The sequence below is a fragment of the Bacillota bacterium genome (assembly GCA_040757085.1).
GTDB lineage: Bacteria > Bacillota > Sulfobacillia > JACIYH01 > JACIYH01 > JACIYH01.
Genome location: JBFLXJ010000017.1, coordinates 93,095 through 323,780, shown reverse-complemented (window position 1 = coordinate 323,780; position 230,686 = coordinate 93,095). Strand labels below are relative to the sequence as shown.

The following is a 230,686-nucleotide window of genomic DNA, read 5'->3' as shown; positions in this document are numbered from 1 at the left end:
CTGCCACCGGCAGGCGCCGCTCATCGTCGGTGAAGAGACCGTACTCATTGAGCCGCAATCCCCGTTCCCGGGCCCGGCCGCGCAGGCGCACATTGTGCTGGGCAGACCCGGTGAGGTACTGCCAGGCGCAAGGGAATTCCTCCCAGGAGACGACGCGCAGGTCGACTCCCAGCCCGAAACGGGTCCTGACCTGAGACCTGGTCTCCCCCTGCAGCACCACCTCGTCCACCACCGGCATGTGCACGAAGAAATCCATCACCCGGGCCGGCTCTCCCGAGGCCACCACCAGGTCGACATCCTTGACCAGGTCTTTTCCTCGCCTGACGCTCCCCGCTATTTCCACCCTTGCCACCACCGGCAGGCTGGCCAGATATGCCGCCAGTTCCCGAGCGACAGGGTATGCCAGGCCCAGGGGGCTTCGCTCCAGGCGCACGCGCAGGAGCTCGATCCCGTGCAGGATGGCTTCCTCCTTCTTGGCCCCCAGCCCGCGGATGGTCCTCAGGCGGTGTTCGCGGGCGGCGGCTTCCAGCTCACCCAGGGTGGTGATTCCCAGCGCCCGCCAGATTGTTCCCACCGTGCGGCCTCCCACCCCAGGGATGTCCAGCATCTGACGCAGCCCGGCCGGTACCTCCTGTCGCAGCCGCTCCAGGGCCCGGCACGTGCCCGTAGCCAGGATCTCCTCGATCTTGGCAGCCAGCGCCTTGCCCACGCCGGGGATCTGGGTAAGACGGCCTGCGGCGGCCACATGTGCCACCTCTTCTGCCCAGCCCCGCAGGACCTGGGCAGCCCGCCGGTAGGCCCTCACCTTGAAGGCGTCCTCACCCTTGATCTCGAGCAGGTCACCGATCTCTTCCAACAGCCACGCCACCTGGTAGTTGGACGCTTGCTGCGTCATCCTTGGCCCCTCCTTCCGAGGAAGGAAACCGGCTCCTCTCGTGGAAGAGTCTCCGAGGAGGCTGCCCTTGCCGTGGCAAAGCCTCCGGGGAGGAATAAGAAGTGCCGGTTACTCCCGCGGTTCCCGAGGTACTTTTCTTCGACCTGGAGACCCAATTCCTCTTCCAGGAAGTAGGTGGATACTTCCCGGAAAAACTGCGCCTGGCCTGCGGGGTGGTCTGGAGCACCCGCCACCGGCAGTTCGAACACTACCTGGAAGACCAGGCCGCCCATCTGGTGGAACGCCTGCGCGGGGCCGATCTGGTGGTCGGTTTCAACGTGCTGGCGTTCGATTACCGGGTGCTCGCCCCCTACGCGGAGGACCGGCTCGACGGGGTGCCCACCCTTGACATGCTTCGGGAACTGGAGGCACGCCTGGGATACCGGGTGAGTTTGGCCGCTCTGGCCCTGGCCACCCTGGGCCGGGGTAAGATGGCGGACGGCCTCCAGTCCGTGCAGTGGTTCCGCCAGGGACGCCTCGACCTGGTGATCGAGTACTGCCGGGGTGACGTCCAGGTAACCAGGGACCTTTTCGAGTTCGGGCTCCTTCACGGCTATCTTATGTTCCCCGACCGTACCGGCCAGAAACGCCGGGTGGAAACCCCCTGGGGGGCCAACCAGGTCCTGCGCCAGCTCTGGGAACGGGCCACCGCCTGACCTGCCCCGGCCGGCACATATACAACATCCCCGCCCCGTACCGTCCCGGGCACGGGGCCTGCACTCAAGGTGAGACGGGCGGAGCGCTGCGGCGGTCCCACAGTCGGTAGTCGCAGTGAGTGTCACCCTGCATGAGAGTGCTCCGCAGGGACCGCCCGAACGCGGGGTTGAACCCCCGGGCAGAGTACTCCCCCATGCGGCAGCATAGCACATATCCCAGGTCAGCAGCATCGAGCTCCCGAAACTTCTCCGCCCACAGGCAACGGGAGACACGCAGCACCGCAGTGGCCCCTTCGAACCTCACTCCGCACGTCACCAGGGGGTTACTCAGGAAGCGCAGCCGCAGGTAGGTGTCCAGATCGTCTTTGCCCAGTTCCTGGGCCCGCTGCCTCCAGCGGCGCCGGTGCAATTGGGCAAGCCCCCGGGCCGCCACCTCGACCGCCGCGGGTCCGAAGTGGCGCTGCAACTCCCGCAGCATGGCCACCATTTCCGCGACGCTGGCCCCCCGCACCCGGTGGTACAGGCGCTCCTCCACCGTCATCTCCTGCAGCTTCGTCCCGGGCGGATAAAGCTGTTTGCGCAAGAGGGCTCTGGGCATCTGCGCTCCCGCCCCGGCCCCCACCGCGGCGCCGGTGCCCGCTCCGCTGTCGGTGCCGGCCCCGCCCGCAGCCCCCTCCCCCCAGTCCACCGCCACACCCCCGGGAATCACCTCAAACCCCAGACTGCGGTGGAAAGCAAGGGACTCGGGGCCGAGGGGACCGGTGATGGCGGACACGGTGTGGCACCCCCGCTCCTCCACGGCGGTAAAAAAGGTTTCGTACAGCCGGCGTCCCACCCCCGCGCCTCGCCGGTCGGGGTGCACTCCCGCCAGGTGGATGTACGCCTCCCCTGGTCGCGCTTGGGACACGAACCCCAACAGGAACCCTATCAGCTCGCCGTCTTCTTCGGCCACAAAGCCGGTATCGGCAAAGTGCAGGAAGTACCCCGGGGCCACCTGGCCGGCCCAGGAAATGTCCAGCCACCCCGCTATGGCCTCCGAAACGGCTCCGTAATCCCGCGGCTCCAATTGCCTGATCTGGTACACGGCCGGGCACCCCCGTTCTATGTGAGGGAGAATTCGCCGCCCCGGCCGTCCCCACCTACCTATCAGGGCCGGACCAGCAGGTACCAAAGTCGGGATCGGCAGCCGACGCCCGGGTGCGGTTTCGCCCTAGCGGAGGGTAGCACCCAGCTCGATCTCCAGGGCGCGCCTCACCCCGGCGTGGATCTCATCCACCTCCCGGTCGGTGAGGGTTTTCTCCGGTGAGCGGTACACCAGGGAGTATGCCAGACTGCGGTGACCGGGCAGGATACCCTCCCCCCGGTAGACATCGAACAGCCGCAGGCTCTCCAGGAAGGGCCCGCCGTGGCGCCTGATCACTTCCTCGGCGCGGGCGGCCGGGATGTGATCGGCCAGCATGAAGGCTACATCGCGGGATACGGCCGGGTAGCGGGGTAGCGGCCGGTAACGCCGCTCCTCGGTGGCCAGGGCCAGGATTGCGGTGAAGTCGAGTTCGAACACCGCCACCCTGCCCTCCACTTCGTGGGCGCGGGCCGCCCGCGGGTGCAGTTCTCCCACCACGCCCAGCAGGTGCTCTCCCACCGTCACCCTGGCCTGCCGTCCGGGGTGCAGGAACGGCTCCCCGGCCCGGGTGAACTCGGTCGGGCCCACGCCCAGGGCATCCAGCAGGTACTCGACCACGCCCTTCATGAGGAAGTAGTCGGTCTCCGGAGAATCCCCGCTCCAGTGGCCCTCCCGCCACGGGCCGTACGCCGCCCCCGCCACGTGGAGGCGCTCGGCGGGGAGTTCCCGGGGCGGCAGTTCACGGGGCAGGTACACCGCCGAGATCTCGAACAGCCCGGCCCGCGGCACCCGGTGGGCCTGGTTGTGGGCCAAGCAGCCGAGCAACCCGGGGATCAGGCTGGTGCGCAGCACGCTCCACTCCACGCTGAGAGGATTGCGTACGGTAAGAGCCCGCCGGCGGGGGTCATCTCCCTGCAGACCCAGGCGGTCAAATGCCTCGGGGGAAATGAGCGAGAAGGTCAGTGCCTCCGAGAACCCCGCCGCGGCCAGCACCTGGCGGGCCCGTCCGATGAGGCGCTGCTCCCGCGTGAGGTAGCCTGCCGCGGGCGATCCCGCGGGCAGGGTTGAGGGTATGCGCTCGTATCCGTAGATACGCGCCACTTCCTCGATGAGGTCGATCTCCCCCACCACGTCGCCCCGCCAGGTGGGAACCGCCACCTCCCATCGCTCGTCTTCGCCGCCTTCTGCCGCTGCCTGCCCTCGCCCGTCCCTGGCGCCCTCCGACGCCGCCCGCCACCGCCCCCCGGTGCCGTCACCGGGTGGCGCCTCGACCCGGGCCGACCCCGGCGGGGAAACTGCGAAACCCAGGCGGACCAGCATCTGCCGGATCTGCGGAGGCGGGATGTCCAGGCCCAGTAACGTGTGCACCCGGGCCGGCCGCAGCTGGACCTGCCGGAGCCCGTACGGGCAGGAACGCACGTCGATGGCACCTGGTACCACCCTGGCCACTCCCATTTCTTCCAGCAGGCAACAGGCCCGCCGGGAAGCGGCCAGCACCCCGGCGGGGTCAATACCCTTCTCGAAGCGGGCTGCCGCTCCCGTCCGCAAACCGAGCTGGCGGGAAGTGCGCCTGATGTTGACGGGATGGAACCAGGCCGCCTCCATCAACACTTCCCGGGTGGTGGAAGTCACCTCGGTATCTTCCCCGCCCATGACCCCCGCCAGCCCCACGGGGCGGCAGGCATCGGCGATGACCAGCATCTCCTCCGTCAGTTCCCGCTCCTGCCCGTCCAGGGTGCGAAGGCGCTCGCCGGGACGGGCCCGCCGCACCACGATGCGGTGTTCCTCCAGGCGGGCCAGGTCGAAGGCGTGCAGGGGCTGACCAAGTTCCAGCATGACGTAGTTGGTCACATCCACCACCGCCCCCAGGGGTCGCATGCCGGCGGCGTGGAGGCGGAACTGGATGGGCACGGGCGAAAATGCCGGCCGCACGTCCCGCAGGAGAATGGCTGTATACCGGGGACAAAGTTCAGCATCCTCCACCCGCACGGAGGTGAGGACGGCGGCCTCCCCGTGGGCGTCCTCCCCCGCGGACATGGCGGGCTGGTAACTGCGCGCGAACTCGGGAGGCAACCGCACCTCTCCTCCGGTCAGGGCGGCCACTTCCCGGGCCACTCCCACCATACTCTGGCAGTGCACGGCATAGTTCACGGTGAGCTCAAGTTCCAGCACCGTGTCCCTCAGCCCAAAGTACTCCACCAGGTCGGTGCTCGGAGCCAACCCGGACGGGAGCACCAGGATCCCCTCACCCTCCCGGTGCTCCTCCCCCAGCACCAGCTCCGTGGCGGTAAGGAGCATGCCTTCCGACAGTTCGCCCCCGAAGCGCTGGCTGCCTATCCGCCGCCCCCCGGGCAGCACGGCCCCGGGACGGGCGTAGGCCACCACCTGACCTGCCGCCAACCCGGCTGCCCCAGTGACCACCTGGCGGATTGCCTGCCCGTCCTCCAGCCGGCACACCCAGAGGGCCCGGGACCGGGGGTGAGGGAGGATCTCCAGGATGCGAGCGGCAACCAGTTCGGCCAGTTCCTCCCCCAGCCGGTCGATGCTCTCAACCTTCAGACCGGTCCAGGTGAGCCGCTCTGCCAGTTCTTCCGCATCCCACGGCACCTCCACATACTCCCGCAACCATCCCAGCGGAACCCGCACGGCTCTCACCTCTCGCCCGAAAACAGAATTTCGTCCCCGGTGGCAGCGCGAACCGCCCTGGGAGACTCAGATGAACTGCTCCAGGAAGCGCACGTCGTTCTGGAACAACAGCCTCATGTCGGTAATGCGGTACTTGAGCATGGTCAGCCGATCCAGGCCCATGCCGAAGGCAAACCCGGCCACGTCCTCCGGGTCGTACCCGCCCACTTCCAGCACGCGGGGATGGACCATACCGCAACCCGCCATCTCCAGCCAGCCAGTTCCGCAGGTGGAGCACCCCCGACCCCCGCACAGGGGACAGGTAGCGTCCAGCTCGGCACTGGGTTCCGTGAAGGGGAAGTAACTGGGACGCAGGCGAACCCGGGTCTGGGGGCCGTAAAGCTGGCGGGCAAACTCCTCCAGCACGCCCTTCAGGTCGGCCATGGTGACTCCGCGGTCGACCAGCAGGCCCTCCACCTGGTGGAACATGAAGGAGTGGGTGGGATCCACGGTGTCGCGCCGGTAGACCTTGCCCGGCGCGATCACCTTCACCGGCAGCCGGGGAGCCATGCTCTGCATGACCCTGATCTGCACGGGGGAAGTCTGCGTACGCAGCAGGATATCATCGGTAATGTAAAGGGATTCCTGGGCATCCCGGGACGGGTGATCCCGGGGGATGTTCAGGGCCTCGAAATTGTACCAGTCGTATTCCACCTCCGGCCCCTCCGCCACCGAGAAGCCAAGCCCCAGGAAGATGCGCTTGACTTCCTCCGCCACCTGGTACAGCGGGTGCAGAGAACCGCGGCGCACGGGTACACCGGGCAGGGTCACGTCCACCGCCTCGTCCTGCAGGCGCCTGGCCTCCTCCTCACTCTCGATTTCCTCCCGGCGGCGGGCCAGGGCCTCCTCCACGGCCCGGCGCAGGGTGTTAGCCTGGCGACCGAACTCGGGCCTCTGTTCGGGCGGCAGGCTACCCAGTTGCGTGAGGGCACGCGTCACCAGGCCTTTCTTCCCCAGATAGCGGATGCGGATCTCTTCCAGTTCCGTCAGGCTGCGGGCGCGAGCCATCTCTTCCTCGGCCTCTTTTCTCGCGCGAACCCAATCCCACTCCACGCTTCCTCACACCTCCCCACGAAAAAGTCCCGTCCTTTGCAAGGACGGGACTTCCCGCGGTACCACCTTGAATTGGACCGGCACGGGCTGGGCCGATCCCTCTCTTTGCCCCTTAACGCAGGGTGCGACCGCTCCTACTTGCGCCCTCCGGCGGCGGTGCCCGTGCTGACAGCCGTCTACCCTGGTCATCCCGGGCGTCGTCCTGGCTGGCCGCGGAGCTCACCGGCAGGGGTTTCAGGCGGCGGCTCGGGAGGGAACTTCGTCCAGTCACACCCGGGCGGGCTCCCAGTCTGCGGCCCGCCCTCCCTGCAGGGCAGGATCTGGATTACTTTCCTCCGTCAAGGCCTGGCTGGATTCGGTTGCAGGATTCTGAAGCGGCGGTACATAAGGTAGGCGGTGACGGAACCGGTCAGCTCGAAGATCCTCCACCAGAGGTCAGCAGCTGACATACCCTCGCACGCCCCTTCCCGTCGCTGTCGCCCCGGATTATATCACACGCCCCCAGGGCGCACAACGGCCTGCTGGCGTACACTTTCGTATAAAAGGATTGTTCCGGCCATGGCCACGTTGAGCGATTCCGCCCCGCCCGGCATGGGGATCGAAACCGCCACATCTGCCATCTCTTCCAGACCTCGGGAGAGCCCCCGCGCCTCATTGCCCAGCAGGATCACCACGCCCCCCGTGAGGTCAACTCCGTAAGGGGGTAACCCTCCCCGGGTCTGCGTGCCCGCCACCCGCCATCCCCGCTCCCTCAGGCGGGCCAGCACACCCCAGTCCGGCACCCGCCAGGCTTGCACCCGGAAAACAGCCCCCATGCTGGCCCGCAGCGTCTTGGGAGAAGAGAGTTCTGCCGTGCCCGGACCCAGCAACAGACCCCGCGCGCCCGCCGCCAGGCCGGCCCGGACGATGGTACCCACATTGCCCGGGTCCTGCACGTCGTCCAGTGCCACCAGTACCCCCTGCGGGGAGGTGAGTTCGCCCGGGGGCAAGGGCTGCTCGCTGAACTCCCCCACGGCCACCACACCCTGGGGAGTGACGGTCTGGGCACATGCTTCCAGGGCCTCGGGGGCCACGCACAGCAGCCGGCTACCCGCCCCCGCGGCCCGCTCCAGCAGGGGAATCCCTTCCGGATGGCCAGCCAGTTCCGGGGTATACAAAACCACAGGCAGGGCCACCCGCGCCTCCAGGGCCTCGGCCACCAGCCGGCGACCCTCGACTACCGTGAGGCCCTGCCGCTGCCGCTCATCTCTCGCTCCCAGACTCCGCACCCACCGGATCCAGCGGTTCTGGCGGCTGCGGATTTGGGGTTCTCGGGTCACCATGCCCGGCTGCGCCCCGCCCTGCTGTTTTTCGCGCCCCACGCTCCCGCGCTACGCCGAAAGAGCCTGCCGCGCCTTCTCCACCAGGTTAGCAAAGGCCTCCCCATCGCGGACGGCCATGTCAGCCAGCATCTTCCGGTTGATAGTGATGCCTGCCCGCCGCAGCCCTCCCATGAGCCGGCTGTAGGACATGCCGTTCAGCCGGGCGGCGGCATTGATGCGAGCGATCCACAGGCGGCGGAAATCCCGCTTTTTTTCCCTCCGGTGGCGACGGGCGTAGGCAAGGGCCTTCATCACCGCCTCGTTGGCCGCCCGGAAAATCCTGGATCGCCGGCCCCAGTATCCCTTGGCCAGCTTCAGTATCTTGCGGTGCCGCTTCCTCTTCGGTACTCCGGTCTTAACCCTCGGCATACACGATTCCTCCGAACGTCAACGTTTCCCCATAACCCGACGTTACGCGGGTATCAAAAGGCGTAAGGCAGCAGGCGCCGCACCCGCCTGGATTCAGCCTTTTCCAGCATCTTCGCCTGGTCGAGCCGGCGCTTGCGCTTCGCACTTTTCTTCTCGAATTTGTGGCTGGTGAACGCGTGCTGGGCACGCACCTTGCCCCGGCCGGTAACCCGGAACCGCTTCTTAGCACCACTGTGAGTCTTCATCTTGGGCATGCACGCAGGCCTCCGTTGCTTTACCCCGTGTTCTTGGGACTCAAGATCATTACCATGTTGCGTCCTTCCAGGCGGGGCGGTCTTTCCACCACCGCGAGGTCGGAAACTTCCTGCACCAGGCGCTCCAGGACCTCTCTGCCCAAATCCACGTAAGCCAGTTCCCGGCCCCGGAACATGAGAGTCACCTTCACCTTGTCCCCGTCCTCTAGGAAACGCCTGGTGTTGCGCACCTTCACTGCGAAATCGTGTTGTTCGATGCGCGGTCGCAACTTGGTCTCCTTCATGTCCCCCGTGCGCTGCTTCTTGCGAGCCTCCCGATCCCGCTTCGCCATCTCATACTTGTGCCGGCCGTAATCCATGATGCGGCACACGACGGGCCGCGCCTGGGGAGCCACTTCGACCAGGTCCAACCCCTGATCATATGCTATTTGCAGCGCCTCACGCAGGGGATATATCCCAAGTTGCTGGCCGTCGACACCGATCAGGCGCACCTCGCGCGCCCGGATCTCTTCGTTGACCCGCAGGTCCCTGTCTATATTCTTTCCCCTCCCTCCGGCGGCCTTAGCCAGTATAACACACCCAGCCGAGGCCAGGCAATCAATCCTGAATCTCGATTCCCTTGTGCCGGTACATGCGGGTATCGGCTACCCCCAGCAGGTCTTCGGGGGTCTCGCCGTCCTCGGGGTAGGCAGCCACTCCCCAGCTCATGCTGGGGACAGGCACCCTCTTCTCCCGGACGTACACCGTAGTGGGAAATCCTTCCATCACCCGGGTCATGGCCAGGTGAGCCCCTTTCAGCCCGGTGTCAGGCATGATGATGACGAACTCGTCTCCCCCGTAACGTGCCACCACGTCGGCGGCTCGCACCTGGGACTGGAGGTGCTCGGCCACCGCACGCACCACTGCGTTACCCGCGAGGTGCCCGTAGCGGTCGTTGACGCGCTTGAGCTGGTCGAAATCCAGGAATACCAGTGCCAGGGGGGCGCCCAGCCGGCGGCAGCGTGCCAGCTCGTCTTGCAACCGGGCATAGAAGTATGCATAATTATACACACCGGTGAGACCGTCCGTGACCGCCGCCCGGGTGGCATAGCGATGTTGCAGCGCCACGAAGATGTAGTCGGCCACGTGGCCCGCCACGGCCACCAAAAGTTGCAGATCGTCCTCGCTGAAAGCGGCCACCGTATTGCTCCCCACGTCCAGCACGCCTATGACCTGCTCCTGGGCCACTAGAGGGATGGCCACCTCCGAGGCGTTGGCTCCGGTGGGGACGCTGATGTACCGGGCATCCTGGCTGCAATCGTCCACCACCTGCATCTGCCCGGTGCGAAATGCCCATCCCGTCACTCCCTGCCCCCGGGGAACCCGGAATCCTACCACTTCCTGGGGATAGCCGGCCACCGCCCGCACCACCAGGTCACCGCTGGTCTCATCGGGCAACAGGACGATGTACTGGTAGCCGGGGCCCAGGGATTCATGCAGGATGTTCAGAATACGCTGCAACAGAACGTCCAGATCCAGTAGCGCCCGTGTCTCCTGGGCCACCCGGTAGACCACGGCCAGTTCCCGACCGTGCACGGGGAGGATGCGGCCAGCGGCAAACTGTCCCGGGCGCCGCCCCTTTGCGGCGTGGCGCTGGCGGACCTGGATCTCTTTCCAGAGAGGAAGACTATATCGCTCTGCCCGCTCCAGCACGGCTAGCCAGGCATCCACCACCCGCGGGCAAAACTGGATGCCGCGGGCCGCCTGCAACTTCTCTTTCACCTCGTCCAGACTGTATGAACCCCGGTAGGGACGCACGGACGTCATGGCGTCGAAGGCATCGGCAACGGCCAGGATGCGAGCCAGGAGCGGTATGTCCTCCCCGCTGAGAGAGTCGGGGTACCCTCCCCCTCCATACCACTCATGGTGGTGGCGCACCGCGGGAGCCAGGCGCCCCAAGATGGGAATTTCCTCCAGTAACCTGGCGCCATAGGTGGCGTGGGCCATCACCGCACCCCGTTCGCCGGAATCCAGGGGGCCTCGCTTGCGCAGGATGCGCACGTCCACCTCGGTGCGACCGATGTCGTGCAGGAGGGCGGCGTAGCGGAGGTCCTCCAATTCGTGGTAGCTAAGCCGCATCTCCTGTCCGATGGCCAGGGCGTATTCGGCCACGCGGGTAGAATGCCCTCGGAAGTAAGGAACCCGGGAATCAACCACTGCCACCAGGGCACGCACCGCCCCCACGGTGATTTCCTTCAACTGTTGCCTCTGTTTGCCCAGCCGGCGGGCGGTTTGCCGCAACCGGGAGATGAGGTGCACGTTGTCCAGGGCGAATCCGGCCTGCTCTGCCAGGAGGAGACAGATCTCCAGGTCCGCCAGGGAAAAACTACCGCCCGCGCCGCGCCCCAGGATGGCCACTGCCCGCGTCCCCGTGCGCCCTCCAACCGGAAGAACCAGTACCTGCCCCGCTCCCGCGGGCAGCGGCCAGCAATCACCGCCGTCGGCGGGGCCCAAGTAGGGACGCCTGTTTCTAAGCACCTGTTCCACCAGGGTTCGGGATCCCGGCGCAGGCAGCTCCGCTGCCCCGCTGCCACTCGGATCGAGAAAGGCCACCGGGCGCAGCTCGCCACCCGGTTCGGCCAGACAAACGGCCAGACCCCGATCACAGGCAGCGGCCTGGGCGAGGCCGGCTGCCAGTACATGGCACACCGCCTCGTCGTCGCGGGCGGTGGCCAGCGCCGCCAGCACCCTGAAGAGCAACTTATTCCCCGGCCCGGCCGAGTGAAGACCCTCCCTGACTCCCAAGAAATTTTACCAGATCCCGTGCCTCGCTGTGGCCTCTATTCTACCTGCGCACCCCTTTTTCCTATCCGTCACCGCGTGACGGACCCCGGACAAGTTGCGCCGCCCCCGGTGCCAGGATATGATTTCAGGGGGGCCCCGTTTCCGGGGCCCGCGGGGTGATATTCTGTGGAGGTGTACCTCGACAACGCGGCCACCACCGTGGTGCTTCCTGAAGTGGCAGATACGATGCGGGAAGTGATGGTAGATCACTACGGAAACCCTTCCTCCCTGCACCGGCTGGGCCTGGAGGCGGAGAAGCTCAGCAATCAGGCCCGGGAGAGGCTAGCGGGCGTGCTCGGTTGCGTCCCACAGGAGGTCATCTTCACTTCAGGAGGGACGGAAGCCAACGCCCTGGCCATCAGGGGCACCGCCTGGATGAGGCACGCCGAGGGACGACACCTCATCACCACGATAACAGAACATGCGTCCGTACTCCAAACTTGCCGCATGCTCGAACAGGAAGGCTGGGAAGTCACCTACCTGGGCGTGGACACCACCGGCACCGTGGACCTCAGGGAACTGGAACGCGCCCTGCGACCGACCACGGTCCTGGTAACCATTCACTATGTGAACAACGAAGTGGGGACGATTCAGCCCATCCGTGCCATCGCGGCCCTGCTGGGCACCGGCAAGCGGCGCCCCTGGCTGCACGTCGATGCCGTCCAGGCCCTGGGCAAACTCCCGGTTAGGGTTTCCGAGCTGGGGGCCGACCTGGTATCACTGAGCGCCCACAAGGTGCACGGCCCCAAGGGAACGGGCGCCCTCTACGTGCGCCGCGGGATCAGGCTGCGCCCTCTCCTGGTGGGGGGAGAGCAGGAATTCGGCCTGCGGGCGGGCACGGAAAACATGCCCGGCATAGTGGGATTCGGCCTGGCGGCCCACCTGGCAGAGCAGGCCCGCCCCCTGGCTGCCGAACACATGCGGAGCCTCAAGATAGAGATCGGTAGCCGCCTCACCACGGAGGTGCCCGGCTGCCGGATAAACGGTCCTCCGCCGGAGCAGGGCGCTCCTCACATACTGAACCTGACCTTGCCCGGCATCCGGGGAGAAACCATGGTCCACTACCTGGAGGAAAGGGGAGTATACGTATCCACCACTTCGGCATGTACCTCCCGGCGCCATCCGTTGAGCCACGTGCTCCTGGCACTGGGACTCTCGGAAGAGGAGGCAGCATGTTCCATCCGCATCAGCCTCTCCCGCCTGACCACCCGCGAGGAAATCACCCACGCGGTCACCCATATCCGTCAGGCGGCGGCAGAACTGGGCAGGCTGAGGGCGAGGTGACACCCGGGCGCGCGCCCGGCTCACCGGGGCACCGGGCTCTCGCAAGTGTAAGGTGAGGTGAAAGCCGGCCGGCGGCCAATCCATGGAGAAACTGTTTTTGATCCACTACGGTGAGATCGGCCTCAAGGGGGAAAACCGGGAATTCTTCGAGCGTAAGCTACAGGCGGGTTTGCAGCGGGCCCTCGCCTCCTGGCCGGGGGTTTCGGTGGAAAGACGGCACGGCCGCCTGTACATACTGCACCTGCCCGATCCCGAGCGGGCCCTGAACCGGCTGAAGCGGGTTTTCGGTGTGGTGGCGATAAGCCCGGCCCTGCGCGTACCCCTGGACCTGGACGCCATCAGGCAGGCCGCCCGCCAGCTCATGACCGAGGCGGTCGGGGAGCTCCCCACCCTTCCCCTGACGTTCAAGGTGCAGGTCCGCCGCGCCAACAAGGGGTTCCAGCCCGATTCCATGGAATTGCAGCGCCTCCTGGGGGCGGACCTGCTCGCCAACGTGCCGGGACTCAAAGTGGACGTGCGTGAACCCGCGGCGACCCTGGAGGTGGAAATCAGGGAGAACGCCTACCTGTACTCGCGATCGGTACCCGGCCCGGGGGGACTACCCCTGGGTTCCAGCGGCAAAGCCCTTCTCCTCCTGTCCGGAGGCATCGACAGCCCCGTGGCCGGCTGGATGGCCATGCGCCGGGGTCTGGAAGTGGAGTGCGTGCACTTTTACACCCCGCCCTTCACCGGCCCCCGCTCAGTGGAAAAGGTGGAGGACCTCTGCCGGCAACTGGCCGCCTGGTGCGGCCGCATCCGTCTCCACCTGGCGAGGTTCACCGAGGTCCAGAAGGCTATATGGGAAGAAGTGCCCGAGGATCTGCGGGTGCTGGTCATGCGCCGGTTCATGATGCGGGTGGCCTCGCGCCTCGCCCGCCAGCAGGAGGCCACTGCCCTGGTGACGGGCGAGAACCTGGGCCAGGTGGCCAGCCAGACCGTGGAAAGCCTGACGGTGATCGAAGCTGCCTCCTCCTTCATCGTGCTGAGGCCGCTGCTGGCCTGGGACAAGGCGGAAATCATCCGCAAAGCCCAGGAGATCGACACCTACGAGATATCCATCCGCCCTTACGAGGACTGCTGCACCCTCTTCGTACCCCGCCACCCCCGCACCCGGCCCGCCCTGCAGGAAGTGGAAGATGCCGAAGCGAAGCTCCCCGTGGACGCCCTCGTGCAGGGGTGCCTGGAACAGGCGGAAACCAAAGTGCTCAAGCCTCCCGAATGGATATGACAAAGCACACGAGCCACCCAGCACCCGACCCCGCCGGGCTTGGGAACCGTGGGGGACCGCCGGGTAACGGACAACCAGGGTACCTGACACTGGGGCAGGATCTGTGGCTGCTGTTCTTTTCCACACTCCTCTGGAGCGTGGGGGCCGGCCTGTACATTTACACCTGGCCAGCGTACGTGCGGGAACTGGGCGCCGACGCCCCCGAACTGGGACTTCTTTATGCGATCGGCTTTGCTACCATGGCGGTATCGTACCTGCCCGGGGGATACCTGGCGGACAGGTTCGACCGCAAGTGGGTGATGGTGGCGGGCTGGGCGGTGGCCACGCCCGCTCCCCTCCTGTACATCCTGGCCCAGCACTGGACCCACCTGGTGCCCGGCGTGATCCTTTACAACATCTCCATGCTTTCCGGCCCGGCCCTGCGGGCCTACATGACGCACCTCAGCCCTCCCCACCGCATGTCGACCACCTTTGCTATCGTGGATGCGTCCTGGCCCTTAGGTATGATCATCTCACCCGCGATCGGCGGTATCTGGGCTGACCGGGCCGGGATGCGCCCCGTCCTCTGGGCCGCCTTCGGCCTGTTCGTGCTCTCCACGGTCGTTCTCCTCCCCCTGCACCCCCAGAGGCCCCACCACGCAGGCGAAGGAAGCGATCTCGGCTTACGTGAGCTCCTCGCCCTCCCCGGGGTCCCGGCGCTGCTGGCGCTGGGAGCAGGCACTTATCTGGTCCAGCACATAGCCCTCCCCTTCGTAACCCCGTTCCTTCAGGACGTGGCCCACCTTCACCTCGCCCAGGTGGGACTGCTCGGATCAGCCGTTGCCCTGGGCGGCTCCCTGCTCAGCCCCCCACTGGGATGGCTCGCCGACCGCATGGGTCGTGCGCGCGGCGTCGCCATTTCCCTGCTTCTGATGGTGCTCTCCCTGGGGACCCTCATGGTCTCCAGCAGCATGTGGGTGCTGGGATTGTCCGGCTTCCTGCGCGGGGCAGGGATGGTCTCCTGGAGCCTGCTGGCCGCCATGGTGGCAACCTCGTTACCGCCCCGGGGGCGCGGCCTGGGCTTTGCCCTGTTCAGCCTAGCCAACGGCCTGGCCATGGCCGCGGGCCCTTATCCGGGCGGCTGGATGTACCGGGTAAATCCCTACCTCCCGTTTGCCATCTCGTCCCTGTTATTGCTTACAATCGCAACGGTTTTAGCCTTCAGGCAGAAATTTCACATGACAGGACCCGCCTCCCCCCAGTAAAATGGACAAGCAGGAAGGAGGCGGGAACGAGATGAAGCATCTCAACAGGATACGGCTGACGGCAGGCCTGGCCGTGCTGCTTGTGCTGGCGGTGCCGGCCCAGGCGTTGGCGGCATACTACACCGTCCAGCCCGGCGACACCCTGTGGCAGATCGCCCAGTGGTTCGGCACGGACGTCTACACCCTGGAAGCGTGGAACCCGGGCGCGGGATGGTGGATATACCCCGGGCAAACGCTGGTGGTTCCCGATCATCCCCAGGTTTCCCGTGGGGTGTTCTGGGGCGCCGTCCCTTATTCCCGAGATGACCTCCTTCTGCTGGCCCGCCTGATCGAGGCGGAAGCCGGCGGAGAACCGTACCTCGGCAAAGTGGCCGTGGGGGCGGTGGTGGTGAACCGCGTCCGCAGCGGCCTGTTTCCTTCCAGCATCCGGGGGGTCATTTTCGACTGGGGCCAGTTCGAGCCCGTCCTGAACGGGTACCTCTGGCAGGTGTACCCCAGCGCAGAAAGCCTGCAGGCAGCCCAGGAGGCTCTCGCCGGCTACGATCCCACGGGCGGTGCCCTGTACTTCTTCGCCTACAACAAGGTCTGGAACCCGTACATGTGGTCCCGACCGTGGGCAACTACCATCGGCGGTCACCGCTTCACCTACTGACATGAACTGGCGTGCACAGGGGGGTCACCACCGGCCGCGGGGTGGGGACCCCCAGGTTCCGTCCGAGCATCATCCGGGATTAGGGTTCACCAAACCAGCCCTGTGACCGGAACCACCGGTACATGCCGTATCCGATGACCACCATCAACAGCAGGGCGGCGGGGTATCCGTATTTCCACTCCAGTTCCGGCATATACCGGAAGTTCATGCCGTAAATACCGGCGATCAGGGTAAGGGGCATGAAGATGGTGGTGATCAGGGTAAGCCGTTGCATGATCAGGTTCAGGCGGTCGGTACGCAGGCCGAGATAGACCTCGACCACGTTGTCCACCAGGTCCCGTTCCACCTCCACGCCGTCCCAGATGCGCCGCAGAAGGTCCACAGTCCGGCGCATGGCCAGCGCCGCTACCTCGCTGACCAGCATCGGCCCAGCCTCGCCTGTCCGTTCGGCCTGCCCGGCCGTTTCGGCCGGGCCTCGTGGCAAGGACACTCCGGCCAGCCCGGCCAGGTCCGAGAGCGCCTGCTCCTCTGGGCCCAGACCCTGCCGCAAGCGCACCAGGGCCCGGCGGAGAGCGGTTACCTCCCGCATGGGATTCCGCAACCGCCCGGACATGACCTTTTCTTCCAGTGCGGCGATGCGGTCAGCCAGGTAGTCCAGGGCCGCGTAGAGTTCCTTCACTGCCTCATCCAGGATAGCGACCAGGACCAGGTCCGGCCTGGCGGGAAAAGGCGCGCCGTCCCGCAGCCGCTGTTGCACCTCCCGGAGAACGTTGACCTCCCGTGCGTGGACGGTCACCAGATAAGTCGGTCCGAGCACGCAGTCCACCTCGAGGCGAGATACGGGAATCCGCGCCTCACGGTTCACCTCCACAGCGTGCAGCACCAGCACGGCATGGGTGGGATATACTTCCAGGCGGGGAAACTGGCTGGGACGCTTGACCTCGGCCACGGTCACGGGGTGCAACCCCAGGACTCGCTCCAGCAGCGCCACCTCGTCAGCGCCCGGAGCCTGCACGTCCAGCCAGAAGGATTCACCTGCCTCCAGCACACCCCGGAGAGCGGTTTCCGCTTCCTCCGGATCCGGCTGCACCGCGCCGCGGCGTGTGGTGAGGGTGACGGCACCCGCCGTACGACCATCCCGGGCCGTACTCATGGTGATGCCGGCCATGGCACGCCCCTCCCCGCGCACTCCTCTCGTACCCTGGCCAGGAACGTTTCCATGGCCATGGGCCCCAGGTCACCCTCGGTACGGTGACGCACTGCCACCTGGGAAGAGGCCTCCTCGCGGTCTCCCACCACTAGCATGTAAGGGATCTTATCCAGCTGGGCGGCCCGGATCTTGTACGATACCTTCTCGTTGCGCCAGTCACCCTCTGCCCGCACACCCGCCCGCTTCAGACTCTCGACCACCTGACGGGCGTACGACAGGTGCCGGTCGGCCACTGGGATGACGCGTACCTGCACGGGCGCCAGCCAGGTGGGGAAGGCGCCCGCATAGTGCTCGATGAGGCTGCCCAGGAATCTTTCCATGGAACCAAGCACGGTGCGGTGGATCATGACCGGACGGTGCTCGCGGTTATCTTCCCCCATGTAGGTGAGGTCAAAGCGCTCGGGCAGGTTGAAGTCCACCTGAATGGTGGGTCCCTGCCAACCCCGACCCAGAGCATCCTTCAGGGTGATGTCGATGGCGGGGCCGTAGAACTTGGCCTCCCCCTCCCCCACCACATAGGGCAACTCCTTCTGGGCCAGGGCCGCCAACAGGGCCCGTTCCGCCACCTCCCATACTTCGTCCGACCCGATGTACTTCTGTTTGTTGGCCGGGTCCCGAACCGAAAGCATGATCTCGTAGTCCCGGAATCCGAAGGACTCCACCATGTACTGGGCCAGGTCCAGTACCCCCACCAGTTCCTCCTGCAACTGGTCGGGGCGGCAGAAGATGTGAGCGTCGTCCTGGGTGAACCCGCGCACCCGCAGGAGACCGTGCAGCACGCCCGAACGTTCGTAGCGGTACACCGTCCCCAGTTCGGCCCACCGCAGGGGGAGGTCCCGGTAGGATCGGGTCTGGGACTTATACATGAGGATGTGGAAGGGACAGTTCATGGGCTTGAGCAGGTACTCCACCCCTTCCACGTCCATGGGAGAGTACATGTTCTCCCGGTACCAGTCCCAGTGACCGCTCACTTTCCAGAGATCCAGGCGAGCCACATGGGGCGTGAACACGACGTCGTAGCCCCGGCGGCGGTGCTCCGCCCGCCAGAGGTCCTCGATGATCTGACGCACCACCCCACCCCGGGGGTGCCAGAACACCAGCCCCGCCCCGGCCTCCTCATGGACGCTGAAGAGGTCGAGTTCGCGCCCCAGGCGACGGTGATCCCGGCGCCGCGCCTCCTCCACCCGGTAGAGGTACTGGTCCATATCTTCCTGCGTGGGGAAGGCGGTGCCGTAGATGCGCTGCAGCATGGGGTTGCGCTCGTCGCCCCGCCAGTACGCCCCGGCGGCGTGAAGCAGCTTGAATGCCACCAGCCATCCCGTTGAGGGGAGGTGGGGGCCGGCGCACAGGTCGGTAAACTCACCCTGGTCGTAAAGGGAGATGGTGGCACCCTCGGGCAACTCGTCGATAAGTTCCACCTTGTAGACCTCACCCCGGGAGGCGAAGAACTCCCGTGCTTCTTCCCGGGTCACCTCGCGCCGGCGCACGGGGTAGTCGGCGGCAATGATGGCGCGCGCCTCCCCCTCGATGCGGGCCAGGTCTTCCGGGGTGAAGGGTCGGGGTACGTCGAAATCGTAGTAGAACCCCTCCTCGATGGCGGGACCGATACCCAGGCGTGCCTCCGGGAACAATCGCTTCACCGCCTGGGCCAGCACGTGGGCAGCCGTGTGCCGGTACACGTCCCTGCCGTCCCCGTCCGCAAACGTAACGAACTCCGGCTCCGCTCCTTCGGGCAGATCCCGGCTGAGGTCCACCACCGCGCCCTGCCACCTGGCGGCCAGGATCCCCTGCGGACCCACGCCTCCCTCTCTTCCCTGCGCCTTCAAGATCTCCATCCCGCTCACCAATCTCGACACCTCCCTGCCTTCCCGCCGGGTCGCATGGTTCTCGAGGTCCCGGAAAAGAAAAGCCCCCCGTGAGGGACGGGGGGATCTCTCCGCGGTTCCACCCTTCGTTGACCGCCCCGGCGCACGACCGAGGGCGACCCGCTCTGGAGCTGTAACGGGCTGACCCGGCCCGGCATAGTACCGCAGACGACCGACCCCAGACACCGTCGCCGCGGGTTTCCGCCGGCGGCTCGGCGGTGGTTTTCAGTCTGCCCGTTTCCCGAGGACGCTCCCAGCCCCTGGCGCCCTCTCTCTGGCGGGCGCAGCAGACCTACTCGTCCGCCTCAATGCCTCTGCTCAGGGCCATTATAGGTGCACCCGCGACCCCTGTCAATCGAGCGCGTTGCCTCGAGCGCACAAGTACATTTTCGTTGTGAGGCAACCGGTCAGCGGGATGCGGGGCCGGTTGCGTACACGTCCAGTACGATGCGGGCGGGGTCGGCCAGTCCCCACAGGCGCCAACCGCAGGCGCGGTCAGGGTACAGGTCCAACCGGAAAGAGCACGGGGCTGTTTTCTCCCACGTCAGTTTTTCCACGCGCCAGTCGTTCACCGCCACCCCCTGTCCGGCAGATAGGTCTGCGACGACGGTTTCCGTTACTCCGGGAATGGTAACGAAGAGAGCGTGATGGCGAGCAGAGAAAGAGGCCTGGGCCGGAGGAATCCCGGCCAGCCCGGTACCACCGGGACCCTTCAGTTCGAACACCACGCGGAACAGACTGGGATGAGCCCACCAGCGTAGCGACTGGAGGCGCAGCCCGCCGGCCTGCCGGACCACACCCTGGTCTCCCACCTGTTGACGCTCTGCCACCCTCAGGACGGTGATCTCTCCTTCAAGGTACTCGGGCAACCCCAGGTGGCCCCAGAAATCCCTGATCGGCCGCCCATCCACCATGCCCTCGCTCTGGCCTTCCACCAGGACTTTCACCCGCTCCACGCCCGGAAACTGTGCCAATGTCAGGTAGATGGCGTGCAGGGCCAGGGACTCGGCCAACGATCCCCCTCCCACGTCTCCCGACCTGGTGATGATCTCACGGCTGAAGTCTACGGTGGCTGCATCGTCTTGCACGCTGACGGCCAGGACCGTGATGGAAGGTGGGAGGACGGGGCGGTATCCCTGCCGCTCCTCGAAGGCAGTCGGGCCGGCAATGAGGGCCTCCAGAGCTGCCCGGGGCCCCTCCTCGGGGGAAACCGGGAGGGAGCGGAAAACAGCTTCCAGCTTGCCTTCCCGGGCCAGGAAGACGGCCACCGGCAGGGGAACGGTGGCGGTCTGCTGCCCGGGGGACGACGGCCCGGGGGTGCCCGCTTCGGGTCCGGACGGGATTTTGCCTGGAAGGCACCCCGTGACCACCAGCAAGGTGCACACCACTGCAGGCATAATCCGTCTCCAGCGGCTCCTTGAGACCATTTGTACCACCTCCACGCCACGAAAGAGGAATTACTACGGGTCACAAAGAAACAAATAGGCGAGAAGGAGGGGTGTTTCACCGTGAAAATCACTATTCCCACCACCTGGAAACTAGACCATCGCAGCAACGTTCCGCTCAATGTGCAGTTGTGTGAGAACATTCGCTGGAGCATCTCTTCCGGCGAAATCCCGCCCGGGTCGCTGCTGCCCCCCATAAGGGAACTGGCTCACGCTCTGGGAGTGAGCCTGAATACGGTGAAGACCGCTTACCGGGAACTGCAGCAAAGCGGCCTGTTGGTCAGCAGACGTGGCTACGGGACCACCGTGGTCAGCCCCGACCAGCACCCGCGTACTGGCCTGCACACCGCGGAGCAGATGGTGGAGCAGGCCATGCGCTCGGCCATGGCAGCCGGCTATTCACCCGAACAGTTGCGGGAACTGGTAGAGAGATTGCTGGCTCGCTACCGGAGCGATTACCGGTCCCTCACCCTGCTCTTCGCCGAATGCGATGAAACCCAGCTGGAACTCCTCGCACACGACATCCGCTCTTCCCTCGGGTTGAGGGTGGAGAAAATCCTCACCAGCCGGCTAACCCAGGAGCGGGACCGGCTGGCCAGGCACCGGGAGCGTTACGCGGCCATAGCCACCACCTATTTCCATTACCGGGAGGTTCGCGACATCCTGGGCCACCTGGGACTTCCCATCCTGGGCCTGGTGTTGGCCACCTCCCCCGCCACACTGGAACGGCTCTCCCAGGTGCCCGCCGGCGCCACCGTGGGGTGTGTGTGTCGCGATCCCGAAACGCTACCCAGCTTCAATTCCATCGTGCAAAAGCTGGTCCGGCCGGGAGTTAACGTGCAGTCCTGCCTGGTGGGGGATGAAGCCACTGTGGATTACCTGGCACGCGAGGCGATTCTCCTCGTGTGCACCGTCCCCTGCCTGAAACCACTGCAACAGAGGATACGGGACAGAGAAATATATCCTCTCTACGACCGGGTCGACCCGGCTTCCCTCCATATCCTGGCCCAGCACTTCTCGCTGTCCACCCAGGAGGCAGCAGCCACGCGCCAGGTAACCGGCGAGTAACCGTCATTCGGAAGACACAGGGGAGCCGGCATTGAATACGTGGAGGCCATCCGGCGGAATGCAAATGCGAACGGTATCGCCGGGGCCCAGATCCATGGCCTGAGCGGGGGGGATGAGGGCGACCAGGGGAAAGGGCCGGGCCACTTCCACCCGCACCAGGGGCCCGAAGGGTACCACCGCCCTCACCTCCCCGGGGAAGCCCCGGCCATCCCGGGCAAGGACAATCGCCTCCGGGCGCACCCCTACCCGCACGCGGCCGGGGGGGTGATGCCCGTCGATGTCCAATTCCACCCCTTCCACGTACACCCGGGGTCCGTCCGGGCGCGTGACCAGTTCGGCCGGCCACACGTTTTCCATGCCCACCAGATGCGCGACCTCGGGATCGGCAGGACGGGAGAACACCTCACGGGGCTCGCCGACCTGCCGTAGCCGCCCCTCCATGAGTACCGCCACCCGGTGAGCCAGCAAGAGTACTTCGGTGAAATCGTGACTGACCACCACCGCGGTGATGCCCAGGGAAACCAGTAACCGCCGGAGATCCGTGAGCAGGGCGGCCCGCGTAGGAGCGTCCAGGGACGAAAAAGGCTCGTCCAGCAAGAGCAACTGGGGCTCGGCAACCAGGGCGCGGGCCAGAGCCAGCCGCTGACGTTCCCCGCCAGACAGAGTACGGGCAGGCCGGGACGCGAGGTGCGCGATCCCCAGGCGCTCCAGCCAGACGGCAGCCCGGCGCCGGGCCTCTCCGGCCGCCACGCCGCGATAACGCAACGGGGCAGCCGCATTGGCCAGCACGGTGGTGTCCAGCATCTGGGGATCCTGGAGGACTACTCCCAGTCGTCTCCGGTGGAAGAGGAGCCCGCGGGGATCGAGCGCTGCGCCCCCCACGGCCAGCTGCCCCCGGAACCCCATGTCCAGGCCCGCCATCACCATCAGGAGGGTGGTCTTTCCCGCCCCGTTGGGACCCACCAGTCCCAGCACTTCCCCTTCCATCACGGCCAGATGCTCGATGGCCAGGATCTGCCGTCCGCCCTTATCCACTCGCAGCCCGCTCACCTCAAGTACCGCCTGTGTCAACCTCGCATCCACACCTCCAGCTCCGGGCTTTGCATGCAGGGTACGGCGCCTGCGTAGATTCATTTACCGCTTGTCTTGCGGTCATCGCTTACGTTGCTGAATGAGTGTGAGGGCGGCTGCCGCACCGTAGGTCAAACCCAGGAGGATGAGGCTGAGGGCGATGGCCATGTCGAAGTTGCCCCGGTTCACCTCCAGGACAATGGCGGTGGTGAGAACCCGGGTCTGCCCCACCACGTTGCCCCCCACCATCATGGAGGCGCCCACCTCGGAGATCACGCTACCGAAACTGGCGATCACGGCCCCCAGCACCCCGTAGCGCGCCTCCCACAGCATGGCAGAGAGCAGTTGGACGCGGCTGGCGCCCATGGCCTCGACCTGAAGCCGAAAGCCGGGGCCCACCTGTTGGAGCGCCGCCGCGCTCAGCCCCGCCATCACCGGGTAAGCGATCAGGAACTGGGCCAGCACCATGGCAGCAGGTGTGTACATCAGGCGCAACCACCCCAGCGGGCCACTGCGCCAGAGGAGAAGGCTAACTCCCAGCCCGACCACCACGGGTGGTAGTCCCATCCCGGCGTTGATCACGCTCTGGAGGAAGCGCTGCCCCGGGAACCTCCCCAGGGCCAGGGCCGCCCCGGTGAGAAGGCCCAGGGCGAGCGCCGCCGCGGTGGCAAGCCCGGATACCCTGAGGGTCAGCCCCGATATCGCCAGGACTTCCCGATCCAGCCTGACCATGAGCGCCAGGGCCGTGCGCAGGCCATCCCAGATGAGTTCCAACCTTTACCCTCCCAATTCTTCTTCGCTCTTTCCGGCGTCCGGGAAGAACAGGGGCTGCCCGAACCTGTCAACCCCGAACTCGCCTATCACCTTTTGGGTTTCGGGCGAGACCATGAAGTCGGAGAAGGCCCGAGCTCCTTTCTCGTTCACGTGGGGGAACTTCTCGGGGTTCACCAGCATGACGTGGTAGATGTTGAGCAGCGCGCCGTCCCCTTCCACCATCACGTCAAGCTGCAGGTTCTTGCGGGCAGCCAGGTAAGTGGCCCGGTCGGTGATGGTGTATCCACCCTTCTCAGAGGCCAGGTTGAGGGTGAGACCCATCCCGGAGCCCGACTGGATGTACCAATCACCCGGCGAGGGACTTATCCCGACCTTCTTCCACAGCGACAGCTCCATCTTGTGGGTACCCGAATCATCCCCGCGGGAAACGAAGGGAGAGCGGCTGGCAGCGATGGCCCGCAGCGCCTCCACCGCCCTCCTTTTTCCCCTGATGCCGGCGGGGTCAGAAGGCGGCCCCACGATGATGAAATCGTTGTGCATGACCAGGCGCCGGTCAACGCAGTACCCCTCCGCCACCGCCTGCTTTTCCGCCTGGGGTGCATGTACCAGCACCACGTCCGCATTGCCCTCCTTCGCCATGGCCAGGGCCTGCCCGGTGCCCACGGCGATCACCTTCACCCTGTACCCGGTTTTCTCCTCGAACCGGGGAACCAGCACATCGAGGAGCCCGCTGTCCTGAGTGCTGGTGGTGGTGGCCAGGATGACCTCTCTGTCGGGTTGAGAACAGGCCACCCCCGCCAGCAGCAACAGGATAAGTCCCGCCACCACGGTCACCTTCTCTACCCGGTTCCCCATGACCTTCCGCACCTGATGCCTCCACCGATATGCTTGGTCACACATACCGCTGTCTTATTCGTCCTGGTCCCCCCGCATTCCTGCCGGCACCGCGCCCGGCCGCGCCCGACTACCCGGCCGCGGCGGGTCCGAATATCTCCCGGAACGCCGCCTGGGCGAACTCATCCACCCGCCGTTGCAGCTCCTGAAAACGGGCGAGGAGATCCTCCCCCGCCGGGGTGAGGACGGTACCGCCTCCTTCTTCCCCGCCCACCCGGCTGCTCACCAGCGAATGTCCCAGCCTGGTCTCCAGCTTCCGGATTACCCCCCAGGCCATCCGGTACGACATATGCAGGTCTTCGGCTGCCCGGCTGATGGACCCCTGCTGCTTGATCCCCGCCAGCAGTTGACAGGCTCCCTCGCCAAAGACGAGCCGGCCCCCTTCTTCCAACCACACTTTGGCATGCGCCCGCACATTCCCACCACCCATCCGCCCCGGTCTTCCCTGGCAATCGCCTTCACATCCCCGCAGGGGGCCCCCGGGGCAGGCTTTCACGGTTGCCGGACGGGCCGGGCGGCCTCACTTCCCTTATGTAATATCCCGGCCGCAGTCCAGGTAGAAGTATACGGGGATGTCGGTGCAGCAGTTCGCCGCCCAACTGGCGGAAGCCTTCTTCCTGGCCCTGGGCGTGGTGATAGGCGGCAGCGTCGCAGGGTACCTGGGCATGGCCCTGGTGGAACCCCACCCCGTCCGCTCCCTGGCCCAGATCGCCGGCAGGCTGAAGATCTGGGGGATGGTGACGGCCCTCGGGGGAACCTTCGCCACGTTTCAAACCCTGGAAGCGGGAATCCTGGGCGGAGAAGTGCGCCCCATGATCCGCCAGTTGATTTACTTGCTCGCGGCCTTTTCCGGGGCCCACCTGGGATACTTGCTCCTGCGCGGCGTAGGGGGCGAATGACCTGCGGGACAGGGGGTTACTACCTTTGTGGGGAGGGGGCGAATGCCCTGCCGGGTGGAGGGGGGTAACTTGACCCGGGCCCTGGTGCGGGCGCTCAGCGCGTTCCTCCTGGGGGTGTGTGTGGGCGCCTGGCTGGTAGTCCCCTTCTTCTCGGCACGGCTTCGCCAGATGGCCCTGGATCTGGAAGCCGCCCGCCAGGAACTAGAGCAGGAGAAGGCCCGGGCCGAAAGCCTGGCCCGGGCCGAACCGGCCCAACTGGTGGTGAAGGAGGTGGACTGCCTGGTCCTGTGCCCCGATCCCGAGGCTCGGCTCACCATCACCCGCCAGGCTTCGGAGTTGACCCGCCACCTGTTGGGGAGGCCGGTACGCCAACTCGATCCCTTCCTGCTCCACAATCTGCTGCACGGTCGCCGGGTGACAGCGGGCCAGCGCGAGTACGTCCTGTCGGTGGACGCCGTCATGGCCTCCGAAAAGGTGGCCTACTACGTCCGGGCCTCCCCGGTGGACCGCTAGCGCCCGGGGCCAGCGGGGAGAATACTGCGCACGGTGAGGTAGCAGCCATCGGTACGCGCCACCACCGCGCCGTGCAGGTCCGTCCGCCACACCTGCGCCCCCGCCTGGCCAAGGCGCCGGAGCGTTTCCCCACAGGGGTGGCCAAAGGGATTGCGCCCCACCTGAATCACGGCAATGCGGGGGCGCACCCTCTGCAGGAATGCCTCCCCGCAGGAGGTACCACCCCCGTGGTGGGGAACCTTCAGCAGGTCTATCCCGCCGGAGCAGTACCGCTCCGCCTGCAGAAGAAATACCTCCTCGCCTTCCCGTTCCAGATCACCCGCCAGCACGATGCGGGTCTCGCCGTACCTGACCAGCAACACGAGGGACATGTCGTTTTGCCCGTCGTCAGCATACTCAGCGTCTTCTCCAGGGTCCCCCGGCCGCGCCACTGCGCCAGGCACCTGTGCCGCCGTCATCCCGGACGTGGCATCCGGAGCAGGATGGAGCACCAGCACCTCCCAGGCCGGCGCCAGGGTCTTACTCCACCCGGCCTCAGGCCGCCGTACCACACCAGCGGGGCCTTCTGCCACCACGCCCGGCCCCAGCCACAACTCCCTGACGGGGATGTTCTGCATCACCGCCGCGGCGCCCCCGGCATGATCGGCGTGGCCGTGGGTGATCACGAGCAGATCGAGGCGTCGGATCCCCTGCCGGTGCAAATAGGGGACCACGGTATCGGCACCGGCGTCGTACCTGTCGCCGGCCGGCCCGCAATCCACCAGCATGGCGGGTCCTCCGGGACGCCAGAGCAGGATGGCGTCTCCCTGCCCCACGGAAAAGAAAACCACCTGGAGGACATGGCGGGGAGGTGCGGTCGCCACCCCCAGGGCCAGCGCCACCACGGCCACCAGAACGGCCAGGACCACCCGCGGACGCGTCCAGGGACCGCGCCGCGGCAGCAACGACGACTTGAGCCAGCCCCACCACCAGGCCAGGACCAGGTAGTACGCCACAACGTGCGGCCAGCGTGGCGCGGGCATGACCACCGCCGCACCCGGGAACTCACTCCAGAACCTGGCCAGATGCACCATCACCCGCACCACCAGTCCCAGGGGCCAGAACCCCACCCCCAGCGCCGGGTGGAACGAGGCGACACAAGCAGATGCCATCCCGCCCACGGTGGTTACCCCCACCAGGGGGAACACCAGGAGGTTGCTCAGGGGTGCAACCAGGCAGGCCTGCTGGAAGTGGTAGAGGGACACGGGCAACACGGCCGCCTGGGCGGCACAGGTAACGGCCAGGACTTCCCTGCCAGCACGTACCAGGCTGGCAAGTACTACCTCGAGACCACCCCTCTCAACGCAGAGAAGGCGCGCCCCCCCATTTGATTCCGCTGTGGTCGGACCTGGCGGAAAGCGGGACGAACCGGACATCCCCAGGATACCTGCCGTGGCGGCCACGGAGAGCCAGAACCCGGGATCCTCCCAGCTCGACGCATTGAGGACGGTGAGGAAGACCACCGCCAGGGCCAGGCTGTTCAGAGGGTGAGCGGGCCGCCCCAGTAACTTCCCCAGCAACATCACCGTCGCCATCACCGCCGCTCGACCGACCGAGGCTCCTCCTGAGGCGGCAGCCGCGAATACCCAGGTACCCAACAGTGCTCCCGCCAGGGCCGGCCGCACTCCTGCCCACCCCAGCAGAGACCGGACCACTCTCGCTACCAGGGCTACGTTAGAGCCGCTCACCGCCAGGAGGTGGATCAGGCCGGAGCGGCGGAAGGCCTCCTCCAGATCGGGAGAGAGTCCCGACCGCATCCCGAGGACCATACCCTCCACAACCGCCCCCTCGCCCTCGGGCAGGTACCGGCGCACCCCGGCCAGGAAATGGGCCCGCAACCAGGCGGCCACCCTGGCGGTGGGCCCCAGCTTCCCCGCGCCGCAGACCTGCAGGGACCCCGGGGCCTGGGCGTACACGATGGCAGAGATGCCCTGGGCCCGCAACCACCCGGCGTAGTCGAACTCTCCCGGATTGCGCGGGGGAGATGGCCAGGCGGCCGTCCCGTACACGGACACCATCTCTCCCACTCCGGGAGCCCGCCGGTTCCAGCTGGCCACCCTTACCAGAACCGTGGCCGCCACCGGGTCCCGTGTCGGATGTATCGCGCCCCGGGCCGGGGTTACCACATGCTGTGACCGGAGCACGGCCTCCAGCCGCCCCTCCCGCACCACAGGCTCCCGGATCACGGTACCGCACCACTCGCGCGGCTCCCCTAGCAGGGACGCCACCTCCCCCGCGAGGGCCAGCCTCCACCCCAGATAATACCAGCCACCCACCAGCCCGGTGGCGACCAGGAACAACACTGTCCCGGCCAACCGCCGCCAGGCGTACACGGGACCGGCACCCACCATCCCCTCCCGGTGCCGGCGTGCCGCCGTACTGGGCCGGGCCTTCAGGGCTGCCCGCACCCACGTCAACCACGCCAGCCCCACGGCAAAAGCTGCCGCCAGGCCCCACGCGGCCGGAGCCGCCGGGTAACCCCACGTGAGCCGGGCCGCAGCCATCCCGCTCACCCAGACCAGGGCAATGGGAACAAGTGGCGCTCCTGACATCATGTGCTAATATTCGATTCCGTGGCTCCCATTTCCTGGCGCGAGGTTTGCGCGGGGCCCTCTTATGTAGGAAAGGGGGAGCACCGGGCGCATCCCGGGCAGGTGCTGGCGCGCTCGGCGAAGATTTTCATAACCGCATCTACCACGGCCCGGTCGTCGTCGCTGGCGGCGGTACCGTGGATTATCACCCGGCTGGGTGCCAGGCTCACCAAGCCCGACACCACCAGGTCCTCGGGCCGTACCCCGCCCTCCAGCGAAGCCGGAACTTGGAGACTCAGGGAACGGCGATCTGCATCTTCCAGGAACAGCCCGGTATCCCGGCAGATCAGGTGGACCTCGAGCACCCGCGGCTCCTGGGCAGCCACGAAACACTGCAACAGGCGCACGAATTCCTGATACTCCTTCTCCAGCAGGATCTCGTCTATGGCTCTCTCCACCGCCTCTTCCAGGTGCTCGACGTACTCCTTCAGCCGAAAGGTGATGAATCCCTCAACGATCAGCTGGCGGTTGTCCTGCATGTAGTCGAGCAGCCGCAGGAGTATCCACCGCCGGAATGCCTCCCAGACCTCGGCATCCGCCAGGGAGTGCTGTGCGTACCTGACCACGGTTTGCCTTTCCTGCAGGCCCAATTGCGGGTAGCGGCTGGCCACGATGCGCTGCAGGAAAAACTCGCGGAAATCTGAAACGATCACCTCGCACAGGATGGCCGCCACCTGGCGCCGAAGTATTGCCTGCCATTTCCAGCAGGCCTCAGCACGCACCCCCTGCACGCCTACGGAAACAAAAGTGTACGGCCCGCGGGTCTGCTCCTTCTGGACCACCCGGAGACCCTGGCGTTCCAGTTCTCGCAGCCCGTGCTCCAGACGCTCGCGCAGGCGGTCCACGTTGGCAGATGCTGCTATGGTCAGCACGGCCTTCCTCCAACGCCTGACTGTCTCAGAGCATCTCGCCCGGCGCCACGATATTATGCAATCGGCCCCCGACCTGTATACTCGGCTATTTTCCCAATACTAAGAGCAGCCGGCACAAATGCCGGCCATATCTTCCCGTGCCGGTCCCATCCTGCGTCGGTTTTCCCCTTGACGCGGCCTGCGCGGGTCGGCTACCCAATCGCTGGAAAAACCACTCCCGGGCGACCACTTTGAGACCCACCGCTTGCCCGGCCGCGAGCTCCCACAGAAATGAAAAGGCCGACGCAACCGCCGGCCCCATCTCCTGGTGGTGGGCGGTACAGGGATCGAACCTGTGACCCCCGACGCGTCAGATCGGTGCTCTCCCTCTGAGCTAACCGCCCACCCTGGAGGCGACGCCCGGATTCGAACCGGGGAATCGGGGTTTTGCAGACCCCTGCCTTGCCACTTGGCTACGTCGCCCTAAAACTCTGGAGCGGAAGACGGGATTCGAACCCGCGGCCCTCGCCTTGGCAAGGCGATGCTCTACCACTGAGCTACTTCCGCTCGCAAACCCCGTTGTCAAGCTGGTCAACGCACCTGCGGATCGCGTGCCCGCACAGTTAATTCTATACCCCCGGCCAATCACCGTCAAGTGCACGGGCCGCCCTGGCTCAGTGAATCGCGCAGACGACCGGCAAGCTTCTCGACCAGTTCGTCCAGAAACGCGACAAAACGGCCCTCGTCAGTCATCATGGTTTCCTTCTCCTGGGCGATGAAACGGCCCACCTCATCCAGGAATCCGTCGCTCAGCCCCAGTTCGCCCATCACGGAAATGAGGCGCTCCGCAGCATCCACCAGGCGGTAGGGGCCGTAAATGGGCGGCTCGTGAACCAGACCGGACGCACTGGTCGCCAGGTAGCACAGGTAGTGGAACAGCATGTCCCGGGCCTTTTCTCTTTGTTCAACCGCCATGGTTCCCATGCCCCCCGATGGTCTCCCAGTGAACCACTTCCTCCATCGGCCGGCGAGGGGGCGCCGGCGGGATACGGGCGGGATATCCCAGCGCCACCAGCAATTCCGGCCTGATCCCTTCGGGCAACCCCAGTAACCGGGCGACTCCCAGCTGGCTGAATGACCTGATGACGCAGGAGCCGATACCCAGCGACCACGCGGCAAGCATCATGTTCTGGCACGCCATGGAAACATCGCACAGAACAACGGCTTCCCCCTCCGGTTTGCCCGCGCCCCCGGACGATAGCCCCAGATCACTGCACGCCACGACCACGGCAGTCGGAATACCCGGCATCCCCGGCGACAACGCCCTCACGGCCCCTATGCGGCGCGGGTCCGTCACCACCACAAAGCGCCAGGCCTGGCGGTTGCCTCCAGATGGAGCCCACACCGCAGCCTCCAGGATAGTCTCGAGCTGCTCCCGGGTCAGTGGCTCCGGCTTGAAGCTCCGTACGCTGCGCCGCTGGCGGATCGCCTCAAGTACTTGCGTAAATACCACCTGCCTTGCCGCATCGCGCGCCGGCGCGCTGCGCTATCGTGTGCTGCTGAGGACAAGTATAGTCCCCCACCTTGCTGGTCCCCAGGCGGACCTTCTCATACAGGTGCCCGAGCATCTCCGCCACCTTGAAACCCGCGACCACGGGATCGATGACAGGTACACCCAGCGCATCCTGCAACCGGGCAGCCATGCCTTCCATGGCCGCACACCCCAACACCAGTGCTTCGGCGCGGTCATCTTCCACTGCCCGGCGAGCAGCCTCCAGGACGGCGGAGTACGCGCTATCGGGGTGGGCGTGCAACTCGGCGACCGATACCTCCACCACCCGCCATGACGAGATGCGGTGAGCAAAGCCGTAGAGGAGGGCGTTATCGGACATCTTCGGGATCCACTTACGCCGTCCCACCAGCACGGAGAAATTATGCGCCACCGCGCTCGCCACCTGGAACGAGGCTTCGGCTATGCCTATAACCGGCACATCCAGCGTTTCGCGCAACTCTCGTATACCCGGATCGTAGAAGCATCCTACGCATACCGCGTGGGCACCCGAGACGACTTCGGGCAACTGCTCGAGCATCCAGGTCACCGCCCGGTGTTCCCGGCAGTGATACTCCAGGTCAGAAGGACCACCCGGAAACGCGACCACGCGAACAGAGGTCCCGGCATGCGCGAGAGATTCCAGGTAATCTCTCACCCTCTGCTGCCGCTCCGCCGGCGCGTCGACCGGCATGACGTAAACGACCGTGGCCATAACGTTGTCTACCGCCTTTCCCGCGCAGCCCGCGTTATCGCACACAGGACATCAGTAGCCCGGTACCCCCAGACGGCGGCACGCTTCCACCACCTCGGGGTGTACGTAGCGGCCCTCCACCTCAAGCGGCTGGCCGTCCAGGTAAATCGACGGCGAAAGCACGATCCCATCGGTGTGGGACGCTGCTTTCCAGGTCAGTCCCCCGATCTGCGCCCCCTGGGCGCCGATACCCATTTCTATACACCCGAAGACCCGCTCGTCCTCGACGATCCGCCCGGTGGGCCGCGTCACACCTGGGTTGAAACCCAGCGAGTAGTGGGCGAGGCGGTACATGTTCGGGTCACCGAACGACTCCAGCCAGCGCTTGAACACCTGGGCCTCGGCTCCCCCCCGGATGTCGGTGACCACGCCTCGACTGACGGTAAGCTCCACCGGTGAGGAGAGCTTCCCCAGCTCCATGGGAGGCCACAGAGCGCCGTCGAATACCAGCTTTCCCTCGATGGTATCCTCCACCGGGCACCACGATATCTGCCCGCCCAGCATGATGGGCTCGCCCGGGGTGTCGGCGAGTTTCCCGGAGTGCCGCACCCTGCGACCGCGGTTATACCCGATCAAGTCGGTACCCGCCGGACTGGTTACCCGGACCTCGTCGGCGCTGGCAACCAGGCGGCGAAGAGTTTCCCCCAGCGCCAGCATGGCCGGGTAGTCCACGCGTCCCACGCAGCGTACCAGCATGTCCACGTCCATGCCCGCAAGGCAAATATAGCGGCACCCTGCCGCCGGGCATTACGGTACGCATCCGTATGCAGGACGTACGCCACCGCCAGCTCGATCCACACCTGGGCACGGGCTGCTGCACCGGCCACAGGTGCCGGAGGTTCTACCACAGCAGTGGGACTGGTGTGGTACACCACCAGGGTGGGAACCGCCCCCGCCGCATAGGCAGCCTCAGCCACTGCCTCCGCCACCCGGCGGTCTCCCGCGGTGTCAACGGTCACCAGGACGTTCTCACCCGGCTTGACCAGCATGACCTCCTCTACCAGCTTGCGAGCAGCCCGCGCCACTTCGAACGACAGGTAACGATTGGTGGGCTCCGTTCCCAGGGCCAGTTCCACTTACGACCACTCCCTTCTCTATTGCACCAGCCAGGTGCCGTCTTGCATGACCGGCCGACCGTCAAGGAGCAGCGTGGCACGCGGAATGACAAAGTCAGTATGAAGGTCCGCCACCGTCCTGCCGCCCATGTGGGAGCTGTCTCCTATCGCCAGGTGGACGGTACCCCTGATCTTCTCTGCCTCCAGGGTGACATCAGTACGGCGGGCGTTAGGATTCGTGCCTATGCCCAGTTCGGCCAGGTTTCGGCGGGCACGCTCCTCAGGGGCCGGTGCGCGTCCAATCGCCAGGAGGTTGCGCAGGCGCTCGCCTACCTCCCCGCCGCCCTCCACCGCCGCCACTTCCCCGTCCTCGAACACAAGACGCATATCGTGATCGAGGCCAGGATGCCAGCCCGCCTGCACCACCAGCACGCCGCGCCCGCTACCTTCCACCGGCGCGGTGTACGCCTCCCCGGCCGGAAGATTGCCCCAGGCTCCCGGCCGGGTGTACAGGCCGTCGTCGGCCCGACCCTCCCGACCCTCCAGGCTGAAGGTAATGTCGGTGCCGGCCGGCGAGCGGACGGTGGCGGTCTGCGCCGCGGTGAGAAACGCCGCTATGCGGGCGGTTTCCTCCGCCACGCGCCGGTAATCTACCGCCATGGCGCCACCGGGGTAGAACATCTCGGGTTGGAACCTGGGCATGCTGGCCACGCGCGCTCCCGCCCGGCAGGCTCCTTCTCGAGCCTCCGTATGCGACAGCGAAAACGAGGTGATCGCCACCACTACCTGGGCTTCCCGCAGCCGGGCAGCCGTTTCCGCCCCGGGCTCCATTCCAGAACGCCCGGTGGCGGGGTACGCGAAGAAATCCACCCGGCAACTCCGGTACTCTTCCTGTGCTATCCGGGCGACCAGACGAGCCAGAAAAGACCGCCGGCATACTTCCTGCAACTGGGGAAGCGGCCACTCCGCCCACTGGGCCGGAGTCGGCACGTCGGTGACCACCAAGAGTCTCTCGCCCGGCCCAAGTCCCATGTTAACCCGCAGCATGCCCAGCACGCCAGGTCGGATTGCTTCTATGTCGATCTCCACCGTTCGCTCCCTCCTCGCACACCGAATGCGGCTTCACTTCCTCAGCTTATCCGGCGGCCGCGGGTACGCCAGCCTGCTGTGGGCGGCCCCCATCCTCACGTAGGCCTCCGCCAGTTTTATGGCCGCCACCGCCGGAATAACCACGGGCACTCCCAGCTCCTTCCTCAACTCGTCCGCCACCCCCAGCAGGGAACCGCATCCCAGCACAACAACCTGAGCTCCCCTGGCCAGCAACTCGCGCCCAGCCACCACGGCCGCCTCGAAAACCCTCCCGTGCTCCCCCAGTTCCATGACCTTCAGACCCAGCGGGACAACGGGGGCCAACTTGCCATCGGTGCCCAGGAGCCGGGCCTTGCGGTAGTGGCGAGGGACTGCCTCGGACAGGGTCGAGATGATCCCGAACCGGTCACCCAGGGGCATCGCCGCCACCTCGGCCGCCTCACCCAAACCGACCACGGGGACCGATACTGCTTCCCGGACGCCTTCCAGGGCGGGGTTGCCGAAGCAATATATTACGACGGCGTCCGCGCCCTCCCGCTCGGCCCGTACCGCCGCCTAATCACGAAAGGCGCCACCGTCTCCTCGTCGTACTTTCGCCCGTCCTTCACCGCATGCGACCCACCTCGTCTACCAGACGACCCAACTCCTAACGCCTGCCACCCCCCTCAAGCGCCGATTGCATTGCAGGCCCAGATAAGGCCTCTCATGCTCCCGAAGACCGATATCCCCCGGCCAACTCGGCAACATTACCGCATAACACGTCGCTCACCCTCCGGGCGGCAGCCACGACCTCGCTACGCCACCCCGGAAGGACCTCGGGAGTGAAACGGTAGGCGGGTCCGGCTATGCAAAGGGCAGCACAGACTCGTCCCGGGCGATCCCATACGGGCGCTGCGAGAGCTGCTACGTCGGGGGTCAGCTCTCCGACCGAGAAAGCCCATCCCTGCTCCTTTATCCCTTCGAGTTGCTTCTTGAAGACTTCGGGGTCGGTGACGGTGTGCGGGGTGAACCGAGGCAACCCCTCGCGCAACACCCTCTCCACAAAGGCGTCTCCCGCATATGCCAGGAGAAGCTTGGCAGGAGCACCTGCCGTAAGGGGCGCATGCCGGCCCACCTCGTACGTGACGCGTACTACCTGTGGCGACTCGACCTTCTCCACGCAGACGCACGCATTTTCCCGCAATACGTTCAGGAAGCTGGCCTCTCCCGTGCGGGCGGTGAGGTCGGTCATCACGGGAAGCGCGACGTTCCGAACCGTGATCGACTCACGTACCCGTCCGGCCAGTTCCAGAATCTTCAAGCCCAGCACGTACTTGCCCGTATCAGGGTCAACCTCCAGAAAACCCCGCTGCTTCAGCGCCTGGCAAAGACGCGAAACTACGCTCTTGTGCACGCCCAGCCCCCTGGCCAGCTCCGTAACTCCCCGCGGCCGGTCTGCGGAACCGACCAGTTGCAGCAGTTCCAGCACCCGGGTCACACTTCCGACCTTGGCGGCCTCCCCCACTCAGTCATCCTCCTGTTGTTGCCGAAGCAACGTCGTTGCTCTAAAAGCAATTTCGCCGCAAGACACGGGAGTTCCTGCTCCTGCTCCCACCTCAAGCGAGCAGTCGCTGCAAACGCAACTGGCTGCGCTTCAATCGATCCCCGCTACTTCCCGGCGTGACCAATACCAAGTATCAGAGGCGCGCGGCGGCAGGGACCCGGGTGCCTTCCGGCGAAACAGAACCGGTGATGAAGGCCTGCCAGCCCCTCGATCCCACCTGGCACTCCCGACTGCTTGCCGCCACTCCTTGAGCATGGACTCGCGTGCTGTGACACGAGAACTTGTCGGACTGGCCCTCTCGCGCGGTGCCCTGTCCTCCCGCGTGATCTCCGCGCGCAGGGTGGTCGTCGATCCGCGCGTGCGCCTCAAGTGCCAGGTCCCTCTCTGTCCCCACTACGGACACAACCTGGTTTGCCCGCCCGCGGTCCCTTCCCCTGCGGAGTTCAAGGAGATCCTGCGCCGCTACCGTGCGGCAGTAGTGGTGGTTGTCTCGGGCCGATTGAGCGGCAGTCACGAGGACCGCTTGAAACAGGCAGACCACCTGGCCCTCGAGCTGCACGGCCTGGTGGCATCCCTCGAGGCGCGCGCCGTGGAGTTGGGGTTCCCCCTGGCCTGCGGGCTGGCCGGAGGCCACTGCCGGCTGTGCGCGACCTGCGTGGGGCAGCGCAGCGGAAAGATGTGCCCCCGACCTTTCCAGCCGCGCCCGTCCGCGGAGGCGCTAGGGATCGACGTCGTGCGCACGGCGCTCCGAGCGGGCATCAAGCTTTCCTTCCCCGTTTCCGACACCGTGCAATGGACAGGTCTGGTCCTCATTTGACCACGGGTCGCGAACTGATTCCTGAACCACCGAGGAAAGATTGAGCCGGTCGCCCCGGTCACCGCGGCACACACGAAACGCAACCGGCAGTCCGGGGACCATGAGGCTGCACAAGCCCGGGCACCTGGCGGGAGCGGTTAGGCGCTGCCAGCTACGGGTCAGGCCACATGCCCCTGCCCAGCAGAGACTTCACACGCACTACGTAACGATAATCGATAAGTGAGGCCCCTGGTTCCAGTTCCCAGGGGCCCAAACCTTTGCGGCAGTTGACTTTGGTGGTGGCGCAGGCCGGAGTTGAACCGGCGACCCACGGATTTTCAGTCCGTTGCTCTACCAGCTGAGCTACCGCGCCACAAAAGATGGCGGAAGCGACGGGATTCGAACCCGCGATCTCCTGCGTGACAGGCAGGTGTGTTAAACCAGCTACACCACGCCTCCGCGCCTTACGATGATAGCATGAGCACACCGGTTTTTCAAGTGGTGGGCGGTACAGGAATCGAACCTGTGACCCCGCGCTTGTAAGGCGCGTGCTCTTCCGCTGAGCTAACCGCCCACGCCCCAAGCCTTCGTACGCCGCTATTCTACCACAACTGCCCGCATTTGGCCAGCACGCAGACACGCGCGCGACAGAAGGACGACGTCTTGTAGCTGGAACCGAGCGCTTTGCTCAGGGCAGTCGGCCCGGGCATCCCGGAAATCAGCAAGATCCTGGCAGGAGGCAAGAACTCCGCCCGGGGAGGCACCCCGGCTGGAAAATTCGGCAATGCCCCCGCGCGGGCATGCCGAAAAACTGGACACACCCCCTCTCCACCCGTCCGCACTCCTCCCTTCCCCCGGCCAAATCCGGCCGCCAGCCTCACACTAATGACAACCACAATTCAGCGGAGTCTCACACCTCAGGGGACCTTCTACAATTTCGCGCCAGGGCTGAGGCAGCGTGCACGGATTTTCGGCACGGGTTTCTTCCGTGCCTGCCGAAAAACACACCACCCAGGGCTACAGGATACCCCAAGGACAGAACCGGCCAGGGAGGTGTACGCCGACGTCGAGCTGGCAGCGTGTGACGCTGAGGGGGGGTGTGGCGCTGGGGAGGGTGACGCTGAGCGGTTGCGGCAGGGCGCAGTCAGTGTTAAGCCTGTACCTGTGAACGAACTGGTTCTCATAGTGGAAGATGAAGACCCGCTTGTCAAGGGATTGTCCCTCAGCCTGAAGCAGGCAGGGTACCGCGTGATCTCCGCCGGGGACGGCCTCGAGGGGCTGCGCATGGCTCTGGAGCAGGCCCCCGACCTGGTGATCCCAGATGTCGCTTCATCTGGCGCTGATCACGGCAGCAGCAATCCTGGTGGGAACATGGGCCAGCTTCTTTCTCGCCTGCCTGATCACGCGTCCTCTGCCCGTCCTGCGTCGGGCCGCCGGTGAGTTGGCCCGGGGCCGTTGGAGTCACCGGGCGGCTCTGCGGGGGCGGGACGAAGTCGCTCAACTGGGGCAGGCCTTTGATCGGATGGCAGAAGACCTGGAGCGTCTTAATCGCACCCGCAGAGCCTTTGTGGCCGACGCTTCCCACGAACTGCGCACGCCCCTGGCCGCCCTGCGGGCCCCGGCCGAACCACTGGCGCATGGCCGCGACCTCCCCCGGAAACGTACCGCGACATGGCCACCGAGATCGTGGCTCAGGCAGAACGCATGCAGCGCCTGACGGAGGACTTGCTGGAGCTCGCCCGGCTCGATAACCGCTTGGAAACGGGAGGCCGCCTGCATTTCACCCCCACCGACCTGGTATCCGTGGCCCGGGAGGCGGCGGACGCCGTAGCCCCGCTGGCCCGGCAAGAGGGCCTAACTTCTTCTCTCGAATTCTTGGCACAAGCTTAATGACTTCGCAACAAATCGTCGCCGGCAGGCAAAGAATACATGGTATCTTAGGTCTCGGAGGTGAGCAAATGCGCCGCAAAATCGCAGGTGCAATACTGGTAGCAATGCTCGTGGCTTCTGTGGCCGCACTCCCCGGGTGCACGCTGCTGCGTGCGCGAGCCGGGAAGCCAGCGGAGATACCCAAAGTTAGCCCGGCGCCGCCCGCGGACCGGACGGTCAGACTGACCCTGTACTTTGCCGACTCCCAGGCCCAGCACCTCGTGCCGGAGGTACGGGAGGTTCACCAGGGCAACGTATCCCTTCCCGACCTGGTGATCCAGGAGCTGATCAAAGGCCCGACCGCACCCGGGCTTGGCATCACCATCCCGCGGGAAGCGCGGCTCCTTTCCTCGGTCAAGGTGGAAAAGGGTGTAGCCTTCGTCAACTTCAACAAGGAGTTTCAATCGAAACACTGGGGTGGTAGTGCCGGGGAAATGATGACGGTGTACTCGATCGTCAACTCGCTCACCGAACTCGAGGGCATCAAGGCAGTCGTGTTCCTGGTGGACGGCGAGCGCCTGGACACCCTGGGCCACCTGGACCTGACGGAACCTGTGGAGCGGTCGGAGGACCTCATAACGAAGTAGCCGCTTGAAAGCAATCTGCCTGTGCGGGCGTGCGGACTCCCGCGCTCCTTTCTCCCCCGGTGTGTGTGCGGCGCGCAGGAACAGGCGCGCAGGAACTGCGCGCAGGAACTGCTTGACAGCGCGGTGTGGCGGTGCTACTCTCCCACCGGGAAACCCGGCCCAAAGCTGAGCCACGGGGCGGGGAATAGCCGATCCAACCGGGTGGGAGTAAGAGTTGCGACCGGGCGGCCTGGTGTTCCTGAGTCAGTTGCTGGGCCAACAGGTGCGGGGGCCCGAGGGACAGAACCTGGGGCGACTGCGGGACCTGGTTGCCTTGCAGGGAGATGAGTCGGGCCTGGTGCACGGTTACGTCGTGCGGGGCAGAGAAGGCGGATCCTTCTGGATTGCAGCGGGGGAACTGCTCTACGCTGCTCGCCTGGTTGTCCCCCGCCCTGCCAGGTCGATGAGGCTGTATCAGGAGAAGCCCGAGTACATACTGCTGGGAGAGGACGTCATGGACCAGCAGGTCATCGACCTGCGCGGGCGAAAGGTGATCCGGGTCAACGATATCCAGTTACGGTGGGCAGAAGGCACGTTCCGCATCATGGGCGTGGATATCGGCCCCTCCGGATTTCTCCGCCGCCTGGGAGGACCAGGGCTGGCCCGGGTCGGGTCCGTGCTGGTGCGGGCGTGGCAGCATCCCCGCATTCTCCCCTGGAGCCTCATAGAACCCCTCGGGCGGCCGGGAGATCCACTCAAGCTGGCCGTTCCCTGGGACAAACTGAGGCGACTGCCCCCCGCCGACCTGGCGGACATCATCGACGAACTGGACCGGGAGCGGGTCGTAGCCCTATTCCAGACCATGGACACCGCCGCAGCAGCGGAAGCTCTGGCAGAGGTGGATGACCCCGCTACGCGAAAGGCCCTGCTGGAGGTGCTGGGTGCTGAGCGGGCTTCCGACATCCTGGAAGAAATGTCTCCCGACGACGCCGCCGACGTGCTGGGGGATCTCCCCCAGGAAAGCGCCCGCGCTTACCTGGAGTCCATGCAGGAAGAAGAGCGGCGGGATGTAGACGAACTGCTACACTACCCCGAGACGACCGCCGGCGGCCTCATGACCACCGAGTACATCGCCCTGGATCAGAACCTGACCGCAGAGGATACCATCACCCTGCTCCGGCGCCTGGCCCCCGACGCAGAAACCATTTACTACCTGTACGTTGTGGACCCCGAAGGCCATCTGGTGGGAGTGCTATCTCTCCGCGATTTGATCGTGGCCTCGCCAGACAGGCGCCTGGTGGAAATCATGACCCCGCAGGTGATCAGCGTGCCCGTGGACGCCGACCAGGAGACGGTGGTGGACGTCATGGCCCGCTACGACTTCCTGGCTCTGCCGGTGGTGGACGCCGACAACCGCCTCAAGGGGATAATCACCATCGACGACGTGATGGACGTGGCTCTGGAGCGGGGCGGATGGAAAAGGCAGGTCTTCACAAGGAGGTGACGGGGTGCGTGGACGCACAACCTGGCGCAAGATCCTGGTGTTCCTGGCGGTCATGGGTCCGGGAATCATCACCGGCAACGTGGACAATGATGCCGGAGGACTCACCACCTACTCCGTGGCAGGAGCACGGTACGGGCTGGACCTCCTATGGGTGCTCATCCCCGTCACCGTACTGCTGGCCATGGTACAGGAGACTTCCGCCCGCATGGGTGCCGTCACCGGCAAAGGCCTGGCCACCCTGGTGCGGGAACGGTTCGGCCTGCGCACCAGCGTTGTGGCCCTCTCGCTCCTCTTCATGGGCAACTTCGCCGTAACTGTTTCCAATTTCGCGGGGGTAGCTGCCGCTTCTGAAATCCTGGGGATCAGCCGGTACGTTTCCGTACCGGCCGTGGCTTTTCTGGTGTGGCTGCTGGTGTCACGCGGGTCCTACCGGGCGATCGAGAGGGTTTTCCTGGCCCTCTCCTTCGTGTACGTGACTTATGTCGTTTCTGGGGTCCTGGCTCGCCCGAACTGGGACGCGGTCCTGCAGGCTCTGGTGGTACCACGGCTGCACCCGGACCCGGGCTTCCTCATCATCCTCATCGCGACCATCGGAACCACCATCACTCCCTGGATGCCCTTTTACCAGCAGGCCCTGGTTTCCGACAAGGGATTGACGGCGGGCCAGGTGGGATACGCGCGCCTGGACACCTACCTGGGAGCGCTGATGACCGACACCGTGTCGTTTTTCATCATCGTGAGCTGCGCCGTGCTGCTGCATCCCCGCGGCATTCTGATCGAGACGGCCGCGGAAGCCGCCGCAGCCCTGGGACCGGTGGCAGGAAGGTACGCAGCCCTGCTATTTGCCGTGGGGCTGCTCAACGCCTCTGCCATGGGAGCCTCGGTGGTACCCCTGTCCACCGCCCACGCCGTCGCGGAAGCATTCGGTTGGGAGTCCACGGTGGGGCGCCGTTTTTCCCAGGCACCCGTGTTCATCGGACTCTACACCGTCCTCCTCATCCTGGGGGCTGGGGCGGTCCTGGCGCCTGGGCTCGATCTGGTGCACACCATGCTCCTAGCCCAGACCGTAAACGGCATCCTGCTTCCCCTGATCCTCATCCTCATGTTGAAACTCGCCTCCGACCGTCGCCTCATGGGCAGGTATGCCAACACGCGCCTGGCCAACGCGGTGTCTTGGGCGGCCGCCTCCATCCTCATCGCCCTAACGATAGCCCTGCTCGTATCGAGCATCTTGCTTCCCGCCTGACCATCGGCCGTCGGTTTCGGTATGAGGTGCTCACCCCCTCGGCACCCTAGTCAATGGAGGTGAGCACATGGCACGCGGTCAGAAAACTAACCGCGCCCTGGTCCGTGAAGCACAAAGAGCCCTGGACGACTTCAAGTACCAGGTGGCGTCGCAAATAGGCGTCAAGCCTCCGCCCGACGACTACTGGGGTGACATTCCCGCTCGCCAGTGCGGCGCCGTGGGCGGTCAGATGGTGCGCAGCATGATCCAGATGGCCGAGCAAGCCCTGGCCCAGGGCGGAACCCAGGCTCCCCCGGCGTGGGCACGTGGACCCGGTCGGGGTGAGGCCCGGCCCTGAGCGAAGCTGAGCAGGCCGGGCGCCCTCATGGGCAGGCCAGACGGCTGACTGGGACGGCACCGCCCCAGGGCGGGTGCCGTCCCAGTCCTCCTGGCAGGTTAGTGGCCTTGAGCAGCCTAGCGGCCGATGAACATTTGGGTGTACATGTACCCGTACGGGCCGCCCCGCGCGATCCCGATACCCGCGTGGGTCAAATGGGGGCTGAGGATGTTGGCCCGGTGGCCCGGGCTCGCCATCAGGGCCCGATGGGCGATATCCACGGCCGGCGCGCCCGCCAGATTCTCGGCGGCATACCGGTACTTCACCCCGGCCCCTTCCATCATGGCAAACGGCGAACCGTATGTCGGAGAAATGTGCCCGAAGTACCCTTTCGCCACCATGTCCTCCGACTTGAGCCGCGCCAGCCTTACCAGCGTGGGATCAACCTGCAGGGCGGGAAGACCGACTCGTGCCCGCTCCATGTTGATCAGGTCGAGCATGTGTTGCTCGTCAGCGGTCAGCAGGCTGCCAGCATCGCGCGGCTGGGAAGCAGGCTCAGGCGCTGACTCCGGTGCAAGCTGCGGAAGTGGCACCGGCTGAGGGGCAGGCTGAGGCGCCCGCTGCGCCGGCGGCGCGGGCTGGGGCGCGGGTTGCGGCTGCGGCGCTGGCTGGGGCGCGGGTTGCGGCTGCGGCGCGGGCTGGGGCGCGGGTTGCGGCCGCAACCCGGCTTGCGCCGGCAGTTGCGGTACCGGGACGGCCCGCCCGGCATATGTAACGTGCCGGGATACGTCCGCCCACGAGGCAGGCGAGTAGCACCCCGGCGTACGGGCGGAAAAGAAGGGACCCGCTGTCACCGGCCAAGTGCAGGACACAACCAGCAAGGCTGCCACGACAAGAGTCGGGCTCGCGCGCATGAGTACCCGGAACCTCTTGGCCTTGTACCGGCCCATGATCTAACATCCCCCTTCGCGCTGGTGGAGTAGATCTTACCTCTCGTGGGTAAGGGGGGCAAACCCACCAGGAACCGGCATGAGCCCCCATATTAGCGCTATGACGGCCTCTGAACGACATTCGCCCCACACAGGCAGCCAGTCCCTGCCACGCAGAAGAGGACCGCCGGATGGGGCTGGCTACCAGCCAACCATCGCCGTGCCTCCTCAGGCTGCATTCATGAGCCGCCACTTTGAGCAATTCTTGAGGAACAGTCCTGGTCATCCCGGGGCATTTCTTGCCATCGGCTCAGCGCCCGGGAGCATGACAAAGGGGGTGGCGTGCTCACCACCCCCTTCAGGTGCCGGGCAGGCCAGTACACGGCCCGTCATCCTTTGGGGATGCACGGTGCTTCCACAAAGCGGGTGGAGATGAAACCCTCCCGCCCGTCGGCCAGCCTCACACGGGCCCAGCCGTCCTCCACACCTATCACCGTGACCTGGGTACTGATCTCCAACTGCGTGAGTATGGCGTATTCGGTCCCCGGACCGGCCCGCACGTTGACCCCAGAGCCGGTCACGGTCCCGATGCATTCTGCCGCGGCCGGGGCCAGAGTAACGTTGGTGACCACCCGGATCTCCCTGGTCTCCAGGACCACGGCGGTGATCACGATCACCTTTTGCACCGAGATGGGATCGCCGGTACCCACGTCGCCACTGGCAAATTCCACCCGGAAGGTAGCCCGGGCACGCATGCCGGGGGCCGCTTCGGGGATAACCACGAAGTCGGACGAATCGGCTGTCGATGCTCCCGCGCCAGCCCTGCCGGGCGGCGGTCGACACTACCGTGGCGGGCAGCTCAGGGCGGTCGCCCACACTACCGTGGCGGGCAGGTAAATGCGCAGGGCCAGTTCCGGGCCGCGCCCGACGACCTCCACCTTCCTCACCAGGGCGCGGATCACCCCCCGCTTCTCATCCTGCGGCAGCTGGTCCAGGCACGCCAGCACGCGGGAGGCAAGTGCCCGCCACTCGGCCAGATGTCGGGCGGCGGTCGCCCGGCGCCTCGTCGCCCGCTCCAGTTCGCACACCCGCTCAGCGAGGGCCCCGTGGCGTGCTTTGAGCTCCTCCAGCCTGGCCCTGGTTCGGGCGTCGTAGTCGAGGAGTCCAGCCGCCAGAGCCTCCAGCACGTTGGCCCTCGCCCGCCCCACCCGCTCCAGTGCCTCTCTCGCCGCCACCAGTTCGGCGGCCTCCTCGTCTCCCCCGGCCAGGTCCTTCATCTCCCTGGCCAGCGCGTCGGTGTCGCGGAGGCAGGCCGCCACCCGCGTCCACACCGCCTGGTCCACCACATCGGCCCGCACTTTCTTACAGGGCTGGCAGCCTGCCCTCACCCCGGCGTGGCGCTGGTAGCAGGTGTACGCGCGCACCTGGCCGCCGTCCGCGTGCATCCACGCCCCGTGCATGGGCTTACCGCAATCCGCACAGGCCAGCAACCCGGAGAGGAGGGAACGGGTCCTGGGACTGCCGCACCACAGCCGCCGGGCCCGTTCCAACTTCTCCCGGGCCCCCTCCCACAGCCAGGGGTCGACGATGGCCGGTACGGGCACGGCGATCCACTCGCAGGGAGGCTTACTCCGCAACCCAACTCGCGCCTCCCGGGGCAGGTGACGGTTCAGACTCCTGCCCGTGCAGTCGCGGCGGTTGTAGTACCACACCCCCACATACGCCGGATTGGCCAGCATCCGGCGCACCACCGCCTCGTGCCAGGCCCTGGCCCCCCGCCGGGTGGGCAGGCCGCGGGAGTTCAAACGCTGGGCCACCCCCCAGATGGACAGATCCTCCTCCACGAACCACCGGAAAACATCCCTGACCACCTGGGCTTCGTGCTCGATCACTTCCACCCGGCCGGTGGCGGGATCATAACGATAACCGTAGGTGTCAAACAGGGCGGGAATCCTTCCCTGGCGGGCCTTCTGCAACCGGCCGCGCATGCTCCGCTCCCGGATCTTCTCCTTTTCATACTCGGCGATGGCGCCGCGCACGGCGTAAAACAGCCGACCTTCCGGCGTATCCTTCCAGGCGAAGTCCAGGAGCTCCAACCGGACGCCCTGCCGCTCGAATTCCTCCACCAGCAGGAGTTGGTGAGCCAGCTTACGGGAAAGGCGGTCCGCATCGCGGACCACCACGCATTCCACCCGCCCCGCGCGCACCGCTTCCCTGAGGGCCGCCAGACCCGGGCGGTTATCCAGAAGCTCCCCCGATACGCCGGGGTCCGAGAAGATCAGGACCTCGGTGGCACCCAACTCCTCGGCGCGGCGCCGGCAGGCGGCCTCTTGCTCGGCCAAACTGTACCCGCGCTGCGCCTGTTCTTCCGTGCTCACTCGGAGGTAGACCGCAACGCGCACTGGCCGTCACCCTGTTCCGCCACTAACTTGCGGGCGAGCAAGCGGTAGGCAGTGCGCAGGGGATCTCTGCCCGCCTCCTCGACGGGCACGACCTCCACCATCACCCGGGGCGGTTCCGGTGCCCGCCTGGCCCGGGTCGTCCTGGGAGAGCGCCGCATCTCCTCCGGCCTCCTCTCCCATCATACGCGCCCCGGGCCCGCGAATTTCCCCCAAGAAATGGGCGAGGCTCGCCGGGCCGCACTCCCGGGCATCCCGCGGCTTGGATGGCTGCCGCGAAACCCCTCCGCCTCTCATGGCCCCGGCTAAGGCCGACGCTGCCCGATCTCCTTGAAACATTCCTCGTAAAAGGATAGGATGTCAGGACGCTCGAGTGCCCGACTCAACTCCCGTACTATGGGGTCCATGTAACCCCGATCTAGCGCGTTCCCTTGTCGCCGGACGATCTCGCGCACGTCATCCCGGTCTTGGGGACGATCGGATATTATCTTGTGGATGATGAGATCCTCAGGCGAACACACCCTGACTGCCCGACCCCTCACCTCCACCACCCGGGCGCGGCGAATGGCTTCTTCCTCATACGGCAGCCCGGCCAACACGAGATCAACGCGAACCACCTCCCCCACCAGCAAGGGCACCACCCTGTTGCGCCTGGCAAAGCCCAGCGGATCCGCGGGCAAGAGCCGAAAACGCCGCCCCAACTCCGTCAGTACCGCCCCAAGACGCTGCATCGGGCAGCTGATCGTAAGATCAACGTCCCTGGTCACCCGCGAGCGGCCCCAAAACAGGTTGGCAAATCCCCCGATAACCATGTACGGGATGCCGTGCTCTTCGAGGAAGCTCACCACCCCCACCAGCGCTTCCTCAAGGTGCACAGGCGACACCCCCCATGCGAGCAAAGGCGCGCCGCATCCTCTTGATGCGAGCCACTTTCTCCTCATCTACGCCCGCCACAGACCAGCCCGGCGAATAACGGCGGGAAAGCTCCCACGCCTGCGAATACCAGGTCACCAGGTCGTCCGTGGACGCGGGAGGATCACCCCACTCCCGCTCCCAGCTGTTGAAGGCCCGCCACTGCTCAAGCCTCTCCCGCAGCGCCCGGGGATCAAACCTCGCCAGCCCGTACCACCTCCAGGTTGCCGCCAGCTTCCTTCCACCCGGCGGATGTGCAGCCTACATCAGTATACACCAGGGCCGGTGTGGCCCCAAACCGCGGGCACCGCGAGGCCACCCCGGAGCAGCGCGTCAAACTGCTGACCCGTGCCAGCGCACGGACCCTTCTGCCGCCAGGACGTCGAGCGCGGCCTGCACTCCCGCCCCGGCAGAGAAGCGGTGGCCGAAGCGCCGCAGCGTATCCTCCAGCGCTGTCACGGTGGCCAACACATACTGCGGCTGGGCTGCCGTCCCCATGGTCCCCACGCGCACATTGTCGTCACCGATCTCGCCGTTGCCGATGGCTATACCCCAGCGGCTCAGCATGGCAGCCCGGAAATCCTTCTCGTAAACCCCTTCCGGGAGGTAGAAGACGGTCACCACGGGGGCGGCCACTTCTTCCGCCGCCACCGTGCGGAGGCCCACCGCCCTGACCGCCTCCCGCACGGCTCGGGCGCACACCCGGTGACGGCCGAGAACGCTGGGCAAGCCCTCCTTCAGCAGGTCAAGGAGGGCCCCGTGCAGGCCCCGCACCAGGGGGCCGGACGGCGAGGGCTCGTGGGCGGCTCTGCCATGCGGCCTGGGTTCTCGGGCCCCCTGGCGCCAGGCCCGGTTCATGGCGTCCACCTTCTCGTCGTGGTAGCGTTTCCACACCTCAAGGTCGAGGCAGATGGAGTCCACCGGCCTCTCCCGCCGGCGCACGGCCTGCCAGGCCCGCTCGCTGACAGCCACAATGGCGATCCCCTGCGGCCCGCTCAGGCACTTTTGCGGGCTGGTGAAGCACAGATCCACCCCCCAGGCATCCATGTGGAACTCCATTCCGCCCACCGACGACACCGCATCCACCAGGAACAAGACACCTTTCTCCCGGGCCAGTGCCCCCAGCCGATCGATGGGGAACGCCGTCCCCGTACTCGTCTCCGCATGCACCGCGGCCAGGGCCTCCACTCCCTGCTGGTCCAGGGCCCGGGCCACCCTGTCCATGTCGGGGGCGGTTCCGTACGGTACGGGCACCTCAACCGGCACGCATCCCACGGCCCGTACTATGTCGACGAGGACCTGCCCGAAAACCCCTCCGTTGATCACCACCACTTTTCCGCCCGGCCGGATGGTACTGCGGATACCGGCCTCGATCCCGAAAGTGGCACTGCCGGCCAGGAGCAGCACGTCTCCCTCCGTCCCCAGTACGGTTCTGAGCATGGCCCGCACTTCTTGTTCCAGATCCCAGTACCAGGGGTAGTAGATGGGGGTCTCCATTTGCGCCGCCATCTGCCGCAGGCAGGAAGCGGACATCATGGTCTGGCCGGCGCTCATGTTCAGCACTGCCAGGTCACCTCCTCAGTCGGTTCAACTCGACACCAGTACTAGGCGCCCCCCGGGCACGCCCGGTGGTCGCGGTACTGAAAAACGCGCAGGTCCAGCTCGGCGACCAAATGGCGCAACTGTTCGCGGGTGACGTCGTCAAAGCTGGCGGGGCAGGGGTGACGCACGTGGGCGGATCGGATAATCCCTGCCATGCAGAGTACCTCCTTCGTGATGTTGCGCAAGGCCAGCTGCACCTCGAAGTTAATGAAGGGTAGACAGTTGCGATAGTACAACCGGCGAGCCTCCTCCCGCCTGCCGGCCACCCACATTTGGTACACCGTACCCAGCTCGAGCAGAGCAGCAGAAGGCATCGTCCCACAGGCACCCCGCTCGAGTTCCTCGAGAAAGACGATTCCTCCCATACCCCCGAATATCCCCACCGTGTCCCCGGCGCACTCCCTGATCCTGCACATCTTGTAGGGAGACTGGGGTGCCTCCAGCTTGATGTAGCGGATGTTGGGAGCCTCTGCCACCAAGGAGGCAAGGAACTCGGGGGTCATGTTGACTCCCGTCAGAAGCGGGTCATCCTGGACTATGATCGGGATACTCACTGCCTCAGACAACCTCAAGTAGAACTCATAAACGGCGCGCAGGTCTGCCGGCCGGCAGCCGTAAAACGGCGGAAGTGCCATCACGGCCGCGGCGCCGGCTGCCTCCGCCCGGGTGGCCCGGCGCGCCGCCACGTAGGTGCTGAAGTGGTTTACGGTCACCACCACTGGGAGACGCCCAGCCGCACCCTCCATAACGACATGCGTGAGCCTATCCTTCTCTTCATCGGAAAGAGCGAAGCCCTCGCTGGCATTCGCCAGGATGGTGACACCGTCAGCCCCTCCCCACACGAGGAAATCCAGCACGTCCCTGACGCCTTCTTCGTCCACGGAGCCATCGTCGTGGAAAACCGTGGGGAGGATGGGGAAGAAACCCTGCAGCGCAGCCAAAGGGCGGATCACCTCCCCGGAGTGCTAGACGAGGATCACGGGGTTGCGGAGCACCCCGACGGTGGGAGCCGCGATCTCCACCACGTAGCCCCCTCGAAAACCACCCTGGCTTCCCTGATGACGCGGCGGCGCAATTCCAGGTCGTACAGGTCAACTTCCCACGCGGGAACCAGGGCAGGCCCCAGTGTGCAACAGCGGGCGAATATCTTGGCCTGGGGAAGGTAGAGGGCGTTTTGCGCCTCGATGTCCCGCGCTGCCCCCCTACACCGGTCGTCACCCGGCCACTATCCCTTCACTACCCGTGCCAGCCGGACCAGTCCCTCCCGGATGTCAGCGGCTCGGGCCGCCAGCGACACCCGCACGAATTCCCGGCCCGACGGCCCGAAGGTGGTGCCGGGCGCCACGGCTACCCGATGGGCCTGGAGCAGTTCCCGGGCGAAGGCATGGGAATCCTCGCACCCGACGTGTACCCACAGGTAAAACGCCCCCGCCGGACGCTGGTAGCGAATACCGTACTCGTCCAGCGTGGCCACCGCCAGGTCCCGGTTCTCCCGGTACGCGCGCCTCATCTCTTCCACGCAGTCCTGAGGGCCCGAAAGAGCAGCCTCGGCTGCCTTCTGGGACACGCTGGGCGCACAGGAGACGTACGCCTCCTGGAGCTTCGACATTTGCGCTATGACCGGTGGAGAGGCAATGGCGTACCCGAGCCTCCATCCCGTCATGGCGTACGTCTTGGAGGCGCTGAACACTGCGATGACTACGCCGTCGCCATCGAAAGCCAGGGCGGTGTGGTGCCTGCCCTCGAATACGATCTTCTCGTACACCTCGTCCGATATCAGGAAGATGTCCCGGCGCCGGGCCAGATCCACCAGCTCGCGCACCAGGTCCTTCCCGAAGACGGTACCCAGCGGGTTGGAAGGCGAATTGACGATCAGGGCCCGGGTGCGCTCGCCGATCAGCCGATCGATGAGGGCTGGGTCAGGAAGGAACCCGTTCTCCGGCAGCAGCGGGTAACGCCGCGCCTGGGCCCCCGCACAGCGGACAATCATTTCGTAGTTGGGCCACCCGGGATCGGGTATGAGCACCTCGTCGCCCGGATCGACCACGGCGCGCACGGCCGTCGATACGGCACCCACCCCTCCCACCGTGACCGCCACATGGTCGGCCGTCACGGCCAGACCGTAGTCCTCGTTCAGGCGTCGGGCTATCAACTCCCGCAGGGTGAGCAGTCCGGCATTGGCCGTGTACTTCGTGTAACCCTCTCGGGCAGCACGGCTGGCCGCCTCCACGACGTGGGGCGGTGTGGGAAAGAGCGGCTCCCCCACCTCCAGCCGTATCACGTCGGGCATCCCGATGGCCAGGTTCATGATCTCCCTGATGCCGGATTGTCTGAGGCCGACCACCAGTTCCGACAACGAAGGCATCTCTCTTCCCCCTGTCCCTACCACCTAACTGCCCGTCGAGACCACCCGGCCCCGGGGCAATAGACCGCTGGCTTCGACTTCCCGCAAGAAGGGGTACCCTTCGTAATCCCCCATCACCGTGGTGGCGCATGCCCCCACGTAGTTGGCCAGGCGTAAGCAGTCCTCCAGGGCCCAGCCGTTGAGGTACCCGAACACGAAACCGGCGTCGAAGCCATCCCCTGCACCCACGGGGTCCACGAAGCGGGAGGGGCAAAATGCCTCGGCTGCGACCGTCTGGCCCGTCCGGGCGCTGACGGCCACCGCCCCCCGCGCGCCCCTCTTTACCACCAGCACCTGCGGCCCCATACCCAAGACCTCCCGGGAGGCGGTCACCGCATCCCTGGTGCCGAAAAGTAATTCCAGTTCGGTCTCGTTAAGGAGCAGCAGTTCCGCCGCAGCCACAAAGGGCATCATGACCTCCCGGACCCGCTGTTTTTCAATCAACCGGAGCCGCACGTTGGGGTCGAAGGACAGCGGCACCCCCCGGCTCCTGGCCAGATCAACCAGGTACATGGCCGTATCCCGGCACAGCGGACTGAGGACGGGGGTGATACCCGTGAGGTGAACCAGCCTCGCTCCCTCTAAGCAGGCGGGATCCACGTCCTCCGGGCTGAGGGCACTGGCCGCGCTACCCCGACGGTAGTAGTAAACACGCGGGTCCCCCAGGCCGCGGTATTCTTTGAAGTACACCCCCGTGGGACGCTCCGGATCGACGTTGACCAGCGAGGTATCAAGGCCCTCCATGCGCATGCAGGCCAGGATGTAGTGGCCGAACTCGTCGTCCCCCACCCGGGTGATGTATCCGGGCCGGAGGCCCAAGCGAGCCAATCCCACACTGAAATTGAGCTCCGCCCCGGCCGCGTATTTCCTGAACGAACTCACGTGACGCAGCGGGCCGGCACTACCCGCGCTGAACAGCACCATGGGTTCCCCGCACGTCACCACGTCATAAGCTGGCAACGACTTCCCTCCCTGCACCACGCCAAGGCTTGAGCTGCATCCGTTCTCCCTTGGCGGTCCTTCCATTCGCCACGCAGCTAGCCACCGGCGGTGGCGGCCACCACGGAGACCACGTCCCCGTCCTTCAGAGTCCAGGTGCGGCTTTCCTCCTCACTCACGCGCCGCCCGTTCACAGCCACCAGGATGTAGGGGCGGGTCAGGTCCTGGCCCGTGGCCTCCTTCAACTGATCGAGGAGGCCGGCCACGGTGGTTCCCTCCACCACCTGCATCCTGGTGGGCTGCACTCTCATCTGGCCGCCGATGCCACCCCCGGTCCTCACCGTTACGGTGATCACGTCGACCACCCGGGCCTACCCACCACTTCTTCGATGGGCACGTATGGCAGCTCGAATCCGAAGTGTTGCGGCGCCAAAACCGCCAGCCCCTCCGGCGATCGGTAACGGGGGTGGCTTCGCGCTCCCACGATGGCCAGTTCCTGCCCGACCGCGATCTCGGAGTTGGTGATGGGCTCTCCCTCGGGCTCCAGCACGGAGCAAATCAGGTCGGGGCTGGTGACGTAAGGTTCATCGTCCAGCCAGGTGACCTGGTTCTCGTTCTTGAACCACACCTTCAGCGTCCGGCCCGTGAATTCGCCACTCCCGGCCAAACGATACCAGCCGTACATGTACCCTTCCCGGTTCTCCCACTCTTTTTGGGCGACCCGACCCCGGAACAGCAACCAGCCGTCCAGGAACCCAGCAGCGGCCGCGGCCGGGTCCTGCCCCCGTTCCCGGGCCTGGCGCATGGTCCACCCCAACTCAAGCGCCAACTGCAGGGTTCCCGGGATCACGGCCTGTTTCATGTCGCGCCCCCGGAGCAGGAAGCCGGCCGACCCCACCAGCCCAAAGGAGGCAGCGCTGACCAGTTTGCCGATGCGCTCCACCATCTTGTACGAAGGAGCGGACTTCACGATGGTGACACTGCCCGCGTAGTCACAGAAGGCCAGGGGGCATACCTCGTGTCCCGTTACGGCCACGCACGACTGGGTGATCTCGGGAATGGCGCGACCGCCGTAGTCGCCGTTCACCACCTGCAGTCCCAGCTCCACGGCGGCGTCGATGGGAGCGGCTGTGTTCAGGCCCCCCATTTCGGCTGCCACCACGTATTGGGGCCTCACACCGGCGTAGGCAGCCAGCTCCGCGAAGGCCCGGCACAGCTCCTTCTCCACCCGTACCTCCATGTTGAGCTCCTTGAGACGCCGGGGCACATCCTCGCCCGGGGGCGCAATGGAACCCATGTAAAACAAGCACACGGTCCAGGCATCATCGGGGATGACCACCGGGTCCACCCATGAGACAGCGCCGGCCCGGCTCACTGCTCCCACCAGGAGCTCCAGCCCCCGTTGCGGTCCGCCTCCTCCCCCCGTCCCCAGCAGGGTACACCCGCGTACCAGGTCTTCGGCATCCTGCCGGGTCCGGATCGCGGCATGGGACACGCCTATCCCTCCTCCCGGCCCGATCCGGCCGTGCCGGGCAAAGGCTTCCCCAGTCGGGCCAGCAATTCCTCAAGGGGCTGATACCGGATGTCCGGGCAACCGTACCTGGCTCCGGAGAAAGCCGCCGCCCCCTGCGGGGTGGCCAGGGCCGCCCGCAGCCTGGGATGGCACGGTATGGCCACCGCCGCCATGGGGAGCCCGGCGCGCAGGTCCACGCTCATGATGCCCCGCCCGGTCTCGGGTTCGAGCATGCACACGAGGTCCGGCAACACCGCCGCCAGCTGGTCGTCGATCCAGGCAGCCATGGTCTCGTTCTTGATGACCAGCCGCATGGTGGCGCCGGTATCTTCTCCCACGCCCCGTACCGTCACCGAGGTAAGGTAGTGCCCGAACCGATCCTCGCCAGCAACCTCGGCCACCATCCCCCTAAAGAGCACAGTGCCCCCCGCGAACCGGGCAAAGGCAGCCACCGGGTCCCGGCCCTGCTCACGTGCCCGCCTTACGACCCTCCCTGCGTTCAGGGCCATAGAGATGGTCCCGGGAATGACCGCCGCCTTCAGTTGCCGACCTGACATGGGATAGTGATTGTTGGCACCGGTTCCCCCGCCCTGGGTGATGACCCATCTTCCCAGCACATCGGGGTAGACGGGGTCAACCGCTTCCTTCACGACCACGGTGTTACCGGCTCGATCCACCAGGGGCATGGGGGTAAGGCTGATGCCGTGCCCGATGAAGCTCGTCATCTGGGTTTCCGGCGCCGCCCGACCCAGGGCGTCACCGTCCACCACGGGTATCCCCGCGCGCGCCCCCAGGCTCAGGACCACCGGCGTGTTCAGGCCTCCCAGTTCGAAGGGCACCACGTAGTCCACCCGCCGGCCCAGGATCTCCTCCATCACCCGCAGGGCTTCTCGCAGTTCGAACCGGGCTTCCCAGCCTTCCGCCACCTCGTCAAAGCCCATGGCGTCCAGGACCTTCACCGAGCCCATGTAACCACCGCTCACCACCAGCGCCTCATCCGGGACCTCATCCGGCGGAATGAGGGTGTACTGCCGACCCCGGGCCAGGTCCCGTTCCATAATCGCCCGTCCCCAGGCCGGGCTTCCCCCACCGCCGGTGCCAAACAGGGCCAGGCCTTCCAACAGCGCGTCCACGTCTTCAGCGGTAATGTGCCAGACCGACACTCCACCACCCCCGCTCAACTCGTACATCCGTACCACTTGACACGCCTACCCCAGTCTAACGGGCCACCAATCGGCCGATGGCGGCCAGTTCATCCGCGACCGTGCCCAGCCGCAGTTTCCTGAGCGTGCTCTCCAGAGGCCAGCTGGTCTCGAGGTCCCAGCCGTGCAGGGTGTAGTACTCGTCCAGCATGCGGGCCAGTTCCTCGGGTGAATTGATGGCATCGGGGTCGGATCGGTCGGGAGAACGCTCATGCATCATCCTCCAGGGCAGGACGTCGTGCTCCCGTGTGGCGCCTTCCCGCACGTTGATGCACTTCTCCAGAGTCACTATGCGGCGCCCTGCCTCCATCAGACTCTCCTCGCTCATCTCGTAGCCGGTGGCCGCTGCGAATACCTGGGCCATGAGCTGCGGGGTTACACCATACAGGGCCGTGCTGGTGAAGGCACAGAACCCGAGAGCATCGGTGGCGGCATAGCAGTCCTCGTGCCAGCGGACGATCTCGGCCCGCTTCTCCCCCAGGTACGAGTTGGCGTACTTCTCGTCCCCGGTGATGCGGGCAATGAGAGCCCGCCCCTCCGGGCTGAGGCCGAACTCAGCGAAAGTCTCCGTGTGCAGGTGATCTGGCCCCCGGGGGTTGACGGCGAAGGCAAGCGCGTACGACTTCGCCGACCTGGTGTCCACCCGGGACTGCTCGAGGCCTTTGGCCTGCACGGCCCACTTGTAGGAGTCGCCTCCCACCTTCTCCGCTGCCGCCCTGACCCCATCCGCCAGCACGTCACCGAACCCCTCGCGCCACGCGATACGGCGCACCATTTCCACCACGGCCTCGCCGTTACCCCAGTGCAGGTCGAGGCCGTCCAGGTCCCCGGACGAAAGGAGCCCCTTCTCGTAGCACTCCATAGCCCACTGGATGACCGAACCGCAAGAAATGGTGTCGAGGCCGTACAGGTTGCACAGCTCGTTGGCCTTGATCACCGCCTCGGTGTCGAGCAGCCCGCACCCCGAGCCCAGGGCGCAGAAGGTTTCGTACTCCGGGCCTCCGGTGTAGGTGCCGGCGTAGCGGCCGCGGCTGATCTCAGTGTAACGGTGGCAACCTATTATGCAGCCAAAGCACGCCGCCCTCCGCCTGAGATAGCCCGCTTCGGCCAGGTACTGACCCGTGATGGGATACACGTCTTCCAGGTGTCCGCGCCGGAAGTTGTACGAGGCCAGGGCACGCACTTCGTTGATGGCATTGAGGCTGCCCGAGGTACCGTACTTGCCCAGACCGGCGAAGCCTGAATCCGCGCTGAGGGATTCATGGCAGGCGCGCGCGAGCTCGTGGAAACGTGCCGGCTGCGCCGGACGCACTCCCCCTCGACCGCGCACGGCAACCGCCTTCAGATTCTTGGAGCCCATGACCGCTCCCGCCCCGCCCCGGGCGGCGGCGTTGTACACGGAGAACATGATGCCGGCGAATCTCACCAGGCGTTCGCCGCCCGGCCCGATGGCGGCCACCTGGATGTCCTCGTCCCCCACCTCTGCCTTGATGGCCCGGTCGGTTTCCCGCACGTCCTTACCCCAAACCTGCCTGGCATCGCGGATTTCCACCCGGCCATCGTCGATCCACAGGTAAACCGGCTCCTCCGCCCTGCCCAGTACCACCAGGTAGCCGTACCCTGAATACTTCAACTCGGCCCCCCAGTGACCGCCACCGCTGGTCTTCAAGTACCAGCCGGTCGCCGGGCTCCGGCAGGCCACCGTCGTCCGGCCCGAGCTGGGTGCTTCTGTACCGGTGACCAGCCCGGTCCCGAAGATGAGGGGATTGGCGGGCCCCAGGGGGTCAGTGCCGGGCTCCAGCAGCTCCCACAACAGGCTGGCGTTGATCCCCCGCCCACCCAGGAAATCGAGCACCCGCTGGGGAGTGACGGGCTCCCGCCAGCTGCGCCGCTCCGTCAAATCCACATACAGGATGTCTCCCAGTATGTCCCGCATGTCGCCTGTCCCCCTTTCGGCTACACAAGGCCCAGGGCCCCGGCCCGCGCCCGCCTCCTGTCACGCACCTCTTCCTCCACCGGCTCGAACTTGAGCGCCCCCGCCGTGCACACTTTCACGCACGCCGGGTCCCCCCGGCAGAGGTCACAACGCATAGCCGTACCCTTGCGCGGGTGGATGCCGACCGCCCCCAGCGGGCAAACGTGGACGCATTCCTTGCACCCAATGCACCTCTCTTCCACCACGACCGCATAAGTCTGGCCGACAGCGTGGGACATGGCCCCCGTCGGGCACACCTCCTCGCACGGCGGCCTTTCGCAGTAACTGCACACCACCGGGACGTTGAGGCACCTGTCCTCGAACTTGACCACGCGTATGCGGGACAGGTGGGGCGAGTAAAAGCCCTCGTGATGGTACGAGCACGCCAGTTCACACTGGCGGCATCCGGTACAAAGGTTGGGGTCAACCACCAGAACCTTCTGCACCCGGTATCCCCCCTTGACATACCTCTCTGGCCCGTTCGGCCGGGATCCCTGCAATGGCGATGCGCTGCTGCCAGGCCCCGTCTCCCCTGCGTATGGCGGCCTGGATCACTCCGGCCAGTCCCGCGCACCCCACGAGGACGGCGCCCACGATGCGACCCCCCCGGAACACCAGCTTCAGGTAGGCGTCGCCGTCCCGCAGCACCTGAGAACTCCAGCCGGGCTCCGGTGGGACCCGCGTCACGCCCATGGACACGAAGGGAAGGCCGAAGACGTCCAGCGAGTTCCTGGCCAGCGCCCCTCGGAACAGCAGATGAACTCCAGCCATGTTCGCCCCCGCCACCTTACCCTGTGCCACAGCGTGCGGCCATATGGCGCCGACCCGGCCTTGCCCCCAGGCCACGTCGGTGCATTCCACCACGTCTCCGGCCGCGTAGACCTCCGGCAGGCTGGTGCGCATGCGGTCATCCACCACTACGCCGCGACGCACCTCTGCCTTGCCGGCCAGGAGTTCGGCCCTGGGCTCCACACCCTTGCACACCACCACCAGGTCGCAGGCGACGCAGGTACCGTCGCTGAGCACCAGGCCCTCGACCCCGTGGGGGCCGCCGGCCACCTCCCTGACCTCCACACCACACCGCACCCTCAATCCATGGGCAGCAAGACGCGACTCCAGTAGAAGGGCAGCCTCGTCGTCCGCTACCTGGGACAGGATGTGAGGGGAACTCACCAGCAGGGTGGGATTTCCACCCGCCTCCCGCAGGGCACAGGCCAGCTTGATGCCTGCGGGTCCCCCGCCGACTACCGCCACGCGCGCCCCCGCCGCAGTTGCCCGCCTCAGCCGCTCGGCATCCCCGAGAAAGCGAAGGCCCATCACTCCCTCCCGTGCGGGCGAAAAGGGGCGCGCCAGCACGGGGCGGGCCCCGGTGGCCACCAGGAGAACATCGTACGGAATTACCCGGCCATCGCTCAGTTCGAGCCGCCGGCCGTAGACGTCCAGGCCCACTACGCGCACGCCCAGCAAGACTTCCACGCCGTGGACCCGGTAAAACCCCTCCCCCACCAGGAACAGCCGCTCCCGGGGTACCCGACCGGCCACGTAGTGGGTGAGGAGCACGCGGGAATAAAACGGGTAGGGCTCCTCGGACACCAGGGTGATGGGACCGGAACCGTCGTAGGCCCGTATGCTGCGTATGGCACTTACTCCGGCCGCACTGTTGCCTACCACTACGTACCTTCTCAACGGAGCACCCCCCGACCGAGGCGGGCAGCACGCCGACGCCTGACCCCCGCAGCCACGCCCTCGGCCCTCCCGCTCCACCGCAGGGCCCCCGTGGGGCAAAACCGCGCGCACAGCGGTACGGGGAAGTCTGAACAGCCGTCGCACTTCACCGCCTGCCACCGTCCGTCGGGGAGAAGCGTCATGAACGCTGCCGCGAACGGGCACTCCATAACGCAGGCCCAGCAGCCCACGCACAGCGACGGATCGAGTTGCACGGTGCCCCGCCCGGGATCGCTGCGGATGGCCCCGCTAACGCAGGCCTCGGCGCAAGGGGCACCCTCGCACTGCCGGCAAATCCTGATGATCGGCCAGCCATCCTCCTCCACCCTGATCCGGGGCACACCCCCAGCCCCACGCTCCGCCCGGAGCTGGCAGGCAACCTCGCACCTGCGGCAGCGGTTGCACCGGCTCTCATCCACCGCTAGTGCGAACAAGAACCCTTTCCCTCCCTGACCGCGGCCACGAACCTGCTCACGGTCTCCACCAGGGTGTTCCATTGGTCCGTCTCCACCAGGTGCCGGGGAACCAGCTTGCCCCCGGCCGCCACAGCGCAGGCGCCTGCCCGCAGGAAAGACCCCGCATTGGAGGCATCCACACCCCCCACCGCCACCAGGGGCACCCCGGGGAACGGCCCCCGCATCTCCTGGAAGTAAGAGGGACCCAGCACGCAGGCCGGGAAAACCTTGATGAGGTCCGCACCGGCCCTCCAGGCCGAATAGATCTCGGTGGGAGAGAACGCACCCGGAATGCAAACCACGTCCAGGTCCAGGCAGGCGGAGATTACTTCCGGGACCAGCACCGGGGTCACTATGAATCGCGCCCCCGCCCCCACCGCCCGCCGGACCTGGTCGGTCGTGGTGACGGTTCCCATGCCCCAGAGGAGGTCCTGGCCCGATACCTCGACTGCCCTTCCCAGCAGCCGGAGCGATCCCTCATCGTCCCACGTGATCTCAGCCACGCCCACCCCACCCCCGGAGAGGGCCTCGACGATCGGTACCAGCCGGTCTCCCGGGATGCGGCGCAACACGGCTATCAGCCCGCTGGCGATTATGCGCTCCTTCAGCTCCGTCCGTCCCAAAGCAAAGCCCCCCGTCCAGTGCTACTGCCCCTCAACCCGTTCCAGGAGAGGCAGGTAAGCCGGGTCACCGCGGAGCTTCTCCCCCAGCACACCCACCCCGGCCTTCAGGATGAAGGCCAATTCCACGGCCCTGCGCCCCACGTCGCGCGCTGCCTTCACCAGCACGGTGGCGTCGGCCTGGCCGCTTTGCAACTGCTCCGCCAAAGCCTTGCGGTCGATGTTCCCCGACGTCCAGCCAGCGGCGCCGATGTAGGACTCCCACATGTCCCCCGCCACGGGGATACACTGCATGACCAGGGCATGGTTTATCAGGTCGGTCAGGGTGTGTTCCTGTCCGGAACAGAGATGCACCCCCTGGGCGATGCTTCCGACCACCTTCAGGTGCTTGGGCAGGGTGTCCACGCCCTGGGGAAAGAGGTGGCGGAAGCGCGCAAACAGGGAATTGCCCAACCGGTCAATGAAACACTTTAATTGCCCGGGCATACCCATGTGGTACACCGGCACCGAGTAGAGGATTACATCCGCCTCCAGCCAGAGATCCCTCAATTCCTGGAAGCTATCCCTGATCACGCACTCACCCTGCAGGTCGGCGCACCGGAAGCAGGACAGGCAGGGCCCGAACTTCTTGCCCCGCACCGAGTAGCTGGTGCACTGAACCATGCCCAGGTGCACGCCCTGCGCTGCATCCAGGGCCTGTTCCAGCAAGAACTCACTATTGCCCTTGCGCGGACTGCCCGAAATGCCCAGTACCTTGACCGTCGGTTCCACGCTCATCCCCCTTGTTCGGCTCGACCGCAGGCGTCCGTGTCTGCCCCGTCATCAGCAGACCGATCCGCTCAACGTCGAAACTTTCCCGCGGCAATTCCCCCACCACCCGCCCCCGGTACATCACCAGCAGCCGGTGGGAAAGGGACAGGAGTTCCTCCAGTTCACTGGAAATGAGCAGCACGCCCATCCCTTCCTCGGCACTGGCTGCCAGGCGCTTGCGCACGTACTCAGTGGCGGCAAAGTCCAGACCCCGCGTCGGTTCGCATACCACCAAAACTTTCGCCCCTCCGGCTAGGGCTCGCGCCAGCACCACCTTCTGCTGGTTACCGCCGGACAGGTTCTTGATGGGAACGTCCGGCCCGGGAGCGCGCACATCGTAAGTGGAGATAGCCTCGCGGGCGGCGTGCTCGATAACCTGCCGGTGGAGGATACCCCCGTGCGAGAAAGGCTGGGAGGTGGCCCGGTCCAGTACCAGGTTCTCGGCCACGCTCATCTCGGGCACCATGCCGTAAAGATGGCGGTCTTCCGGGATGAACCCCAGGCCCCACCGTCGGCGCCGGCCGATGCTCCACGCTGTCGCATCCTGACCGTCGATCCTGATCCTCCCGGCGTGCACCCGCCGGATACCCACGAGCGCCTCGGCCAGTTCCGTCTGCCCGTTTCCGGCCACTCCGGCAACCCCAACTATCTCGCCTGCCCGCACGCACAGGGAGACGTGGTCCAGCACCGTCTTATGCCGCTCGTCCTCCACCACCAGGTCGGTAACCTCCAGCACCACCCTCTCTCCGGCCGGGGCGCGGTGGCCGCTGGTGACCTCGAGCGTGGGCCTGCTCACCATCAAGCGGGCCACCTCCTCCGGCGTCGTCTGGGTCCGCGCCAGGGTCGCCACGTGCTTTCCGCCGCGCAGGACGGTGATGGTATCGCTCACGGCAAAGGCTTCCGCCAGCTTGTGGGTTATGAAGACGACGGACAGTCCCTGGGAACGCAAGACCACGAGCAGACGAAGCAGGGCGTCCGTCTGCTGGGGGGTAAGGACACCCGTGGGTTCGTCCAGGATGAGAACCTTCGCCCCCTGATATAGCAACTTCAGGATCTCGACCTGCTGCTGCTGACCCACGGAAAGCGACCCCACCATGCTCCCCGGGTCCACCGAGAATCCGTACCGGCCGCAGAGTTTCTCTATCTCTTCCCGGTGCTGCCCCCAGGGGGGAAACAACTGCTTCCACCGCAGCTTCGGCATCACGATGTTCTCCAGGACCGTGTGGTTGGGAATGAGCGAGAAATGCTGGTGTAACATCCCTATACCCCAGGAGATCGCTTGCCTGGGCGACCAGTCCCGACCCACTTCCCGGCCCCACACCTGGATGCGGCCTGCGTCGGGGCGGTACATCCCGTACAGCACGTTCATCAGCGTGGTCTTCCCCGCCCCGTTCTCGCCCACCAGGGCCCGTATCTCCCCGGGTGCCAGCGACAGGGAAACGTCATTCAGCGCCCGCAATCGGCCAAAGGACTTGCATATCCCTTCCATGCACACGGCCGGACCCGGCTCCGCCGCCCGCGCGGCCACGGCATCCATGCCCATCCTCCTCAGTTGCGGGCGGGAAGTGCCAGCCCATCAACCTGCCCGAGCCCGGCCCCTCCCGCCCGTGCCACACACTACTTCTTGGCGATCTCCTCGTGGATCTTCACGGGGATGACGATCTCACCCTGTTGCATCTTGCCGACCAGTTCTTCGATCTCCTTGACCTTATCCGCAGGCAGGCTGCCGCGGAAGTCCGCCACCTTGAAGAACTCGGCCCCGCAGTTCACCATCTTCTTCTCCAGCTTGCCGGACATGAACTGCTCCGCCATGTCCCGGTACATCTGACGCTTGTCGATCAGGACGCTGGTGAGCACCGCCTTGGGGGCGTCTTCATACCAGTCGGCCGCATACCCGATGACCTTGGCCCCGCCCGCCTCGGCGCCCTCAAACACCCCCGTGGTGCCCGGACCGCTCACGGCGAAGATGACGTCCGCCCCCTGCTGGACCTGCAGGGTGGTCACCTCCCGGTGCTTGGGCACGTCCACCCAGTCGCCCACCCAGTACACCAGCACCTTGGCATCGGGTCGCACGTACTTGGCGCCCTCGATGATGCCGCTGTACATGGTGATCAGGGCGGGGATGGGAACTCCTCCGATCACGCCGATGGTCCCGGTCTTGCTCGCCTTGGCCGCGATGGCGCCCACCACGTTACCGTACACATACAGATCAGGGAACCACGCAGCCACGCGGGGCGAGTTGGGCAATTCATCGCAGAGCGACGTCATCACGAACCAGGTCTTCGGATACTTGGGCGGAACCTCTTTGAACGCTTCTATTTGCCCGTTGTCCGGGAAGATGACGATGTCGTAGCCCTTTTCCGCATAGCCGGCAGCGGTGGCAGCGGTCTGCGGGTAAGGAACGCCCTCAGCCACGGTCACTTCCCAGCCCAGCTCTTTCCTGAGGTACTCTATCCCCGCCCAGTCAGCCCGGTCCCAGCCGCCAGCCCGTGCGGGGTTCATGATGGCGTACATGATCCCCGCTTTCACCTTTGGCTTCGCCTGTTCCGCGGGCTGCTGCGGCTGTTCCACTTTCTTCCCAGCACATCCCGCCACGGATACCATCATGAGCACCGCCAACAGCAGAGCCACACCGCGAATCAACTTGCGCATCCTTGCTCCCCCTTTCATTCCCATCGCGGTCCTCGTCTCTTGGCAAAGGCTCCGGTTACCCTGCTCACCCCCCTCTTTAACCCCTCACGTAAGGCTTGCCCGCATCGCGGGGGCCCAGGGCACGACCCATCACCGCCACCGCCAGCAAGGTGAGCACGTACGGCAGCATCATATAGTAGTACGGGTTCAGGCCCATTCCAGAGGCCTGGGCGCGAAAGGCCAGGGCCTCACCCGCCCCGAACAGGACACAGGCGCCCAGTGCCCACACCGGATGCCAGCGTCCGAAGTAAACAGCAGCCAGGGCGATGAACCCCCGGCCCATGGTGATGTTGTCGGTGAAACTGCGCACCCAGGCCACGGTAAGTGCCGCCCCTCCCAAAGAGCAGAGGACAGTACCAGCCACCAGCGCCAGCAGCCGCACGCGGAAAACGTCAATGCCGGCTGCGTGGGCAGCGTGCGCGCTCTCTCCCACCGACCGCCACAAGAGCCCAGGCCCGCTGCGGAACAGGAACACGTACATGAGCACGGCCACCGCCAGTGCAGCGTACGTGAGCGGCGAGATGGACGCCCAGACGCCCCCGGCACGCGCCTGCGGGAACGCCGACGAGAGGGAGGCCAGAGCCGCCGGCCCAATGAGCTGCACGCCCCGGGCAACCATCACTTTGTAAATGAAACTGGTTACCCCAAGGCTAACCAGGTTGAAAGCTATACCCACCACCACCTGGTCGGCCGGGAGCAGGACGGTAAGAGCCCCCAGGATCAGCCCGGCGCCTAGCCCCACAGCACAGGCGAGGAGGAGACCCGCCCAGGCGCTGCCCGTGAGTACCCCGGCCATCACGGCTGCCAGGGCCCCCGCCAGCATGGCACCTTCCACCCCGATGTTGAGCACGCCCGCTCGCTCCGACAACAGCACACCCAGGGCACAGAAGGCCAGGGGCGTCGCTGCCCTCAGCGTGGCCAGCAGGAAGTCTCCCCACCATGCTTGATTCATGACTGCTGCCTGCCTCTCCGCAGAATGGCGCTGGCGTTCAATGCCAGGAAGATGAGTACCGGCAAGCCCTGAAAAAGGTAGATGAGGGCGGCCGGGACCCCGGTGGCCGCCTGCATCGACCGCGACCCCGTTTCCAGTACGGCGAACACGAAACCCACCAGTAACACGCCCAGTGGGTTACCCCCGAGCAGCGCAACGGGAATGCCCGTGAAGCCCCATGACTTGGACCAGCCCTCCGCCACCCGGTAAGTCAAACCCAGGACCTGCACTCCCCCCGCCAGGCCCGCCAGGGCCGCACCCAGGAGCACGGCCCGGGCCATGACCCGGTCTACGGGGATACCCGCTGCTAGCGCGGCAGAGCGATTTCCCCCTACCGCGCTCACGTGGAGGCCGAATACGGTGGACTTCAGCACCATGTACAGCACCACTGCCAGGGCAACGGACAGCCATATGCCGGCGTGCACCCCGCCCGCCAGAACGGGCAACCGGTAGGCCTCAGGGATGGCGGGAGTGGTCCCGTAGAATGCGCGGGGATCTTTCATGGGCCCCGTGACCATAGCGTACATGAACTGCACGCAGGCGAAATTCATCATGATGGTGGTAGTAACTTCACTGGCGCCACGGCGGAGGCGCAGCACCAGGGGGACCACCACGGTCAAGGCACCCACCAGGGACGCAGCCACCAGGGCGGCAGGAATGGTGATCCACGGCGACAGGTGCATCTGCAAAGCCACCGTTACAGCTGCCAGTGCCCCTGCCTCTAGCTGGCCCTGGCCCCCGATGTTGAAGAATCCCGCTCGAAAGGGGATCAGCACGGCCAGGCCACACAGGGTAATGGCGGCCAGTTCGGCGCAGGTCGCCAGGACGGCGTACCGACCCTGCAGCGCCCCCTGAGCCAGGGCTGCGAGGACGGTGAGGGGATTTGCCCCCGCGGCCAGTGCACACGCGCACAGGGCGACCAGCGAGAGCACCACCGAAAGGACCACGACCCCAAGTGACGATGCCAGCAACCTCTTCACGACGTACCTCACCTAACCACCACTTACTCCCTCAAGCAGGCCGGGCGCGGCACCCGTCCATCCCCACAAGATCATGACTTTCATCCGGACGAGCGCCACCGGCATCGGAGGGTGCCACCCAGCCCATATCGGCGGAGATGGCCGCCGCGGTTCGTTTCACCAAGGCCACATGCCGCGCGATTTCCTCCTCGGGAACACGCGCTGCGATCAGAGTCACACTGAGAGCCGCCACCACCCGTCCAGTGTAATCCCGGATGGGAGCGGCAACGCAGTGCACCAGGGGCTCGTGTTCCACCAGGTCAAGGGCATACCCGCGCTCTCTGACCGTGACCAGGTGTTGCATGAGTTCGGAGACGGACACGATGGTGTCGGGGGTGTAGCGGCGCATTCCCTTACGGATGAGGATCTCCCGGGCAGCATTCGGGGGGAGATGGGCCAGCAACACCTTGCCGAGCGCCGTGCAATGCGCCGGCGCCCGTCGCCCCACCTGAGAGTACAGCCGCACCGGGGTATTCCCCTCGATCTTGTCCACGTACACCACCTCGCCATCGTCGAGGATGGCAAGGTGCACCGTTTGTTGGGTATCCCTGTGGAGCCGCTCCAGATGCAACCTGGCCTGGCGGCGCAACTCCAGATTGTTGAGGACGACCGCTCCCAGTTCAACCAGCTTGAGGCCCAGGCCGTACGCCCCCGTGTTGCTGTTCCGGGTCAGAAAGCCCGCCCTCTCCAGGGTTCGCACCAGGCGGTGGGCGGTGCTCTTGTGCACCCCCAGCTTCTGAGCGATGTCAGCCAGGCACAGCTCATGCTGTTCCACACTGTATAGCTTCAGGATATCCAGCGCTCGCTCCACCGCATGGACCCGGTAATATTCGTACCGGCTACTCGCTGCCACGTAGGTGCCTCCCGTCCGTCTTACGATTCGGAACGGATTCTTGCCCAACGAGATTCCCGAGAGATCGCCTCTTTCCCTCCCCGCACCGTCTCACGACCTGACATCTTCGTCTTGCCCTGCGAGACACCATCACTCGCTCCCCCCCGATCCTCAGCGAGAGTTCCGTCGCCCCTTCGCGAACGAGGGCGGCAGTCACTCAGCAGCCTTACCAGATCCGCGGGATCCAGCCGCCGCCGGCACCTCTCGAACAGTTCTTCCCGGCCTCCCGCTCCTGCCACCCCACCTCACCACCTTGAGCGTTCGTTCTCCAACCTGCCGCGAGTCTGCCTCTCTACGCCACCGCCAACCTAGCTCACCCGCACCTCAAACCCGTAACTCTCGGCTAAGGCGTACAGCAACTTGTTGATCCTGGCCTTCACCCCCGAAGCCAAGTACTGCTCGGCATTGGACAGGGGCTGCTGCAAAGCCCCCACCCGAAAACCCCTGATCTCCAGAGCAGCCTTAAACCCGACCGGGAACGGAAGGGCAAACATAGCCCTCACCAGCTGCAGGATTGATACCTGCGCCGACCTGGCTTCATCAAAATTCCCGTTCTTCGTGTAATCCCATATCTTGGTGATTAACTCGGGAACGATTCCAGCCGAAGCAACCATGCACCCCGCAGCTCCAGCCACCAGGGCAGGGAATAACATGTCCTCGCGGCCGGTCAGCACGTTGAACTCCGCTCCAGCTATGCGGACTTTGTCCATGAAATGCATCATGTCGACCATGCTGCCGCTGGAGTCCTTCATCCCTACGATGTTAGGCCTGCGGCTCAAGCGTTTCACCGTGTCGTAACCGAGGGGAACGGTGAACGATGGAATGTTGTACAGAATGATGGGAAGTTCGGGCAATGCATCGGCCACTACCTCAAAATGCTTCTCTACCTGCTCCTCCGAAGGCCGGAAGTAGTATGGGGGGCAGATCACCACGGCATCGCAGCCCAGCCTCTGCGCGACCGAAGCATGGCCGATGACCGCGGCCGGCGTGGTGTCGGCAACCCCTGCTGCTACCGGCACCCTTCCCCTGCACTGGTCAACCACCGCCTCGATCAGTCGAGCCCTCTCTTGGCCCCCCAGGTGAATGAACTCTCCCACGCTGCTGACGGGGAAAATCCCCGCCACACCTCGGCTGACGGCGAACTCCACAATGTCTCGGACCGCCCCCACATCCACGCGACCGTCATTGTTGAAGGGGGTAAGAAGCGCGACGTAAACCCCTTCTGGGCGGAAAGAAGATCGCCGACCGGGCCCGAAACCACCACCCAGGGGTGGTACCAGCACCACCGTGTCCCCCTCTTTCAGCGTCCACCCGGAGAAGTCTCCCAGCACCCTCCGTCCGTTAACAAGCACTATGACATCACGGTCCAGGCGGTCCCCGAGCCGTACTGCCAAACGTTGTTCGATCTCCTTGAGCGCAATAGAGAGTTCAGGACTCACCCGCACGCATAGGTCGCGCTTGCCGCCCTCGGGCAACAGCGTGCCGAATATGTGGACGTCAACCTGGACAGCTTCAGTGGTCATGATTCATCAGCCCCAATTCGCGGAGTTTGGTGACAGTAGGATGGCCCTCTGCGTCCCAGCCCCGGACAAGATAGTATTCCGAAAGCATCCCTTCGAGGTCGGGAAGGTTCCCCGCCGCCGGACCCGCAGCCAGAGGCTCCTTCAGCAACCTCTCGGGCAAAGTGTCTTCCTGCCTCGATACTCCCTCCCGGACATTGAAGAGACGGGTCAGGTTATAAATGCGCTCTCCTATTCGCATCAGACTGTCGCCGCTACCGTGCTCCTCAAACCCCGTGAATGCGTATAAGAGGTCAGCAACCTGATCAGGGCTCAGGGCGAATGTGCTGAACAGGCAAAGGCCACATGAGTCAACCACCGAAAACCAGTCCTGCTGTGACTTAACAAGCTCAGCCTTGTGCTCCGATGACAACGGGTCATAGCGCCCTTTCGTAGAAAGTATCTCTTCCCCAACGGGCCAAGCACGGAGGTGGCAGGCTCCCCGGTCACTGGTGGCGTAGGCCAAGCCCATCCCCACTGCGCCGCGAGGGTCGTAGGCCGGGAGCTCAAGGCCTTTGACATGCATGGCAAACCTTTCCGAACCCCTGCCAATCACCCTGGCCGCCTCCCGAACCCCGCAGCTCAGCAACGCACCGATTCCTTCGCCCCGACCCATCATCTCCAGCAACTTGATTTCTGCCCGCCAGCCACCGAACGGTAGCGGGAATCCTATTTCGAACTCGTTCAGGACCCCGCGCTCGAAACATTCCATTGCGAAGCCTACGGCAACCCCGGCCGAGATGGCATCCAGACCACAGTCGTCGCAAAGATATTCGCCCCTGATAGTGGCTGCCACATTGGCGTGCCCGCACTGAGCCCCCAGGCTCCAAACGTCCTCGTATTCGGGACCTTCCACCCACGCCCCCGCGTACTCCCCTTCGTTGACTCGGGATATCTTGGAACAGGCTATGGGGCAGCCGAGGCAGGCCCTGTTCTGTGTGAAGTAACCGCGTACCGCTTCTTCGTCGAGAGTTGCCAGTCCGGGGAAGTCGCGGCCCAGAAAGTTGCAGGTTGGATACGCCCCGGCACCCTTGATGAGAGACAGGATGGCGTTGGTCCCGTACCTGGGTCGGGCTCCCCCCGTATCGGGATGAATCCCAACTTCGTTCAAAGCCTCCTTGACGGCCCTGGCAAAAAGGCGGTCGTCCTTGGGGCGCGGCTCCCCGGTTCCGCGGGCGACGACGACTGCCTTCACCTTCTTCGAGCCCATAACCGCTCCTGCGCCACCCCTGCCGAACGCCCGCCCGTCCGCTATGATGCTTGCTATGCGGGCTTGTCTCTCCCCAGCAGGACCGATACAGGCCACGGAACAACCAGCACCATGTAGTTCTCTGAGCCGAGAAGTGGTTTCAAAAGTGCCCAGCCCCCACAGTTCCTCGGCCGACCGCACTTGAACTCCCTGATCAGTAAGCAAGACGTAGACGGGTGCCGGGGCAGCGCCTTCTAGAATCAAGACGTCTACTCCCGCAGTGCGGAGCGTGCTCCCGAAGCGACCACCGCAATTGGAATCAAGCCATAACCCGGTCAGCGGGCTTTTCGTGCACACCACCGTCCGGGACCCTCCGGGAGCAAGCGTACCTGTGAGCGGGCCCACTGCGAAAACCAGCAAATTACGGCTGTCCAGAGGACTTATGCCTGCAGGCAACTCACCGTACAAGATGTGGGCACCGAGCCCCTTTCCCCCGATGAACCGACGGACCAAGTCCTCCTCCAGCCCCTCATCCGTGACTGCACCCGCCGCCAGATTCACCCTTACGAGCCGACCTGCCACGGGCCTTCCCCCTCCGCTTTCAAGACTGAGCACCAACGTGCTGAGGCCCGTTAACCTCCAAGCGTTTCAGACCAACAGCCCTTGCTTCTGACACGAAGGCAAAACCTCCTTGGCGCTCAGATGCACAGACCCCCTCGCAACTCGGGCACCCGCTCCACAATCGCTCCGTGCTGCGCTTGCCACCATCTCACGAACTCCCCCTTGTTTGAGCGTCAGCGGAACTCGGAAATCCCCGTCCCACGTATCCCAGCCGCCGGGATATCTCGTAACCGGCCTCCCTAACCAGGCGCGAGAAGTGGGATTCTGCCTCCGGAGTAACACGAACCGCCGGAGCGGTCACGCTGACGGCACCGGCTACCTTTGCCTGCCGGTCGAAGATAGGAGACGCAACACAACACACGCCTACGAGCACTTCCTCGCGGTCAAAAGCCACACCCGTGCTCCGAACCTCCTCCAGCGCCGAAAGCAGCGCTCCCGGGACCGTAATCGTCCTCGGTGTGCAGGGCAGGAAGCTGCAGCGGGAAAGGTACCCACTCAGCCACTCCGGATCTGCGAAAGCGAGCATGGCCTTGCCCAACGCAGTGCAGTATGCCGGGCGCTGTTCGCCGACTTTTGCCGTCACGCTGAGCGGTTGGGGTGACTCCCTCTTGTCGACGTACCTGACATTATCACCGTCAAGGACTGCCAGGTTGACCGTCTCGCGAGTCACGTGCGCAAGGCGGTCCAGGACATCACGAGCAACCTGGACCAGCGCGATGCGCGAATAGACGTTGATTGCCAGACTAAACGCTTTGGTGCCGAGAACATATCGCCCTTCGCCATCCAAGGCGACATATCCGATCGAACGAAGCGTGTTAAGAAACCGGTGGCACGTTGTCTTCTTCAGCCCCGTCTTTAGCGCCAACTCTGAAAGGCTGGCCCTCTCTACAGCAGCCAACTGCTCGAGCAGCTGCACCGTCCGCACCGTCGACTGGATCGTGCTTTTCGAATCCCCGTTCTGCGCGGCGACCACCCCATTCCGTATTCCGGAACCCATCCCCGCCGGGTTACCCATTCTACCTGTCCTCGAAACCTCCTCCTAGGCCAGGCAAGACCTCATCCCGTGTCACCATCCGCAAGAACAGCCACCATGGTGCAGTGGTTCCGGATATCGGTACACCCCCTGCTTTTCCGCCGCACCGCAAGGACAGCGCCCACCACCGCTGAACTCCTGAACCGGGAAAAAACCACTACTGGGACGCCGCCTGAGGGCGGGCGCAAGGGCCGCAACTGGCGGGAAATGCACTCCAGCTGCGGCGAGGGCGTGTTTCCCCGCAATGATGGATCTTGGGATTACAGCTAAACTCCCGAAGCCAGTTCCTCGACCTTGACGTCGCGGCTGGCCAGATAGTTCGTGATGGCGTCCGGGTCGGGGAAGCGTTTCTTCGCCAGTTCCAGGTGCTCAAGCCTAAAGGTGGAGTGGGCGCGGCACCGGGTGAGGCGATGTTGCCCTGTTTTTCCGCTGCCTCGCTTGCTTCCTCGGCGCCGCACCCAACTCGTTCACCTCTCCCGGGGAAGACACCGCCCGGGACTTTCCCCCCACCAGATTACGCGCTGCCAATGCGGAACCAGACCGGTGCTCCAGGAGCCCCTGACCATCGTGGAGTCATACCGCGGGGGGGCAAGGTGAAGCAGCGCCACCGCTCAACGCGGCTGCCTCAGCGAGAAAAGTATCTCGCCCAGCAGAGCTATCAGGGTGCCCCCCTCCCCCGTGGCGGCAACATCTTCCATTCCTTCCGCCGGAATCCCCAGGAACGCCTCGACCACCCGCGGGTCAAACTGCCGACCCGCACACCGCCGCAGTTCCTCCCGGGCCTGCTGGGCACTGAAAGCCTGCCGGTACGGCCTGGCCGACGTCATGGCATCGTAGGCATCCGCCACCCGGATGATCCGCGCCAGAAGCGGGATCTCCTCCCCCACCAGCCCCGCGGGATAACCACCGCCACCGTAGTCTTCGTGGTGGTGCCGCACAGCCCCGGTGACCGCAGCCGGAAACCTGGCCGGCTCCAGGATCCCGGCCCCCACCACGGGGTGACCCTGCATTTCCTTCATTTCTTCCTCGTCCAGACGCCCCGGCTTGAGCAGAATGCCTTCGCGCACACCGATCTTGCCCAGATCGTGCAACAGCCCCGCCAGGTACACCTGCTCCTGCTCCTCAGCACCAAGCCCCAGCACGCCCGCGCACGCCCGCGCCCACCGCGCCACCCGCAGGGAATGACCCCGAGTGTAAACATCCCTGGCCTCCAGGGCCGCCGCCAGCGCCCGCACCGCACTCAGATAGTATTCCCGCAGCGACGAGTAGAGGCGGGCGTTCTCCAAAGCCAGCCCGGTCTGGCTCGCGACGATCCCCAGATACCCCACTTCTTCCTCAGTCCAGCGCCGCGGTACGGGGGAATAAACCTTCAATGTGCCCAGAATCTTCCCCACCCCCCGCACCGGCACCACGGCCACCGCCCGCATCTCGGCCGAGCAGTAGGGCAGATGCATGTCCAATCCGCCGGCGGCCAGGTCTTCCACCACCACGGGCTCTCCCGTCTCCAGCACTTTGCCCAACAGGCTACCCTCGGGCCGGACGCGGCCTGCACTGGCCTCCAGCTCCGCGCCCATCATGCCCAGGCTCCCCTTCAGCACCAGCTCGCCCGTCTCCTCATCGAGCAAGCGCAGCACACACCACTCCGCCCCCAGCACATCCCTGACGCTGGCCAGGGCCGACTCAACGACCACATCCACGTCCAGGCTACCCGCCACCACCCGCCCCACTTCGATCAACCATTCCAGCATGGCCGCCCTCAGCTTGAGCTCGCGGAAAAGGCGGGCATTCTCGAGCGCCAGCCCCAGGCTCGTGCCCAGCGTGGTCAGAAAGGCGGTCTCGTCTTCAGCGAAACCCACACCCTTCGGCCTCCCGGCGACGGTAAGCACGCCCGTTGGTTTGCCCCCAACCATAAGCGGTAAGGCTACCCCCGGCCGCCGCTCTTCGGGCGTACCTCCCGGCCGGCTGTTAAAGTGAACGGCACGGGTCTCTCGCTCAACCGCGGCAACCACTTCGCCCGACGGCACCACGCGGAACTCGTCACAGGGCTCCACGGTGGCCGCCACCTCGGCAGCCGCAACCCCCGGCACCGCCTCAGGAAGCATCACCACCGACCCGCTGGTGGCACCGGTCAACCGCAGCACGGCCCCCAGCGCCCGCCGGGCCACTTCCGCCACCTCGAGGCTCCCGGAAACAGTCTGGCTGAATTCAAAGAGAGCGGCAAGCTCGTCCGCTTTTCTCCCCAGTTCCTGCTTGGCATAGAGCAGCTGCGCCACGGTGTCAGTTACCCTCTGTACCACCGCCACGACCGTCCTGAGCCGCTCTTGCGTCCACACCGGCACCGCCACGGCCGCCTCAAGAAGCTTCTCCGCATCAATACCCGTCTCCCGGGCCAGCCGCACCACTGCCTCCTCCGCCAGCGGCTGCAAAACCACATTGCCACCCACCACCACCGCTACCGTTTCCCCAGCCACCCGCAGGGGAACCGCCAGATGCACCAGCCCGGCGTGACAGGTGTGGAAAACTTCGCCCCCCGCAGCCACAGCAGCCCTCGCAGAGGCCTCACGCGAAGCCACACACCTGGCCCGCGCTTCCGCATTGCTGCCCAGCATGGCACAGAAAGAACACAGGTTGGACGGCTCGGTCAGCGCACGCCCATCCGGGTACGCGACCATAACCGCCAGCCCCAGGGCCCGGCTCATGCTCTCTTGAAGTTCCTGTAAACCCACCTGCTTCAGCTCTTGGTAAAAAGCAAACCTCCGCTCCGCCATGGTAGTTAATGCACTGACGCACCTCCATCTCACCGGCCACCGGCCCGCCCGTCGCCAGCTACCCTGACACGCGCCGCAGCCCCCCGGCTACTCCATGACCTCCAGGGCCAGCCGCTTCCGGCCCTTCAGCTCCTTCGCACGGTAAAGCCTCCGGTCGGCTACCTGCAAAAGCTCCTCCAGCGCAGCGCCATCCGCAGGCCACACGGCAACTCCACCCGACAGGCCGGTATCAACCCCCATCTCCCGGCTCACCCTCTCCACCACCTCCTCAAGCCGCCGCATCACATGCTCACCCTCTTCCCGGCCACCAGGCACCACCACGGCGAATTCATCCCCACCGTACCTGGCCACCACATCTCCCCGCCGCACAGCACGCTGCATCCCCTCCGCCACCCGCTTCAGCACCTCGTCCCCAAACAGGTGCCCCCGCTCATCGTTCGCCGCCTTGAAACCATCCAGGTCCACCAGAACCACCGCAAACTCCCTTCCCTCCACCACCAGACGCCCCACCAGATCGTACAGCGACCGCCGGTTGAGCAACCCCGTCAACGGGTCCCGCTGGGCAAGCTGCATGAGTTCATCCCGCTGCACGCCTATATACCTCACCACCACGGCTACCGCACGCGCCTCAAACCACATGACCCCGGCAACCACACCAGGTCCCAGCACGCGCCGGACCGAAAAACCTTCCCCCAGCGAAGCCACACAGATGACCGCCAGTGCCGCAGAATTGACTGCCGCCGACAGGTAGGCAGCCCGCGCTCCCGACCGGAAACCGTGCGTGAACACCGGAACCAGGAACAGAAACAACAGCGGCCCGTCAGCACCACCGGTGGCCACCACAAGACAGCTTATCGCCCCGACCCCAAACAGCATCGAGGCAACCTCCGCCAGCCTCCTGTGCTCCAGACGGCACACCAGCCCCGCAGCATTCACCCCAACGAATCCCGCCGCGAAGAAACCGAGCAGCAAAAGAAGCAACGGCTTCCCCTGCGGGAGGGATACCAGGGCAAGCAGGACCAAGAACGCCCCCAGGCCCATCTTCAGCCGCCCCAGGGCGCGCCAGAGGCCTTCGGACAATCCCTTTAACTCACTATGCACCACATGCTTCTCCCCCACCTCCGTTTGGCCAAGGTCACATTCTACCATGTTGCCCGGGTCTTGTCAGTCGTCAAAATTACCATCCGGTTACACTCTGGCACAGGCTTCCAGGGAACACGGCGGGCGCAACCGGGCCCGAGCAACCGGCATCCGGCGACTTGGCAGCTAAAACCCACCAGCCCCCCGGTAGCGAAGCACGATTTGGGGCCACGCCCTTCGCCCCCCGTCACTGCGACCCAGCATTGGCCATCCGCTGCCCCTCCAGCTTCCGGTACAGGCGTACAAGTTCCCAATCCTGAAGCGAACGCTTCAAATCGACGGCACACTGGCGGACGCGAGCGAGGAGGTCGGGAATCAGGGTGCCATCCGGTTCAATACCGGATCTCCGCAAGGAGGCGAGGATGGCAGCCGCACCGGAGTGCTTGCCAACCACCAGGCGGCGGACCAACCCCACCTCGGCCGGATCGAAAGGTTCGTAGGTGCTGGGATCCTTCAGCACGCCGTCCACGTGAATCCCCGACTCGTGCGCGAACACGCCGGGGCCCACCACCGGCTTGCCTGCCGGTACCGGCCTGCCCGCCGCAGCGCCCACGTAATCGGCAACCCGGGCCAGGCAGCGGGTATCAATCCCCGTCTCGTACCCCAGAAGGTGCTTGAGCCCCATCACCACTTCTTCCAGGGCCGCGTTGCCGGCTCTCTCGCCCAGCCCGCCCACTGTCACGCCCACGAAGGACGCCCCCGCCATGACCCCGGCCAGTGCGTTGGCGGTGGCCAGTCCCAGGTCATTGTGGGTGTGCATCTCTACCGGCAACCCCGGTACTGCTTCGAGTAACCGGGCCACCGCACCATGCACCGCCAGGGGATGCATCATGCCGACTGTATCGCAGAAGCGGAGGCGGTGAGCGCCCGCGTCCCGCGCCGTCCTGGCGAATTCCACGAGGAAATCGGGGTCAGCCCGCGAGGCGTCTTCCGCGCTCACCGAGACGTAGAGCCGCTGCTCCCTAGCCATCTCCGTGGTGCGCGCCATGGTTTCCAGAACCCACCGTCGGGTCGCCCTCAACTTCTTTTGGATCTGGATGTCGGAAACGGAGATGGACAGTGCCACCGCCTGGACCTCACACTCCAGCGAGTGACGCAGGTCCTCCGGGAGCGCCCGGTTCCAGGCCATGACCCTCGCCCTCAACCCCAGACGGGCAATTGCCCGTACTGCCTCCTTCTCAGCTCCCCCCATCACCGGAATGCCAGCCTCGATTTCGTCCACCCCCAGATCGTCCAGGAGGCACGCAATGTACTCCTTTTCCTGGGGTGTGAACACCACACCGGCCGTCTGCTCCCCATCGCGGAGGGTAGTATCCACCACAAAGATGCGCCTGCCCCCCACCGCCCTTACCCCTTTCCTGTTGGATTTAAGGATGATTGTATACACGGATACGCTCTTGTCAAGTGCCCGCCCTGAGGCGGTGCTGGACGTGCACGACCAAGGGCGGAGTTGCGGGCGCCCCACGATGTCGCAAGCTCCACATGCCAATCCTGGCACGCGGGCACCATCTACCAACCGGCGGTGCGCAGTGGCAAGGGAAGATTAACGACGAAATTGGAGAAGTCGGTGGTGTGCTCGACCACGTGGACGGCCTGGTCGAAGGTGCGGCCCTCGTACATGATCTTCTGCTGCAAGGTGCCCTCGATGATCACCTTGCGCGGCACCACGATCACCCGGCGGGTGCGGGCCGTGGTACGGATGTCCAGGATCTGCACGGCATCGGGTTTGGTCTCGGGGATGTCCACGACCTCGCGTACGATACTCTGAGTGGTGCCCTGCCCGCGTGCCTCGACCACTCTCACCGTGGCGAACTCCACCTGCAGGCCGGCCACGCCCGTCACGTTGACCACCACGTTGATGGTTTCCGTGCGGGTGACCCGGGCACGCACCATCAGGATGATGCGGGCCACGATGCTGCGCCCTTCCGGCCCCACCTCGAAGGTGGCGTGCTCGATGCTGACGTCGGCGGTCACCATCATGCCAGGCTGGGCACCGGGCACCTCCACGAACTGGTGGAACGGGATGGTGGCGTGCAGGACGTGCACCGTCTGCGTGGGCACCGCTGCCTCGTAGATGATCTTGATGTCGATTTCACCCTCGACGATTACCTTGTTGGGCAAGGGGCGCACTTCGGTCACGCGGGTGGTGGCCAGGAAGTCGATGACCTGGGCAACAGAAGGTTTCTGAGGAGGCACGGGGATGGTGCTCTGCACCACTGCCTGCCGCTCGCCCTCACCCACAGTGACTTCGGTGCGGATAGCCTCCCGCTGGACCTGCAAACCCTCGACCCCGGTGACCTCGGTTACCACCTCCAGTTCCACGGTGCGCACGACGCGAGCGGTCAGGCGGAGGATGGCAACCACCTCCAGGGTTCGCCCGTCGACACCCACGTCCACCGCCAGGTGCTCGATCTCGGCCGTCACCTGGGCGACCATGTCGGGTTCCACGCCGGGGAGCACCACGAACCCGGTGAAGGCGATGTCACCGTGTACCACGTGCACTGTCTGGGCCGGTACCGCCGCCTCGTAGATGACCTTCACCGACAGGATGCCTTCCACCAGCACCTTGTCGGGGACAACAGTCACCTTGGTTATGGTCACCTGACCCATGCTGTCGATGACCTGGGTGACGCTGGGCTTCTGGGGCGGAACCACGATGGTGCCCAGCACGTTTTGCTGGGTCGTTCCCTCAGCCACCACCTCCTCCAGGCGGAGCGGCTCCCGGGTGACGATCAGTTGCTGTCTTATCTGGCTCACTTCTAAACCTCCTTTCTTCCCGGAAATCTGGTAGGCCACAGATACCCCTGGGCTACCATAATATATGCCGGAGCCCGCTCCGGTGGTGAGAATCGCCGGCTCGCCGGGAAGGACTTCACCATAATGGGCGCCAAGATGTTACACAAAAGGGCCAGGGGGTGAGGCAAGGTGCCCGGCAAGACCCAGTGCGGGCCTCCCGCCCGGCTGGCAACGATGCTCTTCCTGCTGGGATTGTGCCTGGTGGGCACCACCGGTTGCCGCCAGTCTCTGCCTTTCCACCCCCCGCCCGCATCCCCGCAATTCCTGCTGGTCGTGGAGCCCGCTGATCTCGCCCCCGGCGAGGCCGCCCTGGGTACCCTGTGGACCATCGGGGGACCCCTCCCCGCAGCTACCCTGGAGGCATTTGGAAGGGAACAGCCCATGTTCCAGGTGGGCAACCGCCTGGTGGCACTGGTGGGAGTCCCGGCATCCCAGGACCCGGGTAAGGCCTTGGTGACGGCACGACTCGAGGGGCCGGGCGCGCCTGGCGAAGTCACCGCTATGGTCAACGTGCGGCCGCGCCAGTTCCCCGTCTCCCGCATCCGGGCTACTCCGTCTCAGACGGAAGCACGGTCTGAGCAAAAGCTACGGGAAGATCAGGCAAGAGTCAGGAAAGCCAAGAGCAACTCCGCCCCCCGTCCCCTGTGGGAGGGGGAATTCATCATGCCCGTCGACGCGCCGGTAAGCACCCCTTACGGCTTGACCCGCTACATCAACGACCGGGAGGCAGGCAGGCACTCGGGCATCGACCTGGCGGCTCCCGCCGGAGCACCCGTGCTGGCAACCAACGGCGGGCAGGTGGTGTTTGCCGGCCGCCTGCACGCTGCCGGACTGACGGTGATCATCGATCACGGTCTCTTCCTGTTCTCTTCTTACTCTCACCTGAGCCGGATCGGTGTGAAGGTGGGCGATAGGGTCACAAAGGGCCAGGTGGTGGGGTGGGTTGGAAACACCGGGTTCTCCACCGGCCCCCACCTGCACTGGTCCACCACCGTGGGTTTCACCGCGGTGGACCCCATGTCGCTGATCGGACCCCGACCCTGGCTGCAGTCCCTGTCCCGCTGACGGCCTCAGGCGGGCAACTGCGCTACCGCCCGCGGCAGCCCCGGGCGGGTGGTGCGAGCATAGTAGATCAGCAGGCCGGTCCCCAGCAGTCTACCCAGGGTGGATATCCCCATGGCCACGTACAGACCCCAGGCCATGAAAGCAGCCACGCCCAGCATGGGAAAGATCAGGGTAGTGCCGTTGATGACGAGGTTATACACACCCACGTACCGCGGACGGCCTTCACCCGGAGACACGTCGAGCAGCAGGTTGAAGAGGGCCAGGTTGAAAGCGGCCCCGAACACTCCTCCCACCACTGACCAGAACAGGAGCACGTAAGGGGATCCTGCCAGGGCGTATCCGAGGGGAAAGGCGACATGGACGGCCGCGGCCAGGGTAAAAACGAAGTGGTTCCCCCGTCGCACGCACACCCGCCCCCAGTAGCGGTAGGTTACAACGGAGCAAATCCCGGAGACGAGGGAAAACGAAGCTATCCAGCTGTTCGCCAGGTCTAACTTGCGCACGTAGATGATGGGGTACATGGGGACAGCCAGCATCATGCCGCTGTAAAAGACGGCCACCGGGAACAGAAAGGCCAGAAATTCCCGGTTGCGCAGGATTTCTCCGTAGCCCCGCAAGCCTGCAGAGGCCTGGCCCGCCGGCACCCCTGCCCGTGGTGTCTCCTCCCGCAGGCGGGCAAGGAACAGGTAAGACCCCATCAGGCAGGCGAAGGCCAGGAGGAATAGCGCCCACCAGTTCCAGGGTTCCGGCAGGGCATCCAGCAGGGGACCGGCCACCGCCGTTCCCGCCAGGGTAGCCAGAGCCGCCCACATGTTGCGGTCCGCGAAAACCTGAGCCCGCAAACGGCCCGGGAACAGTTCGGCCATCAGGGTGGTCCAAGCCGTGTTCGTCACCGTGGCGGGGATGGTGGCCAGCCCCAACCCGATCACCAGCAACCACGCCCGCGGAATTCCGACCAGGAACGGCAATGCAGCGAAGAACAGGAAGAACAGGCGGTGAACCAGGGTATAGGCAAGCACCACCGGCATACGGGTGGGCGACCGCTCGGTGAGCCACACCGCGGGCAACTGGCCCACCAGACCCCCCAGGGCCGGCGCCGCCGTTACCAGTCCCACGTGGACATCCGAGCCCCCCAGGGCCATGGCAAAAGGACCCAGAAAAGGATTGGTGAGGCCCTGCGCTGCCGCAAAAAGGGCCCCGTCCACCAGGCTGTTGTACGCGTTCTCTCGGGTTACGGCATCCGGTAGTTGATACGCCAGCAGCAGGAGCCTGAATCTCTGCCGCCAGCGGGCAATAACCCTGCTCACACAGTCCCCCCAGGCAATCGGCTACCGGCCGCTGGCTCCTCCTTCATCCGGCAAGCCCGGCGGCCAGGCGCGGTTCCCTAGCGGGGATTCGCTTCGCCGGGGCTGATTCCTCCTTTTTCCCTCACCGCCTTGCCACGCACGAGACGGGAAAGGTAATGGGAACGATCCCTGATCTCATCCGGCTGCGTCCAGGCGAACAGGAGGGGGATCAACTGGGGCTGGCGCGAGGCTTGCTCCTCGTAAATCTCCGCCTGCAACTGGGGATCCTGTCGCGGGTCACCCGCCTTGTCCTCGCCTTCCCGCCGGGGAGGCCGGGGAGTCTCGCCCACGAGCACCACCTCCCCGACCAGTATATCCGCTAGCGCGCCACGCGAACCCGGAACCCACACCCTCGAGGCGCTCGTGCGAAGCCGAAGGGCAAACGAGGGCTCCCCTGGCCGCACCTCAGAGCCTACGTCCTATCGACGCCATGTACATGATGGTTTCCTCCTCCCCGTCCAGACCGAAGAGGTGGTCCACCTCACCGTCGTAGTAGGCGCCGATGGGACATAGCCCCAGCCCCAGCGCGGCAGCCGCCAGTGCCAGGTTCTGCATGATGTGCCCGGCATCCAGGTACATGTAACGCCACGCTCGCTCGTGGTACCGCCAGACCGCGCGCCTCACCACGGCGGCCAGGGCCACGTTGAGCGCAGCCCGGGACATCATGTCCTGGTCGAGGGCCGCTCGGGCCAGAGTGTCCCCCAGCTCACCCGGCCGCAGGAACTCCAGGGAAGCGGTGGGCACGTGGTAGTGGTAGAGCCCCGGCTCCAGGCCGGTCACCCGGTTCACCACCAGGAAGAGTTCGAAGGGATGCAGAGCCCCCGCCGAGGGGACCGTACGCAGGCGCAGGTGGTTGCCGGTGATGCCCTGGGCCGCCCATACCAGCTGGGCCACTTCGACCGGGGTGATGGCGTCGGGGCGGTACGAGCGCTCCGTGCGGCGGGTCCTCATCACCTCCCAGAGCCCGGGACCTCCCGTAGTAACCGGCTGGGGAAGCTGCACCAGGGCCAGACGCTCCGGATATTCACGGTAGGGAGCTGGTCTCTCCCCCTGGCGTCCCGGGAAGCTCTGCCCCCGGTGGTAACTCGAGACCCGCTGCATCTGCCATCCTGCCGGTGTCTCCCTCTCCATCGTGTCTTCCCTCCTCAGTTTCCTCGCCGGGCACCGCACCCCGCGGCCGGGCGGCAGGCTGCCGTGGCGGCGCCGGGCTGGCGCCAGAGGGCGAGGCCGGTGTAATCGTCGGGGTAGCGGGACCAGGGTTCACCCTCCAGTACCAGGAGGGCGAACTCGCAGGCAAATACCACGTTGCCCGGAACCAAGTGGCCTCCCCAGCAGTGCCCCTCCTCGTCGGAAAGCACCAGGTGAGCATGTACCATGGGTTGGCCGTCCCGGAGGGATACATTTCCCATCCCCGCCGCTATCTCCAGATGCCGATCCAGAGTGATGACGCGATACTGACGCACCGTCTGATCGTAGTATCCCAGGGCACCTTTCTGCAGCGCCCCGATGAACTGGACCTGCCCGGATGTGATGCTCCTTTCCCTCACCAGGGCCTCCAGGGTCCCCAGCAGGTCATCTCCGGGGGACAAACGGCCCATCAGGCAACGGCCCGTCCCGAATTCGCGCACGAGCAATTCCATCAGCTCCTTTGCAGCACTATGTACGCCGGCTTCGCGGACGGCGGTGACTACTCTTCCTGAGACTCTTCCAGAGAGAGCGAATAGCGGAAGCCGGAAATCGTGATCTGCCACCTGGTCGTCTGTTCCCTCACCCGCGCCGCCAGTTGATCCTCGTCCCAAAGTTGCCAGTACCGGATGGCCAGCCGGTGGGCTTCCTCCGGTGTGACGGCGCGGAACGATACCCGGCATCCCGGGCGAAGCTGGGCCAGGCGCCAGAGGTCGGCGGAGATCACGGTGGCGATCTTGGGATAACCGCCCACCGTCTGGCGGTTGGCCAGCACCACCAGGGGCCGGCCATCCTGGGGTACTTGCACAGCACCCGCCGGCATCCCATCGGAGACAATGTCCGCCCTTCCCCGGTGGCGGATGACGGGACCCTCAAGGCGTAACCCCATGCGGTCGGACTGGGGGGTGACCTGGTAGCAGGATCCCAGGAATACCCGCAACCCCTCGGAGGTGAAGTGATCCTCCTGGGGACCCAGTACCACCCGCGCGAGCACGTGCTCGGGGTACAGGGGTACCAGCTCCGGGGGGATGGGACGGGGCCCGGCCCCCGCCGGCGGAGCGCCGATGGGAAGCTCGTCTCCCGCCCGCAGGGCACGTCCCTCCAGGCCCCCGAACCGGCCCAGGAGGTCGGTGGACCGGGAGCCCAGGACGGGCGGCACGTCGATTCCTCCCGCCACCGCCAGGTAGGCCCGGCATCCCCGAGCACCGCCCGTGAAGGCGAGGGTGCCCCCCGCCGGCACCGTAACCGCCTTCCACATGGGGAAAGGCTCGCCGTCCACTACAGGCCCCAGGTCGGCACCCGTAATGGCCACCAGCGTTTCCCGGGTGAAGGACAGTCGGGGGCCGACGAGGGTTATCTCCAGGGCAGCCGCACCGGGGGGATTCCCAACCGCCCAATTGGCCAGGCGAAAGGCGTACTCGTCCACGGCCCCCGCAGGGGAAACTCCGAGGGCCTGGTATCCGAAACGACCCAGGTCCTGAACCGTGGTGAGCAGTCCCCCTTCTACAACCCTGATCAATCCCACGGCGATCCGCTCCCCTCCTCCCGACCCTCCTCCACCAGTCCCCCCCACAGTTCTTCGGGTCCGCACCGCTGGGCACGCTCCTGCCATTCCCGGAACTCCTCGGCGCTGATGGGTTGCAGTCGCACCCGGTCGCCGGGCTGCAACAGCGCGGGAGGGTCACGGCGAGGTACGAACAGGGAAAGGGGCGTACGGCCCAGCAGGCGCCATCCACCCGGGCTCTCGGAAGGGTAGATACCGGTTTGCTCCCCGGCTATCCCCACCGACCCTGCCGGCACCCGAGTACGCGGAGTGGCGAGTCGCGGCATGGCGATCTCGGGAGGCACCTTGCCCAGAAAGGGGAAGCCGGGAGCGAACCCCAGGCAATACACCATGTACTCCTGGCCCGCGTGGATCGCCACCACCTCCTCCGGGGACAGGCGGGAAAAACGGGCAATCTCCTCCAGGTCGGGCCCGAACTCTCCCCCGTAGGCCACAGGTATGCGTACGAGCCGCGAGGGCGCGGGGTCTGGTTCCCATACCTCCAGGCGGGCCAGCCAGCCCAGCAGGGCATGGGGAGGCAGTTCCCACGGCCGGTAGTAAACCAGCACGGACCGGTAAGAAGGAATCACCTCGACGACCCCGGCGGGACCGTGCTCCCTGATAAGGCGGGCCAACCCCTGCACGCGGCGGTTGACGGCGGGGTCGATCCCCTCCCCCAGCTCCACCACCAGGCTGCTGTCTCCGGCTACCAGGTAACGGGGCTTAGCATACACGGGCATTCCACCTCTTGCCACGGACGGGAGTGGTCAGGACCAGGAACCAGGCGATCCCGCCCAGGGCCAAGAAACCTCCCAGGACGGTGGTGGCGGCCGGGACCTCCCCCAGGAAGGCCAGCACCAGCAGGGAGGCACCCACCGGTTCCCCCAGGCTGGCCACGGACACCACGTGGGCGGGCAGGAAGCGCAGGGTGTAGTTGTACAGGGTATGGCCCCCGATGGTGGGGACGACAGCCAGGGACAGGAAGAGCAGCCAGTCCCGGCCCGAGAAGCCGGCCAGTGGTTGTCCGGTGAGGGCGCACATCGCGAACAGCACCAGACTGCAGAATCCGTATACGGGGACAGTGTACCCGAGCAGGCTCAGCCTCTGGCGCAGGCGTCTGCCGATGAGGACGTACCCCGCCACCATGGCCGCGCCAAAAAGCGCCAGGATGTCCCCCCAGAGGAAGGCCCCTCCGGCGCGGAGGTCTCCCCCGCCGATGAAACCGCTTCCGGCGATGGCCAGGGCCGCCGCCGCCAGGCCCAGCGGCGGCACCTTTTCCCGGTACAAAAAGTGGGAACCCGCCATGACGAACAGCGGCTGCATCGACACCAGCACCGTGGAACTGGCCACCGTAGTATAAAAGAGGGAAGTGATCCAGGCAGCAAAGTGCAGTGCCAAGAAGAAGCCGGAGAGCAAACACCAGCCCAGTTCCTTCCTCCCCAGGTGCCTCAGGGCACCCCTATCCAAAATCATGAGTAGCGCAGCCAGGATGAGGGTAGTAATTCCCATGCGATATGCGGCAATAGCGAGGGGCGGAGCAGAGCTGAGTCGGATGAACAGGGAACTGAAGGATACGGAGACTACGGCTGCGCCCAGGACGCCGTATGGCGACGGGTGCATCCCGATCGCCGGGTTCCCCCCTTCCGGTCCTTAAACCGCCTGTACGCTCTTGACCTCGGGGATCTCGGCCTTCAGAGCCGCCTCGATCCCGTTCTTGATGGTCATGGCGGCAAAGGGACATCCACCGCAGGTCCCCTTCAGCCGTACCTTGACCACCCCGCCTTCGATGCCTACCAGTTCCACGTCGCCGCCGTCAGCCTGCAGCATGGGCCTCACCCGAGTGAGAACCGCTTCTACCTTATCCTGCACGCCGGCACCTCCTCGCCTCTTTATATCCCCTTCGGGGAACGCCGTCAACCGGTTCGGATGGGCACCACGGATCTGACTGGCGGGGATGGAACCGCGCCACCTAGCCAGCCACGGTATGGCCGGCTTCGCGGCCGTCGGGGGCCACCCGCATGGACCCCAGGATGATCACCTTGACCGCAGCAGCATCCTTCCAGGGTGTGAGCACACGCACCCGGTCCTCGGCGTACGACACCTCAAGAACAGTGCCTGCGGCCAGGACCTCCCCGCGGGCATCAGCCAGCCCCACCCACAGGTGATGGAACTCCTGCTCCGGCACTTCCTCGTACAAGTCCCTCTCCCAGAACGAGTTCACTATCCCCAGCCCCGCCAGGGGGATGTCCAGCGGGGCCGCCTGTTGCAAGTAGCGGGCCAGCAGCCTCTCCCGGTTGGCACGGCGTTCTTCGCGCGAACGCTCCCGTGCCCGCCCCGAGGGAGGTACGCGCAGCACCCGGGGTCGGGTGCGGCCCCGCAACCCGCGCAGGATGGGAGCCAGCTCGCCTTCCCGTTCCAGGGCTACCACCCACTCGGGCCGGGTGGCTGCGATCTTGAGTTCCTTAAGGACCTGGCCCAACCGCCCAGAGACGGTGCCCGTGGTATCCACCACCACCACGGCAGCTCCCTCCCGCCGGGCCCGCCAGACCATGGACGCCGTGGCGACAACATGGTGCGCCGGCGAGCGGGCGGGGGAGGTGGCACCCACGAACGCCATTGCGGCGACCGGCACCTGATCCAAACGCTCGATGGGCCCCGGAGGGTATCCCAGCCCCACGGTACCGGGAGGCCCCACGTCGGATTGCCCTACGTCCGCGTCCACCACCGCTACCCGGTGCCCCGCCCCCAGGCAGGCGTTCACCAACCAGGCAGCCAGGGTGCTCTTGCCGGTGTCGGGTGCCCCCACCAGAAGCACCACCCCGGGCGAAGCAGCCACCTGGGCACATGCCCAGTTCCATTCCCGGGCCCAGTTCATCGCTCCCGGGCAGGCGGCAGCGGGAAGGCCGGCTCGCCCTTGAGAGACTTCACCAGCGAGAAGGCCGCCTCAACCCGGTCCCGTTCGCCTTCCAAAAGCAGCGTGACCGCGCCTTCGGCTCCCCCCACCCCGCCGCTTCCCACGTGGATGGCGTCCACCCCCGTCAGCACCGCCAGGGCCTCGATTTCCGTGACCACCCGCGCCCCCACCAGGGGCATCAGCCCCACGGGTTCCCCGGTGGCCATCTCCACGGCAGCGGAACCCATGCGGCCCGCCGCCCGGGCCACGGACGGCACCAGCTTCTCCAGACCCACGGGAACCACCAGATGGGCCCCCCGCGCCGCCAGGTAGCCGATGGCCAGGCCGATGGTCCCCCCGCTCGCCCCGCCCAGGAAAATTCCCGCCAGGCCGGCGGGATCAACGGCGTTGGCTCCCTTGATGAACACGTCCCCGGCCTCGAACTCTTCCAGGACTTCCCGTGGCCGCCGATCCACCCTCTCCCCCCGGATGAGCACCACGGGATGCATCCTGATGTCGGGCGGGGTCTCCCACAACCCCTGCGGCCCCACAAAGCCGGCCACGAAGGGACCGCGCGGCATGGGCTGCCCCAGGATTTCCTCGGCCACGTATGTGTTGGTGGTGCCCACGGCAATCACCACCCTGCCATGGGCCAGGGCGTTCCTGACCTCGGGCAGAGCAGTCACCCCTTTGGCGATGAGTCGTCGCGACTCCGCCGGCGTCAGACAAACCAGTGCCTTAGCCCTCATCTCTTCTCCCCCAATCCTTGTCCCTGCTTGATTCTTCCGGGCCACAAAGTGATGGTAGCCGTCTCCGACCAGTTCCTTAACGAGGAAACAAGAGGTATCCGCCGGGTTCCAGAGCCTGGTAGAAATTGGCCAGGACCAGCCGCCAATCCCTCCGGGCATATGTTCTCCATGGCATCAACAGTCCTGGCGTGAGAACATCCCGTACCTCCACTCCTTTGGGCAATTCGCCGTGACCCGTTACCCATTCCTGCCCGGTTCCCCCGTCGGACGCAGGCGGACCTGCCGCCACCGCGGACTGCCCTGCCCCGACCGGAGACTGCCCTGCCGCCACCGTGAACGGCCGCGCTCCGCCCGGCACCCCGTGCCCCATAAACGGGCGCGGGCCGTGCAAACTAGGAACGCTATGCTGAGGGAACTCGCCCGCACCTGCCTTCGCACTCGACCCATAACGAGGCCCCCGGAGAGGGGGCTGCGGCGGGTACTGGGTCCCTGGGATCTCACCTTCCTGGGCCTGGGCGGGATCATCGGGACCGGGATCTTCGTGCTGACGGGGGTTGCCGCTGCCCGCTTCGCCGGTCCCGCGGTGGTCGTCTCCTTCGTGATATCCGGCATTGCCGCCACTCTCACGGCTTTCGTGTACGCGGAGCTGGCCTCCATGGTGCCGGTGGCTGGGAGCGCTTACACCTACGCCTACTCGGCCCTGGGGGAATTGCCCGCCTGGATCATCGGGTGGGACCTGATCCTGGAGTACACGGTGGCCGCCAGCGCAGTGGCCATCGGCTGGGGGTCCTACCTGTCGTCGCTGCTGGCCAACCTGGGGATGCCGTTGCCCCACACACTCACGGCCGGCCCCTGGGAAGGAGGAGCGCTTAACCTGCCTGCCCTGACCGTGGTGGCGGTCATCACCGCGTTGCTCACACTGGGCACGCGCGAAAGTGCCACTTTCAACCTGGTGGTGGTGATCACCAAGCTGGCCGCCCTCGCCCTGTTCATTGCCCTGGGCGTGGGCAAGGTGAACCCCCTCAACTGGGTTCCCTTCGCCCCCTATGGTGCCGCGGGGGTGATGCGCGGGGCAGCCATCGTGTTCTTCGCCTACATCGGCTTCGATGCCGTCTCCACCGCTGCCGAAGAAGTCCGCCGGCCCGCCCGCGACCTGCCCATCGGGATCATGGCCTCACTGGGCATCGCCACCAGCCTGTACCTGGCGGTGGCGGCCATCCTCACCGGTATCCTGCCCTACCCCCACCTGGACACAGCTTCCCCCGTGGCCACCGCGCTGGCCGCAGCCGGCTATCGCTGGGCCTCGGCGGCGGTGTCCGTGGGGGCCCTGGCCGGCCTCACCAGTGTCCTGGTGGTGGACATTTTCGCCCAGAGCCGCATCTTCTTCGCCATGGCCGGGGACGGCATGCTGCCGCCCGTCTTTGCCAGCCTCGAACCTCGCCGCGGCACCCCCACCTTCTCCACCTACCTCACGGGGGGAACCGTGGCCCTCATGGCTTCGTTACTCCCCATCGGAACGGTGGCGGAACTCGCCAACATAGGTACCCTGGCCGCTTTCGTGCTGGTGTCAGCGGGGGTAATCGCCCTCCGCCGCCTGCGCCCGGATCTCCCCCGCCCGTTCCGGGTGCCCTGGGTGCCCTGGTTCCCCGCTTTCGCGGCCGTGTTCTGCCTCTACCTGATGGCCAACCTCCCCGCCCTCACCTGGGTCCGCTTCGGCGTCTGGCTCACCATCGGCCTCACCATCTACTTCACCTACTCCCTCCGCCACAGCCTGGTGGCCCGCCGTGCGGCGCAGGCTCCCACCCCGGCAGCTCCCCCGGTGGTGCCACGCCCGGCCCCGGGCATGGAGATAGCCGAGGAACCGGCATCCAGTGCAAACCAGAAGCCGACGATGTAAAATGACTTGGTGGTGCGGGCTGCACCGCTGTACGGCATCCATCAACGCAACGCGGTGTGGCCAAACGCACAGGCGTATTAATCGCTCAGTGTCATCGTCCGCCGGGTGGGAACACCATGTCCCCTTCCCTGACGTACCTGGCTCTTTTCGTCGGCTTCGCCCTCGAGGGGACCAGCCTCCCCGTCCCCGCCGAACTGCTGTGCCTGGTGAGCGGTCACTACCTCTCCCTGGGTCGGATGTCATTCTGGGGGTCGGTGCTGGTGGCCACGGCAGGCAACTCCGCCGGCGGGCTCCTTGCCTATGCAGCCGGATACCGGGCGGGCGAAGGTTTGCGCCGGGGTTCGCGTCTGGGCCGGCTGCTGGGCGTTAACCGGGAGGCGATGGAGCGCGCGGAGAACTGGTTCCGCCGCTACGGGGCGATCACCACTTTCTGCGCCCGCTGGCTAGGGTTTATCCGCCCCGCCGCCCTCCTGGGAGCGGGCGCCATGCGACTGCCCCTGGGGGCCTACACTTTCGTCGGGTCCCTGGGATCATTCACCTACTGCTTGGTCTGGCAGTACCTGGGATGGAAGTTCGCCCCCTGGGTGAGAGCGGCGGTGGCGGGCCACCTGGTATGGGGGGTACTTGCCCTGGTGGCCAGTATTACCCTGGGGATAGCCGCCCTACGCTGGCTGGGCAGGAAATCAGTCAGGGCAGGCAGAAAACCGTGAAACCGGGCGAAGCAGGGCAGGAAATGGGTGAGGAAGAGTGCGCACAAGAGGCGTGCTACCACTTTCTCGTCCATCCGGACGCCGCAAGGTCGTCATCTTCGGCTTGGTGCTGGCCGCATGGACGGTGCTCCGGGCAGGGCTCACCGTCTGGCCGGCGGCAGTACTCGCCCGGGAAACACCGCAACCGCAGGTGGGATGGGGAGAACGCCTGCTGGTAGTTTCCCCCCACCCCGACGACGAAACCCTGGCAGCGGCAGGACTCATCCGGCGCGTGCTCTCCCGGGAGGGACAGGTGCAGGTGGTCATCCTCACCTGCGGGGATGGGTATTCCCTGGCCGCCCGCGAGTACTTCCGGCGTTCCACCCTATCGCCCCAGGATCTGTTGCGCTTCGGGCGCATCCGCATGGCGGAGGCCCGCGAAGCGGCAATCCGGCTCGGTCTCGACCCCGATAACGTCATCTTCCTCGGCTTCCCCGACCGGGGCCTGATGCGTCTGCTCCTCACCGGACGCACCGACTCACGCTTCACGGGTGCCACGACCGTCCCCTACCGGGAGTGCCTGCGTCCTGGCGCCGCTTACACCCGGGAGGAACTAAGACATCAGCTCCAGGCCGTCATCAATGCTTTCCGGCCCACCATCGTCCTTCTCCCCAGCGCCGGAGACGGACACCCGGACCACCGCGCCGCCCACCACCTTTTTCTTGACGCTGTAGCCGGCCTCAGCCCGGGGGTCGATGATGGCTCCCGGCCCCGGCTGTTAACCTACCTGGTCCACCCGCGCGCCCGGACACGGGTTCTGGAGCAGTACCTGGGCCTGCCCGCAGCAGTGGAAAAGAGCAAGGATACGGAATGCCTGCTCCTGACCCGGGAAGAACGCGCCTTCAAGCGCAACGCGCTGGGTGCCTACCGCACCCAGCGCGCCGTCTGGAGCAGCCTCTTCCTGAATTCCTTCCTGGGCCCCACCGAGACCTTCTCGCCCGCCCCCGTTGACCGTGCCGGTCACCCCGCGAGCCGGCAACCCCTAGAGCCTGCCAGGAGTGCTCCCCGGGGTCGAGCGGCCTTAGACCCAGGCCCCTAGGAAGTGGACCTGCTGGGAAGGGCAGCCACCACCTCGATTTCCACCGCCGCTCCCATGGGCAGGGCCGCCACCCCTATGCAGGTGCGGGCGGGAGGATCCTTGGGAAAGAACTGGGAGTAGACCCGGTTCATGAGCGGGAAATTACTCATGTCGGTGAGAAACACCGTCACCTTCACCGCGTTTTCCAGGGACGTCCCCGCGGCAACCAGAACCGCCTGCAGGTTCTGCAATGCCTGCCTGGTTTGCTCCTCAACGCCATCGCCAACCAGCTTCCCCGTGGTGGGTTCAATCCCCAGCTGGCCGGCCGTGAAAACCTCGTCACCGGCTATGATCGCCTGAGAGTACGGCCCCACAGGCACGGGAGCTCCCTGAGTGGTCACTACCTTCCTCTCCGGCATTTGGACAGTACCTCCCTCCGTTCCTTTGCGCAGGTTCGTCCCCGGGCTCCTCAGTGAGCGGGACCCCGCGTACCCAGATCCATCACTTCGCCGTTGAGTTCCATGGTATAGGTCACGGGGACTGCCCGGGTGAACATGGCCCCCACCGAGCAATAACGCCCGATGGACAGTTCTGCTGCCCGGCGGGCACTCGCCGGCTCTATCTCCCCCGCCAGGCGGTAGGTAAGCCGGGCCACAGTGTATACCTTGGGATGCTCGGCAGCCCGTTCCCCTTCCACCACCACGGTGAATGTGTCCACCCGCTGGCGCATCTTCTCCAGGATGGAGAGCACATCCAGGGCGGTACACCCGCCCAGCGCCGCCAGCACCAGTTCCATGGGGGTCAGCCCGGTCCGGGCTGCATCCAGCCCCGCCAGAACATCCCGGGCCCGCTCGGGCGGAGGCGTCCCCACCAGGATGGCCCGCCCGGCCTCGTTGCGGGCTATAAAGCCCATGCCTCCCAGCCATTCCAACACGATTTGCTTCTTTCCTTCAGCCATGGCTGCTCCCCCCTCGCCGTGAATGTCGGTGGTGCACGCCTGACGCAGCGCCCGCCGCTGTCACAGGCAGCGGAAGGCCTCCCGGGCTGCGGCGATGGTCTTCTCCAGTTCCTCCTGCCCGTGGGCCAGCGAGAGGAAGCAAGCTTCGAACTGGGAGGGCGGCAAGTAAACCCCACGTTCCAGAAGGGCGTGGAAGAAACGGGCGTAGCTGGCGGTGGCGCTCCGGGAAGCCTCTTCCCACCGGGTGATGGGACCCTCCTGGAAGAACACCGTGAGCAGCGATCCCACCCGCTGGCAACATACGGGGACTCCCGCCTCTTGAGCCGCTTCTACGAGACCTTTCTCCAGTTCCGCCCCGGCCCGCTCGAGCTGCTCGTAAGTGCCGGGCCGGGAGAGTACGCGTAAGGTGGCCAGGCCCGCCGTCATGGCCAGGGGATTGCCGGAGAGGGTCCCGGCCTGGTAGACGGGCCCCGCGGGTGCCACCATCTCCATGATGTCACGCCTGCCCCCGTACGCCCCCACCGGCAGCCCGCCTCCGATGATCTTGCCGAAGCAGGTCAGGTCGGGGATCACCCCGTAGAGGGCCTGGGCACCCCCGTATGCCACCCGGAACCCGGTGATCACCTCGTCGAAGATGAGCAGGGCACCGTGTTTCCTGGTGAGATCCCGCAGGCCGGCAAGGAAGCCGGCGGCGGGCGGTACCACCCCCATGTTACCTGCCACCGGCTCCACGATGACGGCCGCCACCCGATCCCCCTGCACGGCAAATGCCGTGGTCACCGCGCCCAGGTCGTTGTATGGGAGCACCACGGTGTCTGCCACGGTGCCTCCCGGTACACCAGGACTGTCCGGTAATCCCAGGGTAGCGACGCCGGAACCCGCCCGGGCCAGCAGGGGATCGGCGTGCCCGTGATAGCAGCCGGCGAATTTGATGATGCGGGGACGACCCGTGTAGGCGCGGGCGAGGCGAATGGCGCTCATGCATGCCTCGGTACCGGAGTTGACCATGCGTACCATCTCCACGCCCGGCATGGCCCGCGTCACCATCTCGGCCAGCTCAACCTCAAGTTCGGTGGGGGCGCCATAGCTCGTCCCGCGCTCCAGAGCCCGCGCCAGCGCTTCCACCACCTCGGGGTGGGCATGCCCCAGTATCAGGGGACCCCACGAGCACACGTAGTCCAGATAGCGATTACCGTCCACGTCCCAGAGGTACGCACCCTGCCCGCGGGCCACGAAGAATGGCGTGCCGCCCACACCACGGAAGGAGCGCACCGGGCTGTTGACCCCTCCCGGCATGAGGGCACGTGCCTTCTCCATGAGCACACGCGATCGCCCTAACTCCATATGTCCCACCTCCCGCGCCGCCGGCTACCCCTGCTCGCGCAGCCACCTGGCCACCTGGGGGGCGTGGTAGGTAATGATGAGGTCGGCTCCCGCGCGCCGAATCGCGGTGAGGATCTCCATAACCACCCGCCGCTCGTCCAGCCAACCTTTCTGGCTGGCGGCCTTCACCATGGCGTACTCGCCGCTCACGTTGTACGCGACCAGGGGGATCGGGAAGCGTTCCCTCACCTGGCGGATGACATCCAGGTAGGCCAAGGCCGGTTTCACCATCACCATATCGGCCCCTTCCTCCAGGTCGAGTTCCACCTCGACCAGGGCCTCGCGGGCGTTGGCCGGGTCCATCTGGTAGCCGCGCCGGTCACCGAAGGAGGGGGCGGAGTCCGCCGCCTCGCGGAAGGGCCCGTAAAAAGCGGAGGCATACTTGGCGGCGTACGACAGGATACCCACCTCGGTCAGCCCTGCCTCGTCCAGGGCACGGCGGATGGCACCCACCCGCCCATCCATCATGTCCGAGGGGGCCACCAGATGGGCACCCGCCCGGGCGTGGGAAAGGGCTACCTTCGCCAGGAGTTCCAGCGTGCGGTCGTTGTCTACCCGCTGGTGCACGAGCGCACCGCAGTGCCCGTGCTCGGTATAAGCGCAGAGGCAAACGTCGGTGATCACCACCAGCCCGGGTACCTTCTGCCGTACCAGGCGCACCGCCTGCTGCACCGCGCCCTCGTCGTCCCAAGCCTCCGACCCCTGGGGATCCTTCCGCCTGGGCAAGCCAAACAGGAGCACCGCCGGGATGCCCAGCCGATGGCAGCTAGCGGCCTCTTCCACCAGCAGGTCGGGGGACAACCGGTACACCCCGGGCAACGAGGGGACCTCCTGCCTCACCCCCTGCCCCGCCACCACGAACATGGGGTAGATGAGGTCAGAGACGGCAAGGGAGGTCTCACTCACCATCCTGCGCAGGCCCTCGCTCTGCCGCAGCCTGCGGGGCCGTCTCACCGGAAACCTGCCCAGCACCGCTTCTTCACCTCTCTCCAATGCTCCCTCAAAGAGTCCGTTCAACAGCCATGGTCTTCACGTCACCCCCGGGCGGCGAGGCACCCGGCGCCCCTGCCACAGATCGACCACGGCGCGCAGCAAGCCCTCCCGGTCATGGGTGGGGGCCACCGCCGCCACCGGCCACCCCGCCTCCCTGCAGGCCCGCGCCGTCACCGGCCCGATCGCCACCACAAGGGGCAACCCCGCCCCCGCTGCTAGGGAGGATTCCATACCCGCGAGGGGTGGTTCCACGCCCCCCGGCACCCCTCCTGCCCACCCGGCCAGCACCTCTTGTGCCGCCATGCGGGCGGTGGAAGCGCTCGTGAGTACCAGGACGTCTACCCCACCCGCCACCACGTCCCGGGCCAGGCGCGCCGCCTCCTCCCGGTCAGCGGCGGTGTGGTACGCCGTCACCTCCCGGACCTCTTCAGCTCCGGCCCGAAGGAGCGGCTCGGCCTGGGAGGCGGCCAGGTCGCTGCGGGGAAGCAAGACCCGGTCGCCGGGGGCAAGTCGCCGGCCCACCTCCGCCACCAGGGCGTCCACTGTGTAGGGCCGAGGCACCAAATCGGGGCGGATCCCGTGCCGCCGGAGCGCGGCGGCGGTACCGGGTCCCACCACCCCCACCCGGCAACCCGCCAGGGCGCGGGCATCAGCACCCTCCTCTGCCAGGGCGTGGAAGAATGCCTCCACGCCCGCAGCACTGGTGAACAGTATCCAGCGAAAACAGCCCGCCTGGCGGGCGGCCTGGCGCAGAGGCCCGGGATCGGCGGGCATTTCCAGGCGGAGCAGGTGATAAACATCCACCTCCGCCCCCGCTATTTGCCAGTCCGCCAGATCCCAGCCCGCAAAAGGGTGGCCGGCATGGCCGACAGGACGAGCGTCCTCACCGAACATGACCAGGGGTCGGGTGAGCGCGATCCGGCAACCGGACAGAGGCAGGTTCTCGTACCAGGCCAGGCTCCGCCGCAATGCCGCCACTTTCCCCACCACCAGCAGGGCGGGGGGCTCTATTCCCCCCTCCCGGGCCCGCGCAGGCAGTTCTTCCAGGCGAGACGAAACCACCTTCTGGGTCGCCCGCGTCCCCTCCTGCACCAGGAGGACGGGCTCGTCGGCCGGCCTTCCTCCCGCCAGAAGCTCGGTCACGATCAGTTCCAGTCGTCCTACCCCCATGTACACAACCAGGGTGTCAGCGGCAGCCGCCAGGCGCCTCCATTCCACCTGCGGTACCTTGCCCGGGTCCTCGTGGCCGGTGACCAGGGCCAGCGAGGAAGCCAGACCCCGGTGGGTGAGGGGCACCCCCGCCCAGGCGGCGCACCCTGAGGCGGCGGTGACCCCGGGAACCACGCCGAAACGGATGCCAGCAGCCACCAGCGCCAGGGCTTCTTCCCCGCCCCGGCCGAAGATGAAGGGATCGCCTCCCTTAAGGCGGACCACCATGTTGCCCTCCCGGGCCAGATCGATCAGTATTCGGTTGATCTCCTCCTGGCGGTAGCCCTGGCCATCGGGACTCTTGCCCACGTCGATAAACCGCGCGCGGGGCGCAAGCCGGAGCAGGGCTGGATTGGCCAGCCGGTCGTGCACCACTACGTCGGCCCGCTCCAGGACATCTTTCCCCCTCATGGTCAAAAGCCCCGGATCGCCGGGGCCTGCCCCCACCAGCCAGACCTCACCCGCCGTCTTCATGCCCTCACCCGCCTCCACGCGCATACCGCTCCCCTGCCAGCTTGAGCAGTTGCTCCCCCACTTCCAGCCCCAGGCGGCGGGCCGCCTCCAGGTCGGCAGGATCGGCTGCCACACGGGCCGTCACCCGCCAGATACGGACGCCATCGGGGGCATAGGCTCCCGTCAGCACCAGGTCCCTGTCCTCCCGGCGAGCCCAGGCCCCCACGGGTACCCGGCAGCCTCCCCCCAGCGCCTCCAGCATGGCCCGCTCGGCATGGACTGCCTGGCGGGCGCGGGGGTCATCGATACGACTCACCAGTTCCCGCACGGGGGCATCTTCCCCTCTTACTTCCACGGCCAGGGCACCCTGGCCGGGGGCAGGCAGGAAGATTTCGGGCAGCAAATACTGGGTAACCCGGTCCGCCATCCCCAGCCGCCCCAGCCCGGCGGCGGCTACTACCAGCGCATCGCAAACTCCGCCGTCCAGCTTGCGCAATCTGGTGTCCAGGTTGCCCCTCATCTCCAACACCGCCACATCGGGACGGAGGTGACGCAGGAAGACCCGCCGGCGGGGACTGGACGTACCCACACGTGCACCGGCGGGGAGGTCCTCCAGCCGACATCCCCGGGAAACCAGGGCCTCTCGCACGTCTCCCCGGGCGGGGACAGCCGCCAGCACCAGACCTTCCGGCCCTCGCAGGGGGAGATCCTTCAGGCTGTGCACGGCCGCGTGCGCCTCCCCGCTCAGGACGGCCTGCTGCACCTCGCGCACGAACTCCCCCGTGCCTCCCGGGGCGCCCGTCGCGCTCATCGTACCTCCCTCTCCGGCCAGCGTCCCGGCAGAAATGTGGTCCCCCCGGGTGTGAACGATGAGCATGCGGATGGAAAGCCCGGGCCGGGCAGCCTGCAGAGCGGCCCCCACCCACTGCGCCTGGGCCAGGGCCAGCGCACTTCCCCGGGTAGCCAGGACCAGTTCATCCACGCCCAGCATCCTCCCCTCCCCGGGGGCCTCTCCTCGCCTCCTGGAGCCATGATTCCAGCAGCGCCTCCAGGGCCCCTTTTTCACCGCGGGCTATCAAGCTGGCCCCGTCGAACTGCCCCGCCCGCCGCAACAACTCGTGGCGCACCGTTTCGTCCCGGACTGCCTCCTGCACCCGCTGGCGGAAACGGCCCAGCAGGGCGGCCCATTCCCCCACTTCCTCGCCCACCAGGGCAGCCACCCGGTCCCGAATGCGGGCGGCCAGGGCCGGGCTCGCCCCGCCCGTGCTCACCGCGATGGTAACCGGGCCCCTGTGCAGGACGGCGGGCGATGTGAAATCCGACATCTCCGGGTGGTCCACCACGTTGACCAGCACCCCCGCCTCGCGGGCGGCACGGCAAACTTCACTGTTGACATGGGGGGTGGCAGCAGCAAATACCAGGAACATTCCCCGCACGTCCTCCGGGCAGAAGGCCCGTTCTTTCCAGGCGATGTCTCCGCGCTCCGCCAGATCACGCAGGGCCGGCACCAGGGAAGGGGCAACTACCACCACCCTGAGCCCCGCCCCCAGGGCGTCCTGCACCTTGCGATGGGCAACCTCACCCCCGCCCACCACCAGGCACCGTCTGCCCCGACTGGTAAGCATCACCGCCAGGTAATTTTCACTCACCCGACTGCCCCCGGCATCTGCCACCGCGGGCTTCCCGGGTTCCCGGAGTCAGCAAAGCCTCTGCCAGAACTCTCAATTGCGAAGCTCCCTCATGATCGCCCGCCAGGCGGTACATGGCTTTGATGGGCCCGTGCAACCCCTTATTCACTAACCGCCGCACCATTTCCTCCAGCACCCGTCGCTGATCGGGGGTGAGGGGACCCATCCGGGCCAGAGCCCGTTCCATTTCCCCGCGAGCCAGGCTCAGGTACCGGCGCCGTACCGCCCTGATCAGGGGAACGGCCTGGCGGCCGGCCAGCCACCTCTGGAAATGCGCCGCCTCCTCTTCTATGATGTCCCGGGCCTGCGCCGCCAGCGCCCGCCGGTGCTCCAGGTTGGCGCGGGCCCGTGCCTGCAACTCGTCCAGGTCAAAAAGGCGCACTCCGGGCAAGCCAGCCACGGCGGGATCTACGTTGCGGGGCATGGCCAAATCCGCCACTACCAGCCGGCGCTCCCCGGCCGGCGACAGGGACAGGGCTGGCGGGGCCGCCGCCCGACCGGTAACGGCTCGCTCTATCCGGTCGGCGCCCAGGATCAAGTGGGGCGCGGCGGTACCGCAGATAATAGCATCGGCTTCCCCCAGTGCCCGCTCCAGCCCTGCCCAGGGCAGCGGAGCGAAGCCATATTTTTCGGCCAGGGCGGCGGCCCGGGCCAGATTGCGGCTGGTCACCCACACTTCGGCGCCCCGCCCCTTCATGGCCCTCCCCGCCAGATCGGCCATCTTGCCCGCCCCCACCAGCAGCACCCGCCGTCCCCGCAGGCCCCCCAGCTCCTGGGAAATCGCCTCCACCGCCGCGCTGCTGGCCGAGCAGGCGTGGCTGCCCAGCCCCGTCTGCGCATGCACCCGTCCCGCCGCGGCCACCGCCCGCGAAAACAGCGCGTTCAGCAGCGGCCCCGCTGTGCCGGCCTCCCGGGCGCGGGCCAGAGCACCCTTCACCTGGCCCAGCACCTGGGTCTCACCCAGCACGGGAGAGTCCAGGCCGCACGCCACCGAGAAAAGGTGCCGTACGCACTCTTCCCCTTCCTTGTGATAGAGAAGATGAGCCTCCCCGGGGCCCAGCCCGCGCCCGGCGAAAAACCTCCGGGCGGCGTCGTCACCCCTTACGGGATCGTTCACCAGGTAAAGTTCGGTGCGGTTGCAGGTGGCCAGGACGGCCACCTCCTGCATTCCGGGGCACGCGGCTATTTCTCGCAACAGGAGAGGGTACTCATCCCCGGTAACCGCCAGTTTCTCTCGCAGATCAAGGGGAGCAGTATGACAGCTTATTCCTACCACCTGGAGCACGACCGCCTCACCTCAGCCGGCTTCGCGGGTCTTGCGGGAAGCCAGGAAGCGGGCCGATTCCATGAGAAAACTCTGCTCCTCGGGGCCGAGCTCACGCAAGAGCTCCCCCAGTTCCCCGAGTGGCTCGGCCTCGCTGTCTTCCTCGTCACCGGGCAGGCGGGAAACCAGTACGTCCACCACCGCCATCACCAGCTCGAAAGCTCCCCTCCTCAGGCGGCCCACCCGGGAGAGGAACTCCCTGACCTTAGGTTCCGACAGCAAGTCCGCCACCTCGGGGGAAAGGGAACGGGTCACCTCCAGCACTTCCTCTTCGTCCATGAGGAAGTAACAGGGGGACACGCCCAGGGCTTCCGCCAGCAGACTCAGCGTAGTCACCGAGGACTGGGTACGGCCCGACTCGATCTGGCCAATCAAACCGTAAGAAACGCCAGCTTTCTGAGCCACTTCTTTCTGGGTGAGCCCCAGGCGCTCCCGCAGGCGCCGAAGCTTCTCTCCCACCCCGTTTGCCCCCACCGACCTTACCAATACCCCTGGCGAAACGCCCAGGGCCCGGGCAAGCTTTTCCAGAGTGCGGATGGAGGGGGCGCTCCGCCCCCGCTCGATCTCGGAAATGTGGGCGGGCGACAGCCCGGTTGCCCGAGCAAGTTCGGTCACGGTGATCCCCTTTTGTTCGCGCAGGCTACGCACCGTACTGCCCACGCGGATTTTCACGTGGCCGGCTTCGGTTTCACATTTGCCTCCGCTCTCCGATGCAGTAGAGACCCGGCCGGCGGCCCGCTCCCCCGGCCCCGATTCCGAGGGCTCTCCCTCACGCAGGAGTTCCTCCAGCGGCACCTGAAGGAGAGCAGCTGCCTCCTGCCAGGCAGCCATTGCCATCCGCCGCTGGCCGGCCTCCACTTCTTGCAGGCAGTCCGGAGCAATTGTCAACCGCTCCGCCAATTCCTCCAGGGATACCCCCCGCTGCTGCCGCCAGTAACGCAAACGTGGCCCTACCGCCATGCTCCGACTCCCCTCCGGTCACGTTCGAACCTGCGGGCCTCCCCAACCAGTGCCGGGGCCCATCCGGGACAGGCCAACGCGTGTACGTGCAGGTAGGATGCAAAGACACTGCCCCACCTGAGTCCGTCGTACCCCTGGCCCCATCCCGTCCCCCGGCGGAGACGGAAAACCATGCTCCGCACGGGCACTGACGTGGGCAGGGAATGGTGAAACTCGTGCCCCCGGATAACTGCCCCGAGGGCAAAGTAGGGATTATCACCCATCACCTCCGCCTCCACATAACCGTGGCCACGGGGAGAAGAGGACATCTCCACGTCGAAAGGAAGGGCGCCCACCATCTCCCGGGTATGTCCCTCCCAGACGAGGGACCGGCAGAGGTACATGAGTCCGCCACACTCTGCGTACACGGGCAGGCCGCCGGCGATGGCCTGCCGCAGGGAGCCGCGCAGGGACGAGTTTCCCTCCAGTTCCTGGGCAAACACCTCCGGGAAACCACCCCCGATGTACAGGCCCGCCACGGGCGGCAACTCGGTGTCATGCAGGGAATCGATTCGCACCAGGCGGGCTCCCGCCTGCTCAAGAGCCTCCAGGTTTTCGGGGTAATAGAAGCTGAATACGCGGTCCTGTACGACCCCCACCGGTACGGGCTCGGCGAACGACCCTTCCCTCGCCGGAAGTTTGACAGGCGAGCATCCCCCGACCAGGGATTGGGCAGGCGACGATCCCGCCGGCAATTGAGGAGCGACGTCTTCGCGTGGCGGGGTGGCTACCTCCAGCAACCGGTCCAGGTCCACGCTTGCCTCTATGGCCCGGGCAGCCTCCCGGATGGCCTCCTCGGCTACCAGGCCGCCTGCACTCACCCTCTCCACGGCCGGGACCAGCCCCAGGTGACGGTCAGGTACGGCTGCCCCCTGGCAGCGGGGGATGGCACCCAGTACGGGCAGACCCGCGTACTGCTCCACCGCTGCCCGTACCAGTTGCTCCTGACGGGAACTGCCCACCCGGTTGAGGATGACACCAGCGAACCGGATTCCCTCTTCGAAGCCCACCAGTCCCCGCACCACTGCCGCCGCAGTACGAGTCATGCGGCTTACGTCCAGCAGGAGCACTATGGGAAGTCCCAGCAGTCGCGCCAGTTGGGCCGTACTGCCCGACCCCGCCAGGTCCAGGCCGTCGAACAGCCCCATAGCTCCCTCCACCAGGACCAGGTCGGCATCACGGCTGGCCCAGAAGAAACTCCGGCGGGTAACATCCTCGCCCAGCATGAAAAGGTCCAGGTTCCGGCAGGGCCGCCCGGCGGCGAGGGTCAGCCAACCCGGGTCGATGAAATCGGGACCCTTCTTGAAGGGTTGCACCCGCAGGCCCCTCCGGGCCCAGGCCGCACATAGCCCCATGGCTACGGTGGTCTTGCCCGACCGCCCCCGTGGTGCCGCCAGCACCAGCCCCCTGGGCCCGGGCGCCATCACATTTCTCCCCTTTCCGCCCGCCGGTCCACCCGGCCGGGGAAGCCTTGCGTGCGTGCCAGCCACTCCCCCAGCCTCTCCCCCTGCCTGGCCGCGCCCCGCCACCGCTCCACCAGCTCAACCACCCGCGCCACCACCTGGCCGTACTCGGGGGGACACACGGGGAGGAACTCCAGGTCCTGGCCCAGCCGAGGCTCAGCTCCTGCCCTACCCCCGGCATAAAGGCACACCCGGGGTCCACCGCGGAACCATCCCACCAGACCCAGGTCCGCTCCCTGGGCGCCCCCGCAATCGTTGGGGCACCCGGCCACGGAAACCCGCAGGCCCGCCGGCAACCCGTCGCGAGCCACCTGCAGCAGGGCATCGCCCAGCACCCTGGCCAAGCCGGGAGAGTCAACCAGGGCGTTCTGACAGTGCAGGTATCCCACGCACGCCTTCACCTGCTTCAGGGCCGCCCCCGTCCCGCCCGGCAAGAACCCGGCCCGCCGGACTTCCTCCACAAGATCGGTCAGGCGTGAGGGATCCACCCCCACCAGTTCGAACGCCTGGCGGCTGGTGCGCCTGCCCACGCGGGCATACTCCCTTATCCAGCGCGCCAGCAGGCGGAGAGTGGAAGAGGACAGCATGCCTCCGGGAGGCAGGTACAGGCGCAGCGTCCAGCACTCGGTGCCGTCGGCGGCTACGTGACGGATCACCCCCGGCGCCGGGTAATCGTGACCCACCCATTTCCCGTAATACTCCCGTATGAAGGGGGGAAGCTGGTCGCGGAAGTCAGCGACGATCCCGGCCGGCAAGACCTGTTCCAGACCCGCCTCAGCCAACGCCATCACCGGGCGGACAGCCCATCTCGACCCGAATCCGCTCCGCCCCCAGGCGTGCCACGAAGTCCCCCACTCTCTCCCGGTTGCGGGCCAGACGGCACCACACGTCCAGGAACCGCTCACAGATGTCACCCACCGCCCGGTAATCATCTCCCGGGAGGGGGATAAAAGGCACCAGCACCTGCGCGGGACGGGGACCCCCGCCCGATAGCTCCCCGTACTTGCCCCCCACCATCATGACCACGCCCTTCCCACCGCTGGGATGATCGATCCCGATGAAGGCCAGATCGCGGTGGGCTGCGCGCACGCAGTCGCGGGGGCATCCCGCCACCCCGGGCTTGCACTTGCGCGGTAGAGCGGGATACTGCTGCTCGTCCAAAAAACGCCTCCCCAGGTAGGTGGCGATGGCGGGAGCATCCACCAGGGCCTCGTCACACCTGCCCGGACCCGCACACGCCACCAGGCAACGCAGGTCATCCCCCGTGGAACCCACGTCCAGCCCGAGGGCGTTCAAATCCTGCACCAGGGCCAGTGCCTCCACGGGCGTGGTGTAAATCTCCCAGCTTCCCCCGCAGGCCAGGTGCAGGAGGCCCATACCCCGGCGGTCAACCAAGCCGGCCAGGGCATCCAGCAGGTCGGCGGACATCCACCCTCCCGCCGGAGGCAGAACTCTCAGGTATACGGACCAGGGCCAACTCTCAGGGTTGTGCGCCAGCCGCTGTCCCATGCCGGCCGGAAGAGGAAGGATAACTTCGGGATCCTCCGGTCCGAAGGGCGACCTGTTCTGGGCAGCGGCCACGCGGTACAGACCCATCGGATAAGAAGATCGCGAGACTTCCCCCACGTGATCGGGGTATTTCAACACTCCGGGGGCATGGGTAGGCCGGTGATCTGGCATATCCGCCGGATGGGATTGCCCGGAAAAAGGAGGTAGACGCGCTTCTTGTCCAGTCCCAACTCGTTCACCAGCGTGCGCAGATTGGGGGTGTGCCCGTGGAGGCGGTAATACGCAACCGCATAGTCCACCACCGCCCGTTGCTCGGGGCTGAGCCCCGATAGCGAACCGCCGGCCCCTTCCCCGCCCGGCCTGGAGCCACCTGCCCGCCCGCGATCGGTCATGGTCCACCCCTCGCCCAGCAGATAATGACGTCCGGGTAGTGGTTTCGCCGCCGGCCCGACCCCCTCCTTCCCCCTCCGCGGACCAGGGCCGCCGTATCAGCTCTGCAGGCCGTAAGGCCAGGCCCATATTCCCCCCTCCAGGTAGCGGGCGGGACCCAGCCCGGCGGCGTCCAGCAGGCGCTGGGCTTGAAAACCCCTGACGCCCATTTCACATACGGCCACGATTTCCTGACCGGGCACCATGGCCGCGCGTATCTCGTCCAGGCGGTCACGCAACTGGCCCAGAGGGATGGCCAGGGCAGGATACGGCAACCGACGCTCTTCGTACTCTTCGGTGGTACGGACGTCCACCAGCAGGGGTGGTTGGGGTCCTTCCAGGCGCACCTTCAACTCGCAGGCGCTCATGGGGCGCGCCAGCCCGTCCCGCCGGTTGCGCACCTGGTTCAGGGTCTGCAAGCAGATGTCCAGGGCGGTGGCAAATGGTGGGGCGTACCCCAAATCCAGGCAGGCAGCCTGCTCCAGAGTAGCCCCGCAGGCCAGGGCGGTGGCCAGGACATCGATGCGTTTGACCGCCTCACCGGGGCCCGCGGCCTGAGCACCCAGCAGCCGGCCGCTACAGGCGTCAGCCACCACCTTGAGGGACAGGGGAGCGTGCATGGGGTAGTAGTGGGTGGCATCCATCCCCGTAACCAGGGCGGTCACCACCTCGTACCCCATTTGTCGCGCCTCTTCCTCACCCAGGCCGGTGCGGGCCACGTTGTACTCCGCCACCTGCAGGACCGCGGTACCCACCACGCCGGGGAAGCGCTCCTCGCCCCCGGCGGCATTGGTGCCGGCCACCCTCCCCTGCTTGTTGGCGGTGGAGGCCAACGGCAGCCACGTCTTGTGCCCTGAAACCAGGTGGGTGGTCTCGCAGCAGTCGCCGGCGGCGAAGATGTTGGGGATGCTGGTGGCCTGCCGTTCGTCGACGGCGATAGCCCCGGTGGGACCGAGTTTCAGGCCCGCCTGAACGGCCAGGCTCACCTCGGGCTTCAGCCCGCAGGCCACCACCACCAGGTCAGCCTCCCCCTTCCAGTCCCGGGCTTCCACGTGCAGGAGCCCGTTCCTGCGGCAGATGGCGGTCACGGGCTGCCCCGTTACCACCGTCATGCCCTGACGGGTCAGGTGGGATTCCAGCAGGCGCGCCAGGTCGGCATCCAGCAGGCCCGGCAGCAGGTGCTCCTTCGCCTCGCACACCGTCACCTGCATGCGCCGGGCAGCCAGCGCATCGGCCACCTCCAGCCCCACCAGGCCTCCTCCCACCACCACCGCCCGCCGGCGGGGCGCCAGAGCACGCCGCAGGGCCTCTGCTTCCTCGGGCCGGTGCAGGCGGAACACGCCCTCCTCATCCAGCCCCGCGATGGGCGGTACCACCGGAATAGCACCGGTGGCGATGATCAGGCTGTCATATGCGATGGTGAAGCGCTCGGTGCCGGAACGGGCCTGCACCAGCCGGCGGTCGGGATCAATTGCCTCCGCCTCCGTCCCGGTGAGAACGCGCACACGCTTCTCCTGCCAGAAGAAATCCTCGTCCCGCAACACCCCGGCAGGGGTGGAGCGCAGTTGGGCCAGGGATTCCACCAGGCCGGCCAGGTACAAGGGCAGGCCGCAAGTGCCGTACGATATCAGGGTTCCCTTCTCCAGGAGGACGATCTCGGCCTGCGGATCAACCCGGCGGGCACGGGCCGCCGCCTTGGGTCCCGCCGCCACTCCTCCTATAATCACGATCCGCCTAGAATGCACCCCGGACCCCTCCATGCTGCAGCAAGCGCCGCCGCAGGTCCTGCTTCCGACCCCTAACCCGGTACCAGGGCGTTGGCCACCACCTCGCACAGGTTGCATATCTTGACTCCCAGCTTGTAGTGCTTATTCAGTTCCGTGATCTGGTCCAGGCAGTTGTGGCACGAGGTCGCCACCACTTCCGCACCGGTAGCGCGGATCTGGTCGGCCTTCACCTTGCCCGCCCGGACGCGGCGTTCGGCAAACTCGGTCATAGAAAGCATGCCTCCGCCGCCGCCGCAGCAGAAATTCTGGGCTCCGTGGGGGTTCATCTCCCGGAAGTCCATCACGGCGTGACGCAAGATGAAACGCGGTTCCTGGATTATCCCTCCGCTGCGGGCCTGGTTGCAGGGATCATGGTAGGTAACGGGCTTGTCGTTAGCAGCCGGGTTGAGGCGTATGCGACCGCTCCTGATGTAATCGGCCATGACCTCCACGAACCCCCGCACCCGGAATGGGTACCTCTGCCCCAGCCAGTTCGGCCCCTCCCAGCGAAAAGACCGGTATCCATGCCCGCACTCGGCCATCACCACTTCCTGCACGCCCAGGCGAACCGCCTCGTCGCGCAGCCAGCCCGCTATGGTACGGGCCGCAGCGTCATTCCCGGAGAAAAGGGCGTAATTGGTCACGTCCCAGTAGTTCGTGCTGAGAGTCCAATCCTCGCCCGCGGCATACATGATCTTGGCCGCCGCCAGGATGGTGAGCGGGAAGTACTTCGGTTCCCTGGGGTTCAGCGTGTAAAGCACGCGGGCCCCCTTCCTGTTCAGGGGTATGCGAGCCCGGGAATCCCCCACCTCGTCCTGCAACTGTTCTTCCAACCACTCGATGGTGTCGACGAATTCCTCTTCGTTGATGCCCATGTTGTTGCGGGTTCGCAGGTGGATATCCACGGTCGCCTTGAGCCCCCGGGGGGTAAGTCCCAGGGCATCCAGTATCCCGCGGGCCGTGCGCATCATGAGTCCCATGTCCACGCCCATGGGACAGTTGACCGTGCAGCGCCGGCACATGGTGCACGCTCCGAAGGCATTGTCCAGCAGGTCACGCAGTGCCGCCTCGGTCAGTTCCTCGGCCCCCACCCAGCGGGGAACCAGGCGGCCGAGCCAGTCGTGGTACCGCTTGTACACCCTGCGAAAGCGATCCGCTTTGTAAGCGGGGACCATACGCGGGTCCCCCGTGGCAACGTAGTAATGGCAGGTATCATTGCAGAGCCCGCAGTGAGCGCAGGCGTGGAAGTAGGTGACCAACTGGCGAGTCAGCTTCTTATCGAACAACTCCCGGGCCCGGGCCAGGTCGAGCCCCGCGCCCCCGGTGTCTTCTCTACTCGCTCCGCCGGCTAGTTTGGCCTCACTCAAGTGCCATCCCCCCCGCTACTGCACCACGGCCCGGCGACCGAAGTGAGCCCCGTAAAAGACGCGGGCAAAGGGCCAGTACAGGTAGTGAGAAATCTTGCTGGTGGGCACGTATACCAGGAGCAGGGCAGTCAGGGCGAAGAACAGCAGCCGCCCCCAGTACAGGTCGCAGAGCGCGAACACCCCCAGCAGCAGGAAGATGTCCACCACGGCGAGCGAGAAGTAGTCGTCCGGGGAACTTATCACGCGTATGTCCGGACTGGCCACCCGCCTGACCAGGCGGACCACGCCGGCCCCAAAGCCAACCGCCACTGCCACAGCCGCCACCCGGGTACCTGGCCACTCCAGGATCCCCTCGACGTACGGGATCAAGAAGCTGTAGAGGATGGCCGTCCCGATGCCCACGTGAAGCAGGCTGAACTCGAGCCAGCGTACCCAGTGTTGCCGGGTACTGGGCATGGCCCAGGGGCGGAACATGACGGAAAAGGCAGCGGCCACGCCGTACCCCGCACTCCCCTTGGGCTGTGCCAGATCCCGCACCGAGGGCCGGGACAGCAACCACCGTAACTTCAGAGCGTAAAGCCCCGCGAAAATGGTCAACGCCGCGATCTGGACCTCGTTCTCAACGATGGAAAGCAGTCGCTCTTCCACTCAAGTCTACCTCCAGGGCTGGCACTCTCTGTAAAGTAGCCGCCGCCCCCCGCGTCCGCCGGGGCCGCAGGGGCGCAGCGGCTTCTACTCGCCGACGGTCACACGCAGCCGGTGGGCTTGGGCAGACCAGCAATCTTGCAGGCTCCTTTGGCCGGTCCGCTGGGGAACAGCTCGTAGATGTACTTGAGCGTGAACCCCGTCTCCTTGCACAGCTTGCGGATCATGGGGGCGATTCCGAACTCCAGGTAATAGTTGCGGAGGAAGTTGACCACCTTCCAGTGGTCCTCCGTCATGCTCTCGATTCCTTCCATCTGGGCCAGGAACTTGGCCAGGTCCTCGTTCCAGAGATCTGGATCCTGGATGAACCCGTCCTCGTCCACCTCGATCTTCTTCTCGCCGTACTGGATCTCCGGCACTCCTCACACCTCCGTTTGCTTACTGCGCCCGAAGCCCGGCCGCGCCGCCCGGGCTGGAATCAAAGTTCCTGCACCACGATGGCGGCCTGCTCGCAAACCGCCTCGCAGGAACGGCAACCCAGGCAGTCATCCGGGTTTCCGGTCACCTCGACTTTACCATCATTCAGAACGAGGATCAAGGCGGGGCAGCATTCCACGCACTCACCGCATCCGATGCACTTCTCCACATTCACGTTAACCAGATACACTGCGGCTCACTTTCCTTTCTACGGCGCGGTGGGCGCTCGAGGCACCCCGCGCGCCCACCGCCTCGCCGGTTTTGCTTCGCCTCTTGCGACAGCAACCTGCCTTGCTATACCCGAGCCAGCACTAGCCCGCCGGGAAGAGGATGCCACCGAACACCAGGTAGGCCACGCCCAGTGCCAGCACGGTGTTGAAGATGGTGGCGATGACGTATACCACCGTAGGTCCGAATCCCAGCCGCTTGAACTCGGCGAAGGAGAGTTCCAGGCCGATGCACACGAAGGCCAGGGTGAACAGCCAGCTCCTCAAGTCGTTGACCACCTTGACCACGTCTTTGCTCAGCCAGCCCAGGCTCACGATGACGGACGCGACAACGAAGCCGATCACGAACTTGGGGAAGCGATCCCAGATCACCCGGGCGCTGGGCCGCTCGCCGGTGCCCCCGTTCTTCCGCTCCACCACGGTGGTGAAGTAGAGGGCCAGGATGAACGCCACCACGCCGATGAGGGCGTTCTGGGACATCTTCACGATGGAGGCCACCTTCATGGCCGCTTCGCTGTGGATGGCGCCCGCCCCCACCACCGCGGCGGTGGTGTCGATGTTGCCCCCGAACCACGCGCCCGCCACTTGCGTGGGCAGGTTCCACACGTGGGCCAGGTAAGGCATGAGGACCATGAGCGGCAGGGCGGTGAAGATGACAAGGGCGGTGATGTACGTGAGTTCTTCCTTGCCCGCCAGCACCGACCCGGCCGCGGCGATGGCCGCCGACACGCCGCAGATGGAGATGGCCGTGGCCATCACTGCCCGCATCTTATCGGGCAGTCTGAACACACCCCCCAGCCAATACGTGAAGAAGAACACGCAGGTGACCATGATGAGGGCCTGCACTATGCCCTTGCCACCTACGACGCCGATCTGCTTGATGTTCACGCTGCAACCCAGGAGCACGAGACCGATCTTCAGGAACAACTCTGTCCGGACCGCCGGCATGATGAACTGCCTGGTGCCGGTAGCCGTCAGGATGATGTTGACCACCAGGCCCAGTGCGGCGGCCCAGAGCGGGAACTCAAGGGCCTTGTGCACCTTGGGGTGGTTGGAAAGGTAGTTCGTGAGAAGGGCCAGCACAATGATGATTACCAGGCCCACGATGAGACCCGCGGTCTTGGAAGACTGGGCCGGCTGCGCCGCCGGAGCAGGCTTACTCGACACTTGCCATCACCCCCCGTACGTGAAGATCTTCCAGGGTACCTTGAAGCCGACGGTGGCCGCGAAGATGAGTACGAAGCCGATGATTACCGACCACCAGTCCTCGGTGATCTTCATGCTTACCCCTCCCTGCGGGGCCGGGCATTGCCACGGCCCGAATGAGACAGTTACCAGCTGCGCGAGGTGCCGCCCCTTAAGCCTGCTTCACCTCCCCCCTTCTCTCGTGAACGGATTCACAATCCCTCCCCAATACAAGGCGACCGCCTCCGCGCGGAGGCCCCGTTCGCCCGCACTAAGTATTCGACACTGCCCCTCCCACTCCTGCTTGCCAGGTGGTTGCTCATTTCTTGCATTTGCCTTGTGCTTGTGTTATCAAGTGCTTGCATAAGACCACCGGTCCCCAGCAGCGACCCGGCTCCCGTCCCCCAACTTAGCCCCGGTGAAATCATTCGCCGTTGCGCTCGGTTCTTATCCACACCTCCCGACCGTCAGTGAAAAAGACCACGGTGCCGCTTCGGTCTGTTCGGTACACGGTGGCGCCGGCCCGGGATAACCGGCGCAGTACCGACGAGGCGGGATGGCCGAACGGATTGTCCTTCCCCACGCTGATCACCGCCCAGCGGGGCGACACAGCCCGCAGGAACGCGGCGCTGGTCGAGGTAGCACTGCCATGATGCCCCACCTTGAGGACGTCGGCGTCCACCTCTGCACCCGCCGCCATCATGTCCGCCTCCACCACCCCGCTGGCATCCCCCGTGAAGAGAAACACCACCCGCCCCACCCCGAGCCTCACCACCAGGGAGCAATCGTTTTGTTCGTCGTACTCCTTAAGCGGGCCCAGCACCACCGCCCGGGTGGCCGGCCCCTTCCCGCTCACCCCGGCGGGCTGCCCCTCCTGGCCCCCTTCCTGCCGGATGACCGTGCCGGCCTTCGCCCTGGTGACCGGCACCTTCTCCCGGACCAGCGCCCGCAAGAGGGACTCGTACGCCGCAGTGGTGTGCTCCCCGGGGTAAAGGTACGCCCGCCCCACCGGAAAAGAACTGATCACAGCAGGCAAACCGCCCACGTGATCCTCGTGACCGTGGGTCACCACCAGCGCATCAAGGCGCCTGATCCCCTGCGACCGCATGTACTCCACCACGCCCGGCCCGGCTTCCCGACTGCCGCCGTCGATGAGCATGGTAAATCCCGAGGGAAACTGGACCAGGATGCTGTCTCCCTGCCCCACATCCAGGAAGTGGACGGCTGCCTGCCCGGGTTGCCAGCCCTGCCCAGGTTCCCGCCCGGCCTGCCCCGCCCCCGGGCCCATCAGCGCCGGCCCGGCAACCTGGCCGGAGCCTGGCAGGCAGCCAGCCGCCCCCAGCACCAGGCCCAGAACCAGCAGTGCCAGCAGGCACACCCGCGCCACCCGTATCGCCCGTACCAACGTACCCGAGGACGCCCGCTTCACAGAAACCAGCCCTGCAGCGCCACCCAGATGGCATCAGCGCTCGAGTTGATCGAGGAGGTTCCTCACTTGCCGGCGCCGCGCGGCAGTTGCTTCCCCGTCAACCTCCAGGTGCCAGCGCAGGCAATCCCCTTCCCTGGCCCCCTCCGGCAGCAGACCCCGCGGCACGGAAAACGTCCGTCCTTTCCATTCCAGCACCACCCATTCTCCCTCGAACCGATCCACTACCAGCAAGCTCTGCCCTCCTCCCGGGGAAGGATTCAGCAACCACCGCTCCTCCTCCAGGAACCACGCGGGCAACTCCGCCCCGCGGTCAGACTTCCATGACTATGGGGAGGATCATGGGCCTGCGTCCGGTGCGCTCGAAGAGTTCGCGCGACAGGGTCTCGCGGATGACATTCTTAAGCTGGGGCCAGTCGGGACGGTGGTTGTTCCGCCGCGCCAGCGCCTCGCGCACGGTGGCCCGCACCTGCTCCAGCAGGGCCTCGGATTCCCGCACGTACACGAAGCCGCGGGTGACCACCTCGGGTCCGGAAGCCAGTTCGCCGGTCTCCTGGTCCACGGCGATCACCACCACCACGATGCCGTCCTCCGCCAGTTGCCGGCGATCCCGGAGCACCACGCTGCCCACATCACCCACACCCAGGCCGTCCACCATCAGGATACCGGCGTCCACCCGCCCGGTAATGGCCGCCACGTCCTTGCTGAACTCGAAGACGGACCCGTTGTCCCCCACCAGGATGTTGCGGCGGGGGATGCCCACTGCCTCGGCCAGGGCAGCGTGGTGGACCAGGTGCCGGTACTCGCCGTGCACGGGCACGAAGAAGCGGGGCCGCAGCAGGTTGAGCATGAGCTTCAACTCCTCCTGGCTGCCGTGCCCGGAAACGTGCACGCCGGCATCCGGCCCGTATATCACCCGCGCTCCCCGGCGGTACAGGTTGTCGATGGTACGTGCCACCATCTTCTCGTTGCCGGGAACGGGCGAAGCGGCAATAACCACCGTGTCGCCGGGATTGATGTTCACCCGCTTGTGCTCGCCCACCGCCATGCGGGTGAGGGCGGACATGGGCTCGCCCTGGCTGCCGGTGGTGAGGATGGTCACCTTGTCGGGAGGCAGACCCTCCAGTTCCTCGATGTCCAGCATCATCCCCTCGGGTACGTCCAGGTACCCCAGGGTCATGGCCACCTGGACGGTATCCTCCATGCTCCGTCCGATGACGCCCACGTACCGACCCTGCTGGTAGGAGGCGGTGATCACCTGCTGGATGCGGTGCAGGTGGGTGGCAAAGGAGGCCACCAGCACCCGGGACCTGGTCGATCGGAAAACCTCCTGTAGGGTCTTGCCCACGGACTTCTCGGACGGCGTGAAGCCGGGGCGTTCCGCTCCCGTGGAGTCGCTCAGGAGGACCAGCACGCCCTCCTGGCCCAATTCCCCCAGTCGTCCGATGTCGGAAACCCGGCCGTCCACAGGAGTCTGGTCGAACTTGAAGTCGCTGGTGTGCACCACCAGACCGGCAGGGGTACGGATTGCCAACCCCACCGCGTCGGGGACCGAGTGGGTGACCCGGAAGAACTCCACCTGGAAGCAACCTATCTCGGCCTTCTCACCCGCCTGCAGGGCCCGCCCGTCGAACTGATCGGCCGCCCCAGTCTCCACCAGCTTGCCCCGCACCAGCCCCAGGGTGAGAGGGGTACCGTAGAACGGAACGGGAAGGTGGGGAAGAAGGTAGGGGATGGCACCCACGTGGTCCTCGTGACCGTGGGTGAGTACCACCGCGCGCACCCGGTCCATGTTTTGCTGCAGGTAAGAGATGTCGGGGATGACGATGTCCACCCCCAGCATCTCTTCTTCGGGAAAGGCCAGCCCGCAGTCGATGACCAGGAGGTCATCACCGCACTCGACCACGGTCATGTTCTTTCCGATTTCCCCCAGGCCTCCCAGGGGGATGATGCGCAGGGTGGGGCGGGCTGATTTCCTCACCATGAAAAAATACCACCTCCAGGTGCCCCTTTAAATAGCCACAAAACCCCGCCATGGGCCCCACCGTGCGCCAGGTCTCGCCCGGTCGAGATTTCCCAAATCCCACAAAAACGGTCCGGCCGCGCCGAACCGGAACCGTCAAATCTCCAACCCGTATTATATCTGGCCAGCCTCCGTCACGCAAGCAGCCCCAATTCCCGCAGCACTCCTGAAAGGCTGGCCTCTTCCTGGGGGCTCAGTTCGCAAAGCGGCGGCCGCACCGGTCCCACATTAAACCCCACCAGCCTCATGGCTGCCTTCACGGGCACGGGATTGGTGGTCAGGAACATGGCCCGGCAGAGCGGGTAGAGCCGTCGGTGAACCTCCGCCGCCTCCTCCACCCTTCCTTCCCGCCAGGCGCTGATCATACGGCCGATCTCGCCTGCCACCAGGTGGGAAGCCACGCTCACCACCCCCACTCCCCCCACAGCCAGGATGGGCAGGGTGAGGGAGTCGTCCCCGCTATACACGGCAAAACCGGGTGGCACCAGGCGCAGGATCTCCGTGACCTGATCCAGGTTGCCCGAGGCCTCCTTGAGGGCCACGATGTTGGGGATCTGGGCCAGCCGGGCCACGGTGGCCGGACCCATGTTCACGCCGGTCCGCCCGGGCACGTTGTACAGGATGATGGGCAGGGAGGTGGATTCCGCCACCGCCCGGAAGTGGCGGTACAGCCCCTCGGCCGGGGGCTTGTTGTAGTACGGGGTGACCAGCATGACTCCCTTTACCCCGGCCTTCTCCGCCAGGCGGGTGAGGCGCATGGAATCCCGCGTGCAGTTGGTCCCGGTCCCCGCCACCACCGGCACCCGGTCCCCCACCGCCTCCAGTACCGTCTCCCAGAGCTTCAGCTTCTCGTCCGTGGCCAGCACCGGTGATTCCCCGGTGGTACCCGTCACCACCAGGCCGTCAGACCCCATGTCCACCAGGCGGCGCGCCAGCTCCGCCGCCCGGGGAGCATCCAGCTCCCAGTGGCGGGTGAAAGGTGTCACCATGGCGGTGACCACCCGCCCGAAAACCGGCTCGCTCATGAGAAGTGCACCTCCTGCGGGCTAGGCATCCAGCCCGAACTGGTGGTGCAGGGCGCGCACGGCCTTCTCCAGGTCCTCCTGCCGCACCAGGCACGATATGGTCACGTGGGAATCCGCCGTCTGCAGGATCTCCACCCCTGCCCGGTGCAGCGCTTCCGCCACGTTGGCCATCACCCCCGGCAAGCCGCGCATGCGCGACCCCACCACCGAAACCTTGGCACACCCCTCCCTTATCTCGACCTCCATCCCCTGTTCTCTCAAGGTGCGCGCTGCCCGCTCCGCCACTTCTTCTCCCACGATGAAAGCACAGTGGCCCGGGCCCACCTGGATCATGTCCACGCTGATACCCTCGCGGGCCAGAGACCGGAACACCTGCACGGATCCCCCGGGCCCCGAGGGCGGGTTAAGAATGCGGATGCGCGCCACCCCCGGGATATGGGTGACGGCGGTGACCACCCGGCCGTCCCTCACCTGAGACCAGCCCTGCCGGGCAAAGGTGAAGGTGACCAGGGTGCCCGGAGAATCGGAAAAGGTGTCCCGAATGCGCATGGGCACCCCGGCCCGCATGGCAATCTCCACCGCCCGGGGATGCACCACCCGGGCACCTTCGTGGGCCATCTGGGCCACCTCGTCGTAGGTGACCACCCCCAGCGTGCGCGCCGCCGGTACCAGCCGCGGGTCGGCGGTCTTGACGCCATCCACGTCAGTGTATATCTCCACCGCCTCCGCCTGCAGGGCCGCCCCCAGCACGGCAGCGGTGGTGTCGGAGCCTCCCCGTCCCAGGGTGGTGATTTCTCCTGACTCCGTTACCCCCTGGAATCCGGCTACCACGGGAACCCGCCGCTCGCCCAGGCAGCGCAGGATGCGCACCGGCTCCACCCGCACTACCTCCGCCTGCCCGAACCCCCCGTCGGTGATGATGCCGGCCTGCCCCCCGGTCAGGGCACAGGCGTCGATGCCACGGGCCACCAGGCAGCTACTCACTACCACGGTGGCAATGGTCTCCCCGCAGGACATGATGAGGTCCAGCTCGCGAGGGGAAACGCGCCCGCCGGCAGCCATGGCCAGGTGGATGAGGGAATCCGTGGCATAGGGTTCCGGGTAACGCCCCATGGCCGAAACCACCACACAGGGGCTGAACCCCGCCTCCACGGCCCGCCTCACGTGCTCGCACACCCGTTCTCGCCCGGCCGGTGTGGCCACCGATGTCCCTCCGAACTTCTGAACCAGGATGCGCACCACTGCCCCCTCCGCCAGCGTAAACTCAGGGGGTGCCCGACCCCGACCCCGCCAGCAGTTCCGCGATCTGCACGGCGTTGGTGGCCGCGCCCTTGCGCAGGTTGTCAGCCACCACCCACATCCATATGCCGTATTCGTCGTCCAGGTCAGCCCGGATGCGGCCTACCAGCACGCCGTCCTGCCCGGCCGCCTCGCGGGGCGTGGGGTACACGCAGCGGGCGGGCTCATCCCTCACCACCACCCCCGGAGCCGCCGCCAGTATTTCCCGCACCCGCCCCGGGGAAAGGGGGCGGCGCGTGCGCACCCACACCGCTTCCGCGTGGCCCACCATCACGGGAACACGCGCCACTGTAGCAGTGATGGCCAGGCCGGGCAGGTGCAGGATCTTCCTGGTCTCCTGCACCAGCTTCATTTCCTCGCGGCAGTAACCGGTCTCGTCGAAGAAGTCGATGTGGGGAAACAGGTTGAAAGCAATGGGGTGAGGATAGACCCGAGGCCGGGGCGTACCCCCCTCCAGCACCACCCGGGATTGCTCCCGCAGTTCCTCCATCGCCTCCCTGCCGGTGCCGGATACCGACTGGTAAGTGCTCACCACTACTTTCTCCAGCCCCGCTTCCCTGGCTAGGGGTGCCAGGGCCACGACCAGCTGGATGGTGGAACAGTTGGGGCTGGCCACTATGCCCCGGTGGCCCTGCAGGTCCCCGGGGTTCACCTCGGGAACCACCAGGGGGACCCCCGGGTCGAGACGGAAGGCAGCCGACTTGTCGATCACCACCGCCCCCGCCCGCTGGGCGGCCGGCACCATTTCCCGGGCAACCTGATCCCCCACGGCTGAGAAGAGGAAGTCCACTCCCCCGACCGGGGAGGTGGCCAGGTCCTCCACCTCCACCTTCTCACCCCGAAACACCAGGTACTCCCCGGCCGAGCGGTGACTGGCCCATAGCCGCAGCATGTCCACGGCAAAACAACGCTCCTCAAGGAGACGCACCACTTCGCGCCCTACCGCACCAGTCGCTCCCAGCACCCCGACGCGCCAGCCCAACTTGCCGTACTCCCCCTTCGATTAACGTTCGGTCCGCATTCAACCCCCCGGGCGGGACGCCAGCGCCGTCCCCGGCACCCCCGGGCTCTCCACCGGTTACCGCCCCGCCGGCGGGGGTCCACCGGCATGCCGGCTCACCAGGAGGGGCTGGATCTGTCTGCCCTGCAGGGCCTCCTCGATGGCAGGCACCAGCAGCTCCAGGTCAGCATCCAGCGAGGTGGGTTTGCCCCGGGGATCGTCCTGGCCAAAAGGGACGAAAAAGACGTTGCGCGCCGCCAGTAACGTGCCCAGGTTGCGGGCGTTGAGCCCCAGGGCATCGTTGGAACTGATGGCCAGCAGCACGGGCCGGCCGTTGCGCAGTGTGGCCTTCACCGCCATGGTCACCGGTCCGTCGGTGATGGCGTTGGCGATACGGGCCATGGTGTTACCCGTGCAGGGGGCCACCACCATGATGTCCACCGGCTGCACGGGGCCCAGCGTCTCCGCTTCCGCGATGCTCCGGATGGGTTCCCGGCCCGTAATGTCCCGTATGCGGGCCAGCACCTGGGCAGCCGTTCCAAACCGGGTATCGGTACTCTGTACCACCTGGGAAACCACAGGGACAACCTCTGCCCCCGCCATCACCAGCTTTTCCATTTGGGGCCAGACCCGGTGCAGGTTACACAGGGAACCCGTGATCCCGAACCCCACCCGCCTACCAGCCAGCGGCACATTATCACCCCCCAGTCTGCATTTCCCGCCAGATTTGCTCCACCACCCGACCCAGAATGCGACCCGCGGTGACCGGAGCCTTGGTCGCAGGCAAGCCGGGGGCCAGGCTGGCCCGCAGGCCGCGTGCGGCCGCAAAAGCGAAGTCCGTGCCCCCGGGAGCGGAGGCCAAATCGATGATGATGCATCCCGCCGGCACCCGGCGCAGCACGCCGGCGTGGAGTACAGGGGCAGGGATGGTGTTGAAGATGACGTCGGCTCCGGCAACCGCTTCCTCCAGGCCGTCCAGCGCCGCCCCCCGACACCCCATCTCCTCGGCGCGGGCCAGGCAGGCAGAACGGCGAGCCACCACCGTCACCGTAGCCCCCATGGCCCGTAGCAGGCGCGCGAGGGTGAGCCCCGTCCGCCCCAGGCCCAGCACCAGACAGGACGACCCGTGCAATGTGACATCCATCTCTTTCAGGGCCATGAACACCGCCCCTTCCGCAGTGGGCACCGAGTTCCAGATAGCAAAGTCGTCGCGCTCCCGGTACTCCACCAGGCGGGCGCCGCGGGCGGCGACCCCGTCCCGCAGGATGGCGTCACCCACCCCGATCAGGAAGAGGGTTCCCGCATCGAGGGCCCCCCAGGCCTTCTCGCCCAGTTCCAGCGGGCCGGCCTCCGACCATATGCGCCCGGCGCCATCCGTTCCCCGCACGGGCCCCACTACCACCCGTGCCGCCGCCAGCGCTTCCTCCGCGCGGGCCGCCACCTGCACGCCCTCTCCCAGGCGTGCCGCGGGCTGTCCCCACACCCGCACCCGGGCGCCCCGCATGGCCAGAAACCGGGCCGCCTCCGCTTCCCGGCGGTCTCCTCCCACTACCGCCACTTGTACTCCCTGCACCGCCCTCATCCCCTGCTGGTGGCGGATATACTCACTACAGGCTATGTGACTCCCTTGCCGCGCGTGACGTTCCGCGCCCGGTGCCAGCGGTACCAGGCCAGCCCCAGGCTCGCCAGCACCGTGACCAGGGCAGCCGGCTGGGTGACGGTAACCCACCCCCACAGGTGGGGGACATCTCGCCAGAACTCGACGCCGAAACGGATGGCCGAGTACCCGGCCACGTAAAACAAGAACAGCTGGCCGGGGAGAAGAACCAGGCGGGGAGCCAGATACCACAGGCCGGCAAAAAGAACCAGGTCGAGCACCATCTCGTACAACTGGGCAGGATGGCGCAGGCCGGGCGCAAAACGGGTGAGAAACCCCCAGTCCCCCCCGGTGAGGATGCCCCAGCAGCACCCTTCCAGGAAGCACCCCACCCGGGTGACGGCCGTGCCCAGGGCGACGGCCGGGGCTCCCCCGTCCAGAAACCGACCGGTAGGGACACGACGCAGCCGGGTGAACAGCCAGACGGCCAGCACTCCGCCCATCAGACCCCCGTACAGGGAAAGCCCGCCCTCCCGGGTGTTCAGCACCCGCCAGGGCTGACCGCTATATTGCCCCCATTCCAGGGCCACGTACAGCAGCCGGGCACCCAGGATGGCCGCCACCGCAATGTAGAGGGAAGACTCCACGTAAAGCCAGGAAGGCAACCCCACTCTGCGTGCGTTCATCTCTGCCGCCAGGATGGCCAGTCCAAAACCCAGCGCGAACAGGACGCCCCAGGTGTGGATCTCGAGCCCGCCGATGCGAAAGGCAATGGGATGCACGACCACTCCCCTTTCCCAACCCCGTCGGGTTACCAGGGGGTATTCGCGCTTCGATGCTCCACTCCTTCTTGGCCCGGCTCACAACCGCTTCCCCACCCGCATATGCATCCCCCCGTCCCCGGCCCGACGAGGAATAGCGCCTGAAAGGGAAGGTGGGGGAAGGAAGCACCCTTCCCCCTGCCCGGATCCGTATCACGCAGATACCGCACCCCCGGCGCACCTGGCGGGATGGGGGTGGCACCGGATGCAACGCCCGGCGTCCGCTCAGCTGCGGGCGGTGTGGGTCTCCACGTCCTGGGCTCCGTGGCGGCGCATGATGTCGGCGGCCTCGTTGACCTTGGGGTCGGAACTCTTCACCATGGCCACCAGGTTACCTTCCCGGACTTTTTGCTCGTAGAAGCGTCCCCGTTCCTCGGGAATACCCCAGTCGATCAAGCCTCCCGCCAGGCCTCCCGTGGCTGCCCCGGTGAGGGCCCCCGCTATCGGTCCGGCTGCCAGGATGGGACCAACCCCCGGGATGGCCAGCGCTCCCGCGCCCGCCAGGAGACCGGCCAGACCCCCGAGGGTACCGCCGGTGACCACACCTTCGGCCACCGTACCTCCTCCCTCTCCCTGCTGCCCACCCCTGGTGATCACGGAAATGTCGCGGCTGAAGCCCTTCTGGCGGAGTTCTTCCACCGCCCGGTCGGCGTCGCCGCGATTGCGGAATACCCCGATCACCGTCTTCGCCAAGGTCCATACCCCCTTCCCCCAGTTTGGGTTCGTTCAGGCGAACCCGGGTGTATGGTAGTATTCCGCACTGACGGCCACGTATTGCGCAGCCGCGGGGGAAGGAAGGCGGATGTGTCTCGGCCGGTAGCGAAGTGCTACGGCACCGTCCGTGAGGAAGGCAGGAAAAATGGCTGCACGATGGCGACGATGAGGGCAGCCAGGGCAAGAGGGTCAAAGGTTATGCCAAACAGCTCCACCGACTGCTGAGGGGGCAGGCGCAGGAAAGCCGCCAGGCTCACCAGGGCCACGTAGACACCCCCTGCCACCCCTACCAGTTGCCTCACCGCCTCCGCCACCGGGGAAGACACGGGCTCCACCATGTCCTGCTGGCGGGCCATGCGGATCAGCTTCACCCTGCGCATGAGGGAAAGCAGCACCAGGAGGGCCGTGCCCCCCATTGCTAAGAGATACCAGTTCACACCATTCCCCGACTTACGTATATGCTCTGGGGAAAACTAAAAAACCCCCCGCCCGGTCCCCCAGCGTTATCATGCCTTCCTCTCTGTTCTACGTTTGACCACCTCGACTACCAGGTGATCCAATCTGGTGCTTATCTCTTCTGCACGCTCCCGCTCCTTTTCATGCAGCCCGGTCGTGGCACCATTGGTGACCCGATACAGTTCCTGCCGCAGCTCCTCTAGTTCACGCAGCAGGTTTTCTTCGCTATTTTCCCTTGGCAACGGCCCTCCCCCTGCGGTGGGGACCGGGCGGGGGGCGCCTGGCCACCCCCATTATAGCGAGGAACCGGCCCGCGTGCGCAGAAACTTGTCGACACCTGGCCCCAATCTTCGACAAATCCCGAAACCCATATCCCCACACCGGGGCCTACAGCCGGCCCGTGCTCCCCAGTCCTCCCCGCCGGGGAGGGCCCGGTCGGTCGTCGTCGGCCAGGCCGAAGGCGAGGAAAATCCCCTGGGCAATACGTTCTCCCCTGTGCACCGTGACCGGCTCCGGACTCCGGTTGTAAACGGCCAGCACGATGTGACCTTCGTTGGCCGGATTGTCCGCGTAATCGGCATCGATGACGGCCACCCCGTTGGCCAGGCTCAGCCCCCGCGCCACGGCCACGCCGGACCGTATGTACACGGCCAAAAACTCTCCCGGGGGCAGGTACACCTTCAGGCCGGTGGGCACCAGGCCAACCCCACCTGCCGGGATGACGGTGTCCTCGGCAGCCGCCAGGTCGTACCCGGCCGACCCCGGAGTGCTCCGCCGGGGCAGGGTCACCCCTCTGTCCCGGTAAGCAGAAACCACTTCAAAACGCCGCACTCTCAGCTGCAACCCTCCCGGTGACACCCCCGAGTCGCATCCGGCCGGTTTCCCTACCACTACCACTTCCTCGCCGCTTTCTCGCGCAGTTCTCTCAGGACGGCCAGGTCAGGGCGGTAGCCTTCGGGGGTCTTCACCGGTGTTTCCAGGATTACCGGCCGGCCATCCACCTCGGGCTGGCCCAGCAGGAGCCCGAATGCGTCCCGCCCCATCTGCCCTTCGCCCACGTGCTCGTGCCGGTCCAGGTGAGACCCGCAGGCACCTGCCGAGTCGTTGAAGTGCCACACCTTCACCCGATCCGAGCCCATAAACCGGCGTACTTTGCCCAGAAATGCCTCCTGCCCCGTGGGAGTGCGGAGGTCATAGCCGGCGGCGAAGGCATGGCAGGTATCCAGGCACACCCCCAGACGCTCCCCGTGGCGGGCCCGGGATATCACCCACGCCATGGCCTCCACGCTCTCCCCCAGCCCTCCCGCCGTGTTTTCCAGCAGGAGGGTAACCCCTTCTCCGGCCTCACCGGCCCGTTCAAAGGCGAGGTCGAGGGCGCGGACGCACCGGAGCAGGCCTTCCTCAAGGGGCAGTTGCCGCGCGTGGCCCATATGCACCACCACCCAGGGGGCACCCAGGAGGGCGGCCCGCCCCAGATCCTCGGCCAGCACTTCCACGGCGTACTCCCACTTACTCTCTTCGGGCGCCGCTATGTTCACCAGGTAGGGGGTATGTACGATGAGGGGGGCGACCCCCGCCCCGGCCAGCCCTTCCCTCAGGACAGAGACTTCCGCTTCCCCCAGGGGTCGTGCCTTGCCCCCACGGGGGCTGCGAGAGAACACCTGCGCAGTTTCACAACCCAGGGCGGTGGCGTCGGCGATCAGCCGGGCCCAGCCTCCCCCGATGGAAAGGTGGGCCCCCAGACGCACGCGCGCCACGGGGGCTCACCGCCTTTCCTGACCGCGGCCGGGACGGTGTGCTGGGGAATGCTGTTCCCGATTACGAAGCTGGTCATCCCCGCGCCGGGCCTGCTCAGCCAGCAGGGCCTGCCGGCGGGAGAGGTTGATGCGCCCCATGCGGTCGATCTCCGTGAGCTTCACCAGCACCTCGTCGCCCACGTTCACCACGTCCTCCACCCGGTTCACCCGACGGTCGGAGAGCTCGGAGATGTGCACCAGGCCCTCCTTGCCGGGCAGGATCTCCACGAAGGCACCAAAGCTGGTAATGCGGGTGACCTTACCCCGGTAGATCTGCCCCAGTTCCGGCTCGGCGGTAAGGGCCCTGATCATGTCCAGGGCCTTCTCGGCACCCTCGGCGGGGCCCGCCACGAAAACGCGCCCGTCGGATTCCACGTCGATCTTGGTGCCCGTCTCCGCGATGATGCGGTTGATGGTCTTGCCGCCCGGCCCGATGACGTCGCGGATGCGGTCGGGGTGGATGGTGATGCTCAGGATGCGGGGAGCCCAGCGACTGAGTTCACGACGCGGCGCGGGCAGTACCTCCAGCATGCGCTCCAGGATGTACAACCTGCCACGCCGCGCTTGCTCCAGGGCCCGGCGCAGGATGTCAACGGTCACCCCCGGGATCTTGATGTCCATCTGCAGGGCCGTTATCCCCTTCGTGGTGCCGGCCACCTTGAAGTCCATGTCTCCCAGGGCATCCTCCATACCCTGGATATCGCTCAGGACCACCACCCGGTCGCCTTCCTTGATCAGGCCCATGGCCACCCCGCTCACGGGCGCGGAAATGGGCACCCCTGCATCCATGAGGGCCAGGGTACTGCCGCACACGGACGCCATGGAGGTGGACCCGTTGGACTCCAGGACTTCCGACACCAAGCGCAATGTGTAGGGGAAGACGTCCTCGGCGGGGATGACCGCCTCAAGTGCCCTTTCGGCCAGGGCACCGTGCCCGATTTCCCGCCGGCCCGGCCCCCGCAGGGGCCTGGTCTCGCCGGTGGAATAAGGCGGGAAGTTGTAATGGTGCATGAAGCGCTTTTCCTCTTCCTCACCGGTGTCGTCCAGGAGTTGCACGTCACCCACTGCCCCCAGGGTAGCCACGGTGAGGACCTGCGTCTGGCCGCGCGTGAACAGCCCGGAGCCATGCACCCGCGGGAGCAGGCCCACCTGGCACCAGACCGGCCTGATTTCGTCCGGGCGGCGCCCGTCAGGCCTTACCCCATGCTCGATGATCTGGCGGCGCATCTCTTCCTTGAGGATCTTCTTGAGCACCACCGCGATCAGTGCAGCACCCTCCGGGTACTCGGCGGAAAAATGTTCCACTACCCGGGCTTGCAGTTCCGCGCTCGCCTTCTCCCGCTCGGTCTTATCCGCATACCCGAGCAACTCTGAGACAAGGGGGGTGGCATACTCCCTCACCCTGCGCTCGAGTTCGGGATCGGGCAGGAACAGGGGGAATTCCCGCTTGGGCTTGCCCACCTCCCGGGCCAGGTCGGCGATGAACCGGCACACCCGGCGGCATTCTTCGTGGCCGGCGGCGATCGCGCGCAGCACATCTTCCTCGTGAACTTCGCGGGCGCCCGCCTCCACCATGATCACCGCTTCCTCGGTACCCGCCACCACCAGGCCCAGCGGCGAAACTGCATGCTGGCTCTGGTTGGGGTTCAACACCACCCGGCCGTCAACCAGTCCCACCTCACATGCCCCCACCGGGCCGTTCCAGGGGATATCCGAGATGCTCAGGGCCGCCGACGCACCCACCAGCCCGCAGACTTCAGGAGAGTGGTCGTGGTCAACGGAGAGCACGGTGACAATTACCTGCACGTCATTACGAAGGCCCTCCGGGAACAGGGGCCGGATGGGGCGGTCGATCAGCCGCCCGCTCAGGACGGCCCGCGTGCTGGGACGACCCTCCCTGCGGTGCCAGCTACCGGGGATGCGGCCTACCGCGTACAGCCGCTCCTCGTAATCCACAGTGAGGGGCAGGAAGTCGACCCCTTCCCGCGGCTCCGGGGAGGCAGTGGCGGTCACCAGCACGGCGGTCTCCCCGTAACGCACCAGGCAGGCGCCGCCTGCCTGCCTGGCCATCTTCCCCACTTCAATACGCAGGGGACGACCGGCGAAATCCATCTCGAAACACCGGAAGCCCTCCGGCTCCCAGGCTGCTGGCATGTGCTCAAGGGCAGCTTCGCTCAATACCATTCCTCCCTTCCCCTGGGGTTTACCCCCTGGGGTTCCTCAAACGAAGGGCGGGCCTCCCGCCCGCTCCTTCAACCCCGGATGCCGAGTCTCTCAACCAGGGCTCTGTATCGTTGGATGTCGGTCTCTTTGAGGTACCTGAGCAGATTGCGCCTGTGCCCCACCATCTTGAGCAGGCCCCGCCGGCTGTGGTAGTCGTGGCGGTGTTCCTTCAGGTGCTCGGTGAGTTCGGAGATACGTTCGGTGAGCAGGGCGATCTGCACTTCCGGCGACCCCGTATCCTTCTCGTGCCGGCGGTATTCCGATATGATCGATTGCTTCTTTTCTCGCGCCAGGGTCACTACGGCCTCCTCCTTCCCGGGACATCCCCTGCACCCAGCCGGCCGCCGGAGTCTCGGACCGCCGCGTGCAGGTTCAACCAGATCGATTGTAGCACACCACCCCCCTGCTGTAAACGCGCAGGGCAGCCAGGGCACGCCGGCTGTCAACCTCCAGTTGCCGGGCCAGGGCAGCAGGATCCGGAAAACACCGCTCTCCCCGCAGGCGTCTCCAGAAGGCTACCTCAATCGGCTCCCCGTACAGATCCCGGTCGATCCCGGGCAAATACACTTCTAGCCGCGCCTCTCCCCCCCCGAAGGTGGGACGCCTCCCAAAGTTGGCCACCCCGGGCAAGGTAGCATTCACCCACACGGCGTACACGCCGGGAGCAGGCATCACTTTCCGGGGATCACACTCCACGTTAGCCGTCGGGTACCCCAGGCCGCGTCCCCGCCCGTCACCGCGCACCACCCGGCCCGTCACCCCGTAGGGCCGCCCCAGCATCGTGCGGGCCCGGGCCACCGCCCCCTGCATCACTGCTTCCCGGATGGCCGTGGAAGACACCACCCGCCCCCGCACCCGCACCGGTGGGAAAACCTCAACCCTTGCGCCCCGCTCCTCACCCCACCTCAGGAGGTCGGCGGGAGTACCCAGGCCTTCCCGTCCGAAGGAGAAGCTGAAACCCACGTGCACCCTGCGCGCCCTCAGCATGCCTTCCAGCACCTCGCGCGCGAAATCTGCGGGGCTCATCGCGGCCAGCTGCCGGTCAAACCTCATCACCAGCAGAAGGTCTACCCCCAGGGTGGCCAGGATAGCGGCCTTTTCTTCGGGAAGGGTCAACCGCCGGGGGCCGTTACCGGGGCGCAGAACCTCGAGGGGATGGGGTTCGAAGGTGAGGACGGCTGCCGGCAGCCTCTCCTTCCTGGCCCCTGCCACCAGGCGTCGGATCAGGCGCTGGTGCCCGAGGTGCACCCCGTCAAAGGTGCCCACCGCCACCGCCAGTTCGCCCGAGCAGACAAGCGGATTCGCCAGCGAAAATTCATGACATTGCACCTGTCAGTTCACCCCGACCAGCACCGTTTCCAGAGCCAGAACCCTCTTACCACCCACCCAGCGGGCGATGGCCCACAGGTCACCCTCCGGCCCCATCACCCGCACGGTCTGACCCGGGGACAACCCCCCCCGCGCGGGTACGTCCAGGAAGGCCGGTGGAACGTGCCCGGCCGCCACCTTTTCCCGCCCACCCCGCATGTGGACGGCGGGAAGGTGTTCTACCATCCGCACCATGGGCTGCACGCCCTCCCACGGGTGGGCCCGGATTTCCTCCAGCAGGAGGGCATCTCCCAGGCGGAAAACACCCACCCCCGTGCGCACCAGGAATCCCATGTATCCCCCCACCCCCAGGGCATCCCCCAGGGCCTGGCACCAGGTGCGGACGTATGTGCCGTGCGAGCAGGTGAGATCGATCACCACCCGGGCCCGCACGCCGGGCTGGAATTCCACCACCCGGGCAGCGAATACCGTCACCCGCCGGGACGGACGGGGGACCTCCTGCCCCCGCCGGGCCAGCCGGTACAGCGGCTCACCCTCGTACTTCAGGGCCGAAGTCATGGGGGGTACCTGCTCCAATTCTCCCGTGAGGGACGCCACCGCCTGCTCCACCCGGATCCTATCCAGGAAAGAGGCATCACCGCCCGGTTCCGCGGGAGAGGAGCTGTCACCCGTGGCGGTCCGGGCCCCCAGCACCGCTTCCGCCCGATACTCCTTGGTCCCCTCCAGAACAAAGTGCAAAAGGCGGGTGCCCCTCCCCAGAGCCACCACCAGCACCCCCGCCGCCCCCGGGTCCAGAGTCCCGCCGTGCCCCGCCCTGATCCCCAGCCAACGGCGCAGGCACGCCACCACGTCGTGGGAGGTCATCCCCGGGGGCTTGAGCACGTTGATCACACCCCCTTCGACCTCCGCCCCGCCTGCATGGTGCCACCCTGCGGACCGGCCCCTCATCCCAGCACCGTCCTCAACCGGGAGAGCACCAGGGCCCTGGCCGCCTCCACGGGGCCTTCCAGCAGGCACCCGGAAGCGCGGGCATGACCACCCCCGCCCAGCGAAGCCGCCAGCTCGCCCACGTCCACGTGGCGGGAGCGGAACCCCACCTTGACCCGGCCATCCTCCTCCTCCCGGAAGAGGATGGCCACCTCCACCCCGGCCACGGACCGGGGATAGTTGATGAGGCCGTCGCTGTCGGCCAGGGTAGCACCGGTGCGGGCCAGCATGTCCCGCGTCAGGGTGACATGGGCTACCCGGCCCCCCTGTTCCACGGTCAACGTCCCCAGGACCAGGTGGGCCAGACGCAGAGAGGCCGGGGAACGGGTCTCGTAGACGTGCCGCGAGACTTCCGGGGGGCTTGCCCCCGCCTCCACCAGGCGGGCAGCAGCCCGGAAAGCGCGGGGAGTGGTGTTGTCGTACTGGAACGACCCCGTATCGGTCATGAGGGCCACATAAAGGCAGGTGGCCACCTCGGGCCCGATGGGTACCCCCAGGCAATCGGCGATGGAAATGATCATCTCCCCCACCGCGGGTGCCTCCGGGTCCAGAAAACGCACCCGGCCGAACCCGCTGTTGGTGGGATGATGGTCCACGTTCACCAGGGGGAGATCCGCCACGTACTCCCGGGTCTTCTCCCCCGCCCGCCCCGGGTCGGTCATGTCCAGGAACACCGCCCCCGAAAACTCTCCCGCCACCCGGTCCAGGGGCACCACCCGATCGCTGCCGGGCAGGAAACCATACACCGGGGGAAGGGGGTCCCGCTCGTAACTGACCACCGTCTCCACTCCCAGGCGGTCCAGAAGCAGGGCCAGTCCCAGCACCGATCCCACGCTGTCTCCGTCGGGAGCAAGGTGAAGGGGCAAAAGAAAACGCCGCCCCGACGCCAGCACCCGCGCCACCTCGGCGGCGGCCGGCTCCTTACCCATGCCCTTCCTCCCCGACACCGGCATCGCCACCACCACAGGCACCGATGCCGCTCTCACCCCGCGTCCCGGCACCGTCACCCGCGCCCGGTCGTGACCGCCCGACGTCCTCGATCAGCTTCAGCACCCTGGCCCCCTTCTCCAGGGATTCATCCAGGTGGAAAGCAATCTCCGGGGTACGGAACAGCCGGACCCGGCGCCCCACTTCGGACCGGATGAACCCGGTGGCGCTGCGCAGACCCTCCATGGTGGCCTTCTTCTGGGCTTCGTCACCCAGGACCGACACGTACACGCGGGCGTGACGCAGATCGCTGGACATCTCCACCCGCGTGATGGAGGCAAACCCCACCCGGGGGTCCTTCAGTTCAGAGAGCAGAGCGGATATCTCTTCCCGTAAGACTTCGGATACTCTCTCCTGCCGCGTCCCCGCCACGAGTCCCTCCTCCGTCTAGTAGAATTCCACCTCGTAGTCCTGAAGCAGGACTCCCGAGGCGTCCACCACCCGCACCACCGCGTCCAGAACCTGGCCGCACACCGTGCGGTCCCCCGACACGCAGGCCACGGCCACCGTGGCGCGCTGGTGGGCGTCCTGGTGGCCGACTTCGGCCACGGAAACGTTGAAACGGTGGCGCAGCCTATCCACCAGGCTCTTTATCACCCTACGCTTGTCCTTGAGACAGCCGTTGCCAGGCAGGGCCAGTTCCAGGCGGACTACTCCCACCACCACTACCCTCACCCCCTGGCGCGCGGGGCGTGCCACGGCAGCTCTTCACCGTGCGGGGGGTAGCGCTGTAACCCTCACCCCTCAAAGCTCGGGGCGTACCTCCTCCACCGTGTACACTTCCAGTTCGTCTCCCTCCTTGACATCCTGGAAGCGCTCGATGAAGATGCCGCATTCCATGCCGGCGGGAACCTCCCGGACATCCTCCTTGAACCTCTTCAGGGAGTCGATGCGGCTCTCGTGTACCACGGTACCGTCGCGCACCACCCGCACCTGGGCACCCCGTACGACCTTGCCCTCGGTAACGTAGCACCCGGCCACATTCCCCACCTTGGGGACGTGGAAGGTGGCGCGCACCTGGGCCCGACCCAGGGGGATCTCCCGCAGGGTGGGTTTGAGCAGCCCCCGCATGGCCGCCCGCACATCGTCCAGCAGTTCGTAGATGATCCGGTAGGTGCGTACCTCCACGCCTTCCTGCTCGGCAGCCCGGCGGGCATTGACGTCCGGACGCACGTTGAACCCGACCACAATGGCACCGGACGCGGAGGCAAGCATGATGTCCGACTCGGAGATGGCGCCCACGCCCTCGTGGAGGATCACCACGCGCACCTCGGGGTGCTCCAGCTTCTGCAGGGCCTGACGCAGGGCCTCCACGGACCCCTGGACGTCCGCCTTGATGATCAGGCGCAGCTCCTGAACCTCGCCCGCCCTGGCCTGGCGCATGAAGTCCTCCAGGCCCACCCGACGTGTCTGCTGCTCTTCGGCGCGGTGGCGCAGCTGCCGCTGTTCGGCCACGCTGCGGGCGACGTGCTCGTCCGGAACCACCCGCAGGATATCCCCGGCCAGAGGTACCTCTTCGAACCCGATCACCTCCACCGGCATGGAGGGACCGGCTTCCTTCACCTGCCGCCCGCGGTCGTCGGTCATGGCCCTCACCTTGCCCCAGGTGAGACCGGCCACGAAGACATCCCCTGTACGCAGGGTACCAGCCTGTACGATGACGGTGCCCACCGGTCCCCGGCCCCGGTCCAGCTTAGCCTCGATGATGGTGCCCCGGGCCGGCCGGTCGGGGTTGGCCTTCAGATCCTGCAGGTCGGCCACCAGCAAGATCATCTCCAGCAGCCGGTCCAGGTTCTCGCCGGTGCGGGCGGACACCGGGACCATGACCACGTCTCCGCCCCAGTCTTCCGGGATCAGGCCGTGCTCGGACAGCTGCTGCTTGACCCGGTCGGGACGGGCATCGGCCCGATCGATCTTGTTGATGGCGACCACGATGGGCACGCCCGCCGCACGGGCGTGACTGATGGCCTCCACGGTCTGGGGCATGACCCCGTCGTCGGCGGCCACCACCAGGACGGCGATGTCCGTGACCTTCGCCCCGCGGGCACGCATGGCGGTGAACGCCTCGTGCCCGGGAGTATCGATGAACACGACCTGTCGTCCATTCCACTCTACGGTATAAGCACCGATGTGCTGCGTGATCCCTCCGGCTTCCTGATCGGTGACCCGCGTGTGGCGGATGGCATCCAGGAGCGAGGTCTTGCCGTGGTCAACGTGACCCATCACCGTGACCACGGGGGGACGGGGCCTGAGCAGGGCCTCGTCTTCCCCTTCTGTTTCCTCGCGGTCTTCGACCAACAGCTGTTCCTGGGTGACCTCCGGCTCCTTGACCTCAGCACCGAATTCGCTGGCCACGATCATAGCGGTCTCTCGGTCCAGTTCCTGGTTTATGGTGGCCAGCACTCCCATTTCAAGCAGCTTCTTGATGACGTCCGCTGCCGGCACGTTCAACTTCTCGGCCAGTTCCTTCACGGTCAGGGGACCGAGTATGGTCACTTTCTTGGCCACCACCGGCTTCCGCTCCACCCGAGCAGGGGCCGGACGGTGATAGCGCGCCAGGCGGCGTACGCCTTCTTCTTCCTCCTCGTGCTCCCAGGGCTCCACCCGCCGGGGAGGTGCCTTCTTGCCCGGCTTAGCGGCGGGCTTGGGAGGCGCCATGGGTGAAGGCGGCGCTGCCCGCCACCCGGGCCGCATCCCCGTCCCCGGCCGACCCCCCGGAGCCGGACGACCCCCTCCCGGACGCCCTGGACCTGCTCCGGGACGCCCCGGACCTGGTCCGGGACGCCCCGCACCTGCTCCGGGACGCCCCGGCGCGCCGGCGGGGCGACCCCATCCTCCGGGTCGGCTCTCGGGGGGCCGTTCAAACCCGCGTCGGTCCTCTTCCCGTTGCCTTACCGGAGTGCCCGCGCCCTGGCGCCACGTGGGAGCCACCGGCCTCACCGCGGGAGCCTGGGGACGCTGCGGGGCCTCGGCCGGACGGGCTCCGGTTTCCGCCGGAGCCACACGCGCCTCAGCAGGACGGGTGGCCGTCTCAACGCGAGCCGCTTCCGCCCGTGGCGCCGCGGTCTCCGCCCCAGCTACTCGAGCATCCGCGGGACCGGCCGCAGCATCAGCCGGAGCCACCCGGGCCTCGGCGGAACGAGAAACGGTCTCGGCCGGGGCAACCCGTCCCTGGGCCGGAGCAGCAGCAACCCGCGCTTCCGCTGCCTCAGGCGCCTTAGCGGGGCGGACGGCAGCCGCCGGGGTTTCCACCCCGGGGCGAGCAGGCTCGCCTGCGCGGGCTACAGCCGCGCCAGGCGCCTGCGCCGCCGGCTGGCCCTCCCCGGGACGGGGCGGCGCCTCTGCCCGCCCCTCCGGAGCCGCGGGGGCCGGCCTGGCTGCCGCTGGTGCAGCCGCTGCCGGCCTGGCAGCAGGACCGGGTCCGGGCCGGGCCACAGCACCGGGGAGGGGCCGCGTGACTCCGGGCGGGACGGGCGGAGCGGGGGGTGTCACAGCCTGGCGAAATACGGGACGGACGGCCGCGCCTGGGGCGAGCTCCCACTGCTTCGCCGGTTCCTTCCCGTGCTCCTCCGGGCGCTCCTCGCGCCTGCCCTTGCCCCTCTGAGGACCGACGGCCACAACCTTGGGCTCGGGCGGCGGCGGAGCCGAGACCACCCGCGTCACCGGTTTGGGCCGGGGCGCCTTCGGCTTCGGTTTGTCCTTACGCTCAAGGGGCACCCGGCCCTCGATGATGTCCGTCACCAGTTGGGTGGTAGCTTCGTCCATGGTACTCATGTGGTTGCGGGCATCTATATCCAGGTGTTGCAGGACGTTAAGGATGATCTTGGAATCCACGTTCAGTTGTTTGGCCAGTTCGTAAACTCGCATCCATACACCTCCGAAAATTCAACCAGGCCCAGGGACTTCAGCAGGGACCACCTGGCCCGGAGTCGCCGCCCACCTGGCGGCGCAGGGCACCCAGTATTTCAGAAGACAATTCCTTGCCCAGGGCTTTCTCCAACCTTCTGGCCTTGACCGCCTTATCCAGACAAGCTTGATCGGGACACACGTAGGCCCCCCGCCCCGACTTCTTTCCCGTGGGATCCAGCAGGATCTCGCCGTCGGGAGTGCGCACGATGCGCAGCATCTCCCGCTTGGGCTTCATCGCCTGGCAACCCACGCACATGCGCATGGGGACGTGGCGGCGCTTCACTCACTCACCCCCTGGGCCTGGGACTCACCTTTGATGTCCACCTTCCAGCCCGTGAGCTTGGCTGCCAGCCGGGCATTCTGTCCCTCCCGGCCTATGGCAAGGGAAAGCTGGAAGTCGGGGACGATCACGCGGGCCACGCGGGTATCCTCGTCGCAGTACACGCGGATGGCCCGGGCCGGGCTGAGGGCGTTGGCCACGTAAATCTCAGGGTCGACGTCCCAGCGAATGATGTCCAGCTTCTCGCCCCTCAACTCGTTGACGATGGCCTGCACCCTCATCCCCTTCGGCCCGACGCAGGCACCGATGGCATCCACATCGGGGTCACGGGTGTACACTGCCACCTTGGACCGGGAACCCGGCTCGCGGGCGATGCCCTTGATCTCCACGATGCCATCGTGGATTTCGGGAACCTCCAGTTCGAACAGCCTCTTGAGAAGACCGGGATGGGTGCGGGAAAGGATGATCTGCGGTCCTCTGGTGGTTTTTCGTACCTCCAGCACGTAGCACTTCAAGCGATCCCCCTGGCGGTAAACCTCTCCCGGTATCTGCTCCGAGGGGGGCAACATGCCCTCGGTCCTGCCCAAGTCTACCATTACGTTGCGGTACTCGTGCCGGTGCACTATGCCCGTCACGATGTCTCCTTCACGACTGGCGAACTCCTCGTAAATGAGACCCCGTTCCGCTTCCCGGATCTTCTGCAATACCACCTGCTTGGCGGTCTGGGCGGCAATGCGACCGAATTCGCGGGGGGTCACCTCGTGCTCGATGATGTCGCCCACCGCGTAACCGGGATTGATGGCCCGGGCCTCCTCAAGGGCCACCTCCTGGCGCGGGTCCGCTACCTTCTCGACCACCTGGCGGCGGGCAAAAACCTTTATGGCGCCGGTGCGCGGATCCACTTCCACCCTCACGTTCTGCCCCGTGCCGAAGTTCCGGCGGTATGCTGAAATCAGGGCCGCTTCTATGGCCTCCGTGAGCTTCTCCTTGGGCACCCCGCGTTCTCTCTCGAGTTGTTCCAGCGCAGTCACCAATTCACCGTTCACATCGCGCCCTCCTCAGATCTCTGCCACCAGGTGCACCTTGGCCACCTGCTGGCGGGGAACCAGCACCTCCTGTCCGTCGACTTCCAGATGAACCCCGCCCTCTTCCAGGCCCAGGAGGGTACCTTCCAGGCGCTTCTGCCCCTGCACGGGAACGTAGGTGTGTACTGCCACCCGACGTCCCCGGAAAAGCCAGAACTCCTCATCCCTGCGCAGTACCCGGTCCAGCCCGGGTGAGGAAACCTCCAGCACATACGTCCCCGGGATGGGATCGGCCGCGTCCAGCATGTGGCTCAACTCCTCGCTCACGCGGGCGCACTCGTCCAGCAGAATGCCCCCCGGCTTATCCAGGATCACCCGCAGCACCGACCGCCTCCCGCGCCGGGAGAACTCCACGTCCACCACGGAAAGCCCCATGGGACCCGCCACCTCGCGGGCCATGGCTTCCACCTGCTTTTCCACTTCCCGTCCGCCCACGCCGCTCACCCCCGACCAGGCCCCCCTCAAAAAACTGGGCCTGCCGCAGGAGCGGCCGACCCTCGACCTACCCGCTTTGGGCACCCGCGCCGATACGCGCAAAGAGTGGGTCGTGAAACCCACTCACCAGCGCCGGAAAGACGTCGGCGCCCAGGCGACCGCACTACACCAAAGCCAGTATAGCACATCCGCCCTGGCGCCGCAACCAAGACACATCCGCGCCCGGCAGCAAGGAGTCAGCCCGCCCAGAACCCCGGGCTGACTCCCCCTCTCACTTGCCCTTGAGCTTGACGTAGGAGGTGCCGATGTAGAGGAATTCCACCCGATCTTCCCGGGCCAGTTCCCTCACAGCGGCATCCACCAGCGCCTTCTTCTCCTTCAGAGCCTGGGCGATGTCGTGGCTCTTGGCCTTATCCACCTTCGCCAGGTACTCCAGCACCCGAGCTTTCAGTTCCTCGCTGGCCGGCTCGGTCATGCTACCATCTCCTTAACTTGCGGGCGCGGCCCCCTCACGGGTGCGCGCGAGAGGCATCGCCCGCGGCGGGACCCTTCGGGGGCGGGAGGCCCTTGCTTACCACTTGAAAGTGGCCGCGGTGCGGAAGGTGGGAATAGCGAAGATGAAGTCGTCGATGTGCTTGTCGGTGAAGGGAATCTCCGCCAGCTCAAAGAACCGCTCCCAGCCTATGCGCTCGATCCACTCCCCGTACCGCTCGCCCTTGCGCGCGTTCTTGGCCCACACCTCCACCAGCTTGCGGACGGCGGCCGTGACCTCGGGCCACCGCGGCGGGTTGTTGGGCAGATAGGGGATAGCCAGCCGCGAGAACATGGGCGCGGTCCGAGCGTTGGACACCTTGCCGCCCACGAAGATGGCCACCCCGTCGTTCTCGGGGTCGGCGATCTTCATGCCCGGGCACATGGTGTAGCAGTTCCCACAGTACATGCAGCGCTCCTCGTTGACCTCCACGCTCTTCAACTTGGGGTTGGGCCGGATGGCCGCCGTGGGGCAACTGGCGACCAGGGTGGGGATCTCGCACTGCTTGGAGACGATGTCGTGGTCGATCACGGGCGGCTTGCGGTGGATGCCCACCATGGCGATGTCCGAGCAGTGCACGGCACCGCACATGTTCAGGCAGCACGCCAGGGCTATCCGTAGTTTGGCGGGCAGCTCCATGCCAACGAAATACTCGTACAGTTCGTCCATGACCGCCTTTACTATCCCCGAGCCGTCGGTGGCCGGCGTGTGGCAGTGGATCCAGCCCTGGGTGTGGATCATGTTGCTGATGGAGTTGCCGGTGCCGCCCACGGGCCACCCTTTCTCATTTAGTTCGGCCAGGAGCGGTTCTAGCTTGCTCTTGTCCGACACCAGGAATTCGATGTTGTGCCGGCTGGTGAAGCGCAGGTACCCGTCGCAGTAACGGTCGGCGACGTCGCATATCTCGCGTACCCTGTCCACCGTGAGCAGGCGGGCAGAGCCCACCCTAACGGTGTACAGTTCTGCACCCGTTTCCGACACGTGCCGCAAGACCCCCGGCCGGACGATCTCATGGTACTTCCACCGCCCGTAGTTCTCCGCAATAACGGGTGGCAACATGTCCTTGTAGTTGGGAGGCCCTATGTCAGTCCGGGACACTTTTCCTCACCCCTTGCAGGTCAAGCATCATCAGGCTGCCAGCAGAACAGGCCTAGCCCTGCTCCTGCAGTTCCTCAGGCCACCAGAAGTAGTAGGGGTTGGCCCGGGGACGAAACACCATCTGCGGGGCAGGCGGGAGGCCGACCGCCTTGAGGAATTCCCGCATGCCTTTGCGGTAGATCAGTTCACCCACCCGCTCCCGGGTCTTGGCGTTCTCGTCCCACCATTCCCAGATGCGCCGCAGGAGATCCTTGAGTTCCTCGTAAGGGGGCTCCAGCTTCATAAAGGGGACGATGACCCAGGAAAGGAAGGCGGTCTGCAGGATGGTCGCCTTACCGCCGATGAGGATGGTGGCTCCCTTCTCCAGTCCCGGCCGCAGGGCCTTGGGCATCGTGTTGATGCAGTGCATGCAGCGGTTGCATTCTTCCGCCTTGAGCCCCAGTTCGCGCGTCTCGGCATTCCAGGAAAGAGCGCCGGTGGGGCACTTGTGAACCACTTCACGCCAGATGTCCATCCCGGCGGCGGCATACTCCCGCACCGCGTCCTGATCAATGCGGATGCTATCCCGCCAGGTACCGATCACGGAGAGGTCGGCCCGGGCGATGGCCGCCACGCAGTCGTTGGGGCAGCCGGCGATCTTGAGTTTGAACTTGTATGGCCACATGGGGCGGTGCAACTCGTCCTGGAACGTGTTGGTCAGGTCGTGACAGACGTCCAGGGTGTCGATACACGCCCACTCGCACCGGGCCGGACCCACGCAGGCGCTGGGCGTACGCAGGTCGGAACCCGAGCCACCCAGGTCAAATCCGGCCTCGCTCAGGGCATCGAAGCAGGGTTGGAGGTTCTGGGTGGTGGTCCCCAGCAGGATGATGTCCCCGGTGGAGCCATGGAAGTTGGTAAGCCCGCTACCGTAGGCCTCCCAGATGTCACACAACCGGCGGAGCTTCTCCGTGGTGTAGAACCAGCCGCTGGGCTGATTCACACGCATGGTGTGGAACTCCGCCACGTTGGGGAAAACGTCACCGACATCCGAATACCTGCCGATTACTCCTCCCCCGTATCCTTTGACTCCCACAATGCCGCCGTGTTTCCAGTGCCCCTTCTTGTCCCGGTAGGACATCTCCAGCTGCCCCAGGGCATCCTGCACGGCGGGCTTCCGCTGGGCGAGCTTCTTCATGTCCGTGACGAAGCTGGGCCACGGGCCCTTCTCCAGCTCGTCCAGCAGCGGCGTCCTGGATTCCGCCATCCAATCACCCCCGTCTCTGTTTTCCGCGGGTGCGCCCACTGCCGGCGAAGACCTCTGCCGCCACTTTCGCTCGCGCTAGTGAAGCGCCCGGCATTACTTATTCACCACCGGCTGGCCAGAATCCTCTATTGCTGCCCCGAAGTTACCGCGAAAGTTCTCCCGCTCACAAGGGGCATCCTAGGCACGCAGACCGTGGCGCAATATGTCCCAGTACATGCGCAAACGGGCCTGAAACCCGGCCCAAAACCCCAGCTTCTCCTCCTTCATGACATGGGTGAGCCCCGGCAGGGGGACTTCTTTTACCCGCAGGCGCTGGCGGCGGGCGTGCCGCGTCAGGGCCACTTCCACGCCGTAACGGCTGACCTCGAGCGACGGCACCTCTTCCAATACCTGACGCCGCAGAGCGCGCAGGCCAGACAGAAAAGGGGTGATGGCCTGGGCCAGATCGGTGGCCAGTCGCCCCCCGCTGAAGGTCCCCACCGTCATGTCCGCCTCCCCCTGGATCACGGGAAGGATCAGGTCCGTCACGTGCTCCTCCCGCAGGCCTACCAGGTCCGCATCCAGGAACACGATGAACGGGGCATCGGTGGCCGCCACCCCTGCGCACATGGCCGCCCCCTTACCCTGGTTGGGTTGCAATTCCACCACCCGCACCCCGAAAGAACGCGCCACCTCCGCGGTGCCGTCGGTGGAACCGTCGGAAACCACCACCACCTCGTCCACGGCCCGGCACTTAACCAGGGTGGAAAGAACACGGCCTATGGTACGCTCTTCGTTGTAGGCGGGTACCACCGCCGCCACCTTCACCGCCCGGCCCCCCTCATTGGCCACGGGTCACAGCTCAGTAGGCGCGGGCAAAGTAGGCCACCTGCCGGGCCGGCTCCCCGCACAGCACGCAGCGACCTTCCCCCTGCTCTCCAAACGGCAGGCACCTGATAGTGGCTCCCGTCTCCTCCTTGATGCGCTCCTCGCACCCGGCCTTTTCACACCAGAATGCCCGGATGAACCCCCGGGCTCCTTCCATGATGGCCCGGAAGCGATCGAAGTCTTCTACCTGGTGGGTGTTGGCCTGCCGGAACTCCAGGGCCTTCCGGTACAGCCCCCTGTGCACTTCCCCGAGCAGGTCACTCACCCCCTCTTCCAACCGGGAACGAGGGACGGCCACCCTCTCTCCGGTATCGCGCCGGGATACCGTCACCTGATCGGCGGCCAGGTCACGGGGACCCACCTCTACGCGCAGGGGCACCCCCCGCATCTCCCAGTCGTTGAACTTCCAACCCGGGCTGAACTCTGGCCTGTCATCCAGCTTCACCCGGAAGCGCGCGCGCAGGCGGTCCGCCACCTCCCGGCTGGCGGCCAGAACCCGCTCCGTGTCCCGTCCCACGATGGGAACCACCACCACCTGGTATGGCGCGACCGGGGGCGGCAGCACCAGACCGCGGTCGTCGCCGTGCACCATGATGAGGGCTCCCACGATACGGGTGGAAATGCCCCAGGAGGTCTGCCAGACGTACTTGAGCTGGCCGTCCTCGTCGAGGAACTTGATGTCGAAGCTACGGGCGAAGTTTTGTCCCAAGAAATGGGAGGTGGCACATTGCAGCGCCCGCCGGTCCCCCATCAGCCCTTCGATGGTATACGTACGCACGGCCCCGGCAAATCTCTCTCCCGGACTCTTTTCCCCGGGGATGACGGGAATAGCGAGGAAGTCCTCCACGAAGCTGCGGTACACTTCCAGCATGCGCAGGGCTTCTTCCTCGGCCTCTTCGGCCGTGCGGTGGCAGGTGTGTCCCTCCTGCCAGAGGAACTCGGTGGTGCGGATGAAGGGCCGGGTGGCTTTTTCCCACCTCACCACGTTGCACCACTGGTTGATGAGCACGGGCAGGTCCCGGTAAGACTGGATCCACTTACTGTACATGACCCCGATGACGGTCTCCGAGGTGGGGCGCACCGCCAGCCGCTCGGCCAAATCCTCGTCCCCTCCCCGGGTAACCCACGCCACCTGGGGGGAGAATCCGGCCACGTGCTCGGCCTCCCGGCGGAAGAAACTCTCGGGCACGAAGAGGGGGAAGTAGGCGTTCACGTGACCGGTTTCCTTGAAGCGGCGGTCGAGCTCTGCCTGGATGCGCTCCCAGATGGTGTAGCCATAGGGTCGGAATACGATGCATCCCTTGACGGGGGCGTAATCCGCCAGTTCAGCCTTGAGCACCACGTCCACGTACCACTGGGAGAAATCCTGTGACCTGGGTGTAATGGCCTTAACGAACTCCTTCTCCATGCTGAGAACCTCCCTCTATGCCGTGAGAGTCCTCCGGCCGGCCATCCAGCAGGGCCTGTACTTCGGCGAGGAGTTCTTCCACCATGCGCGAGGCAGGGACGTTACGGATCCTCTTGCCCTTACGGAAGAGCACAGCCCGCCCCCGACCGGCCGCCACTCCCACATCGGCCTCCCGCGCCTCGCCGGGACCGTTTACCACGCAACCCATGACTGCTACTCTCAGGGGCGCTTCCACCCCAGCCAGAGCCTCCTCGACGCGGGAAGCCACCGTCATGAGATCCACCTGGCAGCGCCCGCAGGTGGGGCAGGTAACCAGTTCCACGCCCCGGGCCCGCAGTCCCACCGCCCGCAGGATGTGCCACGCCGCCTGCACTTCGCGGACGGGGTCAGCATTCAGGGATACCCTTAGGGTTTCCCCGATCCCTTCCAGCAACAGCGCCCCTATGGCCACCGCCGACCTGATCGCTCCCGCCCAGGCCGTACCTGCCTCGGTCAACCCCAGATGCAGGGGATAGGGGCAGCGGACGGCCGCCTGCCGGTAAGCCTCCACCGTGGTGGGGACATCCGAAGCCTTAAGGGACAGCACTATGTCCGAAAACCCAACCGCCTCCAGGGCATCTGCCTGGCGGAGGGCACTCTCCACCAGGGCCCGCGCGGTACGGCCGTATGACCTTGCCATCTCCTTTTCCAGGGAGCCGGCATTGACGCCTATGCGGATGGGTACCCCGCGGTCGCGGGCGGCCCGGGCCACTTCTTCCACCTTCCAGCGGGCACCAATGTTCCCCGGATTGATGCGCAGCTTGTCCACGCCCTGATCGAGGGCCGCCAGCGCCAGGCGGTAGTCGTAGTGGATGTCCGCCACCAGGGGTAGCTTTGTACGGCTCCTGATCTCCCCCAGAACCCGGGCAGCCTCCGCGTCGGGCACCGCCACCCGCACGATCTCACATCCGGCCGCCTCCAGACGCCGGATCTGGGCCACGGTGGCATCCACGTCCCGGGTGTCCGTCTTGGTCATGGACTGCACCCGCACCGGGTTGCCAGCACCCAGGACCAGATCTCCTACCTTCACCGCGCGTGTGGTCCTTCCCATCTCACGCCCCCAGCCGTGCCAGGTCCATGTAGGTGATCACCAAAAAGAGGATCATGAGGAGGGCGAAACCCACCAGGTGCACGAGGTTCTCCCGGGCCGGGTCGACGGGCCTTCCCCGCACCGCTTCCAGCGCCAGGAACATGAGCCGGCTGCCGTCCAGGGCCGGGATGGGGACCAGGTTGATGAGGGCCAGATTGGCGGAAATAACTCCCGTCAGGTAAAGCAGGGAGGAAAGACCCACCCGGGCGGCCTGCCCGATGAGTTCGCCGAGGCCCACGGGTCCCATGAGGCGCGCCTCCACTTTCCCCGTGACTGCCAGCAACATCCCCCTGATCCAGAGTATGGTCACCCGGTATGTCTCCCTCAGCCCGGACCACAGCGCCCGCAACGGGGGATCGCGCTGCACCTCCACCCTGGGCGCCAGCCCCACAAATCCCAAGCGGGGATCGCTGGGCGACGGCTCAGGAACCACCACCACGTTCTCCCTGAGTCCGCCCCGTTCCACGGTGACGGCAAGGGGCCTGCCTGGAGAGGCCTGCACCATCGCCACCACTTCTTCCCAGATGGTGACGCGCCGCCCCTCGATTTCCAGGATGCGGTCACCCGCCTGTATCCCGGCCCTTTCGGCCGGCTTGCCGGGCAGGACCTGGGCCACCGTCAGAGTAGCCCGCCCGATCCCCAGCACGGCAAAGATAAGAGTGAACAAGACCACCGCCAGGAGCAGGTTCATGAGGGGGCCGGCGAAGATGACGCCCGCCCGGGTGAGCAGTGGCTGGCGCGCGAACCCCCGGGGGTCATCAACTTCCCCCGGCTCCATGCCGGCGATACGCACGCCCGCACCCCAAGGGATGGCCCGCAAGGCGTACCAGGTTTCGCCTACCCGGCGGCGGTAAAGGGCGGGACCGAAGCCGATGGTGAATTCGTGCACCCTGATCCCCGCCCACCGGGCACCCAGGAAATGGCCGGCCTCGTGGGCCACCATGAGTAAGCCAAGTACCAGAACTGCCACCAGAAAGGTCATGCCCTGTCACTCCCCGGCTATCTCGGCCGCCCGCCGGCGGGCCCAGGCATCGGCCTCCAGGATCTCTTCCAGGGACCGGGCCGGGCCCGGGACGTGCTCACTCATCACCTGTCCCACCACGCGGGATATGCCGGGAAAAGAGATCTCACCCCGCAAGAAGCGCTGGACTGCCACTTCGTCCGCCGCACTCATCACGGCCGGCATGGTCCCCCCCATTCTACCCGCCAGGTATGCGTATTGCAAGCAAGGGAAGTCCCGGACGCGAGGGGGTTCGAAGGTGAGGTTGCGCCCGGCCAAATCCAGCAGGGAGATGGGGGGCGAGACGCGCTCGGGGTAGAACAGAGCGTAGGCGATGGGCAGGCGCATGTCCGGGGGAGCGAGCTGGGCCAGCACCGACCCGTCCTGCATTTCCACCAGGGAATGAACCCAGCCCTCGGGATGGATCACCACCTCAATGCGATCGAATTCCACCCTGAACAGGTGGTGGGCCTCGATTACCTCCAGTCCCTTGTTCATGAGGGTAGCCGAATCCACGGTGACCTTTGGCCCCATCTTCCACACCGGGTGACGGAGGGCTTCCCGGGCGGTAACGTGCTGCAGGGCGCGGGAGTCCAGGGTGCGGAACGGCCCGCCCGACCCGGTGAGGATGATCCTCCGCACGGAAGCCGGGTCTTCCTTCCGCAGGCATTGATGGATGGCCACGTGCTCGGAGTCCACGGGTAGAAGTTCCCGCCCCCTGGCCGCCTCCATCACCAGGTGACCGGCCGCCACCAGGGTTTCCTTGTTGGCCAGGGCCACCCGCTTGCCCGCCTCCAGGGCAGCCAGCGTGGGCACCAGGCCGGCCAGCCCGGAGGTGGCCACCAGCACGGTGTCGGCTTCCGGCCAGGTGGCGAGTTCCCGCATGCCTTCGTCCCCGGCCAGCACCTTCACCGCGCACGAAGCGAGTTCCCGTGCCGCCTGCCGCGCCGCCTCCCCATGGGCTACCGCCACCGCCTGAGCACCGAACTCCCGAGCCTGTTCGGACAGGAGGTCGATGCGGCTGCCCGCCCCCAGCCCCACCACCCGGAGCCTGTCAGGGTGCCGGCGCACCACGTCCAGGGCCTGGCGGCCGATGGACCCCGTACTTCCCAGGATCACAAGGTGCCTCACGCCCGCCTGCTCCCCCCCGGCGGCTGACCCCCGTTCTGGCCAAAGGTGAGGATGCCCGCCTGCCTCATGGCCGAAAGCAGCATCACCGCCAGCGGCCCCGCCGCCAGGCCCAGGATGCCCAGGAGGCGCGCTCCCACGTACATGGAAAGGAGAGCCGCCAGGGGGTGGATGCCCAGCCTCTCGCCCACCACCCGGGGCTGGGCAACCTGCCGGGCCACGGAAATACCCACGTACAGCAGGCCCAAGCCTATCCCCAACCCCACCTTGCCCCAGATGAGGTTGTACAGCATCCAGGGCACGAACAGGAGCCCCGGCCCCAGGACGGGCAGGATGTCAAGCAGCCCCGACACCAGCCCCAGCAACAGGGCATACGGCACCCTCATGGCCGCCAGCCCGGCCATGGTGATGGCGGTGGTGAGGGCAATGAGCAGGAGCTGGGCAAAGGCGAATTCCCCCACCGACCGCACCAGGCGCAGGGCCAGGTTTGCCACCGGTTCCCGCCACCCCGGGGGTACCAGACCCAGGAAGAACGTACCGATGGCGCCCAGGTCGCGGCTCATGAAGTACGACGCGATGGCCGCCACCAGGGTAACGATGCCCAGCTCCGGGAGGGCGGCCACGGCCAGCAGGGCCTGAGAAAGCGCCCGCGCCAGGAAAGCGTACAGGTTAGCCAATTGCCCGTATATTTGCTCGTTGACGGCCGGTGGTAAAGAGGCCATGAGCTGGCCCGCCCGCGCCGTCAGTTCATCCACCAGCTGCCGGGCCGTCTGGTAATACTCCGGTAACGCCTCGACCAGCTTGCTGATTTCCACCACCAGCGTGGAAACCGCCCAGGTGATGAGGGCGAAAAAGAAACCCAAGACCAGGGTGAGGGCCACCATCACCGCCGCCGACCGGGAGAGCCGCATCCGCTGCAGGGCCCGCACCACCGGCTCAACGGCGAGGGCCAGCAGCAGCCCCAGGACAAACGGCCACAGGTACGGCAGAAGGTAGCGGACGAAGACGTACGTCCCCACCAGGACTGCACTGGAGAGAAGACAGGAAACGGCAAAAGGATTTAGCCCCTTCTTAAAGTTACATCCCTCCCAGAACTCGCCACCAGTAGAGGACGGGGGCGGCAAAGGCCAGGCTGTCGAACCTGTCCAGCACCCCACCGTGGCCGGGGACGAGACGGCCGGAGTCCTTTCGTCCGGCGGCGCGCTTGAGCGCCGACTCCGCCAGATCACCCACCATCCCGGCCAGGGCGGCTCCGCCCCCCAGGAGGGCCCCTAGCGGCGCTCCCCGGTCGAGCAGGGGACCTGCGGCCGCCGCCCCCGCCGCCGCGGCAACCAAAAGCCCTGCAGCCGCTCCTTCCCAGGACTTACCCGGGCTGAGCCGGGGCACCAGGCGGTGGCGCCCCCAGGCCAGGCCGGCGAAATAGGCGGCCATGTCCGCAGCCCACACCGTAGCCAGCAAGAACAGGGTCCATCCCAGTCCCCCGGCACCCTGGCGCAGGAGCACCATGTGTCCCAGGCCCAGACCGGGGTACAGTACCCCCAGCAACATGCCGGGAGCCCGCGTTCCCCCGGGGTACATGGCGGCATCCAGGGCCATCACCACCAGCACCACCACGGTGGTAGCTCCCAGCAGAACGCCGGGGGTACGATTTTCCCCCGGAGACGATACCCAACCCGCTGTGAGGGATGCCGGCACCGGAAGCAATCCCCCCAGGAGCAGTACCAGACCGGCAGCCAGAACGGCAGTCACCGCTGCGGCCAGGCGCAGGCTGCGGCCGCTTCCGGCCATCCATATCGCCTCCACCGCGGCCGCACCTGCGAGCAGGGCCACGAGCACGGTCCACACCCCACCTCCCCACCACAGACAGGCCAGGAAGGGAGGGGCCCCCAGGGCTACGGTTAGGACCCGGGTTCTCAACATGGCCTATCCTCCCTCGGGACTATCCAGCCCTCCGAACCGGCGGTGCCGGCGCTGGTAGTCAGCCACCGCCTCTGCCAGGTGGACGGGGCGGAAGTCAGGCCACAACACAGGGGTGAACCAGAACTCGGTGTATGCGGCCTGCCACAGGAGAAAGTTGGATATGCGCAGTTCCCCCGAAGGGCGGATGAGCAGGTCGGGATCGGGCAATCCCGCCGTGTCCAGGTAAGAGGCGAACTTCTCCTCGCTGAGTTCCGGGTCCACCCTCCCCGCCAGCACATCCTGCAGGAAACGGTGGCAGGCATCGATGATCTCCCGCCGGCCCCCATAGTTCAGGGCCACCACCAGCTGCAACTTCTCTCCCGCCGCCGTTCGCTCCCGCACCCGCTCGAGGGCCTGCCGCGCCCGCGCCGGCAGTACCTCGGGATGCCCGATGACGCGCACCCTAACCCCATTCTCAACCAGGTTATCTAGTTCCCGGTCGACGTATTCAACCAGGAGATCCATCAGGCCCTGCACTTCCTCGGGCGGCCGCCTCCAGTTCTCGGTAGAAAAGGCGTAGAGGGTGAGCACACCGATGCCCAGCTCGGCGCACGCCTGCACCACCTGGCGGATGGACTCCAGTCCCGCCCTGTGCCCGGCCAGGCGGGGCAGGCCCCGCTGCACGGCCCAGCGCCCGTTGCCGTCCATGATGATGGCCACGTGTCGGGGGATGGGCCCGCGCCGCAACTGGGCCTTGCGTTGCTCCCAGTCGCTATTTGCCTTCTTTCTTTTCCCGCCGGTACTCTTCATGTGCGTATATCAGTAACAGCCGACCCGCCTCCGTCACCCGCTGCCCCACCACCATGGCACGCCCGCCCGACGTCCCCGGCCAGGGAGGTCGGGTGAGGAGACACTCTACCTGCCAGCCCGCGGCCCGGGCGCGGGCCCGGGCCTCTTCCAGCGGCAGTCCCCACAGCAGGGGCGGATCGCACGGGTTCAAACCTCCATGATCTCCTTTTCCTTCGCTGCCAGTATACGATCAATTTCCCCGATGTACTTGTCAGTGAGCTTCTGCACCTGCTCCTGGCCGCGGCGCAGATCATCCTCGGTGATCTGACCCTCATCCTCCAATTCCCTGAGCATTTCCACTGCTTCCCGGCGGAGGTTGCGGATGGCCACCCGCTGTTCCTCGGCCCAGCGCCTGGCCTGCTTCACCAGTTCCTGCCTGCGTTCCTGGGTGAGCTGCGGCAGGACAAGCCTGATCACAGTGCCGTCGCTGGTGGGGGTGATCCCCAGTTCCGACTTCATGATGGCCTTCTCGATGGCAGCGATCTGGGACCTGTCCCAGGGCTGCACCACCATAAGCCGGGGTTCGGGGACGGTGATGGTGCAAAGCTGAGTAATGGGAGTAGGGGTGCCGTAATAGTCAACCACCACTTTCTCCAGCAAAGCCGGGGTAGCCCGTCCCGCCCGCATCCCCGCCAGTTCCTTCTGGAAGAGGAGGCAGGTCTTCTTCATCTTCTCTTCGGTTTCCCGGTATACCTCATCGAGCATCATTCTCCCCCCCGACCAGTGTCCCGATGGGTTCTCCCAGCACCGCCCTGCGGATGTTGCCCGGCCTGCCCACATCGAAAACGATAATGGGCACCCGGTTCTCCATGCACAGCGAAGCGGCAGTGGCATCCATCACTCGCAAACCCTGGTTGAGGATGTCCAGGTAGCCCAGCCGGTCCAACTTGCGGGCGGCCGGGTTCCGGCGGGGGTCGTCATCGTACACCCCGTCCGTGCCCATCTTGGCCATGAGGAGCACCTCGGCCCCGATCTCCGCCGCCCGCAGGGCGGCCGTGGTATCCGTGGAGAAATAAGGGTTACCCGTCCCGGCGGCGAAGATAACCACCCGGCCCTTCTCCAGGTGACGGATGGCCCGCCGCCTTATGTAAGGCTCCGCCACCTCGCGCATCTCGATGGCCGTTTGCAGCCGGGTCTCCAGGCCCCGCCGTTCCAGGGCATCCTGGAGGGCCAGGGAGTTGATGACGGTGGCCAGCATCCCCATGTAGTCGGAAGTGGCCCGGTCCATGCCCCGGGCGCTCCCTTCCGCTCCCCGCCAGATGTTGCCTCCTCCCACCACGATGGTGATCTGCACGCCCAATTCGGTCACTTCCTGGATCTCGGCCGCCATACCGTCCAGGAAATCCAGGTCGATGCCCCGGCCCAGGCTACCCGCCAGAGCCTCCCCGCTCAGCTTCAACACCACCCGGCGGTAACGCGCCTTCACCGGGGAAGCCCCCTCAACTGGCTTCGCCCAGGTCAAAACGGGCAAAGCGCCTGACCACGACATTCTCGCCCACCCGGGCAATGAGCTGGGTGAGCAGTTGCCCCACGGTAACCTGACCGTCGCGGATGTAAGGCTGATCCAGGAGGCAGGCTTGCTGGAAAAACTTTTCTAGCCTCCCCTGCACGATCTTCTCGGCCACATGGGGAGGCTTCCCTTCGGCCTCCGCCTGCACGCGCAGGATTTCCTTCTCCCTCTCCAGCACCTCCGCGGGCACCTGGTCCCGGGAGACGTAGGTCGGGTTCATCGCCGCTATCTGCATGGCCACCTCGTGCACGAACTCCCGGAACTCCGGGGTACGGGCTACGAAATCGGTTTCGCAGTTAACCTCCACCAGCACCCCCAGACGCGAACCGGGGTGAATGTACGCATCTATAATGCCTTCGGAGGCCTCCCGGCCAGCCTTCTTCGCCGCCAGGGCGAGCCCCTTCTCCCGAAGAATGCGCACGGCACGCTCCATGTCGCCGCCCGCGCTCTCCAGAGCCTTCTTGCAATCCAGGAGCCCTGCCCCCGTCATCTCCCGCAACTGCCTGACCTTCTCGCTCATGCGCCTTCCTCCCTCACTTGCTCGGCGGGAAGCACCTGCACCCCCTGCAATCCTTCCAGTATAGCGTCCGCCATCTTGCTCGTGATGAGTTTTACCGCCCGAATGGCGTCGTCATTGCCCGGGATGACGTAGTCGACCTCGTCCGGGTCGCAGTTGGTGTCCACGATGGCCACGATGGGAATGCGCAGGCGGCGAGCTTCCTTCACCGCGATGGCCTCCTTGCGAGGATCCACCACGAACAGCGCCGAGGGAAGTTCCTTCATGCCCTTGATCCCACCCAGGTACTTGTCAAGCCTGGATCGCTCCCGCTCCAGCCGGGCGACCTCTTTCTTGGGCAGGCGGGCCAGGTAGCCAGACTCCGCCATTTCCTCAAGTTGCATGAGCCGCTCAATCCGGCGCCTGATGGTGGGAAAGTTTGTCAAGGTGCCCCCCAACCAGCGCTGATTGACGTAGAACTGACCGCACCTGCGGGCCTCCTCGGCCACCGATTCCTGGGCCTGCTTTTTGGTGCCCACGAACAGCACCCTTCCCCCCTGAAAAGCCACGTCCCGCAGGAACTCGTAGGCCTCGTCCAGGAGCCGGACGGTCTTCTGCAGGTCGATGATGTAGATGCCGTTCCGCTCCGTGAAAATGTAGGGGCGCATCTTCGGGTTCCACCGCCTGGTCTGGTGCCCGAAGTGCACCCCTGCTTCCAGCAACTGCTTCATGGACAATACCGGCATGATGCTACCCCCTGGTTAGCCTCCGCCTCCTTCACCCCGGACAGAACCGGCCCCCTACGCTGCGGATCTCGGCCATCGCCCCGGGCCGGCACCTACTGCCCCAGTCAGAAGGCGTGTGTAATCTTGCGCCGGCCGGGCGCCCTGTCTGGACCCCCGCCTGGCGCCGCCGCAAAGTATACCACAACCTCCAACCGCCAGCAACGAAGCGGCCCGCCTCGGCCCGAACCCGCCCCCGAGGACCCTGCGCCCGCCCGTCGGCAGGCGTGCGAGAAGGCAGGTATGCTAAACGCGGACGTCGAGGTGGGCCGCCTGCTCGGGCGCCGGATTCGCACTCGCGTGCGGATGGCGGCGCTTATCACGCCGGTGCTGCTGCCGTGGCCGGCCCGACCCATCCCGCACGGCAGAAGGGCCGGCGTTGTCTTTCACCCGGGGAGTCTGTCGCGCCTGCACCTGGCCCACCCGCTCCAGGTACTCCTGAGTGCCCTCACCGTGCAAGGCAGCCACCTGCTGCACCCGCCCCACATCCGGGGAACGCGGGATGGCCATCTGCCAATCCATCGACTTCACCGGTTTCACCCCCTTGCGCCCAGTGTTTTCGCTATCCCCTCGCGGTCGGCCCGCTCCATGCTCGCCCTCAGCCGCAACATGGCCTGGGCATGAAGCTGGGAGACCCGTCCTGGCGAAACACCCAGCAGGCGGGATATTTCCTTCAACGTGAGCCCCTCGTAGTAGAACAGCGTGATGATGAGCCTCTCCCGGTCGGGCAACCGGTCTATGGCCCAGGCCAGCACTTTCTTGCGCTCCTCCCATTCCGCTATCTCCACCGGATCAGGAGCCCCGTGGTCCGGCAAAGATGAGAGGACGGGCCCCTCCCTGGCTTCCGCTGCCCACAGTCCCTCCAGGGATACCAGACAGGTGGAGGCGGCCTCCGTTATGCGCTGAGACAGCTCTGCCATGGTGATGCCCATTTCTGCCGCCACCTCTTCCTCGCTGGCGGGACGGCCCAGCTGCGTCTCCAGCTTTGCATACGCTCCCTGCAGCTCCCTTACCCGCTGCCGCACGTGGGCGGGAACCCAGTCCAGCGCACGCAATCCGTCCAGGATGGCACCCCTGATGCGGGTGACCGCATACGTCTCGAACTTGACCCCGCGAGCAAGGTCGAATTTACCCAGGGCATCGAGCAGGCCCAGGACCCCGTATCCCACCAGATCGTCCTCATCCACGAAGGCGGGCAGGGTCATGCGCACCCTCCCCGCCACGAATTTCACCAGGGGGAGGTAACGTAGCACCAGTTCCTCCCGGGCCCTCTGGTCCCCCTGACTTTTGTACCTTTCCCACAACTGCTGTACCTGGGCCTGGGCACCCATCATCCCGCCCCCCAGTCTCGCCCCACGTGTCCTGAGCGCAGGAACTGCCGCTGGCGAGAGAATATGTACCTGATGATCGCCTCGCGGGCGCCCGGGGTTATACACGTGAACTCGAAGGCAACCCGCGCGGGACGCAGCACCGTATTCCGCCACCCGTACCGTGTGGGAGCAGCAGGTGCCGGCGGGCGCACCACCCTTACCACCCGGCCACCTGCCTCGACGATCTCCTGGGCAGAAAGGCACAAGCGCACCCGCACTTCCTGCCCTTCCTGCCATTCCCCTGGCAAATCCGCCGCCAACCCGCCCCCGCTGAGGTCCACTGCGCGCCCGGCAACCTCCCGCTCTCCATCTGCCACCGCGATCACCACCTTAAGAGAAACCGGCCAGCGCACGTGCTCCCGCCGCTGGACCGTGCGGATCTGGGTGGGCCGCGCGACGGTGATAAGGGGAAGGTGACCGGGGCGGAAGTCTTCCACCCTGGTATGGAAGCCGTACATGGTATCGTCCTGGTGGTACTGCACCTCCACCTCGGTGCCGGGTTTGACGGGAACCACATGCCCGAGGCGCACGGGTGCGGAAAGAACCAGGGCGTCTTCACGCACCTCTTCGATCCTCACCACGTACATGCGGGTGCCACCCCCCACCCTGAGGATGGCGCGCTGCCCCTCCCGCAACGAGTCCTCCACATGCCACCCCACCCTTCGCCTACACAGAGGCCCCCCACGGTGATGCGTCTCACGCTGGCGCTTCTCACGCCAACCCTCTCATCACGCGGCCTCCCCCAGCAGTCGCCTGGCCAGCTGCTGCGGCGTCACGGGCTCGAAGCCCTGCCACACGTCCTGGGAACTGGTCAGGTAGCTGAGGGGCAACCCGGTCTTCGCCACCATCTCCAGGATCAGTCCCCAGCGGCTGCTCTCGTCCAGTTTGGTGAAAAGGAGGGCATCGCAGCCCAGACTCCGCATGAAGTCACCCCAAGCGAGGGCGTCGTGCCGGTCCATCGTCACCGGTATGATCCCTAGCAGCAATTGCGGTTGGAACCTGGCCACCATGGCTTCGATTTGCTGGCGGTGGCTGGCCAGGCACACGTTGCGCCCGGGCGTGTCCGCGAGGATCAGATCCACCTGGCTCCACCCCTGCAGCAATCCCTCCAGGTGATCCACGTCGCAGGTGGCCGCCTCCAGATCGAGCATGCGGGCCACGGCCCGGCTCTGCTCCTGGGCCCCCGGACGCACCGTATCCAGGTTCACCAGCCCCACCCGGCAGCCGTGGTGGGCCCGGGTCCACGCCGCCAGTTTGGCCAGGGCCGTGGTTTTGCCCGCCCCGGTAGGGCCCACCGCCATCACCCGGCGGTCCCGGGGCCACTCCAGCAGCCTCACCCGCCCCAGGTGGGCGCCCAGCGCCTGGGCGGGATGGGGAGAAAGCACCAATTCCAGGGCGAAGGACAGGTCCACCCCGTGAGCCAGCAGGGCGGGGAGCAAGCCCGGGTCCCAGAATCCCCGGGGGCCGGGCACGGCCAGCACCTCCACCTGCTTCCCCGCCGCCCGCCGGGTTTCCACAATGAGGGCGTCGGGTCCCAGCTCCCTGCTCACCAGGGCCAGCGCCTCGTGAGTGGTAGACGCCCGGAAAGCGCGGGCCTGCATGTCCTCACCTCCCATCAGCTGTCTCCGGAAAGGGTAACCGTGGCCACCGGTTCGATCTGTGCCTTCTCATCCAGCTCGGCATAGGAGAGCACGGTCATGCGGGGAGCCAGCTTCTCCACCAGACGACGCACGTGGGGCCGGGCGGCGGCCTGGCAGAGGAGGACGGGAGTGTGGCCGCGGCTCGCAACCTTGGTCATGGCGGCTGTGAGCGACCGCGCCAGGCCCTGCAGCGACCGGGCATCCAGCGCCGGCAAACCTCCCCCGGCCGCCTCCACCCCCTCCAGGATGGCCTTCTCGGCCTCCGGGTGCAGGGTGGCCACCGGTCGCGGTCCCCGGTCCAGACCGAACTGCCGGGTGATGACGCGGGCCAGGGCCTGCCGGCACATCTCAGTCAGGAACTCGGTGTCCCGGCTGGTACGAGCGTGATCGGCCAGGGTTTCCGCGATGAGGACCAGGTCGCGGATGGACACCCCTTCCCGCACCAGGTTGGCCAGCACCTTCTGGACCTCTCCCAGGGAAAGCTGCCCGGGGACGAGTTCCTCCACCAGGGCAGCGTGAGTCTCCTTGATGGCGTCCAGCATCTCCCGTACCTCCTGACGTCCCAGCAGGAGGTGGGCGTTGGCCCTGATCACCTCGGTCAGGTGGGTGGCCAGGACGGCCGAGGGCTCCACCACCGTGTAGCCGGCCAGTTCGGCCCGGTCCCGGTCCTCCCGCGATATCCACAGGGCGGGCAGGCCGAATGCCGGCTCCCGGGTGGGAATCCCCTGCAGTTCGGCGTCGGCATCCCCCGGGTTGAGGGCCAGCAGCCGGTTGGGGTACAGCTCCCCGCTCTGGACCTCCACGCCGCGGACCTTGATACTGTACGCATTCGGGCCGAGCTGGGCGATGTTGTCGCGCACCCGCACGGGGGGAATGACCACCCCCAGTTCCAGGGCCACCTGGCGCCTTATCATCACCACCCGCTCGAGGAGGTCCCCACCCTGTCGGGCGTCCGCCAGGGGGATGAGGGAATAGCCCAGTTCCACTTCCAGGGGATCCACCCGCATCAGGTTGAAGATGCTCTCGGGGCGGCGCATGGCCTCCAGTTCCTCCTCCCGCCGCCGCCGTTCGTCTTCAGCCTGTTCCCGCCGCTGCCGATTGCGAATGGTAATGGTGAGGCCCCCAAGGGCCGCCCCCAGCGCCAAAAACGGCAGGTGGGGCAGCCCGGGCACCAGGCCCATGATGGCCACCACCGCCGCTGTTATCCCCAGGGCGCGCGGATACCCCAGCACCTGGGCCCCCAGGTCCTCGCCGAGGCTGGCTCCCGAGGTGGAGCGGGTTACCACCATACCGGCGGCGGTGGAGACGAGCAGGGCGGGTATCTGGATGGCCAGTCCCTGCCCCACAGTGAGAAGGGCATACAGGTTGAAGGCCTCGCCCAGGGGCATCCCCCTTTGCAACACGCCCACCAGCAGGCCTCCCACCACGTCGATGGCCATCACCACCAGGGCAGCGATGGCATCCCCCTTCACGAACTTGGAGGCACCGTCCATGGCCCCGTAAAAGTCGGCCTCGCGCTCTATGAGGCGTCGCCTCTCGCGGGCCTCCTCCTCGGTGATGTTCCCCGCGTGCAGGTCAGCGTCGATGGCCATCTGCTTGCCCGGCATGGCATCCAGGGTAAAGCGGGCCGCCACCTCGGCGATGCGTTCCGCCCCCCGGGTGATCACCAGGAACTGCACGAGCACGAGAATGAGGAATACGACGATACCGACGGCCGGGCTGGAACCGATCACGAATTCCCCGAAACGACCGATGACCTGCCCGGCCTCCCCCGCGAGGAGGATCAGCCGGGTGGAGGCCACGGTGAGGGAAAGCCGGAAAAGGGTCAGCACCAGGAGCAAAGAGGGAAACACGGCCAGGTCCAGGGGGCGGAGCAGGTACGTGGTGGCCAGGAGGATCAGCAGGGAAAAGGCCAGGTTAAAGGAGAGCAGCAGGTCCAGCAACAGGGGAGGCATGGGCACCACCAGCATGGCCAGTACGAGCACCAGCCCTACCGCCAGGGCCAGATCCCCTTGCTTAACGACCGCCATCATCGCCACCCCCGATCTGCCGCCCGGTGAGCCGATACACGAAGGCCAGTACCTCGGCCACCGCCTGGTAAAGCTGAGGAGGGATGGCCTGGCCCACCTCCACCAGGCTGTAGAGGGATTGGGCCAGTTGCCGGTTTTCCACCACCGTCACCCAGTGCTTGCGCGCCAGGGTGATGATGCGCTGGGCCAGGTGCCCCTTGCCCTTGGCCACCACCACAGGGGCGTCCATGGTGGCGGGGTCATACCGCAGGGCCACAGCGTAGGTGGTGGGGTTGCGCACCACCACGTCCGCCCGGGCCACCTCGGCCAGCATGCGCAGCCGGCTGATTTCCCGCTGCCGGCGGCGGATGCGCGCGCGCAACTCGGGGTTTCCTTCCGTCTGCCGGAACTCTTCCTTAAGTTCCTGACGCGACATGCGCAGGCTGACCTCGTATTCCCAGCGCTGGTAAAACCAATCTGCCGCCGCCAGGATCACGAATCCCGCCCCCGCCCAGAGCACCATCTGGTACGCCACCTGGCCCGCCGTGCGCAGGGCTTCCGGCAGGGGGAGCAGGGGAAGGGTGACCAGGAGTTCCCGGCGGGAGGAAACCGTGAGGTAGCACACGTACCCCACGATGGTCACCTTCAGCAGCCCCTTCAGTAACTCCGCCAGACTGCGTCGCGAAAAGAGGCGCCCGAGTCCCCGCACCGGGTCGAGACGCCCAAAATCCAGAGACAGAGGCCCGGTGCTGAAGAGGAATCCCACCTGCCCCAGGTTCACCGCCAATCCTGCCAGCAGGGCCACCCCCATCACGGGCAAGGCCCCCAGGGCCAGGGCCCTCCCGGCCGGGACCACCACCAGGGCCAGGTTGTCCCAGTCCAGGTCGGGCAGGGGACGGCTCCACAGGGCGCAGACCATGTCCTGCCATGCCTGCGCGGCCAGGGGGAGGAAGTACCGGCAGGCCACCAGCGCCGCCAGCACCACGGCGGCAGCGGTGGCTTCCTGGCTGCGGAATACCTGGCCCCGCTTGCGAGCCTCCTGCCGCTTGCGGGGGGTGGCCGGGAAGGGCTTATCCTCGGCGAACAACTGCAACTGCAGCCTCATGGCCCTCCGCCCCCCGCGGCCGGGATCATCACCTGCAGCAGCGCTTCCCCCACCTTCTCCTGCCATCCTCCGAAGACCGCCACATAGGCGGGCAGAGCCAGGGTCAGGAACAGGACGCCCAGCCAGGTCTTGAGGGGCAGGCCCACCACGAATACGTTCATCTGGGGCACCGTGCGGGACACCAGCCCCAAGGCCAGGTTGGCCAGGAACATGGGAAGGACCAGAGGGGCAGCCAGCTCGAGGCCGAGGACGAACATGGCTCCCGCCTGGGCCACCAAAGCCTCCCCGGCGGCTTCGGAAAGTACGGGCGTACCCGGGGGAACCACCTGCAGGCTCCGCACCAGGGCCGAGAGCAGCAGGTGGTGCCCGTCTGCACCCAGGAAAACCACCAGGGAAAGCAGGTACAGGAAAGTACCCGCCACCGGAACTGGCGCTCCGAACGTGGGATCCACCACGTTGGCGATCCCCATCCCCAACTCGAAGTCCAGGTAGTACCCGGCCAGTTGTACGGCGGCGAAGCACAGAGAGGCGGTGAATCCTGCCAGGGCCCCCCAGGCCAGCTCCCGCACCGCGGCCAGAGCCAGAGGCAGGGCGGCAACGGGGGCGCGGGAAGCGTCCACGGTGGGGAGCACGGTGAGGGCCAGAAACAGGCACAAGGAGCCCTTCACGGTGACGGGGAACATGCGGCTCGACCAGAAGGGGGCGGCCAGAAACAGCCCGGTCAGGCGCATCAGCACCAGTATGAACACCGGCATCCCGCTCACGAGTGCCCCCAGCAACCCGGCCACCGCTCTCCCCTCCTTCCCGTCCCGGCTCCCCCGGGATCGCAGCTCCCGGCACCAGTACCTCTTCGGGTGACGCCATCGGCCGGGGGCCGATGGCGTCGTCAGGGCACGCTGCCCAGTTGGGCAAAAGCTCGCTGGGCGAACGCCACCAGCACCCGCAGCATCCATCCCCCGAAGAGGAGGAATCCTATGAATACCGCCACGATTTTGGGGACGAAAGCCAGGGTCTGTTCGTGGAGCTGGGTGGTAGCCTGGATCAGGCTGACCAGGAGACCCACCCCCATGCTCAGGGCAAACACGGGAGCCCCCACCAGCAGCACGGTGACCAGGGCATCCCGACCGAGCGCCATCACCCACCCGTCCGTCATCTCCCTCACCCCTAGCTCGTCCGTCATCTCCCGTTTCCCAACCCGAGCCCTGGCAGTCCTTCCTCCCCCGTGGCCGCAACGTCGAGCACTTCAGTGGAAGGAAGTCACCAAAGAGCGCACCAGGAGATCCCAACCGTCAACCAGTACAAAGAGGAGCAGCTTAAAGGGCAAAGACACCATCATGGGAGGCAGCATCAGCATCCCCATGGACATCAGGGTACTGGCCACCACCATGTCGATGACCAGAAAGGGCACGAAGAGGATAAATCCCATCTGAAAGGCGGTCTTGAGTTCGCTGGTAGCAAATGCAGGCACAAGCATCCACAGCGGCACGTCCCCCGGACCTGCGGGCTGGGGCTGTCCCGCCAGACGCAAGAACAGGGCCAGATCCTGGGGGCGGGTCTGGCGCAGCATGAAGTCACGCAGGGGTGCCTCTGCCCGGGCCAGGGCCTGAGACTGGTCGATTTCCCCGGCCAGGTAGGGTTGAAGGGCATCACGGTTCACGTCCTGCCACACCGGGGCCATTATGAACACGGTGAGAAAGAGAGCCAGTCCGACCAGCACCTGATTGGGGGGCATTTGCTGCAAGGACAGGGCGCTGCGCAGGAAGGAAAGCACCACCACCACGCGGGTGAAAGAAGTGAGCATGATGAGGATAGCGGGAGCCAGGGAAAGCACAGTGAGCAGAATCAGGATCTGAACTGTGAGAGTCAACCCCTGCGGCCCACCCGCCGGCTCCACGCCCACAGTGACGCGGGGCAAAGGCCAGCTGTCCTGCGGGGCCGGTGCCCCAGGTAGTTGCGCGAGCGCCACAGCCGGCGACCCCACCACGGCACCCGCCAGCAGTACCAGGACCATGAGGCCCAGCATGAGGCCCCGTCCCTTCCGCGAGATCAGGTGGCGCAACACGTCAGGGAAACTCCGCCCTGCCGGCACCGGAGTCGCTTCTTCGCTGGCGGGCATCTCCGCGAGCAGGGAAACCCCCTCCCCCACACCCAGGAGCATCCAGCGGTCCCGGAACCTGACCAGGCACAGGTAGCGGTTACCACCCAGGGGCATGGTCTCCACGAGGTGCAGGTGGTTACCCCGGGGCAGGTTGAGCCGCCCGAAGTACCGGGCGGAGGTGTACGCCAGAGCAATCACCAGCAGCGAGAAGACCAGGAATTGCAACAGTGCCCACCCCATCTGTCCACGCCCCTTCTTTGCGCCGCCAAGAGTCCCTTCCCGCTACGCTTACGCGGGGTTCACGCCGGCTCGCTCAGCACCTGGCGGGGCTCCCTGGTCACCGCCGCCAGGAATCTGCTCTCGTCCACCGGTTTCACCACGAAGTCGTCCGCCCCCGCCTCCACGGCTGCCTTCACCCACGTGGCCTGCACCAGGGCTGAGCACACCACCACACGGCAGGAGGGGACCTCCGCCTTGATGACCCTGATCAGCTCCGTTCCCGACATGTCGGGGAGAACCAGATCCAGCACCACCAGGTCGGGCCGGGAGGTGCGGATGACTTCCAGGGCCCGCAGACCGTCCCCGGCTGCCCCCGCCACCTGCCAGCCGGCCCGGCCCAGCAGAGACACCAGCTTCTCCCGCAGGAAGCGGGCCCGCTCCACCACCACCGCCTGACCGTTTCCCTCCGGAGACCTCACCCGGGCGTCCCTCCTTGCATCAGGACCCTTCGGTTGACAGCAGATGGGACCATCCGGGCGCCTACCTGAGAGCAGACACCCGGTCAGCGGTGGATACCACGTCGGTGACCCTAACCCCGAAGTTTTCGTCCACCACCACTACTTCCCCGCGGGCCACCAGCTTGCCGTTGACGAGAACATCCACTGGTTCCCCGGCCAGCTTGTCCAGTTCGATGATGGAGCCGACTCCCAGGCTGAGAATGTCCCGCACCGCCCGCCGGGCCCGCCCCAGTTCCACGGTAACCTGCAGCGGAACATCCAGCAGAAGGTCCAGGCTCACCCCTTCGCCCCGACCGGAAGCGGGTGCCAGTTCCTCAAACTCTGCCTTCTCCACCACCACCCGCTCGCTGCCTGCCCGCTCCTTGTCGCCGGCACCCTCACTCATCGTCGTCCTCCCCCCTTGCCGCCAGCACCTTCACCACCTGCACTGCCACCCGATTCCCCACCCGGCCCGGTCGCACCCGGAAGGCGGCGCGGGGACCGAGGTACACCGTCAGTGGCTCACCCACGGGTTGTCCGAGCTTGATCACGTCCCCCCGCTCAAGGCCAAGCAACTGGCCTATGGTGAGGGTAGCCTTTCCCAGTCGCACCGACATTTCTACCCTAACATCGCGGAGGTTGGCCCCGTTTCCCTCCACCCGGGGCACTTCCCCCCCACCTGCCCAGCGATGAGCGGTGAGCTGTCCCAGCACCGGCTTCAGGGAGGAGTAAGGGAGGCACAGCCGCAGCGAGCCCCCCGCTTCCCCCAGCGTCGCCGTCAACGTGATCACTGCGGTCACCTCATTGGGAGGGATTACCTGGGCAAAAAGGGGATTGGCCTCAATGGAATCCAGGCGTGCCCGCAACGCCACCAGGCCCTGCCACGCCTCCACCAGGGCAGAGAGCATCCCGCTCACCACCCTCTCCATCACCGTCACCTCGATGTCGGTGAGGGCACGTTCGCCCACCTCGGCCGTCCCCAACCCTCCCAGCAGGCGGTCGATGAGGGGAAACGCCAGAGCGGGGTGGATATCCACCATCTGGCGCCCCGGGAGGGGCTCCATGCTCACCAGGCACAACACCGCCGGGTTGCGCACCGAAGCCAGGAACTCGTCGTATGTGAGTTGCTCAACGGCGTCCAGGGTGACCCTGGCCATGGTGCGCAGCTGGGCGGAAAGCACGGTTGTCCAGACGCGGGCGAAGTTCTCGTGCACCATCTGGAGAGTGCGCAAGTGATCCTTTGAAAACTTGTCCGGACGCCGGAAATCGTACACCCGCACGCTAGGCCGGATGACCGGCCCTTCCCGCCGGGCAGGCTTGCCCCCCAGTTCCCCGGAGGCCAGGGCCCGCAACAGTTCGTCTACCTCTTTTTGGGAAAGGACTTCCACCTTGCCCCTCCCCCTCACTGGATCAGAAACTCGGTGAAGAAGATGCGCTGCACCTTCCCCGACTCCGCGATGGCATTGATACGGTCAGCCAGGTCGCGGGCGAGGGCCAGCATCCCCCCTTCACCCTCCAGTTCCCCGTAAGTCTTGTCGCGCAGCACGGATATGATGGTATGCTCCAGCAAAGGCTTCTTGGCCTCAAGTTCCCTGGCCATGCGGGAGTGGGAGAGTTCCAGGGTGATACCCACGCTGATGTACCGCCGCCCCCCGTCGTCCCGCAGGTTCGTGAGGTATTTGCCGGCATGAAAGAGGACACCCTCCGCCGCCTGAGCAGTGGCCTGTCTGCCGGACGAGGCAAGCAAACGGCTCCCCACCAGGTAGGAAACACCCCCCATGGCCCCCAGGGCCAGCACCCCCACCATCAGCCACAAGAACAGCCTTCTGATGCCCGCTTTCCTCACCACCCGCTCACCTCACCTTCCCCTCCGCTCACGCCGTCCTCTACCCCGCCCATATGTCTCCTCCCGTGCGTGCGTTCCCGTCGCCTGCGGAGGGCTTACGGCGTCGCGTGCCGCGCCACCCACGCCCCGTGATGGCCCGCCTGTAGGCCACCACCCGCCTCGTTATCTCCTCGGGGGCCTCCCTAACCAGGATCTTGCGGCCGGTGGTGAGGGAGATGACGGTGTCGGGCGTCGCCTCTACCGTCTCGATGAGGTCGGCGTTGAGCACCATCTCATGCCCGTTCAGCCTGGTTACCCGGATCACCCCGTCACCCCCTCAGCCCCCGCCGTTGCCCGCAACCCGGCCCCAAGCCGACAGCCCACTACCGCTTGAGGTTAACCAGGTCCTGCAGCATCTCGTCCGCCGTGGTGATCACCCGCGAGTTGGCCTGGAATCCCCGCTGGGTGATGATCAGATTGGTAAACTCCTGAGCCAGATCCACGTTGGACATTTCCAGCGACCCCGGGGCAATGGTGCCCCGCCCGCCGGTGCCGGGATCACCCACCTGGGCCTCTCCGGAGTTGGCCGACCCCTCGTACAGGGTTTCTCCCCGCTTCACCAGCCCGGCCGGGTTGGAGAAGCTGGCCAGCGCCACCTGCGCCAGGGGGCACGATAGGGCATTGGAGTACGATCCCATCACCACCCCCTTGGCGTCCACCGTCACCGACACCAACTCACCCGGCCCGTACCCGTTCTGCTCCGATGCAAGTGCCGTATAGTCGGTGGCATACTGGGTCAGGCCGTAGAAGTCCATCTCCACGGTCATGGGCGCGTACCCCGCTGCCCCGAACTGGACCAGATCGCCGGTTACCCGGTCAACCCGCCCGCTCACGTCGAACGTAACCGTCCCGCTGTGGGGCTTGCCGGTGAGAACCACATCGGCCCCGGCAGAGTCCTTAACGGCTGCCACCCAATCCCAGGTGTTGTCGTTGACCTTGGTGAACGTAGTGATTACGCTGTATGTCTCCCCCTTGGCCCCTATCACCGTAATGGAGGTCACCCGCCGCGCATCCTCATACGTCGCCGTAATCCTGGCCGAAGGGTCATTTGTCCCGAATATGGCCCACGAGGCCTTGTTGTCCGTACCCGGCGCCGGGAAATTGACGTAGTCGACCTGCCTGGTGTCCGTCGCGTCCCGCACCTTCACCTCCGGCTGCGGATCGGAGGGGTCCAGGTTCCCCAGGTCATTGCCTGCCAGATCGGTCACCCGGTCCACTTTCCCCGCGTCGTCAAACCAGATGTACCCGTCGGCAGCACCCAGCCAGTCAGCACCGTTGAAGGAGAACTGGACACCGTCACCGGCCAATCTCCATCGCCACTTGTTGAACTCACTGGTGGGCGATAGCTCAAAGGTGACTTTCCGCGTCACCTGCGCAGTGGCGGGGTCGCCGTCGTCCAGGATGAGGTTGAGAGAATTGGCCGAAAGGGTGTAGGTACCCATGTCGGTCGCGTCGAGGTTGCGGGTGAACTTAATCTCGGTGGTGGCGCGGGCGGGTATGGACTGCACGTCGGACAGAGAGATGGGCTTCAGGTCCACCCTGGTGCGGTTGGCGGGGAGCACGCCGCTTTGAGCCAGCCAGCCCATGACCTTGAGCCCGGACGGCGTCACCAGGTTGTACTTGTCGTCCCAGGAGAAGGCACCGGCACGGGTGTAGTAGGTGCGGCTACCATCGCTGACCACGAAGAAGCCGGCCCCGTCGATGGCCAGGTCGGTGCTCACCCCGGTGGACTCCAGGTTACCCTGCTCATGCACGGTATCGATGGAAGCCAGGGACACGCCCAGACCCACCTGCAGCGGGTTGGTGCCTCCCCGCCCTCCCTGGGGAGCGGAAGCAGCCGCCAGCAACTGGCTGAACATCTCCCGAAAGGTGGCTCTCCCCGCTTTGAACCCCACCGTGTTGACGTTGCTGATGTTGTTACCGATCACGTCCATGCGGATCTGGTGATTGCGCAGGCCAGACACGCCTGCGAAAAGCGACCTCAACATGGTCATGCCCTCCTTTCTCCGGTGGCCTCCCATGCGGGTCCAGCCCCGGATGAATTGTCCTCGCTGCTCACGAAGGCAGCGCTATCGATGTTGGTGAAGATCTGCTCCCGCATGCGGTGGGCGGGAACCACTGTGATAAGAGTCCGGTTCCTCACGCTCACGAGGAAAGCGGCATCTTTATACATCACAAGGGACTCCCGGCCGCCGTGCGCGGCCAGCTTTTCCACGGCCCGGCCCACCGCCTCCAGATCGTGCGCACCCATCCCAGCCGAGCACAGGCGCTGGCGGGCGTGCTCGGAAATGCGCAGCCCGGCCACGGTCTCGGCTAGCACGCGGGCGAAGGACCCCGGAGCTGCCGCAACCGCACCTTCCCGCCCCCGGCTCGCACTGCGACCGGTGAGGGAAGGCACACCGCGCAGGCGGTCGACGGAATGCTCGATGCCAGGATCAAGCGGCCCCCGGACGTTCATGGGTTAGCCTCCCCCGCACCGCCCAGCACCTCAACCAGCCTGGCCAGGTGATCCTCGATGCGCTGCAGGGTTTTCAGACTGGCGCCGATCTCCTGCAGGCTCCCGGCACCGGCCTCCAGCCGACCCAGCGCCTGCTGGCCAGTCAGCAAAAGGGCCTGCTGCGCCTGGCCCAGTGATTTGAGCTCCGCTTCAATACGGTGCAATGTGTCCAGGCTGCTGAACTGCGCCAGTTGCACCATGAAGTCCCGGTCCTTGAGGGGTTCCAGGGGGTTCTGGTGCTGAAGCTCAGCCACCAGAAGGCGCAGGAATTCCTGGCTGCCCAGCCTGCCCGTGACCCCTGCGGAGATTTGCACTGCTTCTCGGGGACCACCCACTCCATTCACATACACGGTATCACCACCTTTCACATGAGCACGTCCAGGTTGCTCACACCGGTCCCCGGACACCGGGCCACCCGGCCCGACGTGGCCGCCAGTGTAACCGGAGGGGCCCGGAGCCGCCCCGGACCCGGCCCGACGCCCCCCAGCCGGTCAGGCCCTCGCCAGGCGTCAGGAGGTGATCGGCGATCGCGGTATCCGGATTCTCCCAGCGACACTTCCAGTTGGCCAGCCACCAGCCCGGCCTGCTCGAGGCGGGCCTGCAGTTCGGGCATGTTCCGCTGCAGGAGGCCGGAGACGTTACCATCCTCCACCACGAAGCGGGCTGCCACCTTCCCGTGGCGTTCGGCCACCCACACGGTCACCGGCCCCAGATCACCCCCGTCAATATGCACTTCCAGCTCGGCAGGCCGGTGACCGGGCCAGTCACCGTACCGCGGCACCGCCCCGGGATGCTGCCGGGGAAGAGGCACGTCGGAGCCCCGCGGGGATACCCCCGTCGCTTCCTGCTCTGCCCGGCCGGTCACCGCGGGCAAGGGCTCGGCACCCGCACGATAGGTCACCACCTCTCGCTGCTCGCCGGCACTCCGGTCCTGCCCGGTGCTGTCGCGCAGGACAGCCTTGTCCTCGCGAGACCCGGCCGTACTGGGCTGATCAACTGCACTCCGTGTGCCCCTGTCCTCCGGAGCACTGGCGACGCCAACGCCCGACTGCACGGAACCGTGCGCACCCACCGCATCACTCCCCGGGGGCGCAACCACTGCATCACTCCCCGCGGGCGCCCCCGCGTCAGGTCGGGGCAGCCCGGCCTGGCCCGCTCCTGCCACCGTCAGGCCCGTAGTCGGGCCCATCTCACCCCCAGCCGGGGCGGCCGGGGGTAATGCACCCTGGCCCAGACGCAAGGTCGGGGCCATGGCGGGCTGGTCCGGCAGTAAGGTGGGGGCGACGGCCGGCCTCTCGGGCTGCCCAGCAGGCACGTAGCCGGTGATCCGCACGTTCACCAGGCGGGCATCCATCCGCCCGTCAGGGCGCCCCGGTGCCTCGCCACCCCCGGCAACACCCGGTACCGCCGTCCCACCTGCGGGCACGGGTACCAGAGATGCTGACCTCGCCTCCGGGGGAACGGAGGCAGTCGCGGTGGCAGGCCCTGCAGCGATCGGTTGGACGGTCGATGAAGGTATCTCTGCGCCGGGCACCCCGGGAGGCGGCGGCGCGAGTCCCGGGTTCGCTTTGCCGTCCCGCGTGGCACCTTGATTCTGCGACAGGGCAGGTTGAGGGTCCCCGGGGAGCACCGAGCTGGACTGTCCGGCAAGGACCAGGGCCACCGGCCCCAGCAGGGCGGCCAGCGCCAGGTCGAAGTCCCCGGTGGGACAGGAGGGGCGCTGGGCCTTGCCGGATGCCGGAACGGCGGGCAGGGTTACGACGCCAGCATCCAGAAGTTCTGCCGTAACGATGGGGTCCAAGGTATCACCTCCTTTCCGTGGGTTTTCTCACCCGATCGGTGAACTGGATGGCAACTTCGTCAAGGTGTTTCTGCTCTTCCCAGTTCTCCTGGTAAAGATGGGCCCAGCGCCTGCGTTCGCGCAGCTTTTCCACCACGCGCCGGGCGCGGGTTGCCACCACCAGATCCTCCCTGCGCAGAGATGCCTCCCGAGCCGCCTCCCGCGTGCGCTCCGCCTGGTGGCGCAGGCGGCTGGCGGTAGCCCTGATCCCGGGCTCCAGGAGCAGCACCTCGGACAGGTTGCCCCCCGCCCGCGCCGTGGCCATGGCCTCCAGGGCATCCTGATGATCGGTGTGTGCCCGTTCCAGGGCCTTCTCCGCCGCCCGCCAGGCGCGCAGGGCCAGGGCAAAGCGGCTACGGCTGGACTTCTCCCTGGTCTGCCTGATGTGCAACACCTTTTCGAAGCGGAAACGGAAGGGCTTCATGGCTATACCCCTCACTCGGGCGCATCTTTGAGCATGTCGATGAGCCGGGCCCGGGCTTCTATCGGGTCGGCCTTCTCCCGGGTTCCCTGGCGCAGGAACGCCCGCACGGCCCCGATACGGCTGCGCGCGTAGTCAATGGCGGGGTTGGAGCCGGGCACGTACGCGCCTATGTTGATAAGATCCTCGGCTTCTTTGTAGGTGGCGAGCACAGACCTCAAGCGGGACACCGCGCGTTGATGTTCCTCGTCCTGCAGGTCGCTGGCCAACCGGCTCACACTGGCCAGCACGTCCACCGCGGGGTAGTGACCCTGGGCAGCCAGGTCGCGGGAGAGCACAATGTGGCCGTCCAGGATGCTGCGCACCTGGTCCGCCACCGGTTCGTTCATGTCGTCGCCCTCTACCAGCACGGTGTAGATGCCGGTGATGCTTCCCCGGGACGAGGTACCCGACCTTTCCAGCAGCCGGGGGAGCAGGGCAAATACGGAAGGGGTGTACCCCCGGGTGGCAGGAGGTTCGCCGATGGCCAGTCCCACCTCGCGCTGGGCAGTGGCAAAGCGGGTGACGGAATCCATGAGCAGCAGGACGTCCTGGCCCTGGTCCCGGAAATACTCGGCAATGGCCGTGGCCACGAAGGCGGCCCGGATGCGTACCAGGGCGGGCTGATCAGACGTGGCCGCCACCACCACCGCCCTCCTTAACCCCTCCGGACCCAGATCCTTTTCCAGGAAATCCTTGACCTCCCGGCCCCGTTCTCCCACCAGGCCGATCACGCTCACCTGGGCCCGGGTGTTGCGGGCCAGCATGCCCATGAGCACGCTCTTGCCCACGCCACTCCCGGCAAAGATCCCCACGCGCTGTCCCTTGCCGCACGTGAGCACGGCATCTATAACGCGCAAGCCCACCCAGAGGGGCTCGGTGATGCAGCGGCGCTCCAGGGGGGCAGGGGGGCTGGCCATCACCGGATACCTGGTTTCTCCCCGCAACGGTCCCTTGCCGTCGATGGGCCGGCCCAGGCCGTCCAGCACCCGGCCCCGCAGACCGGGCCCCACTTCCACCTCCAGGGGCAACCCCACCGCCTCGATCTCGCATCCGGGGCCGATACCACTGAGGTCCCCGAGGGGCATGAGCACGGTGCGACCCTGGCGGAATCCCACTACCTCCGCCTGCACGGGGGGTTGCCCCCCTCCGGGATACACCAGGCAGACCTCTCCCACCGGCACGCCGGGCCCGTGACCTTCTACGGTTAAGCCCACCACCTGGGTTACCACTCCCACGCGGCGCACGGGATCGCAGCGCTTGACCAGTTCCCGTAACTCGTCCCAGGGTAGACTAGCCGGCATCCTGCCCGTCGCCTTCACCCCCCACCTCGGGCGCACATTGCCCCTCTCGTTGACCTCCCAGCACGGGCGCATTCTGCTCGGTGGCTTCGCCGGGGTCGGGCAGGGTGCTGGTCAAGGTCAGCAACGCCTCTCCCAGGCGTCGCAACTGCCTGTCCAGCCTGCCGTCGAGGTAGCCATGTTGCGTTTCCACCATGACCCCGCCCCTGCCCACGGCGGGGTCTGCCACCGCCTCCAGGGAGGCACCACATGCCTGTGCAAGTTCTGGCAACCAGGGCTGGATAAGGGGTACGTCGTCGGGGTGGACGTGCAGGGTCGCCTTCTCCCCCTGTTCCAGCCGGCGTACAAGGGCAGCCGCCTGCTCCCGCACCACCTCGGGCGAAAGGCTCACTTCCCGCTCCAGGACGCGGGCCGCCAGGTCAAGGGCCATCCGCACCACGTCCTGCTGGGCCTGACGCAGTATGACCAGGCGTTCCCTGCGGGCATCCTCCAGAATGGCCAGCGCCGCGTGCATGGCCTCCTCGGCTTCCTGGCGCACCTGGGCCCAGGCCGCCTGCTGTCCGGCCGCAAATCCCGATTCCCAACCTTCCTTTTCACCCCGCTCCCGCGCTTCCCGGTGTATCCTGAGGGCCTCGGCCCGCGCCGCCTCCACCATCCTGGCCACCTCGGCCTCCCTGTCCCCGCCGGGCAGCACTCCCACGTCGTTTTCCACCGCGGCCCCGGGAGCGCCACGGCCAGCCTCCAGGGCCAGGTCGGCCCCCGCGGGTTGCGCACCGCCCGAACCCGTGTGTCCCGGTGGCGCTACAGCATCCGCAGCCGGGCAGCAGGCCGATTCAGTAGCGGCACCCGGCCCCATGAGGTCAGCCGGGGGTGCCACCACCACCGGACGGGAACCGGCCAGTGCGGCCAGATGCTTCTTGATGAGGGCGACGCTTGCCCTAGACAACGATCTCCTCGCCTCCTCCGCGGGCGATCACCACTTCGCCCTCTTCCTCCAAACGGCGGATGATGTTGACGATCTTCTGCTGGGCCTCCTCCACCTCGCGCAGGCGCACGGGCCCCAGGTAGTCCATGTTTTCCTTGAGGTTCTCCACCGCCCGCTTGGACAGGTTCCGGAAGACCTTGTGTTTGACTTCCTCGGACGCCACCTTGAGCGCCATGGGCAGGTCGCGGTTGAGGTCGACCTCGCGCAGGATGCGCTGCACCGACCTGTCGTCCAGGGTGACGATGTCCTCGAACAGGAACATCCGCTTCTTGATTTCCTCCGCCAGTTGGGGATCGTTGATCCCCAGGGTCTCCATGATGGACTTCTCGGTGGAACGGTCCACCCGGTTGAGCACTTCTACCACCGCTTCCAACCCTCCGGCGGCGGCGAAGTCCTGGGTGGTGAGGGAACTCAGCTTGCGTTCCAGTACCCTCTCCACTTCCCGGATGATCTCGGGGGAGGTGCGGTCCATGAGGGCGATACGCCGGGCCACGTCCGCCTGCAGCTCGGGAGGCAGGGCGGAGAGGATTGCCGCCGCCTGCTCGGGCTGCAGGTACGCCAGCACGAGGGCGATGGTTTGAGGATGCTCGTTCTGGATGAAGTTACGCAACTGGCCGGGGTCGGTCTTGCGGGCGAAATCGAAGGGACGCACCTGCAGGGTGGCGGTGAGGCGGTGCAGGATGTCGAGCGCCTTCTGGGTTCCCAGAGCCTTCTCCAGCAGCTCCTTGGCGTATTCGATGCCGCCCCGGGCCATGTATTCGCGGGCGTAGGACATCTGCATGAATTCCTCGAACACCCGCGCCCGGGCCTCGGGCGGTACCTTGCGCACGTTGGCGATCTCGAGGGTCAGTTGCTCTATCTCCTCTTCCCGCAGGTGCCGGAACACCTGAGCCGATATTTCCGGCCCCAGGGAGATGAGCAGCATGGCCGCTTTTTGCCTCCCGGCGGGGGTCCTGAGCATGGGGTCATTCCTCCGCCATCCAGGCCCTGATGAGCTGGGCAACCGTCTCGGGCGACTTACGCGCCAGCTTTTCTACCTCTGCCCGCAGGCGGGCTTCGTCGGCGAGCCCCTCCGGCTCCTCCGGTGCCGCCGCCCGGGTGGGTTCTGCTCCGGCCACCGGGGTGGGGGCGGGAACCACTGCCGGTTCGGGCGCGCGCACCAGCCGCCGGCGCCTCCTCCCCCGCAGCCACCGGGCAAACAGCAAGACCACCACACCTCCTCCGCCTGCTGCCAGATACCGCCAATCGGGCAGGCGCACTGCCGCAGGCGGGGTGGTTGGTTTCTCCTCCAGATCGACCCAGCGGGTCGCGAAGGGAATGCCCAGCACGGTGATCTGGTCCTGGCGGGCCGGGTCGGAACCGATGGCTGCCGCCACCAGCCTGCCGATCGCTTCCTGCTGGGCGGGCTCGAGTTCCCGGTTCACCACCACCGCTACCGACAGCCGCCGCACGCTCCCCGGCATCACCACCATTTGCTCCCGCACCTGTCCCACTTCCAGGTTGCGGGTCACCTCTCGCCGCTGGTAGGAGACCGGTCCCTCCGAACCTCCCACCTGGTATCCAGGTACATTACCATTCGTGGGAGGCAGGCTGCCGGCCTGACCCGAAAACGTTTCCTCCAGCTCCTGGATGCTGCGTACCACGCCATCGTCCGGTCCCGGCTCGAAGAGCTGGCGCTCCACCGTGCGGCTGTCGAAGTTGAGTTCCGCCGTCACCCGGGTCACCACATTCCCCAGGCCCAGCACCTGCTCCAGCAGGGACTGCAGGCGTTGCTCCATATGAGCCTGGAACTGGCGCTGCACCTCCAGCAACCGGTCAGCCGTCCCCGACGGGGAGGTGTCGTCCACCACCTGCGCCGATAGCACCCGCCCGTACTGGTCTACCACGGAAACCCCGTCCGGACGCAGCCCTTCTACACTGTGGGTGACCAGGTGGACGATGCCGCGCACCTGCTCCACCCCCAGTTCTGTGCCCGGACGCAGCTTGAGCAGCACGGCTGCGGTGACCGGGTGTTCCTGGCTGGCGAACAACCGGGGCTCGGGCACCACGATATGTACCCGGGCCTGCTCTACCCCCTCCACCTGGGTGATGGTGCGGGCCAGCTCCCCCTGCAAAGCACGCAGGTAAGCCAGGCGTCGGTCAGATTCAGTGGCGCCCAGGGGGGGCTTGTCCAGAATCTCAAACCCCACCGTACCCTGCCTGGGCAGGCCCTGGGCGGCCAGGCTCAGCCGGGCCCGGTAGACCTGCTGGGCGGGAACCAGTACCGTGCGCCCCTCATCCCGCAAACGGTAGGGCACACCCTGCTCACCCAGCTTCTCGGTAATGCGGGCGGCGTCGGTGATATCGAGCCCGGTGTACAGGGGGACGAAACGGGGCTGGGACAGGAACGCCATCAAACCGCCTGCCAGCACCACCGCCACCAGGCCCAACCCCAGGAGCGTTCTGGCGCCGTGGGAAAGCCCGCGCCACCACGCCAGACCCCTGCTCCCCAGATCCCTCCACCCCGCCACTTGCCTCGCTCCCTCTCAGCAAACTCACACGGGCATCCTCATGATCTCCTGATACGCCTCCACCACCCGGTTGCGCATCTGTACGGCCAGATCCAGGGCCAGTTGCGCCTTCTCGGTGGCGATGATCACCTCATGCAGTTCCACGGGCTCGCCCCGCGCCAGCATGGCGGTGAGCTGGTCCGCCCGGCTTTCCAGGGCGGAGAGTCCCTCCAGGGCCCGTCCCAGCAACTGGCCGAACGACCCGCCCGGGGGCGTGGCACCTGCCTGGCCGCGTACGGCATCGGCGGCCTGATCCACCACCGGAGAGAGATGCATCCCCGCTCGCGATACCCCGCTTACTGGAGTCACGGTTCTTACCTCCTCACCGTTGCCCCAGACGGCCGCTCATGGTCACCCCGGATTGCTCCTCAGCGGCGCCCCAGGTCGAGGGTGCGCTGGACCATGGACTTGGTCGTCTCCAGGGTGGCCAAACTGGCTTCGTATGCCCTGCTGGCGGCGATGAGTTCCACCATCTCCAGGGCCGGGTTGACATTGGGCATCAGCACGTACCCCGAAGCATCGGCGTCCGGATGACCCGGGCGGAACTCCCTGCGCAGGGGCGTGGGGTCCTCACTGATGGCCAGTACCCGGGTTCCCCCTCCCCCCCGGGTTGAAGCCGTCCGCGACGGCATGCCCGCAGCCAGGGCCAGGGTCCGCCCCCAGCTTTCCCCGGCCGGCGGTGCCGGGGGTCGCTCGCCCAGCCGCACCACCCGGCGCCGGTAGGGCCCCCCCTCGGGGGTGCGCGTGGACTCAGCGTTGGCCAGATTCGCCGCCGTCACCTCCATGCGCAGACGCTGGGCGGTCAGTGCCGAGGCACTCGTATCCATGGCCCGGAACAGTTCCATGGCTATTTCCTCCCTTCCGTGATCACGGTCCGCCACATGGAAAACTTGGCCCCCAGCTGTCGGAGAAGGGCCTGGTACCAGAGGCCATTTTCCGCCAGGGAGGCCAGCTCGAATTCTATATCCACGTTGTTTCCGTCCGGTCGACCGGTGGTCGTGTCCCTCACTACCCGGGCAGAAACGGCGCCACCCGCACCTCCCAGGTGGTTGGGATGGCTGCGGGTGAGGGCAAGCCGTTCCTGGGCCCGGCGCAGCTCCCCCAGAAAATGAACATCCTGGCGCTTATATCCGGGGGTATCCGCATTGGCCACGTTGTTCGCGAGCGCCTCGTGACGGCGCGCGGCCGCACTGAGAGCCCGTTCTAGCCCCCGTACCTGCCAGGTAGAGAATGGTTCACCCATGTCGCCCGCCCCCGCTCTTTTAACGAAAAAGCTTCCGCCGGTGCGGAAGCAGCCCTAAAAACTTCAGGGCTCCTTCGGCAGCCCGGCCGTCATAGCTCCGGAGAGCCTTAGACCCGCGGCTTTGCGTCCCCGCCTTTCGACGGGTTTGCCTTTGTCGGGTTAGCCCCTTATTTCTCTCTGAGCAGCAGTATTCTACACCCTCCTCCAAATTCCTCCTTGCTTGCCACTGCTAATCCAATTTTTTCGACGACAGGGTTGTAACCGTTAAGGGAGCGATAAGGCGGCGAAATCGAGCAGACACCCGGGCGGGACCGGACGTTTGCAGAGGACGCGAACAGGTCCTGCTAACCCGCCAGGGTCGCTCCTGTCTCCACCCCGCAGGCGGTCGAGTTCGACCCCCACATCGCCCAGGCCGGATCGTCTAGGCGCGCTGGGCCTTGATGCGGTTCAGTTCCTCCAGCAGGCGGTCGTTCAACACCCGGATGTAGGTGCCCTTCATACCCAGCGACCGCGACTCGATAACTCCCGCGCTTTCGAACTTGCGCAGGGCATTGACGATTACGGAACGGGTGATCCCCACCCGGTCGGCGATCTTGGACGCTACCAGGAAGCCCTCCCGCCCCTTGAGTTCGTCGAAGATGTGGCGAATGGCCTCCAGTTCGGAGAAAGAAAGCGTCCCCAGGGCCACCTGCACGGCCGCCTTTTTGCGCGCCTCCTCCTCCAGGGCCTCGGACTTGGCCCGCAGCATCTCCATGGCCACCACGGTGGCGGCGTATTCGGCCAGCACCAGGTCGTCGTCGGTGAACTCCTCTCCGTACCGGGCCAGCAGCATGGTCCCCAGCCGCTCGCCGCCGCCATTGATGGGGACGATGGTGGTGACCTTCGCCTCATACATGCAACCCTTGTCGCGGCTGAACACGCACCGCCGCGGCCCCTGGCGGATGTTGGGGGAGGTCTCCTCGATCTTGAGGATTTTCTGGTTGTAGTCCTCCGGGAACTTCTCCTGGTCAAGGACCTCCTCCCTGAGGATTTCGCACTCGAACTGGTGCATGAGACCGTGACCCAGGATGCGACCCTGGCGGTCCACCACGTACACGTTGCACGAAATCAGATCCGACAGGGCTTCGGCCATGTCCCGGAGATCAACCGGGCGGCCTGCCGCTTTCTGCAGCAGGCGGTTCACCTCCCGGGTCTTGGCCAGCAAACTACTCATGCTGCCTCTCCCCTTTCCCCCCGACTCCCGTGTTTAGAGTATATACCGGCTCAAATCGGTGTCCTTGACCAGGTCGACCAGCTTCTCACGCACGTAGTTGCGGTCGATGACCACCCGGCGGGGACCCGTTTCGCCCGCTTCAAAAGAGAGGTCCTCGAGGAGCTTCTCCATCACGGTATGGAGCCGCCTGGCCCCGATGTTCTCCGTCTGCCCGTTGACCTGCCAGGCCAGCTCCGCTATCTCGTCCAGGGCCTCGTCCAGGAATTCCACTTCCACGCCCTCGGTGGCCAGCAGGGCCCGGTACTGCTTGACCAGGGAGTTCTGCGGCTCCACCAGGATGCGTTTGAAGTCCTCCTTGGTCAGGGCCTTCAGTTCTACCCGGATAGGGAACCGGCCCTGCAGTTCGGGGATGAGGTCCGAGGGCTTGGAAACGTGAAACGCCCCTGCGGCGATGAACAGGATGTGGTCGGTCTTCACGGGACCGTACTTGGTGTTCACCGTGCAGCCCTCCACGATGGGCAGGATGTCCCGCTGCACCCCTTCCCGGGAGACATCGGGGCCCACCCCTGCCTCCCGTCCCGCGATCTTGTCGATCTCGTCGATGAAGATGATCCCGTACTGCTCGGCCCGGAAGATGGCGTCTGAAATGGCCGCATCCATGTCGATGAGTTTCTGGGCCTCTTCCTGGGCCAGGATGCGGCGCGCCTGCGCCACCGTAACCTTGCGCTTCCTCTTGCGCTTCGGGAATAGACCCCCGAGCATATCCTGGAAGTTGATGGTCAGCTCTTCCACTCCGGCCGGCGAAAAGATGTCCACCATGGGGGCGGAAGCATCCTCTACCTCTATCTCCACCAGTTCACCTTCCAGTTCGCCCGCCGCCAGTCGCTTTTCGACGATGCGGCGCTCGGCCCGGGCCTGCCGCAGCCGCTCCTCAAAATCCCCGGGTTCGACTCGTTCGTGGGCAAGCTGGCCGAACAGGGCCTCCAGGGGATTGCGGGGAACCGGCTCCCGGTGGGGAAGCGGGGCCAGGATGTCCAGCAGGCGCTCTTCCGCCAACTGCTCTGCCCTCTCCTTCACTTCCTCCATACGTTCCTGCTTCACCATGCGGATGGACGCTTCCACCAGGTCGCGCACCATGGCGTCCACGTCCCGGCCCACGTACCCCACCTCAGTGAATTTGGTGGCTTCCACCTTCACGAAGGGCGCGTTAACCAGGCGCGCCAGGCGGCGGGCGATCTCGGTCTTGCCCACCCCCGTGGGCCCTATCATGAGGATGTTCTTGGGGGCCACTTCCTCCTGCATCTCCGGTGGCAAACGCCGACGCCGCATGCGATTGCGCAGGGCAATCGCCACCGCCCGCTTGGCTTCGTCCTGTCCGACGATGTACCTGTCCAGTTCAGCCACTATCTCCCGGGGAGTAAGATCATCCACTGGTTTCCCCCCTACGCGTGCCTCCATAATTCAGACCGTCTCCACCACGATCTGGTCGTTGGTATACACGTCGATGGAAGCCGCGATGCGCATGGCCTCCCGGGCGATGTCGGCTGCTCCCAGATCGCTGAAGCGGACCAGGGCCCGGGCCGCAGCCAGCGCATAGGGCCCCCCGGACCCGATGGCGGCCAGGCCGTCGTCGGGCTGCACCACCTCGCCCGAGCCGGAAAGCAGGAACAGGTGCTCGGAATCCATCACCAGGAGCAGCGCTTCCAGGCGGCGCAGAATACGATCGGTGCGCCACTCGCGGGCCAGGGCTACCGCAGCGCGGGCCAGGTTGCCGTGGGATTCCTGCAACTTCCCTTCAAACTTCTCAAATAGTGTAAACGCATCGGCCACCCCCCCGGCGAAGCCGGCCAGCACCCTGCCTTCGTACAGCCGCCGGATCTTCTGGGCCCCGTGCTTCACCACGGTGGGCGTAGCCCCCGGCAGGGTCACCTGCCCGTCGCCGGCCATGGCTCCCTGACCCTTGTGCCGCACGGCCAGGATGGTGGTGCCGATCATGGCTGTCCTCACCTGATTCGTTCCTCCCCGGCCCGGGGGTGGGCCCGGGCATAAACCTCCCGCAGGCGGATGGAGTCCACGTGGGTGTAAATCTGGGTGGTCTTGACGCTGGCGTGCCCCAGCATCTCCTGCACCGAGCGCAGGTCAGCCCCCCGCTGCAGGAGGTGGGTGGCAAAACTGTGGCGCAGGGTATGGGGGGAAACGTGCCCGCCCACGTCCATGTGGCGCAGGTAGCCCTGGAGGATACGCCCCACGCTGCGCGCGGACAACCGCCCGCCCCGGTGGTTCAAAAAGAGGGCCGCCGTCGCCTTACCCTGGGCCAGCACCGGCCGGCCCCGCCTCAGGTACTCTCCCAGTGCAGCGATGGCCTGGGACCCCAGGGGGACGAAGCGCTGCTTCTTTCCCTTACCGCGGCGAACCAGCACGAAGCCGTCGGAATAATCCACGTCGCCCACGTCCAGGCCCACCAGCTCAGATACCCGGAGACCGCAGGCGTAGAGGACCTCCAGCAGGGCCCGGTCCCGCAACCCGAGGGGCGTGGTGGTATCGGGCAGGCTCAGCAACCTGGCCACCTCGGGTATGCCCAGGTAGGAGGGAAGATGCCGCGGCCGCCGGGGAAAGAGCAGGTCGCGCACCGGGTTCTGGGAAACCACCCCCCGCCAGGCCAGGAACCGGAAGAAAGAACGCAGGGCAGAGATCTTGCGGCGGACGGTGGAGCGGCCGTACCCCGCCCTCATGATCTGGCCCAGAAAATCCCGCACCAGGTTCCTGTCCACCCGGTCAAGGGAAACCACCCCCCGGCTGCGGGCGTACGAGGCAAACTGAGACAGGTCGGCCCCGTATGCGGTGACCGTGTGGGGAGACCCTCCTCGGGCGGAAAGGCAATAGGCGAGGAACTCATCCTGCCAGCGATCCCACTGGGCCTGAAACACAGCAACCTCCCCTGCGACTGAACACGCATAATACTACCATAACTTCTGAATTGGCGCCAGTGGTTAACGACGATAACCGCACCGCGCCCCGCACTGCAGCGAGGTCCCTCCCTTGCGGGAAACCTCCACCAGGAAGTAACCGCAGCGCGGACACTTCTCCGGTACGGGCCTGTTCCAGATCACGTAGCGGCACTCCGGATACCGATCGCAACCCCAGAAAGTACGGCCCTTGCGGCTTCTCTTCTGCACCAGTTCCCCCTGACCACACTCGGGGCACCGGACCCCGCTCTTCAGCACCAGGGGCTGGGTGTGGGTACACTCGGGATATCCCGAGCAGGCCAGGAATTTGCCGTAGCGCCCCCTCTTCACCACCAGGGGACGCCCGCACAAGGGGCAGGTCTCTCCCGTCTCCTCCTCCGGCAGACGCACCTGCTCGATGTCCCTTTCCGCCCGTTCCAGCGAGGCGGAAAAGGGCCCCCAGAAATCCTCCACCACGTCTCGCCAGGAAACTGCCCCTTCCTCGACCTTGTCCAGGTGTTCCTCCACCCGGGCCGTAAAATCTACGTCTATGATGTCGGGGAAATGCTCCCGCAAAAGATCCACCACGACCATGCCCAGCTCGGTAGGAACCAGGCGCCCCCCTTCCCGCCGCACGTACTCCCTCTCCTGGAGGACGGCCATGATGGGTGCGTAGGTGCTGGGGCGACCGATTCCTTTCTCCTCCAGGGCCTTTACCAGGGTGGCTTCCGTGTAGCGAGGCGGAGGCTGGGTGAAGTGTTGGGCCGGCTCCAGGGAAATCAGGTTGACCACCTCGCCCTCGGAGAGGGGTGGGAGTTCGCCTTCCTCGTCCTCGGCGGAGGTCTCCTCGTCGCGCCCCTCGCTGTAAAGCACCAGGAAGCCGGCAAAGCGCAGGGTGGACCCCGAAGCACGGAACTGGTGACTCCCTGCCTCGATTTCCACCAGGACCTGGTCGTACACGGCATCGGTCATTACGGATGCCAGGAACCGTTCCCATATAAGCCGGTACAGCCGGTACTGCTCGGTGGTCAGGTAGGGCCGTATCGACTCGGGGTCCCGCTCCACGGAGGTGGGTCGGATGGCTTCGTGGGCACCCTGTTCCCCCGGCTTGCGCGTGCCCGCCCGCGCCTTTCCGGCAGCAAAGTCGTCACCGTAGCGGCTTCTCACCACCGCGGTGGCAGCATTAACCGCCTCCTGAGCCACCCGGGTGGAGTCGGTTCGGATGTAGGTGACCAGACCCGTGCGCCCTGCCGGTCCCAGGTCCAGCCCCTCGTACAGCTGCTGGGCGATGGCCATCGTGCGCCTGACTGTGAACCCCAGCTTGCGGAACGCCTCCTGCTGGAGGGTGCTGGTGGTGAAGGGTGGTGCGGGGCTGCGCCGGCGCTGGCGGCGCGTCACCCTGACCACCCGGAATACCTCGTTGCCCACCGCATCCATGACGGCCCGGGTCTCGGCTTCCGAGTGCAGTTCCACCTTCTCACCCGCGGCGCCCCAGAAACGGGCCTGGAACGGGCGCTCCCCGGCCGTCTTCAGGTGGGCGGTCAGCGTCCAGTACTCCTGGGGGACGAACTGCGCGATCTCCCGTTCCCGGTCCACGAGGAGGCGCAGGGCCACCGACTGCACCCGCCCGGCCGATAACCCGGGCCTCACCTTCTCCCACAGCAGGGGGCTCAACTTGTACCCCACCAGCCGATCCAGGATGCGGCGCGCCTGCTGGGATTCCACCCGCTTCATGTCCAGGGGCCGGGGATGCTTCATGGCGTCCCGCACCACCTGGCGGGTGATTTCCGGGAACTCCACCCGCAGGGCTTCCCCATCCCGGAGGGAAAGCAGTTGGGCCAGGTGCCAGGAGATGGCCTCTCCCTCCCGGTCGGGGTCAGTGGCCAGCACCACCCTGGGAGCACGGGACGCCTCCCGGCGCAGGGCCTCCACCACCTGGCCTTTGCCCCGGATGGTTATGTAACGGGGCGTGAAACCGTTCTCCACGTCCACCCCCAGCCGGCTGCGGGGCAGATCCCGCACATGCCCCATCGACGCCATCACCCGGTACTCCCTGCCCAGGAACTTCTCGATGGTGCGGGCCTTGGCCGGAGATTCCACTATTACCAGGGGCCGAGCCCGACCTGCCGCCCTTTGCCCGGTGGTCTTTGGACCTGCCGCTTCTTGCCCGGTGGTCTTTGCCAAGCGATCGCCTCCGCGCCGCTAATTATACACTATGCGCATCCGGTTCAAGCCCGAGCCGCCCCGGTGCAGTTCACCAGGTGCGCACGTATACCTGCCCGGGCAGCCTGCGTACGAGGCCCTTGAGTTCAAGGGACAACAGGACCGCCGCCAGGTCTCCCGCCGCCAGGTTGCTCCGGACATGGAGGCGGTCGTAGCTGGACCCCTGCTCCAGCAGGTCCCACACCAGTTGCTCGCGCGGTTGCAGCGCCGGTGGCCCGGCGGGCCGTACAGCCTGGGTACCGAGGACCGCCAGAACATCTTCTACACCCTCCACCAGGTGGGCCCCGTCCCGGATCAGGCGATTGCACCCGGCACTCTCCTTGCTGGTGATGGGCCCGGGGACCGCCATGACGGGCCGTCCCAGGTTGGCGGCATGCTCGGCGGTGTTCAGGGCCCCGCTCTGCAGGGGCGCCTCTACCACCACCACACCCAGGGCCAGGCCGGCGATGATGCGGTTGCGGGCAGGAAAGTGATAGGGAAGGGCGACAGAGCCGGGGGGATATTCGGTAAGGATCGCGCCCCGCGTGGCGATGTCGGCGCAGAGGTGCCGGTTTTCCGCCGGGTAGATACGATCCAGCCCCGAGCCCAGCACTGCTATGGTACGGCCACCGGCCGCCAGTGCCTCCCGGTGGGCGCAGGTGTCGATGCCCCGGGCCAGCCCGGACACCACGGTCAACCCGGCCGCCGCCAGGTTCCGGGCCAGTCGCCCGGCCACCTCCATCCCATAGGCGGTCGGGTGCCGGGTACCCACCACGGCCACCGCTTTCTGGTCCTGCGGGCAGACCTTCCCACGGCTGTACAGGATGAGGGGAGGGTCGGGCATCTGCCGGAGCCAGGCAGGATATTCTTCATCCCAGCGGGAAAACACCCGGCATCCCAGCCGCCAGGCCCGCTCCAGGTCGGGCGAGGGCCCAGCCAGGCGAGCAGGATGAGACGACATGGCGGCAATCTGCGCCTCGGGCACGCCCGCCTCCCGCAGGCGGGCGGGCGAAGCTTCCCAGATGGCGCGGGCGGACCCCAGGGCACCGTGCAGTACGTGAATCCAGTGAGGCGACACCCCGGGTAACCGCAACAGCGCTGCCAGGTAGTGGATCTCTTCCGCGGCGCTGCGACCCCCTTCCCGATTCAGCGCAGCCGCTCGCTGATGAGAGGCCAGATCTCGGGCACTTCCGTACCCACGGGGCCTTCCCGCGCCCCCTCCTCGAGCGCACCCATGTGCGCTGGCCCCTAGAACTGGGGCTTTCGCCAAGATCTGGGACTCTCCGACAGGATTGTACATGCCTGGGCCTAACCTGTCAACATGCCGGCCACTCATGCCGGTCACTCCGCATGCCGGTCACCCGGCATGCCGGTCCCTCCGGTGCGGGTCACTCTGGTAGAATAGGCGCGCAGGGCGCTGACCGCAGCGGGGGAATCACCGGTGGCGAATGCCGTTGTGGGGACGTACGAGGGCAGTGGCATCCCGCACAGGTATCCGCTCATCGTCACAGCGGGAGTCATCCGCAGGGACGACACTGTCCTCATCGCCCGCCGGGAATCGGGACCGCTGGCGGGCCAGTGGGAGTTTCCCGGCGGCAAGCTCGAACCCGGGGAAAGCCCCGAGGCATGCCTGGCCAGGGAACTGCAGGAAGAGCTGGGCCTGGAGGTAGAGGTCGGGGACATCTTCGCGGTGGTGTACCACGAATACCCCAGCGGGCCGGTCCTGCTTCTTGCATATGCCTGCCGCCTGCCCGAAGACCACGCCCCTCGCCTGACCGAGGGCCGGGAGCCGGAGGAGGCGGCGTCCCACCCTGGTCGCGCACCGTGCCGGTGGGTGAAGATCCCGGATCTGCACCGCTACGCCTTTGCCCCCGCCGACCTCCCCATCGTCGAGAAGTTGCAGCGCACCCATCGATCACTCTCATGAGGGAGGAGATCGCATGCTTCGAGAGAGAAGCCAATGGTGCCAGCGGGCCGTAATTCTCGTCATCGCGTTTTGGGTCTGTTTCAGTCTGACACCACCCGCCCACGCTGCCGGTGCCACTTATCGGGGCTTTCCCACGGTAGACCTCTACGTCAACGGTCGCCCGGTCGAGGGTGACGTGCCGGCCATCGTCATCGACGGCAGGACCCTGGTTCCCCTGCGTGTCGTTGCAGAGGCACTCGGTCAGAAAGTCTGGTGGGACGGGACCCTGAAGGCGGTATGCGTGGGCGAGGCACCCGTGATCGCCGACGATAGCGCCAGCCCGGAATGGGTGAAAAGGGTGCAGGAGGCCGCCGCCGAGGGCTGGGACAGCATCGAGGCCAGCCTGGGTGAAGCCGGCGAAATACCTTTCACATGGGTCTTCAGTGATCGCCAGGCGTGGTACGGGCACCTCACCGGGCAGGGGATGCCCGAGGACCGCGCGGCCAAACTGGCAAAGTACGCGGCCGGGTGCGCCCATGACTACGCCGAGGTCCTGGTGGAAAAGGGCTCCATTCCCGAGCTTACCGTGGCCCACGAGTTCGTGCACGTGCTCCTCCGCAGGCGTGGCCTGCAGAGCGCGATGCCGCGCTGGCTGAACGAGGGGATCGCCGAGTACATAGCGCGGGAAGCCACGGGGTACCTGCGGCCCTCCGCCAGGGGAAGTGTGCTGTGGGAGTCGGCCCGGCAGGAGGTGCTCTCCCACGCCCTCTCCGGGACGCTGGAAGACCTGCCCGCAACCGACGAGCAGTGGGAGGACCGTTTCGGGATTTACCCGATCCACGACCAGGCGTTATTGGCGGTGGACTGGCTCGTCGCACGCTCTGGTCGGGGTGCCCTCATCGCCTACCTTTGGGCCCTCAGCGAGGGCAAGACGCACGAGGATGCGTTCCGGAACGCATTCGGGGTCGACGCGGGAGCGTTCCCGGACGCATTCCGGGAGGCGCTGCGGTCGGAGGCTGAGGCGGCGGTGAAGGGTTCAGGCGTCAGGCTGGAACTGGATGTGCCCGAGGGCTTCTCCGGTACCCTGACCGTCTTCCCTCCCGGCAGGACAGAGAGCGAGGCGTGGAAGCTGGCAGGTGCTCGGTCGGTAACCGTGACGCTGGGCAGTGACGGGACGCTCAGGGTGGACCTTCCGCTGGCCGGCTCCGGGCGATACACAATAAGAGAGGGATACAAAGACCTTCTTGTGCTATACGTGTCTCCGGACAGCGCCACTGCGACGGCAAAAGGATCCCGGGTCAAACAGCTCGCCATTGTGGTGGCGAAGAGCCGCTTTGGCTGGCACTGGGGCGGCAACACAGCATTCTACGAGGATGGCTCGCGCGAAACCAGCGTAGATGACCCGGCTTTCCCGCTGGGGATCCGCCTCACAACGGTCCTGCCGCTGCCATCTGCCGAATAAGCGCACAGGCTAGAGCTCACCCGGTGACGAAGGGGGCGAGGGGGCATGGGGCGTGACGTGGAAGTACGCGTGAGGCCGCTCCGGCGCGAGGATCTCACCGGCATACACGGCATCCTGAGGCAGCCGGAGGTGGTGAGGCAAACCCTGCAGCTGCCATCGCTGCAGGTAGGCTGGATGAGCGAGTGGCTGGCCGATCCCCAGAGTAGCATTAGCCTGGTGGCGGAAGTGGTCCATCCCACCGGGCATCCGGGACAGGAGGCACCGCACGCCGTCGTGGGGATGATCTCCCTGCGGCGCATGACGGGGCGCCAGCAGCACGTGGCCGGCCTGGGGATGTTCGTACACCCCGCCTTCCACGGGCGTGGCATCGGGACGAGGCTGATGGAGGCTGCGCTGGATGCGGCCGACCGGGAGTGGCAGGTCCTGCGCATCCAGCTCGCGGTCTACCCCGACAACGAACCCGCCCTGCGCCTGTACCGCCGCTTCGGATTCCGGGAGGAGGGCCGCCTGGCCCGGATGGCCATCCGGGATGGGACGTACACGGACACCGTGGTCATGGCCCGAATCCGTCCCGATCTTGCCACGTGCGGTGACGTCCGGGAAGAAGAGACACCCGACCGGCCGCCGGTTGCCCACGGACGGGGCACCGGCGATCTCCCGGCGAGGCGTGATCCCGCTCCCGGGAAAGTCGCATGGGATGCCGCGGTCAGCGACGCGGAGGGGCTCGAGGTGAGGCCGCCGGAGCCCGGCGACGCCGGCGGCCTGGTGCGCCTGTACCGCGATCCCGGCCTCATCCGCAACAGCCTGCTCGTCGCGGACCCACTCCCGGACGAGAAGGAGATCGCAGACAAACTGGGGACCCCACCCGGGGTACCTGTGCACGTGTTTGTCGCTGTCTTGCGCGGGGAGCTTTGCGGGGAGGTCCGGCTGGCACCCCAGCGCTCGCCGCGGATGGCCCACAGCGCCCAGGTCACCCTGCTGGTACCACCACCCGGCAGCCCTCTGGCCGAGGCCCTGGGCTTTCCCGCCCCGGTGGTGGCACGGGCCCTGCTCGACGCAGCATTGGACCTGGCGGATCGCTGGCTCCTGCTTAACCGGCTGCGCCTGGACACGTACCCGGACGAAGAGTGGCTGTTCCCTGTGCTTCACGGGCTCGGCTTCTTCGTCGAGGCCAGAGGCCGCATGGCCGCCGCCCGCGACGGGCGCTACGACGACCGCCTGGTTTGGGGCCGGCTCAGGCCCGAATCACAAGCTTAACCCCGAACGAGACAGCGAACAAACATGGTCACGGCTCCGCTCCGGTGGCGTTGTCCCCGGGTTTGAAGGCATGGTCCGGGTAGCCCCTGACCAGCCCGGTCCTTTCCGCCTTGGCAACCGCCTCCCCGGCCCAGCGTTCCAGCTCGGCTCCTCGGGAGCATCGTCACTCGAACCCGCACAGGGCTCCCATCCAGACCATCCAAGCGAGATAGCCGAACGCCGCGGCCCCCCCAAGACACACCAGCATCGTGAAGATTGCCTCTCCCCGGCTCACCCCCGGCGTACCTGGCGGCAAGAACGCGTGGACCAACCCCACCCAGACAAGCGAACCCACCATCAGCGTGCATGAGATGGCAAGCCCAAGTGCGACCGGCGTATCAGCGTTGGAAACCAGCAGGACGATCCCCGTCCCCGCCATGGCGAGGAAGGTGATCCCGAACGACCTCATTGCCCGCAAGACGGGCGCGGGCATGCCGGCGAGTTGAGGCCAAAAACGAACCGGGTTCCTGATGATGCGCCACCCCGCCCACCCCACCACGACAACCATGGCGACAAGAAGTAGCAAGCACCAATCGAAGCCTTCCTGCGCCGGAGTGCTCACGCGGCCACCCCTTCAAACGATACTCCCGTGTAGACACTCACGCTTCCCCATATGCCCGCAAGAAATCCGCCCCTGGACTGGAACGCTCCCTATAACCCCTGGTACTTCCTGCTGACCATCCCCCTGGCATGGGCGTTCTGGATTCCCATGATGGCGGTGACCAGCCGTGCACCTCAGGTTGGGCACACCCTAGCTGATTCCCGGCGACAATGCCCGTTCGCCGGCTACGTGTGTCGTCTCAAGTGCACGATTCCAGCTGCGGTCGAACAAGATGCCGTACCAGCCGGACTGGCACAACAACCGGATGTTGTCGGCGTTGTCGTCGATGAGGAGGCTCCCGCGCAAGGCAGCTTTGCCGTGGGAGTAGGTCGACACTGAGGACCTGTGAGGGATGCCATGCCCACGCAGCCATCTACTGGTTAACCCCCGGCGGTGACGTATGCGCCGCCACGGGCCTGGTGCCGCCAGGGTCTGGGCTTGGCGGCGCCAGAGTCATGGCCTGGCGGCGCCAGAGTCAGGGCTTAATGACGGCCTTGATAACCCGCAGGTGTTCGACGTCAAGCAGGGCCTGCTGGCACTCCTCCAGCGAGTAGAAGTGCGAAATCGCCTCTTCGTAGGGGACATCGCGTCCCCTGGTCGCCAGCAGGTCGGTGGCCCGGTACAGGTGGGTGAACTCGGTGCCCCAGCACCCGCGGATGTCGAGGTGCTTGCGATTGATGTCGAGATGGGGGTTGATCTCGACCGGCCCGTTGTCGGTGTACTGGCCCACCACGACGTAGGTGCCCGCGTCCCGGGTCATGCGCATGCCTTCCGCCACCGCCCTGGGGACGCCCGACGCCTCGATGGTGACATCGGCGCCCCTACCCGCCGTCAGCTGGCGGATCCGATCGACGCGGGCCTCCGGCGACGGATACTCCTCCAGGTCAACCAGCTCGTCGGCGCCAAGGGAGAGCGCCATCTCCAGCCGCAGTCGCGGTGCACCGATCACGACCACCCGCCGGGCACCGGCCAGCCGGGCAAAGAAGCAGGCGCTCAGGCCGACGGGCCCCGACCCCTGCACCACCACGGTGTCGCCCAGGCGGACGCCCGCTCGCTCCACGGCGTGGAATCCCGTGGGCAGGCCGCATCCCCCCGCGATAAACTTCTCCGGGCTGAGGCCCTCCGGGAGGTGCATGATGAGGACGCCCGGCTTAAGATAGATCTTCTCACTCCATCCCCCCAGGAGTCCCTCCGTGGCCGAGTACGTGATACCGTACACCCGTCTCTGGGGGCACCGGGTGGCGGCCTTCGCCACCAGGCAGGTCCAGCACCGCCCGCAGGTCTCGTGGACGTCGAGGAAGGTGACCAGGTCGCCCCTGCGGACCGGCCGTCCCACCGGCGTGACCACCTCCTGGCCGGCGGCGGGCGGGATAACCTCCTCCACGATGCCCACGCTCACGTGACCCGGGATTATGGGATAGGGAACCCCGGCCAGCCGCCCGTGGTAGAGGTGCACGTCAGTCCCGCACACCTCGCTGTACACCGTCCTGAGCAGGACGCCGCCCGGCTCCAGGCGGGGCGGAGGGAACCCGCGCACCTCGATCGGTTTCTCCGGCCCCGTCATTACCGCTGCCCGCACCTCTTGCCCGCTCAATCCCGTCACCCCCCTCGTTCCCTGCCCAGGTGTTCGCCACTCCCCGGTGCCAATTCCTCCGCCCTCGGGCGTCGCACCTGCAGGACCGGAGCGTCGGTACCGCGAATCGTCAACCCAGGACCTGGGGGACCGGACCATCGGTGCTACCATGGAGGCCCAAACGATGCACCGCTATCTGCTGGAAATGCTTCAGTGCCCTGCCTGTCGGCGCGATCTCCGCTTCACCATCGAGGAAGCACGGGGAGATCACATCGAACGGGCCGACATCCGCTGCCCGGGATGCGAGGCCGAATACCCTGTGCGGGAAGGCATCGGGGTCTTCCTGACACCCGGCCTCACGCGCCACGACCTCTGGGAGCAGGTGGAGAGTGGCCTGAGCCGGTACCTGCGCGCCCACCCCGACATCGAGGACCGGCTACTCAACTCAGACCCCGGGACCCTTGCGGCCGCGGATCGCTTCATCCGCGCCATGGCCCTTGAGGAGCGGGGCGATTACGCAGCGGCGGCTGCCCTGGAGGCGCAGGCGGGGCCGAAACTGTACACCGATGAGTACAATGCCGCGGTAGACAGCCAGATGAAGTACCTGTGCGACCGCCTGGCCGACCACGGTCGGCCTGCGGCCGGCCGCCCGGTGGTCGACCTGGCATCGGGGCGATGCGCCCTGGTGGAGAGGCTGGCCCGCCACCTCGACCGGCCCCTCGTGGCCAGTGACTTCAGTCCCCGCGTCCTCCGCCGGGACCGTCGCTATCTTGAGTTCGTCGGACTGTACGACCGGGTGAGCCTGCTCGCCTTCGACGCCCGGCGCACCCCTTTCCGGGACGGCAGCGTCAGTACGCTGACCACCTTCGCCGGACTCGCCAACATCGAGCACCCCGGTGATCTACTGCGGGAACTCAGACGCATCGCGTCCGGCACGTTCTACGCCATCTCTTGTTTCTACCCGCCGGAGGATCGCGTCAACCGGGATGCCATCGAGGCTCACGGCCTGGACGCTTTTCTCTTCCGCGACAAGGCCCTGGACCTGTTCGAAAGATCCGGATGGCGGGTGGAGGTCGTCAACGTCCGCCGGGCCAGGGCGCTTCCCACCCCCCGGAGCGTGCTGATCCCGGAGTTCGGGATCGACGCCCTCCCGGTGGCGGAAACCACCCTGGAGTGGTGCACTCTCGTGGCCACCTGAGCACGCATTTCAGGCACCCGCCCACCCGGGTCCGCGCCTTCAGGCGGTCGCTTCGGGCCCGTGCCTTCACGTGGTGCCCGGGCCTTCAGGTTTCAGGTGCTCTCCACCATACCCTTGAGGCGCGCCAGGGCGCGACCGTAGTCCTCGTGCCTGGCCGCCCATTCCTGCAGTCGCAACCAGGCGAACTCTCCGTACTGGCTGCAGAACTCCAGGCGCCGCTCGTCCACGCAGCACTTGAGTATCCAGCAATCGGGGGACCAGTGCCTGGCACGGTCCCCGCGGCAGCCGTCGCAGTAATCTGGAAGCTGGGACCCCCCTCCGAGGTTCCAAACCATGGAACCCACCCCCCTCCGACCGCCCCGCCGGCCCCGACTCCGATCCTCCCGGCTCTCCCGGCGTGCAACTCTCGCCAGGCAATTCCGGTTACTATCCATGCGACTCCAGCATAAGGGGAACTAATAACCCCTCTGTACACATCTCCGGGGCCATATTCCTCTGCTTCTCCTCCAGTCAGACGACCCGACCGGCTTGCCGCCCCCGCGGTCACCCCCGAGCGTCCAGGTTTTGGAACCTCCCGGCCGCCCATCCGATTCCAAAATTCGGAACCCGGGGGAGGAGTGCGTCCGCAACCGCCGGGTGGGCGCATTCCTATCGCTCTCGGCCACCAGGGGATGGGGGAGTTGCTGAAGAAACAGGCAGTGGGGCCAGACCGGACGGAGGCCCCATGCAGTACGACGGGCAAATGCCCGCAGGCATGTGCTTGACAGCGTGCCTGGAGTAGAGTAGGAAGAACCGGGGGGTCGTAGCCGCCACAGTGAGAGCAGGAGTGCAACCCGTAACCTGCAAGACCGCCTTAAGCCGGACGGGCATTCCGGGGCATAAGTATTGCCTCAACCCGTACACCGGGTGCCGGCACGGCTGCCTTTACTGCTACGCCCCTGTAATCCTGCGTTTCTCACCCGTCTCGGACGCCTGGGGAACGAAGGTCCAGGCCAAGATGAATATCCCCGACGTACTCTCTAAGGAGGTTTTACGCAAACGTACTCCCGTGGGGATCGTGATGCTCGGCAGCGTGACTGATCCCTACCAGCCGTGCGAGCAAGAACTGGGTCTGACCCGGCGGTGTCTCGAGATCCTGGGCGAACTGCCGGACGCCGGGGTCTCAATCCTCACCAAGTCGGCACTTGTGACAAGAGATGTGGACCTTTTCAGAAGATGGATCTCAGGAAATGATGAGCCTTCCCGGACCCGAGGAAATGACGACGGTATTGACCACCGTCCCGGCACTCGACTTTCAGTCGGTTTCACCATAACCCTTCTCGACGACGACATCGCGAAAGCTTTCGAACCGGGCGCTTCTTTGCCTTCGGAAAGGCTGAAGGCGGCAAAATGTCTCGTTCAAGAGGGTATCCCCGTGTGGGTGTTTGTGGCACCGGTCCTTCCGGGAGTGGGAGACCGCCGAGAATCCTTGCAAGGCCTCCTGTCAGCCATCCGCGATGCCGGCATCCTTAGGGTCAGTTTCGACCGCCTGAACCCCTATCCGAGAAGCGTGGCGCTCCTTCAAGACACGTACAGGCGCCGGTTCCCCGGTGCCCTCCCCTATCTCGAGCAATACCTCCGGGACCCCATTGGCTACTGGGCAGACTTTGAGATGATGGCAAAGTCTCTTGCTGAAGAGGTGGGCATCCAAACCAACGTACGGGCACTCCCCGGGGAAAGTCGCTCGGGGCCGCATGCTGCCACGACCACGACGGTCAGCAGAGCTGTCCACACCAGCAGGTAGTCTTTCGCGATCAATCGGGTGGGTTCACCCCGGTCAAGTTCATCATGAAGTGGAACAGCACCGGCGGAATTCGTCGGCCAGGACGGCCATGAGGTGCTGGTCGCGCCAGCCGCCGTCCCTGAACACGGCCTCCCGCAGGGTGCCCTCGGTACTACCTCACCGGGGGCGACTTCGGCAAGATCCACCTCATCAACTCTCTACTGAGGTGCTTCTACCCCCACTCAACCTAAGTGGCCGGGGGCGCGGCGAGGTGTTTCTGCCCCGAGGCAACCTGAGCGGCCAGGGGCGCGGGGAGGTGCTTCTGCCCCGGGGCAACCGACGGGTCTGGTTAGCACTCTTGCTGTTGCGGCGCCACCCCCGCCGGACCGTGATCGGGGCGTAGGGTCCACGGTGGGCCCGCGACCGCGGCGTATAGTCCACGGTCGGGCGCGGATCGCGGCGTATAGTCCGCAGTCCACCCCGACATCATGGCGTATAGTCCGCGGTCGGGCGCGGATCGCGGCGTATAGTCCACGGTCCACGCCGACATCGTGGCGTATAGTCCACGGTCGGACCGGCGATTGATGTCGATCTGGACCGTGTCCTCGAGCGGGAACCGGTAGAGGCGTCACGGATCAACCGGGGAAGCCGTGCGTCTGCTGCAACTCACCGGAGGCCGCCGCCGTCTGTTATCGTGGGTGGGGCGTAGTGAGCACCACCCGATGGGACAGCCGAGGTAGTCCAATGGGCCGGCCTGATGGGACAGCCCGCAGGGAGGGAGTGGCCGCACACATGGGCAGACCGTTGAGAGAGCTAGCCGTTTTCACCGTGCTCGTCGTGTTGCTCGGGGGTGCGATCGCAGGGCCGCAACTCGGCCGAGCGGATGGTCCCGACGCTGGCGGCGGGCACTGGGCGCAGGAGAGTGTCCGCTTCATCCAGGAGATCGGGCTGCGCGCTCCCGCGCCAGCGGGGGCAGAAGAACCGAACTATGATGCTCCCGTGACCCCGACCGAATGGAACTCCATGGTGTGCCGCCTGTTCGGGGCGGTGCCGGGGGACGACCACGTCACGGGCAGCTTGCGCTACTGGCTGTGGTGTTATACCGGCGCCTTCGGTACCGAAGAAGGGATAGCCCGGGGGCACGCCTTTGGAGCGTTCATGAAGATCCTCAACCTGTACGGCCGGGAGAAGTTGTCCTCCCTGGGATCCCCGCGCCACGCCACCAGGTTCGCGGACTGGGCCGAAGTACCGGACCTCCAGGGGGCTCTCGTAGACGTGGCCGTGGAGCGCGGGCTCATCGCGGGATTCCCCGACGGTACCCTGCGCCCCCGGCAGTATCTCACCCTGGCCGAGGCGGCCACCTTCCTCCGCCGGGCGGTGGAGAAATTCGAGCTTACAGAGCGGATCCCGGTTCCCTCCCTCCCCGTGAACCTGACGGAGAAGAGTACCGGGGATCTCAGGCTGGTCCTGTATACGGATAGGAGTCTGTACCGCAAAGGGGAGACGGTCGGGGTGGTGGCGGGCGCGGAGAACCGCTCCTCCCGGGAACTGGCTTTCACGCGTTGGAACATCGGGGACCCCGCGATATACGTACGGGCTGAACCGGTTGATCCCGGATCGCCCGTACCGCGCATGACCCTGGAGGAGGAGGGGCTTTCGCCAGTCCGGCTGCCGGCGGTGAGCACCGGCACCCTGGCGGCGGGAACCAGCATTACGCAGCGCATTGCCTGGAAGACGGTGTTCCCGGGGACATCCCTGCCAGGCGACACACCGGATCAGCCTCCCGAAGCTTTGCCCCCGGGGAAGTACCGGATAACGGCCTCGTTCTACCTGCAACCACTGTCTGCCGCTGGCACGGAGGGGACCGCCGCCACCGAGACCAAGGGCGGGACCCAACTTGAGCCGACGGAGATCTCCGCCAGTGTGGAAATTGAGATCGCCGGCGAGGGTGCCATCCTCGTAAACGCCGACCAGGCCCGCGACCTGGCCCTGAAGGACCCTGAAGTAGGGCGGTGGTGGGATGCTCACGCGGGCCGAAACCTCGTTAAGCAGGAGAACGGGCAGTGGTACGTGAAGACCGCGGAAGGCTGGCAAAAGGCCACCGGAGAATACGCGTCTACGGTGGCCAACCTGCTTCCGGACGTCCAGGTGACCTTCGTGCGGGGCCTGTGGGAGGTTGTCATGCTCTGCAAGATGGGAGACCCGCCCCATCGCCTCGTGGTACACGTGCATCCCTACACGGGCGAAATCGTCGATCGGCAGGCCCACGAGCGCTGAGCCGCCAGGGCCCGGGACCGGCGTACGTTACCACCCGTTCCAGTGCACCCGCCCCGGGTCGTACCGGTCGGCAGGCGGCTTCTGCTCCGCCGGAAAGCCCATGGGCACCAGGGCGAAGGGAACCACGTGCTCCGGAATCCCCAGCAACCGCCGGAAAGCGGCCACGCGCTCCTCCCTGGGATAGACGCCCACCCACACCGCTCCCAGGCCCCGGGCATGAGCGGCGATGAGGATGTTTTCCGTGGCCGCCAAGCAATCCTGCACCCAGAAGCCGTCCAGGCGGTCCCGGTGGAGGTCACCACAGACCAGGATGGCGACCGCTGCTTCCCTTGACATCTGGGCGTAGGGGTGAAAGCGGGGGATTTCGTTGAGGAGTCGACGGTCGGTAATCACCACGAAGTGCCAGGGCTGTTGATTCCCCGCCGAAGGGGCGCTCATAGCGGCTTGCAGTATCTCCACCGTGAGGGCTTCCGGCACCGGCTCCGCGGTGTACCTGCGTATGCTCCTCCTTCCCCGCAGTGCTTCCATGGCATCCACCGGGCGTCACCTCCCACGCTCGTCGGGGATCAACTCGCCCGTCCCGGTGTCGTACAGGCCGGTTCTGCTCCCCCCGGGAACTTCGACGAGATCCCCATTCGGGTGCACGGCTCCCCCCACCAGCGGGACCTCCACCTCGCGGACCCTATCTTCCGCGCCGTCCTCCTCGGCGAGCACCTCGTCCAGGTCCGCCGCCACGCCCTCTTCCGCGAGGATCTCGTCCAGGTCCGCCGCCAGCCAGTGTTCTTGTAGGGGATCCCAAATGCCTTCGGGGTGCAGGACAAGGGGCGGGAGCCCGAAACGGGCTGCCACCGCGGCCATGTCCACGCGCGCGGCCACCACCTTGCCCGACAAGTAGTGACCCTGCATGTAGCTCCATTCCTTGATGGGCACGACGGTGAGGATCTGGCCCTCGGCTTCGTCCCGCACGCCGCCCACTGGCCGAAAGTCACGATGCCGCCGTCGGTGAGCCTCCGGCAGCGCACCGCATTGTACTTCACCGCGATCGCCAGTAGCTCCACCGTTTCCGGGGTCCCCGGCCCCGCCTCCGACGCGGTGCTGTTGGTGATTGTCGTGCGGGTTCAGACGACACTATGCAAGCATTACTCTGATGATCTCCCGGCGCAGACTGCCGCCGGAGGCAGTGTCCCCACGCCTCTTGTGACCACCATGTGTCGCGTGCGATTAGCCGGGCCCGAATAGGCTTGGGCTTCGGTGACGCGGTGGCGCTGAACCCTGTCGGTCGGGGGCTGAACTGGCTGTGGCGGTCGCTCGGCTCCCGAGGTTCCCAACGTGGCGCGAAGGTTGCGGGCTCCTTGCGCTAGACTCGCATGTTGTTGGCGTTGACTGCTCCGCGTACTTTCGCGCAAATTGGATCTGCGACGTTTGAGGAGGTGACGCGGAGATGGGCAGGGTAACGATCAACCCGAGGACTGTCCGCTATCTGAGGGAAAAGAGGGCTTGGACGCAGGAACAACTTGCGGAAATCGCCAAGATAGGCGTGCGGACCGTCCAGAGGATCGAGAAGGGTGAGGCCGTATCGTTTGCAAGCGTTAAGGCGGTGGCCGAAGCCCTTGGCGTTGACCTTGAAGCGCTCAGGGCCAAGCCTCGGCCGACGAAAGAAGATCAGACTTTGCTCCCACGGGTAACAAGCGGTAACGAGATCCTGTCGATTGTCGTGGGGGCAGCGTTCCTCGACCTATCCCACGACGACTTGGTATCAGAAGATGAAGTGGCCTTGGTGAGCGGGTTTTGCGGCCTGTTAGGGGACTGTGACGTGCTGGACGAGGTGAGTCCGGCGGAGCGGGTAAGAGTAGGGTACGAGCTTGGGCGGATGATCGAGGAGCTAGATCGGGCGGGGTTTTGGGTATTTGGGAGAACAGTGGCACGGGATTATGTGTTTACCGTGGGAAATGAGACCACACGCCTGACCGGAAGGACTGCGGTGGTGCGGATCGTGAGAAGGGATAACCCGGAGATCGTCAGGAAGGCCACGGCAGACCTGACTCTGATCTCCCCCAAAAGCAAGAGATAGTAGCCGACGGCTCTGCTGCAGCCGCCAGGTGAGTGGAGGTCCGTCACTTGTTGACGGACTGGATGAGGCATCCTTGTCTGGGCCATGATGGCGGTGAGGTTTCCGGGGCCGTGGACCAGCAACTTGCGGGGACCCGGGAGCCCGAAGCGTGGGCCTTGTCACCCAAAGACCCTTCCGCTGCTCTGAGCGGGATTCGCCCGCGCCCCGCCGGGTTGTGCGGCGCTGCGATCTCGGTTGTCGGCCCGTGGCCAAACGGGAGGGGGGGTGGGATCTGTAGAAGCGCCAATATCTGCCCATTTCCACGAGGATCGGCTGTGTGCAATGAGAATGAGGGGAGGACGCCAGTATGTCTAAGATGGACTGTGCCCACCCGACGCTAGATGAACTTGAAAGGTTTGTTCGGGGGGGCAGCGCCGGTATCCGAGTCCGTAGCCGGCTTATCCCTGCTGGGGGGCCGGAAGATAAGGTCTTCCCACCCACCTATCAAGGAGGGCAATACGCGATACAGGGTGGTGCTTGCCGCACGGAGGAGAGATGATTAGAGTCGGAACTGGCGTTTCAAGAGGAGGTCAGCGCAATGGAGGATGCCGGCAAGTGGGTCCATTACTTTGCCAGGCCGGGCCCGGTCAACACGGAGAGAACCCTGGAGTTGGGTATCGCCCGCGCCGTGGAACTGGGCGCCGGGCACCTGGTGGTGCCGTCGCTGACGGGGGAAAGTGCCTGGCGCGCCTTTGAGAAGCTGGAGCAACTCGGGGTGGGGGAGAAACCGCGGCTGGTATGCGTGACCTTTCGCGCCGGGGGCGCCTGGGACGTGACGGGGGACCCACCCGATGCCGCCCACTGGCGGGAAGTGCCTGAACTCAGAGCCCGCTGGGAAGAGTGGCGGCGGAAGGGCCTTAAGACGATCACCTTCGATCCGACCATCCGCGACAGGCTCGAAGGACGGGGGGTACGGGTGATACAGGGGACCGACCTGGGTTGCGAGGTCGATGCTTCTATAGCCAGGCACCTCGGGGTCCCTGGTGCCAAGACGGTGATGAAGGAGACGCTGTTCCTCTTCTGCGCGGGCCTGAAGGTGGCGGTTTTCGCCACCCTGACGGCGGCCGACGCCGGGGCCATCCCCGTCGATGGGGAAGTGGTGGCCTTCGGGGGTATGGAGCAGGGGCTGGACACCGCCGTGGTCATCAAGCCCTCGTATTCGGATGCCGTGTTCCATCCCAGGTACGGCCTGGAGATCCGCGAGCTGATCTGCAAGCCCCGCTCCATGCTCGGGCCGTCCGGCGTGTACTACGACCGGGCCTGGGGCGTCTGACACTCGGACGTGGAGCGGGTGGCCCCTGCCCGGTGGAGCAGAGTCGCGATCTCGGGGGGGACGGTACCTTTAGGGGTGGGTGGGGTGCAGGGAGTGGGCTCTTGCCAGTAGGTTCCAGGTTTGCCCATCCCGCATGTCGATTCTGTGCAGCGCGGCACCCGCCCATTTCGGCGGTAGTGGCAGCGGATGAACTCTCAGGGCGGGTTTCCCTCGCGCGGATAGCCCTGGCGTGTGCCCGGGGTCTGCTCGAGGGGAGCTTCCGAAAGGAATCGGCTCGACGTGGCTGCCAGGGTCATTCGCGGCGACCTTCGAAAGGCGGCCGAGGCCGCGCACGACGCAGCCACGCGCTGGCAACGCTTGCACCTCCGGCTCGCCTCGTACGACATTCACGCTGAGCCATCCCAGGCTTTACACGGTTTAACCGTGTCACTCAGACTTTCGGAGGTGAGGGCCGGCCAACTCCGCGAAGCCCAGGTCACCCCAGGTCCATCCCCCGTATTGCCGGAACAAGGTTATGGGGAACGCAGTGGCAAGGCCTCCCACCGTGACGTGTACGACCCCGTTCCTCCTACTCCGCCACGGTTGGCGGAGGTACCCCTTTGCCGGCTCGGCGCGGCCGCCACACCCGACCGCTGGTACCGTTGATAAGGTGTTCCAGGTTTGGTACTCTTCAGATAGCGCAATGGGTTACCAATCCTACGACAAGCGGGGGCATATGGGGTACGCGGTGGCTGCACGATGTGGCAGGGGTTTCGCGCGGCGGCGTGAGCCGGGGCGAGAGAAAGGCAGCGCGATGGGCTGAGCCATGGGGAGAGGACAATGGGGGCCTGGAATTGCTGTCAGCCTGCGGATGTCAACGTAATACAAAACGCAGCACATGACGAACCCGAGGACGACCCCGTGGCGGGCTTCCCCGCGGAGATGCTCCGCTTGAACGGCATTTGCCCCTATTTCTCCATGTTCCCCCTGGATTTCCCGCTGGCCCACCTGAGCCAGGCAGGACCGGGCGAGTGGGTGCTCGACCCCTTTTGCGGCCGGGGGACCACCAACTACGCTGCGAGGTTGCTCGGGTTGCCCTCGGTGGGGGTCGACCGGTGCCGCGTAGCCGTCGCCATCGCAGCCGCCAAGATGGTGCAGGTCACCCCCGAGGAAGTCACCGCCCTGTGCGCCCGCATCCTGCAAGCCGACGCTGAGCCCGCAGACGTACCCACCGGACCCTTCTGGGACCTGTGCTACCACCCTGCAACGCTCCTTGAGATCTGTAAGGTCCGCGAAGCCCTGTTACGGGAATGCATCACCGAGCCCCAGGTTGCCTTACGTGGGATCATGCTGGGCGCCCTGCACGGCCCCCTGCAGAAAACCGGGGCCGCTTACCTGTCCAACCAGATGCCCCGCACGTATGCAACCAAGCCGAACAGCGCCGTCAATTTCTGGCTCAAGCGCGGCCTGAAGCCGCCCAGGGTCAGCGTGCTAGAGGTAGTATCTCGGCGCGCGCGCCGCTTCTTCGGGACCATACCGCCGCGCACCCCCGGGTGGATAATGGAGGATGACAGCAGGAGACTCGACGAGCACGTTTTGCCCGAACGGTTCCGCTGGGTGGTGACTTCGCCACCTTACATGCGGATGCGGAACTATGTACCCGACCAGTGGCTGCGCAACTGGTTCGTGGGCGGGCCCAGCACGGTCGATTACTCATGTGAAGGTCAGATCGGCCAGCTGAGCGGTGAGGCCTTCGCGGGTGCCCTGGCCCAGGTATGGCGGGCCGTTTCCCGCCTTTGCGCACCGGGGGCCCGCCTGGTGGTGCGCTTCGGGTGCATACCCAGTGCCCGCTACAGCGGGACAGAGGTCCTCATGAGAACCCTGGCCCTTGCCGACTGCGGCTGGTCCGTCAAAGAGGTGCGCAGCGCCGGCCCCTCCACCCGGGGGAAACGGCAGGCCGAACAATTCTGCCGGGCGGGAACCGCCGTCGAAGAGGTGGACCTGGTAGCCCGACTGGAGGCGTAGCCATGCTGGAACCGGAAACCCTGAGGCAGGTGCGCGAGCTGATCGCCCGCCGGGCGGAGGAAGACCGCAGGGTGCTGGAGGACCTGTGCCGCGAGGTGCGCCCCCTGGCCGGGAACGTCAAACCTATACGGCCCCGGTCGACCACGGCGGTCTCGCTGGTGGGAAGTGATGGGGGAAACAACCGGCTCCTGTTCGACCCCTTCTTCATGCAGTTCGTGCGCGTGGTCGACTCCTACGGGCAGGAGCACCACATCGAATGCGTTTCCCCCACCACGGACACGGAAGCCCTCAGCCGGGCCCAGTTCACCCCCGACGGAAAGCCGAAAACCGCGCTGGGGGTCATGATGACCGAACTGGGTGTGGATCCGCCCCTGCTGTGGAATCTGAGCCCCATGATCCCCCCGGCGAGCATGATCAGGGAGCACCCGGAAATGGTTTCGCCCTCATGGATTCAGGTCTACCGCGACCTGTGCGAGTGGGCGGTCCTCTACGACCGCATCCGCAACCACTCCTTCGCCACGGATACCCTCATCGTGCGGGACGGGATGCTGCGCAGCAAGGTATTCCGCGGGGAGCTGTTCATCAGGTGGCGCCAGAAGATAGAGGAAGCGATCGAGAGGGTCTGGCGGATGCAGCGGCGGCGCATCTACCTGGTGGGGATCGCCAAGCGCAGCAAGGTGCTCGAGCGCTACCGCCTGGCCCTGGCCATCGAGGGTGTGATGCTCCGTGATGAACCCTGCTACGTGCGCGTGCCCAGAGAGATGGAGGCAAAGGCTTTCGTCTGGCCCGAGTGGGCTCGCGGGCCCGAGGCCGAAGGCGGCGAACGCGAGGCGCCCAAGTTCGTCGCCGGCGACATGTACTTCGTGCGCTTTGGATCCCGACCGGGAGACCCCATCTGGACGATAGACGTCTTCTCCTCCCAGAGCGAGAGCGCAGGCGAGATATTCGGGTATCTGCTGGCGGACGCCATCGCGGGCTTCCCCGTGCCCCTCTACCCGCGGTGCCTGCAGAAAGCCCACGAGTACGCCCAGGTGACCGGCTTCGACCTCACCATCCTGCAGGACGAGATCTACCAGGCAGTGCGCGACCTGCTACCCCCCGACAAGCGGGGGATCCTGGATGAGGCCCGACTTCACCCCGAGGTCGGCATGGGAGGTGCGTCATGAGCCTGAAGCTATTCCGCAGGGAACAGGTGGCGGGCATCTTCCGGGGGTTCAGTGAAGGCGGGCTGGAATTCCACGCCGACCTGGTCCTGCCCTACCGGGAGGACTACCAGAACAGCCCCATGCACGGCCAGTTCGTGGTGGTGCAACTGGAAACCGAGAGCGAAGCCGTGCTGGGGAGGATCTGCTCCATCTCCGCCGAAGGTCGCCTGACCTCAAGCGAGGGCGAAGACTACGGGGTGAGGGCGGTAGCCGAGGACCGCCCCATACCGGAGGAACTGCGCGAGCGTTACCTCAAGTACCGCATCAACATACGGGTACTGGGAGTGGTCCGGGTGGTCGGCGACCGCCTCGTCTTCGCCGCCTCCCACCGCCGGCTCCCCCACCTGGGCAGCAAGGTGGCCTTCCTGGCAGAAGACGTGCTGCGGGAGGTGGCCGGCCACAACCTCCCTGGCGCCGAGCTGGGCTACCTGGCCCTGGGCGAGTACATCTTTGCCGGAGATGACGTCAACGGGGGACAGCCGCTGATCACCGTGGAGGACTGGATGCAGATCAGGCACCCCAGGGTCACCCCCAAGTTCGACATCCGGGGTCTGGTGTCGCGCCGGACCTTCGTGTTCGCCCGGGCCGGCTTCGGCAAATCCAACCTCACCAAGCTCCTCTTCAGCAGCCTCTACCGGGATACGCCCACGGTCGAGAAGCGCGGCGGTCGCAGGGCCCCCGTGGGTACCATCATCTTCGACCCGGAGGGCGAGTACTTCTGGCCCGACGACCAGAACCGCCCTGGCCTGTGCGACGTACCGCACCTGGAAGACAAGCTGGTCCTCTTCACCAACCGCAGGGGTCCCAGCCCCTTCTACGACTCCTTCATCGCCGGGGACATCAGGCTGGACATCCGCAGGCTACGCCCGGCGGACGTGGTCTCCGTCGCCCTGCCCCCAGAGAAGCAGGACCAGCAGAACGTGCGCAGGTTGAAGCAACTGAACGACTCGGACTGGAGCCGCCTGGTGGACGAGATCTACGCCCAGGGCAACCTGGCCGACCCCGCCATCATCTGCGAACTCCTCCACCTGGAAAAGACGCAAGAGGCAGAGATGGCGGCGGCGCGAGCCAACATGACCACCATCGTCAAGATGCTGCACGACCCCGGGAGCCAGGTGCTGGACATGCTCATCAACTCCCTCAAGGCCGGCAAACTCTGCATCGTGGACCTCTCCCAGATGCGCGGGCAGGCGGGACTCATCCTCTCGGCCCTCATCCTGCAGCGGATCTTCGACTACAATCAGGAGCAGTTCACCCGCGCCGACCCCGAGACCATCCCCGTCATCGCCGTGGTGGAGGAGGCCCAGGCGGTGCTGGGCTCCTCCGGCGGGACCTCCGGCTACGCCCCCTACGTCACCTGGGTGAAGGAGGGCCGTAAGTACGACCTGGGCGCCGTCCTCATCACCCAGCAGCCGGGCAGCATCCCCCACGAGATACTCAGCCAGGGGGATAACTGGTTCGTCTTCCACCTGCTTTCCACCGGCGACCTCCTCGCCCTGAAGAAGGCGAACGCCCACTTCAGCGACGACATCCTGAGCGCCCTGCTCAACGAACCCATCCCCGGCCACTGCGTCTTCTGGAGCAGCGCGGGCGGCAAGAGCTACCCCGTCTCCCTCCGCGTGATGTCCTTCGAAAAGATGTACACCGCCGCCGACCCCACCTACACCAGGCCCGCAGCACCGACCTACGCCGCCCAACTTCGTGCTACCTTCGCGACGCGACTCGCCTCCATCCCCGGCCGCCACACCGGGCCAGCGCCCGATTCCGAGGAAGGGGAGGGCGCCGAGACCACGGGTACGCCGCCGGTGGATACCCAGAAGCTTTGGGTGGAAGAGGCGGTCAAGCGTATCCAAGAGACAGACCTGCCCGAGAAGGTGCGCACTCAGGGCCATCCCTGGAAGGGCATACAGGTTGAGATCGAAGGGATCCTCCCGGACCACGTGGTGGATAAGGACCACGACGCATACCGGCTGATGCCGCAGGTGCTGGACGCTCTGTTCGGCAAGGGAGCATGGACCACGGAGAGAAGGCCCAAGAAGAAGGGACCCGGCTACACCGTATACGTCACCGTGAAGACCGCCTCCTCCGGTTAGGGCATGCCCTTGTCCCGCTCGATCGGTTCTACGGGGGGCGCGGCGCTCCTCGTCGGCGGCAGAGCAGCAGTGCACGCGGAGGGCCCGATCCCTACCTGGCACTCCGCCGAGAAGAAACCCGAACCGGCTGACGGAGCCACGGATTCCGCCGTTATCTCCAGCCCGTCAAACTATTCCCCCAGCGGGGCAGGCTTAGCCGGCAGACAAGTTTACAGCGCATCGACCTCGTTAATTTGAACTACAGAAACGTGATAACCCAAGCGTTGTAGGCGATCGGCATTGTTCTTGAGGCTCAGTCGGCTGAAGAAGGGAAGAGAGTGGCCAGTTCCCTGCCCTCCTGCCTATGATCGCAAAGACCACTTCATACCGGGACGGATTAGGCCGCTCGGCTGGTATGAGTTTCGCGGTTTCTGGGTCGAGTTGCGCCACGATCTCCCTCACCTGACTCCGAAACGCTTCGTCGTAGACAAGAGCCTCGGCTGAGACGACCCCTTGGTTGAACAGGTGACTGAGGGTGGCGGATCGGCTCCTTCTTTTGACGTGTATGAGCTTACCGTCGGGCGTCAAAATATCGCACAACTCGATCTGCGTTCCCTCCGCAGGCATCGCCTTCCTACCGTGCATTAGAACGTACCCGTTACTTGAGCAAACGCGCTCGTTGTATATCGGCTCATGCTCGCCTTTCCGAGCCGGCAGAAGCCTAAACGTTTTCGAGCCCAAGTTGCTGACGATCGCATTCACCCGATCCGCGAAGCGCTCGTGCACCTCGAACCAATGGCCGCCTGACAAGACGTACACCTGGCGGTCGCGAACAATCTCGGCCACTATGGCGTCATACAGCGTCCACTTTTCGATGGGTTGCTCCACTGAATGGTACTTCACACCTATGCGGTGTCGCCTCAGACGCGATAACGACAGAGGCCAGCGGTTGTTCAATGTTGCCAAGAGATCGTCCACCTCGAGGTCGTCGTGAACTGCACGGTGGTGCTCGGTGGAATAAGTGAATCCTTCAATTGCTTCCCACTCGACAGGTTCAGGCGGTGCAAGGTGGATCAAACTTAGGTCTCCCGTCTGCAGGCGCTCAATCAGCATCCTGTTGAGCTCTTCCGCCACCTCCGGGTCAGCTATCTTCTGGATTTGGTCAACAAAACCGAAATCCCGGCGGTACCTTTCGCTGGAGTACGCTTCGAGGAGTTCAGCGCACTTATGTCCCAGTTCGTCGAAGCGCAGGCTTGCCGACAGCACGACTGCATCCGCGCCGGAGACACGCCGGGCAAAGGCCTCGTCCCTGGGCTTGCCGGTGACCGCCCGCAACAGGTCCTGTGCAATGTTGACGCCAAAGGTATTCAGGCTGGCTCCCCGACTGGCCTGGCGGCGAGTGTGCAATGTCAACTCCTCAAAAGTGCGCATGTCAATGCTCCTCAGGTTAAGGGGATCCACGGTGTTGAGCACTACCTTCAAACCGAAGGAACGTTCGAAGCAGTCAGGTCTCAAGAGCTTGCGCCCGTAGCCGAAAGTAATAGCGAACCAACGATCACTCGCGTCTGATGAGCAGAACCGCAGACACGGTCGCACTTGTCGGGGACTTGAGTTGGCCGACCAGACCTTCCTGCACGAAATCCACCCACGCAGGGACGCAGGGGCTTGGCGTCTGCACATAAAAAGAGCCGGTAAACGTGAGTCGTGAGTCGAGTCTGTATTCGGTCAAACCCCGCTCGTACTTCAGTGCCTCTTTCGGGGATTTGACTGCAGGCTTCAGCAGGTACACGGTTACTTGGCGGACTTTCGTCATCCGGCTGCTGCATTGACCTCCCCCCACAGGATCTGCTGTTTCATTTGTTATCCGCCGGCACGATCAGGAAGCAACCGCACATACCTGGCAGACATACTACTCCAGTTGTCGGACATGGTGACCAGTATGTCCCTCTGTATCCCTCAAGTCAGACGATACCACAAAAAGGGTAAGTGGGCAATAATCACGCGAACGCGAGACATAACGACCAGTCGAGCACGCCGGGCGGCGCCACGTTTCGTGCCCGGAGTTCTGGACGCTTGCTTTCTGCCGGGGCGCGGATACCACGGAAACATTAACCGGTGAATCAATTCGCCCTGACGCCCGTGGAAGACCTGGGCTAACCACGGGTCCTCACAATGTGGTAGGAATGGAAACACATTCTGGAGAAATGAGACGGGGGCTATTGCTGGGTACGGCGGAAGGGGTGAGGGATTCATTCCGCACGATCAGGTTGTGGCGGGTCTGCCGAGTGACGGGACCTTGGAGCGGGAGAGCGCGGTGGGAGATCGCTTACTCCAGATGTTCGCCCATCAGGTTATAGAGAAGATGAGCCAGGCGGTTGATCTCTATCATCGCCTGATTCTGGTCATTGCACCGGCGGGCAAGGGCAAGACCCGTGTGCTCAGGTGCGTACATGCGGTCACAGGTGCTCCTCTGATAAATGTCAACCTCGAACTCTCCCGGCGCATGCTGGATCTTACGGAGCGGCAGCGGGCAGTGCGACTACCGCAGTTGCTCTCGGAACTTGTTAGGGCATTCAAGAGTGACGTGGTCCTGCTGGACAACACCGAGATCCTTTTTGCCGTGGCGCTCAGGCAGGACCCGCTTCGCCTTCTGCAAGGCCTCTCGCGAACCAGGACTACAGTCGCTGCGTGGAATGGCGCGCTTCGTGACGGAAACCTCACGTATGCAACTCCCGAGCACCCAGAGTATAGGCGGTACCCCTTGCAGGACTTCCTGTACGTAGACCTGGACCGGCGGTCGCCGTGCGACGGGAGTTAGACAGAGGAAATGCCAGAGATACGAGAGGTAGCCGCATATCAGGAGAGGAGGCGGAGAAAGTGAAATACCGGGACCTCATCCAATTTGAGCCGATCGAATCTGTGGTTCAATTGCGGGATGCAGACAAGGAGCCTCTCGCCCGGCAACTGGTGGAGACTTATGTCATTTCCCCCCAAATGGCCGAGAAACTCACTGACCTCGTCATCCCTCACCTCCAGTTCGACCGGCCCGCAGACAACAAGGCACTCTTGATCGTGGGGAATTACGGTACAGGCAAATCGCACCTCATGTCGGTGCTCTCTGCCCTAGCAGAAAACGCGGATTTCCTCGCACACGTTAATAACCCCAACGTGGCCGAAGCCGCAAGCAAGATCGGCGGCCGATTTAAGGTGGTGCGTAGCGAGATCGGAGCCACCACCATGTCACTACGGGATATCGTTGTGGCTGAGTTGGAAGAACACCTGGCGAATATGGGTGTGAGCTACGTTTTCCCGTCAGCAGCGGAAGTCCCGAGCAACAAGCCAGCGTTGGAGAAGATGATGGCCGCGTTCCACCAGGAGTACCCCGACCACGGGCTCCTGCTGGTAATCGACGAGTTGCTCGATTACCTGCGCACGCGGAAGGACCAGGAACTCATCCTGGACTTAAACTTCCTGAGGGAGATCGGCGAGGTATGCAAGGACTTGCGGTTCCGCTTTATCGCCGGGGTGCAGGAGGCCCTGTTTGACAACCCCCGCTTCTCCTTCGCGGCCGACAGCATCCGCCGCGTCAAGGACCGCTTTGAGGAGGTACTGATAGCCCGCACGGACATCAAATTCGTCGTGGCCGAGCGTTTGCTAAAAAAAACCGGGGACCAGCTAGCCAAGATCCGTGACTACCTCACGCCGTTTGCCAAGTTCTACGGGCGCATGAACGAACGCATGGACGAATTCGTTCGCCTGTTCCCCGTCCACGCTGATTACGTCGATGTCTTCGAACAGATCAAGGCCGTTGAGAAACGCGAGGTGCTCAAAACCCTTTCGCGGACCATGCAGAAGCTTCTCGACCAGGAGGTCCCGACCGACAGGCCGGGGTTGATTGCATGGGACAGTTACTGGGCCACCCTACGAGAAAACGCGGCTTTCCGCGCGGACCCCGACATCAGGGAGGTGATCGGCTGTAGCGAGGTACTGGAGAGTCGAGTCGACCGGGCTTTCAGTCGACCTGCTTACAAACCCATGGCCATACGCATCATCCACGCCCTGTCAGTGCACCGCCTTACAACCGGGGACATTCACGTCCCCCTGGGTGCTACCGCCGAGGAGTTGCGCGACGGCCTGTGCCTGTTTCAGCCCGGAATCGAAGAATTGGGCGGGGAGCCGGCGGACGACTTGCTGACCCTGGTGGAAACCGTGCTTCGGGAAATCCACAAGACGGTGAGTGGACAGTTCATTTCCTTTAACCCGGAGAACCGCCAGTATTATCTAGACCTAAAGAAGACCGAGGACTTCGACGCCTTGATCGAAAAGCGAGCCGAGACTCTCGAGCCCTCCCAACTCAACCGCTACTACTACGAAGCCCTTAAGCGGGTCATGGAGTGCACCGACCACACCTACGTGACTGGCTACAGGATATGGCAGCACGAATTGACGTGGCCAGATCGTAGGGCGACGCGCCTGGGGTATCTCTTCTTCGGCGCACCCAACGAGCGCTCGACAGCAGTGCCGCCGCGCGATTTTTACCTTTACTTCCTCCAGCCCTTTGATCCCCCTGACTTTAGAGACGACAAGAAGCCGGATGAAGTCTTCTTCCGCATGAAAGGTATGGACGAGGCATTCCGCATGGCCCTCCGTAACTACGCTGCGGCCCTGGATCTGGCCTCGACTGCCTCCGGGCACACAAAGTCAACCTACGAATCTAAGGCATCCGGGTTCCTGGATAAACTCGTTCAATGGCTGAGGCAAGGCGTTTCCACGGCCTTCGAAGTCACTTACCGGGGGCGAGCCAAGCCACTCGTTGAGTGGCTTGAAGGGAGGCTGGTGCGGGAGATCTCAGCCACTCCGGAGCGGATCAATTTCCGCGATCTGGTGAACACCGTGGCGGGGACCTGCCTTCGGGCTCACTTTGAGAACGCGGCTCCAGCTTACCCTTCGTTCCCGGTGATCATCACCACAGCCAACCGGGCCCAGGCTGCTCAGGATGCCCTGCGAGCCATCGCCGGGCAAAGCCATGGCAAACCTGCAACAGCCGTACTCGATGCCCTGGAACTCCTGGACGGTGAGCGACTGGTCCCTTACAAGTCGAGGTATGCAAACTACGTTCTCGAGATCCAAGCCAAGAAGGGCACGGGCCAGGTGGTCAACCGTAGCGAGCTTCTCCAAGACGTGTCGGGTGTCGAGTACTTCGCACCGGACAAGGGGTACCGTCTGGAGCCAGAGTGGTTGGTTGTTATCCTGGCCGCCCTGGTGTACTCGGGCGATGTAGTTCTGGCAATTCCCGGGAAGAAATTCGACGCCACCGGGGTTGCCCAATTGGCGTCGACTCCAGTCGATGAGCTCACCCGTTTTAAGCACATAGAGCACCCCAAGGAATGGAACCTGCCCGCGCTCAAGGCGCTCTTCGAGCTTCTGAAACTGACGCCGGGGATGGCACAGTTGGTCACCCAGGGGAAAGAGGAGCCAGTACAACAGCTGCAAAAGGCCGTAGAACTAGAACTTCAAAGACTGGTCCTTGCGAAGGAGGCTCTGAAAGGCGGGTTGGTTTTCTGGGGCAAGAGCCTCGTGAGCGACCAAGAGGGGGCGAGATTGCGTTCCCAAATGGATGACACAAAGGCGTTCCTGGAATCGCTCCAGGTATATACCTCCCCGGGGAAATTGAAGAACCTGCGGTACGATGTTCCGGAAGTAACCGCGCAGCGGGCAGGTCTCTCCGCGCTGGAAGAAGTGGAAGTACTTCAGAGCCTGGTAAACGACCTCGGGGCCGTGGCTTCGTACCTCGCCACAGCTGAGGCGGTACTGCCTGGCGATCACGAATTGGTTAGCAAGATGGAGACAGTGCGGGACGGGGTCCTGTCCCAGTTGGGCGATCCCGCCAGGCGCCGTAGTGTTGCCTTCCGTCAAGAAGCCTACCGCCAGCTCGCGGAATTAAAGAACGCCTACCGGCAGGCATATCTTTCTGCGCACACAAGAGCACGCTTGGGGGTGAATGGTGACAAACGCAAGGCTCAACTCACTACCGATAGCCGGCTGAAGGTTCTGCAGAGTCTCTCCACTATTGACCTCCTGCCCCGCCAGGAGCTGGCCGACTTCCAGAACCGCCTCGCCAGCTTGCGGTCATGTTTTTCCCTCGCAGAACACGATCTGGAAATGTCGCCCGTGTGCCCGCACTGCGGCTATAAACCGGCACTGGAGCCGGTGACCGTGCCGGCTGCTTTGGCACTGGACGCCTTGGACGAAAGGCTCGATGCGCTGATGGAAAGTTGGACCGCGGCACTCCTCGACAACCTGGAGGATCCTACCGCACAAGGCAACCTGGACCTGCTCGAGCCCGAGGCCAAGAAGCTTCTACAGGGTTTCATGAGCCGGCGGATGTTACCAGAGAAGATTGACCAGGCGTTCATCCACGCTCTGCAAGAGGTGCTTTCTGGCCTCGTGAGAGTACCCATCAAGATGGAAGACCTCCGCGCGGCCCTATTCACCGGCGGTTCCCCCGCCACCCTCGGTGACTTGAAGAAGCGCTTCGAGGAATTCCTGGAGGACCTCGCGAGGGGCAAGGACCCGGGCAAAGTGCGTGTAATCCTGGAATAGCGGGCAATTCGATTGCGGAAGAGATGGCCGGACCCGGGGTCCGGGGAGACGGAACACCGAAAAGAGGAAGATGCAGCATCATGAACACACAACCCGGTCTAGGGAGTCTTCTTAACAACCAGACCGCGACGAGCGGGGGTAAGGTTCGGTGCCTCGGGCTAACCTTCGAGAACGATGAGGCCAGGCGCGCCTACTTCCTCGACAAGCTCCGGGTCGGGCTGGAGGAATTGCACACAAAGTTGGGCGGGGTCCCATTCACCTCAGTGGAGGACGCCTACAACCGCATGAAGTCCGTGGAGAACTGGCCCATGGGCAACGAACAGACCCTTCGGGAGCTGGCTGAGCGGATGCGTTACGGGGAAACGGGCAAGGACCTGCTGCAGCGCTGGAAGGACGAGGTCGGCTTTCCCCACGGCACCATCAACGATATTCTTGCCCTGTCCGATCCGCCGTATTACACTGCGTGCCCAAACCCATTTATCGGGGATTTCATCCGGCAATACGCTAAGCCTTACGACCCAGCCACAGACCACTACCGCCGGGAGCCCTTCGCGGCGGACGTGAGCGAGGGCAAGAACGATCCCATCTACAACGCCCACTCGTACCACACGAAGGTACCGCACAAGGCCATAATGCGCTACATCCTGCACTACACGGAACCAGGAGACATCGTCTTCGATGGCTTCTGCGGTACAGGGATGACTGGGGTAGCGGCCCAACTGTGCGGCGACAAGGCCACGGTCGAGTCCCTGGGCTACAAAGTTGACGAGCAGGGCATCATCTATCAACCCGAGGAAGAAAGGGGCGCGGACGGAAAAGTCAAGACGGTCTGGAAGCCCTTCTCGAAACTGGGCCCACGCATCGCCGTACTCAACGACCTCTCGCCGGCCGCCACGTTCATCGCGTACAACTACAACACGCCGGTGGACGTTGTGGCCTTCGAGCGCGAGGCCATGCACATCCTCAAGAAAGTGGAAGAGGAATGCGGCTGGATGTACGCAACGCTGGTTGATGCAACTGGGGGAAGCAACCTACCCGGGAGCGGCCCGGCTGATCAAGCCTACGTTGAAAGCCTCGCCGAGAAGGTACGTTCGGCAAAGTCTGAGGACGAACTCCGAGCATTCGTCAACGGACTCAAGGCTCAGGGCGCTCCCGTTGGAATGATCAACTACACCGTCTGGTCCGATGTTTTCGTCTGCCCGGAATGTGCCCGGGAGGTGATCTTCTGGGAGGCCGCAGTGGACAGAGAAGCGGGAACGGTACGTGACCAATTCCCCTGTCCCCATTGCACAGCCATGCTCACCAAGCGCTGCATGGAGCGCACGTGGGTCACCAAGTTCGACAAGGCCATCGGACAGACCATCCGCCAGGCCAAGCAGGTCCCCGTGCTTATCAACTACTCCGTGGGCAACGAGCGCTACGAGAAAGGGCCCGACGTCTTCGATTTGGCTCTGATCGAGAAAATTGAGCAAAGCGACATCCCGTACTGGTTCCCCACGCAGCCAATGATGTTCAAGGGCGAGCAATGGGGGGATACTTGGCGAGCTGGCTATCATGCTGGCATCACCCATGTGCACCATTTCTACACCAAGCGAAACTTGTGGGTGCTCTGCACATTTGCAAGAGCGATTCTAGCATCCAGCCTGAGCCGTGAGCTTCTGTACCAATTTGACAGCCTCGCCATACGGCAAAGCAAACTCACCCGTTTTCTCACTTCTTACTATTTCCACGGCGGTGGCGGATGGGTGGGGACACCGCTCTCGGGCACTTTGTATATACCTTCGTTTTCCGTCGAAGTTCAGCCATTTGAGACTTGGCGAAATCGCTTGCCTAAGAGTATTGCACGCGTTAAAAACACAGATATTCCATCCGTCTTGACTGAAACCCGCAGCACGTCTGTGGAGGGCGGAACACAATTTAGCTGTGATTACATATTCACGGACCCGCCCTTCGGGGGCAACCTGATGTACTCCGAACTCAACTTCCTGTGGGAAAGCTGGCTCAAGGTCTTCACCAACAACAAGCCGGAAGCTATAGAGAACGAAACCCAGGGCAAGGGGTCCATGGAGTACCAGCAGCTCATGACCCGCTGTTTTCAGCAATGCTACCGCGTGCTCAAACCCGGTCGCTGGATGACGGTCGAGTTTCATAATTCCCAGAACCGGGTGTGGAACGCCATCTTGCAGGCGCTTCAAGCTGCGGGATTCGTAGTTGCCGATGTACGCACGCTGGATAAGAAGCAGGGAACGTTCAAACAGCTAACGAGTGCGGCTGCAGTGAAGCAAGACATCATCATCTCCTGCTACAAGCCAAATGCCGGTTTGGAGCAACGGTTCAGGCTCGTGGCCGGGACCGAAGAAGGGGTGTGGGACTTCGTTCGCACACACCTAAGACACCTTCCGGTCTTTGTTGCGAGAGACGGCAAAGCCGAGGTCATCGCAGAGCGGATGAATTACCTGCTTTTTGACCGCATGGTGGCTTTCCACGTCCGGCGGGGCGTGACCGTTCCGCTCTCGGCAGCAGAGTTCTATCAGGGTCTGGGCCAGCGCTTTCCCGAGCGCGACGGGATGTACTTCCTGCCGGATCAGGCGGCTGAATATGACCGGAAGCGCATGACGGTGAAGGATGTCCTGCAGCTTCAGCTCTTCGTCATCGATGAGTCTTCGGCCATCCAGTGGCTCAAACAGCAACTCACCAGGAAGCCACAGACATTCCAGGAACTCCACCCCCAGTTCCTACGGGAGATCGGCGGATGGCAGAAGCACGAAAAACCCCTCGAGCTATCAGAACTTCTGCAGCAGAATTTCCTCGTCTACGACGGGAGGGGCCCCATTCCCACCCAACTAGTGGCCTGGATCAGGCAGAGCGAAAGACTACGCAAGCTTGTGCAGGAAGAACTCACTGCGGGACGGGCTGCCGAGGAGATAGTGGGGCTAGTCACCCAGCACCCTGTACTCATAGCCGCCGCAAAAGATCGCTGGTACGTGCCTGACCCAAACAAGGCAGGTGACTTAGAGAAGCTGCGCGAGCGAGCTCTGCTGCGTGAATTTGAAGAATACAAGGCCTCGTCCCAACGTTGTCTCAGGATATTCCGCATGGAAGCCGTCCGCGCCGGATTCAGGAAGGCCTGGCAAGAGCGGGACTACGCCACGATCATCACCGTCGCCCGGAAAATACCCGAGACCATACTGCAGGAAGACCCGAAGTTACTTATGTGGTACGACCAGGCTGTGACCCGTACAGGAGAGTGACGCTTCATGCCTCGATGCAAGCGGCATGTGGCTGAACTGAAGAAACGCGCCGTTAACTCCATTGTGCTTGGCATCGAACTATTCAACCGGCCCCACGACCGGGGCCGCGCCGAAGGTGTGCTGATTCTCCTTCATCACGCGTTCGAGATGCTCCTGAAGGCGGTTATCATGGACAAGACCGGGACAGTACATACTAAGGGGCAGAAATACTCGTATGGTTTTGACAAGTGTCTGGAGGTGGCACACAACGAGATACAGGTAATCTCTGCGGATGAACGGTCCACGTTGTCGATTCTCGACGCCTACCGGGATACCTCCGTTCATTACTACCAAGAGGTGTCGGAAGACCTCCTTTATTTGCAGGCCCAGGCTGCCGTGACGCTTTTCGATGATCTGCTCTACCGGGTTTTCAAAGAAAGACTTGCGGACTCCATCCCTGAACGTGTCTTGCCCATATCGACTCGTCCTCCCAAAGACTTGAGACTCTTAATAGACAGCGAACTGCGCCAGGTGGACGACCTCTTGCAGTCCGGCAGGCGTAGAGGTGTTCAGGCTGCGGCAAGACTCCGACCAATCCTTGCCTTCGCAACAGCAATCCGCGACGACGCACAACGGGTAACCGAAAGGGAGTTGCGGAAGGTGATCAAACGCAGGCGGCGGGGGGAGGAGTGGAGCATCATCCTTCCCGAGATTGCTCAACTCAGGCTAGACAGTCAGGGCGAAGGCATCCCCATTTACCTCCGCATCAAGAAAGATGCAGACCTTGCCGTCCGGGTGGCAAAGGAGGGTGAGCCAGTTGTCGGGACCGTGATCAAGCATGAGGTCAACATCTGGGATAAGTATAACCTAAGCCGGGATGACATCGCTCAGAAACTCAACCTGTCCGGACCCAGGACCAGCGCTCTTATACTCGAGCTTGGTATTCAAGAAGATCCAGAGTGCTTCAAGGTCTTGCGAAGAAAGGCAACGACTTTGAAGGGTTACAGCAAGGCGGCCTTGGATAGGCTGAGAAGCGCCATAAATGCGGGGATCGATGCGGATGCGGTGTGGGAGAAACACAAGCACAGGTTTGTAGGTAGGAAGCGGAAGTGACCAGTGACCTTGCCCAGGGTGCATGGTTCTACAGTTGCGACCACGGGGAACTCGGCCAGGTGATCGAGGCACAGACCATCTGGGGCCAGACCATCTGCCGGGTGTGGCTGCCGAGCCGGGATGTCGTGGTGCGTATTTCCGCTTCCAGGCTGGTGCCGCTGGAGAGTGCCGGCACCGCTTCGCCCGATCACATCCAATACACCGCTGCTGCCGCTCGCGTGGCGGATGCGCTCACACAGGATGTGTTGCTTGCCCCCATCGGGTCCTCAATCATCCCACTCCCCCACCAGATCCTGGCCCTGTCCCGCGCCGTTTCTGGTGACCGCGTTCGCTACCTCCTTGCCGATGAAGTGGGACTGGGTAAGACCATCGAGGCCGGGTTGATTATGCGGGAACTAAAGCTACGGGGGCTCGTAAAACGCACCCTGGTGGTTGCCCCCAAGGGCCTGGTGGATCAATGGGTGGCCGAGATGCGTCTTCACTTTGGGGAAGATTTCAAGGTCGTGCTTCCGGAGGACCTGGAGGCATTGCGGCGCGTTTTCTCCGTGTCCGGCTCTGACTTGGGTGCACCGGGTTACAGGAACCTCGGCCCCGTGCCTCGAGGCCCGGAACTTGGGGCCCCCAACTTGCGCCGCCTGGCCGACAGCGCGCACCAGCCCGCCGGCAACCGAGAGCTTACGACTAGCAGTGTGCGATTTTCCAAACCGAACGTCTGGCAGATGTTCTCGCAGGTAGTAGTACCTATGGACGCCGTGAAGCCCATAGACAGACGCCGTGGCTGGACGGCAGCCCAGGTAGAGCAATACAACCGGGAGCGCTTTGAAGACCTGATCTGGGCGGGCTGGGACCTCGTCATCATAGACGAAGCCCACCGGTTGGCGGGCAGCACCGACCAGGTGGCCCGCTTCAGACTTGGCCGGGGGTTGTCCGAGGCAGCGCCCTATCTTTTACTTCTTTCGGCGACCCCACATCAGGGTAAGACCGACGCCTTCCACCGGCTGGTTTCCCTAATTGACCCCCGGGCGTTCCCCGATGCCGAAAGCGTAACCCGGGAGCGCATTCAGCCCTACGTCATCCGGACGGAGAAACGCCGTGCCATTGATACTGAGGGAAGGCCGCTCTTCAAACCTCGGTACACGCAGCTCGTTCCGATTTCCTGGGGGGAGCGGCACCAAGACCAACGCTTGCTTTACCAGGCCGTAAGCGAGTACGTCCGGGACGGATATAACGAGGCGATACGGGAAAGGCGCACCTACATCGGGTTCCTGATGATATTGATGCAACGCCTGGTCGTCTCCAGCACTCGCGCCATCCGTACGGCGCTGGAAAGGCGGTTGCAGGCCCTCAACAATCCGCAGGAGCATCTCTCCCTCCTCCCTTTGAACTTTGAAGAAGAGTGGGGAGAGTTGGATGGCCAGCAGCAGTTGGAAGCACTGTTGCCAGTTCGGTTTACGGCCCTAAGGAACGAACGCGCCGAGGTTAAGCGCCTTCTGGAAATCGCCGCCCGGTGCGAGGAGGCTACCCCTGACGCAAAGGCCGAGGCCCTCCTCGATTGGATTTACCGTCTTCAGGCCGAAGAAGGCGACCCAAACTTCAAGCTGCTCGTGTTCACGGAGTTCATCCCTACCCAGGAAATGCTCCATCAGTTTCTGAGCGAGCGGGGATTCACGGTTGTCTGCCTCAATGGCTCCATGGATCTGGAGGAGCGGAGGCGGGTTCAGGAGGCCTTTGCCCATGAAGCCCGCATTCTCATCTCGACAGATGCTGGCGGAGAGGGTTTGAATCTGCAGTTCTGCCACGTGGTCATCAACTATGATATCCCGTGGAATCCCATGCGGCTTGAGCAACGGATCGGCCGCGTGGACCGCATCGGGCAGAAGCATGCGGTAAGAGCGATCAACTTTGTTCTTGAGGAATCCGTGGAGCATCGGGTCCGGGAAGTCCTGGAAGAGAAGCTCGCGGTGATTCTTGAGGAGCTCCGCGTCGATAAAACGGGCGATGTCCTCGATTCGGCCCAGGCGGGGCGGGTGTTCGAGGACCTGTATCTGGAGGCGATCTTGAATCCGGACAAGGTGGAGGACTCCGTGAACACGGCAATCGCCGAGATTGAGAGGCAAATTCGCGGACTGCAAGCGAACGCCTCTATTCTTGGGCCGGCGCCTGTGCTCGACCCGGGGGAGGCGCACAAGCTACTGACGCACCCCCTACCCTATTGGGTGGAGCGTATGACAGTCAACTATCTCAACGCCCATGGCGGCAAGGCAGAACGTCACGGCCACCACTGGGACCTCACCTGGCCAGATGGTAAAGTGTATGTCGATGTGGTCTTTTCGGCTAAGGAAGCAGAACAATTCCCAACCGCCCGGCACCTCACACTGGAAGACCCCAGGGTTCGAGGCCTGGCCATGCGCCTGCCACGGTTTGTTCCCGGGCAACCGGTCCCCGTGGTATCCCTGCCGGGCGTTGCCCGGGAAATCCAGGGCTTTTGGTCTCTCTGGCAGATCTCTGCAGTGGGCGACTCAGGGCCCGAGACCCGGTACACGCGAGTCGTACCACTCTTCTTGTCGGACAGCAACAAGGTATTCATTCCCACGGCAAGGCATATCTGGGACCAACTTCTCGTCGCCACTCCGTTGCTCCACTCCACGCTTGATGCCGAGTCCTCCGCGACCGCCTTCGCAAAGCTGGAAAAGGCAGCTGAAGAATTCGGAAGGCCCGTCTACGAGGCACTTGTCCAGGAACACAAGGCCCACATCGCGCGTGAGCGAGAGAAGGCCGCCTACGCCTTTGCCTCCAGGCGCAAAGCCATCGAACGGATTGGGCTTCCGCAGGTGCGAGGCCACCGCCTCAACCTCCTGGCCAGGCAAGAGCGGAGCACCTGGGAAGAACTCGAGCGTAGAGCACAGGTATCTCCAGAGATGACCTGCCTGCTCCTGATCCGTGTAGAGGGTGGCGGCGGTGAGTAGCTGGCGGGATCGGATCCTCAGGGAGTTCACTTCCAAAGTGTCACGCCTCACCCTGGTGGCGGACCCGGACGGTCTTCTGCTCGAGGAAGGGATCCTCGCAGCCATCCAGGAGCAAGGATTTGAGGTCATCCCCTTCGAGGATCACGTCGCTTTCCGGTACGCGTACGAATCCAAGTTCCGCTCTCAGTGGGACGAGGGAAAAGGCGTAGCTCTGGTGGTGGTCTTGCCGTGCGAGTCCCGGCATCTCAATCAGTTGCCTTATGACCTGCTCCAGGTTGGGCGCCGACTTTCCTTCAGTCTGGGCGAGATTTTCCCTCATTTGAGCTATCCCATTGTGGCGGCCCTTGACCGTGGCGATCTCGATCCGCTGGACGAGGCTCAGCGAAGATATGCACCGGGTCTCCTCGGTGATAACGCCACGAAAGACTTCATCCTCCGGCATGTCTTCGAGATCGCGCCCGAGCTCATCAAGGAACCTAAGGACCTGTTGCGTGTACTTCTCCGTCGCCACTACCGCATGCAGCGTGTACCTCCCGTCTTGGACGAAAGGTTCATTGAACTACTGAAACAGAATGACAAGTTCAAGGACTGGCCACTCGAGTCCATTGTTCCCGACCGGGACGCCTTCTTTGCGTTCTTGCAAGAACGCTGGCCGGCTTTTGTGGAACGCATCGCTGCCCAAGCCGGGGGAACCCACGTCCGCCAGAGGACCCAACCTTACGATCTGACGTTCAACGGTCCTGTTGACCTACCTTTCGACGACGGCGACGTCCGGGTTTACCTGGACAACCTGTTCGCTGAGCGGCTGCTCCAACCCACTTCTCACGAGGATGCAGGGATACTTCGCAAGACTTGGGTGGGTGTTGGCATCCACACCGATCCAGCCGAAGATCGTGCACGCCGACTAAACACGTTAATCGAGAGCGTTCGGTCCTGCATTCCGGCCCCGGACGCGAGGCATGAAAGCTGGTTACGTTTCGCACGCCAGTGGGCTGAACTGACCATCCTGGTCCACCGACCGCTAGAAGGGACTAGCATTATGGACCCGACCACCAGGGACAGGTTCTCGGATTTACGTTCCAGAATAGATGCCGCTTTCACCGCGTGGCTGGTGAAGCGGTACTCAGGGCTCAGCACTCTGCCGGCCATTCCCCCAGCCATGGTTCACCATATCCCCCGATATGTGGCCCACCATCTGGGATCCAGTTCGAAGAGCAAAGTAGCCCTGGTGGTTGTCGATGGACTGGCGCTGGACCAGTGGATCATCCTCCGAGACGCTCTCAAGCTTCAGAGGTCGAGCTTATGCTTTCGCGAAGCGGCGGTTTTTGCGTGGATTCCCACCGTTACTTCGATCTCGCGCCAGGCTGCGTTTTCAGCCAAGCCCCCTATTCTGTTTCCGGCTAGCATCCACAGGACTGACAACGACTCCGCACTGTGGACGCAGTTCTGGGTGGGCCAGAGGTTGAGCCAAGACGAGGTCCTCTACCTTAAGCGATTGGGAGATGGTGACCTCCAGGATGTAGCGGAGCTGCTCTCTGACCCGAGAATTCGAGTCTCCGGGCTAGTCATCGAGAAAGTTGACAGGATTATGCACGGGATGGAACTGGGCATGGCGGGGATGCACAACCAGGTGCATCAGTGGGCCTGCCAGCCTTATCTGGGCAATCTGCTCAAAGTTCTCCACGACCACGGGTTCCTGGTCTTTCTCACCTCGGACCACGGCAACATCGAAGCTGAGGGTTGTGGCCGCCCGACGGAAGGGGCCGTGGCCGACGCTCGGGGTGAGCGGGTGCGGATTTACTCGGACACCCTGCTCCGCGACAGGGTACACGCCCGGTTCCGCGACGCCTTGAAATGGGAACCAGTCGGGCTTCCCCAAGATTGCCTCCCACTGATTGCTCCCGGACGTGCCGCCTTCGTCCCGCGTGGTGAACGGGTCGTCAGCCACGGCGGCATTTGCATCGAAGAGGTAATTGTACCGTTTGTGCAGATCGAAGAGGCATCAGCCATTCGCGCTGTTCCCTTGCAGCTCGACCAGCCGTCCACACCGCAGAAGGGAGGGATTTCATGACTTCGCGCGCCAATCAGATCGGTATTAGCCAGCGTATCCGGCTTGAGTGGCTCGAAGTGACAGCAAACCTCGTCCTCGCCGGAAGCGACCGGGCCACCGTAGTGGCGGCCCTAGGCGATCTCTTGGAGGATAAGGTATCTATCGGCGGGCATGCTGAACGTAGCAACCGTGAGAAGGTTATTACCATACTGGTGAAGGTTTGGGCCCAGACCTCACGAGAGCTTGACTCCTTGCGTGCCCACGGGCTGGAGTTGCTCCGGCGCCTTTCCCCCACCAACCGTCTTCCGGTCCATTGGGGGATGGTCATGGCGGCCTACCCGTTCTGGGGGGCTGTGGCGAGCATTGTCGGCCGGCTCCTCAAGCTCCAGGGCTCAGCCGCGGCAGCCCATGTTCAGCGGCGGGTGCGGGAGCAGTATGGGGAACGAGAGACGGTTTCCAGGGCCTGTCGCCGTGTCCTGCGTTCTTATGTCGACTGGGGCGTCCTCCGAGATAGCAACACGAAAGGCGTCTATCTCCCGGGCTTATCCCTCACAGTCGATGATCCCCAACTCATTTCCTGGCTAGTCGAGGCATGGCTATATACGCGGCCGGACGGTACGGCAACGCTGAAGCATCTGTTACATAGCCCAAGCTTGTTCCCGTTCCGGTTTCAACCGGCACTCATCGACACGATACTTCCCGCCTCAGGCCGCTTGGAGGTTTTGCGCCTCGGGCTAGACCAGCACGTGGTGACCCTGCGAAGGTAGTTGCGGTCCTAGCTCGGACCGGTTATCCATCTGCGAGCCAGGTGGGCGATCTCCCGGGCATCTATGCTGCCGTCCTGCCCGTCCGCTGAGGTAATGACGAACGGGGGTGTGGGGTGCGGCGGCTCCTGACCCGGCGCTGCACCGATGCCCACCACCGGGATGCCCAGGCCCTCGTACCAGGCCCGCTTGCGTTCCCACTCCTGGCGATAGGCCGGGTTGCCGAGCATGCCAAGGTGCTCCCAGTAGAAGGTGTCGCCCGCATAAGTGATGGTGAAGTCCGGCAGGCGGAAGTCGCGGGGATCTGCCGGGTTCTCCAGCTTCTGCTCATACCTGTAGCAGCCCTCGCCCAGGACGCTGGTGAGGACGTCGGCCACCACCACCTCCGACTTCGAGCGCACCAGGATCCCCTCGCGCGTGCGGTGGATGAGGAGATCCGGGCGGTACGGGCCAACGGTCTCGGGGCGCATCTGCAGTGAGAACAGGTTGGTGTTGCGCCGGGCGGTGGCAGACGCCTCCGGGCTGCGGCAACGGAGGAGCGGACCGCAGTCCTTCTCGATGAGCAGTATCAGGCGCTCCTTGAACCTGGTGAGGCCGGTGTAGAGAAGCTCGCGAGAAAGCGTGGGTGCCTTCTGGGGGATGATGAGGAAGACGTAGTCGAAGTCGCTCCCCTGGGCCTTGTGCACGGTGATGGCGTAGGCCAACTCAAGGTAACTGTCGACGATCGGGCGCCGGTATTGCAGTTCGAAATCCCGGGCGGGAAAGCGAACGTAGAGGACGTCCCAGGGGGGCTTGCCGTGCTTACCCTTTCGTTGCGTCCCCACCACCAGGCCCACTTCGCCGTTGGCCACGTACTCCTCGCGCTGTTGTTTCCCGTCCCACCAGGGCATGCGCGCATTGGCGATCTGGATGACCTTGTCGCGCCAGACGATCTCCTGCTCACCGAACGGTCTCGGTTTCGCAGTAACCATCAGGCCGCGCCGGTAGGTACGCTGGATGACTCGGTTGAGTTCGCTGGTGCCGTGCAACTCGCCCCTCACCGGACTCAGTATCTGCCAGCGTTCGGGATGCGGCTTCTCCTTGCCGTGACCCAGCGACTCATCGAGGGTGTCCCACGGTTTGGGACCGTCTGCCGCCACCCCAAGGACGGCCTTCATGCGTTCCGAGAGCAGGTGCGACAGTTCGACTGCGTCGTTCCAGTAGTGAACTTCCAGGTCCGAGGCGGGATCGACCCGCCCGAGCGCCACCGCGGACAGGATGGCGTCGTCATCCGGGCTGGGGTCCTCGGCGGCGAAGGCATCCGCCAGCCGGAGGGCTTCGCTACTGCGGTGCTTGTGACGGACCCGCTGGTGCAGGTGGGCTACGTGCCGGCCGTAGCGGCGGATAGTCTCATCTTGCTCCAGCCACGAGATGATGTCCACGAACGGCCGGCCCGGGCCAATGGGGGGCAGCTGGTTGGGATCCCCCACCAGTATGAAGCGCCGCACCTCGTTCTTCTTGAGCGCTCGCAGCATGGTGGCCAGCAGGTCGACGGTGATCATGGAGGCCTCATCGACGATGACGGTAGCTGCCCCCTCCGTCTGGCCCCCTGAGAGCTTCAGCGTGAAGTTCTCCTCTCTCAACCACCCGTTCCGGAGGAGGAACTGGTGGATGGTGAACGCCCGATCCTTGAGACCGGTTTTCTCTGCCAGGCGGACCCGGGCCTTGCCCGTAGGGGCCAGGAGAAGTACGGGCCTTCTGCCCTCCGTCTCTTCGATGCCCCGCAGAAGCGCCGCCACGATGGTCGTCTTCCCGGTCCCGGCCGGCCCGTGGATGACGGCAAACCGGGATCGGAAGACCAGCTCGAGGGCATTGGCCTGCCCCACCAGGGCCTCAGCGACGGCCCGCTCGTCGGCGTCGGCCGGGATCGCACCCGGGATGCTCCGGATGATCTGCGCCCAGTCTAACCCACTGGGCTGGTACGTCTTACCCAGGAACTCCAGTACAACGTTGCGGATGTCTTTTTCCATGTCTGCCAGCCAGTCAAGCGCCACCGTGGCCGGACTGGCGTCGAAATCCAGGGCCAGGGCTTCCCCGAAGAAGGCGGCATTGGCCCGGATGATTTCCGGGTCGGGGTGGCATGACCGGGCATCGGGAAGCAGCCTCTGCGCCCTCGCCACGGCCTCCCCGAGGGGCAACAGGGTATCGCCCTGGTTGGCCGCGCTACGGAGGACCTCCACCAGCAGGGCGCGTACCCGCCCGCTATCGCTTGGCGCAATGCGGTCCACATGCCCCTTCGCCCATGCCGCCTCACCTCCCGGCAGCATGCCGTGGTCGATGGTTTCAAAGGCCACCGGCTGCGACGGCTCCCTCCGCTCCCGGTCCCAGCCGCCGGCATCGCGTTCGCAGATGATGTAAGGGTTCTCGATCAGCTGCCGGTCGTCGGCGGGAATGCCTGCCTCCGCCCTCTTCTGAGGGTGCGCAATACGATCCACCTGCGCCCTGGTGAGCTCGAACCGGCAAAGGGTCTTGAGCAACTCCCTGCGTGTCTGGGGCAGTTGACCCCACATTTGCGCGGCCGCCCTGAGACCGCCGGCGTAGGAAGGGTCCGTGAGTTCCTCGCGGCCCTCGAGCAGGGCGATCACGTAGGCGAGCGGGTCATCGCCCCTCTCCGCCATGGGAGCGAGCACCCTGTAGTGGAAGACCGCGCCCTGACCGAACCCCAGGTGATCCAGCACGGCCCCTATCCCCGGATAGCGGCCCCGGCCGGTCCAGCATTCGGCCAGCACATCGTTAAGCCATGCCAGGGCCTCACCCCAGTTCCCGGGGACTCTGCCCTCGCTGATCACGGCCTGCAGGGACTGGATGGCACGCTCGATGACGGCGATGGCAACGTCGTCCGTCACGTGCTCGGTCACATAGGAGAAGGCCGGGATCGCCGACGACGGAATCGGGCACAGGATGCCGCTGGGGTCCAGGCCGAGCTGCACGTACTCCTGATAGGGCAGGCGGAACCCCTGGCGCGGATAGTCGTGCGTGACGCGACGGGACCATACCGGGAACTTCTTCCCCGGGTACTTCGGGCTCTGGCCGAAGTACTGGAGCAGCCCTATCTCCTTGACCCGCCCGATCCCGACCAGGAGGCGGGTACCGCTTTCGTCCTGCAGTGGGTTGGCGTGGTTAAGGTAGAAGAACACCAGGGAACGCCCCGGTTTGACACTGGCCCAGAACTCCCGGAGCCGCCGCTCCTGCTCTACCGGATCGCTTTCCCACGTCGCCTCCGGGTCGGAAGAGAACATACGACCGTACGGGGAGGCGCACCAGGAATACGGCGGGATCTCTTCTTCCGCAGGTGGCAAGCCGCGCCAGTCGAGGGGATCACGGTGCGTGATACGGTATCCCACCGGCGAGAACGCGCCGGGGTCCCGTCCGCACGGCGGACCCCAGTCCCGAATATCCGCGAGCAGCTTTCCCTTGTGCGCCTCTTCCCGCTCATCATCCCGCGAGGAGCGGATGTGCTCGTGCATCAGGCACCAGACGTTCCCGGTAGGGTTCCTGCAGATCCTCCCGTCCCACCCGCCGTCATGCCACGTCAGCCGCGCCGAGAGATGCATCACCTGCCACTCCCTGCCCTGTTTGATCACCTGGCCCGGCGGCGGATACCCCGCTCCGTATGCATTACAGACACAACCTGCTTCCCTTCGCTGACCCAATCGGAATTGTAAGCAATTGGTTAACCAAGCGAGATGAGCCACCGCATTCGCTACCACCAATTCGCACACGCGGTAGCTCGTTCGGTAGTACGACATGGAGGGATACTTTTCCTACTCTGCCACCTGTGGCGGACCAGCCACTGCGGGCGGTAGTCTGCGACCTCCATGTGGGCGAGCCCCAATACTCAACCCAAAGAGCCAGCACGGGAGGAATGATCGGCCCGAGAGAGCGTTGCCTCTGGGTGATGAGCTACATGTAAGTCGTGGAGTCCCTCGGCTCAGCGGCAGTAAAGGGTGCGGCCAATACGGGTGAAAGGAGGGCAGGCGCACACGACCAGGGTGTAGAATTGGGCAGGTAGGTAGCGCCATTTTAACTCAAAGCTGGAGGGGAAACGATGTCGCTGCCAGTACCCGAAGCTGTCAGGGACCAGTTGGTCTCCGTGTACAACAAGCTTGCTTCCGAGGGCAAGTTGGTCGGTGAGCAGGTGATCCGCGAGAACCAGGCAAGGTTTCGGGAGCGGTTTGGTCCCGAGGTGTTGGCCGGGCTCGATGGGGAAGCGTTGCTGGAAACCATGCACCACCACTCCAACCACGATAGCTTAGTGTACTGGCTGGAGTCCAAGAACGACGACGAATTCCGCACCGATTATTTCGGTGGCATCGGGGGCGGAAGTGCCTTCAACTACAAGATTTACCGCCAGAAGGAAACCGGCGCGTGGATCACGGGGACTCCCCAACATCCGAAGTCCATCACAGTGGAAGAAGCCATCGTCATCGCCCGCCGGCACAGGGATCAGTTGATCCAGGCGAGCCGTGCCCTGGCGGAACTCCCCCCGGGCGCCTCAGACGAACAATACCTCGCACTTCAGCACCGCCTGGACGAGGTGGCACCTGATGTGAGCGACACCGCCTGGGGGCACAAGTACCTGAGCCTCCTGTACCCGGACAAGCTCGACCACTTTCACAGCGAACTCTGGCAAAGGTTTTACCTGGTGAAGCTGCTGCAGGAGCCTCCACACCACCGAGGGCGGTACGTGGCTGCTGGGCGTTACGTGCGCCTGGCGACCGATTTCGGCTGGCCCATGAGTGACCTGACCGCGGTACTGAAGGGGCACTTCGGGAGCCCCCACCGCTACTGGGGGTTCAATCTCGGACCGCACGCGCCGCCGTGGGATGTGATGCGAGACCGCCAGGTCATGGCGCTGGGCTTTCCTGCGCTCGGTGACCTATCCTGGCTGGCCCCGAGGCAAGAGAGCATCAACAACCTGGCGGGGAAGATCTCGACTGCGTATCCGTCCCTGGCGCAGGAGGCGCTGACTCTGGCGAGGCAGATGAACTGGTTCGTGACCCGAGTTTCCGAGCGGGACATCGTTGTCGTGGTCCGCGGCCAGAACGTACTCGGCATCGGTCGGGTGGCGGGTGCCTACATGTTCAGCGAGGAGCCGGATTTCCCCCATCGCGTGCCCGTGGAGTGGCTCGCCGAAGGGGACGGCCTGCGGCAGGTGAATCTGAGCACCCTGGGATTGGCGCCCATGGGTGAGACAGCCCTGCTCTCGGAGATAAGGGACTACCGGGCACTCGTGCAGATAGAAAGGCTATCCCGGGCCCAGCCTCCGCCACCTCGCCTCGACGCACTGACGGGCATTCCCAGGCGCATCCAGGACATCCTGGAACGCAAGGGGCAGGTGATCCTCTACGGGCCGCCGGGCACCGGCAAGACTTACTGGGCGGAATGGACCGCCCGCGAACTGGCGGCACGCCACGCCTTCGGTAAGCCCTTCGGTGATCTGGCCTCCGTTCAGAAGGAGGCAGTGGTGGGCTCGGTGGGAGAGGCGGGAGGCCTGGTGCGGATGTGCTGTTTCCACCCCGCCTTTGGCTACGAGGACTTCATCGAAGGCTACCGCCCTCAGAACATCGAGGGGCAGCTCAGCTTCACCCTGCAAGAGGGCATCTTCAAACGGCTCTGCCGGGATGCCGCCGCGCGCCCGGACCGCAACTTCTACCTCATCATCGACGAGATCAACCGCGGCGACATCCCGCGCATCTTCGGCGAGCTCCTCACCGTGCTCGAGAAATCGAGGCGCAACCAGCCCATCCTGCTGCCGCTCTCGGGCGAGATCCTGCGCGTGCCTGAGAACGTGTATATCATCGGCACCATGAACACAGCCGACCGCTCCATCGCCCTCCTGGACACCGCCCTGCGCCGGCGCTTCGGGTTCGTCGAACTCATGCCCGATCCCGGCGTCCTCGCGGATGCGGTAGTGGAGGGGATCCCCCTGGGTCGCTGGCTGGAGGCGGTCAACGAGCGCATCTGCGAGTACATCGGCCGCGACGCCCGCAACCTGCAAATCGGCCATTCCTACCTCCTGCACCGCGGGCGCCCTGTCACCACCTTCGAGCAACTCGTGCGCGTCCTGAGGGACGACATCCTGCCGCTCCTGCAGGAGTACTGCTACGAGGACTATGCAACCCTGGAGAACATCCTGGGGAACCGCCTGGTGGACCTCCCCCGCCAGCGCTTCCGGGAGGAGCTTTTCGACCCCAACCGCAAGGAGGAGTTGCTGGAAGCCCTGCGTGCGATCGCTCCGGACATCATCACCTCGCCGGAGGCCATCCGGGCCGAGGCCGAAGCCGCCGAAGAGGAGGAGAGTTGAAGGCCCAGCAGGCGTGCTGGGGTCGGTGGGGGGTCACCATGGACGGTGAGGGCCGGAACGGGGAGAGGGCGAGCGGGGGCGGTGCCATTCGCCTGCACATGAGCGAATGGCAGACGGCTGCCCCTGATCCGCGTGATCCCCTCGGCAGCAAGCTGGTGGGCCTGAACCTGTCCGCTCACCCGGGCGCCCGCCGGCTGGCTGAAGAGTTGTCCCGGGAGGGGATACTGGAGGTCCTCGAGCTGGTCGACGGCCTGCGCATCCGTGCCAGCTCTTACGTGGGCATCCTGCGCCTGGGCCCCCTGCACATCAGCATCGAGCCCAAGATCCCGGGTCCGGCCCTGCTCTCCCTGCTCCGCTACGCCTACGGCCTGAGGCAGCTCAGGCTGGTGGGTGAGGTTGACATCACCGCAGGGCAACTGTCCTTCCCCGACCTCCTGCTGCACCAACTGGCCGCCGAGGCAGGGGAGCTCGCCGCCCGCGGCCTGCACCGCCGCTACATCCGCCGGCACGAGGTACTCCCGGCACCGCGGGGCCGCATCGACTTTGCGACCCTGGCGCGGCGGCACCCTGCCCAAGCTGCCCTGCCCTGCTGGCACCATCCCCGCCTCGCCGACTGCCTGCCCAACCAGGTACTCCTGGCGGGCCTGCAGTTTGGGACGACCATCACCGAGGACGTGGCCCTGCGGGGACACCTCCGCAGGGTAGCCGCCTTGCTGGCGGACGGCGTTACCCCGGCGCGGCTCGACCGCCCCACCTTCCGCCGGCTTCACCTGCAAATGGACCGGCTTACCCGATCCTACCGGCCCGCCCTGACGCTGATTGAGATGCTGGTGGAGGGCCAGGGGCTGTCTGCCGACGGCGAGGCGCACCCGCTGCAACTCCCGGGATTCCTCTTCGACATGAACCGGTTCTTCCAGACGCTGCTCACGCGCTTCCTGACTGAGAATCTGGAGGGATATACGGTACGCCCCGAATGCCGGCTCACGGGAATGCTCGGCTACCACCCCGACTACAACCCTCGCGGCCGGGCATCGCCCACGCCCCGTCCCGACATGCTCGTCGTACCCGCCACTGCCGCTGCTGGCCCATCGGGTCCCGCCCCTGCGCCGGCGGCGGTACTCGACGCCAAGTACCGCGACCTCTGGGAGAATCCCCCTCCGCGGGACATGCTCTACCAGCTGGCCATGTACGCCCTCAGCACGCCGGGCCGCTCCGCTGCCATCCTGTACCCGACCACCTGCCCCGTGGCCAGCGAGCAGCGTGTTGAGGTACGCGACCCCGCTTCCGGCTCCCGCCATGCCCTGGTAGCCCTGCGCCCCGTCCACGCGGACTACCTCGCCGCACTCATAGACGCGCCAGCCGCCTCCTCGACCGCCCTCCGCCGCCAGCGCCGGCAGTACGCCCACTACCTCGCCTTCTCCCGCTCCCCCGCGCCATGAAGGCCCGCGCGTGGCCGGCCTCAGGGGTGCGCGCCCGCACCCATCCTGCCGCCGCTGCGGAAAAGGGGCTGCTAGCCGAGCCCCCAGCAGGCAGTGACCATCTCCATCCGCAGCCCGCAGGCATCGTGCTCCGGCCCCCGGGGAGGGGCCACCCGCCACCCGCGCTCGCTGCCGAGCCAGGCGCTGACAGCCAGGGCCAGGGCGTCCAGGACGTCGTCGGCCGCGTAAGCACCCCGCCGCCTGGTCGAGGATACCCCGTCGAGCAGGCCGTCCACCTCTGGCAGGTGGCGCCGCAGTACCTCCAGCCGCTCCGTGTGTCCCTTCGGAGCACGCTTGCGGTGCCGCATGGGCCGGCCGCCGTTCAGGGCGGCAAAGCATAGCTCGGGGTGGCTTTCGCGCACCCGCTCCTGCAGGCCCGGCTCCGGCCGCATCAGCCGGTCGACTTCCCGGATCTTGGGGAGCAGGCAGTACGCCTGCGCGGTCAGGCCCCGCCCCGCCAATTGGCGCTGGCGCGCGCAGGCCTCCTCGTATCCGGACACTGCGGGCAACTCCACCACCTCGCGGATGGGGGCCGGGAACACGCAGCACCCGCGCTGCTTGAGCGCCTGCCTGGCCGCCACGTCACAACCGCGTTGCCCCTGCCGCGCGTCCGGCAGGCCGATGGGGATGTCAACCAGGACCAGCGCCGCGCCGTGCGCGTGGTCGATCACCTCCGCGAACGTCCCCAGGAGCACCGGACCGGACGGCCTACCCCCCTCGACCCCCGTTACCACCCAACCACCCGGACACCCGTCCACACCGAGGTACCTGCCAGTCACCCCCCGACATCCCCCCTGCTCGCCAGGAACTGCCCCGGCGCTCCGACACGCTCCTCCTCATCCACTATCGGTGCCGGGCGCGGACGTGCAGCGGCCCGGGCCAGCGCCCGGCCGTCCCCCTCACATCCCGGCCCAGACTCGAATCAGTGATAAACCCGTGCGGCAGCGGCGCCTGTCGGTCCAGACTGACCGGATCCCGGAGCCCGGGTCAGCACCGTGAGGGTACGTGGTGGTTTTTTCCTCACACCGCCGGCTGACGAGTGGTGAAGAATTCCCCACCTGGGGAATCAGACCCCGCCTGAGGGGGGTGACCCGGCCTCCGGGGCATCCGTCGGGTCGAAGGCGCCGGGGGGTGCAGCACATTCCTGTCGAATACCGGCACCCCGCGCCGCCTATCTGGCACTTTCCGCGTGCAGGAGAGCCCCTCTCCCGGCCCGGTGCCCACCCACCACCCGGGTTGTGGTGAAAAAGTACGCGTCCGGTCGCCCCGGAAGCGGTGAAATCTTCCCCACTTGCCCACGGCCCGCCCCCCCGGACTTCTCCGGCTATGGACCGGTATAGGGAAAGCGAGGCATGTGGGTGTCTTCCACCAAACGTTGCCTCCTGGCGCGGACGTCCTCGGTCTTGGCAGCGACGCGGCGCAACTCCTCCTCCAGCTTCGGCAGCATGGATGCCACCGCATCCCGCTGCTCTTCGGTCCGGCCTCTTGCCTCGTTGATACGGGACTGCACCACCCAGTCCACGATCAGCCCGTCGAAGAAATAGTCGGCGAAGGTGAGGAAGCTGCCGATGTCGACGCCGAGATCCACCCGGGCTCCCACGTCCGCCAGCTCCCTCCGCAGCCGCTCCAGCGACTGCTGGGCGAGAGCCGCCTTGCCCCGCGCCTCGTCGATGCGGGAGTGCTTGATGGCCGTCGCGAGCAGGCCTCCACCCACCATATCCCAGATCCCCCAATTGGCTGCACTGCGCAGGGTGGCAAGGAGATCATCCAGGGAAGCCAGGGCCTCCCGGGTTGCTGCCACTGCTTCTTCCAGCTCCTTTGCCGAGGCGTCGAGCCGGCCCTCTTCCTCCGCCAGTTCCAGGAGAGCGGCGGCGCTGAGGATCGGGTAAGGGGACGCCGAGGGCAGGCCGCACGCCGGGCCGGTTTCCTCCTCCCGGCCCGGCCGTTTGTCTCAGAACCTCGGGTGCGCTCTAGAAGCTGTTGACCACCTCGTCCACCAGCGATCCCACGTAGGCCACTGCAGCGCGGATGGGTTCCGGCCGGGTCATGTCCACCCCGGCCATCTGGGCCAGCTCCAGCGGCTTCCTCGTACCTCCGGCCTTGAGCACCTCGAGCCAGCGCTTCACGGCCGGCTCGCCCTCCTCCCGGATGGCCCGGGCCACGGCGGTGGCGATGGTGAGGCCGGCCGAGTAAGTGTACGGGTAGAGGCCACTGTAGTAGTGGGGCTGGCGCATCCAGGTGAGCCGAGCACCGTCTTCGATCTCGACCTCTCCACCCCAGAACTCCTCCAGGATTTCCCCCTGCACCCGGGAGAGGACGCTGGCGGTAATGGGCTCATCCTTCTCGGCCAGGGCGTACATGCGGCGCTGCAGTTCACCCTCGATGAGGTGACGCACGAAGTTGTGATAGTAGATCCCGAGCAACTGCATGATGACCCAGCGACGGACGCGCCTGTCGGTGGCCTCGGCCAGGATGCTGTCGGCCACGAGAAGTGAGTTGAGCGTGGACGGCGCCTCGATGAAGAACATGGACGGCCGGCTGTTGAGCAAGAGGTGCTGACGCTGCGACAGCACGCCGTGCCCCCCGTGGCCCAGCTCGTGCGCCAGCGTGAGGACATCGTGCAGGCTGTTGGTCCAGGTGATGAGGATGTAAGGGTGGACGCCGTATACCGAGTTGCAGAAGGCGCCCGTCGACTTCCCGATGTTGTCGCCCCAGTCGATCCAGCGGTTCCTGAGGCCGCTCGCCATGATCCCGGAGTAGTCCGGCCCCAGGACCGACAGGCCCTTCAGGATGATTTCGGCGGCCTCGGCAAAGGTGGTGGACGGGTTGAACTCGGGGTCGAGCGGCGCCTCGATGTCGCAGTAAAGGATCCTGTCCAGGCCGAGGACCCGCCGGCGGAGCGCCACGTAACGGCGCATGTGGGGGGCAAGATCGTGGAGAATTATGTCGTGAAGGTTGTTGTAAACGTCCAGGGTGACCTCCTGCCGGTCAAGGATCATGTGGGTGGCCGACGGATAGCCCCGGAGCCGCGCCATCACCACGTTCTTGCGCACCTCGGTGGCCCAGGTGGCGGCGTAGGTGTTCTGGTAGGCCTTCAGGCCCTTCGTGAAGGAGGCGAAGGCGTTGCGGCGCAGGACAGTGTCGGGCGAACGCTCGTAATGACCCTCGTAGATGGCGAAGGACATGGGTAACTCGTTCCCCTGACCGTCCCTGACCGGTTCGAAGGTCATGTCGGAACTCTTCGAGCGGCGGTAGATCATCCCCGGTGCATCGAGGACTTCGCCCAATGCGGCAAGGGCCCGCTCGGTCTCCGGGCTCAGCGCATGGGGCCTGTCGGCCAGGATACGCTCCAGGAAACGGCGGAAGCTGGCCAGCCCGGGTTCCCGGGCCAGGTAATCTTCCACGGTTCCTTCGGGCAGGGCGAGGATCTCGGAACGGATGAACGAGGTTTCGGCCTGGATGCGGGCGCCCAGGCTCATGGCCCGGGCGGCCATGGCCTGGTTCGCCGGGGAGGTGCCGTCCGCGGACTGGCTGAGCAAGGCGTACGAGGCGACCCTGCCGAACCGCTCCTGCAGCTCCTCCAGGGCCTCCAGGCAGGCGAGGAGGGTGCCGGCCCCCTCGCTGAGCCTGCCCGCGTAGCGGGTCACGGTGGGCATGTCGGCGGATACCACGGCCAGTTCTGCTTCCCAGGCCTCCACAGTCGGGAAGATGTCCGCCAGGTTCCAGGTTTGTTCCACGGGCAGCTCTGCACGGGTGAGACGCTTGGGCATGACCATCCCTCCTGTTGCGGGCACACCCAGACGAACACGCTACGCCATTTCCGGCCCCGGCCTGTCCGCTCCTTCACCTAGAGCCAGGGCGCGCAGGATGGCCACGTTCTCCCGCGTGGGGTCCTCCAGAGACTCCCGCCCGAGGTCCCAGGCCAGGGAGCAGAGGGTCTGCATGGCCTTCTCCATCTCGAGGGGGTCAAAGCGGAAGAAACTCTCCTTCAGAGCCCCCAATTCTCCGTCGGGAACGTACCTGCCCAGCTTGCTCAGGCCTTCCTCCGGGTCTCCTCCGCCGGGGCGCCTGGAACGGAGGATACCGGCGAGTCTCCTGCGGAGTCCCTCAATCTGCGCGGCGGCCGACCACAGATCGCCCCGGCATAGGTACGCCCTGGCCAGGAGCGCCTCCCTCCAGAACCATTCCAGCGAACCGGCCAGTTGACGCTTGCGTTCCGCCGGGTCCCTCCGGCCTGGAAACACGTGCTCGGTAAGCAGTCCCTCAGGGTCATATAGCACCACATAGGGGCCGTAGTGGAGATCGTCCAGCGAGCGGGGCGTCCCGTACCCCACCTCCCCGCGGATTCCGTCCGCATATACGAAGACGTCCATCGGGAAGCCGTGGCCCACCCGCTTGCAGAATACCAGGCGCCCCACGGAGGCAAGGACCTCACGCGAGTACCCGAGGACCGCTTCCAGGCGGCCTTCGCGCGCCACAACGTAGAGATCGATGTCCGAGTGGTCATCGGCGGTATGGGAGGCCAGGGATCCGCCCAGGAACAGGGCCATCACCTCTTCCCGGCCCTGAAACGCTTCGGCCATCCTTTCCGCTCTCATGCGGATTTCCACGCCTGCCCCGGCCGAGACCGGTTCCGCACCCGGCACCGTCCCAGACCCCCCTTCCGGTCACCGCGGATAACGCAAGTGCCCCATGATCCTTTCTCCCAACGAGGCAATCCTCCTCCCGCGCTGTGCCGGCATTGCGGATGACCAGGGGCAACCAGGACCGCCCCACGCGATCGGACACGGATGGCCCTTCCGGCGGCCGAGAGCCGGAACCAGGGGGCTACGGGAGGGGCTGGCGCCTGAATCTCCGATAGCCGAGGGGCAGGAACAGGACGGAAATCAACATGGGCCAGACCCCCGGCGCCGGCTGACCGCCCCCCTTTTGGGAAAGATGAGCATTCCCTGTCTGGATGCCGGTGGTCTTTTGCGCGCCATGTCAGCGCTTGATCAGCTTCTCGTTCCTGGTCAGCGGGCGGGAGACGTCCACGTGGCCGGCAAGCGACTCCACCTTCCTACCTTCCACCAGGATCTGCACCTGGCGTATTTGGGGGAACTCGGTGAGGGTGTTGACGATGGCGGCCACCGCCAGTGCTTCTCCCATGGAACCCACGTTCATACGCATGATGTCACTGGAGAAGTCCGCTGTGGCCGTACCCTCTTTCGTCTGCACCGACCGCACCTTCACCGCTGCCGGCAGGACGGCCTCCGCCCTCTCCCCGGGCTGCGGTCCGGCTACCAGTGCCCGCAAGGCGGCCGTGGGCGGGTCCTCCCCGTGCGGTACCGTCCGTGTCACCGGCACCAGGAGATCCTCGCCCGGCGCCCGCAGGTAGATGGTGACCCTGGTCCCCCGCAGCTCCTGGGTGAGTGCATCCAGGGAAGCCCGCAGGGCCGCCAGTTCCTGCTCGAGCTTTCCCACCCGTTCCTTGAGCTGGTTGACGTCGTTCTGCACGGCCGAACCGGTGCAGCCCGCGCTGGCGAGAAGCAGGACGAGCATAAGCAGCGCCACCGGGGCCGCAAGTACTGCCCGCATCCGTTGCAGGGGCACCACCCCCTCGCCGTATTATATACCGGGAGCGTCGCGCCTCTCCGACTTATCGGCCCCCTGCCCACCACGGCGCGGTCGGAGGGAGCACCACGTGATACAATGCGGGGGGATAGGGGAGGGCAGGCGACTCAAGCTGAGTTCAGTACGGCCGATTCTGGCCATCGCGAAGACACGATGGGAGCGCGCCATCGAGGGAATCGCACTGCTGGGGCTGCTTTTCCTGGTCGCCTTACCAGCCTGCCATGCACGTGGGCGAACCCGTCTTCTTCGCGGACGACCTCGACCACTTCGCCGGCCGGTACCTCCCTTATGATGCGGGCGCCCCATTTGGCATTGTCACCTCGTCCCCATCCGATGCCAGCCAGCCCCCACACGTGCAGGCGGCGGCGCTCCCCGAGATCAGGGTCCCCCCACTCCAACGGCTGAACCTGGGCCGGATTCGGAACCTCGCCTACCTCCTCGCTTCTTCGGAGGCAGGCTGTACACAGCTTCGCCATTTCCACCATGGCCCTGTAGGGGGGGCGATCCCAAGGTCGATCTCGGCCGGGCGCTCCGGTACCGACCGAATGCCGCAGGCGAGTGGGGAGCGTCACTTCCCGCGCTTCCTCCTGGCGCGGTTGCGGATGGTCGCGGGATGGGCACCGTGGCTGGAGTATTCGCGCAGGTGGGCGGCGAGGGCATCGTATCTCGGCTGGGCTTCGGCGGGGAGGGCGGCGCGATCCACCCGGCGGAAGTAGGAGAGCGCCCGTCCCGGGTCGCCCTTTTGCAGCCAGAATCCCGCCAGGTTGAACTGCACGATGGGGTGGCGGGGAAAGGCGCGGCCCAGAATCTCCAGCAGGGACTGTGCCCGGTCCAGGTCGCCTTCGCTGCGGTACAGGTTGGCCAGCGTCAGCATGGCGGGAGGGTAGGCCCGACCGTCCACCAGCATCGACTCCAGGATTTCCTTGGCCTCCTCGGGCCGGCCGGCGTCCCGCAACTGCATCGCCTTCTCGGTCAGACGCGCCAGTTCGGGGTCCGTTCGCATGATGAGTTCCATCTGCCTGATCTGGATTTGCACCGGCTCGCCATCGTGGATGATCTCGGCCGGCTGGTCGGGCGGCTGCACGCCCAGCCTCACCAGAGCCTCCGCAGCAGCCGCCTTCAGTTCCACGGGGAGAATGGACGCCTTGCAAACCTGCTTCGCCAGGGCGATGCCCCACTCCCCTCCGTAATAAACCAGTTGCTCCAACGCCTGCCGGCTGCTCTCCGCCTTCTCCAGCAAGGCCAGGCCCAGGAACCGCACCCGCAGGCGGGCCTGCTGCATCTTCTCACGGACGTAAGCCTCCGCCCGCTCCGGGTCTGCCTCCATCAGGGCTGAAATCACGCGTACGTCCTCCTCGAAAGCCTCCTCATCATAGCCGTAGTCGTACTCCATGGGGAAGGGGGGCACTATCCCGTCGGCCACCGCTTCTGCCGCGGCCACATAGGCGCGCACGAACTCCCACTGGGGATCGCGCACCCGTCGCCAGATGCGTGCCGCCTGCCGGTATTTGCCCAGGTTGAAGGCGGCCACGCCCCCCAGGAAGTCGTCTTCGGGTTGCCAGTGCAGGTTCTCCCAGCGGCGGTAGAGGTCGTACACCAGGCGGTGATCCTCCAGGGCCGCTGCCGCCCGTTTGATCATCACCGTGTATTCCCGCCACGACTTCAGGGACTCGGGCGGGCCGTTGCGGAGGGCACGTAGCCCGGTGTCGAACTCCGCGATGCCGTGCTGGACGTGAGCCCTGGCCTCCCCCTTATCGCCCAGCCGGGAATGGGCCAGAGAGGCCAGGGCATGGGCGTAGGGGGACAGCTCGTCACCCTGAAACACCTGCTCCAGTATCGCCAGCGCACCCTCAGCGTCGCCCTGCTCATACAGGCAGAGAGCGAGGTTGTTGGCGGCAGCGCGGGTGAAGGCCACCTCCAGGGACTGGCGCAGCAGCTTTTCTGCTTCCGCCAGCTTCCTCTGATCCAGGCAGGCCCGGGCCCGTTCGGCAAGGGCCCACGCCCGGGCCTCGTCCCCCGTTCCCGCTGCCCCGCCTGACCGTCCTCGCCCCATCCCGCGCACACCGCTCACACTGCTCGCCACCTTTCGGGCACGTCCCGGCCCGCCATTGGTCTTCTCGCCCCCCGTGCCACCATCCTCCTCCCACGCTCAACACCCACCCGGGTGAGCAGTCCCCCGGGGAGTACCGGCGCTGGTGCGGCCCGCGACGCGCTCAGTGGGTGTACTGGTCACCGTAAGGCCGCAGGCGCCTGGGCACCAGCTTCACGAAGGACGAGGCCAGGAACGGGTCGGGATCCAGGTCGAAGAACCGACAGTATTCCCAAATGTCTGCCCGCAACTGGCCCCAGTCGGCGTCGTCGAGGTCGCACACCCGTACATCCGGAGACAGGCGATGGGGACTAACGCCTCCCCGGATGTAGATGGCGCCCCCATGCATGCCCGCCCCCGTCCAATCCCCGGCGACGGTTCCCAGCACTACCATGCGTCCGCCCGCCATGTACTCGCCCAAGAAGCCTCCAGGCGACCCACCCACGACGAGGACGGGGCACCGATCGCCAGAGGCCTTCATATTGATGCCCGCCCGGTAACCCACGTCGCCCCGTACGTACACGCGCCCGCCCCGCATGGCGTAACAGAGCACGTTGCGGGCGTCGCCGTGGATTACGATCTCGCCGCCGCTCATCGTATTGGCCACGGCATCCTGGACGTTGCCCAGTACCCTGATGCGGGGCCCTTCCATGAACGCTCCCAGGTCGTTACCGGGAACCCCCCGGACCACAATGGACACGTCCGCGGTCAGCCCGGCGGCTATGTAACGCTGCCCGCAGACATCCTGCACGTAGATGTTACGCGCCCCTCTTGCCACCGCCTGGCGGATGTTTCGCCCCAGTTCGCGAAAGTCCATCCCGCCCGCGTGGATGGTGCAAGCGCTTCCGTCAGTGGGACTCACCGTGATCACCCCGTCACTTGAGGGTGGCGAATCGTTCTACCTGCCCGCGGGCTGCACCCCCAGAATCTCCAGGGTGAGCGGGTCGAGACCCACGCCCCGCAGTCGATCCCGGTTGCCGCGCAGGCTCTCGATAGCGTTGATCCCCATCGCCCCCAGCATCTCCTTGATCTCCAGGCTCCAGGCCCGCAGGAGGTTGGTAAGGCGCCAGGCCGCTGCCTCCACATCCAGGCGGCTGACCAGTTCCGGGTCCTGGGTGGTGATGCCCCAGGCGCACCTGCCCGTATAGCACCTCTGGCACAGCCGGCATCCCAGGGCCACCAGGGCGGCGGTGCCGATGGCGACTGCGTCGGCGCCCAGGGCGATCGCCTTCAAGACGTCGGCACTGCTTCGAATCCCCCCGCTCGCCACCAGCGACACCAGGTGCCGGATCCCCTCCTCGCGCAACCGCCGGTCCACCGCCGCCAACGCCACCTCGAGCGGGATACCCAGGTGATCCCGCACAGCCAGAGGAGCAGCACCCGTCCCCCCGCGGAAACCATCGATGGTGATGAAGTCGGCCCCCGCCCTGACGATACCGCTGGCGATGGCAGCCACGTTGTGCACGGCCGCAATCTTGACCCCCACGGGCTTTTGGTAATCCACGGCCTCCTTGATGGCGTAGATGAGCTGGCGCAGGTCTTCGATCGAATAGATGTCGTGGTGCGGGGCGGGAGAGATGGCGTCCGTGCCAACCGGGATCATGCGCGTAGCAGCTATATCGGGCGTCACCTTCTCCCCTGGCAGGTGGCCACCGATGCCCGGTTTTGCTCCCTGCCCGATCTTGATTTCCACCGCCGCGGCTGCCCGCAGGTAATCGGGGTCCACGCCAAAACGGCCGGACGCACACTGGACGATGATGTGCTCTCCGTAAGGCCCGAGATCCCTGTGCAGTCCTCCCTCCCCCGCGTTCATGAAGGTGCCCATCTCGCGGGCAGCCATGGCCAGAGCCCGGTGCACGTTCAGGCTCACCGCCCCGTACGACATCGCGGCGAACATAACGGGAACCCCGAGCTGAAGCTGCGGTTCCAGGGTCTGCCCCGGCACCAGGCGCTCCGGCTTCCTCCCCAGGTAAGTGCGCAGTTCCATGGGCTCTCTCAGGGGATCGATAGGGGGATTGGTAACCTGGGCAGCATCCATCAGCAGGTGGTCCCAGAGGATGGGATAGGGCTTGTCGTTGCCGCATCCGGTGAGGATCTTGGCCCCGCTGGAGGCCTGCCTCCAAATCCCGCGCACTGCCCACTCCGGCCAGGCATCGTTCGGCTTCAGCGGCCAGGGGTTGTGCACCACGGTGATCGCCCCTGTGGGGCACACAGCCACACACCGCAGGCAGCCCACACAGCTGGTATCGTGCGGGGTCACCCGCTCGCGGAACGTCAAGGCGCCAAAGGAACACTGGCGGACACACAGGTGACAGGACTTGCACTGGGCCTCATCCACCCTGATGCTGAATTCGGGCGGAACGTAGGAGGCGTAACGCATCCTGTCCTGGGTGGCAATGCTCATCTCCGGGCCACCCCCGCCGAAACGCCGAACTGCGATAGCCCCACCTCCACCGCGACAGGTTCCCCCGCCGGCGGGGACCAAACCCGTTCAGGGCTGGAGCAAACCGCCCGGATGGCCGCTTCCTCGGAGGCAAGGTAGAACAGATCTCCCCGGGTGGCGGCCACCAGCGGCCTCAGCATCAGGCGATCGGTCAGCCCCACGAGCCCGCGGGAGTGACCCAGTATGGTGGTAAACGGCCCATTGAGCAGAGCGCCTCCGTATATGATGCGGGCAGTGCGGAGCCACGCAGCCTCTTCGCCCATCCCATCCAGATCCCTCCAGAAGGGAGGGGTGAGGATGCGGCAGGCCGCTTGCAGGGGCAGGCCATGCCGCCGCACCAGCAGATCGACCAGGTAGACGATCACTTCGGTGTCGGTAAGTAGCGTGCACCGGTAACCAAAGGACTCCACGTAGCGCCGGTTCGTCCCGTAAGACGACAGTTCCCCGTTGTGCACCACCGACCAATCCAGCAGCGAGAACGGGTGCGCTCCGCCCCACCACCCAGGCGTGTTGGTGGGAAACCGGGAGTGACCCAGCCAGGAGTAGCCCCGGTACTGGTCGAGCATGAAGAAGTCTGCCACCGCTTCGGGGTGACCGACCGCTTTGAACACGCCCATGTTCCTGCCGCTGGAAAAGACAAACGCCCCCGGGATCCCGCTGTTGATGTCCATCACCGTCCGCACCACGTAATCGTCCTCTCCGCGCGGCCCGTCGCCCGCCGGTTCGGCATGGGACTCTTCCCACGAACGAGCGACCCGCTCCGGCACTCTCAGGAAGTAGCGCCACAGGATCGGGGCTCCGACCAGGACTCTCGGTCGGGTGGGAATGGGCTCCGCAGCCTCCACCTGAAACCTTGCCTGCAACAGCTCCTCGACGGCCGCACGGGCCCGGGCGTCCTCGTACATCAGGTGGAAGGCGTAACAGTCGGCCAGGTCCGGATATATCCCGTAGGCGGCATATCCCGCCCCCAGGCCATTAGTCCGTTCCGGCATGGCACACACCATGCACACTACCGTGTCCCCCGAAATGAGTCGCCCTCCTGTACTCGCCACCCCGGCAACTGCGCACCCGGACGGGATGCGCATTCCGTCCCGAGTCTCACCCCGGTGAGGCCAAACCCGCGTTCCCATTCCTACCGTCCTCCCTTCCCGTCGCGTCGCGCTATGGTAACCACTGGCAGTCGCCGCGCACACTGTAAAGCTGACCGCTGCCAGTTGACACTTCGTCCGCGAGCGGGTCAGTCCCGGAACCCGCCGGGAGATGCAAAAGACCCGCGCGGACTTCCGCCGGACGGAACCTGCCGCTCGGGTCTTCTGCTACCCACGGTGTTGCAGCATCCGCTGCATTGCGCCGCTTGGACCAGTCCATCCCTGGGTGCGTTGCTACACCATTTAGCCAGGGACGCGGAACCCTAGGCGCACTCCCGTCCCGGGACCAGCACTTGGCCCGGATCCATGTTCCTTTTGATGCGAATTCTAGTCACAGCAGACCGCAATGTCAACATCTTGCGTCAGGTTTTCTGACAACACTATCAAGATCCGGTACGAATGTTCCCTGTAGGGCTCGTGAGCCGGGGGGCGCAAGTTGTATTTTGGAAGGCCATAGGTGCCGCAATCCATGACGGCCGCTTATCCCCCCAGCAAACAGGTGCTGGGCCGGGTGACCGGCCCAGCTTGCCCCAGAGCTTTCCCCAGACACCATGGTTTGTAGTCGGACCCTTCCACATCCCCTGCGGTCGGGAGGTCAACCTCATACATGAAGGCCCACCACCTGGCATCTCGCCTGTCAATGCCTGGACCAACATTTCACTTGCCCAAACCCGTGCAAGTAACTGCCCCCGGGCGGCTGTCTTTCTGCTGCGGCGGACGAAGCCCTCGCTGGCCAGGAGCGGGGCCTGAGCAGATTCGAGCCCTGCCTCGGGCAGGTTGGGAACGTAAATGGTGCGTCGTTCCAGGGCGGCGCGGCCGGCATAGCCCTCGCCCAGGCGCAGGCGGATCCGGTCGAGAGCCCTCGTGCGAAAGCCGCGCCAGGCAGCGTATTCCAGCGTCTGGGTGTGCAGGTTGAGGAGCAGGATGGCACCGGCGTCCATGTCCAGCTGCGCGGTTATCTCGTCCAGGGCGACGCTGAAGGTGACGCGCAGGTCGAGACTGCCCGTGATGGCCATGTCGATGTTGCGCAGGGCCTGCACGAGCTTCAAGCGGCGTCGCGTCTCGGAAAACAGCCGGGCGTTCACCAGGGCCTGGGCGGCCTGATCCGCCAGGCCTTGCAGCAGCGCCAGCTCGTCTGCGGCGAAACGGCGCACTTCACCAATGGTGGCAACGGCCAAAACGCCAACGAGGTATCCGTCCCGTTGCATGCTGACGCCCACACAGGTGCGAAGGTTGTGATCGAAGCACGGCTCCACCATGGGGAGGTCCGGAGTGGCCCTGAGATCTGGAATCACAACCACCGGGCCCATCTGGCGGACGTACTCATCGTGAAGCGCACGTGGGAGAGGCTTCATGCGCTCGGCAAACCCCGGTGGCAGGCCCGAGCCGGCGGCCAGGTAGAGCACGTCACGCTTGTCGTCGTGCAACATGACGACGCCACAGGGACATCAAGCGCGGCGCGGGTCTCTTCGCAAACCACCTTCAGCACGCGGACCAGGTCGAGCTGGGCGTTGAGGTGGGAGGCGGTGCGCACCAGTGCCTCAGTGCGGGCGGCCTGGCGGCGAATTTCCCCCTCCATTTTCCTGCGCTCGGTGACGTCGTCATAGACGGCCACGATCTCGCCGGAAGGGAGCTTGTAGACGTAGTTTTCCCGCCAGCCTTCCAGGCGGGCGTCCCTGTACAGGGCAACCGGATGGCGCTCCGGCTTGCCTGTCTTCCAGACCCTCCGAAAAACCTCCAGAAGGCCGAACTCGCCGACCCCGGGGAATAACGGTCCACGCACGCGGTCGCGGCGCCGCCAGGGCAAACCCGCCCCCGCGCCCTTTGTGCTCCAGGGAAACGGCGATAGAGGCGCGAATGCCCAGGCGCCTCATGGTCTCCCGGATCGGGGCCAGTTCGGGGTGGGTTTCCCCCACTGCTTCCCAGTCGGGAACCGCCTGGATAGAGGGTATGGTCAGGCCGGCAGCGCGCACGGCTTCACCGATCCGAATCGCTCCTTTCGGCAGGCCGCGTGAGACCCTGTGGGGCGCGAGCCAGATAGCCCCCATATCCAAGCCGAGCACCGCGAGCAAGAGATCGAGAGCTGCCTCGAGAAGCGCCACGACGGGCGCGGGAGGCTCCGCGGCGCCGGCGGCCGGTCACTTTGCGCGACGGGCCGGCAAAGGACCGCTCTCCTCCCAGGCCTCCGCGAGAGCAGCAAGGGCACCGTGCAGGGCCTGGCTGGCCCTCACCAGCTCCTCTACCTTCCTGTCCAGGGCGTCCCTGGCCGCAGCCGCCTCCTGCACGGCCCGCTGCAAACTGGCAACCGGGTCCCCGACATCCACGTTCTCGCCTCCTGCAATACACCTCCGCCGCGGGGATCGGACCCGGTGGCTATAGAGCTCACGAGGCACTTCCCAACCCCGACGCCCCGGCTCACCGGACGGTCTGCGAATTGTTTCTTGGCCGGCTCCAGGTGTTCCTTCAGCAAGGACAGGTCAGCAAATACGCCAGCCGGCCCCGGCGCGAAAAACCGCTGCCTGCCCACCTCTTTGCGCCACGCGCGCATCCCTGCCCTTGCGCGCGGCCCTGCGTTGCCCTGGACCAACCCCTCAGCTCACCCGCCGGAGTTCCCGGCGGTCGACTCCCGGCCTCTTTGGGTTCTCTGTGCCACTCCACGCGGCTGCCTCAGCGAGAAAAGTATCTCGCCCAGCAGAACTATGAGGGTGGGGGGGGGGGGCGGCGGGGGGGGGGG

The 230,686-nt window shown here is 65.7% G+C and carries 218 protein-coding genes, 6 tRNA genes, 5 pseudogenes and 1 riboswitch (1 of these 230 only partly in view); of the genes and pseudogenes, 40 read left to right on the top strand and 189 right to left on the bottom strand.

All coding sequences use genetic code 11. The features are described 5' to 3' along the window. On the bottom strand, positions 1–895 hold the 5' portion of the coding sequence (gene polX / locus AB1446_06750) for a DNA polymerase/3'-5' exonuclease PolX (GenBank protein ID MEW6546597.1). It extends 863 nt beyond the left edge of the window; 895 of the gene's 1,758 nt are visible here — the first part of the coding sequence; its start codon is at positions 893–895; the stop codon falls past the left edge of the window. A gap of 101 nt (positions 896–996) precedes the next feature. Here polX and AB1446_06745 point away from each other — a divergent pair, with 101 nt between their 5' ends. Then, positions 997–1,590 (top strand): ribonuclease H-like domain-containing protein, encoded by a 594-nt coding sequence (locus tag AB1446_06745; protein ID MEW6546596.1) that lies wholly within the window; start codon positions 997–999, stop codon positions 1,588–1,590. A 64-nt stretch (positions 1,591–1,654) separates the two neighbouring features. Here the strand turns inward: AB1446_06745 and AB1446_06740 are convergent, their stop codons facing one another. The 8 genes from AB1446_06740 to AB1446_06705 form a co-directional block, all read right to left on the bottom strand. After that, positions 1,655–2,674: a GNAT family N-acetyltransferase gene (locus AB1446_06740; protein ID MEW6546595.1), complete on the bottom strand. Its 1,020-nt coding sequence runs from the start codon at positions 2,672–2,674 to the stop codon at positions 1,655–1,657. A 126-nt stretch (positions 2,675–2,800) separates the two neighbouring features. Next, positions 2,801–5,359: a phenylalanine--tRNA ligase subunit beta gene (locus AB1446_06735; GenBank protein ID MEW6546594.1), complete on the bottom strand. Its 2,559-nt coding sequence runs from the start codon at positions 5,357–5,359 to the stop codon at positions 2,801–2,803. Positions 5,360–5,425: 66 nt separating this feature from the next. Next, the gene (gene pheS, locus AB1446_06730) at positions 5,426–6,406 is read right to left on the bottom strand and encodes a phenylalanine--tRNA ligase subunit alpha (GenBank protein MEW6546593.1); all 981 of its coding nucleotides are present in this window, start codon (positions 6,404–6,406) and stop codon (positions 5,426–5,428) included. 536 nt (positions 6,407–6,942) lie between these two features. Continuing rightward, positions 6,943–7,719, bottom strand: a complete 777-nt coding sequence (locus AB1446_06725) for an RNA methyltransferase (protein ID MEW6546592.1) — start codon at positions 7,717–7,719, stop codon at positions 6,943–6,945. 102 nt (positions 7,720–7,821) lie between these two features. Beyond that, complete coding sequence (gene rplT, locus AB1446_06720) at positions 7,822–8,181, bottom strand: 50S ribosomal protein L20 (protein MEW6546591.1); 360 nt, start codon at positions 8,179–8,181, stop codon at positions 7,822–7,824. Between the two features lie 53 nt (positions 8,182–8,234). After that, positions 8,235–8,435, bottom strand: a complete 201-nt coding sequence (gene rpmI, locus AB1446_06715) for a 50S ribosomal protein L35 (protein ID MEW6546590.1) — start codon at positions 8,433–8,435, stop codon at positions 8,235–8,237. A gap of 20 nt (positions 8,436–8,455) precedes the next feature. After that, entirely contained in the window at positions 8,456–8,941 is a 486-nt protein-coding gene (infC, locus tag AB1446_06710) for a translation initiation factor IF-3 (protein ID MEW6546589.1), read from the bottom strand. A gap of 91 nt (positions 8,942–9,032) precedes the next feature. Further along, positions 9,033–11,174 carry a diguanylate cyclase gene (locus tag AB1446_06705; protein ID MEW6546588.1) on the bottom strand — a complete coding sequence of 714 codons (2,142 nt, stop codon included), beginning with the start codon at positions 11,172–11,174 and terminating at the stop codon, positions 9,033–9,035. Between the two features lie 210 nt (positions 11,175–11,384). Between AB1446_06705 and AB1446_06700 the strand changes: the two genes are divergently transcribed. From AB1446_06700 to AB1446_06685, 4 genes are all read left to right on the top strand, one after another. Further along, complete coding sequence (locus AB1446_06700; GenBank protein ID MEW6546587.1) at positions 11,385–12,542, top strand: cysteine desulfurase family protein; 1,158 nt, start codon at positions 11,385–11,387, stop codon at positions 12,540–12,542. An 82-nt stretch (positions 12,543–12,624) separates the two neighbouring features. Beyond that, positions 12,625–13,809, top strand: a complete 1,185-nt coding sequence (gene thiI / locus AB1446_06695) for a tRNA uracil 4-sulfurtransferase ThiI (protein ID MEW6546586.1) — start codon at positions 12,625–12,627, stop codon at positions 13,807–13,809. Continuing rightward, entirely contained in the window at positions 13,806–15,053 is a 1,248-nt protein-coding gene (locus AB1446_06690; protein ID MEW6546585.1) for an MFS transporter, read from the top strand. Before thiI ends, AB1446_06690 begins: the two co-directional genes overlap by 4 nt. A 31-nt stretch (positions 15,054–15,084) precedes the next feature. Further along, the gene (locus AB1446_06685; GenBank protein MEW6546584.1) at positions 15,085–15,705 is read left to right on the top strand and encodes a cell wall hydrolase; all 621 of its coding nucleotides are present in this window, start codon (positions 15,085–15,087) and stop codon (positions 15,703–15,705) included. Between the two features lie 79 nt (positions 15,706–15,784). On the opposite strand, the gene AB1446_06680 is transcribed toward AB1446_06685, so the two are convergent. The 3 genes from AB1446_06680 to AB1446_06670 all read right to left on the bottom strand — a co-directional run bounded on the left by AB1446_06680 (position 15,785) and on the right by AB1446_06670 (position 20,207). Continuing rightward, entirely contained in the window at positions 15,785–16,873 is a 1,089-nt protein-coding gene (locus AB1446_06680; protein ID MEW6546583.1) for a magnesium transporter CorA family protein, read from the bottom strand. Then, positions 16,855–18,771, bottom strand: coding sequence for a threonine--tRNA ligase (gene thrS / locus AB1446_06675; protein ID MEW6546582.1), 1,917 nt, complete (start codon positions 18,769–18,771; stop codon positions 16,855–16,857). The genes AB1446_06680 and thrS overlap by 19 nt, the downstream gene beginning before the upstream one ends. Positions 18,772–19,187: 416 nt before the next feature. After that, positions 19,188–20,207 carry a GerMN domain-containing protein gene (locus tag AB1446_06670; protein ID MEW6546581.1) on the bottom strand — a complete coding sequence of 340 codons (1,020 nt, stop codon included), beginning with the start codon at positions 20,205–20,207 and terminating at the stop codon, positions 19,188–19,190. A gap of 81 nt (positions 20,208–20,288) precedes the next feature. On the opposite strand from AB1446_06670, the gene AB1446_06665 reads away from it, so the two are divergent. Next, positions 20,289–21,293: a GntR family transcriptional regulator gene (locus AB1446_06665; GenBank protein MEW6546580.1), complete on the top strand. Its 1,005-nt coding sequence runs from the start codon at positions 20,289–20,291 to the stop codon at positions 21,291–21,293. Positions 21,294–21,296: 3 nt separating this feature from the next. Here the strand turns inward: AB1446_06665 and AB1446_06660 are convergent, their stop codons facing one another. The 4 genes from AB1446_06660 to AB1446_06645 form a co-directional block, all read right to left on the bottom strand. After that, complete coding sequence (locus AB1446_06660; protein ID MEW6546579.1) at positions 21,297–22,364, bottom strand: ABC transporter ATP-binding protein; 1,068 nt, start codon at positions 22,362–22,364, stop codon at positions 21,297–21,299. Between the two features lie 81 nt (positions 22,365–22,445). Continuing rightward, positions 22,446–23,138 carry an ABC transporter permease gene (locus AB1446_06655; protein MEW6546578.1) on the bottom strand — a complete coding sequence of 231 codons (693 nt, stop codon included), beginning with the start codon at positions 23,136–23,138 and terminating at the stop codon, positions 22,446–22,448. Between the two features lie 3 nt (positions 23,139–23,141). After that, positions 23,142–23,993, bottom strand: a complete 852-nt coding sequence (locus AB1446_06650) for a substrate-binding domain-containing protein (GenBank protein MEW6546577.1) — start codon at positions 23,991–23,993, stop codon at positions 23,142–23,144. A gap of 109 nt (positions 23,994–24,102) precedes the next feature. Next, entirely contained in the window at positions 24,103–24,447 is a 345-nt protein-coding gene (locus AB1446_06645) for a LysR family transcriptional regulator (protein MEW6546576.1), read from the bottom strand. A gap of 157 nt (positions 24,448–24,604) precedes the next feature. Between AB1446_06645 and AB1446_06640 the strand changes: the two genes are divergently transcribed. After that, positions 24,605–24,931: a YtrH family sporulation protein gene (locus AB1446_06640; GenBank protein ID MEW6546575.1), complete on the top strand. Its 327-nt coding sequence runs from the start codon at positions 24,605–24,607 to the stop codon at positions 24,929–24,931. A 69-nt stretch (positions 24,932–25,000) separates the two neighbouring features. Continuing rightward, positions 25,001–25,444, top strand: coding sequence for a hypothetical protein (locus tag AB1446_06635; protein ID MEW6546574.1), 444 nt, complete (start codon positions 25,001–25,003; stop codon positions 25,442–25,444). On the opposite strand, the gene AB1446_06630 is transcribed toward AB1446_06635, so the two are convergent. From AB1446_06630 to AB1446_06570, 13 genes and pseudogenes are all read right to left on the bottom strand, one after another. Next, a complete protein-coding gene (locus AB1446_06630) occupies positions 25,441–28,035 on the bottom strand; it encodes a DNA internalization-related competence protein ComEC/Rec2 (GenBank protein MEW6546573.1) in 2,595 nt (864 codons plus the stop codon). The two genes, AB1446_06635 and AB1446_06630, sit on opposite strands and share 4 nt — an antisense overlap. A gap of 62 nt (positions 28,036–28,097) precedes the next feature. After that, positions 28,098–28,946, bottom strand: coding sequence for a putative sporulation protein YtxC (locus tag AB1446_06625; protein MEW6546572.1), 849 nt, complete (start codon positions 28,944–28,946; stop codon positions 28,098–28,100). Positions 28,947–29,254: 308 nt separating this feature from the next. Then, a tRNA-Val gene (locus tag AB1446_06620) sits at positions 29,255–29,329 on the bottom strand. 4 nt (positions 29,330–29,333) lie between these two features. After that, positions 29,334–29,408, bottom strand: a tRNA-Cys gene (locus AB1446_06615). 9 nt (positions 29,409–29,417) lie between these two features. Beyond that, a tRNA-Gly gene (locus AB1446_06610) sits at positions 29,418–29,492 on the bottom strand. Positions 29,493–29,576: 84 nt separating this feature from the next. After that, a complete protein-coding gene (locus AB1446_06605; GenBank protein MEW6546571.1) occupies positions 29,577–29,900 on the bottom strand; it encodes a DUF6092 family protein in 324 nt (107 codons plus the stop codon). After that, a complete protein-coding gene (locus AB1446_06600; protein MEW6546570.1) occupies positions 29,890–30,438 on the bottom strand; it encodes a nitroreductase family protein in 549 nt (182 codons plus the stop codon). The genes AB1446_06605 and AB1446_06600 overlap by 11 nt, the downstream gene beginning before the upstream one ends. Then, positions 30,416–31,189, bottom strand: a complete 774-nt coding sequence (locus AB1446_06595) for an aspartate/glutamate racemase family protein (protein MEW6546569.1) — start codon at positions 31,187–31,189, stop codon at positions 30,416–30,418. Before AB1446_06595 ends, AB1446_06600 begins: the two co-directional genes overlap by 23 nt. A 51-nt stretch (positions 31,190–31,240) precedes the next feature. Beyond that, complete coding sequence (locus AB1446_06590) at positions 31,241–31,930, bottom strand: hypothetical protein (GenBank protein MEW6546568.1); 690 nt, start codon at positions 31,928–31,930, stop codon at positions 31,241–31,243. Continuing rightward, positions 31,825–32,304 (bottom strand): hypothetical protein, encoded by a 480-nt coding sequence (locus AB1446_06585; protein ID MEW6546567.1) that lies wholly within the window; start codon positions 32,302–32,304, stop codon positions 31,825–31,827. Before AB1446_06585 ends, AB1446_06590 begins: the two co-directional genes overlap by 106 nt. A gap of 18 nt (positions 32,305–32,322) precedes the next feature. Then, complete coding sequence (locus tag AB1446_06580) at positions 32,323–33,372, bottom strand: aminopeptidase (protein ID MEW6546566.1); 1,050 nt, start codon at positions 33,370–33,372, stop codon at positions 32,323–32,325. 33 nt (positions 33,373–33,405) lie between these two features. Next, a pseudogene (locus AB1446_06575) lies at positions 33,406–33,909 on the bottom strand (aspartate/glutamate racemase family protein). A gap of 166 nt (positions 33,910–34,075) precedes the next feature. After that, the gene (locus AB1446_06570) at positions 34,076–34,876 is read right to left on the bottom strand and encodes an IclR family transcriptional regulator (GenBank protein MEW6546565.1); all 801 of its coding nucleotides are present in this window, start codon (positions 34,874–34,876) and stop codon (positions 34,076–34,078) included. A 307-nt stretch (positions 34,877–35,183) separates the two neighbouring features. Here AB1446_06570 and AB1446_06565 point away from each other — a divergent pair, with 307 nt between their 5' ends. Beyond that, positions 35,184–35,732, top strand: a complete 549-nt coding sequence (locus tag AB1446_06565) for a DUF2284 domain-containing protein (GenBank protein MEW6546564.1) — start codon at positions 35,184–35,186, stop codon at positions 35,730–35,732. A gap of 276 nt (positions 35,733–36,008) precedes the next feature. Here the strand turns inward: AB1446_06565 and AB1446_06560 are convergent. From AB1446_06560 to AB1446_06550, 3 genes are all read right to left on the bottom strand, one after another. Continuing rightward, positions 36,009–36,084: transfer RNA gene (locus tag AB1446_06560), tRNA-Phe, on the bottom strand. Positions 36,085–36,092: 8 nt separating this feature from the next. Then, positions 36,093–36,170 (bottom strand) — tRNA-Asp (locus AB1446_06555). Positions 36,171–36,210: 40 nt separating this feature from the next. Further along, positions 36,211–36,285 (bottom strand) — tRNA-Val (locus AB1446_06550). 590 nt (positions 36,286–36,875) lie between these two features. Between AB1446_06550 and AB1446_06545 the strand changes: the two genes are divergently transcribed. The 7 genes and pseudogenes from AB1446_06545 to AB1446_06515 all read left to right on the top strand — a co-directional run bounded on the left by AB1446_06545 (position 36,876) and on the right by AB1446_06515 (position 41,293). Continuing rightward, positions 36,876–37,151: a response regulator gene (locus AB1446_06545; GenBank protein ID MEW6546563.1), complete on the top strand. Its 276-nt coding sequence runs from the start codon at positions 36,876–36,878 to the stop codon at positions 37,149–37,151. Further along, positions 37,033–37,428 carry a HAMP domain-containing protein gene (locus AB1446_06540; protein MEW6546562.1) on the top strand — a complete coding sequence of 132 codons (396 nt, stop codon included), beginning with the start codon at positions 37,033–37,035 and terminating at the stop codon, positions 37,426–37,428. The genes AB1446_06545 and AB1446_06540 overlap by 119 nt, the downstream gene beginning before the upstream one ends. Beyond that, positions 37,371–37,601 (top strand): annotated as a pseudogene (locus tag AB1446_06535) (hypothetical protein). The gene AB1446_06540 and the pseudogene AB1446_06535 overlap by 58 nt, the downstream one beginning before the upstream one ends. A gap of 68 nt (positions 37,602–37,669) precedes the next feature. After that, positions 37,670–38,227, top strand: coding sequence for a GerMN domain-containing protein (locus tag AB1446_06530; protein MEW6546561.1), 558 nt, complete (start codon positions 37,670–37,672; stop codon positions 38,225–38,227). 214 nt (positions 38,228–38,441) lie between these two features. Continuing rightward, positions 38,442–39,710 carry a CBS domain-containing protein gene (locus tag AB1446_06525; protein ID MEW6546560.1) on the top strand — a complete coding sequence of 423 codons (1,269 nt, stop codon included), beginning with the start codon at positions 38,442–38,444 and terminating at the stop codon, positions 39,708–39,710. Positions 39,711–39,714: 4 nt separating this feature from the next. Beyond that, positions 39,715–40,956: an Nramp family divalent metal transporter gene (locus AB1446_06520; protein MEW6546559.1), complete on the top strand. Its 1,242-nt coding sequence runs from the start codon at positions 39,715–39,717 to the stop codon at positions 40,954–40,956. Between the two features lie 67 nt (positions 40,957–41,023). Further along, positions 41,024–41,293 (top strand): alpha/beta-type small acid-soluble spore protein, encoded by a 270-nt coding sequence (locus AB1446_06515; protein MEW6546558.1) that lies wholly within the window; start codon positions 41,024–41,026, stop codon positions 41,291–41,293. A gap of 116 nt (positions 41,294–41,409) precedes the next feature. On the opposite strand, the gene AB1446_06510 is transcribed toward AB1446_06515, so the two are convergent. The 31 genes from AB1446_06510 to AB1446_06360 form a co-directional block, all read right to left on the bottom strand. After that, positions 41,410–41,772, bottom strand: a complete 363-nt coding sequence (locus AB1446_06510) for a CAP domain-containing protein (protein MEW6546557.1) — start codon at positions 41,770–41,772, stop codon at positions 41,410–41,412. 818 nt (positions 41,773–42,590) lie between these two features. Then, positions 42,591–42,956 carry an SH3 domain-containing protein gene (locus tag AB1446_06505; GenBank protein ID MEW6546556.1) on the bottom strand — a complete coding sequence of 122 codons (366 nt, stop codon included), beginning with the start codon at positions 42,954–42,956 and terminating at the stop codon, positions 42,591–42,593. Positions 42,957–43,043: 87 nt separating this feature from the next. Further along, positions 43,044–44,603: a recombinase family protein gene (locus AB1446_06500; protein ID MEW6546555.1), complete on the bottom strand. Its 1,560-nt coding sequence runs from the start codon at positions 44,601–44,603 to the stop codon at positions 43,044–43,046. Then, complete coding sequence (locus AB1446_06495; protein ID MEW6546554.1) at positions 44,576–44,761, bottom strand: hypothetical protein; 186 nt, start codon at positions 44,759–44,761, stop codon at positions 44,576–44,578. Before AB1446_06495 ends, AB1446_06500 begins: the two co-directional genes overlap by 28 nt. A 144-nt stretch (positions 44,762–44,905) precedes the next feature. After that, positions 44,906–45,475, bottom strand: a complete 570-nt coding sequence (locus AB1446_06490) for a nucleotidyltransferase (GenBank protein ID MEW6546553.1) — start codon at positions 45,473–45,475, stop codon at positions 44,906–44,908. A gap of 370 nt (positions 45,476–45,845) precedes the next feature. Then, on the bottom strand, positions 45,846–47,066 hold the full coding sequence (locus AB1446_06485; GenBank protein MEW6546552.1) for an alanine--glyoxylate aminotransferase family protein: 1,221 nt from the start codon (positions 47,064–47,066) through the stop codon (positions 45,846–45,848). A gap of 50 nt (positions 47,067–47,116) precedes the next feature. Next, on the bottom strand, positions 47,117–48,055 hold the full coding sequence (locus tag AB1446_06480) for a dihydrodipicolinate synthase family protein (protein MEW6546551.1): 939 nt from the start codon (positions 48,053–48,055) through the stop codon (positions 47,117–47,119). A gap of 284 nt (positions 48,056–48,339) precedes the next feature. After that, positions 48,340–49,479, bottom strand: a complete 1,140-nt coding sequence (locus AB1446_06475) for a pyridoxal phosphate-dependent aminotransferase (protein MEW6546550.1) — start codon at positions 49,477–49,479, stop codon at positions 48,340–48,342. Between the two features lie 24 nt (positions 49,480–49,503). Then, positions 49,504–50,478, bottom strand: coding sequence for a sugar kinase (locus AB1446_06470; protein ID MEW6546549.1), 975 nt, complete (start codon positions 50,476–50,478; stop codon positions 49,504–49,506). A 77-nt stretch (positions 50,479–50,555) separates the two neighbouring features. After that, the gene (locus AB1446_06465; GenBank protein ID MEW6546548.1) at positions 50,556–50,822 is read right to left on the bottom strand and encodes a MoaD/ThiS family protein; all 267 of its coding nucleotides are present in this window, start codon (positions 50,820–50,822) and stop codon (positions 50,556–50,558) included. Further along, a complete protein-coding gene (locus AB1446_06460) occupies positions 50,810–51,952 on the bottom strand; it encodes a DUF917 domain-containing protein (GenBank protein ID MEW6546547.1) in 1,143 nt (380 codons plus the stop codon). The genes AB1446_06465 and AB1446_06460 overlap by 13 nt, the downstream gene beginning before the upstream one ends. Before the next feature lie 2 nt (positions 51,953–51,954). Next, entirely contained in the window at positions 51,955–53,133 is a 1,179-nt protein-coding gene (locus AB1446_06455; GenBank protein ID MEW6546546.1) for a DUF917 domain-containing protein, read from the bottom strand. Between the two features lie 55 nt (positions 53,134–53,188). Further along, positions 53,189–55,108 carry an aldehyde ferredoxin oxidoreductase family protein gene (locus AB1446_06450; protein ID MEW6546545.1) on the bottom strand — a complete coding sequence of 640 codons (1,920 nt, stop codon included), beginning with the start codon at positions 55,106–55,108 and terminating at the stop codon, positions 53,189–53,191. 20 nt (positions 55,109–55,128) lie between these two features. After that, on the bottom strand, positions 55,129–55,593 hold the full coding sequence (locus AB1446_06445) for a 4Fe-4S dicluster domain-containing protein (GenBank protein MEW6546544.1): 465 nt from the start codon (positions 55,591–55,593) through the stop codon (positions 55,129–55,131). Then, positions 55,571–56,833 (bottom strand): FAD-dependent oxidoreductase, encoded by a 1,263-nt coding sequence (locus tag AB1446_06440; protein ID MEW6546543.1) that lies wholly within the window; start codon positions 56,831–56,833, stop codon positions 55,571–55,573. The genes AB1446_06445 and AB1446_06440 overlap by 23 nt, the downstream gene beginning before the upstream one ends. Then, positions 56,830–57,213, bottom strand: a complete 384-nt coding sequence (locus AB1446_06435) for a 4Fe-4S dicluster domain-containing protein (protein ID MEW6546542.1) — start codon at positions 57,211–57,213, stop codon at positions 56,830–56,832. The genes AB1446_06440 and AB1446_06435 overlap by 4 nt, the downstream gene beginning before the upstream one ends. A gap of 80 nt (positions 57,214–57,293) precedes the next feature. Beyond that, a complete protein-coding gene (locus tag AB1446_06430) occupies positions 57,294–57,950 on the bottom strand; it encodes a 2-dehydro-3-deoxyphosphogluconate aldolase (protein ID MEW6546541.1) in 657 nt (218 codons plus the stop codon). A 21-nt stretch (positions 57,951–57,971) separates the two neighbouring features. Continuing rightward, complete coding sequence (locus AB1446_06425) at positions 57,972–58,718, bottom strand: flavodoxin family protein (GenBank protein ID MEW6546540.1); 747 nt, start codon at positions 58,716–58,718, stop codon at positions 57,972–57,974. Then, positions 58,663–60,294 carry an ABC transporter ATP-binding protein gene (locus AB1446_06420; protein MEW6546539.1) on the bottom strand — a complete coding sequence of 544 codons (1,632 nt, stop codon included), beginning with the start codon at positions 60,292–60,294 and terminating at the stop codon, positions 58,663–58,665. Before AB1446_06420 ends, AB1446_06425 begins: the two co-directional genes overlap by 56 nt. An 80-nt stretch (positions 60,295–60,374) precedes the next feature. Then, positions 60,375–61,409, bottom strand: coding sequence for a BMP family protein (locus tag AB1446_06415; protein MEW6546538.1), 1,035 nt, complete (start codon positions 61,407–61,409; stop codon positions 60,375–60,377). Positions 61,410–61,485: 76 nt separating this feature from the next. Then, entirely contained in the window at positions 61,486–62,400 is a 915-nt protein-coding gene (locus tag AB1446_06410) for an ABC transporter permease (protein MEW6546537.1), read from the bottom strand. Continuing rightward, on the bottom strand, positions 62,397–63,431 hold the full coding sequence (locus tag AB1446_06405; protein MEW6546536.1) for an ABC transporter permease: 1,035 nt from the start codon (positions 63,429–63,431) through the stop codon (positions 62,397–62,399). The genes AB1446_06410 and AB1446_06405 overlap by 4 nt, the downstream gene beginning before the upstream one ends. Before the next feature lie 19 nt (positions 63,432–63,450). Next, positions 63,451–64,311 (bottom strand): IclR family transcriptional regulator, encoded by an 861-nt coding sequence (locus tag AB1446_06400; protein MEW6546535.1) that lies wholly within the window; start codon positions 64,309–64,311, stop codon positions 63,451–63,453. 347 nt (positions 64,312–64,658) lie between these two features. After that, positions 64,659–65,873 carry a dihydrodipicolinate synthase family protein gene (locus tag AB1446_06395; GenBank protein ID MEW6546534.1) on the bottom strand — a complete coding sequence of 405 codons (1,215 nt, stop codon included), beginning with the start codon at positions 65,871–65,873 and terminating at the stop codon, positions 64,659–64,661. Further along, positions 65,863–67,680, bottom strand: a complete 1,818-nt coding sequence (locus AB1446_06390) for an aldehyde ferredoxin oxidoreductase family protein (protein MEW6546533.1) — start codon at positions 67,678–67,680, stop codon at positions 65,863–65,865. The genes AB1446_06395 and AB1446_06390 overlap by 11 nt, the downstream gene beginning before the upstream one ends. A 187-nt stretch (positions 67,681–67,867) precedes the next feature. Then, complete coding sequence (locus tag AB1446_06385) at positions 67,868–68,734, bottom strand: IclR family transcriptional regulator (protein MEW6546532.1); 867 nt, start codon at positions 68,732–68,734, stop codon at positions 67,868–67,870. Positions 68,735–69,018: 284 nt separating this feature from the next. After that, the gene (locus tag AB1446_06380; GenBank protein MEW6546531.1) at positions 69,019–69,210 is read right to left on the bottom strand and encodes a hypothetical protein; all 192 of its coding nucleotides are present in this window, start codon (positions 69,208–69,210) and stop codon (positions 69,019–69,021) included. A gap of 153 nt (positions 69,211–69,363) precedes the next feature. Next, a complete protein-coding gene (locus tag AB1446_06375; protein MEW6546530.1) occupies positions 69,364–71,520 on the bottom strand; it encodes an HD domain-containing phosphohydrolase in 2,157 nt (718 codons plus the stop codon). A gap of 87 nt (positions 71,521–71,607) precedes the next feature. After that, positions 71,608–72,624, bottom strand: coding sequence for a GGDEF domain-containing protein (locus AB1446_06370; protein ID MEW6546529.1), 1,017 nt, complete (start codon positions 72,622–72,624; stop codon positions 71,608–71,610). A gap of 223 nt (positions 72,625–72,847) precedes the next feature. Continuing rightward, positions 72,848–74,002 (bottom strand): homocitrate synthase, encoded by a 1,155-nt coding sequence (gene nifV, locus AB1446_06365; protein MEW6546528.1) that lies wholly within the window; start codon positions 74,000–74,002, stop codon positions 72,848–72,850. 167 nt (positions 74,003–74,169) lie between these two features. Beyond that, positions 74,170–75,417, bottom strand: coding sequence for a DUF3794 domain-containing protein (locus tag AB1446_06360; protein ID MEW6546527.1), 1,248 nt, complete (start codon positions 75,415–75,417; stop codon positions 74,170–74,172). Positions 75,418–75,585: 168 nt separating this feature from the next. Between AB1446_06360 and AB1446_06355 the strand changes: the two genes are divergently transcribed. After that, entirely contained in the window at positions 75,586–76,521 is a 936-nt protein-coding gene (locus tag AB1446_06355) for a M23 family metallopeptidase (GenBank protein MEW6546526.1), read from the top strand. Between the two features lie 5 nt (positions 76,522–76,526). On the opposite strand, the gene AB1446_06350 is transcribed toward AB1446_06355, so the two are convergent. The 10 genes from AB1446_06350 to AB1446_06305 form a co-directional block, all read right to left on the bottom strand. Further along, positions 76,527–77,828: an MFS transporter gene (locus AB1446_06350; protein MEW6546525.1), complete on the bottom strand. Its 1,302-nt coding sequence runs from the start codon at positions 77,826–77,828 to the stop codon at positions 76,527–76,529. A gap of 77 nt (positions 77,829–77,905) precedes the next feature. Then, on the bottom strand, positions 77,906–78,157 hold the full coding sequence (locus AB1446_06345; GenBank protein ID MEW6546524.1) for a hypothetical protein: 252 nt from the start codon (positions 78,155–78,157) through the stop codon (positions 77,906–77,908). A 115-nt stretch (positions 78,158–78,272) separates the two neighbouring features. Next, positions 78,273–78,998 carry a SagB/ThcOx family dehydrogenase gene (locus AB1446_06340; protein ID MEW6546523.1) on the bottom strand — a complete coding sequence of 242 codons (726 nt, stop codon included), beginning with the start codon at positions 78,996–78,998 and terminating at the stop codon, positions 78,273–78,275. A gap of 14 nt (positions 78,999–79,012) precedes the next feature. Beyond that, complete coding sequence (locus tag AB1446_06335) at positions 79,013–79,507, bottom strand: DUF296 domain-containing protein (GenBank protein MEW6546522.1); 495 nt, start codon at positions 79,505–79,507, stop codon at positions 79,013–79,015. A 47-nt stretch (positions 79,508–79,554) separates the two neighbouring features. Then, positions 79,555–80,577, bottom strand: a complete 1,023-nt coding sequence (locus tag AB1446_06330) for a biotin-dependent carboxyltransferase family protein (GenBank protein MEW6546521.1) — start codon at positions 80,575–80,577, stop codon at positions 79,555–79,557. Next, entirely contained in the window at positions 80,568–81,329 is a 762-nt protein-coding gene (gene pxpB / locus AB1446_06325; GenBank protein ID MEW6546520.1) for a 5-oxoprolinase subunit PxpB, read from the bottom strand. Before pxpB ends, AB1446_06330 begins: the two co-directional genes overlap by 10 nt. Continuing rightward, positions 81,319–82,215, bottom strand: a complete 897-nt coding sequence (locus AB1446_06320) for a DMT family transporter (GenBank protein MEW6546519.1) — start codon at positions 82,213–82,215, stop codon at positions 81,319–81,321. The genes pxpB and AB1446_06320 overlap by 11 nt, the downstream gene beginning before the upstream one ends. A gap of 30 nt (positions 82,216–82,245) precedes the next feature. After that, positions 82,246–82,464: a NifU family protein gene (locus tag AB1446_06315; GenBank protein MEW6546518.1), complete on the bottom strand. Its 219-nt coding sequence runs from the start codon at positions 82,462–82,464 to the stop codon at positions 82,246–82,248. Positions 82,465–82,564: 100 nt separating this feature from the next. Beyond that, complete coding sequence (locus AB1446_06310; protein ID MEW6546517.1) at positions 82,565–83,470, bottom strand: Clp1/GlmU family protein; 906 nt, start codon at positions 83,468–83,470, stop codon at positions 82,565–82,567. Further along, positions 83,467–84,237, bottom strand: coding sequence for a hypothetical protein (locus tag AB1446_06305; GenBank protein MEW6546516.1), 771 nt, complete (start codon positions 84,235–84,237; stop codon positions 83,467–83,469). The genes AB1446_06310 and AB1446_06305 overlap by 4 nt, the downstream gene beginning before the upstream one ends. 385 nt (positions 84,238–84,622) lie before the next feature. On the opposite strand from AB1446_06305, the gene AB1446_06300 reads away from it, so the two are divergent. The 3 genes from AB1446_06300 to AB1446_06290 all read left to right on the top strand — a co-directional run bounded on the left by AB1446_06300 (position 84,623) and on the right by AB1446_06290 (position 87,922). Further along, positions 84,623–86,134, top strand: coding sequence for an amino acid permease (locus AB1446_06300; GenBank protein MEW6546515.1), 1,512 nt, complete (start codon positions 84,623–84,625; stop codon positions 86,132–86,134). Positions 86,135–86,250: 116 nt separating this feature from the next. Beyond that, positions 86,251–86,844, top strand: a complete 594-nt coding sequence (locus AB1446_06295) for a DedA family protein (protein MEW6546514.1) — start codon at positions 86,251–86,253, stop codon at positions 86,842–86,844. A gap of 37 nt (positions 86,845–86,881) precedes the next feature. After that, positions 86,882–87,922: a PIG-L family deacetylase gene (locus tag AB1446_06290; protein MEW6546513.1), complete on the top strand. Its 1,041-nt coding sequence runs from the start codon at positions 86,882–86,884 to the stop codon at positions 87,920–87,922. Here the strand turns inward: AB1446_06290 and AB1446_06285 are convergent. The 93 genes and pseudogenes from AB1446_06285 to dprA all read right to left on the bottom strand — a co-directional run bounded on the left by AB1446_06285 (position 87,919) and on the right by dprA (position 172,448). Beyond that, positions 87,919–88,320 carry a RidA family protein gene (locus AB1446_06285; protein MEW6546512.1) on the bottom strand — a complete coding sequence of 134 codons (402 nt, stop codon included), beginning with the start codon at positions 88,318–88,320 and terminating at the stop codon, positions 87,919–87,921. The two genes, AB1446_06290 and AB1446_06285, sit on opposite strands and share 4 nt — an antisense overlap. Before the next feature lie 50 nt (positions 88,321–88,370). Further along, the gene (locus AB1446_06280; GenBank protein ID MEW6546511.1) at positions 88,371–88,859 is read right to left on the bottom strand and encodes an OsmC family protein; all 489 of its coding nucleotides are present in this window, start codon (positions 88,857–88,859) and stop codon (positions 88,371–88,373) included. Positions 88,860–88,919: 60 nt separating this feature from the next. After that, positions 88,920–90,203: a glutamate-1-semialdehyde 2,1-aminomutase gene (gene hemL / locus AB1446_06275; GenBank protein MEW6546510.1), complete on the bottom strand. Its 1,284-nt coding sequence runs from the start codon at positions 90,201–90,203 to the stop codon at positions 88,920–88,922. Positions 90,204–90,227: 24 nt separating this feature from the next. Next, complete coding sequence (hemB, locus tag AB1446_06270; GenBank protein ID MEW6546509.1) at positions 90,228–91,151, bottom strand: porphobilinogen synthase; 924 nt, start codon at positions 91,149–91,151, stop codon at positions 90,228–90,230. A 120-nt stretch (positions 91,152–91,271) separates the two neighbouring features. Beyond that, entirely contained in the window at positions 91,272–92,942 is a 1,671-nt protein-coding gene (cobA, locus tag AB1446_06265; GenBank protein ID MEW6546508.1) for a uroporphyrinogen-III C-methyltransferase, read from the bottom strand. Continuing rightward, on the bottom strand, positions 92,923–93,879 hold the full coding sequence (hemC, locus tag AB1446_06260; protein ID MEW6546507.1) for a hydroxymethylbilane synthase: 957 nt from the start codon (positions 93,877–93,879) through the stop codon (positions 92,923–92,925). The genes cobA and hemC overlap by 20 nt, the downstream gene beginning before the upstream one ends. Further along, positions 93,872–94,546: a bifunctional precorrin-2 dehydrogenase/sirohydrochlorin ferrochelatase gene (locus AB1446_06255; GenBank protein ID MEW6546506.1), complete on the bottom strand. Its 675-nt coding sequence runs from the start codon at positions 94,544–94,546 to the stop codon at positions 93,872–93,874. Before AB1446_06255 ends, hemC begins: the two co-directional genes overlap by 8 nt. After that, the gene (gene hemA, locus AB1446_06250) at positions 94,539–95,870 is read right to left on the bottom strand and encodes a glutamyl-tRNA reductase (GenBank protein ID MEW6546505.1); all 1,332 of its coding nucleotides are present in this window, start codon (positions 95,868–95,870) and stop codon (positions 94,539–94,541) included. Before hemA ends, AB1446_06255 begins: the two co-directional genes overlap by 8 nt. A 12-nt stretch (positions 95,871–95,882) precedes the next feature. After that, a complete protein-coding gene (locus tag AB1446_06245; GenBank protein ID MEW6546504.1) occupies positions 95,883–96,869 on the bottom strand; it encodes a helix-turn-helix domain-containing protein in 987 nt (328 codons plus the stop codon). After that, entirely contained in the window at positions 96,860–98,332 is a 1,473-nt protein-coding gene (locus AB1446_06240) for a cobyrinate a,c-diamide synthase (GenBank protein ID MEW6546503.1), read from the bottom strand. Before AB1446_06240 ends, AB1446_06245 begins: the two co-directional genes overlap by 10 nt. Further along, complete coding sequence (locus tag AB1446_06235; GenBank protein MEW6546502.1) at positions 98,332–99,159, bottom strand: hypothetical protein; 828 nt, start codon at positions 99,157–99,159, stop codon at positions 98,332–98,334. The genes AB1446_06240 and AB1446_06235 overlap by 1 nt, the downstream gene beginning before the upstream one ends. Then, positions 99,146–100,015: a hypothetical protein gene (locus AB1446_06230; GenBank protein ID MEW6546501.1), complete on the bottom strand. Its 870-nt coding sequence runs from the start codon at positions 100,013–100,015 to the stop codon at positions 99,146–99,148. The genes AB1446_06235 and AB1446_06230 overlap by 14 nt, the downstream gene beginning before the upstream one ends. Further along, entirely contained in the window at positions 100,012–100,272 is a 261-nt protein-coding gene (locus AB1446_06225; protein ID MEW6546500.1) for a TusE/DsrC/DsvC family sulfur relay protein, read from the bottom strand. Before AB1446_06225 ends, AB1446_06230 begins: the two co-directional genes overlap by 4 nt. A gap of 96 nt (positions 100,273–100,368) precedes the next feature. Beyond that, a complete protein-coding gene (locus tag AB1446_06220) occupies positions 100,369–102,054 on the bottom strand; it encodes an FAD-dependent oxidoreductase (protein ID MEW6546499.1) in 1,686 nt (561 codons plus the stop codon). 53 nt (positions 102,055–102,107) lie between these two features. After that, positions 102,108–103,442 (bottom strand): (Fe-S)-binding protein, encoded by a 1,335-nt coding sequence (locus AB1446_06215; protein MEW6546498.1) that lies wholly within the window; start codon positions 103,440–103,442, stop codon positions 102,108–102,110. A gap of 15 nt (positions 103,443–103,457) precedes the next feature. After that, positions 103,458–104,090: a hypothetical protein gene (locus AB1446_06210; GenBank protein MEW6546497.1), complete on the bottom strand. Its 633-nt coding sequence runs from the start codon at positions 104,088–104,090 to the stop codon at positions 103,458–103,460. Between the two features lie 98 nt (positions 104,091–104,188). Beyond that, complete coding sequence (locus AB1446_06205) at positions 104,189–104,506, bottom strand: TusE/DsrC/DsvC family sulfur relay protein (GenBank protein MEW6546496.1); 318 nt, start codon at positions 104,504–104,506, stop codon at positions 104,189–104,191. Between the two features lie 59 nt (positions 104,507–104,565). Continuing rightward, positions 104,566–104,754 (bottom strand): 4Fe-4S dicluster domain-containing protein, encoded by a 189-nt coding sequence (locus tag AB1446_06200; protein ID MEW6546495.1) that lies wholly within the window; start codon positions 104,752–104,754, stop codon positions 104,566–104,568. A gap of 121 nt (positions 104,755–104,875) precedes the next feature. Beyond that, positions 104,876–105,958 (bottom strand): putative sulfate exporter family transporter, encoded by a 1,083-nt coding sequence (locus AB1446_06195; protein MEW6546494.1) that lies wholly within the window; start codon positions 105,956–105,958, stop codon positions 104,876–104,878. Positions 105,959–106,400: 442 nt separating this feature from the next. Further along, positions 106,401–107,405 (bottom strand): ComEC/Rec2 family competence protein, encoded by a 1,005-nt coding sequence (locus AB1446_06190; protein ID MEW6546493.1) that lies wholly within the window; start codon positions 107,403–107,405, stop codon positions 106,401–106,403. Between the two features lie 33 nt (positions 107,406–107,438). After that, the gene (locus tag AB1446_06185; GenBank protein ID MEW6546492.1) at positions 107,439–107,669 is read right to left on the bottom strand and encodes a DUF3006 domain-containing protein; all 231 of its coding nucleotides are present in this window, start codon (positions 107,667–107,669) and stop codon (positions 107,439–107,441) included. Positions 107,670–107,715: 46 nt separating this feature from the next. After that, entirely contained in the window at positions 107,716–109,386 is a 1,671-nt protein-coding gene (locus AB1446_06180) for a ribonuclease J (protein ID MEW6546491.1), read from the bottom strand. Positions 109,387–109,559: 173 nt separating this feature from the next. Next, complete coding sequence (gene dapA / locus AB1446_06175) at positions 109,560–110,450, bottom strand: 4-hydroxy-tetrahydrodipicolinate synthase (GenBank protein MEW6546490.1); 891 nt, start codon at positions 110,448–110,450, stop codon at positions 109,560–109,562. A gap of 21 nt (positions 110,451–110,471) precedes the next feature. After that, positions 110,472–111,689: an aspartate kinase gene (gene dapG / locus AB1446_06170; protein MEW6546489.1), complete on the bottom strand. Its 1,218-nt coding sequence runs from the start codon at positions 111,687–111,689 to the stop codon at positions 110,472–110,474. Between the two features lie 25 nt (positions 111,690–111,714). Further along, positions 111,715–112,731 carry an aspartate-semialdehyde dehydrogenase gene (locus AB1446_06165; protein ID MEW6546488.1) on the bottom strand — a complete coding sequence of 339 codons (1,017 nt, stop codon included), beginning with the start codon at positions 112,729–112,731 and terminating at the stop codon, positions 111,715–111,717. Between the two features lie 96 nt (positions 112,732–112,827). Beyond that, entirely contained in the window at positions 112,828–113,442 is a 615-nt protein-coding gene (locus AB1446_06160; GenBank protein ID MEW6546487.1) for a dipicolinate synthase subunit B, read from the bottom strand. A 4-nt stretch (positions 113,443–113,446) separates the two neighbouring features. Continuing rightward, positions 113,447–114,322, bottom strand: coding sequence for a dipicolinate synthase subunit DpsA (dpsA, locus tag AB1446_06155; protein MEW6546486.1), 876 nt, complete (start codon positions 114,320–114,322; stop codon positions 113,447–113,449). 41 nt (positions 114,323–114,363) lie between these two features. After that, a complete protein-coding gene (locus AB1446_06150) occupies positions 114,364–115,134 on the bottom strand; it encodes a prolipoprotein diacylglyceryl transferase (GenBank protein ID MEW6546485.1) in 771 nt (256 codons plus the stop codon). A 258-nt stretch (positions 115,135–115,392) separates the two neighbouring features. Continuing rightward, a complete protein-coding gene (locus tag AB1446_06145) occupies positions 115,393–115,860 on the bottom strand; it encodes a hypothetical protein (protein MEW6546484.1) in 468 nt (155 codons plus the stop codon). 134 nt (positions 115,861–115,994) lie between these two features. Continuing rightward, the gene (locus AB1446_06140) at positions 115,995–116,318 is read right to left on the bottom strand and encodes a hypothetical protein (protein MEW6546483.1); all 324 of its coding nucleotides are present in this window, start codon (positions 116,316–116,318) and stop codon (positions 115,995–115,997) included. 69 nt (positions 116,319–116,387) lie between these two features. Then, a complete protein-coding gene (locus tag AB1446_06135; GenBank protein MEW6546482.1) occupies positions 116,388–116,579 on the bottom strand; it encodes a hypothetical protein in 192 nt (63 codons plus the stop codon). Between the two features lie 145 nt (positions 116,580–116,724). After that, entirely contained in the window at positions 116,725–117,168 is a 444-nt protein-coding gene (locus AB1446_06130; GenBank protein ID MEW6546481.1) for a dUTP diphosphatase, read from the bottom strand. Between the two features lie 59 nt (positions 117,169–117,227). Then, on the bottom strand, positions 117,228–118,094 hold the full coding sequence (locus AB1446_06125) for a deoxyribonuclease IV (protein ID MEW6546480.1): 867 nt from the start codon (positions 118,092–118,094) through the stop codon (positions 117,228–117,230). A 6-nt stretch (positions 118,095–118,100) separates the two neighbouring features. Further along, complete coding sequence (gene pnp, locus AB1446_06120) at positions 118,101–120,287, bottom strand: polyribonucleotide nucleotidyltransferase (GenBank protein MEW6546479.1); 2,187 nt, start codon at positions 120,285–120,287, stop codon at positions 118,101–118,103. A 98-nt stretch (positions 120,288–120,385) separates the two neighbouring features. Beyond that, positions 120,386–120,655 carry a 30S ribosomal protein S15 gene (gene rpsO, locus AB1446_06115; protein MEW6546478.1) on the bottom strand — a complete coding sequence of 90 codons (270 nt, stop codon included), beginning with the start codon at positions 120,653–120,655 and terminating at the stop codon, positions 120,386–120,388. Between the two features lie 73 nt (positions 120,656–120,728). Then, positions 120,729–121,685: a bifunctional riboflavin kinase/FAD synthetase gene (locus tag AB1446_06110; GenBank protein ID MEW6546477.1), complete on the bottom strand. Its 957-nt coding sequence runs from the start codon at positions 121,683–121,685 to the stop codon at positions 120,729–120,731. A gap of 3 nt (positions 121,686–121,688) precedes the next feature. After that, complete coding sequence (gene truB, locus AB1446_06105) at positions 121,689–122,576, bottom strand: tRNA pseudouridine(55) synthase TruB (GenBank protein ID MEW6546476.1); 888 nt, start codon at positions 122,574–122,576, stop codon at positions 121,689–121,691. A 53-nt stretch (positions 122,577–122,629) separates the two neighbouring features. Continuing rightward, a complete protein-coding gene (locus AB1446_06100) occupies positions 122,630–123,601 on the bottom strand; it encodes a bifunctional oligoribonuclease/PAP phosphatase NrnA (protein ID MEW6546475.1) in 972 nt (323 codons plus the stop codon). Beyond that, on the bottom strand, positions 123,594–124,031 hold the full coding sequence (gene rbfA / locus AB1446_06095) for a 30S ribosome-binding factor RbfA (protein MEW6546474.1): 438 nt from the start codon (positions 124,029–124,031) through the stop codon (positions 123,594–123,596). Before rbfA ends, AB1446_06100 begins: the two co-directional genes overlap by 8 nt. A gap of 15 nt (positions 124,032–124,046) precedes the next feature. After that, a complete protein-coding gene (locus tag AB1446_06090) occupies positions 124,047–124,358 on the bottom strand; it encodes a DUF503 domain-containing protein (GenBank protein ID MEW6546473.1) in 312 nt (103 codons plus the stop codon). A 45-nt stretch (positions 124,359–124,403) separates the two neighbouring features. Then, entirely contained in the window at positions 124,404–127,526 is a 3,123-nt protein-coding gene (gene infB / locus AB1446_06085) for a translation initiation factor IF-2 (GenBank protein MEW6546472.1), read from the bottom strand. Positions 127,527–127,563: 37 nt separating this feature from the next. Then, positions 127,564–127,851 carry a YlxR family protein gene (locus AB1446_06080; protein MEW6546471.1) on the bottom strand — a complete coding sequence of 96 codons (288 nt, stop codon included), beginning with the start codon at positions 127,849–127,851 and terminating at the stop codon, positions 127,564–127,566. Then, positions 127,848–128,894, bottom strand: a complete 1,047-nt coding sequence (gene nusA, locus AB1446_06075) for a transcription termination factor NusA (protein ID MEW6546470.1) — start codon at positions 128,892–128,894, stop codon at positions 127,848–127,850. Before nusA ends, AB1446_06080 begins: the two co-directional genes overlap by 4 nt. Before the next feature lie 12 nt (positions 128,895–128,906). Continuing rightward, positions 128,907–129,368 (bottom strand): ribosome maturation factor RimP, encoded by a 462-nt coding sequence (gene rimP / locus AB1446_06070; protein ID MEW6546469.1) that lies wholly within the window; start codon positions 129,366–129,368, stop codon positions 128,907–128,909. Between the two features lie 271 nt (positions 129,369–129,639). After that, positions 129,640–129,843, bottom strand: a complete 204-nt coding sequence (locus AB1446_06065) for a hypothetical protein (GenBank protein MEW6546468.1) — start codon at positions 129,841–129,843, stop codon at positions 129,640–129,642. A 96-nt stretch (positions 129,844–129,939) separates the two neighbouring features. After that, on the bottom strand, positions 129,940–130,998 hold the full coding sequence (gene dsrB, locus AB1446_06060; protein MEW6546467.1) for a dissimilatory-type sulfite reductase subunit beta: 1,059 nt from the start codon (positions 130,996–130,998) through the stop codon (positions 129,940–129,942). A 52-nt stretch (positions 130,999–131,050) separates the two neighbouring features. Continuing rightward, positions 131,051–132,244, bottom strand: coding sequence for a dissimilatory-type sulfite reductase subunit alpha (dsrA, locus tag AB1446_06055; GenBank protein ID MEW6546466.1), 1,194 nt, complete (start codon positions 132,242–132,244; stop codon positions 131,051–131,053). 177 nt (positions 132,245–132,421) lie between these two features. Beyond that, positions 132,422–133,051, bottom strand: a complete 630-nt coding sequence (locus AB1446_06050) for a glycosyltransferase family 2 protein (protein ID MEW6546465.1) — start codon at positions 133,049–133,051, stop codon at positions 132,422–132,424. A gap of 34 nt (positions 133,052–133,085) precedes the next feature. Then, positions 133,086–134,519 (bottom strand): proline--tRNA ligase, encoded by a 1,434-nt coding sequence (gene proS, locus AB1446_06045; GenBank protein MEW6546464.1) that lies wholly within the window; start codon positions 134,517–134,519, stop codon positions 133,086–133,088. After that, the gene (ispG, locus tag AB1446_06040) at positions 134,500–135,609 is read right to left on the bottom strand and encodes a flavodoxin-dependent (E)-4-hydroxy-3-methylbut-2-enyl-diphosphate synthase (GenBank protein ID MEW6546463.1); all 1,110 of its coding nucleotides are present in this window, start codon (positions 135,607–135,609) and stop codon (positions 134,500–134,502) included. Before ispG ends, proS begins: the two co-directional genes overlap by 20 nt. 1 nt (position 135,610) lies before the next feature. Then, positions 135,611–136,630: an RIP metalloprotease RseP gene (rseP, locus tag AB1446_06035; protein ID MEW6546462.1), complete on the bottom strand. Its 1,020-nt coding sequence runs from the start codon at positions 136,628–136,630 to the stop codon at positions 135,611–135,613. Positions 136,631–136,636: 6 nt separating this feature from the next. Next, positions 136,637–137,779: a 1-deoxy-D-xylulose-5-phosphate reductoisomerase gene (locus AB1446_06030; GenBank protein MEW6546461.1), complete on the bottom strand. Its 1,143-nt coding sequence runs from the start codon at positions 137,777–137,779 to the stop codon at positions 136,637–136,639. Further along, positions 137,776–138,933 (bottom strand): sporulation integral membrane protein YtvI, encoded by a 1,158-nt coding sequence (gene ytvI, locus AB1446_06025; protein MEW6546460.1) that lies wholly within the window; start codon positions 138,931–138,933, stop codon positions 137,776–137,778. The genes AB1446_06030 and ytvI overlap by 4 nt, the downstream gene beginning before the upstream one ends. Then, on the bottom strand, positions 138,854–139,696 hold the full coding sequence (locus tag AB1446_06020; protein ID MEW6546459.1) for a phosphatidate cytidylyltransferase: 843 nt from the start codon (positions 139,694–139,696) through the stop codon (positions 138,854–138,856). Before AB1446_06020 ends, ytvI begins: the two co-directional genes overlap by 80 nt. Before the next feature lie 3 nt (positions 139,697–139,699). After that, positions 139,700–140,485, bottom strand: coding sequence for an isoprenyl transferase (locus AB1446_06015; protein ID MEW6546458.1), 786 nt, complete (start codon positions 140,483–140,485; stop codon positions 139,700–139,702). Continuing rightward, positions 140,448–140,675: a hypothetical protein gene (locus AB1446_06010; protein ID MEW6546457.1), complete on the bottom strand. Its 228-nt coding sequence runs from the start codon at positions 140,673–140,675 to the stop codon at positions 140,448–140,450. The genes AB1446_06015 and AB1446_06010 overlap by 38 nt, the downstream gene beginning before the upstream one ends. Further along, a complete protein-coding gene (gene frr, locus AB1446_06005; protein MEW6546456.1) occupies positions 140,672–141,229 on the bottom strand; it encodes a ribosome recycling factor in 558 nt (185 codons plus the stop codon). The genes AB1446_06010 and frr overlap by 4 nt, the downstream gene beginning before the upstream one ends. Beyond that, the gene (gene pyrH, locus AB1446_06000; GenBank protein MEW6546455.1) at positions 141,219–141,950 is read right to left on the bottom strand and encodes a UMP kinase; all 732 of its coding nucleotides are present in this window, start codon (positions 141,948–141,950) and stop codon (positions 141,219–141,221) included. Before pyrH ends, frr begins: the two co-directional genes overlap by 11 nt. A 13-nt stretch (positions 141,951–141,963) precedes the next feature. Further along, positions 141,964–142,554, bottom strand: a complete 591-nt coding sequence (tsf, locus tag AB1446_05995; protein MEW6546454.1) for a translation elongation factor Ts — start codon at positions 142,552–142,554, stop codon at positions 141,964–141,966. After that, positions 142,551–143,276 carry a 30S ribosomal protein S2 gene (gene rpsB / locus AB1446_05990; GenBank protein MEW6546453.1) on the bottom strand — a complete coding sequence of 242 codons (726 nt, stop codon included), beginning with the start codon at positions 143,274–143,276 and terminating at the stop codon, positions 142,551–142,553. The genes tsf and rpsB overlap by 4 nt, the downstream gene beginning before the upstream one ends. Before the next feature lie 282 nt (positions 143,277–143,558). Next, positions 143,559–143,843, bottom strand: a complete 285-nt coding sequence (locus AB1446_05985; protein MEW6546452.1) for a hypothetical protein — start codon at positions 143,841–143,843, stop codon at positions 143,559–143,561. 5 nt (positions 143,844–143,848) lie between these two features. After that, positions 143,849–144,643 (bottom strand): FliA/WhiG family RNA polymerase sigma factor, encoded by a 795-nt coding sequence (locus tag AB1446_05980; protein MEW6546451.1) that lies wholly within the window; start codon positions 144,641–144,643, stop codon positions 143,849–143,851. Next, complete coding sequence (locus AB1446_05975; protein MEW6546450.1) at positions 144,643–145,329, bottom strand: PilZ domain-containing protein; 687 nt, start codon at positions 145,327–145,329, stop codon at positions 144,643–144,645. The genes AB1446_05980 and AB1446_05975 overlap by 1 nt, the downstream gene beginning before the upstream one ends. Positions 145,330–145,410: 81 nt before the next feature. After that, positions 145,411–146,283: a hypothetical protein gene (locus AB1446_05970; protein MEW6546449.1), complete on the bottom strand. Its 873-nt coding sequence runs from the start codon at positions 146,281–146,283 to the stop codon at positions 145,411–145,413. Between the two features lie 14 nt (positions 146,284–146,297). Then, a complete protein-coding gene (gene flhA / locus AB1446_05965; protein MEW6546448.1) occupies positions 146,298–148,352 on the bottom strand; it encodes a flagellar biosynthesis protein FlhA in 2,055 nt (684 codons plus the stop codon). Further along, positions 148,339–149,436, bottom strand: a complete 1,098-nt coding sequence (flhB, locus tag AB1446_05960) for a flagellar biosynthesis protein FlhB (protein ID MEW6546447.1) — start codon at positions 149,434–149,436, stop codon at positions 148,339–148,341. The genes flhA and flhB overlap by 14 nt, the downstream gene beginning before the upstream one ends. Then, entirely contained in the window at positions 149,433–150,224 is a 792-nt protein-coding gene (fliR, locus tag AB1446_05955) for a flagellar biosynthetic protein FliR (protein MEW6546446.1), read from the bottom strand. The genes flhB and fliR overlap by 4 nt, the downstream gene beginning before the upstream one ends. 98 nt (positions 150,225–150,322) lie before the next feature. Beyond that, entirely contained in the window at positions 150,323–150,589 is a 267-nt protein-coding gene (fliQ, locus tag AB1446_05950) for a flagellar biosynthesis protein FliQ (GenBank protein ID MEW6546445.1), read from the bottom strand. Positions 150,590–150,679: 90 nt separating this feature from the next. After that, positions 150,680–151,459, bottom strand: coding sequence for a flagellar type III secretion system pore protein FliP (gene fliP, locus AB1446_05945; GenBank protein ID MEW6546444.1), 780 nt, complete (start codon positions 151,457–151,459; stop codon positions 150,680–150,682). Between the two features lie 36 nt (positions 151,460–151,495). Next, positions 151,496–151,774: pseudogene (locus AB1446_05940) on the bottom strand (flagellar biosynthetic protein FliO). 59 nt (positions 151,775–151,833) lie between these two features. Beyond that, the gene (locus AB1446_05935) at positions 151,834–152,232 is read right to left on the bottom strand and encodes a response regulator (protein ID MEW6546443.1); all 399 of its coding nucleotides are present in this window, start codon (positions 152,230–152,232) and stop codon (positions 151,834–151,836) included. Positions 152,233–152,293: 61 nt separating this feature from the next. Then, positions 152,294–152,548, bottom strand: a pseudogene (gene fliN / locus AB1446_05930) (flagellar motor switch protein FliN). 100 nt (positions 152,549–152,648) lie between these two features. After that, positions 152,649–153,638: a flagellar motor switch protein FliM gene (fliM, locus tag AB1446_05925; protein MEW6546442.1), complete on the bottom strand. Its 990-nt coding sequence runs from the start codon at positions 153,636–153,638 to the stop codon at positions 152,649–152,651. Between the two features lie 14 nt (positions 153,639–153,652). Continuing rightward, complete coding sequence (locus AB1446_05920; protein MEW6546441.1) at positions 153,653–154,096, bottom strand: flagellar basal body-associated FliL family protein; 444 nt, start codon at positions 154,094–154,096, stop codon at positions 153,653–153,655. Positions 154,097–154,136: 40 nt separating this feature from the next. Further along, complete coding sequence (locus AB1446_05915) at positions 154,137–154,400, bottom strand: flagellar FlbD family protein (GenBank protein MEW6546440.1); 264 nt, start codon at positions 154,398–154,400, stop codon at positions 154,137–154,139. 58 nt (positions 154,401–154,458) lie between these two features. After that, positions 154,459–156,123, bottom strand: coding sequence for a flagellar hook protein FlgE (locus tag AB1446_05910; protein MEW6546439.1), 1,665 nt, complete (start codon positions 156,121–156,123; stop codon positions 154,459–154,461). 2 nt (positions 156,124–156,125) lie between these two features. After that, positions 156,126–156,593: a flagellar protein gene (locus AB1446_05905; protein MEW6546438.1), complete on the bottom strand. Its 468-nt coding sequence runs from the start codon at positions 156,591–156,593 to the stop codon at positions 156,126–156,128. After that, on the bottom strand, positions 156,590–156,982 hold the full coding sequence (locus tag AB1446_05900) for a flagellar hook capping FlgD N-terminal domain-containing protein (protein MEW6546437.1): 393 nt from the start codon (positions 156,980–156,982) through the stop codon (positions 156,590–156,592). The genes AB1446_05905 and AB1446_05900 overlap by 4 nt, the downstream gene beginning before the upstream one ends. Before the next feature lie 14 nt (positions 156,983–156,996). Beyond that, positions 156,997–158,433 (bottom strand): flagellar hook-length control protein FliK, encoded by a 1,437-nt coding sequence (locus AB1446_05895; protein ID MEW6546436.1) that lies wholly within the window; start codon positions 158,431–158,433, stop codon positions 156,997–156,999. Positions 158,434–158,437: 4 nt separating this feature from the next. Then, complete coding sequence (fliJ, locus tag AB1446_05890) at positions 158,438–158,896, bottom strand: flagellar export protein FliJ (GenBank protein MEW6546435.1); 459 nt, start codon at positions 158,894–158,896, stop codon at positions 158,438–158,440. Positions 158,897–158,907: 11 nt separating this feature from the next. Continuing rightward, positions 158,908–160,236 (bottom strand): FliI/YscN family ATPase, encoded by a 1,329-nt coding sequence (locus AB1446_05885; GenBank protein MEW6546434.1) that lies wholly within the window; start codon positions 160,234–160,236, stop codon positions 158,908–158,910. Further along, complete coding sequence (locus AB1446_05880; GenBank protein MEW6546433.1) at positions 160,226–161,179, bottom strand: FliH/SctL family protein; 954 nt, start codon at positions 161,177–161,179, stop codon at positions 160,226–160,228. The genes AB1446_05885 and AB1446_05880 overlap by 11 nt, the downstream gene beginning before the upstream one ends. Continuing rightward, a complete protein-coding gene (gene fliG, locus AB1446_05875) occupies positions 161,172–162,179 on the bottom strand; it encodes a flagellar motor switch protein FliG (protein ID MEW6546432.1) in 1,008 nt (335 codons plus the stop codon). The genes AB1446_05880 and fliG overlap by 8 nt, the downstream gene beginning before the upstream one ends. Positions 162,180–162,183: 4 nt before the next feature. Next, positions 162,184–163,728: a flagellar basal-body MS-ring/collar protein FliF gene (fliF, locus tag AB1446_05870; GenBank protein MEW6546431.1), complete on the bottom strand. Its 1,545-nt coding sequence runs from the start codon at positions 163,726–163,728 to the stop codon at positions 162,184–162,186. A 24-nt stretch (positions 163,729–163,752) separates the two neighbouring features. After that, on the bottom strand, positions 163,753–164,076 hold the full coding sequence (gene fliE / locus AB1446_05865) for a flagellar hook-basal body complex protein FliE (GenBank protein ID MEW6546430.1): 324 nt from the start codon (positions 164,074–164,076) through the stop codon (positions 163,753–163,755). A gap of 59 nt (positions 164,077–164,135) precedes the next feature. Further along, positions 164,136–164,612, bottom strand: coding sequence for a flagellar basal body rod protein FlgC (gene flgC / locus AB1446_05860; protein MEW6546429.1), 477 nt, complete (start codon positions 164,610–164,612; stop codon positions 164,136–164,138). Between the two features lie 2 nt (positions 164,613–164,614). Next, complete coding sequence (flgB, locus tag AB1446_05855) at positions 164,615–165,010, bottom strand: flagellar basal body rod protein FlgB (GenBank protein MEW6546428.1); 396 nt, start codon at positions 165,008–165,010, stop codon at positions 164,615–164,617. Between the two features lie 73 nt (positions 165,011–165,083). Further along, a riboswitch (cyclic di-GMP riboswitch) is annotated at positions 165,084–165,170 on the bottom strand. 261 nt (positions 165,171–165,431) lie between these two features. Further along, positions 165,432–166,223 carry a GTP-sensing pleiotropic transcriptional regulator CodY gene (gene codY, locus AB1446_05850; protein MEW6546427.1) on the bottom strand — a complete coding sequence of 264 codons (792 nt, stop codon included), beginning with the start codon at positions 166,221–166,223 and terminating at the stop codon, positions 165,432–165,434. A 33-nt stretch (positions 166,224–166,256) separates the two neighbouring features. Next, complete coding sequence (gene hslU / locus AB1446_05845; GenBank protein ID MEW6546426.1) at positions 166,257–167,654, bottom strand: ATP-dependent protease ATPase subunit HslU; 1,398 nt, start codon at positions 167,652–167,654, stop codon at positions 166,257–166,259. A gap of 30 nt (positions 167,655–167,684) precedes the next feature. Then, entirely contained in the window at positions 167,685–168,218 is a 534-nt protein-coding gene (gene hslV / locus AB1446_05840; GenBank protein ID MEW6546425.1) for an ATP-dependent protease subunit HslV, read from the bottom strand. Between the two features lie 8 nt (positions 168,219–168,226). Beyond that, complete coding sequence (xerC, locus tag AB1446_05835) at positions 168,227–169,150, bottom strand: tyrosine recombinase XerC (GenBank protein MEW6546424.1); 924 nt, start codon at positions 169,148–169,150, stop codon at positions 168,227–168,229. A gap of 63 nt (positions 169,151–169,213) precedes the next feature. Continuing rightward, on the bottom strand, positions 169,214–171,352 hold the full coding sequence (gene topA, locus AB1446_05830) for a type I DNA topoisomerase (GenBank protein ID MEW6546423.1): 2,139 nt from the start codon (positions 171,350–171,352) through the stop codon (positions 169,214–169,216). A 70-nt stretch (positions 171,353–171,422) separates the two neighbouring features. Beyond that, the gene (gene dprA, locus AB1446_05825; GenBank protein MEW6546422.1) at positions 171,423–172,448 is read right to left on the bottom strand and encodes a DNA-processing protein DprA; all 1,026 of its coding nucleotides are present in this window, start codon (positions 172,446–172,448) and stop codon (positions 171,423–171,425) included. Between the two features lie 363 nt (positions 172,449–172,811). On the opposite strand from dprA, the gene AB1446_05820 reads away from it, so the two are divergent. Genes AB1446_05820 through AB1446_05810 form a run of 3 tightly spaced genes read left to right on the top strand, consistent with a single transcriptional unit; the run spans position 172,812 to position 175,995 of the window. Then, the gene (locus AB1446_05820; protein ID MEW6546421.1) at positions 172,812–173,297 is read left to right on the top strand and encodes a (deoxy)nucleoside triphosphate pyrophosphohydrolase; all 486 of its coding nucleotides are present in this window, start codon (positions 172,812–172,814) and stop codon (positions 173,295–173,297) included. Positions 173,298–173,310: 13 nt separating this feature from the next. Beyond that, positions 173,311–174,738 (top strand): stalk domain-containing protein, encoded by a 1,428-nt coding sequence (locus AB1446_05815; GenBank protein MEW6546420.1) that lies wholly within the window; start codon positions 173,311–173,313, stop codon positions 174,736–174,738. 45 nt (positions 174,739–174,783) lie between these two features. Beyond that, positions 174,784–175,995, top strand: a complete 1,212-nt coding sequence (locus AB1446_05810; protein ID MEW6546419.1) for a GNAT family N-acetyltransferase — start codon at positions 174,784–174,786, stop codon at positions 175,993–175,995. A 28-nt stretch (positions 175,996–176,023) separates the two neighbouring features. On the opposite strand, the gene AB1446_05805 is transcribed toward AB1446_05810, so the two are convergent. The 4 genes from AB1446_05805 to AB1446_05790 all read right to left on the bottom strand — a co-directional run bounded on the left by AB1446_05805 (position 176,024) and on the right by AB1446_05790 (position 178,229). After that, positions 176,024–176,137 (bottom strand): S-layer homology domain-containing protein, encoded by a 114-nt coding sequence (locus AB1446_05805; GenBank protein ID MEW6546418.1) that lies wholly within the window; start codon positions 176,135–176,137, stop codon positions 176,024–176,026. 21 nt (positions 176,138–176,158) lie between these two features. After that, the gene (locus AB1446_05800) at positions 176,159–176,596 is read right to left on the bottom strand and encodes a hypothetical protein (GenBank protein MEW6546417.1); all 438 of its coding nucleotides are present in this window, start codon (positions 176,594–176,596) and stop codon (positions 176,159–176,161) included. A gap of 189 nt (positions 176,597–176,785) precedes the next feature. Next, positions 176,786–177,004, bottom strand: coding sequence for a hypothetical protein (locus AB1446_05795; protein ID MEW6546416.1), 219 nt, complete (start codon positions 177,002–177,004; stop codon positions 176,786–176,788). A gap of 106 nt (positions 177,005–177,110) precedes the next feature. After that, positions 177,111–178,229, bottom strand: coding sequence for a zinc-binding dehydrogenase (locus AB1446_05790; protein MEW6546415.1), 1,119 nt, complete (start codon positions 178,227–178,229; stop codon positions 177,111–177,113). 163 nt (positions 178,230–178,392) lie between these two features. Between AB1446_05790 and AB1446_05785 the strand changes: the two genes are divergently transcribed. Next, positions 178,393–179,406 (top strand): methyltransferase domain-containing protein, encoded by a 1,014-nt coding sequence (locus AB1446_05785; protein MEW6546414.1) that lies wholly within the window; start codon positions 178,393–178,395, stop codon positions 179,404–179,406. A 92-nt stretch (positions 179,407–179,498) separates the two neighbouring features. Here the strand turns inward: AB1446_05785 and AB1446_05780 are convergent, their stop codons facing one another. After that, positions 179,499–179,741, bottom strand: a complete 243-nt coding sequence (locus tag AB1446_05780; protein ID MEW6546413.1) for a DUF3795 domain-containing protein — start codon at positions 179,739–179,741, stop codon at positions 179,499–179,501. Between the two features lie 662 nt (positions 179,742–180,403). Between AB1446_05780 and AB1446_05775 the strand changes: the two genes are divergently transcribed. After that, positions 180,404–181,189: a radical SAM protein gene (locus tag AB1446_05775; GenBank protein ID MEW6546412.1), complete on the top strand. Its 786-nt coding sequence runs from the start codon at positions 180,404–180,406 to the stop codon at positions 181,187–181,189. 771 nt (positions 181,190–181,960) lie between these two features. Continuing rightward, the gene (locus AB1446_05770) at positions 181,961–183,445 is read left to right on the top strand and encodes an S-layer homology domain-containing protein (GenBank protein ID MEW6546411.1); all 1,485 of its coding nucleotides are present in this window, start codon (positions 181,961–181,963) and stop codon (positions 183,443–183,445) included. Positions 183,446–183,472: 27 nt separating this feature from the next. On the opposite strand, the gene AB1446_05765 is transcribed toward AB1446_05770, so the two are convergent. Together AB1446_05765 and AB1446_05760 are read right to left on the bottom strand one after the other, a co-directional pair. Continuing rightward, positions 183,473–183,973 carry a nitroreductase family protein gene (locus AB1446_05765; GenBank protein ID MEW6546410.1) on the bottom strand — a complete coding sequence of 167 codons (501 nt, stop codon included), beginning with the start codon at positions 183,971–183,973 and terminating at the stop codon, positions 183,473–183,475. A 15-nt stretch (positions 183,974–183,988) separates the two neighbouring features. After that, on the bottom strand, positions 183,989–184,411 hold the full coding sequence (locus AB1446_05760) for a hypothetical protein (protein ID MEW6546409.1): 423 nt from the start codon (positions 184,409–184,411) through the stop codon (positions 183,989–183,991). Between the two features lie 475 nt (positions 184,412–184,886). Here AB1446_05760 and AB1446_05755 point away from each other — a divergent pair, with 475 nt between their 5' ends. The 5 genes from AB1446_05755 to AB1446_05735 all read left to right on the top strand — a co-directional run bounded on the left by AB1446_05755 (position 184,887) and on the right by AB1446_05735 (position 192,130). Beyond that, positions 184,887–185,516: a helix-turn-helix transcriptional regulator gene (locus tag AB1446_05755; GenBank protein MEW6546408.1), complete on the top strand. Its 630-nt coding sequence runs from the start codon at positions 184,887–184,889 to the stop codon at positions 185,514–185,516. A 577-nt stretch (positions 185,517–186,093) separates the two neighbouring features. Further along, positions 186,094–186,828: a hypothetical protein gene (locus AB1446_05750; protein ID MEW6546407.1), complete on the top strand. Its 735-nt coding sequence runs from the start codon at positions 186,094–186,096 to the stop codon at positions 186,826–186,828. 819 nt (positions 186,829–187,647) lie between these two features. Then, entirely contained in the window at positions 187,648–188,832 is a 1,185-nt protein-coding gene (locus AB1446_05745; protein MEW6546406.1) for a DNA modification methylase, read from the top strand. Positions 188,833–188,834: 2 nt separating this feature from the next. Beyond that, positions 188,835–189,998: a hypothetical protein gene (locus AB1446_05740; GenBank protein MEW6546405.1), complete on the top strand. Its 1,164-nt coding sequence runs from the start codon at positions 188,835–188,837 to the stop codon at positions 189,996–189,998. Next, the gene (locus AB1446_05735; GenBank protein ID MEW6546404.1) at positions 189,995–192,130 is read left to right on the top strand and encodes an ATP-binding protein; all 2,136 of its coding nucleotides are present in this window, start codon (positions 189,995–189,997) and stop codon (positions 192,128–192,130) included. The genes AB1446_05740 and AB1446_05735 overlap by 4 nt, the downstream gene beginning before the upstream one ends. A gap of 228 nt (positions 192,131–192,358) precedes the next feature. On the opposite strand, the gene AB1446_05730 is transcribed toward AB1446_05735, so the two are convergent. Both AB1446_05730 and AB1446_05725 read right to left on the bottom strand, forming a co-directional pair. Further along, positions 192,359–193,705, bottom strand: a complete 1,347-nt coding sequence (locus AB1446_05730) for a DUF6119 family protein (GenBank protein ID MEW6546403.1) — start codon at positions 193,703–193,705, stop codon at positions 192,359–192,361. Continuing rightward, positions 193,665–193,922: a DUF6119 family protein gene (locus AB1446_05725; protein ID MEW6546402.1), complete on the bottom strand. Its 258-nt coding sequence runs from the start codon at positions 193,920–193,922 to the stop codon at positions 193,665–193,667. The genes AB1446_05730 and AB1446_05725 overlap by 41 nt, the downstream gene beginning before the upstream one ends. 483 nt (positions 193,923–194,405) lie before the next feature. Here AB1446_05725 and brxF point away from each other — a divergent pair, with 483 nt between their 5' ends. The 7 genes from brxF to AB1446_05690 all read left to right on the top strand — a co-directional run bounded on the left by brxF (position 194,406) and on the right by AB1446_05690 (position 208,838). Next, positions 194,406–194,927 carry a BREX-3 system P-loop-containing protein BrxF gene (brxF, locus tag AB1446_05720; protein ID MEW6546401.1) on the top strand — a complete coding sequence of 174 codons (522 nt, stop codon included), beginning with the start codon at positions 194,406–194,408 and terminating at the stop codon, positions 194,925–194,927. 59 nt (positions 194,928–194,986) lie between these two features. After that, positions 194,987–198,712: a DUF6079 family protein gene (locus AB1446_05715; protein MEW6546400.1), complete on the top strand. Its 3,726-nt coding sequence runs from the start codon at positions 194,987–194,989 to the stop codon at positions 198,710–198,712. A 347-nt stretch (positions 198,713–199,059) separates the two neighbouring features. Beyond that, a complete protein-coding gene (locus AB1446_05710; protein MEW6546399.1) occupies positions 199,060–201,963 on the top strand; it encodes a DNA methyltransferase in 2,904 nt (967 codons plus the stop codon). A 27-nt stretch (positions 201,964–201,990) separates the two neighbouring features. Continuing rightward, positions 201,991–203,055 carry a DUF3644 domain-containing protein gene (locus tag AB1446_05705; GenBank protein MEW6546398.1) on the top strand — a complete coding sequence of 355 codons (1,065 nt, stop codon included), beginning with the start codon at positions 201,991–201,993 and terminating at the stop codon, positions 203,053–203,055. Then, positions 203,052–206,021 carry a helicase-related protein gene (locus AB1446_05700; protein MEW6546397.1) on the top strand — a complete coding sequence of 990 codons (2,970 nt, stop codon included), beginning with the start codon at positions 203,052–203,054 and terminating at the stop codon, positions 206,019–206,021. The genes AB1446_05705 and AB1446_05700 overlap by 4 nt, the downstream gene beginning before the upstream one ends. Then, the gene (gene pglZ, locus AB1446_05695) at positions 206,014–208,092 is read left to right on the top strand and encodes a BREX-3 system phosphatase PglZ (GenBank protein MEW6546396.1); all 2,079 of its coding nucleotides are present in this window, start codon (positions 206,014–206,016) and stop codon (positions 208,090–208,092) included. The genes AB1446_05700 and pglZ overlap by 8 nt, the downstream gene beginning before the upstream one ends. Beyond that, positions 208,089–208,838: a hypothetical protein gene (locus tag AB1446_05690; GenBank protein ID MEW6546395.1), complete on the top strand. Its 750-nt coding sequence runs from the start codon at positions 208,089–208,091 to the stop codon at positions 208,836–208,838. The genes pglZ and AB1446_05690 overlap by 4 nt, the downstream gene beginning before the upstream one ends. An 8-nt stretch (positions 208,839–208,846) precedes the next feature. Here the strand turns inward: AB1446_05690 and AB1446_05685 are convergent, their stop codons facing one another. After that, positions 208,847–212,341: an AAA family ATPase gene (locus tag AB1446_05685; GenBank protein ID MEW6546394.1), complete on the bottom strand. Its 3,495-nt coding sequence runs from the start codon at positions 212,339–212,341 to the stop codon at positions 208,847–208,849. A 581-nt stretch (positions 212,342–212,922) separates the two neighbouring features. On the opposite strand from AB1446_05685, the gene AB1446_05680 reads away from it, so the two are divergent. Beyond that, the gene (locus tag AB1446_05680; protein ID MEW6546393.1) at positions 212,923–215,181 is read left to right on the top strand and encodes an AAA family ATPase; all 2,259 of its coding nucleotides are present in this window, start codon (positions 212,923–212,925) and stop codon (positions 215,179–215,181) included. Continuing rightward, on the top strand, positions 215,178–216,620 hold the full coding sequence (locus AB1446_05675; GenBank protein MEW6546392.1) for a restriction endonuclease: 1,443 nt from the start codon (positions 215,178–215,180) through the stop codon (positions 216,618–216,620). Before AB1446_05680 ends, AB1446_05675 begins: the two co-directional genes overlap by 4 nt. A 71-nt stretch (positions 216,621–216,691) precedes the next feature. On the opposite strand, the gene AB1446_05670 is transcribed toward AB1446_05675, so the two are convergent. From AB1446_05670 to AB1446_05610, 13 genes and pseudogenes are all read right to left on the bottom strand, one after another. Next, entirely contained in the window at positions 216,692–217,438 is a 747-nt protein-coding gene (locus AB1446_05670) for a DUF429 domain-containing protein (GenBank protein ID MEW6546391.1), read from the bottom strand. Between the two features lie 545 nt (positions 217,439–217,983). Then, positions 217,984–218,460, bottom strand: coding sequence for a hypothetical protein (locus tag AB1446_05665; protein MEW6546390.1), 477 nt, complete (start codon positions 218,458–218,460; stop codon positions 217,984–217,986). 169 nt (positions 218,461–218,629) lie between these two features. Then, positions 218,630–220,429, bottom strand: coding sequence for an oligoendopeptidase F (gene pepF, locus AB1446_05660; protein MEW6546389.1), 1,800 nt, complete (start codon positions 220,427–220,429; stop codon positions 218,630–218,632). Positions 220,430–220,468: 39 nt separating this feature from the next. After that, positions 220,469–221,305 (bottom strand): hypothetical protein, encoded by an 837-nt coding sequence (locus AB1446_05655; protein MEW6546388.1) that lies wholly within the window; start codon positions 221,303–221,305, stop codon positions 220,469–220,471. Between the two features lie 337 nt (positions 221,306–221,642). After that, positions 221,643–222,251: a GerMN domain-containing protein gene (locus AB1446_05650; protein MEW6546387.1), complete on the bottom strand. Its 609-nt coding sequence runs from the start codon at positions 222,249–222,251 to the stop codon at positions 221,643–221,645. Positions 222,252–222,840: 589 nt separating this feature from the next. Next, positions 222,841–224,343 carry a tetratricopeptide repeat protein gene (locus AB1446_05645; protein MEW6546386.1) on the bottom strand — a complete coding sequence of 501 codons (1,503 nt, stop codon included), beginning with the start codon at positions 224,341–224,343 and terminating at the stop codon, positions 222,841–222,843. A gap of 142 nt (positions 224,344–224,485) precedes the next feature. Next, a complete protein-coding gene (locus tag AB1446_05640; protein ID MEW6546385.1) occupies positions 224,486–225,223 on the bottom strand; it encodes a hypothetical protein in 738 nt (245 codons plus the stop codon). Between the two features lie 36 nt (positions 225,224–225,259). Further along, positions 225,260–226,765, bottom strand: coding sequence for a glutamate synthase-related protein (locus tag AB1446_05635; protein MEW6546384.1), 1,506 nt, complete (start codon positions 226,763–226,765; stop codon positions 225,260–225,262). After that, the gene (locus AB1446_05630; GenBank protein ID MEW6546383.1) at positions 226,762–227,934 is read right to left on the bottom strand and encodes a glutamine amidotransferase family protein; all 1,173 of its coding nucleotides are present in this window, start codon (positions 227,932–227,934) and stop codon (positions 226,762–226,764) included. Before AB1446_05630 ends, AB1446_05635 begins: the two co-directional genes overlap by 4 nt. A gap of 401 nt (positions 227,935–228,335) precedes the next feature. Next, positions 228,336–229,382: a GAF domain-containing protein gene (locus AB1446_05625; GenBank protein ID MEW6546382.1), complete on the bottom strand. Its 1,047-nt coding sequence runs from the start codon at positions 229,380–229,382 to the stop codon at positions 228,336–228,338. Next, complete coding sequence (locus AB1446_05620) at positions 229,304–229,735, bottom strand: hypothetical protein (GenBank protein ID MEW6546381.1); 432 nt, start codon at positions 229,733–229,735, stop codon at positions 229,304–229,306. The genes AB1446_05625 and AB1446_05620 overlap by 79 nt, the downstream gene beginning before the upstream one ends. A gap of 49 nt (positions 229,736–229,784) precedes the next feature. Beyond that, positions 229,785–230,000 (bottom strand): annotated as a pseudogene (locus AB1446_05615) (hypothetical protein). 90 nt (positions 230,001–230,090) lie between these two features. After that, a complete protein-coding gene (locus AB1446_05610) occupies positions 230,091–230,276 on the bottom strand; it encodes a hypothetical protein (protein MEW6546380.1) in 186 nt (61 codons plus the stop codon). Positions 230,277–230,686 lie beyond the last annotated feature (410 nt).

Excerpts from the sequence above, each read along its gene's own strand:
- pheS (MEW6546593.1), bottom strand. The coding sequence starts at position 6,406 with ATGGCTCGCGCCCGCAGCCTGACGGAACTGGAAGAGATCCGCATCCGC.
- rplT (MEW6546591.1), bottom strand. The coding sequence starts at position 8,181 with ATGCCGAGGGTTAAGACCGGAGTACCGAAGAGGAAGCGGCACCGCAAG.
- rpmI (MEW6546590.1), bottom strand. The coding sequence starts at position 8,435 with ATGCCCAAGATGAAGACTCACAGTGGTGCTAAGAAGCGGTTCCGGGTT.
- thiI (MEW6546586.1), top strand. The coding sequence starts at position 12,625 with ATGGAGAAACTGTTTTTGATCCACTACGGTGAGATCGGCCTCAAGGGG.
- AB1446_06690 (MEW6546585.1), top strand. The coding sequence starts at position 13,806 with ATGACAAAGCACACGAGCCACCCAGCACCCGACCCCGCCGGGCTTGGG.
- AB1446_06685 (MEW6546584.1), top strand. The coding sequence starts at position 15,085 with ATGAAGCATCTCAACAGGATACGGCTGACGGCAGGCCTGGCCGTGCTG.
- AB1446_06680 (MEW6546583.1), bottom strand. The coding sequence starts at position 16,873 with ATGGCCGGCATCACCATGAGTACGGCCCGGGATGGTCGTACGGCGGGT.
- AB1446_06670 (MEW6546581.1), bottom strand. The coding sequence starts at position 20,207 with ATGGTCTCAAGGAGCCGCTGGAGACGGATTATGCCTGCAGTGGTGTGC.
- AB1446_06650 (MEW6546577.1), bottom strand. The coding sequence starts at position 23,993 with ATGGGGAACCGGGTAGAGAAGGTGACCGTGGTGGCGGGACTTATCCTG.
- AB1446_06640 (MEW6546575.1), top strand. The coding sequence starts at position 24,605 with ATGTCGGTGCAGCAGTTCGCCGCCCAACTGGCGGAAGCCTTCTTCCTG.
- AB1446_06630 (MEW6546573.1), bottom strand. The coding sequence starts at position 28,035 with ATGTCAGGAGCGCCACTTGTTCCCATTGCCCTGGTCTGGGTGAGCGGG.
- AB1446_06605 (MEW6546571.1), bottom strand. The coding sequence starts at position 29,900 with ATGGCGGTTGAACAAAGAGAAAAGGCCCGGGACATGCTGTTCCACTAC.
- AB1446_06595 (MEW6546569.1), bottom strand. The coding sequence starts at position 31,189 with ATGGCCACGGTCGTTTACGTCATGCCGGTCGACGCGCCGGCGGAGCGG.
- AB1446_06540 (MEW6546562.1), top strand. The coding sequence starts at position 37,033 with ATGTCGCTTCATCTGGCGCTGATCACGGCAGCAGCAATCCTGGTGGGA.
- AB1446_06530 (MEW6546561.1), top strand. The coding sequence starts at position 37,670 with ATGCGCCGCAAAATCGCAGGTGCAATACTGGTAGCAATGCTCGTGGCT.
- AB1446_06515 (MEW6546558.1), top strand. The coding sequence starts at position 41,024 with ATGGCACGCGGTCAGAAAACTAACCGCGCCCTGGTCCGTGAAGCACAA.
- AB1446_06510 (MEW6546557.1), bottom strand. The coding sequence starts at position 41,772 with ATGCTCGACCTGATCAACATGGAGCGGGCACGAGTCGGTCTTCCCGCC.
- AB1446_06505 (MEW6546556.1), bottom strand. The coding sequence starts at position 42,956 with ATGCGTGCCCGGGCTACCTTCCGGGTGGAATTTGCCAGTGGCGACGTG.
- AB1446_06495 (MEW6546554.1), bottom strand. The coding sequence starts at position 44,761 with ATGCGGCGCTCTCCCAGGACGACCCGGGCCAGGCGGGCACCGGAACCG.
- AB1446_06485 (MEW6546552.1), bottom strand. The coding sequence starts at position 47,066 with ATGAGCGCCGGCCAGACCATGATGTCCGCTTCCTGCCTGCGGCAGATG.
- AB1446_06475 (MEW6546550.1), bottom strand. The coding sequence starts at position 49,479 with ATGCCTTCGTTGTCGGAACTGGTGGTCGGCCTCAGACAATCCGGCATC.
- AB1446_06450 (MEW6546545.1), bottom strand. The coding sequence starts at position 55,108 with ATGCGGGACATACTGGGAGACATCCTGTATGTGGATTTGACGGAGCGG.
- AB1446_06420 (MEW6546539.1), bottom strand. The coding sequence starts at position 60,294 with ATGGATGCCGTGGCCGCGCGGGCGGCGGAGCCGGGTCCGGCCGTGTGC.
- AB1446_06415 (MEW6546538.1), bottom strand. The coding sequence starts at position 61,409 with ATGCGCAAGTTGATTCGCGGTGTGGCTCTGCTGTTGGCGGTGCTCATG.
- AB1446_06410 (MEW6546537.1), bottom strand. The coding sequence starts at position 62,400 with ATGAATCAAGCATGGTGGGGAGACTTCCTGCTGGCCACGCTGAGGGCA.
- AB1446_06395 (MEW6546534.1), bottom strand. The coding sequence starts at position 65,873 with ATGACCACTGAAGCTGTCCAGGTTGACGTCCACATATTCGGCACGCTG.
- AB1446_06385 (MEW6546532.1), bottom strand. The coding sequence starts at position 68,734 with ATGGGTAACCCGGCGGGGATGGGTTCCGGAATACGGAATGGGGTGGTC.
- AB1446_06375 (MEW6546530.1), bottom strand. The coding sequence starts at position 71,520 with ATGGCGGAGCGGAGGTTTGCTTTTTACCAAGAGCTGAAGCAGGTGGGT.
- AB1446_06340 (MEW6546523.1), bottom strand. The coding sequence starts at position 78,998 with ATGGAGAGGGAGACACCGGCAGGATGGCAGATGCAGCGGGTCTCGAGT.
- AB1446_06335 (MEW6546522.1), bottom strand. The coding sequence starts at position 79,507 with ATGGAATTGCTCGTGCGCGAATTCGGGACGGGCCGTTGCCTGATGGGC.
- AB1446_06320 (MEW6546519.1), bottom strand. The coding sequence starts at position 82,215 with ATGCACCCGTCGCCATACGGCGTCCTGGGCGCAGCCGTAGTCTCCGTA.
- AB1446_06310 (MEW6546517.1), bottom strand. The coding sequence starts at position 83,470 with ATGAACTGGGCCCGGGAATGGAACTGGGCATGTGCCCAGGTGGCTGCT.
- AB1446_06305 (MEW6546516.1), bottom strand. The coding sequence starts at position 84,237 with ATGAGGGCTAAGGCACTGGTTTGTCTGACGCCGGCGGAGTCGCGACGA.
- AB1446_06295 (MEW6546514.1), top strand. The coding sequence starts at position 86,251 with ATGTCCCCTTCCCTGACGTACCTGGCTCTTTTCGTCGGCTTCGCCCTC.
- AB1446_06285 (MEW6546512.1), bottom strand. The coding sequence starts at position 88,320 with ATGCCGGAGAGGAAGGTAGTGACCACTCAGGGAGCTCCCGTGCCTGTG.
- AB1446_06280 (MEW6546511.1), bottom strand. The coding sequence starts at position 88,859 with ATGGCTGAAGGAAAGAAGCAAATCGTGTTGGAATGGCTGGGAGGCATG.
- hemL (MEW6546510.1), bottom strand. The coding sequence starts at position 90,203 with ATGGAGTTAGGGCGATCGCGTGTGCTCATGGAGAAGGCACGTGCCCTC.
- hemB (MEW6546509.1), bottom strand. The coding sequence starts at position 91,151 with ATGGTGAGTGAGACCTCCCTTGCCGTCTCTGACCTCATCTACCCCATG.
- cobA (MEW6546508.1), bottom strand. The coding sequence starts at position 92,942 with ATGCGCGTGGAGGCGGGTGAGGGCATGAAGACGGCGGGTGAGGTCTGG.
- AB1446_06245 (MEW6546504.1), bottom strand. The coding sequence starts at position 96,869 with ATGGCGGTAGGGCCACGTTTGCGTTACTGGCGGCAGCAGCGGGGGGTA.
- AB1446_06240 (MEW6546503.1), bottom strand. The coding sequence starts at position 98,332 with ATGGCGCCCGGGCCCAGGGGGCTGGTGCTGGCGGCACCACGGGGGCGG.
- AB1446_06235 (MEW6546502.1), bottom strand. The coding sequence starts at position 99,159 with ATGGCGTTGGCTGAGGCGGGTCTGGAACAGGTCTTGCCGGCCGGGATC.
- AB1446_06225 (MEW6546500.1), bottom strand. The coding sequence starts at position 100,272 with ATGACCGATCGCGGGCGGGCAGGTGGCTCCAGGCCGGGCGGGGAAGGG.
- AB1446_06180 (MEW6546491.1), bottom strand. The coding sequence starts at position 109,386 with ATGGTGAGGAAATCAGCCCGCCCCACCCTGCGCATCATCCCCCTGGGA.
- dapA (MEW6546490.1), bottom strand. The coding sequence starts at position 110,450 with ATGAGCGAGCCGGTTTTCGGGCGGGTGGTCACCGCCATGGTGACACCT.
- pnp (MEW6546479.1), bottom strand. The coding sequence starts at position 120,287 with ATGCCAGCAGCCTGGGAGCCGGAGGGCTTCCGGTGTTTCGAGATGGAT.
- AB1446_06100 (MEW6546475.1), bottom strand. The coding sequence starts at position 123,601 with ATGGGTAAGGAGCCGGCCGCCGCCGAGGTGGCGCGGGTGCTGGCGTCG.
- infB (MEW6546472.1), bottom strand. The coding sequence starts at position 127,526 with ATGCGAGTTTACGAACTGGCCAAACAACTGAACGTGGATTCCAAGATC.
- AB1446_06065 (MEW6546468.1), bottom strand. The coding sequence starts at position 129,843 with ATGACCGAGCCGGCCAGCGAGGAACTGAAAGCTCGGGTGCTGGAGTAC.
- dsrA (MEW6546466.1), bottom strand. The coding sequence starts at position 132,244 with ATGGCGGAATCCAGGACGCCGCTGCTGGACGAGCTGGAGAAGGGCCCG.
- proS (MEW6546464.1), bottom strand. The coding sequence starts at position 134,519 with ATGGAGAAGGAGTTCGTTAAGGCCATTACACCCAGGTCACAGGATTTC.
- ispG (MEW6546463.1), bottom strand. The coding sequence starts at position 135,609 with ATGGGAAGGACCACACGCGCGGTGAAGGTAGGAGATCTGGTCCTGGGT.
- rseP (MEW6546462.1), bottom strand. The coding sequence starts at position 136,630 with ATGACCTTTCTGGTGGCAGTTCTGGTACTTGGCTTACTCATGGTGGCC.
- AB1446_06020 (MEW6546459.1), bottom strand. The coding sequence starts at position 139,696 with ATGTTGAGAACCCGGGTCCTAACCGTAGCCCTGGGGGCCCCTCCCTTC.
- AB1446_06015 (MEW6546458.1), bottom strand. The coding sequence starts at position 140,485 with ATGAAGAGTACCGGCGGGAAAAGAAAGAAGGCAAATAGCGACTGGGAG.
- frr (MEW6546456.1), bottom strand. The coding sequence starts at position 141,229 with ATGCTCGATGAGGTATACCGGGAAACCGAAGAGAAGATGAAGAAGACC.
- tsf (MEW6546454.1), bottom strand. The coding sequence starts at position 142,554 with ATGAGCGAGAAGGTCAGGCAGTTGCGGGAGATGACGGGGGCAGGGCTC.
- rpsB (MEW6546453.1), bottom strand. The coding sequence starts at position 143,276 with ATGCCGGTATTGTCCATGAAGCAGTTGCTGGAAGCAGGGGTGCACTTC.
- AB1446_05980 (MEW6546451.1), bottom strand. The coding sequence starts at position 144,643 with ATGGGTGCCCAGGCCCAGGTACAGCAGTTGTGGGAAAGGTACAAAAGT.
- AB1446_05970 (MEW6546449.1), bottom strand. The coding sequence starts at position 146,283 with ATGCAGGCCCGCGCTTTCCGGGCGTCTACCACTCACGAGGCGCTGGCC.
- flhA (MEW6546448.1), bottom strand. The coding sequence starts at position 148,352 with ATGGCGGTCGTTAAGCAAGGGGATCTGGCCCTGGCGGTAGGGCTGGTG.
- flhB (MEW6546447.1), bottom strand. The coding sequence starts at position 149,436 with ATGAGGCTGCAGTTGCAGTTGTTCGCCGAGGATAAGCCCTTCCCGGCC.
- fliQ (MEW6546445.1), bottom strand. The coding sequence starts at position 150,589 with ATGACGGACGGGTGGGTGATGGCGCTCGGTCGGGATGCCCTGGTCACC.
- fliP (MEW6546444.1), bottom strand. The coding sequence starts at position 151,459 with ATGCTGGGCCTCATGGTCCTGGTACTGCTGGCGGGTGCCGTGGTGGGG.
- AB1446_05910 (MEW6546439.1), bottom strand. The coding sequence starts at position 156,123 with ATGTTGAGGTCGCTTTTCGCAGGCGTGTCTGGCCTGCGCAATCACCAG.
- AB1446_05905 (MEW6546438.1), bottom strand. The coding sequence starts at position 156,593 with ATGAACGTCCGGGGGCCGCTTGATCCTGGCATCGAGCATTCCGTCGAC.
- fliJ (MEW6546435.1), bottom strand. The coding sequence starts at position 158,896 with ATGAAGCCCTTCCGTTTCCGCTTCGAAAAGGTGTTGCACATCAGGCAG.
- AB1446_05885 (MEW6546434.1), bottom strand. The coding sequence starts at position 160,236 with ATGCCGGCTAGTCTACCCTGGGACGAGTTACGGGAACTGGTCAAGCGC.
- fliG (MEW6546432.1), bottom strand. The coding sequence starts at position 162,179 with ATGCTCAGGACCCCCGCCGGGAGGCAAAAAGCGGCCATGCTGCTCATC.
- flgC (MEW6546429.1), bottom strand. The coding sequence starts at position 164,612 with ATGGAACTGTTCCGGGCCATGGATACGAGTGCCTCGGCACTGACCGCC.
- flgB (MEW6546428.1), bottom strand. The coding sequence starts at position 165,010 with ATGGGTGAACCATTCTCTACCTGGCAGGTACGGGGGCTAGAACGGGCT.
- codY (MEW6546427.1), bottom strand. The coding sequence starts at position 166,223 with ATGAGTAGTTTGCTGGCCAAGACCCGGGAGGTGAACCGCCTGCTGCAG.
- hslV (MEW6546425.1), bottom strand. The coding sequence starts at position 168,218 with ATGATCGGCACCACCATCCTGGCCGTGCGGCACAAGGGTCAGGGAGCC.
- AB1446_05815 (MEW6546420.1), top strand. The coding sequence starts at position 173,311 with ATGCTTCGAGAGAGAAGCCAATGGTGCCAGCGGGCCGTAATTCTCGTC.
- AB1446_05810 (MEW6546419.1), top strand. The coding sequence starts at position 174,784 with ATGGGGCGTGACGTGGAAGTACGCGTGAGGCCGCTCCGGCGCGAGGAT.
- AB1446_05785 (MEW6546414.1), top strand. The coding sequence starts at position 178,393 with ATGCACCGCTATCTGCTGGAAATGCTTCAGTGCCCTGCCTGTCGGCGC.
- AB1446_05780 (MEW6546413.1), bottom strand. The coding sequence starts at position 179,741 with ATGGTTTGGAACCTCGGAGGGGGGTCCCAGCTTCCAGATTACTGCGAC.
- AB1446_05775 (MEW6546412.1), top strand. The coding sequence starts at position 180,404 with ATGAATATCCCCGACGTACTCTCTAAGGAGGTTTTACGCAAACGTACT.
- AB1446_05770 (MEW6546411.1), top strand. The coding sequence starts at position 181,961 with ATGGGCAGACCGTTGAGAGAGCTAGCCGTTTTCACCGTGCTCGTCGTG.
- AB1446_05765 (MEW6546410.1), bottom strand. The coding sequence starts at position 183,973 with ATGGAAGCACTGCGGGGAAGGAGGAGCATACGCAGGTACACCGCGGAG.
- AB1446_05755 (MEW6546408.1), top strand. The coding sequence starts at position 184,887 with ATGGGCAGGGTAACGATCAACCCGAGGACTGTCCGCTATCTGAGGGAA.
- AB1446_05750 (MEW6546407.1), top strand. The coding sequence starts at position 186,094 with ATGGAGGATGCCGGCAAGTGGGTCCATTACTTTGCCAGGCCGGGCCCG.
- AB1446_05745 (MEW6546406.1), top strand. The coding sequence starts at position 187,648 with ATGGGGGCCTGGAATTGCTGTCAGCCTGCGGATGTCAACGTAATACAA.
- AB1446_05740 (MEW6546405.1), top strand. The coding sequence starts at position 188,835 with ATGCTGGAACCGGAAACCCTGAGGCAGGTGCGCGAGCTGATCGCCCGC.
- AB1446_05735 (MEW6546404.1), top strand. The coding sequence starts at position 189,995 with ATGAGCCTGAAGCTATTCCGCAGGGAACAGGTGGCGGGCATCTTCCGG.
- AB1446_05725 (MEW6546402.1), bottom strand. The coding sequence starts at position 193,922 with ATGACGAAAGTCCGCCAAGTAACCGTGTACCTGCTGAAGCCTGCAGTC.
- AB1446_05710 (MEW6546399.1), top strand. The coding sequence starts at position 199,060 with ATGCGTTACGGGGAAACGGGCAAGGACCTGCTGCAGCGCTGGAAGGAC.
- AB1446_05690 (MEW6546395.1), top strand. The coding sequence starts at position 208,089 with ATGACTTCGCGCGCCAATCAGATCGGTATTAGCCAGCGTATCCGGCTT.
- AB1446_05685 (MEW6546394.1), bottom strand. The coding sequence starts at position 212,341 with ATGCACGAGCACATCCGCTCCTCGCGGGATGATGAGCGGGAAGAGGCG.
- AB1446_05680 (MEW6546393.1), top strand. The coding sequence starts at position 212,923 with ATGTCGCTGCCAGTACCCGAAGCTGTCAGGGACCAGTTGGTCTCCGTG.
- pepF (MEW6546389.1), bottom strand. The coding sequence starts at position 220,429 with ATGCCCAAGCGTCTCACCCGTGCAGAGCTGCCCGTGGAACAAACCTGG.
- AB1446_05635 (MEW6546384.1), bottom strand. The coding sequence starts at position 226,765 with ATGAGCATTGCCACCCAGGACAGGATGCGTTACGCCTCCTACGTTCCG.
- AB1446_05630 (MEW6546383.1), bottom strand. The coding sequence starts at position 227,934 with ATGGGAACGCGGGTTTGGCCTCACCGGGGTGAGACTCGGGACGGAATG.
- AB1446_05625 (MEW6546382.1), bottom strand. The coding sequence starts at position 229,382 with ATGTTGCACGACGACAAGCGTGACGTGCTCTACCTGGCCGCCGGCTCG.